Genomic DNA, 209,945 nt, shown 5'->3' on the forward strand with positions numbered 1-209,945 from the left:
GCTTGTCGCCGTACGTCAGCTACAGCGAATCGTTCACCCCCATCGCCGGCGCCGATTTCTACAACCAGCGCTGGAAGCCCATGCGCGGCAAGCAATGGGAAGTGGGCCTGAAGTACATGCCCGTCAACGCGGACCTGGAGTTCACCGCGGCCGCCTATGACCTGCGCGAAAGCAACCGCCAGACCAACGATCCGGAAAATCCCAACAACCAGATCCAGGCCGGCAAGACGCGCACGCGCGGCGTCGAACTGGAAATGCGCGGGCGCGTCACCAAGGACGTGGACGTGATCGCCAACTACATCTACACCGACATCGATCCCCAGCTGGAAGGGATGCCCAAGCACATGGTGTCCCTGTGGGGCAAATACCGCTTCGCCATCGCCAACCAGCCTGGCTTCGCGGTAGGCGCCGGCACGCGATTCCTGTCCAAGTTCCGGGATGGCGGGGCGCCTGAAACGCCGTCCGTGACGCTGTTCGACGCCATGGTCAGCTATACAAATGGCCCGTGGCGCTACGCGCTCAACGTCAACAACATCGCGGACCGTACCTATGAGGTGGTCTGCCTGGACCGCGGCGACTGCTTCTACGGCGCCCGCCGCACGGTGATGCTGAGCGGCGCCTACCGCTTCTGACGGCGCGGGCCGCTCCGCTCACCGGGGTCTCCACCGAGGACAACCTGTACGTACATGTTGTACGTACAGGTGTACACTACGATTTTTCAACCGTACGACAGACGCGCACATGAACGTCTGCAACCCAGAAAAATCGTCCTGGAGACCCCGATAGTGTCGACCGCAACTACCCGCTCGCCCTTTTTTGGCACGATGCAGAAAATCCCCGGTGGATTGATGCTGGTGCCGCTGATCCTGGGTTCCCTGATCGGCACCTTCGCCCCCGATGCGCTGGCCATCGGCGGCTTCACCACCGCCCTCTTCAAGAACAGCGCGCTGCCCCTGATCGCGCTGCTGATTTTCGCGACGGGCACGCACGTCAACGCCCGCACGGGCGGCCCCATCCTGGCCACGGCCGGCACCATTCTGTTGATGAAGACGCTGGTGCCCGCCACGCTCATCATCATCCTGGGCAGCTACGTTGGCCTGGATGGCCTGTGGGGCGTGTCGATCCTGGCCCTGCTGGCCGCCTTCGACAACAGCAACGGCGGCCTGTGGCTGGCCTACACCGGCCAGTACGGCGACGCCCGCGATCGCGGCGCCTATGTGGCCAGCGCGGTCAACGACGGTCCCTTCTTCAGCCTCCTGTTCCTGGGCGCGTCCGGCCTGGCCGACATCCCGATGATCGCCCTGGTGGCGGCGCTGGTGCCCTTCCTGCTCGGCGTTGTCGTCGGCAACCTGGATCCCAAGTGGCGCGACGTGCTCAAGCCCGTGCCCAACATCGTCATCCCGTTCTTCGCCTTCGCCCTGGGCACCGGCATCGACCTGGGCGCCGTGGTTGGCGGCGGCATCAGCGGCCTGATCCTGGGCCTGATCATCAGCCCCATCACTGGCGGCCTGGTCTACCTGGGTTATCGCGTGATCCTGCGCCGCGGCGGCAAGAGCGGCCTGGGCTTTGCCGCGGGCACCACGGCCGGCAACGCCATCGCCACGCCCGCCGTTGTCGCGGCGGCCGACCCCAACTTCCAGCAATACGTGTCGACCGCCACCGCGCAGGTCGCCGCATGCGTGCTGATCAGTTCCATTCTGGCTCCCGTGCTGGCATCCTGGTTCCTGAAGCGCGCCGGTGAACTCAAGTCCGAGGACGCCGACGCCACCGTCGCCCCGCCCCTGACCGAAGCCCGCGGAGAGGCCCTGTGAAACCCGCCATCGCCATCGTCGCGGACGACCTGACCGGTTCCGGCGACACCGCCGTGCAGTTCGTGCGCGCCGGCTGGAGCACCCACCTGTCGATCGACGGCGCCGATGAGGCCCTGTCGGGTCCCGTCGACGACGGCGTCGAAGTGCTGGCCGTCACGACGCACAGCCGTGCGCTCAGCGCCGCCGACGCGGCCCAGGTGATCCGCCGCAACGTGCAGCGCCTGCGGGAAACGGGCGTATCGCGCCTGTACAAAAAGGTTGATTCCACATTGCGTGGCGCGTTCAAGGCCGAGATCGACGCCGCGCGCGACGCATGGCGCGACGACGCCGTGGCGGTGATCTGCCCGGCCTTCCCGGCAACCGGCCGCACGGTCGAGCAAGGCATCCTGTATGTGAATGGCAAGCCGGTCACGGAGACCTCGGCGGCCACGGATCCGGTCACCCCCGTGACCGAGAGCCATATCCCCACCCTGCTGGGCTGCGCGCACGTCGCGCCCAATGACGACGACACCGCCGAATCGCTGGCCGCGCGCATCGCGCAGGCCGGCAACACCGTGGTGGTGGACGCATCCACCGACGCCGACCTCGACCGCCTGGCGCTCGCCATCGGACTGCTGGGCGAACGCGCCCTGCCCGTCGGCGCCGGCGGGCTGGCCATGCCGCTGGCCCGCGTCTGGGCCGGCGCGGACCAGACCGCGCCCGTCGTGGTCGTCGTCACGTCGCAGCACAGCGCCGCCCGCGCCCAGGCCGCGGCGCTGCAGGCGTCCGGCGCCGTCACGTGGTCGCCGTCGCTGGCGCAACTGGCCGACGACGCCGCATGGCGGGCCTGGAGCCAGCCTTTGCTGCAGGCACATGCGCAGGCCCCGATCGAGGCCGGCACCATTCTGCTGCTGGCCCCTGAAGGACAGCTCGCCGGCCTGGATTCCGAGACGGTCGCCGACCGCCTGGGAAGCCTTGCCGCACAAGTGATCGCCGCCGCACGCGCGGCCGGCGTCGTCGCCACCGGCGGCGACGGGGCGCGCAGCGTGCTGGTCGCGCTGCAAGCCAACGGCATCGCGCTGGTGGACGAAGTAATGGGCGGCGTGCCCCTGGGCACGCTGACCGGGGGCACGGCCGCGGGCCTGCCCGTGGTGACCAAGGCCGGCGGCTTTGGCACCGAAGACGTATTGGTTCGCGCGGTGCGCGCGATCCGCGACAGGAGATTCAAGCGATGACACAAACCCCTTCCGCGAAGCTGCCCCTGCTGGCCGTAACCTTGGGCGACGTGGCGGGCATCGGGCCGGAAATCACGGCCAAGATGCTCATGGGCCACAACGAACTGCGCCAGAAGGCCCGCCTGCTGGTGGTGGGCGACGTAGACGTCATGGCCAACGCAGTGCGCAGCCTGGGCGGCGACCCCGCCATCGTGCGCAAGCTGGACCGCGCGGCCGACACCACGAACACCCCCGGCACGATCGAAGTGCTGCAGGCCGGCCCGTCGCTGGCCCACGTGAAGCTGGGCGAAATCAGCGCTGACGCCGGCGACGGCTCCGTGCGCTTCGTCACCACGGCCTGCGCCCTGGCGCGCGCCGGCGAAGTCGACGGCATCGTCACCGCTCCGCTGAACAAGGCCGCGATGCATGCCGCCGGCCACAAGTGGCCCGGCCACACCGAGCTGCTGGCCCACGAATTCGACGTGAAGACCTTCTCGCTGGTGCTGTCGGCCGGCGATCTGTACATCTTCCACGCGACCACGCACGTGTCGCTGCGCCAGGCCATCGAAGACGTGACCCCGGCGCGCATGCGCGCCGTCCTGCGGCTGGCCGGATCCTTCGCCACGGCCCTGGGCCGCGGCGACGAGCCGGTGGCCGTCGCGGGCCTGAACCCGCACGCCGGCGAGAACGGCATCTTCGGCAGCGAAGATGCCGACATCCTGGCGCCCGCCGTGGCTGAAGCCAACGCCGCCGGCATCCTGGCCGCCGGTCCCATCCCGGCCGACGCGCTGTTCCCGCAGGCCGTGCGCGGCAAGTGGAAGTTCGTGATCGCCTGTTACCACGATCAGGGCCACGCGCCCTTCAAGTCGGTGTACGGCGACGATGGCGTCAACATCACCGTGGGCCTGCCGGTCGTGCGCGTGTCCGTGGACCACGGCACCGCCTTCGACATCGCCGGCAAGGGCATCGCGCGCGAGGACAGCCTCATCCTGGCCGCCGAGCGCGCCGCGCATCTGGCCCCGGGCTGGACGCATGTATGGGAAACTGCGCGGGCACAAACCGGAGGTTGATTTCCATGGCGCCCGCCAACCACGACGCACAGCCCGTTCTTGATCGAGCGGGAGACACCCCGCTGCACGCCCAGGTCGCAACCTGGCTGCGCGGATACATCCGCTCGAACAAGCTCGCGGCCGGCGCCGTGCTGCCCAGCGAGGCCGCGCTCTGCGACCGCTTCGGCGTTGCGCGCAGCGTGGTGCGCCAGGCGCTGGCGGCCCTGGCCGCCGAAGGGCTGATCCAGCGCGAGACGGGGCGTCCCGCCACCGTCGCCGCGCCGCAGGAACACCGCCGGCTGGTCCAGCGATCAACCGGGCTGTATGAACAATTCGCCCAATCGGGCGTTTCCCTGCAGACGCGGGTGCTGGCCCTGGGTCCGGCCGATCCTCCCGCCGACGTGGCCGACTTCTTCGGCACGACCCACCTTCTGTTGTTGGAACGCCTGCGCCACGTCGCCAATGCGCCGCTGGCCTACGTGCGCACCTGGCTGCCCGCGGAAGCGGTGCCGGGCCTGCGCGCCGAACACCTGGTCGACGCGTCCTTGCACGGCGTGCTGACCCGTCAGTTCGGGCTGCGCCCCGGCGCCGGCCGCAACCAGATCCGGGCGGTGGCCGCCACTGCACAGCAGGCCGCCCTGCTGAACACGGAACCCGGCACGCCCCTCCTGATGCTGCAAGGCCAGGGCATGGATCAGCATGGCAAGCCGCTGGAATGGTTCACCACCTGGCACCGGGCGGAACAATTGGTTTTCGACGTGGATGTCAGCATGGGGCACGAGAGCGTGCAGCCCAGGTTGAACGATGCGGCCGTCCAACCTGACCTGTCCTCTGGAAGTCAGGATCCCTTGGCGCGCGCTCAGGCGTTGGTGGCGGAGCTGTCCGCCGAACTGTCCAGGCTGCGCGGCCGGTCCTGACGCAGCCGTTCCAGAACGGCGCGCGGACTCGATTCAGCGCGCGTTTTCCGCGTCCTGCCCTGCCTGCCAATCCGCCAACACGCGGTCGCACAGCGCGGGCGCTTCCCCGATGTAGTTCGCGGGATCGCTCAGGCGGTCCAATTCCGCATCGTTCAGCATGCCGCGCGTCGCCGCGTCGTTGTGCACGGCTTCGCGCACGGCATCCTTCAGCGCGCAATGCTTCTTGACCGCCTCGCGCGACGCCTGCTCGATCAGGTCGTGCGCGTGCCCGCGGCCGATGCGGCCGCCCAGCGCCAGCGCATAGGCTTCGGCAAGGATCAGGCCGTTCGTCGCCGCGAGGTTCTGCGCCATCCGCTGCTCGTCGACCTCCAGCCCGTCCAGCACGCCCAGCAGATGGCGCAGCGCGCCGCCGGCCAGCGCAGCGATCTGCGGCATCACATCCCATTCGGCCTGCCATCCGCCGAGCGCGCGTTCGTGCTCCTGGATCATTCCCGAAAGCATCGTGGACACCAGCGGCGGCACGCGCACCGCCGCGGCCAGGATGGCCGCGCAGCCCACCGGATTGCGCTTGTGCGGCATCGTGCTCGACCCGCCTCGCCCAGGCCCGGCGGGCTCGCGCAATTCGCCCACCTCGGTCTGCGCCATCAGTGAAACGTCGCGGGCGATCTTGCCCATCGTGCCGACCAGGACGCCAAGCGTCGCCGCCAGATTTGCCAGGCGGTCGCGGTGCGTGTGCCACGGCATCGAAGGCAGCGCCAGGCCGAGCTCGCCAGCCAGGGCCCGCGCCACGCGCGGAGCATCCGCCCCCAGGCTGGCCAGCGTGCCCGCCGCCCCGCCAAATTGCAGCAGCGCCATCTGCGCCCCGTCCAGCAACAGGCGCTGCCGGCTGCGTTCCAGGGCCTCCAGCCATCCTGCCGTCTTGGCGCCGAACGTGGTGGGCAATGCATGCTGCAGCCACGTCCGTCCCACCATCAAGGTTTCGCGGTGCGCGGCAGTCAGCCGCGCGCAGGCCTGCGCCGTCGACCGCAGGTCCCGATCCCATTGCGCGATGGCCTGCCGGATCTGCAGCACCAGGGCGGTGTCCAGGATGTCCTGGCTGGTCGCGCCCCAATGCACATATCGGGCCGCTTCCGGATCCACGCGCGCCACGGCCGCGGTCAGCTGCTTGACGAACGGAATCGCGATGTTGCCGGCCAACGCGGCGCCCGTGGCGATGGCCTGCAGGTCCAGGATGTCCACGGCATCGCCATCATGGCAGACCGCGTGGATGATCCGCGCCGCCTCCGGGGGAATCACGCCGCATTGCGCTTGCGCATTCGCCAGGGCGGCCTCCACGACAAGCATCTGCCTGACGGTTCCTGCGCCCGAAAACAGCGCCAGCATCGCGCCGTCGGAATAGATGGCTTCGGTCAGCCCTGCATAGTCGCTCATGGTCGGGGTCCCGGCGCGGCGTCAGATGTCGAAGAACACGGTCTCGCCCGGCCCTTGCAGGATGATGTCCCACCGCAGTACGCCGCTGTCGGCCGCCTGCGCCACCAACGTGCCGCGCCGGCTGTCGGGCACCTTGGACAGAATCCAGTCCTGTGCATTGGCGGCCGCCTCGTCCGGGAAATACATGCGCGTCGAAAGATGCTTGAGCAGACCGCGCATGAAAACGGAAACGACAAGATGAGGCGCTTGCGACTGCCCGTCAGGCGCCGGCACACAGCCGGGCTTGATGGTGGTGAAGCGGAACCCGCCATCCGACCCCGTGGGCGTACGGCCAAAGCCGTTGAAGCCTTCGCTTTCCGCCCCGGCTTCCGCATGCCGGGGATCGTCCGGATGCCGGTACACGCCGCGGGCATCGGCCTGCCATATTTCGACCATGCCGTCCGGCACCGGGTTGCCCTCGCCATCGATGACGCGCCCTTCAATGACGACGGTCGTTGCGCCCAGGTCGCCACGCCCGCCCGTCAGGTCGTCGCGGTTCAGCCCGGACAGTCCGATATGAAGATAAGGACCGACAGTCTGTGAACTGGTGGGATAGAGCATGCGTTACTCCATGGGGGTGGCGTTGCGGCCGCGCAGGACGATATCGAAGCGATAGCCCAGCGCGTACTCGGGTACGGTGGTCTCCCAGTCCAGGGCGGCGATCAGCCGGTTGCGCGCCTTGGCGTCCGGCACGCACTGGAAGATGGGATCGAACTCCAGCAGCGGATCCCCCGGAAAGTACATCTGCGTCACCAGTCGCGTGGCATAGGCCCGGCCGAACAACGAGAAATGGATGTGTTGCGGACGCCACCCGTTGTAATGGTTGCCCCAGGGGTAGGCCCCGGGCTTGATCGTCTTGAATTGATAGCGGCCATGCGCGTCGGTGACCGTCCGGCCTTCCCCGCTGAAGTTGGGGTCCAGCGGCGCGTCGTGCTGATCGCGCTTGTGCAGATAGCGGCCCGCGGCGTTGGCCTGCCAGATCTCGATCAGCGCGTCCGGCACGGGGCGCCCGTTCTCGTCCAGCACGCGGCCGGACACGATGATGCGCTCGCCGATGGCCTCGGCGCTGGCCACGCGCGTCAGGTCGTTGTCGCCGTTTCTGACGAACTCCGCGCCGAACGCCGGCCCGGTGATCTCGGACAGGGTCTGCGGCACGACGATCAGGGGCTCGTTGGGAGAACGCAGCCGCGTGGACCCATACGGATCGAAACGGTAGCCCGGCTGGGTGTCCCAGAACGGGCGCCGGTATTGGGCAAGAGAGGACATTGCAGCAAATCTCCTGTGATAGGCCGCCGCGGCGGGCGGCCCGCGCGGCGGCGCAAGCGCGTCTGGCCGGCTACCCGCCGAACCAGCGCGCGGGAACGATCACCAGCGCCGGAAAGGCGACCATGAGGAACATGACGAGGAATTCGGCCGCCATGAACGGCATGACGCCGCGCGTAACGTCGTCCATCTTCATCTTCCCCACCCCGGCGACGACGTTGAGCACGGTGCCCACGGGCGGCGTCACCAGTCCGATCGAATTGTTGATGATGAACAGCACGCCGAAATACACCGGATCGATCCCGGCCGCGCGCACCAGCGGCATCAGTACGGGCGTCAGGATCAGGATGGTGGGCGTCATGTCCATGGCGGTGCCAACCACCATGACCAGCACCATGATGGCCGCCATCAGCAGGATCTTGTTGCCCATCAACGGCTGCAGCATGTCGACCACCTTGGCGGGCAGGTCGGCCACCGTGATCAGCCAGGCGCTGACCATCGCAGCGGCGATCAGGAACATGACGATCGCACTGGTCTTCGCCGCCGACACGAAAACCGCATAGAGCTGGCTGAACTTGAGCTCCCGATACACCAGCGTCGAAACCAGCAGCGCGTAGGTTGCGGCGACGACCGCGGCTTCGGTGGGCGTGAAGACGCCCATCCGGAGGCCCACCAGGATGATGACCGGCAGCATGAGCGCCCAAAGCGCCTTGCGGAACGCTGTGGCGATTTCCTGCGAGGACTTGCGCGGCGGCGGAACGATCTTTTCGCGCCTGACCAGCCACGCCCACGTCAACCACAAGGCCCCGCCGATCATCAGCCCGGGCGCGATGGCCGCCATGAACAGCTTGGAAATCGACACGTTGGCGGCCACGCCAAAGATGACCAGGCCGATGCTGGGCGGTATCACCGGCCCGATCACGCCGGTGGCGGCGATCAGCCCGCCCGCCGTCTGCTTCTTGTGCCCGGCGCTGACCATCATGGGCAGGAGCAGCGCCGTCAGCGCGGCGGCGTCCGCCACGGCGGATCCCGACAAGGCCGACAACAGGCACCCCGCCATGATCGTGACGTAGCCCAGCCCGCCCTTGACGTGGCCCACCAGGGCCAGCGCCAGGTCCACGATGCGGCGGGACAGCCCGCCCACGTTCATGATTTCCCCGGCCAGCATGAAAAACGGCACGGCCAGCAGCGGAAAGCTGTCCGCCCCGCCGATGACGTTCTGCGCCAGGATCTGCGCGTCGAAGATGTCCAGGTGCCACATGAGCGCGACGCCGCTTGCCAGCAGCGCGAACGCAATGGGCACGCCCAGCGCCATGACGCCCAGCAGCGATCCGATGAAGACGGCGATGGTCATGCGCTTCTCCCTGGCGCCCCATTGCCGGCGTCTTCCAGGATCTGCTTGAGCTGCACCGCCTCTTCGGATTCCTGGACCATGATCAAGTCCCGTTCATCCAGCTTGCCGGTCAGCACGCGATACAGGTCCATGGCGATGATCAGGCCCGCCATCACCGAGAACACCAATCCGGATGCGTAGACGATGGCCATCGGCAAGCCGCTGACGGGCGCGCTGACGTCGGCATTGATCACCGCCTGCTCCCAGCTTCCCTTGAACATCAATCCCACGATGTAGAGCATCAGGATCTGGCCGAGGACCAGGCAGAGCTTTTTGCCGGCGGTCGGCAGCTTGGCCACGATCATGTCCATGCCCAGGTGCCCGCGCTCCTTGAGCGCGATGACGGCGCCCAGGAACGTCAGCCAGATGAACATCCAGCGGGACAGCTCTTCCGACAGCGTGATCCCCGAGTTGAAACCGTAGCGCGCGACGACGTTGCCGAACACCAGCACCACCATCGCCGCCAGCAGCAGCGCGATGGCGAATTCCAGCACACGGCAGACGATGCCGATGAATCTGTCTATGACGAGCATGGCCGCGCTCCTTGTCGATTCGGATGCAGATCCGGCCGTCTCATGCCTTGGCATCCTGCAAGAGAGCGACCAGGCCTCGCAGCGCCATCAGGTAGGACTGCGGCCCCAACCCTTGCACCGTGCCGCGCACGGCTGGCGAGATGATCGAATGCGCGCGCCAGGTTTCGCGCGCGGCGATGTTCGACATATGCACTTCCAGCGTCGGAAAGGGCATGGCCTTGATCGCGTCGTGCAGGGGCACGCCGTGCTGGGTCAGGCCGGCGGGATTCACCAGCGCGCCTTGCGCGCTATCGATGTTCTCGTGCAGGAAGTCGATCAGCGCGCCCTCGTGGTTCGACTGCAGCGTGGACAACTGGACGCCCAGTTCGCCAGCCAGGGCGGCCAGGCGCTGGTTGATCTCCGCCAGTGTCGTGGTGCCATAGATGTGCGGCTCGCGGCGGCCGAACAGATTGAGGTTGGGGCCGTGCAGGACAAGAATCTTCATGGTGGGTGAGCCGGTGCGTTTACTTGCGAAGACGTGCGAGTTCGTCGTTGTAGAGCTTGACGATCGCGGGGTCGTAGCTGCTGGTGAAGTGCTCGATGACGGGCTTGACCACCTGCTGCATGCGCGCTTTTTCCGCGGGCTCGATCGTGTTGTAGGCGATGCCCTTGGCCTGCAATTCCGCGACGGCCTTCTGGGCGGCGGCCCGGCTGACCTTGCGCTGGTACCCGCGCGCCTCGTCGGCGGCTTCGTTCAGGATCTTCTGCTCGGCGGGCGACAGCTTGTCCCAGAACTTCTTGCTGACCAGCACGATGTTGGCCGCATAGACATGGTTGGTCGCGCTGACGAACTTCTGCACTTCGTAGAATTTGTTCGACAGGATCACCGAGTACGGATTTTCCTGGCCATCGACAGCCCGGGATTCCAGCGCGCCGTACAGTTCCGCGAACGGCATCGGCACGGGATTGGCCTTGAAAGCCTTGAACGTATCCAGGAAAACGGGGTTGGGAATCACGCGGATCTTCAACCCGGCCAGGTCTTCCGGCTTGGTGATGGCGTGCTTCGAGTTGGTCACGTTGCGGAAACCCAGGTCCCAGAATCCCAGCGCAACCAGGCCTTTTTCCGGCAGCTTGGCGATCAGCGCCTTGCCCAGCGGGCCGTCCAGCAATGCGTCGGCCTGTCCGAAATCCGTGACCGAGAACGGCAGATCGATCAGCCCGAATTCCTTGACGATGCCGGCCAGCGACGTCGAGGCCGGCGCCGACATTTCCTGCACGCCGCCCTGCAGCCCGGATTGCTGCTGCATTTCATTGCCAAGCTGCGAGGCGGGGAATTCCTTGACCTTCAGCTTTCCGCCGCTCTTGGCTGCCACCAGTTCGGCGAACTTCTGCACGCCGGCGCTGACCGGATGATCGGTGTTGTTCAGGTGGCCGAAGCGGATCGTCCGTTCCTGGATATCCTGCGCCGCAGCCGCCATCGCGGTAGAGCAAAGCGCGGCCGCCAACGCCATGCGGAGAATGCTGGTCTTCATCGTTGTCTCCTGGTTTTTTGGAATTCTGTCGATGTCTTGCAAGACTCGATGTGGAATGTAATTCCGAGTGGAATAGTTTTCCACCTAGGGTTATCATCCATTACCCCACTACTTGTTGAGATGACATGGCCGGAGTTCTCGAACGTGCGCTCGCCGTCATGGAGCACCTGTCCTCCAGACCTGAAGGCGTGCCCCTAGCCTCCCTTGCCCAGCAACTGGAGATCCCCCAAAGCGCCGCCCACCGGTTGCTGACCGACCTTTGCCGCTGCGGCTACGTGCGGCAGATCCGGGACCACGGCGACTACGCGCTGACGGCGCGGGTGGCGTCGATCGGTCTCAGCTATCTGGCTGCCACGGGCATCGTGGACATCGCGCAGCCGCTGGTTGACCGCCTGGCGGATATTTCGGGCGAGCTGGTGCGCCTGGCCATCGTCGACAACGACGAGCGCCTGACCTGGGTCGCCAAGGCGCAGGGCGCCCGCCACGGCCTGCGCTACGACCCGGAAATGGGATCAGAGGCCAGACTGTCCTGCAGCGCCTCGGGACATGCATGGATGCTGACGATGAGCGACGAGCGCGCGCTGGATCTCGTCGCGCGGCAAGGTTTCGGCACGCCCGAGGAATACGGTCCCAATGCGCCGACCACCATCTCAGCCCTGACCAAGATGCTGCACGCCGGCCGCAAGCGCGGTTACGCGATGATCAACGAAGTGTTCGCGCCCGGCATGACCGCCATGGCGGCGCCCGTTCAGCGCAAGGGTGAAGACGCCATTGGCGTGTTGAGCATCGCTGGCCCGGCGATGCGCCTGACGGAACCGCGAATGCTCGCGCTCGGCCCCGACCTGTTGGCGGCCGCACAAGAGCTGGCGCTGGCCAGCCTGGCGTCACCCATGTTCAGGACTCGCTTTCCGATGCAGGGCCGCAACACCGGCGAAGACGCGCCTGCGTCGTGATCCACGTTCCACACGACGGCCGACGTCTTCTTTGAAGCGATCGGCCACCGAGCTACGCCGGGACTTTTCCCGTCTCTCCGGCCCCATCCTCGGGGCCGTTCCCCCATGTGCCCAGGCTTGCTGAACGCAGCAGCGGCGATGCGTCCGCCGACTCGGCCAGCTCGCCGGCGGCGCGCATCAGCGCCGGCCCGAATTTCTCCATGGCCTTGAGGGTCAGACGTTGCGAAGGGCCGGCGACAACCAGGATGCCGGTGCTTTGATGGCCGGGACGCCGCACGGGTGCGGCCATGGCGCTCATTCCCGCCGCGTAGACATCCTGGAGAATGCTGTAGCCACGGCGCCTATGGCCGTCCAGGCTGGCCAGCAGCGCGCGCAGGGACGTCGGGGCGTTCGGGCCGAAGTCGCGCGGCTTGCCCAGCCCCTGTTCCGTCACGTACGCGATGGCCTGGTCTTCCGGCAGCGTCATCAGCCATGCATGACCCGCCGCGCTGCACGACAGGCGCAGGTCTATGCCCATGTCCGGGTCATACAACAGGCCGGACTTGGCTCCCTGCGCCTTCGCCACCAACGTCAGCCGTTTGCCGTCCACGATGGCCAGGCGCACCAGTTCGCCGGTTGCGAGCGCAAAGCGATCGATCACCGGTTGCGCGATGTCGACCACGCCCGAGCGGCTGAGGAAGCTGAGCCCCATCGAAGCCAGCTTGGTCGTCAGCGCATAGTCGCCGCGGACGGCTGTCTGCCGCACATACCCGTACTTCATGAGTTCGTGCAGCGTGCGGTGACATCCGCTGCGCAACTGGCTCAGGTCATCGGCGATATCGGCAAGGCTCGCGCCGTCGGGTCGAGCGGCCAGGTATTCCAGCAGCGCCAGTGTTTTCTCGATTGCTCCGCTCATTGCCCTCTCCCAAGGCCAGGCCCTCGATCGTTCAAATTTTGAATTCACTCAAAATTTGAACGGCATTCAAAATTATGCCCTATGCTCGCTGCCAAGTATTCCCCTGAGGGTCCGCCGCCGCACCCGATTCGAACGGACCTCTTGCCAACGACAACAGACAAAAGGTGCTTGTGATGAATTCCAGGAAATCGCCCCTTCGCATGGCCGCGGCCGCCGCCGCAACGATCCTGGCCTGCCTTGCCGCCACAGGCACGGCAGCGGCGCAGGAGGTCAAGGCCCGCACGATGAAATTCGCGTTCAGCCTTGCGGCCGATCATCCCCTGGGCCAGGGCGCGCAGAAGTTCGCTGACCTTGTTTCGGAAAAGAGCGGCGGCAAGATGAAGGTGTCGATCTACGCCAACGCGGTGCTCGGCGGCGACCCCCAGAATCTTTCGGCGGTGCGCGGCGGCACACTGGACTTCACGTCGATGGCGACCGGCCTGCTTGCCGGCATCGACAAGCGCTTCATGGTCTTCGATCTGCCGTTCCTGTTCAACGATGCGCGCGAGGCATACGCCATTTCGGACGGGCCCGTGGGTCAGCGTCTGCTTGGAGGACTGTCCGAGCACGGCCTGGTGGGGCTGGGCATATGGGATCTGGGCTTTCGCAACATGACCAACAGCAAGCGCCCCATCGCGCAGGTTCAGGACCTGCAGGGCCTGAAGATCCGCGTCATCGCCGCTCCCGTCTACATCGATATGTTCAAGACTTTGGGCGCGAACCCCGTGCCCATGACCTTCGGCGAGGTCTATGGCGCCCTGGAATCCAAGGCGATAGACGGGCAGGACAACCCGGTGGGCGTGATCCTGTCCGCCAAGTTCGCCGAAGTCCAGAAGTACCTGTCCCTGACGCGCCACATCTACACGGGCATGCCCTTCCTGATGAGCCGCAAGACGTGGGACGGCATGTCGGAGGCTGAACGAAAGATCATCCTCGATGCCGCGGCCGAGGCCAAGGCGTACGAGCGCAAGGTCTCGCAGGCGAAAGAGACCGTCGCGATCGAGGACCTGCGCAAGGTCATGCAGGTCAATGGCCTGACGCCCGAAGAGGTCGACCGCCTGCGCGGGGCGGTCAAACCCGTCGTGGACAAATTCGCGGGTGAAATCGGCCCGGACATCATGCAACAGGTGGCCGCGGAGATCACCGCGCTGCGAGCCAAGAACTGATCATGGCCACACTAGGAAGCGCCGCCATCGCAATGTGGTGGGACATTTCGCCGGCGTGGCGCGCGGAATTCGAAGACTGGCATTCCCATGAGCACTTTCCGGAGCGCATGGCGGTGCCGGGATTTCTGCGCGGATCGCGATGGACCAGCGCGCGCGGCGGCGAGGGTTTTTTCGTCATGTACGAACTGGACGCCTACGCCACGCTGATGTCTCCCGGGTATCTCAACCGGCTGAACGATCCCACCCCGTGGTCAACGAAGCTCATGCCGCAGCATCGCAACATGATCCGCAGCCAGTGCCACGTGCTCGACAGCGTGGGCGGGGCGCTGTCCAGATACGTGCTGACCATCCGCCTGTCTCCGCGGCCCGGATCGGAATCCGACTTGCGGGCCTATCTGAAGTCGCATGCGCAAAACGCAGCGGCGCAGCCGGGGCTCTCGGGCGCGCATTTGCTGATGACGGACACGCCGCGGATAGCGGCCACCGCCGAGCAGACTATCCGGGGCGGAAAGGACCGCGCCGCCGACTGGATCTACATCGTCAACGGCTACGCGATCAATGCGGTGGCGGCATGCGACGGCGACATCCTGAACGCCGCGCCGTTGCGCGATTTCGGCGGGGAAACCGCCGCGTGGTCCGACGTGTATTGCCTGTCCCACACCTACGAAGCCGCGGGGGCTGCTTGAGCCCTCGCGGTTACCGGCATCGAAACAGCGGCGCAGCGCGGGCTCAACGCACCAGGCAAGGCCGCTTGTTGTCGAACTTCCAGCCCGGCACCAGGTACTGCATGGCCGTGGCATCGTCGCGCGCGCCCAGGCCGTGCTGCAGGTACAGCTGGTGGGCGCGCTCGACGGCGTCCATGTCCAGCTCGATGCCCAGGCCGCCGGTTTGCGGCAGATCGATATAGCCATTGCGGATCTGCAGCGGGTTGCGCGTCAGGTGCTGCCCGTCCTGCCAGATCCAGTGCGTGTCGATGGCCGTGACGCGGCCCGGCGCGGCGGCGCCCACGTGCGTGAACATCGCCAGCGACACGTCGAAATGGTTGTTGGAATGCGACCCCCACGTCAGGCCGAACGCCTGGCAGGTCTGCGCCACGCGCACCGAGCCCTGCAGCGTCCAGAAATGCGGATCGGCCAGCGGGATGTCGACCGATTGCAGCGATAGCGCGTGCGCCATCTCGCGCCAGTCGGTGGCGACCATGTTGGTGGCGGTGGGCAGCCCGGTCGCCCGGCGGAATTCGGCCATGACCTCGCGTCCGGAGAACACGCCTTCCGCGCCGCAAGGGTCTTCGGCATAGGCCATCACGCCGTGCAGGTCGCGGCACAGGCGCACCGCATCCTTCAACAGCCAGCCGCCATTCGGGTCCAGCGTGATGCGGGCCTCGGGGAAGCGCTCGTGCAATGCACGGATGGCCTCGACCTCTTCTTCGCCGCGCAGCACGCCGCCCTTCAGCTTGAAGTCCTCGAATCCGTAACGCTCGTAAGCCGCTTCGGCCAGCCTGACGATTGCCTCGGGCGTCAGCGCTTTCTCGTGCCGCACGCGCAGCCAGCCTACGGCGTCGGGCGCCGTCTGGTACGGCAGCGGGGTCTGCGCGGAGTCGCCAACGTAGAACAGGTAGCCAAGCATCTGCACCGACGTGCGTTGCACGCCCTCGCCAAGCAGCGCGGCGACGGGTACGCCCAGGTGCTGGCCCAGCAGATCCAGCAGCGCCGACTCCACTGCCGTCACGGCATGGATGGCCACCCGCAGGTCAAAGGTCTGGGCCCCGCGGCCGCCGCTGTCCAGGCCGGCGAACGCCTGGCGCATCTGGTTCAGCGTGTGCTGGTAGTTGCCGATGGAACTGCCCGCGATCAGCGCGCGCGCATCTTCCAGCGTGGCCCGGATCTTTTCGCCGCCCGGGACTTCGCCCACGCCGGTATTGCCCGCGCTGTCGGTCAGGATGACGAGGTTGCGCGTGAAGTAAGGCGCGTGGGCGCCGCTCAGGTTGAGCAGCATGGAGTCCTGCCCGGCGACGGGCACCACGCGCATCTCGGTGATCGTCGGGGTCTGGCGGGAAGCCTGGGTAGCGTGAAGAGTCATGTTTGCTTCTTGAAGAAGCCCGGCCGGGGCGGCCGGGCGCATTGCGTTATTGCGTTCTTGCGTGGCGTTACTGGACGGAGATGCCGCCGGTCTCGATGACCTGCTTCCAGCGCGCGCTCTCCTGCTGCTGGAACTTCGTGAATTCCTCGGGCGAATTGGCCACGACCTCCAGGCCGATATCGGTGAACGGCTTGCTGATCGCCGGATCCTTGAGAGCCGCGGTCAACGACGCGGACAGTTTGTCGCGCACGTCGGCCGGCAGGTTCTTCGGCGCCACGACGGCCTGCCAGGCGTAGACATCGACGCCGGGCACGGAGGCCTCGGCGAACGTGGGCACGTCGGGCAGCACCGGCGAACGCTTGGAACCCGTGACGGCGATCGCCTTCAGCTTGCCGGATTTGATGTGCGGCAGCACGGCGTTGACGTTCTGGAAGGACATGTCGACCTGATTGCCCAACAGGTCCGAAATGGCCGGCGCGCCGCCCTTGTAGGGCACGTGCAAGCCCTTGGTGCCCGTCTTCTGCCAGAACAGCTCGGCCGTCAGGTGATCGGAAGATCCCGCGCCCGACGTGGCGAAGCTGATGGCGCCGGGCTTGGACTTCAGCAGGGCCAACACGTCCTGCACGCTGTTGACCTTGGACGCGAGCTGGGGGCTGACCACCAGGACGTTGGGCGTCTGCACCGCCACCGTCAGGTAGGTGAAGTCTTTGGCGGGGTCGTACGTGATGCCCTTCATCAGGTGGGGCGCCACAACCAGCGGGGCCAGGGACGTGACCATCAGGGTGTAGCCGTCCGGCGCGGCGCGCACCACTTGCGAGGCGCCGATCGTGCCGGTGGCGCCCGCCTTGTTCTCCACCACGAACGACTGCTTGAGCTGTTCACCCAGCTTGTTGGCCAGCGCGCGCGCTACGGAATCGGTCGCGCCACCCGGCGGGAACGGCACCACGACGGTGACGGCCTTGTCGGGCCAGGCGTGGGCTGCGCCTGCCGCCGCCATCAGGGTGAGTCCAACGATCCACTTGCGCGCATTGCTCTTCATGACTGTCTCCGAGTCGGGTTCTATTTTTTAAAGTTAACGTTAACAATTTTCTTGTTAACGTTAACATTTCAGTTTTTCTAGCGTATTTCGCGCAGCCGGCGCGGCGCCATTCGTACAAACCCTGATGAATCCCGGACGCGCAGGCGCGGGCTAGCGGTTAGGCTTGATAATTGTCCGGCCCTGTTTTTGCTGACCCATTATTTCCACGATGCGCGCGTCCCGACTTCCGCCTGCCGACTCCCCTGCCCGCCCTTCCGAACGCGCCAGCGTCACCGTGCGCGAGGTCGCGCAAGCAGCCGGCGTGTCCATGATTACCGTCTCGCGCGCCATCAACACGCCGCAGCAGGTATCGCCCGCCACGCTGGACAAGGTCACCGCCGCCATCCAGGCGCTGGGCTACGTGCCCAACCTGATGGCCGGCAGCCTGCGGCTGTCGCGCAGCAATCTGGTGATGGTGCTGGTGCCGTCGATCGCGGGCTCGCTGTTCGGCGGAATGCTTACCGAACTGACGCGCTCGCTTGAAGCGAAGGGATATCAGCTGATGGTGGGACAGAGCGGCTACGACTCTCCCCGCGAGGACGCGCTGCTGCGCGCCATCATCGGACGCCGCCCGGACGGCATCGTGCTGACCGGCGTCATGCATTCGCCGCAGGGCCGGCAACTGCTGAAGGCCTCCGGCATCCCCATCGTCGAAACCTGGGACACCACCGACTCGCCCATCGACATGCTGCTCAGCCTGTCGCATGACGCGATCGGCGCCGCGGTCAGCCATTATTTGCGCGACGCCGGCAAGACCCGCCAGGCCGTGCTGACCGGCGACGATCACCGCGCCCGGCTGCGCGCCGAAAGCCTGGTGCGCGCTGCGGTTGAATCCGGCCTGCCGGAACCGCTGGTGCATTACATGCCGGCGCCGACGACGCATGCGCAAGGCCGCGAGGGGCTTCGCGCCTTGCAACGCGCCGGCCAGGGCATCGACGCGGTGTTCTGCAGTTCGGACCTGATGGCGGCGGGCGTCCTGACCGAAGCAGCCGCGCAGGGGCTGGACGTGCCGAGGCAGCTGGCGGTGGTGGGCTTCGGCGACATGGATATCGCCGCTTCGATGGCGCCCTCCATCACATCGGTGCATGTGGACGGCGCCGCGATCGGCGCTCAGGCGGCCGAGATGATCGGCCTGCGCGTCAACGGACAGCGGCCGGCGCAATCCGTGGTCGAGATCGGCTTTCGCATCGTGACTCGCGAAAGCGCCTAAGACGCCAAGACCGCGCTCCGTCCCGCCCTTCCCGCTTCGGATTGTTGTCCCGCGGACAACACCGTGCATCCTTGCGCAGGTCTACCGCGACGCACGCGGCGCTCCTAGGATTGATCCTGACGCGCCGAGCCGTCCGGCGCCCCGACCCAAGGAGACCTGCCATGTCCGCCCCAGCCATCGACCCTAGCGGGATCAAGCAAGGAGCGCAGAATGCTGCCGCATGAGTGGATCGCGCAGTACGGCGTGCTCGCAGTATTCCTGAACGTATTGGGCTCGTCGCTGGGCCTGCCGCTGCCCGTCATGCCGACGCTCATCGCCGTCGGCGCAAGCCAGGCCGCGGGCGCGGGCGTATCGGGGCCCGTCGCCATGCCGCTGGCCATGATGCTGGGCGCGGCGGTGCTTGCGGGCGTGCTGGCGGACCTTGTCTGGTTTCGCGGCGGCCGGCGCTACGGGGCCCGCACCCTGCACACCGTCTGCAACCTGTCGCTTTCACGCGATGCCTGCGTCAGCAGGACCGAACGCTTCTTCGGCCGCTGGGGCGTGCGCCTCTTGATCGTGGCGCGGTTCATGCCGGGTCTGTCGATGGTTGCCGTGCCGCTGTGCGGATCAAGCGGCATCCGCCTGCGGTCTTTCTTATGGCACGACTGCATGGGGCTGGCGCTATGGGCCTCGGCAGGTTTGCTGTTGGGCGCGGCGTTTGCGGCCCGGGTTGAAGCGCTGCTGGCCACGCTTTCGACCGTGGGCAGCCAGGCCGCCGTCGCGATCGGCGCCGCGGCCGCCTTGTACCTGGCGTATCGATACGGGCGCCGCGCGTGGGCGGCAAGAATGCCGCGCAAGACGCGGCTGGGCATCCACTGAACGGCGCAGCCGGCACGGGGAGCGACATCATGCATCTGGGCAAATCCTATCGCTTGCGCGAATTCGTTCTGTGGACGCGCAGATCCATCTATGGTCTTGTCGCGCTTAGCCTGCCACCCGTGCTGCTCTACCAGCTTGCCGGCATGAAATGGCTGACCCTTCCCTTGCAGACCTACACGCGCACAGTCGAAGCGCAAAAGATCTGGATGAGCATCGTCAGCGCCGGCCGCTCCTGGGGCATGACCAGCCAGGCCTACGCCGGAGACGCCGCGCAAACCGCCCGGCTTGTCGACAGGCATCTGGCCTGGATGACGGCGCTGCGCTATCAGCTTCGCGCGGCCCGCGTCTGGGAAACCACGGAAAGCCGACCGAATTCCGAATACCGGAGGCACTACGTAATCCCGGAGCGCTGCGCTCCCCTTGAGGCCGCGCTGGCACGCTACTTGCCGCCGGGCGAAATACAACCGCTGGCGCAAGCGGACAACAAGGCGGTGCAGTTGCTGAACGCACAAGCGCTCGCGGTCCGCAGTCTGCTCGATCAAGGCGCCATCACCGCCGCCGAATACGCCGACCTGACCAGCCGCGTCCGCGACTTCATGGACTTGCAAGGACAGGCCGAACGGATCAAGGATTTTCCGTACCCGCGCCAGTACGCCATCATCAACACACTCTTCGTGCGCGCGTTTTGCGTGGCGCTGCCCTTCGGCCTGACGGGACAGTTCGACCAGATCGGCCAATCCGCGGGCGGTTTCATGCACGGCGAAATGGCCTGGCTGGCCGCGCCGTTCAGCGTCATCATTTCGTGGATCTACACGTCGCTGGAACAGGTGGGCCAAAGCACGGAAAATCCGTTCGAGGGCAATGCCAACGACGTGCCCATCAGCCAGCTGAGCACGATGGTGGAACGCGACGTGAAGCAGATGCGCGGCGTCAGCGCCCTGCCGCCGCTGTGCCGCGACAACATCGTGCTGTAGCCTTTCGCCCGCGAACGCCGGCAACCGCATCGCCTCGCCGCGCGCTTGTCGCGGCCGGGCCACTGCGGCAAAATACCTGCCTTCCCATCCTCATGCCCTGGTGTTGGCCCCTCCATGACCGATTCAGTACTTGGATTTGACCAACACCGCCCCCGCCTGCAGGCGATCGCCTATCGCATGCTGGGCGCCGTCGCCGAAGCCGAAGACGTGGTGCAGGACGCCTGGCTGCGCTGGCACGGCGCCGACCGCGACGCCATCGACAATGCCGAGGCGTGGCTGGTCACCGTCACCACGCGCCTGTCCATCGACCGCCTGCGCGCGGCCAAGGCCGAACGGGAAAACTACGTGGGCGTCTGGCTGCCCGAACCCGTGCTGCTGGCCGCGCCCTCCACGCCGGAACAGATCCACGAGCTTGCCGATGATGTTTCGGTGGCATTTCTGTTCATGCTGGAACGCCTGTCGCCCGACGCCCGCGCAGCGTTCCTGATGCGCGACGTGTTCGACGCCGACTACGAAGACATTGCCCAGACGCTGGACAAGAGCCCCGCCGCCATCCGCCAGATGGTGCGGCGCGCCAGGTTGCAGTTGCGCCAGGGCGCTCCGCGCGAAAGCGTGCCGCGCGCCACGCTGCAACGGCTGCTGCTGGCCTTTGCCGAAGCGATGCAGCGCAGCGATTTCCACGGCCTTCATGCCCTGCTGAGCGACGACGCCGAACTCATCGGCGACGGCGGTGACAAGGTCTCCGCGTTTGCCAGCCTGGTGGGCGGCAAGCGCCTGGCCCAGCTGTTCTACGCGGGCAAGCGCCGGTTCCGCGATGCGCTTCACGTCGAAGTGGTTCAAGTCAATGGGCAATGGACCCTGCTGCGCTTCATCGACGGCACGCTCGAATCCGTGCAGTCCTACGAAACCGACGGCGAACGCCTGACCCGCGTGCTGGTCCAGCGCAATCCGGACAAGCTGGCGCGCATCGCGGCCGCCCTCCAGCAACGCTGACGCGGCATCGCGCCCGCGTTGGTGCGCAGCGGGCAACATGGTGATCCCCTGCGGGGATCTACCGCCGCGCCGCCCGCGCTTCTACGATGGACTTGTCGCCACTCTGCCAAGGACAAGGCCATGTCGAAAACCACGAAGTTCGGATTGCCCCTTATCGCCGCCGCCACGCTGCTGTTCAGCCAGCCGGGCTGGGCCCAGTCCCACCATGCCAAGGCCGCCGCGCCCGCCGACCCCATCGTCACGGAATTGATGACCAAGGACCTGCCGGACATCCCCGGCAAGGACGCCCTGATGCTCATCGTCGACTACCCCCCCGGCGCGGCGGACCCCATCCACCGCCACGATGCCCACGGCTTCGTCTACGTGCTTGAAGGCACCATCGTCATGCAGGTGAAGGGCGGCAAGGAAGTGACGCTCACGCCCGGCCAGACCTATTACGAAGGCCCGGACGATATCCACACCGTGGGACGCAACGCCAGCCAGACCAAGCCGGCCAAGTTCCTGGTCCTCCTGATCAAGAAACAAGGGGCCCCTGCCCTGACCCCCGTCAAATAGGGCACACGCATGGCCGGCCCATCGGCCCGCCTCTGCCGCCGAAGACCGGCCTTCCCGAAGAAGGCCGGTTTTTTTTCGCGTTCCGTGTCACAAGATTGCGTGGCGCGCCGTCTTAGCGGTAGGATCAACCCACCTTGCGGCGCCGCCAACATGTCGACACCCTCCCCTGCCCCCTCGGTTACCCCGCCCTCCAACGGTCCGGACTCCCTGGCCGACAGCTTCGCCACCAGTTACGCCGGCGTCATGGCGTTCATCGCCGTTGCTGCGGAAGGCAACTTCGCCAAGGCCGGCGACCGCCTGGGCATCGGCCGTTCGGCGGTCAGCCGCAGCGTTCAGAAACTCGAAGACCAACTTGGCACCCGGCTCTTCGTGCGCACCACGCGCAGCACCTCGCTGACGCCCGAAGGCCAGCGCTTCTACGAACAATGCCACCCGGGCGTCGAACGGATCATCCAGGCGCTCGACGACATGCGCGAACTGCGCGAGGGTCCGCCGTCGGGCCAGTTGCGCGTGTGCTCCACCGTGGGCTTCGGCCGCAAGATCATCGCGCCGCTCCTGAAGGGGTTCCGCGAGACGAATCCGGGAATCTCTGTGGAGCTGCTGCTGGATGACGGGCCCACCGACTTCACCACGGACCGTGTCGACGTGTCGTTCCGCAACGGCCGCATGGAAGACAGCCAGGTGATCGCCAAGAAGATCATCCCCATGCAGATGATGCTTTGCGCCTCGCCTGCCTATGCAGCGGCGCACGGCCTTCCCGCCACCGTCGACGATATCGCCGACCACAACTGCGTGAATTTCCGGTTGGCGTCCGGGCGTGTTTTCGAGTGGGAATTCAAGGTGGCCGGCCTGCTGCGCAAGGTGGCGCCGCCCGCCATGCTGACCTTCAACGACGCCGACCTGGTGCTGCAATCGGTGCTGGACGGACACGGCCTGGCGCAAATGGCCGCCTACCAGGTTTGCGATCACCTGCGCGCCGGCAGGCTGGTCGCCTGCCTGCCGCAACATGCGCCGGATGATCGCGGGCATTACCTTTGCTTCCTGAGCCGCCAGCATCTGCCGGCGCGGATGCGCGCGTTCATCGACTACATGACCGATGGCATCCGCGGCATGGACCTGCAGATCCTGGACAGCCTGCTGGTCAAGCAGGCATAGCCGCTTCCTACTGGGTCAGCGCCACCACGCTTTCGATCCCGCCCTGCGCCATCTTGGAGTACGGGCACAGGCGCTCCGTGTTGCGCACCAGTTCTTCGGCCACAGCCTTTTCCACGCCGGGCAGATGGATGTTGACGTCCGCGGTCAAGGCAAACAGGCCGTCTACCGGATCACGCCCGAACGAGATGGTGGCCGTGACGGACGCCTGGGGAATGGACAGGCCCGATCGCTCCGCCAGCATGCTCAAGGCGCCGTGAAAACATGCGGCGTACCCGGCTGCAAAGAGCTGTTCGGGGTTCGTCCCCCCGCCCGTTCCGCCCAGTTCGACCGGCAGGCGCAGCTCCACGATCAATTCGCCGTCATCTGAAATGGCCATGCCGGACGCGCGGCCATGCGCGGCCTCCCCGCCGCGCACCGTCACGCTGGTGGTGTACAGAGGACGAAAATCACCACCCCGGTACTTGTCCAGGAGATTCTGGGGAGGAGGCCGCAGTTTGCTCATGTGGGTCCTTGTGGCCGCCGCTACTTTCTTGCGCCCGATTGGCTGAACCAGGTTTCGAAATCGATCTTGCCCAGGCGCGGGCCGGATCCTGGCACCAGTGTGTCGTCCTCGAGCAGCGCGCCGAAATAGCGCACTCCCGGGTCGGCCTGCACGGTGCGGGTGTCGCCGATTTTACCCATGTAGCGCTTGACCAGATCGGCCAGGCGCACCTTCTCCGGGCCGGCGATTTCAACAATGCCGTTCACCGGCGCGCCCAGCGTGGCTTCCGCCATGGCCAGGGCCACGTCGTCGGATGCGATGGGCTGCACGTAGGCGGCGGACAGCCGCACGTCGTTTCCATCGGTGCCCGACTGCACGATGCCGCCCAGGAATTCAAAGAACTGCGTGCTGTGCACGATGGTGTAAGGAATGCCGCCCGCTTCGATCAGGTCTTCCTGCGCGATCTTGCCGCGGAAGTATCCGCTTTCGGCCAGGCGGCGGGTGCCCACGACCGACAACGCGACGTGATGGCGCACGCCGGCCCGGGCCTCGGCCGCCAGCAGGTTGCGTCCCGAGGTCTGGAAGAATTCCAGCACCGCCTTGTCTTCGAAGGACGGCGAGTTGGCCACGTCGACCACCGTGTCGACACCCTTGAGGGCCGCGTCCAGGCCTTCGCCCGTGATCGTGTTCACGCCGGTGGCGGGAGAGGCCGCGATGGCCTCATGGCCGCGTTCGGTAAGCAGTTTGACGAGTTTGGAGCCGATCAGGCCCGTGCCGCCGATGACGAGGATTTTCATGATCAGTCCTTAGTTGAATTGGGCCTTGTCCAGGCCGTAGGCCTTGTCCGCAGAGCCGGGAACGGTCCGGAAGCCGACGTTCAGGCGGTTCCAGCCATTGATGGCCATGATCGCGAAGCTCAGATCCGAAAGTTCCTTTTCGGACAGTTCGCCGCGCACGCGCTCGTACACGTCATCCGGCACGCCATGCACGCCCAGCGTGGTCAGCGCCTCGGTCCAGGCCAGGCACGCGCGTTCACGCGACGAGAACTCGCCGGATTCGCGCCAGATCGCCAGGTGATGCAGGCGCAGTTCACGTTCGCCGGCCAGCTTGGCCTGCTTGATGTGCATGTCCAGGCAGAAGCCGCAGCCGTTGATCTGCGAAGCGCGGATGTCGACGAGGTTCAGGATCGATTTTTCGATCGTCCCGGACTTCGTCAGCATGCCGAATTCGACGAACTTCTTAAACAGTTCAGGCGATTGGGCAAAGGCGTTGATACGTTGGCTCATGGTGGCTCCTTGGTGGTTGGGTGCAGCCCGACGGGAATATCGGGTACTGCGCATTGCTTGACCGACGCCCAAATCGTAGGCCGCCAGGGCCCTACGCAGTAGCCCCGCGCCGGGGACCACGATGTTGCCGCAATGACAACAATCGCCCGGTCCCAAGCCGAAGACAATAGGGCGCAACCAAGGCTCGCGCGCGGAACACACCATGAACAGAAACGAAATCTCGATGCAGGACGTCCACTACTTCGTGGAGGTCGCCAAGCGCGGAAAACTGTCCGCGACCGCCGCGGAGCTCGGCATTCCCGTCGCCACCCTGTCCCGCCGCCTGACGCAGCTGGAGCAGACGCTGGGGTACAAGTTACTGAACCGCACGACGCGCAAGATCAGCCTCACGGCGATCGGCCAGCAGTACTTCGACGAATGCGCGGCGCACGTCGAAGGGGCGCTGTCCGCGCACGAGATCATCAATTCCAGCCTGAATCACCTGGCGGGGACGCTGCGCGTGTCTGTCATGCCCGGCCTGACCACCGTGCTGCCGGCCGTGCTGAAGGAATTGCGCGCAACCCATCCGCAGATCTCGTTTGAAGTGGAGCTGGGCACGGCAGATACCGGCCGCAATGGCCAGCAGTTCGACCTGCTGCTGCGATCCGGCGACCTGGAAGATTCCTCGCTGATCCAGAAACAGGTGGCGCAGGTGCAATGGATACTGGTCGCCGCCCGGAGCTATCTCGACCTCCATGGACGCCCGACCTGCCCCGAAGACCTGGGCCTGCATGAGCGCATCATCACGGGAGACCTGCAGGACTGGACGCTGGGCGAAGGCGACAGCCTGCTCAACGTGAAGGGTCCCGCGCATATCGGCACCAACAGCTCGGCGCTGGGCGTGCAGCTCGCCACGGCGGGGCTGGGCATCGCCTGGATGCCCAGCCATCAGGCGATGTCACAAACCCTGCGCGACCTGGCCCTGGAACAGATCCTGCCTGAATGGAAACTGCCTTCGGCGACCATCTACGCGCTGTCGGACAACCGCGTCACACCGGCCCGCGCGAGAGTGTTTCTGGACACGCTGCAGCGGCACTTGCATGTCAATTGAGCCTTTGCGGCAACAAGCCGTCTCCGGCTGGGCGCAGCGCGTCCTGGCCCCTAGCCCAGCAGATTGTCACGGACGTGCAGCAAGTGCCGCCGCACGGCCGCCATGGCGCGATCGGCGTCGCGGTCGTGCAGCGCCTCGACGATCTCTCGGTGTTCGGCCTGATAGGCCGCCCGCCTTTCCGGCGTGAGGCTTTTGCGCTTGAGCGCGCCCCACGTGGCTTGCTGCCGCGCCGCCGTCATCAGCGCGAACACTTTTTCGATGAAGAGATTGTGGGTGGCCGTGGCCATCAGTTCATGCAATTTCGCATCCCACACCTCGAACGCCTCAAAGCTGGACGCGGCTTCGGCCTCGTCGCAGGCGTTCTGCAAGGCGGCAAAGTCCGCCGGCGTGCCGTGTTGGACCACCAGCGCGGCGATCGCGGGTTCCAGCACCATCCGGGCGGCCATCAGCTCCGCCGGGCTGGTGGACGACACCTCCCCGCGCAGCAGCGCCTCGGTCTGCGCCAGCGTGGACGGCGGACTGGCATAGGTGCCGCTGCCCACCCGCTGCGAGATCAGGCCTTCGTCCTTCAACTCGGACAAGGTGCGGCGCACGGTGGAACGGCTGATGCCGAACTGCTCGCTCAAGGCGCGTTCGGTCGGCAGCCGATGGCCGGCCGGCCACGCGCCGGAGTGCAGGTTTTCAACGATGGCCGCCCGCATGGCGGAGGCTTTATTCATGAAGGCTCCCGAATTGAATCGCGCCTGGATGATACCAAATCAGTCCAATAAAAAATACGGCCCACCGCGATACTTCGTTCGCAACGCTCCGCTTATGGTTTATCCTGCCGTCAATTGGGCCGGACATTCTCGCCAATTGGTATTTTTTGGTATGTCATCAAAGACGGCGACAGCCGCCATGGGAGCAAACATGAAAATTGCAGTATTTCGAATCGATGGCACGCGCCGCGTGGGCGTCGTTTCCGACGACGGCAGCACGGTAACCGCGCTGGACTTTCCCACGCCGCTGGCGGCGGCCGGCGCGCTGACGGCCGTGCAATGGCTGGCCGAGGGCCGCGCCCTGCCCGCCCAGACCGGTCCGTCCTATCGCTGGGACCAGGTCGAACATGAAGCGCCCCTGCCGGCGCAGCAGCGCAATCTGTTCTGCGTGGGGCGCAACTATCACGCCCATGCGAAGGAACTGCGCGACTCCGTCTTCAAGGACAACGACGCCAATCCCGAGTCGTGGCCCATCGTCTTCACCAAGGTGCCGCAGACGGTCGTCGGCCCGTGGACCGACGTGCAACTGCCCACGGGCATTTCCGACAAGATCGACTACGAAGCCGAACTGGCCGTGGTGATCGGCAAGGGCGGCCGCAACATCTCCCGTGCCGAGGCCATGAGCCACGTCGTCGCCTACACCGTGGTCAACGACGTCACCGCGCGCGACGTGCAGATGCGCCACCAGCAGTGGGACTTGGGCAAATCGTTCGACACGTTCTGCCCCATGGGCCCGTGGCTGGTGACGGCCGACGAGCTGGACGGCCGCAAGACCCGGGTGCGCTGCTGGGTCAACGGCGAACTGCGCCAGGACGGCAACACCGAAGACCTCATCTTCGACATCCCCACCCTGATCGAAACCTGCTCGCGTGGCATCACGCTGTATCCCGGCGACGTCATCGCCACCGGCACCCCGGCGGGCGTGGGCCAGGGCCTGAATCCGCCGCAGTTCCTCAAGGCCGGCGATACGGTCCGGATAGAGATCGACGGCATCGGAAGGATCGAAAACCGGTTCGTCTGAAGACGAAACCAGCGCGACCGGGCACAGATTCCGGCGCGCCGCGGCACTTGAAGCCATAAGAGGAGTGAGACATGAATCTGCGCTGCAAAGAGGTAGCCGCGGCTGCCTTGCTATGGTTCGGGACGGCGACGGCAATGGCCGCCGGCTATCCCGAACGCCCCGTAACCCTGGTTGTGCCCTTCCCACCCGGCGGCGTCGCCGACACCATCGCCCGGCCCCTGGCCCAGGCCATGGGCGAAAAACTCGGCCAGCCCATCGTCATCGAAAACAAGGGCGGCGCGGGCGGCGCCATCGGCATCGGTCAGGCGGGCCGCGCCAAGCCGGATGGCTACACGCTGCTGATGAGCCTGTCGTCGATTTCCATCCTGCCGGCCGCCGACCGCCTGCTTGAACGCAAGCCGGCCTACCAGCTCGAGCAATTCGTTCCCATCGCCCGCATCACGGCCGACCCCACCGTGCTGGTGGTGCGCGCGGACGCCCCCTACAAGACGTTGGCGGAGTTCATCGACGCGGCTCGGAACCAAGGCGGCAAGCTCAGCTATGGCAGCTCCGGCATCTACGGAACGATGCACGTGCCGATGGAAATGCTGCAAAGCGCCGCCGGCATCAAGATGATGCACGTGCCGTTCACGGGCGCCGGTCCGGCGGTGCAGGCCCTGGTCGGTGGCCAGGTCGATGCGCTGGCCACCGGCCCCTCCAGCGTCATGCAGCTTATCCAGGCCGGACGGGTCAGGCCGCTGGCGCATTGGGGAGACGGCAAGCTGGACAGCCTGCCGCAGGTGCCCTCGCTGAAGTCACTCGGCTACGACGCGAGCTTCGTGCAGTGGTCCGGCGTCTTTGCGCTGGCCGGCACCCCGCCCGCCGTCATCGACACGCTGCGCCAAGCCGTCAAGGACATCGTCAATGATCCCGGCGTGCAGGCCCGCATCGCCGGCACGGGCAGCCCGGTGCAATACCTGGACGCGCCCGCGTTCGACGAATATTGGAAAAAGGATTCCGCGTCGCTGGAAGTGGCGGTGAAGCGGATCGGCAAGGTCGAATGACGGACTGCGGCCGCCGCCTCGCGGATGGCGGCTGCGTTTCCGGCCTATTGCACGGCCTGGCGGTCAGCCACCTGCCGCGACAGCGCTTTGCGGTCCACCTTGCCCACCGCGTTCTCGGGCAGGCGTTCAATCCAGAACACGTCGCGCGGCACGTAGATGCGGCCCAATCGGGCCCGCACCTCGGCTTGTATGCCTGCCGTGTCCGGCGCGAGCTGACCGTTGCGCTGGACGAAAATGACGGGCGTCTCGCCCAGGTCGTCGTCCGGCGCTCCCACCACGCAGCAGGCGGCCACCCCGGGCAGGCCGGTCACGACACCTTCGATCAGCGCGGGCGAGATGTTCTCGCCGCCCCGGATGATCACGTCCTTGATGCGGCCGGTGATGGTCAGGTAGCCGGCTTCGTCAAAGCGGCCCAGGTCTCCGGTGCGCAACATCTCTGGCGCCCCTGCCTGCCCGCTTTCCACGCCCAGGTAGCCGAGCATCAGGCTTTCGCCCGCGATGCAGATCTCGCCCTCGGCGCCGGCCGGAGCACGGTTGCCGTCCGGCAGGCGCAGACTGACGTCCTGCCCCGCCAGCACGGTGCCCACCGACCCCAGGCGCCGCGCGTCGGGCGGATTCATGGTGGACGTGCAGGTGGCCTCGGACAGGCCATACGACACGATCAGCGGGCAGCCCAGGAAGGCTTCGATGCGCCTGTGCAAAGCTTCCGTGATGGGCGCCGAACCGCAACGCGCGAATCTCAACCCGGCCAGGCGGTCCGCATCGAACTCCAGTTCCAGCATCCGCGCGTACATCGTCGGCACGCCCGTGACTATCGTGGGCCGAAAGGCTTTCAGCAGGCCCGGCATGTCCTCGGCGCGGAACCGGCCGGCCAGCGCCACGCTGGCCCCGGCCAGCAGCGGCGCGAAGATCTGGTTATTGAGCGCGTTGGTGTGATGCAGCGGCATGACGTGCAACAGGCGGTCGGCTGAAGTCAGGCCAGTGTGCGCCAGCACGCCGCGGGCATTGTTCGCCAGGCCGCGATGACTCAGCAGCACGCCCTTCGGATTGCCCGTGCTGCCGGAGGTGAACAGCAGAAGGCCGGGTGAATCGGGCGCAACGTCCGCTCCCGTCCAGTCATCGGGCCCTTGCGCGACCTGATCGGCCTCCAGGAGTCGTGTCGCAGGCAGCCCGCAGGCCTGCGCGGCTGCCGCATTGCCTTGATCGGACAGCATCCAGCCCAGGCCCACGGCCGCCACCCGGCGGGCGGTTTCCTCGACCGACAGCCGCGGCTCCAGCGGACATGGGCAGGCGCCTGCCGCCATGGCGCCAAGAATGGCCAGCACCTGCTCCGGTGAACGCTCCATGGCCACGCCAACGTAATCATGCGGCCGGACACCGGCCGCACGCAGGCCGCCCGCAAATTGGCCCACGCGGCGGCGCAGTTCCGCGTAGGACAGTGCGCCCTCGGCGGTCACGATGGCGGTCCGCGCCGCCCGCTCCGGCTGGCCCCACAATCGTGCAAACGCGGCCACGATCGTGGCGTCGGCAATCGTCATGGCTGTCTCCCCGGGCCCGTGCCGGGCTCCGTTTATCGTGATTGACGCTAGCGCAGCGCAACGGCGGCGTCGCGTTCGAATTGGCCGTCCGCGTCCAGCTCGCGCAAGACGCGGGCCTCGTCCGCAGTGGGCGGCGCGGTCGGCTCGGCGCCGGTTGCATCGAACTCGAATCCGGTGCGCTCGCGGACTTCCGACAGGCTGGATTCCGGATGCCACGACTGCAGCGCCAGACGTCCGTCCCGCTTGACGAACACGGCGATCGGCGTCACCACGCCGTGGAAGCCGCCCCAGGATGTCATGAAGTCCAGCTTCGGCACGAAGGTGCGGCGCGAATGCTCCGTGCGCCACGTGCATGCACGCCTTGCGGTGGGCAGCATCACTGCGCCGCCGCCCCCGCCCGGCAGGCGCACCTTGGGTTCATGCCAGTCGCCAATGCACGAGTTGTTGGCGCAACCCGCGCCATCGATCTGCGCGGCGCCCAGGAAGGTCAGGTCCATGCGCCCGCGCGTGCAAAGGTCGTAGAAATCTTCGTTGGAGAAGATCGACGCCGTGTGCTCGGCCAGCACCGGGTCGGAGCTGGACAATGGGATGTGCGAGGGCCTGGGATCCACGCCTCCAGCCACGTTGATATAGACGAAGTCCCACTCGTACGCGCGCTTGGCCAGCAGGCAGGCCAGCATGGGCATGGTGGAATTCACGCCGCTGAAGGTGATTTCGTCCGGGCGGATGAAGCGCGCCAGGTTGGTGACGATGTACGAAAAGCCCGACCATTGCTCAGCCATGATTCCCCTCCTGCGCTTCGGGCGCCGCGGCCATGTGCGCCCGCAGATCGCTGTTCTTGTCCATGTAGGCCTCCACCGCCGGATAGTCGATGGCGTAGGCGGGCCACGATGAGCCCGGCCATGCGCCGCCCGCCACCACTGCGTAGTTCTGCACCATGAAATACGGCACCAGCGTGGATTCCGGCTGCGCCTCGAACACCGCGCTGTCGACGACCTTCTCGGCCACGACCAGCACGCTGCCCGCGGCGCGCGACATGATGCGGTCCCAGTGCGCGGTGCCATGCACGCGCACGTTGCCCTGCGCATCCACTTCAGACGCCTGTATCACGGCGAAGTCCGGCCGGATGGCGGGCACCACCCAGGTCTTCTGACCGCTGCCGTAGGGATCGTCCAGGCATTTCCAGCCGTTCAGCTCCGGCAGGCTGCTGCCGTGCAAACCGCCACAAGGCTGGAATGGCACGCCGAACGCCGCCGCGCGCAGGCCAGCCGTCAGGCTGGCGCAGGCGTGCTCTTCCAGTTCGATTTCGCGGCGTTCCACGGCGCGCCGATACCACGGCGCCAGCCCGAAGTTGCCTTCCATTGCGACGATGCCCGCGCGCACGCGGCGCAGCACGCCGGCGCGGCACAGGATGTCCACGTCGTAGCCCGGCGATTGCTTGATCAGTTCCAGGCCGCGCTTTTCCTGGCGGATCAGTTCGCGCACGAAGGCGAAGGGCCCGCGATGCAGGAAGCTGCCGCCCAGCGCGATGGACGAGCCATCGGGCACCAGCGCCGCCAGTTCCTGCAATGAGCACTGCTTGTTCTTTTGATTGAATCCTGAAGCCATTGTCTTCCTCCTGCTTGTTGTGGCGTCGCTACCGCGCTTGCAGATACGCGGCCACGCGGTCTTTCAGGCCCGGGGCCGCCGCCGAACGCACCAGCCGCGCCAGGTCGACATCGGGCGACTCCTGCGACAACGCCGCATAAAGCTGCGCCCGGCTTGCGTCCGTCAGGGCCGACGCCGTCTCCAGCGCCTGTTCGCCGATCTGCGGCCATTCCTGCTGCGCGGCCAGCCGGCTGGCGAATCCGTCGCGCAAGGCGTCTTCCGCGCTGAAAGTCGCAGCCTGTTCGAGAATGACGCGTGCGCGTTCCGCCCCCACCAGCGATGCGAAGCGCCGGGTGCCCAGCACCAGCCCGAACTTCAGGCCCGGCATGCGGAACGTGGCGTCGGGCGCGCTGACGCGCCACTTGCAGGCGCCGAACACGTCCACGCCCGCGCCAAAATTGCGTCCGTGCGCCAACGCCACCGTCAGGCACGGCGACGCCGCAAGGCGTTGCAGCAGGATTTCAATGCGCACGAAACGCAGCAGCAGGTCGCCTTCGCTTTGCGCCTGCCAGTCGCCAAAGTCAAAGCCGGCGCTGAAGTTCCTGCCTTCGCCCTGCAGCACGACGACCTTGGCGCGCTCGGCCTCGGCATCGTCAAGCGCCGCGATCAATGCCTCCACCAGGTCGGCCGACAGCGCGTTCATCTTTTCAGGGCGCGCCAGCGTCAGCACATGCCGCGCGCCTTCTTTGTCGATGCGCAGGACGCCGCTCATGCCGCCCCCTTGCCGGCGGCGCGCAGCGGCCCCAGCACCTCGTCATTGTGTTCGCCCAGCGCGGGCGGACGGCGGCGCAGCGCGGTGGTTTCGCCATCAAAGCGCACCGGCAGGCCGAAAGTGCGCGTCTGCACGCCATTGGGCAGTTCCAGGGGCTGCACCCAGCCCATGTGTTCCACCTGCGGATCGGCCAGCACTTCCGAATACGTGTTGATCGGCGCGCACGGCACGCCCGCCGCGCGGAATCGGCCCAGCCAGGCCTCGGCGCCGTCGTCGGCGAAGATCGCTTCCAGGATGTCGCGAAGCGCCTCCTGATTGCGCGCCCGGGCGCTGGTGTCCGTGAATCGGGGATCGGTCAGCAGGTCGTCGCGGCCCACGGTCTGGCACACGGACTTCCACAGCGCCTGATTGCCCGCCGCCATGCCGAAGTAGCCGTCCTTGCAACGGAAGGCCTGGTACGGCGCATTGCGCGGATGCGCCGATCCGAGCTTGACGGGATCCTTGCCGCTGCCGAAGAACTCGGACGTCTGCAAAGCCGCGATGCCCAGCGTGGCGCCCAGCATCGGCACATCGATGTGCGTGCCCTGTCCGCTGGCCTGCGCCGCGCGCAGCGCCGACGCAATGGCAAAAGCGCCGTACAGGCCCGCGGAAAAATCCGCCAGCGGCACGCCGCATTTGACCGGTTCGCCGCCGGCTTCGCCGGTGACGCTCATGATGCCGCTCATGGCCTGGATGGTCAGGTCGAACCCGCCCTCTTGCGAACGCGGCCCCGACTGGCCATAGGCGGATATCGAGCAATACACCAGCTTGGGATTGGCTTCGCGCAACTGCACGTAGCCCAGGCCCAATCGTTCCATCACGCCGGGGCGGTTGTTTTCGATCAGCACGTCGGCGGACAGCGCAAGCTGGCGTGCCAGGGCGACGTCCCCCGGATCCTTCAGGTTCAGCGTCACCGACCGCTTGTTCCGGTTCAGCGACGCGAAGTTCTCGCTGTAGCCGTCGGAAATCGGCGGCCAGCTGCGCAGCGTGTCGCCGCCTTCCGGATGTTCGATCTTGATCACGTCGGCGCCCATATCCGCCAACAACATGCCGCAAAAAGGTCCCGCCGCGACGTTGCAAATCTCCAGCACCGTGATGCCGGCAAGCGCCGAACTGGGTGTCATGTCTGACCTCTCGTTATGAAAATTCAATATTTGGGATGCGAAAAATATTATAAGAGCGAGCCTGCGCGAATGGCATGATCCAGGGCTGCTCGGATAAAGAGCGGCAGAAACGCGGCAATTCCTGGTGCAATCCCTAGGTGCCGCGCTTATTTGTTGACCAGCATAGCACCGTGTGGAATTCTAGGTAAACCATTTCTTAGAGACGTAATCCTATATTTTAGGACTCACAAGGGACCCGCAGCGGCGCCGCCTTTGACAGGCAAACAGCGCAAACATGCAGGCCCGCCCCACCGAAGGAGACTTGCATGAGACAGCTGTTGCGAATTGCCCTGGTAAGCACAATGGTGGCGCTGGCGCCCAACCCGGCCGCGGCCGACAACTGGCCTGCCAAGCCCGTGCGCATGGTGGTCCCTTTTCCGCCAGGCGGCGCGACCGACGCGGCCGCGCGCATCTATGCGCAGCAACTCGGGGACTACCTGGGCCAGAGCGTCGTAGTGGAAAACAAGGCGGGCGCGGGCGGAGAGATCGGCGCGGAGTTCGTCGCCAAGTCTCCCGGCGACGGGTACACGTTGCTGATGGGCGCGGTAGGCAGCCATGCGATCCACGCGGCCATGCCGGTCAAACCCGGCTATGACTTCGGCACGGCCTTCGTCGGCGTGTCCATGGCCACCAGCATGCCAATGGCGGTCGCGGTGAACAGCAGCAAGGTACCCGCCAGGAACGTGCAGGAACTGATCGCGCTGGCCAAGAGCAAGCCGGGGTCCATCACCTTCGGGTCGGCAGGGCCCGGCACGTCGCAACACATGGCGGGCGAACTCTTCCAGGCGGTGACGGGCACCCGGCTCATGCATGTTCCCTACCGCGGCAGCGGCCCGGCCATCACCGACCTGTTGGGCGGCCAGATCGACATGGTCATCGAAACGCTGCCCGCGCTGTTGCCGCAGGTGGCAAGCGGCAAGATCCGCCTGCTGGGCGTCACGACAGCCAAGCGCGCGACCGCCCTGCCCGATCTGCCCACCTTGATGGAGCAAGGCGTGAAGGACTACTCGGTCGCCACCACCTATGCGCTGCTGGCGCCGGCGGGCACGCCGCCTGCTGTCGTCGACAGACTGTCGGACGGCATGCGCAAGGCCGCCGCGATGGAAGCCGTGCAGCAAGCCGCGCTGAAGCTGGGCGCGGACGCCATCGCCACGACGCCTGCGGACACCAGCCGCATCCTGAAACAGGAAGTGGCGCGCTGGGCGGACGTGGTGCGGCTGTCAGAGGCGAAATGAGTGAAGGCGCGTGTGAGCGCTGGCCCCCAGCTGAACACGTGCAATGCTCCGCCTGGGTTTGTCGCCAGCGCTTTAGCTATTGATCCAGAAAGCCGCGGCGATATCCCATCCCTTGCGAGATGGACTGCGCACAGGCAGCCACGTCGGGCGCCAGTTGCTTCATCCTGGCGGCGCTCAGCCGGTCCAGGGGGCCCGAGATGCCGACCGCCGCCACGGGCTGGTCCAGGCTGTTGAACACGGTCACGGCCAGCCCGCCGACGCCTTCGCGCCATTCACCCCGATTGACCGCATAACCGGCCCGGGCGATCTTGCGTAGTTCGTCCTTCAGCAGCGGCATCGAGACAATCGTGGACGGCGTGTGGCGGACCATCTGTTCGGCATAGCGTTCAACATAGCCCTCGGCCTGGTACGCCAGCAACGCTTTGCCCGTAGCCACCGCGTACGCGGGCGCGCGCCCGCCCACCATCGAATACGCGCGGATCGGCTGCGGGCTGTCGATCTTGTCCACGTAGACCACATCGAATCCGTCCAGCACCGACAGGTGCACGGTTTCGCCGGTCTGGTCCGCCAGGGTGCGCATGAAAGGCGCGGCCAACTTGCGCACATCCAACTGTGCCAGTTGGCGCGCCGCCAGTTCGAACAGGCGCACCGCGCCGCGATATCCGCCGCCGTCGTCGTCCTTGATCACATAGCCCGCATGTATCAGCGTCTGCAAGGTGCGGTGCGTGTTGCTGCGAGTCAGGCCGACGCGGGCGGCCAGCGCGTCGATCGTGCGGGGCGGGTTGTCCACGTCGGTCACCGCTTCCAGCACCATCAAACCTTTGAGCAGCGTCTTGTCCATTCGCGTTTTTTCCTAATATTTAGGACGGGACCATAGCACGAGACGAATCGGGCGAACAGCGCTATCCGCGCCCTCCCGACGTCAGGCCAGACCGGCGCGCACGCTCGCGGACCTGTCCCACAGATTAGGCAGGCTGGGCGATGAATAGCCCGAAACAAACGGTTTGGCCTGGCCGGTGTCGGGATCGTAGACATGGCGCGCCACGGCGCCGATATTGCCGCCGTAGAGATGCACGCTGATGGAGACGCGGTCGGCGTAGGCGTTGGATACGCGATGGATGTCTCCTTCGGCCGGGGACAGGCGTTCTACGTCGCCAGGACGCAGGGTCGTGGCCTCGCCCGCCAGCGCCAGGCGCCCTTCCCCATCCCGTGCATATCGCTGGTTGATTTCAGAGCCGCGCAGCATGCCCACATAACCCCAGACCTCGTGATCATGCACTGGCGTGGACTGCCCGGGTCCCCAAACGAAGCTCACCAGCGAAAACCGCTCCAGCGGATCGCAATGCAGCAGGTATTGCTGGTAGTACTGCGGATGCGGCGCGGTACAGGCTTCGGGCAGCCAATCGTCATGCGCCACCAGGTCCTCGAAGGCGGCAGCAAGTTCGGGCGTCTGCGCCAGCCCATCGGGCGACGCCAGCCGCGTTGCGGTGGCGATAAAGCGGCGCAGACGGTCCACGCCGGTAGTCGATTCAGGCATTGCAGTCTCCGAACGGATCAAAATCCCAGATTGAAAAAACAGTATCCACGATTCGGGACATCTACGCACGGCGCCCTGTTTCGAGCCCGGGCTTCACGCCCATTGCTGCGCTTGACAGGCCCTTGCCGGCGCGTGCAGCGTATCGGACTGTCTTCAAGGTTGGAAATGAAAAACACGCATCACGATATTCCGCCCCCGCTGGCGCAAGCGCTGCGCCAGGCGCAGCGCGTCGTCGTCTTCACCGGCGCCGGCGTGTCCGCGGAAAGCGGCATCGCCACTTTTCGCGATGCCTTGACGGGCCTCTGGTCGCGCTTCGATGCGCAGGCCCTTGCCACGCCCGAAGCCTTCGACGAGCATCCCGACGTCGTATGGGGCTGGTACGAGTGGCGCCGCGCGCAGGTCCTGCGCGCCACGCCCAATGCCGCTCATCGCGCCATCGCGCAACTCGGGCGTCACGTTCCTGAACTTGCCGTCATCACGCAGAACGTGGATGACCTGCACGAGCGCGCGGGCAGCTTGTTGGTCACGCATCTGCACGGAAGCCTGCATGCGCCGCGCTGTTCGCGCTGCGGCGCTGCCCAAGCCTTCGCCACGGAAATTCCTGCAGAGCCCGACGAAGGCCGGCGCATCGCGCCTCCGGCCTGCACCGACTGCGGCGCGCCCGTTCGGCCTGGCGTCGTCTGGTTCGGCGAAAGCCTGCCCGCGCCAGCCTGGCGCACCGCCACGCTGGCGGCGCAGGAATGCGACTTGCTGTTCAGCATTGGCACTTCGTCGATGGTCTACCCTGCTGCGGAATTGCCGCGGCTTGCGCTGGCCCGCGGCGCCACCGTCGTGCAGGTCAATCCTGCCGCCACGCCGCTGGATGTCCTGGCGCACCACAACCTGCGCGGCGCGGCCGCCGACGTGATGCCCCGGCTGCTGGCGAGCGCGGGGTTCGGCGATACGGATCCGGGGTTGGCGTTGACGCCCGACGGCGAGGTTTAGTGAGGATGTTCAAGGCCCTGTTGTGCCAATGACGCGATTCGCGCTGCTCGAGGGGAAACCCCAAATCTCACCGTTACAGCGGGGCGATACAGTGTTGTAATGGGCTTCGCTCGTGGAGATGATCATTCCGTTTTCCTGGAGACTTCCTGATGTCTTCGTACGTTCACTGGACGGTGTGCTGCACCGTGTGGTGCGTCACGCCACGACCACGGACACCATCGCCAAGCTTGAAGACCTGTCCAGCAACACTCACCTGGATTGCGAATGCAAGCTCGACAACGGCGAAACGCTTTGCTGGATAGGCAATGACCAATACCGCCAGCAAAATGGCGGAGCCATCTTTCTTGCCGTATCGGCAACCACCACACCCCGGGGCGAGTCGCGCAAAAGCGCTGGCGACCCGGGCGATGAAAAAGCAGCAACCGCGCCGCGCGCTTCGCGCAAGAAGTCCGCCGGCGCGCGCGGACGCTTGCCGCCCGCTGTAGTCAATCTGAAAACCGGCAACGACTGGAGCTTGATACGCGCCTGGCGAGAGCATCTGAATATCAGCACTGCGGATATGGCTGCCCGGCTTGGCGTTGATCACTCCATCTATATCGAACTGGAGCGGCCGCGCCCGCGCCCCCGGCAGGCCATCCTTGATCGCGTGTCGGCGGCCTTGGGCGTCTCTCCGGATCAGCTCGATGATTCATCGTTGGGAGGGCAGCTTCATTAGTGCATTGCGCGGGAATCTATTGCCCCCGCCTTGCACGACGGACTGTCCAGACGATTTTGGCGCCGACACTTAACGGCCCGCGCATGGAGGTATTGAATATGCTCGGCACCGCAAGACGATTGACCGACGTGCTCGCCACTTCGCCAGATGGCACGTTGTATCGCATCGAAAGGTTCGTTTCCGACCCCGGCGCGTATTCCGCCCTGGGCACCGCCCGTTTCGACCCGAAGACCCACTGCGTCTGCCGCACCAGCTCCGGCGAAAAGGTCGCCTGGCTGGGTGGCCAGACGTATCAACTGCTCAAGACTGGCACGTCCCTTACGGCAGTGGACCGCCGGCGGGCGTGAAGCCTCGGGGTTGCTGCGCGAAACGCGCCACGATGAACTCCACGAAGGTCGTGAGCTTGGGCAGGGCCTGACGGTCCTTTGGATATAGCAACGTGATCGGACGGGCCACCGGCCAGTAAGGCTGCAGGATGGGGACGAGCCTTCCCGCGCGCACGTCGTCCGCCAGCAGCAGCTCCGGCTGCAGCACGATGCCGAATCCCGCCAGCGCCGCCTGCCGCAGCGCCTGCCCGTTGTTGGACACGAAACGGCCTGTGGGATAGCCCATTTCCGCGCCATCGTCCGTGCCCAGCCGCCACCCGGTGCGCCGACTCCAGTGGGAAAAATCCAGGCACTGGTGCCGCGCCAGGTCGCCAGGCGCTGCCGGCGTGCCGTAACGCTCCAGATAAGCGGGCGCCGCGCAGATGATCATCTGATAAAGCCCGATCCGCCGCGCCACCAGGCCCGAATCGGCAGGTTCCCCGATACGCAGCGCAAGATCGAAGCGTGCGGCGACAACGTCCTGCACCATATCGCTCAGGTCCAGCTCAACGCTGACGTCGGGATAGACGGACAGGTAGTCGGCAATGGCGGGCGCCAGCGCAAAAGAGCCGAAGCTGACGGACGAGGTAATGCGCAAGTGGCCGCGCGGCGCGGAACGCAGCGCCTCGGCGCCCTGCTCCGCGTCGCGGATGTCGGCAAGAATGGCCTTGGAGCGCGCGAAGTAGGCTTGGCCCGCTTCGGTCAGGCTCTGGCGGCGTGTCGTGCGATTCATCAACCGAAGGCCCAGGCGCGCCTCCAGCCCTTTCACGTGCTTGGCCGCCATGGCGGGCGACATATTGTGGCGGACCGCGGCCGCCGTCAGGCTGCCTAGTTCGACGACCGCCACGAATACCTCCATGCTGAGCAGGCGATCCATAGATTACGCACTCCAAGTACGAACTGAAGCGACCATTCTAGGATTTTTCCGAATCAATGCGGTGGGCAGAATGCCTGCATGCGTTGGCGATATTGCCGGCGCGCCCACACGGCATGACTCGGAGACCTTCCATGAAAATCATCTTGATCGGCGCCAGCGGGACGATCGGCAGCGCAATCGCCCAGGAACTCGGCCAACGCCACGACATCATCACCGTCGGCAAGACCAGCGGCCAATATCAGGTCGACATCACCCGCAGCGAGAGCATTCGCGCCCTCTTCGAGCGCGTGGGCAAGGTCGATGCCATCGTGTCCGCCACCGGCAGCCTGCATTTCGGCCCGCTCAACGAAATGACGGCCGACCAGTTCAAAATCGGCCTGCACGACAAACTGCTGGGCCAGGTGGACCTGGCGCTGGTCGGCCAGCATTACGTCAATGCCGGCGGCTCCATCACGCTGACCAGCGGCATCCTGAGCGACGAGCCCATCCGCTACGGCGCCAATGCCTCCGCCGTGAACAGCGCCATCGACGGCTTCGTGCGCGGCGCCGCGGTGGAACTGCGGGGCATCCGCATCAACGCCGTCAGCCCCACGGTGCTGCAGGAATCGCTGGGCAGCTATGGCCCCTACTTCCAGGGGTTCGAAGCAGCCCCTGCCAGCCGGGTAGCGCTGGCCTACAGCCGCAGCGTCGAAGGAGCACAGACGGGTCGGATACTGCGCGTGTGGTGATGCGGGCCGGGACGCAAAACGTGCGTTCCTGGCGCATTCGCGCTCGAACAGCGCCACACCACGAGCGCAAAATACGCAGCAAAAGAAAAAGCGGCTTGATGAATTCATCAAGCCGCTTTTCGCGTACGCATTGCTGCGTATTTTCTTGCGGAAACCACGCTGTGTGCGTGATCTCGAATAAGTGGTGCGCCCGGCAGGATTCGAACCTACGACCCCCTGGTTCGTAGCCAGGTACTCTATCCAGCTGAGCTACGGGCGCCCCGAAAGAGGCGTGTTTATAACACGAAAGAATCCAGCCATGCAAATCAGCCCGCGATAAATCCGCCATGTCCGAGGGCGGCGCCCTGGCGTTTGCGCGATGTCAATGAAACGCACACATGCAGCGCAGTACGCTGAGATCAATAAGACATCAGGCAAACAGCATGGCCAAGAAATTTCCCCTGCATCCCAAGCACCCCGAACGCATCTGCTGGGGCTGCGATCGTTACTGCTCCACCGACTCCATGGCCTGTGGCAACGGCTCGGGCCGCACCATGCATCCCGCGGAATCGCTGGGAGAAGACTGGTATTTGTTCGGAGACTGGGGATTCGACGACGCCGACGAAAAGCCGAGTTTCAAGGAAAAAGAAGAAGCGGCCCATTAAAGCGGACAGACCCAAACTTCCGGCTCTGCGGTGTTGATATCTGTGTGTTGATATCTGTGTGTTGATACCTGTGTATTGATATCTGCAGTGTTGATATCTGCAGTGTTGATATCTGGAGCGCTGGCGTATTTATCCGCGCCGCAAAACAAAAAGGCCTTCGATTCAAGATCAAAGGCCTTTTCATTTTTGCAGCAGTTTCTTTGCGGTGGTGGTGCGCCCGGCAGGATTCGAACCTACGACCCCCTGGTTCGTAGCCAGGTACTCTATCCAGCTGAGCTACGGGCGCTCCGGCAAAGAGGCAAAATTATATCAGAATAATCATGCCGCTGCTTACTTCGTACTTCACTTCTTGCTTTGCAGATGCTTAATGCTTTTGCTTAACGCGCCTGCTTAGTGCTTTTTCTTTTCGCTTCCTGCCCCTTGCATCAAATGCATGGGACTTGAAACTTGGTGCGCCCGGCAGGATTCGAACCTACGACCCCCTGGTTCGTAGCCAGGTACTCTATCCAGCTGAGCTACGGGCGCTCCGGCAAAGAGGCAAAATTATATCAGAATAATCATGCCGCTGCTTACTTCGTACTTCACTTCTTGCTTTGCAGATGCTTAATGCTTTTGCTTAACGCGCCTGCTTAGTGCTTTTTCTTTTCGCTTCCTGCCCCTTGCATCAAATGCATGGGACTTGAAACTTGGTGCGCCCGGCAGGATTCGAACCTACGACCCCCTGGTTCGTAGCCAGGTACTCTATCCAGCTGAGCTACGGGCGCTTGAAAAAGCAAGCCTTGAATAATAGCGTTGTTTCTGAAAACGCGCAAGTCATATGGCACGAAGCCGCGCTTCGTACACGTGTGTACAGCTTCCCGACAGCGGATGGTCACATCGATAGAACCTTCACTCTTTAGCCTAGCGGCCGTTAACGATGCCGGCTGTCATCCGGCGATCCCGTGACGCAATGACAGTGCGCCACGTCATCCGCAAGCTAAGAGTCCACAAATGTCTGACAAAGAAAAAAGCACTGGAGAATCTTCCCAGGAAACCACGGACGCGACGACGCCCGTACGCGCCACCCGTCGCGGGTTCCTTACCGGCATCGCCGCGCTGGGCGCCAGCGCAGCCGCCATGGGCGCGCTCTCCGGCTGCTCCAGCGATGATGACAACGATGACACTCCCGCCACTCCTGCTCCGTCGCCCGATCCGGCTCCCGCGCCTGCGCCGGACCTGACCACGCAGCTGCGCGAGAACGTCAAGACCCTGGTCGTGATCTTTGCCGAGAACCGCAGCTTCAACAATCTCTTCGCCAACTTCCCCGGCGTGGAAAAGCCCCTGTCCGCGCTGACGACGGCGGACTATGCCCAGGTCGACCGCGACGGCACGCCGCTGTCGGTGCTGCCGCCCGTCTGGAACGGCATGGTGCCCACGTCGCAGCAGGCCAACCACATCACCTATCAGGTCGACCAGCCCGCCGCCTACATGAACAACCTGCCCAACGCGCCCTTTCCGCTGCTGGGCCCGCAGGGCGAGCCCCTGCCGCAAGGCGTGGTCACGCGCGACCTCTGGCATGTGTTCTATCAGAACCAGATGCAGATCAACAGCGGCAAGAACGACAAGTTCGTCGCGTGGGGAGACTCCGGCGCCCTGGTCATGGGCCACTACAGCGACTCCGCCTACAACCTGCGCTTGTGGAAGTTGGCGCAGGAGTTCGTGCTGTGCGACAACTTCTTCCAGGGCGCTTTCGGCGGGTCGTTCCTGAACCACCAGTACCTGGTGGCAGGTCGCGCGCCGTTCTATCCCGACGCGGCCAGCTCCGTCGCCAAGACCCAGATCGCAGAACTGCAAAGCTCGGATCCGACCGACACGCGCCTGATGCCCAAGGCCACGTCGCCCGCCAGCGCGCTTACTGGCATCCCGCAGTTTGGCGCCAGCGCGCTGACGCCCGACGGCTACGGCGTCAACACGATGGCCCCGCCCTACTGGCCGTCGTTCAGCCGCGACGCAAGCGATCCGACGCTGGCCGATCCCACCAGCCCGCAGACCATGGTGCCGCAGTCGCACGTCAATATCGGCGACCTGATGAGCGCCAAGGGACTGGACTGGGCGTGGTACGCCGGCGGCTGGCAAGCCGCTGTCGACTCGACGGCCAGCACGGGCTTTCCGTCATCGCCCAACTTCCAGGCGCATCACCAGCCGTTCAATTACTTCAAGAGCACCGCGCCCGGCACCACCGCGCGCACGGCGCATATCCGCGACGGCGGCCTGGGCGATCTGGTCTCCACCAACAAGTTCCTGGCCGACGCCGAAGCCGGCACGCTGCCCCCGCTGACGTTCTACAAGCCGCAGGGCAACCTGAACATGCACGCGGGCTACGCCGATGTGGACTCGGGCGACCGCCACATCGCGCACATCGTGGACAGCCTGCGGAAAAGCAAGCAGTGGGACAACATGGTGGTCGTGATCACGGTGGACGAGAACGGCGGCTGGTGGGATCACGTGGCGCCCCCGCAAGGCGACCGCTTTGGCCCGGGCTCGCGCATTCCGGCAATCGTCGCGTCGCCCTTCGCGAAGAAGGGAACTGTCGACCACACTATCTACGACACGGGCTCGATCCTGCGCCTGGCCACCCGGCTCTTCGATCTGCCGATGCTCGAAGGCCTGAAGTCGCGCGATGACGACATGACCGGCCGCGGACAGGCTGCAATGGGCGACCTGACCAACGCGCTGACGTTCAACGGCTAAGCCCGGCAATGCCGGCGGCGGGCCTGCCTATGCGGCGCCCGCCCGCCCATGGACCAGCAGCGCGTAGATCTCCGCCACGCGGTCGATCGTGATTCCATTGCGCTGCTCGACCGCCAATGGATGACTCGTCGGCTCCAGTTCGATGTACGGCCGGATGCCGTCGTCCCGAAGATGGACATGCGTCTTCAAGCACAAAGCGCCCCGATTGATGCATCCACCAGGGATCCGCCTGCCAGCCGACGATCGCAAAAATGAATCGGCGCTCGCTGACGGGCATGGCGCTTGCTGCTCCGCCCTTCACGGGCGTGAGCTCCAGCCCGCCACCTATGAGGCGACCAAGTGACCCAACTCATTGAACAACGGTATTCGCTTACCGTGCGTCCCATGCCGGCGGTATTCCTGGCCGGGATGTTCCCCCTCTTTCTCGGCGCAGCGCTCGCGGATGCGGCGTATGCGAAAACTTTTCAAATTCAGTGGAGTAATTTCGCGTCCTGGCTGCTGGTGGGCGGGCTGCTGTTTGGCGCCATCGCGCTGATGTTCGCCGTCGCCAGCCTCTTCCGGGCCCACCAACGCGCGCGAGGCATCGTTCCCTATGCGCTGGTGCTGCTGGCGGCCTGGATCGCGGGCTTTTTCAGCGCGCTCATCCACTCCCGGGACGCCTGGGCAAGCATGCCGACCGGCATGATCCTGTCCGTCGTCGCAGTCCTGCTCGCCTTCATTGCCGTCTGGTTGGGCTTTCGCACGCCCCACATCAAGGGGCCGATATGAAATACCGCCGCTTATTTGCCGCCATTCCGCTGTCCGTCATTGCGAGCGTGTGCCACGGCCAGGCCGGGCCATCGCAGGTGGGTCCGAATCCCGAACTGCCCAAGCCCGAGCGGGGCCTGCTGCCCGACATGGTGATTGCGAAGCCAGCGGCATGGGGCGACAAGTCGCCAACCGTGCCCGACGGCTACAAGATCAGCGCCATCGCCACGGACCTGAAGATTCCGCGCCAGACGCTGGTCCTGCCCAACGGCGACATCCTGGTGGCCGAAGGACGCGGCGGCAGCGCCAGCGACCTCAAGCCCAAGGACGTGATCGCCGGCATCATCAAGGCTCGCGGCACCAGCCCGGTCAAGGGCGGCAACCGCCTGACCCTGCTGCGCGACGCCAAGGGCGACGGCGCCTATGAGGCCTTCACGTTCGCGGAGAACTTGAACGCGCCATACGGCCTGGCGTTGGTGGGCAACAACCTCTATGTCGCCAACCAGGACGCGCTGGTGCGCTTCGACTATCAACCCGGACAGACCAAGGCCAGCGGCCCGCCCCAAACCGTGACGCAGCTGCCTTCGGAGATCAATCACCACTGGACCAAGGCGCTGACCGCCAGTGCAGACGGACAATACCTGTACGTTGGCATCGGATCCAACAGCAACATCACGGAACGCGGCATGACGGCGGAAGTGGACCGTGCCCGCGTCTGGCGCGTAAACGCCCAAACCGGCGAATACAAGACCTACGCCACGGGACTGCGCAACCCAACCGCGCTGACCATCCAGCCCGACACCGGCCAGTTGTGGGCCGTGGTCAACGAACGCGACGAGATTGGTCCCGACCTGGTGCCGGACTATCTGACCGCCGTGAAGGAAGGCGCCTTCTATGGCTGGCCGTACAGCTACTGGGGGGCCAACGTGGACGACCGCGTTCGGCCCCAGGATCCGGACAAGGTCGCGGCGGCAATCAAGCCCGACTACAGCCTGGGCTCGCACGTCGCGGCGCTGGGCGTCGACTTCTCGACCGACACGATGGGCGCAAAGTTCGCCAATGGCGTCTTTGTCGGCGAACACGGCAGCTGGAACCGCAGTGATCCCGTTGGCTACAAGGTGGTGTTCGTGCCATTCAGCGACGGACGGCCGTCTGGCCCGCCGGTGGACTTCGTCGCGGGCTTTCGCGATCCCGACGGCACCACCCGAGGCCGCCCGGTTGGCGTGACGGTCGACCCAAAGGGAGCGCTCATCGTGGCGGACGACCTTTCGAACACGATCTGGCGCATCACGCCGGCGCGGCCCGGCCAGCCGTAGGAATCGGCCGCGGGCGTACGCCCCGCGGCTGGCGACGTTCGCCGGAGACGGAGCAGCAGCGACAAACGCAGCGTGCGAAAATTGCGGATCGACCTATCGAGGCGGTCCTCGTGAAACACCTGCTTGTCAGTCTGGAAAAACTGCCTGATTTCGACGAAATCATCGACGTGCGCACTCCTCTGGAGTATGCCGACGACCACATCCCGGGCGCCTGCAACGCGCCCGTGCTCAGCAACGAAGAGCGCGTGCTGATCGGCACGATGTACAAGCAGGTGTCGCCGTTCGAAGCCTCGCGCGCGGGCGCGGCCATCGTGGCCCGCAACATCGCCCGCCATCTGGAAACCACCTTCGCGGATCGCCCCCAGGGCTGGCGTCCGCTGGTGTATTGCTGGCGCGGCGGCAAACGGTCGGGCTCCATGACGCTGATGTTCAACATGATCGGCTGGCGCGCGCGACAGCTGGACGGCGGCTACAAGAGCTACCGGCGCGCCACGCTGGACGCGCTGCAAACCCTGCCGCAGGCGCTGCGGTACGTGGTCCTGACTGGCCCCACCGGCAGCGGCAAGACACGTCTGCTGCATGCGCTTCAAGCAGCGGGCGCGCAGACGCTCGACCTGGAAGATCTTGCCTCCCATCGAGGCTCGCTGCTGGGTGCGCTGCCCGACGCGCAGCAACCCACGCAAAAGCGCTTCGACACGCTGCTCGCAGCGCGCCTGCGTGATTTCAATTCGACCCTGCCTGTGTTTGTCGAAGCGGAAAGCCGCAAGATCGGCGCGGTGGAAATTCCCGCTTCCCTGCTGCACGCCATCCATCAGGGCGCCTGCATCGACGTGCGTTCCACGCGCGAAGACCGGACGTTGTTCCTGCAGCAGGACTACGCGCGGCTGTTCGACAACCCAGGATGGCTCAAGACGCAGTTGCAGCGCATGGTAGGCCTGCACAGCCGCGACACCATCAACGGCTGGGTCAAGCTGGTCGACGAAGGCCGCCGCGAAACCCTGGCCCGCGAACTGATCGACCGCCATTACGACCCCGCCTATGCGCGCAGCTCGCAATCGCATTTCGTGCAACTGCCACAAGCAATGCGCCTGGACTTCCGGCCCAACGATCCGGATGTCGCGGAACAGGCGCTTGCGCTGATCCGCAAGCTGTCGTGACACGCGCCCTGGCCAGCAATCACTTCCCCCAGCAATCGATGCCCAAGCATTTCACTGCAAGCTGCCATGTCATCACCGGCGCTTCAGGCGCAGGCAAATCCACCCTGCTCGCGGCGCTGGGCGATCTTGGATATTCCACCGTCCCGGAAGCGGCGCTGGCCTTGCTGCGCGAGCAACAGGCGTGCAACGGCGCGCTGCTTCCCTGGACGCATCGCGCGGCATTCATGGAAGAGGTCCTGAAGCGAAACATCAGCAACCACCAGGCCGCACAGTCGTTGCAAGCGCCCGTCTTCTTTGACAGGGGCATTCCGGAGTGCCTGGCCTGGCTGCGGATGTCGGACGTGGTCTTGCAGCCGCATCACTTGTCCGCGCCCGAGCGATACCGCTACGCCCCGACCGTATTCGTGGCGGAGCCGTGGCCGGAGATCTACGTTCAAAATGCGGAGCGCCAGGCAAGCTTCGAGCGGGCGATCCGCTCCTATGAAGCAACCGTCAATGCGTATGTCGAAGCGGGGTATTCGATCTGCGTCCTTCCCAAGGCGCCCGTGCAGGAGCGCGTGGCGTTTGTCCTTGAGCACGTCGTGCCAGGACGTGAAGCGCGATGAGGCGCTTGCGGGTCCGCAGAGGGAGGGCCAGTTGTTCAAGCACTATCAGGGACTCGATGCCCAGCAGGCAACAAAAAACCCGCAGAGCATTAAGCTATGCGGGTCTTGAGGCAACCTTTGTTCACTGGTGCAAGTGTCTTTGGCGGAGACGGTGGGATTCGAACCCACGATGCAGTTTTTAGCCACATACTCCCTTAGCAGGGGAGCCCCTTCAGCCTCTCGGGCACGTCTCCGAAAAGAGAACGAGATTCTAGCACGATTTTTTTCGCTCTTGCCTGCGATGCAGGCCTTCAATCAAAAAAATCGTGCCGGACCCGCTTTCTTAAACCTTGGTGGCGGGCGCCTGGTCCAGGCCGAAGGCCTTGTGCAGCGCGCGCACGCCCAGTTCCATGTACTTGTCGTCGATGATCACCGAGGTCTTGATTTCGCTGGTGCTGATCATCTGGATGTTGATGCCTTCTTGCGAAAGCGTCTGGAACATCAGGCTGGCGACGCCGACGTGCGAGCGCATGCCGATGCCGACGATGGAGACCTTGGCGACCTTTTCGTCGGTGGACAGTTCACGCGCGCCCACGGCGGGGATGACTTCGCGCTTGAGCAAGTCCACGGCGCGCGCAAATTCGTTGCGGTTCACGGTGAACGAGAAGTCGGTCGTGCCGGCTACGGACTGGTTCTGCACGATCATGTCGACGTCGATGTTGGCGGCGGCGACAGGGCCCAGGATGGAGAAGGCGATGCCGGGTTTGTCCGGAACGGCCAGCAAGGTGATTTTGGCTTCGTCGCGGCTGAAGGCGATGCCGGAGACAACGGCGGCTTCCATTTTTTCGTCTTCCTCAAAAGTAATCAGCGTGCCCGAGACCATTTCTTCCTCGAGCGGGATAAGGGGGTCGGTCAGCGAGGACAGGACCCGGACCGGCACACGATATTTGCCGGCGAATTCAACCGAACGGATCTGCAGGACCTTGGAGCCCAGCGATGCCATTTCCAGCATTTCCTCGAAGGAAACGACGGACATGCGGCGCGCTTCGGGCACCACGCGCGGATCGGTCGTGTAGACGCCGTCCACGTCGGTGTAGATCAAACATTCGTCGGCCTTGATGGCGGCAGCCACGGCCACGGCCGAGGTGTCGGAACCGCCACGGCCCAGCGTGGTGATGTGGCCGTCGGGGTCGATGCCCTGGAAACCCGTCACGATGACCACGCGGCCGGCGTCGAGGTCACCGCGGATGCGCGCGTCGTCGATGGACGAAATGCGGGCCTTGGTGAACGACGAATCGGTGCGCACGGGCACTTGCCAACCGGCATAGCTGCGGGCGGAGACGCCCTCGGCCTGCAAGGCAATGGCCAGAAGGCCGCTGCTGGCTTGCTCGCCGGTGGCGGCGATCATGTCGAGTTCGCGGCCGTCGGGCTGGGGCGAAAGCTCTCGCGCCAGGCCCAGCAGACGATTCGTTTCGCCTGCCATGGCGGACGGAACAACAACAACCTGGTGGCCGGCGGCATGCCACTTCGCGACGCGACGCGCCACGTTTCTGATGCGCTCGACCGAGCCCATCGAAGTACCGCCATATTTGTGAACGATCAGGGACATCTCGTGCTCTGGCTGGAGACCCGCCGCAAGAAGTGTTGACGGGCAAAACCATATATTCTAGCGCGACGGTAAAAATTTGCGCAGATTGCCGAAATTCACTGACCGGAGACGGTCAATACGCGTCAAAAAAGGCCTCAAAGAAGCCTTGAGAGGCTCCCTCAACCGCGGGGCTCCACCCAGACTCTCCCGCGGTGGCAGCGAATGACGTGTCCCGCCTGCTCCACCCGCAACTGGCGGTCGTGGCCCAGGCTGTGCAGCCCCCGCAGTTGACGCAGCAGGTCCGCCATGCGGGCGTCCGTCGGCATGCGGGCGCCGTTCTGATGCAGCCAGTGCCTGAGCACCTGCGCCTGGCGGGCCGGCGACAGGTTCCGCCACGCCAGAAGCGAAAAACTGGCGCCGTCCGGACTGGGATCCAGCCTGGCGAAATCCTCGCGCGCCACTTCGTCCAGGATCTGGGCCGCATCGGCCATGTGCCGCGCGTGGCGCGCCACGATGCCGCGCCAACCCGGCCAGCGGGCGTCCAGCACCGGCGCCAGCAGCTCGCGCACCGCGGCGCGGGTGTATCGCGGATCCGCGTTGGTGGGATCCTGCACGGCGCGCCAGCCGCAGGCGGCCTGAACCGCGTCCGCGGCCTGCAGGATCGCGCTGCGATCCTGGTCCAGCCAGGGACGCAGGTAAACGATGCCGTCGCGCTGCGACACGGGCGCCATCGCCGCCATGCCGGTCAGGCCAGTGCCGCGCAGCAGACGCAGCAGCACGGTTTCGGCCTGGTCGTTGCAGTGATGGGCCAGCAGGATATGGCCGACATCGTGATCTTGCGCCAGCCGGGCCAGCGCCGCATATCGCGCGTCACGGGCGGCGGCTTCGATGCCCTTGCCGGCCGCCTGCTCGACCTGGACCCGGGCCTCGATCAGTGGAAGGGAAAGCGTGGCCGCCAGGTCCCGCCCCTGCTGCGCCCAGGCGTCGGCAGCGGCCTGCAGGCCGTGGTGCACGTGGAAAAGGACCACGTCGATGCCCAGCGCCGATGCAACCTGGCCCGCGTGCACGGCCAGCATGGCCGAGTCGGCCCCGCCGCTGAAAGCGACGGCCACACGGCGCGGGCGCTGGGGCAAAGCCTGGAGCGCCCGCCGCAAGGCCGCGGCAAGTTCGGCTGAAATGGGTAGCGCTGGACCGGGATCCGCGCTGACCCGAGGCGTTGTGTCGGGCGGCGGGATGTCGGTCATGGCGGGATGGGCGCGGGGGCCGCGACGCCGGCGCGCGGCCGGCGTCCCAGCCGCTTTACGCGCGCACTTCCTGGTACGCGCCGTAGGACAGCACGCGCTGGACGCGCTGTTCGACGAGCTGCTCGGGCGTCAGGCCCTGGAGCTGGCGCAGGGCGTCGCCCAGCGCGCGGCGCAGCAGGCGCGCCATGACGCGGGGGTCGCGGTGCGCGCCGCCCACGGGTTCGTTGACCACCCGGTCAACCAGGCCCAGGTCTTTCAGGCGGGGCGCGATGATGGCCAGCGCATCGGCGGCCTCGGGAGCCTTGTCGGCGCTGCGCCAGAGGATCGACGCGCAGCCTTCGGGCGAGATCACCGCGTAAGTCGCGTATTGCAGCATCAGCACCGCATTGCCCACGGCGATGGCCAGGGCGCCGCCCGAGCCGCCTTCGCCGATGATCGTGCAGATCACGGGCACCTTCAGTTCGGCCATGGCGTACAGGTTGTGGCCGATGGCTTCGGACTGGCCGCGCTCTTCGGCGCCGATGCCGGGATATGCGCCCGGAGTGTCCACGAAGGTGAACACGGGGATGCCGAATTTTTCGGCCAGGCGCATCAGGCGCAGGGCCTTGCGATAGCCCTCGGGACGCGGCATGCCGAAGTTGCGCGCGGCGCGCTCTTTGGTGTCGCGGCCCTTTTGATGGCCGATGACCATGCAGGGCGTACCGTTGAAGCGCGCCAGACCGCCCACGATGGACTGGTCGTCGGCGTACATGCGGTCGCCGTGCAGTTCATGGTAGTCGGTGAACATTTCGCGCACGTAGTCCAGCGTGTAGGGACGCTGGGGGTGGCGGGCGACGAGCGCCGTCTGCCAGGGCGTGAGCTTGGCGTAGATTTCCTTGGCCAGGGTCTGGCTCTTTTGCTGCAGACGTCCGATTTCGTCGGAGATGTCCACGGCCGAATCGGCCTGCACATAGCGCAGCTGCTCGATCTTGTTCTCCAGCTCGGCGAGCGGCTGTTCAAATTCCAGAAATGTATTGCGCATGTAGTGTGGTTCCGTAGATGGGCTGCCTGGGCTGCGTCAGTATTGGACCGGCGTCGGTTCCAGACTGCGCCACAAATACCAGGTTGCCACGGTACGCCAGGGTTGCCACGCCAACGAGACTTCGCGAGCCTCGAAGCGAGAGACAGGCTCGCCGCTGAAATAGTGTAGCGAGATTGCCTTGAGCAACCCGGGATCATCCAGCGGCAGGACATCAGGCCGCTGTAGATTGAAAATCAAAAACATCTCCGCCGTCCAGCGCCCGATGCCCCGGATGGCGACCAGTTCCGAAATGACGGCCTCGTCGTCCATGGCCGCCCATTTCTCGGGATGGACCCGGCGTTCGCCGAAGTGCACGGCCAGGTCGTTTACGTACTCGGCCTTGCGCTGCGACAGCCCGGCCTTGCGCAGGCCATCCAGGCCAACGCGCAGCACGGCGACGGGCGTGGGGCGCTTGCCCACGGCGTCGATGAACTTGTCCCAGACGGCATCGGCCGCCTTGGGGGAAATCTGTTGCCCGATGATCGCCCGCGCCAGCGTGATGAACGGAGTGCCGCGCGAGGTCAGCCAGACCTCGGGGTGCTGGGGGATGATTTTTTTCAGGATGCGGTCGCGGCGCATCAAGTGCGCTACGGCGGCTTCCCAATAATCAGGCTTGGGAATCTCGAGATCTGCGGTGGACATGTCCGGCGTATCCTGGATTTTCAAGCCCGACGCCATTGCGTCAGGCCACCCGGCTTGTCGTCCAGCTCGATGCCGGCCTCGCGCAGTTCGGCGCGGATGCGGTCAGCCTCGGCAAAGTCACGGGCGGCCTTGGCGGCCGCGCGCGCGTCGATGAGGGACTGGATGGCTTCGGCGTCCAGCGTGCTGCGCACGCCCTGTTCCATCGCGGCCGCGGAGTAGCGGGTGGAAGACTGGAAATAGGCAGCGGGATCTTGCTGCAACAGGCCAAGCAGGGCCGCCAGGGCCTTCATCTGTCCGGCGCTGCGCGCGTTCTTGCTGCGATTGGCCTCGGATGCCAGTTCAAACAAGGCGGCGATGGCGCCCGAACTGTTGAAATCGTCATCCATCGCCGCCTTGAAGGCCTGGGCCTGGGGCTCGTCCCAGTCGATTCCCTGGTCGTCCGCCGGCACGTTCTGCAGCGCCTGGTACAGGCGATCCAGTGCATTCTGCGCGTCGACGAGGTTGTCGGGCGTGTAGTTCTGCGGGCTGCGGTAGTGGTTGCGCACGATGAAAAAGCGCACCATTTCCGCTTCGCGCGGGTTCACCTGGTATTCGGACTGATCGGCCGCCGGATCGGACTGGGCGACGGTCTGGCGGATGGTGCGGAAGTTGCCCAGGGACTTGGACATTTTGTCCGAATCGACCATGAGCGGGCCGCAGTGCATCCAGATATTGGCCAGCGTGCCGCCGAACGCGCCCTCGGTCTGGGCGATTTCGTTTTCGTGATGCGGGAATTTCAGGTCGGGACCGCCACCATGGATGTCCAGAGGCAAACCCAGCAGCGACTTGCTCATGGCCGAGCATTCGATGTGCCAGCCCGGGCGGCCCAGGCCGTAGGGAGATTCCCATTTGGTGTCGGCGGGTTCCTCGGCCTTGGCGGACTTCCACAGGACGAAGTCCAGGGGATCCCGCTTGCCCGACCCGACCGCCACGCGCTCGCCGGCGCGCAGGTCGTCCAGTGTCTTGCCGGACAGCTTGCCGTAGCCGGGGAAGCCGCGCACGGCGTAGTTCACGTCGCCGTCGTCGCCTTGGTAGGCCAGTCCGTTCTGCTCGAGCTTGCCGATGATGTCCAGCATGTCGCCGACGTACTGGGTGGCGCGCGGCTCGCGGTCGGGGGATTCCACGCCCAATGCGCGCTCGTCGGCGTGCATGGCGTCGATATAGAACTCGGTGACTTCGCCGATGCGGCGGCCGGTTTCGACCGCGCGACGGATGATCTTGTCGTCGATATCCGTGATGTTGCGTACGTAGTCGACCGCCAGGCCGCTGGCGCGCAGCCAGCGCTGGACGACGTCGAACGACACCAGCATGCGGGCGTGCCCCAGATGGCAGAAGTCGTACACCGTCATGCCGCACACGTACATGCGCACCTGACCGGCCTGTGCCGGCTTGAACGGTTCTTTGGTACGCGATAACGTGTTGTAGATTTGCAGCATGGCGCGATAGGCTTCGTTTAGTGTTCCGTGGCGGTTGCGGAAAGTTGCTGTCGACGGACGATACCGTGAAAGCGTGCCGCCCCATTTCCACCCGGGTCGATGGTTCCGCCGCGACGGTTCGACGCTGCGGAATCGGCTGCGGCAATCTGGATTGCCGTTCCGTTCCCGTCCCTTCGTCCTTGGCCTTATCGTCCCGAGTCGATCCGAGTCGATCCGAAACTCCGGCCCCAACCGCAGCGCGTCACCCTGGTTCGGCTTCGGGCTGCGTCGGATGGCCGGCCGCATCGGATGGCTGCAGAACGGATCATCAAGCCAAAAACACAACCGGGGCTAAAATGGTGGTCGTCAAGTATAGCAAGCGGCCCGGCCGCGCGCGTAAGCGCCGGCCGGCCACGACTTTTAACGGAACCCACACGTGACTATCAAGCCGCGTTTTTGCGTTGCCCTGCTCGCCCTGGCCCTGGCCGGCGCGCCGGCTGGCGTCGCGCTCGCCCAGTCGATGAGCGGTGGCGCGGGACAAAGCCCCAACGCCACCCGCACCACCATCGACCCGATCCCGCCCGAAGGCGGCTGGGACGCCCTGGCCAAGCTGCTTGAAGCCGCCAAACCCAGCGTGGACACCCGGCTCGTTCCGTCTGCCTCGCAGATCACCACGCACATCGAACGCATGCTGAACCGCGGCGAAAACGAAGAAGCGCTGGCAATGATCGAAAAGCGCCAGGCCGAAATCAAGGACCAGCGCGGCACCGATGTCCAGCTGATGTTCCAGCACGCCCGTGCGCTGGCGGCGCTGAACCGCACGAACGAAGCCATTGACGTCTACACCGACATGACCACGCGGTTTCCCGAATTGCCGGAACCCTGGAACAATCTGGCGGCTCTATATGCCAGCCGCGGCGAACTCGACCGAGCGCAAGATGCCCTGCAAATGGCTTTGCGCGCCGACCCGAACTACGCCGCCGCACGCGCCAACCTTGGCGACCTGCAGCTTCTGCAGGCCCTGCGCACCTACAAGAAGGCCGCCAGCGACGGCGTGCCGGGCATGCAGGAAAAGGTCCGCGAAGTTGAAACAATGTTGAAGGATAAACAAGGCAAATGATGTCCCGTTACTCTCCTCTTCACCTGTTGCGCCTGACGGCGTGCTCGTTCGCGCTGGCCGCATTCGCACCAGCGCTTGTCAGCGCCGCTCCCGCAGCCACCACTTCCCCCTCCACCTCCGAAGGCACCAAAACCATGAGCACCAATCCCCGCGTCAAGCTTCACACGAACCAAGGCGACATGGTCATCACCCTGGACGCCGCCAAGGCGCCCAAGTCGGTCGAAAACTTCCTGACGTACGTCAAGGAAGGCTTCTACAACGGCACGGTGTTCCACCGCGTGATCGACGGTTTCATGATCCAGGGCGGCGGTTTCGAACCCGGCATGAAGCAAAAGCAGACCCATGCCCCCATCGAAAACGAAGCCAACAACGGCCTGAAGAACGACAAGTACACGCTTGCCATGGCCCGCACCAGCGATCCGCACTCGGCCACCGCGCAGTTCTTCATCAACGTGTCGAACAACGACTTCCTGAACTTCACGTCGCCCACGCCGAACGGCTGGGGCTACGCCGTGTTCGGCACCATCACCGAAGGCACGGACGTGGTCGACAAGATCAAGGGCGTGAAGACCGGCAACAAGGGCTTCCACCAGAACGTGCCGAACGAAGACATCATCATCGAGAAGGCCGAAGTTCTTGAATAAGATCACCCTGTCCGGTTCGATCTGGCTGGCGTCCGACCTGCATCTGGGGCCGGCCACGCCGGCTACCTCCGAGGCCTTCCTGGCCTTCCTGCAAGCCGCGCAAGAAGACGCTGCCGCCCTGCTCCTGCCGGGCGACATCTTCGATGCCTGGATCGGCGACGACGTGATCCGCGCCGCGCCGCCGTGGCTCGCCACGGTGTTGGCGGCGCTGCGTGACACCGCCGCGCGCATTCCGGTCTGGCTGGGTCGCGGCAACCGCGACTTCCTCATCGGGGAAGAACTGGCCAAGGCCGTCGGCGCCAACCTGCTCCCCGAGCCGGCGCTGCTCGAAACCGACTTCGGCCAGGTGCTGCTGACGCACGGCGACGAATTCTGTACCGACGACGCGGCGTACCAGCAGTTCCGCAAGATGGTGCGCAACCCGCAATGGCAGGCCGAATTCCTGGCCAAGACCATTCCCGAGCGTCTGGCCATGGCGCAACAGGCCCGTGGCGAAAGCCAGGCAGCCAACCAGACAAAGTCCATGGAGATCATGGACGTCAACGCGGACGCCATTGAATCCATCTTCCGCCAGACGGGCGTGCGCGTGCTGGTGCATGGCCACACGCACCGGCCCGCTCGCCACGTGCTGGATATCGACGGCGCAAAGCGCGAGCGCTGGGTGCTGCCCGATTGGGATTGCGACCACGTCTCGCCGCCACGCGGCGGCTGGCTGGTCATCGATCGCGACGGCCTGGAGTTCTACGACCTGGAAACGGAAGCGTAAACGCCACGCCCGCCATCGCGCGACACAACAAAAACAAGGGCCGCTTGAAAAAGCGGCCCTTGTCTCTTTTGCCCCGCAGAAGTGGTCAGCGCGTGAAGATCCAGGCCGCCACGATGCCGCCGAAGATGATGCGGTACCAGGCGAACACGCGATACGTGTGGTTGGCCACGAACCGCAGCACGGCCCGCACGACCACCATGGCGCTCAGGAACGCGGCGATGAACCCCACCGCGATGCCGGACAGGTCATGCTGGGTCAGCAGGCCGAAGTTCTTGTACATGTCGTAGGCCGCGGCGCCCAGCATGGTCGGCATGGCCAGGAAGAACGAGAACTCGGTGGCCGTCTTGCGCTGGATGCCGGCGATCATGCCGCCGATGATGGTGGCTCCGGACCGCGACGTGCCCGGGATCATGGCAAAGCATTGCGCCACGCCCACGCCCAGCGCCTGCTTCCAGGAAATCTGTTCCAGCGTGTAGGCCGATGCCCGCTCGTCCGAGGCGGTGTCGTCGGCGGCGCCCGGCGCGTCGCCCGGCGTGTGGCGGGTGCGACGTTCGACGTACAGCATGATCAGGCCGCCCAGCACCAGCGTCACCACGACCACCGCCGGGTGGTAGAACACCGACTTGATGGTCTTGATGAAGATCGCGCCGATCACCGCCGCCGGCAGGAAGGCGATGATCAGGTTGCGCGCGAAGGCCACTTCGCTGGCGACGCCGGTCAGGGTGCCCCGGATGAGCTGCAGCAGCCGCGCGCGGAAGACCCACATCACGGCCAGGATCGATCCAAGCTGGATGACCACCTCGAACACCTTGCCGTCGCCCGACTCGAAGTTGAGCCAGTCGCCGACCAGGATGAGGTGGCCCGTGCTGGACACGGGGATGAACTCGGTCAGGCCTTCCAGGATGCCCAGGACGAAAGCTTTGATCAGATAGAGGGCGTTCTCGGTCACGGGGGAGGTTCTCTGTTAGTCGTTGGCTAGGGATGCTTCGTCGGAATAATGCTCTTCGGGGCGTTTCTCGACGCGCACCAGCGCGATGCGGCGGCCATCCATTTCCAGGACTTCAAACCGGAAATGCTGATGGTGGATCTGGTAGTCGCAGACGTCGCCCGGCTTGGGCAGGTGTCCGAAGCGCGACAGCAGATAGCCGGCCAGCGTGGAAAAATCCTGCGCGTCGTCGACCAGGCCTTCGGTTTCAAGCACCTGTTCGACGTGGTGCAGGTCGGCTGCGCCGTCGATCTTCCAGGTGTTCTCGCCGTCCGCCACGATGTCGGGCAGTTCGTCTTCGTCGGGGAATTCGCCCGCAATGGCCTCGAAGACGTCGATAGGCGTCACCAGGCCCTCGATGGCGCCGAACTCGTCGGCCACCAGCACCAGTTGGCCGCGCGACCGCTTGAGCGTGTCCATCAGACGAAGAATGCCGATGGACTCGTGCACGATGATCGGATCACGCAGGCGGTTGCGGCGCACCCGGCCCTCGGTGATCAAATCGGCCACAAGGTCCTTGGCTCGAGCGATGCCCAGGACCTCGTCCAGGGATCCGCGGCAGACCGGAAAGAAGCTGTGGGGCGCTTCGGTGAGCTGGCGGCGTATGTTGTCGGGATCGTCGTCGATATTGATCCAGGAAACATCCGTGCGCGGCGTCATGATCGACCGGATCGAGCGCTCGGCCAGTGTGAGCACGCCGCTGACCATGTTGCGCTCTTCCACGCCAAAGGCTTGCAAGGCCGGACCATCGGCATGAGGCAGATCGGGTTCGTCGCTGGCCGGCGGGCGCTTGCCCAGCATGCGCAGCACTGCCGACGCGGTGCGTTCGCGCATGGGGCGCCGGGCGTCCAGCTTGAGCAGGTTGCGGCGCGCAACCTGGTTCAGCGCCTCGATCGCCACGGAGAAGCCGATCGCGGCGTACAGATAGCCCTTGGGCACCTTGAAGCCGAAGCTCTCGGCCAGCAGCGAGAAACCGATCATGAGCAGGAAGCCCAGGCACAGCACGACCACCGTGGGATGGGCGTTCACGAAGCGCGTCAGCGGCTTGGAGGCCAGCAGCATGATGCCGATCGCGATGATCACCGCGATCATCATGATGGCCAGGTGATCCACCATGCCCACCGCCGTGATGACGGAGTCCAGCGAAAACACCGCGTCCAGCACCACGATCTGCGTGACGATCACCCAGAAGCTGGCATAGACGCGAGGGCCCGACGTACCGGTGTGCACGCTGCCTTCAAGGCGCTCGTGCAGCTCCATGGTGCCCTTGAACAGCAGGAATAGACCGCCCACCATCAGGATGAGGTCGCGTCCGGAAGGGGAAAACGGACCGATGGAAAACAGGGGGGTGGTCAGAGTGACCAGCCATGACATGACCGACAACAGGCCCAGCCGCATGATGAGCGCGAGGCTCAATCCCATGATGCGCGCGCGATCGCGCTGGGACGGCGGCAGCTTGTCGGCCAGGATGGCGATGAAGATCAGGTTATCAATGCCCAGGACGATCTCAAGGACGACCAGGGTAAGCAGGCCGACCCACGCAGCGGGGTCCAGCAGCCACTCCATCAGGAGCTCCAGAAGTTACACGACCGGTAATCGTACATGGAAAATCCATGACATGCCGGTGACGCATCCCCTCCGTAAGCCTGATGGACAGAGGCTTTGGGCCAAAAGAACGAGGGTCGCCCAACGCTGACCGCGCCTGCATCGCATGTGTCGGGAGCCGGCTTGACGACGCGGGCGGGGCGAAGGGCGCGGCGTTCGTGGCGCCAACAAAAAAGCCGGCCCCCCGGCCGGCTCTGGCTTGACTCAACGAACCTTGGGCGGGGATCAGCCGCCGACTTTCAGCGTGCCCTTCATCATGGCCCAGTGGCCGGGGAAGGAGCAGAAGAATGCGTAGTTTTCGCCGGCGGCGAGCTTGGAGACGTCGAACTTGACGGAGTCGGACTCGCCGCCGCCAATGACCTTGGTATGGGCGATGACGCGGGTATCGCCCGCCTTGACGTAGTCCTGGGCCAGTCCGGCGCCCATGCCGTCCGTGGCGACGCCCTGCTTGTCGGCTTCCTTGGTGAGCACCCAGTTGTGGCCCATGGCGACCTTCGCCATCTTGCCGACGTGCTTCAGGTTAACGGTGAATTCCTTGCAGCTCTTGTCGACGACGATTTCCTTGACGTTGAACTGCATGGCGTCGTTGCTTTCAACGGTGGCCTCACATTGCGCGGCCAGCACCGGCAGGCTGGTGGCGGAAAGAAGGATGGCTAGGGTGGCTTTTGCCAGCATGAATTTCTCCGATGACACAGCGGCCAATGCACGCACGCCAGCCATATGCAGACGCCGTTGCCGCCGCGGACCAGTGTAGGACCGGCCTGTCTTCGCTCTATTGACATCCATCAAGCGGACCCCCGCATACCCCCCAAATCTACGGAACTTCCCCTACGTTTCGTAAGGTTATTAGCCATTCCGATGACGCGATTGACAAACCGCAATCCGCCCCCGGAGGCAAGTTCGTAGGATGCCTGTAAGCAAACACGACGAATAGAGTTCAGCATGCGCGGCAGTACAGCAGCAGATCACGGATTCACACGACGCATTCGGGCCGCGCTCTTTGTCTTATGGTTGTCCTGTCTGTTCATCGGTCAGATGGCGCAGGCCCAACGCCTGCCTGAATTCCTGGCGTCCACGCCGATCAGCGACATATTCCCCGGCGCCGACCGCACCGGCCCCGCAGAAGGCAAGCCCGCGGTGGCTCGCGCGTACGCCGGCGACAAGCCGCTCGGCGTCGTGTACCTGACCACCGACGTCGTCAATACGCGGGGCTACTCCAGCAAGCCCATCGACGTGCTGGTCGGCCTTGCCGACAGCGGGCGCATCATGGGCGCCAAGCTGGTCGAACACCACGAGCCCATCGTGCTCATCGGCATTCCACAGTCCAAAGTGGACCACTTCATACAGGGCTACGTGGGACTGAACTTCGTCGAGTCCCCGCCACGTCATGGCGCGCCGCCCCCTGTCGACATCGTCAGCGGCGCCACGGTCACTCTCATGGTGATCGGCGACACCATTACCCGGTCCGCCATCGTGGTGGCGCGCGCCCACGGCATCGACAAGGCCGGCGCCTTGCGCCAGGCAGCACCCGCCGCAGCCACTCGCGTCCTCGACGAAGAACAGACGGCCGTGCAGACCTGGCAGGAACTGCTGGACTCGGGCGCCGTGAAGAACCTGCGCCTGTCGCCCGACGACGTCAACCAGGCATTCCTGCGTTCTGGCCGCAAAGATGCGGCCGAGCATGGCGAAGGCGGCCCCGACGATACCTTCATCGATCTGTACGCCGCGCTGGTCAGCGCTCCCGCCATCGGCCGCAGCCTGCTGGGCGACATCGGCTGGCAGCGCCTGAAGGACCGGCTCAAGCCCGGCCAGCAGGCTGTGCTGGTGGCTGGCAACGGCCTGTACTCGTTCAAGGGCTCGGGGTACGTGCGCGGCGGCATCTTCGACCGCATCGAGGTCATCCAGGACGAAAGCGCCTTCCGCTTCCGCGACCGCAACCACCAACGGCTGGCCGACGTCAGCGCGGCCGGCGCGCCGGCGCTGCGCGAGGTCGCGCTGTTCGTCGTGCCCGAAGACGCCACGCTCGATCCCGTCAAATCCTGGCGCCTGCAGCTCATGGTGCAGCGCGTGCTCAGCGTGTCCGACAAGGCCTTCGTCACTTTCGACCTTCCCTACGAACTGCCCAAGGCCTACACCCGCGCCGTCGATCCGGCGCCGGCTGCCGCGCAGGCGGTGGCTCAAGCGGCGGGCGCCCCGGTTCCCGCCGACGCGGACGCCGCGCCCGCGTTGTGGAAGCAGATCTGGCAGGGCAAGGTCGGACAGATCGCCATCCTGACCGCGGCGTTGACGGTGCTGGTCGGCATCTTCTTCTTCCAGGACCAGCTCACCTCCCGCCCCCTGCTGCACGATAGGCTGCGGCTGGCGTTCCTTGCCTTCGCGCTGTTCTGGATCGGCTGGTACGGACAGGCGCAGCTGTCCATCGTCAACGTCCTGACGTTCTTCTCGGCGCTGCGCACCGACTTCCGGTGGGACTACTTCCTGATGGATCCGCTGGTGTTCATCCTGTGGTGCGCAACGGCTATCTCCATGGTGTTCTGGAACCGCGGCGCGTTCTGCGGCTGGCTGTGCCCCTTCGGCGCGCTGCAGGAACTGACCAACCGCATCGCCAAGCGCCTGGGCGTGCGCCAGCTCAAGATCCGCCATGGCGTGGCCCAGCGGCTGTCGACGCTGAAGTACGTGATCTTCCTGTTGCTCTTCGGGTTCTCGCTCTATGACCTGGCGGTCGCCGAGCAGCTTGCCGAAGTCGAGCCCTTCAAGACAGCAATCATCCTGCACTTTGTGCGCCATTGGCCGTTCGTGCTGTTCGCCGTGGCGCTGCTGGTCGCGGGCCTGTTCATCGAACGCTTTTTCTGCCGCTATCTCTGTCCGCTGGGCGCCGCGCTGGCCATCCCCGCCCGGCTGCGCATCTTCAACTGGCTGAAGCGCTATCGCGACTGCGGCAATCCCTGTCAGCGCTGCAACATCGAATGCCCGGTTCAGGCGATCGACCCGTCGGGCGAAATCAACCCGAACGAATGCATCCAGTGCCTGCATTGCCAGATGCTCTACCACCACCAGGAGAAGTGTCCTCACTTGATCCAGAAGCGGTCCAAGCGTGAGCGGCGCCCCGCGCCTCCTCCCGAACCCGCAGTGCAGGAAGTCGTGTTGCACCGCATGCCCAACCTGACCCCGGCGAATCGCCCCAACCACGAATCGTGAAACACGATTTTCGTACCACGGCGCGACGCGCCGTTCCTACCAAGGAGTTATCCATGTCCGACAAGACCCCTGACAAAGCCGGCCTCAGCCGCCGAAGCTTCCTGGGAACCGCCGCCATCACCGGCGCCGCCGGCCTCGTCGCCGGTGCGCAGATTTCCACCGCGCACGGCAAGGAGGGCAAATCCGGCAACGGCGGCGTGCTCGGGCATGTCGCGCCAGGCGAGCTCGACGAATACTACGCGTTCAACTCCAGCGGCCAGTCCGGCGAAGTCCGCGTGCTGGGCCTGCCGTCGATGCGCGAGCTCGTGCGCATTCCCGTCTTCAACCACTGCAGCGCCACCGGCTGGGGACGCACGAACGAAAGCCGCAAGGTTCTGACGGAAGGCCTCACTCCGGAAACGCGCGAATTCCTGAAGGACAAGGGCGGCGTGTTCCCGAATGGCGACGCGCACCACCCTCACCTGTCGTTCACCGACCAGACCTACGACGGCCGCTACCTCTTCATCAACGACAAGGCCAACAACCGCGTGGCCCGCATCCGCCTGGACGTGATGAAGACCGACAAGATCCTCGAACTGCCCAACGTCTCGGGCGTGCACGGCCTGCGCCCGCAGCGCTACCCGCGCACCGGCTATGTGTTCGCCAACGGCGAGCACATCGTGCCGCTGCCCAACGACGGCAAGGTGCTCGACGACCCCAAGAAGAACTTCTTCGCGGTCTACAGCGCCATCGATGGCGACACGATGAAGGTCGCCTGGCAGGTGCTGGTGGACGGCAACCTGGACAACGGAGACGCCGACTACCAGGGCAAGTATTCGTTTGCCACCTGCTACAACTCGGAAAAGGGCGTCACCGTAGAGGAAATGTCCGCCAACGAGCAGGACTGGGTGGTGGTCTTCAACATCAAGCGCATCGAACAGGCGATCAAGGACGGCGACTTCAAGACCATGGGCGGCGTGCCGGTCGTGGACGGCCGCAAGGGCTCCAAGTACACGCGCTACATCCCGGTGCCCAACTCGCCCCACGGCTGCAACGCCGCGCCGGACGGCATCCACCTCATGCTGAACGGCAAGCTGTCGCCCACCGTGACGGTGATCGACGTGCGCACGCTGGATGATCTGTTCGCCGACAAGATCAAGCCGCGCGACTGCGTCGTGGCCGAACCGCAGCTTGGCCTGGGCCCGCTGCATACCGCCTTCGACGGCCGCGGCAACGCCTACACGACGCTGTTCATCGACAGCCAGATGGTCAAGTGGAACATCGACAAGGCCAAGCGCGCCTACAAGGGCGAAAAGGTCGACCCGATCGTCCAGAAGCTCGACGTGCATTACCAGCCGGGCCACAACCATTCCACGATGGGCGAAACCAAGGAAGCCGACGGCAAGTGGCTGGTGTCGCTGAACAAGTTCTCGAAGGACCGGTTCCTGAACGTGGGCCCGCTCAAGCCCGAGAACGACCAGCTCATCGACATCTCCGGCGATGAAATGAAGCTCGTCCACGACGGCCCCAGCTTCGCCGAGCCGCACGACATGTGCCTGGTCCACCGCTCCAAGATCAACCCGATCAGCGTCTGGAAGCGTGACGACCCCATGTGGGAAGACGCCCGCCAGATCGCCAAGAAGGACGGCGTGTCGCTGGAAGACGCGGCCAAGGTGGTGCGCGACGGCAACAAGGTCCGCGTGTACATGATGGCGGTCGCGCCCATGTTCAGTCTGAAGCAGTTCGAGGTGAACCAGGGCGACGAGGTCACGGTGTTCGTGACCAACATGGAGGTGATCGAGGACCTGACGCACGGCTTCACGCTGGAAGGCCACGGCATCGCCATGGAAATCGGACCGCAGGCCACGTCGTCCGTCACGTTCAAGGCCGACCGTCCGGGCATCTATTGGTACTACTGCCAGTGGTTCTGCCACGCGCTGCACATGGAAATGTCCGGCCAGATGATCGTGCATCCCAAGAAAACCGCGTAACGATCCATGGCCTGCATCGCAACCTTGCGAAACGCGGTATGGGCCGCGGCCAGCATCGTGCTGGCCGGCTTCGGCCCGGCTCCGCCCGGGGCGGCCGCGGCCGCCACCCTGGACCTGGCGCCGGGCGCGGACCTGGCGCAAGCCGTCGCCGCAGCCCAGGCCGGCGACACGCTGCGGCTGGCGCCGGGTTCCTACGCCGGCGAAATCGTCATCGACAAGCCCTTGACCCTGGAGGGTCCGCCGGACCGGTCGGCCGTCATTGCAGGCACCCGCCACGGCCGCACGCTGTGGATCAAGGCCGCTGACGTGTCCGTGCGCAACGTGACCATCACCCGTTCGGGCCTGGGCCTGCCCGAAATGGACGCCGGCGTGTTCCTGGACCGCAGCGCGCATCGCGCCGTGATCGAACACAACGACATCCTGGACAACCTGTTCGGCGTCTACGTCTGGGGCCCCGACAACGCGATGGTGCGCGGCAACCGCATCGTCGGAAACCGCGAACTGCGCGTGGCCGAACGCGGCAACGGTGTTTCGCTATGGAACACGCCCGGCAGCGCCGTCGTGGACAACGACATCTCCGCCGGCCGCGATGGCGTGTTCGTGAACACCAGCAAGAAAAACCGGTTCATCGGCAACCGCTTCCATGACCTGCGCTACGGCGTGCATTACATGTACACCAACGACAGCCAGATCAGCGGCAACGTCGCCACCAACAACGACATCGGCTTCGCCATCATGTATTCCCACCGCCTGGTCGTCACGGACAACGTGGCGGTGAAGAACGTGGAACAGGGCCTGATGATGAATTACGCCAACAACTCCGACATCTCCGGCAACACCGTGGATGGCGCGGGAAAGTGCGTGTTCATCTACAACGCCAACAAGAACCGCTTCGCGGACAATCACTTCTCGAATTGCGACATCGGCATCCACTTCACCGCCGGTTCCGAGGGCAACCACATCACGGGCAATGCCTTCATCAACAACCGCAACCAGGTCAAGTACGTGGGAAGCCGCGTGCTGGAATGGTCCGACGGCGGGCGCGGCAACTACTGGAGCGACAACACCGCCTTCGACCTGGACGGCGACGGCATCGCCGATACGGCGTACCGCCCGAACGACGTGGTGGACCAGTTGCTGTGGCGCGCGCCCGCGGCGCGCATCCTGCTCAATAGTCCCGCCATTTCGGTGGTCCGCTGGGCGCAATCGCAATTCCCCGCCATCCTGCCCGGAGGCGTCATCGACAGCGCACCGCTGATGAAACCGGCGCCACGCGCCGCGCGGCGCGCCGAGGAAACCCAATGAGCAACGCCCTTGTGACGCTTTCCGGCGTCAGCAAACACTATGGAACACACCGCGCGGTCAGCGTCCTGGACCTGGACCTGCGCGAAGGCGAATGCGTCGCGCTGGCCGGGCACAACGGCGCGGGCAAAAGCACCCTGATCAAACTGATCCTGGGCCTTATCCGTCCGACGCATGGCCGCGTTGCGTTGTTCGGGCACGACGCACACAGTCCGGCCGCGGCGCGCCTGCGCGCAAGCATCGGTTATCTGCCGGAAACCGTGGCGCTGCATCCCGCGATGACCGGCGCCGAAACCCTCGCCTTCTACGCGCGGCTCAAGCGACAGCCGCTGTCGCGCAATGCGGAACTGCTGGAAAAGGTAGGCATTTCCGGTGCCGCCCATCGTCGCGTTGGAGGCTATTCGAAGGGCATGCGTCAACGGCTGGCGCTGGCCCAGGCGCTGCTGGGAAAACCCCGGATCCTGTTGTTCGACGAGCCCACCACGGGGCTGGATCCCGCATCGCGGCTGAAGTTCTACGAGATCGTGCACGAGCTGCGCGCCAGCGGAGCCACCATCCTGCTCAGCACGCATGCGCTGTCGGAACTGGCCGGCCACGCCGACCGCATCGTGGTCATGAAGGCGGGCGTGAAGATCGCCGACGGCGCCATGTCGGCGCTGCGCCGCGACACCGGGCTGCCCATCCGCATCAGCGTCACGCTGGGGAATTCCGGCCAGTCTGCCCCGCCCTCGCCCGCCTGGCGGCACGTCGAAGCCAGCCGATACGAACTGCTTTGCCACGAAGCCGACAAGGTCGATGCCATCCGCAGCATCGGCGCCATCGGTTCGCCCATCAGCGACCTGGACATCCAGGTGCCCGGGCTTGACGACATCTACGCCCATCTGCTTGAACGGGAAGACGCATGAACGCCGTAAGCACCATCATTGGCAAAGAAATCCGCGACGGACTGCGCAACCGCTGGGTCCTGGCCACGTCGCTGCTGCTGGCGGCGCTGGCGCTGGCGCTGGGCCTGCTTGGCAGTGCCCCCACTGGCGCGGTCAAGGTCGACCCCCTGACGGTCACCGTGGTCAGCCTGTCCAGCCTGTCCATCTTCCTGGTGCCGCTCATCGCCATGCTGCTGGCCTATGACGCCATTGTCGGCGAGGTCGACCGCGGCACGATGGCCCTGCTGCTCAGCTACCCGGTGTCGCGGTGGCAGGTGATCATGGGCAAGTTCATCGGCCACCTGGCCATTCTGGCCATCGCCACCGGCGCCGGGTACGGTTTCGCCGGACTGGCGCTGCAATGGGTATACGGCGGCATGGACGCCGGCGCCTGGCGGCCGTTCGCCATGCTGATCGGCGCCAGCGTGCTGCTGGGCGCAAGCTTCCTGGCAATGGGCTACCTGGTCAGCACGCTGGTGCGCGAGCGCGCCACTGCCGCGGGCATCGCCCTGGGCGTGTGGCTGTTCTTCGTCGTCATCTACGACATGGGGCTGCTGGGCGTGCTGGCGGCGGACCAAGGCCGCCACGTGACGCCGGGCATGCTCAATGCGCTGCTGCTCGCCAACCCGTCCGATGTTTATCGGCTGCTGAACCTGACGGGCTTCGAGAACATCTCGATGTATTCGGGCATGGCGGGCGTCAGCGACCAGGCGCAGATGCCCGTGACGCTGCTGCTGGCCGTGCAACTGCTTTGGATCGCCGTGCCTTTCATGCTGGCCGCGGTCTGCTTCCGGAGGAAACAGCTATGACGCCGCGACGACTCGCCGGGATGCTGGCCCTGTTGGCGGCGTTGTCGGCCTGCGGCGGTGACGAGACCTCCGCGCCGCCTCCCACACCGCAAGCGGTCACCGCCGACGCGGTCGGCCACTATTGCGGCATGGCGCTGCAGGACCACGCGGGCCCGAAGGGGCAGATCTTCGTGAAGGGCCGAGCCGCCCCCGTGTGGTTTTCGTCCATCAAGCAGGTGTTCGCCTACACCCTGCTGCCCGAAGAACCGAAGGGCCTCGCCGCCATCTACGTCAACGACATGGCCGCCGCCAAGGCAGACGGCGCCGCCGACCCGCGCGCGTGGATCGACGCTCGGCAGGCCTTTTACGTGATCGGGTCCAGTTTTGTCGGCGGCATGGGCGCCGAGGATGCCATGCCGTTCTCGGACCAGGCCCGCGCGCTTGAATTCGCGTCGGTCCACGGCGGACGCGTGCTGCCCTTTGCCGACGTGCCCGAGGACTACGTCTTCGCCCAATAGCCCTGCCTTCAGTGACCCGCCATCAGTGCCCCATCCAAAGAGCTTTCATCAGTTGATAACGCCATGACCAATTCCGCCCGCCGCCGCTTTATCGGCATCGTCGCCGCAACCTCCGCACTGGCGCTCGCGCCCGGCCTGCTGCGCCGCGCGCAGGCCGCGATCGTGCCCACGTGCTGGAAGGGGGTGGCGTTGGGCGCCGATGCCGAACTGCGGCTGTATCACCCAGACCCGCGGGCCGCCGAACAGCTGATCGAGCGGGCGCTGCAGGAGTTGCACCGGCTCGAAGGCCTGTTCAGCCTGTACCGCGACGACAGCGCGCTGTCCGTCCTGAATCGCCAAGGCTATCTGGCCGACCCGCCTTCCGACCTGGTTCGGTTGCTGAGCGAAAGCCGGCACTATGCCGACCTGACAGGCGGCCTGTTCGACCCCAGCGTGCAGCCGCTGTGGCGCGTGTATGCGGACCACTTCGCGCGCGCCGGCGCGTCGCCCGCGGGTCCGGCGCAGACCGACGTCGCGCAGGCGCTGAAGCACGTTTCGTACAAGGCCATCGACGTCGACACGCAGCGCATCCGCCTGCAGCCCGGAATGGCCCTGACGCTCAATGGCATCGCCCAGGGCTACATCACCGACCGAGTCACCGAACTCTTGCGCAACGCGGGGCTCGAGCGCGCGCTGGTCGACATGGGCGAAATACGGGGGCTGGACGCATCGGCCAATGCGGCCGGCTGGAAGGTCGGCCTGGCGGACCCGCTGGCCCCCGAACAGATCCTGGCGCAGGTGCCCGTCAGCAACCAGGCTCTGGCCACGTCGGGCGGCTACGGAACGCCGCTGGACGCCGCCGGGCAATATACCCACCTGTTTGATCCGCGTAGCGGCCAGGCACGGCCGCTCTATCGCAGCGTGTCCGTCATGGCCTCCACCGCGACCGCCGCCGATGCGCTGTCCACCGCCTTTTCGAACATGCCGCTGGCGGATTGCGCCGCGGTGGTGCGCGACCAGGGCGTGACCGCCTGGATGGTCCTGCCGGATGGCAAGCTGGTGACGCAGTCCGGCCTCGTCTGATTCGAAGCTCGAACTCTCCAATAAAAAAACCGGCCGCCAGGCCGGTTTTTTTTGGGCGCCTGCGTGTCAGGCCGCCGACGGGGGGTTCAGCGCGGAAAGCATCTGCGTGAAGATCTTCGGGCTGGCCGCCAGCACGTTGCCGCTGTCCATCCAGCCTTGTTCGCCGTCGAAGTCAGCGACCAGGCCGCCGGCTTCCAGGACCATCAGGCTGCCCGCAGCCAGGTCCCAGGGCTTCAGGCCCACGCCGCAGAAACCATCCAGGCGCCCGGTGGCCACGTAGGCCAGGTCCAGCACGGTGGAGCCCAGGCGGCGCACGCCGGTGGCGCCTTCGGCCATCTGGCGGAAGCGCTTGGAGCCCTGCTCGGGATCGGTGGCGTTGGGCCAGTGGGCGCCCAGCAGTGCGTCGTGGTAACGGGTACGGCCCGACACGCGCACGCGGCGGTCGTTCAGGAACGTGCCGCTACCGCGGCTGGCGGTGAACAGTTCGTTGCGCGTTGGGTCATAGATGACCGCCTGCGTGACCTGGCCGCGCTGGGTCAGCGCGATCGACACGGCGTAGTTGGGCAGGCCGTGGATGAAGTTCGTGGTGCCGTCCAGGGGATCGATGATCCACTGGAATTCGGCCTGGTCGGGACCCTGCAGGCCGAATTCCTCGCCCAGCACGGCATGGTCCGGATAAGCGGCATGCAGCGTCTCGACGATGGACTCTTCGGCGGCGCGATCGACTTCCGTGACATAATCGCGCGGCCCCTTGCGAGCCACGCTGAGTCGTTCCAAATCCATGCTGGCACGGTTGATAATGGTGCCGGCACGCCGGGCCGCCTTGATGGCGATGTTGAGCATCGGGTGCATAAAATTCCGTACGTATGCGATGAGTTGGCTTGATGGTAGGCCGCTTGCCGCCCCCCGGGCATGCCGATGCCCCAACTGGGGAAATCGACCCAAAAAACCAGGAAGGCACTAAGCCAAACGTGCCATTTTAAATGACTCAAGCATTTTCACGCGTTCGCTTTGTAATGGTGAACCCCAGCCACCCCGGAAACGTCGGTTCCGCGGCCCGCGCGATCAAGACGATGGGCTTCTCGGAACTGGTTCTGGTCGAGCCCAAATTCCCGGATGTAACCACCCAGCCCGAAGCGGTGGCGCTGGCCAGCGGCGCGCTGGACGTGCTGGAAAACGCACGAATCTACCCGACGCTCGAGGAAGCCCTGGCCCCGGTGACGCTGGCCTTCGCCCTGACCGCGCGGGTCCGCGACCTGGGTCCCCCGCCCTGCGATATCCGCCAGGCGGCAGATCTGGCGTGCGCGCACCTGGCCGAAACCGCCGAGGGCGTGGCCGCCGTGGTGCTGGGCACCGAACGCGCGGGGCTGACGAACGCCCAGATCGCCCTCTGCCACCGTATCTGCCATATCCCGGCCAATCCCGAATACAGCTCGTTGAACGTCGCCCAGGCGCTGCAATTGGCCGCCTGGGAGCTGCGCTACGCACTGCTGGTGGATCAGGGCGCTACGCTGCTGCCCCAGTCCACCGCTCAGGAACCCGCGCGCGGCGCCGCGCCGGCGTCCAGCGAAGCGGTCCAGGCATTCCTGGCGCATTGGGAAGAAGCCTTGGTCGGCGTGCAATTCCTGGACCCCGCCCATCCCAAGAAGCTGATGCCGCGGATGCGGCACCTTTATTCGCGCCTGGCGTTGACGCGCGACGAAGTCGACATGATGCGCGGCGTCTGCACGGCCATGCTGAACACGGCCAAGAAAAAGTAGCCGGGGCGGCAGGCGCAGGGTACTTCAGGCGCCTGCGTGGATGACCGGATTTCGAGTGGGACCGGCGTCTTGCAGGTTGGGGTTGCGCGCCGACAGAAATAAAAAGGGACGGGCATTGCCCGTCCCTTTTGCATCGGAAAACCGGCAGCGAACCGCCGGCTGCCCTGCTATCAGTCCACCGTGGCGCCCGAGGCCTTGACCACGGGGGCCCAGCCTTCGACTTCCGACTTGATGAACTGGCCGAATTCGGCCGGCGTGGTCTTCACGCCCACGGCGCCCAGCTTTTCAAAGCTTTCCTGCACCGAGGCCTTGTCCAGCGCCTTTTGCATCGCGGCGTTCAGCGTGTTGATCACTTCCGGCGGCGTGCCGGCCGGAGCCAGCAGGCCGAACCAGGACGACACGTCGAAATCGGCAAAGCCCGACTCCTGCATGGTGGGCAGGTCCGGCGCGCTCTTGGAGCGATCGCGGGTGGTCACGGCCAGCGCGCGCAGCTTGCCCGATTGGGCATGCGGCCAGGCCGACGGCATGTTGTCGAACATGAACTGCACCTGGCCGCCGATCAGGTCGGTCATGGCCGGGGCGCTGCCCTTGTAGGGCACGTGCAGCACGTCGATGCCCGCCTTCATCTTGAACAGTTCGCCCGCCATGTGGATGGACGTGCCGCTGCCAGACGAGGCGAAGGCCAGCTTGCCGGGGTTCTTCTTGGCGTACTCGACCAGTTCCTTGACCGACTTGACCGGAACCTGCGGGTTCACGACCAGGATGTTCGGCACCTTGGCGCCCAGGGCGACCGGCGCAAAGTCCTTCGTGAGGTCGAACGAAACGTTCTTGTACAGGGTCTGGTTGATGGCGCTGGTCACGGCCACGAACAGCAGCGTGTATCCGTCGGGCGTTGCGCGCTGGACCTGGTCGGTGGCGATGTTGCTGCCGGCGCCGGGCTTGTTTTCAACCACGAACGATTGGCCCAGGGACTCGGTAAGTTCCTTGGCCATGATGCGGGCGATCACGTCGGTGGTGCCGCCGGCAGAGAAACCGACCACGATGCGGACAGGCTTGTCGGGATAGGCGGCGTGGGCGGAACCCATTGCAAATGCGCTTGCGGCGGTGGCCAGAAAGGTGGCGGCCAGACGCCGCAGGCCAGGCTTTTGACCTGTAGTCATAGTGTCTCCGTGCAGGTACTGTCCATTAGATGGACGATTCGAATTATTGGATGGTGCATTTTGCGCTATACACACGGATTGCATCAAGGTAGAGTCCACCGTACGGACGATGGTTTTCCCTTGTCCGCCCCTTGATAACCCTTAGTTTTCAGAGATTTGCATGCAAGACAGCGATGCCGCGGCCGCGGGCCCACGCACTTTGCGACGCGGTCTGGCCGTCCTGGCCGCCCTGCGGGACCAAGGACCCGACGGCCTGAGCGTGACCGATATCGCCCGCCTCACGGGCATACAGCGACCCACCATCTACCGCCTGCTGGCCGCCTTGCTGGATGCGGGGCTGGTGCTCCCGGTGTCGGGCACCAAGAAGTACCGCGCGCAGCTTGCCGTGGACCCCGACACGCGATCCCGCGATCCGCGCGTGCGCCAGTTGCTGCCCGTGCTGCGCCGCCTGGCCGACCGCACGGGCGACGCGGTGTTCCTGGTGGTGCGCGAAGAAGACGATTCGATCAGCCTGCACCGCGAAATCGGCAGCTATCCCGTGCAGATCCTGGCTACGTACGCGGGCAAGCGCCAGCCGCTGGGCGTGGGCTCGGGCGGCATGGCGCTGCTGGCCGCCCTGCCCGACGACGTGGCGCGCGGGATCGTCGAGCGCAACTCGGGCCGGCTGGACGAATACGGCGGCATGACGCCCCAGGAGATGTACCGCCTGATCGAGAACACGCGTGCGCGCGGCTACTCGGTGGTCGGCAACCACGCCGTGCGTGGTGCGCTGGGCGTGGGCTGCGCGCTGCTGGACGCGCAAGGCGCACCGCTGCTGGCGGTCAGCGTCACCGCCATCATTGATCGCATGCCGGCGCAGCGCCAACGCGAGATCGCCGGCTGGATCAAGGCGGAACTTGCCCGGCTGGCCATGCCGGCCTGACCCGCGCACGGGGCTACGCGCCACGACGCGACGAAAAAAAAATGGGTGCCCGCGGGCACCCATTTTCATTGCTTGCGTGATCGACGGCGAAATCAGGTGGCCGCGGCGTCCGCCTTGGGGTTCTTGATCTCGCGCACCGGAATCGGGGCCTGGAAACCGGCCTCTTCCAGCGAGCGGCGGATTTCCTGGTACAGGCCCCAGCGCAGGTCCCAATACTTGCTGGATTCAGCCCACACGCGCACGTTCACGGTGATGCCGTTTTCCTTGTAGTCGAACACCTTCACCTGCGGCGCGGGGTCCTTCAGCGCATCGGGACGCGCGTCGACGATCTGCTGCAGCTTGGCCACGACCACGTCCAGGTCGTCGCCGTAGCGCACCGGCACCGGGATATCCAGGCGGCGGGTCTTGTTGCGGCTGTAGTTGGTGATGGTGGCGTTCCACACGGTGCTGTTGGGCAGCGTGAGATGAATGCCGTCGCCCTGGACCAGGCGCGTCAGGAACAGCCCGACTTCTTCGACCGTGCCATCCGCGCCGGAGCTCAGCGCGATGTACTCGCCCGCGCGGATGGGACGCAGCATAAGCAGCATGATGCCGGCGGCGATGTTCTGCAGCGTGCCCTGCAAGGCCAGACCGACTGCCAGACCGGCGGCGCCCAGCACCGCGATCAAGCTGGCCGTTTGCACCCCGAAGCGCGCCAGCACCGCGATCACCGTGAAGATCCGCACCGCCCAGATCACGGTAGTGGAGAACATGGGCACGATGGTGGGATCGATCTTGGGCGAACGCGTGGCTGCCCGGCGGACCCAGCCACCCAGCAATGACGATACCCACCAGCCGATGACGAGGATCAGCAGGGCAACAAGCAGATTGATGCCCATATCCACCATCCTGGGCGCCCACACATAGAACTCTTTTACGGCGTCATCCATGGAACCTCCTGCAAAAAAATGACGGAAGACTGTATCAGAAGCGACTTGCGGGTAGCGGCTCGGCGCAGGGTCGGAATGTCAGGCTTTGTAAGGACGCTGCGGCAGGCCGGCAACAGGCAGCATAGGCCTTGCGCTGTCGGCAAGCCAAGCGGTTTGCGTAAGCCTTGAAAGAGAGAAAGGCATTTTCAGACGATGTCTGAGTCCACCGGACAAGCCCCTGCCTTGCAGTGCCCCGAGTGTGCGGGACGCCCGTCAGCCTGCGATATGCCGGGCGGAATAAACGCCTTCGATCACGCACCCACGATGCGGAAGTGATTGTCCCAGGACATCTCGCGCGACGGCGGCAGCACCGGTTCCTCGTGGCCCGCGGCGTCCGTGCGCAGCATCGCGCCGAGACCGCTGCTTACCAGAAAGCCATTGTCTGCGGCCGGCGCCACGCCGCAGCCATCGGCCAGCGACGTGGTTTCCAGGCAGCGCCCGCTGGCCGCATCCCAGTAGATCACCTGCCCGCCGATGGGGCTGGACGTGGCCACAATGCCGCCCGATGCATCCACCGCCACCGAGCCGACGTAGTTGCGCATGTTGCGCAGCGTCTCGGCCGGTCCTTCGAAGAGTTCCAGCGCGGCGCCGCGACGGTGACGTCCGACGAGCGCGGGCCGGTCGGTGGCCGGACCCATGTACTGGCAGCCGAACCACACGGCCCCGTCCGCGGCCAGGGCCAGATGGCGGATCGACAGCCGATGCAGTCGGGGGTCGAGCTCGACCTTTTCCAGCAGGTCGCCGCTGGCCGCGTCGATATAGGCGAGCGACGGCCGCATGGTGTCCAGGTTGAGTTCCAGCTTGCCGTAGTCGGGGTGGGTCAGGATTCCGCCGTTGGCCACGCACAGCGTCTTGCCGTCGGGCATCAGGATCACTTCGTGGGGCCCGATTCCGCCGGTGTCGAATTCGCCCACGCGCCGATAGCCGCCGCCTGGCGTCGCGTCGTACAGCCCCAGCACGCCGCGCCCCGCCTCGAAGTCGTTTTCCGTGGCGGCCAGCAGTCGGCCGCCCTGCACAAAAGCGCCATGGCCGAAAAAGTGCCTGTCTTCGGGCAGGGACAAGGCGGCGGGTTCGCCGCCGGCCAGTGAAAAGCCCAGTGCGAAGAACCCCGGCTGCCGGCCGAAGACGACCGCGCGCCGGGCGTCTGCGTCGATCGCGAAACTGTGGCCACGCGCCGGCATGGGAATGACCAACCGGTCGCGCCCCGTCTCGTCCAGCAACACCGCTTCATCGCGTCCGCCTCGCTTGCGCGCGGCAAGGTACAGCGGGCCGCCGGCGTCCGGCAGCGCGGCCCGGGCAGCGGCTGGCGACAAGCCGATCGCCGCCGCCATGGCCAGGAAGCGGCGCCGGTCAATCACCATCGAGCGCATTGAAGCCAATGGTGACACCCAGGGCCGGCGCCAGGTCCTGATCGACGATCGCCTTGGCGTTCTTGAGGGTCAACGACGCCAGGACCAGCAGGCGGCGGCCTTCTTCGCCGGCCAGCGCCTGATCGAGCGGAACCGGCACGGAACGCAGCGTCTGCGCGGCGCTGGTCAGTTCGCCCTGCACGGACACCGCCATCCATTCGTCACCCGCCGGCAAGGGATAGCCACCGGCCAGAAAGAACGCCTTCAGGCCATCCAGATTGGCCGCTAGCAGGCTGGTGGACAGATTGCTGCGCCAGAACGCGGCCCGCTTGGGCCGGGCGGCTTGCGGCGAATCGCCCAGCACCGGCTCGATCTTCACGTCGCGCGCGAACTGCAGGCCGGTGGACAGGGCCTTCATGGCTTCGGCCGCGACTTCCTGCGGATCCCGGTACAGGTCGTTGCCCGGCTGAGGCTTGGCAAACTGCCGGCCGAAATCGCCTTCCGCGCTCCAGGCCTTGTCCACTTCGCGGGAAATCGACGCCACGTTGGCGGACACCGCGCGGGCGTACCCGCAGGCGTACGCGAAGCCCGGCGCGCCGCTTTGCCCGAGCAGATCCGGTTCGCCATACAGCACATATTCCAGGGCGGGCAGACCTTGCACCGCCACGCTGCGGCCCGCAAGCGCGTCAGGCTTGAGCAGGGTCTCGTCCTTGGCTGCAATCAACGCCTGCACCTGCCGCGGCATCACGCCCCGCGTGTCGGGCCAGAACGCCAGACGTTCGAAACGATTGGCCTGCACCAGCGGCCCGAAGCGCAGGATCTCCACGCCCGACCAGGCATGGGCCAGCGCCGAGAACGCCGTGCCGACCTGCTTGGCGCCTGCCGCATCCGGCTTGGCGCACCAGGCGCCCAACGCGCTCTCCAGCGTGGCGGCGGCTTGCGTCATCTTGGTGACGGCGGGCCGGGCGTAATCGCGCGCCAGGCGTTCGCCCAGGTCCGCGGGCAATGCGGCGCTGGCGGCCAGCGGCACGACGGAGCCCGCAAACACCAGCGTTGCGGCCGCGGCGCACTTGAATAGACGGTGGACGGATCGGGCCATCACAGGGACTCCAGGAAACGGATCAGGTCCGCGCGTTCATCGGGCGTCATGTCCACGACGCGGTCGCGCGCAGGCTTGGCCGCGCCCCCGTGCCACAGGATGGCCTCCAGCAACGTGCGTGCGCGCCCGTCGTGCAGCCAGGTGGCATTGGGGTTGACGGTCTTGGTCAGGCCGATGCCCCACAGCGGCGGGGTGCGCCATTCGCGGCCCGTGGCCAGGCCGTCGGCCACGCCGTCGGCAAGGTCTTCGCCCATGTCGTGCACCAGCATGTCGGTGTAGGGCCAGATGAGCTGGAAGCGATGTTCGGGCTGCTTTGCATCGCGGCTGGTGACGTACTTGGGCACGTGGCAGGCGACGCAATTGGCTTCGTAGAACAGCTTCTTGCCGGCCAGCACGCGGGCATCGTCGGCATCGCGCCGCTGCGGCACGGCCAGGTTGGTGGAATAGATGGTGACGAAGTCCATCAGCTTGGCGGGCACTTCTTCCGGACCGAAGCGCGGTTGCGCGCCGTGCGGCATGTCCAGGCATTGCTTCTGCGCGGGCGTGCAGTCGCCGGTATGACTGGGGAACAATGGCGTGGATAGCCCCATGTCGTTGGAGAACGCCGCGGCGCTCTGCTGTTCCACCGTGGGCTGGCCCGCCTTCAGGTTGAAGCGGCCCAGCACGCGCGCGCCCGTGCGCGCGTCGGTGACCCAGTTGGCTTTGCCCACGACGCCGTCGCGTTTGTCCGCGCCCACGTTCGCCAGGATGTCGGCTTCGTGGATGGATTCCAGAAGGCCCAGGCCGATCATCGGCGGCGCCAGGCGCGGCGAAATCTGCGTGTCAGCACGCATGGGCCCATAGCCCAGGTTCTCGATGCGGTAGGTCGGCTTCATCAGCGTGGCGGTTTCGCCGCCCCGAAGGGCCACCGGCACGGGTTCGTATTCGATTTCCATGCGGCCTTCGGCGGGCAGGCCCGCGACCGCGAAATTCTGCAGCTGTATGCCGTAGACGGGTTCGGGCAAGGACGCAATCTCCTCCGCCCCCAGCTTGGGATGCCCGCGGTCCGCCCCTTCCGGCACCGCCAGGCGCAGCAGTAGCGCAACGGCGTCGGTGCGTTCCAGCGGATCGAAGCCCGGCACCGTGCCGCGACCGTCCTTGGTGTGACAGGCCTGACAGGAACGGGCGTTGAACAGCGGTCCAAGGCCATCGGAAGCCTGCGTGGACGCCGGCGCGGAAACCCAGTCCTTGCGGAACAGGCCGTTGCCGACCTGGAACTCCTGGCGACCTTCAAAGCTCATGTTGGCCGACGGCTGCGAAAAGATGTCGGCGTTGATGAGCTTGTTGGTGGTGGCGGCCCCCGCCTGCATGGTCTCGAACGATTCGACCTTCGAGAAGTCTTTGGTCGGCGCCGTGATGGCGGTGACGCGCTTCTGGTCTTCTGGCGTAAGGTCGGTACGCCCGCCAGGTGCGGCGGGCGCGGCAGCGGCGCCGGCGTGGGCCGACGCCGCCAGTACGGCGGCTAATACGAGTTTCACTTGAATACGGCGTCGGGTTTGTCCAGGCTGTCGGAACCTTCGATGGCAACCTTGCCCAGATCCAGAAGCGTGATCACGCGCTCCAGGCTGCGGGTCTGCGCGACCAGGCTGTCGATGGCCGCCTGCACCACCGCATTGCCTTCCTTGTTGCCGTCTCCAATCATCTGGTCATAGGTTTCGATGGTCTCGGCGCGCGTCTTCATGGCTTGCATGGCGGCCACGGTGGCATCCAGCTTGGCGCGCACTTCCGCGTCCAGCTTGGGATCCTTGGCCTTGACCAGTTCAGACAGGCTCGCGCCCGAGACGGTCTTGCCGTCGATACGCGTGTACGTGCCCAGATAAACGTTGCGGATGCCGATCTGGTCGTAATAGTGCGAGTTGTGCGTGTTGTCCGAGAAGCAGTCGTGTTCTTCCTCGGGATCGTGCAGCATCATGCCCAGCTTCATGCGCTCGCCCGCCAGTTCGCCGTACGACAGGCTGCCCAGCCCGGTCAGCATGGCGATCAGGCCGGCCTTGGGATCTTCTTCGACGGCCTTGCGGGCCGCGCCGTCTTTCTTCCAGTTGCCCACCATTTCTTCCAGATCAGTCACCAGAAGGTCCGTCACGGCCTTCAGGAATTCAATACGGCGCTCGCAATTGCCGCCGGTGCATTGCTTCGGGTCAAAATCGGTATGCGGACGGTTACCCGAATGACGTTCTTGCGGCGTGCCCTTGCGGTCCGCGGGCGCGGCGTCCGTGCCGTTCAGGTCCTGCCCCCAAAGCAGAAATTCAATGGCGTGGTAGCCCGTGGCCACGTTGGCTTCATTGCCGTCGGCCTCGTGCAGCACCTCGGACAGCAGTTCAGGCGTGATCTTGCTGACGTCGACTGTCTTGCCACCCACGGAAATCTTGGAATTGGCGATCACGTTGACGGCGTAATAGGCGTTCTCGTCGTTCTCGGTGCCATAGGACGCGTCGACATAATCGATCAGGCCTTCGTCCAGCGGCCAGGCGTTCACGCGGCCTTCCCAGTCGTCGACGATGGGATTGCCGAAGCGGTACGCCTCGGTCTGCTGGTAAGGCACGCGCGCCACGATCCATGCTTCGCGAGCAGCCTTGAGCGTTTCGGCGCTGGGCTTGGCGACCAGCGCGTTGATGGCTTCGCGCAGCTTTTTGGCGGAAGCCAGCGAATCCTCGTACCCGGCCAGCGCCAGGTCCGAATAAGTGGCGACCACGGCCTTGGGTTCGACCGCGGCGTGCGCCGTTCCGCCGTAAACCGCGGCGGCCAGCACCGCACCCAATAGCAACTTGCGCATCGACTTTCTCCCGTAAATCGGAAGGCCCGCCCCCGCGGCGGCCCGTCCCGGCTTCAAATTTTGTGGATGCGAGTGTAAACAATTTTCGTTTGATATTCAGGAGGAATTCAGATAGCTGACAATTATTTGAATGGCTCCGCGGGCCTCGCCCGGTGGAAAATGCCCTTCCCGGCCCCGATAGATTTCACCTGGAAAACAGCCTCATGGAACTGCGCCAACTCCGTTATTTCGTCCGCGTCGCCGAACTGGGCAGCATCGGCCGCGCCGCGCGCGACCTGGGAGTGGTGGCGTCGGCGCTGAGCCAGCAGATCAGCCGCCTGGAAAGCGAGCTGGCGACCCGCCTGCTCACGCGCAGCCCCACCGGCGTGACCACGACGCCGGCCGGCACGGCGTTCCTGCGCCAGGCCCAACTGACGCTGCGGCATGCCGAGAGCGCCGTGGCGGCCGCGCGCGAGGCGCGGCTGGAAGGCACGGTCAGCATCGGGTTTGCGCCCACCACCGCGTCGCTGCTGGCGCGCCCGTTCTATGCCGCCATGACCGAGCGCTACCCGAACGTGCGGCTGCATCTGGTCGAGGGCCTGTCCGGCAACCTGGGAGAACTGCTCAATGCCCGCCGCCTGGACCTGGCCGTGCTGTTCCAGAACGACACCGCGCAGGGCCGCAGCGTCGTGCCGGTGCTGGACGAGCGGCTGTTCCTCTTGGCGCCGCGCGGCATGATCGACCTGCCTGACGGCCAACCGGCCAGCATGTCGCATCTGTCGGGCTTGCCTTTGGCGGTAACGAGCAAGGCCCATGGTCTGCGCGCGTGGGTCGAGGCCGCCTTCGAACGCGCCGGCATCGAGCCCTGGATCGGCGTCGAGGTAGACGGCCTGACGACCTTGATGGACCTGGTGCAGGCCCATCCCATCGCCACCATCCAGCCCGGCGCGGCGGTCGCCCGCGTGGAATCCGGCGTGCTCAGCATGCATCCCATCGACGACCCGTTTCTTTTCCGCCGCAACCACATCTACTGCATCAGCGACGACGAGCTTTCGCCCGCCGCCCTGGCCGCGCGCGTGGTGCTACTGGACGCCATGCGCGGACTGGTTCGACACGGCGGCTGGCCCGGCGCCACCCTTCTGGATTCGTGATGACCTCATGCGCCTTGCATGGCTAGGCGCGCGGTTTTTCTGAAGATAAATTGATCTGCATCAAGTCACAGCATGGTGCAGTGGCATTCATTCTTCACAAATTCCGATGACCACATCCACACCGCGCCCCGGGCGCCTGGGCATTCCCTCCATGCGGCAGCACTGCTCCGAAGCGGAATGGCAAGCCCGGGTAGACCTGGCGGCCTGTTATCGCCTGGTCGAGCTCTACGGCATGGCCGACATGATGGCCAACCACATTTCGGCTCGCGTGCCCGGCGAGGACAACGCTTTCCTCATCAACCCCTACGGCATGATGTACGAGGAAATCACTGCGTCCAGCCTGATCAAGGTCGATCTGGACGGCACCATCCTGGCCAAGCCGGATTTCGGCGATCTCAACTACGGCATCAACAAGGCCGGCTACGTGATCCACAGCGCGGTGCATGCCCACCGCCATGAGGTGGATTGCGTGATCCACACGCACAGCTGGGCGTCCATGGCGGTGTCCTCGCTGGAATGCGGGCTGCTGCCGCTGACGCAGACGGCGATGCGCTTCCTGAAGATCGGCTACCACGACTATCAGGGCGTGGTGCTGGGCGTAGAGGAACAGGCGTCGCTGCTGGAAGACCTGGGCCAGGGCGAAGCCCTCATCCTGCGCAACCACGGCGCCATGACCGTGGGCCGCACCGTAGGAGAAGCCTTCAACTGGATGCACCGGCTGGAACTGGCCTGTCGTTCGCAACTGGCCGCCATGGCGACGGGCGCGCCGCTGCAGGCCGTGTCCCAGCCCGTCCTGGAAGCGACGTGGAACAACTACCAGCCCGGAACGCGCAGGCCGTACGGCGTGATGGAGTGGCCCGCGCTGCTGCGTAAGCTGGACAGGATCGATCCCGGCTACCGCGACTGAAATCACCGCATTTCCGGGCGCCGGCCGACGTGGCGGCACGGCGCCGTCCATCACTCCACAACAACCACGCGAGGAGACATCATGAATACTGCCCGAGCCCTGCTCGCTTGCGCGGCGTTGGCCGGCGCCTGTATTGCGCCCGCCAACGCCGGCGACTATCCGGACCGGCCGGTCAAGGTCATCGTGGCCTTTTCGCCAGGCGGCACGACCGATACGCTGACGCGCAGCGTGACGAACACGCTGACGCAGAAGCTGGGCCAGCCGTTCGTCGTCGAGAACAAGCCTGGCGCCGGCGGCAACATCGGCACCGAATACGTGGTGCGCGCTGCGCCCGACGGCCACACGCTGATCGTCAATTCCGTCGGCCCCATCGCCGTCAACCCGTCGCTCAACAAGCTGCCCTACAACCCATTGACCGACCTGATACCGATGGTGCAGATCGCCACCGTGCCCAATGTGCTGGTGGTGCCGCCGTCGTCGCCCGCCAAGGACATCCAGAGCTTCCTGAAGTATGTGAAGACCGCGCCCCAGCTCAACTACAGCTCGACGGGCGTGGGCACGTCGTCGCATCTGTCCAGCTACATGCTGATGGACGAACTGAAGGTGAACGCCACGCACGTGCCGTACAAGGGCGCCGACGCCGTCAACGACCTGCTTGCCGGCCGCATCGACTTCATGTTCGCGACGATTCCGTCGGTGATCGGGCACATCCGAGCCGGCAAGCTGCGCGCGATGGCGGTCAGCACCTCGCAGCGCTCCGCGACGCTGCCCGAGCTGCCGACCATCGCCGAATCGGGCTATCCAGGCTTCGACGCAGGCTCGTGGTTCGGCTTTTTCGCGCCCAAGGGCACGCCGCAGCAGGTGGTGGATCTGGTCAACCGCGAGGTCAACGCCACCCTGCCCGCCCTCAACGAGCAGATGCTGCGCGAAGGGGCCGAGCCCGTGGGCGGCACGCCCGCGCAGTTCGCGTCCTTTATCAAGGGCGAGCACGACAAGTGGGCGGTGCTGGTCAGGAAATTCGACCCGCAGGCGCATTGAGGTCAAAGGCGCCCGCGAATTGATCCGCGGCGCGGCACGCCAGTTCGGCCACCAGCCGGATGGCGTCCGAGCCGCCGCTTTCAAGATAGCTGACCGCCAACTGCATCGGCGGCACGGGCAGGTCGCTGCGAACGGGCTGGACCTCGCCGCGGGCGACGTACTCATGCAGGGGAGGCAGCGGCGCCAGCGCATGGCCGAAGCCGCCGCGAACCAATCGCGCCAGCGCCGAAATCGAGTTGACGAAATGCACCTTGCCTTGCGGCATGCCGGCCTCGCGGTACAAGGCCTTCAGCGCCTCGTGCGGCTGGGAGCCGGGGCTCATGGTCAGCACCGGCTTGCTCAACAGCTGGTGGGCCGTCAGCGTGTCCTCGCCGCCCGCCGGCCCTACCCACCCCATTTCCATCGGCAGGCACGGCATGCTGACGATGCCTGCGTCATTCAGCAGATCCGTCTGGAAGGCGATATCCAGCGTGCCTTCGCGCAGTCCGCGGTGCAGCGCGCGCGGGGTCTCGGCCGTGAGCTGCACATCGATGCCCGGATACGTTGACCGCAGGTTCGTCAGAAAACCGATGAGCCAGGTATGCACGACGGTCTCGATCGCGCCGATACGCACCAGGCCCGACACCTCGTCGCCGCGCTTGCCCAGCGACAGGATCTGCTGCCGTATTTCGAGCAGGCGTTCGCCGTAATCCAGCAAGCGCGTCCCGACCGCCGTCAGCTTGAGTTCCTTGGCGTCGCGTTCGAAGAGCCGGGCGCCGATGTCGGCTTCCAACGACGCGATGCGGTTGGCCACCGCCGCCTGCGTGATGTGCAGCCGATCGCTGGCGGCCCTGAAACTGCCCAGGCGCGCGGACCACAGGAAGGCTTCGACGAAGCGCGTGTTCATGGCTTTGATGCTACTACCGCAGCCGGCGTTGCGCGGGCCCGCATCGCTTTGTCCCCTTATGTGGTGCGCCATGCACCAACCTGGTTCACGGCCAGCACCAGACTGAGGCCGCGTCAGGCGTCGCCCCACGGAAAAACGCAGCGCGCAAAAGTTGGCACGGGTTTTGCTTGATGCCTGGTATGCAAGCTTGTCTACAAGCGCCCCCTTCCATGCAGACCAGGAGCCTTACATGATCAACCGCAATGCGCCCCATGCCTTCAACGCCACCCGCCGCCGCCTGATCCAGGGCGCCGCCATGGGCGCCGCGACGCTCGCTGCGCCGTCGCTGGTGCGCGCCCAATCGGGCCCGGTCATCCGCATCGGCTTCTGGCCCGTCGCGGCCGGCCTGCCCTTCTACGCCGCGATCGAAAAGGGCTACTTCAAGGAAGCCGGCCTGAATGTGGAGCCCCTGAAGTTCGCGGGCGCACAGCAGGTCATGGAAGCCATGCTGGCGGGCCGCGCGGACGGCAGCGCCAACGGCACGGGCTCGGCCAACCTGGCCATTGGCGAAATCGCGTCGCCCGGCCTGTTCAAGATTTTTGCGTCCAATCCCAGCAACGCCAAGAACGTGCTGGATGAGTTCATCGTCGCGAAAGACAGTCCCATCAAATCCATAGCAGACCTCAAGGGGAAAAAGGTCGGATCTGGACCCGGCATCCAGAACTCCACGCTGGCCAAAGCAGTACTGGAGCGCGCCGGCGCAACCGGGGCAACCGTGGTTGAGTTGGCGATCAGCCAGCACGTCGCCGCGGTTGCCGCCGGCCAGTTGGATGCGTGCTACACGCTGGAGCCCACGGGCACGGTTGGCCGCCTGAACGGCACGACCCGCGTCCTGGAAACCGGCGTGATCGCCAAGTACGTGCTGGGCGATCCGATGGCGCCGTGGTTCGGCGGTTCGGCGTCGCTGACCACCGCCTTCCTGAAAAAGCATCCCGAGGAAAGCAAGAAATTCATTGCCGCGTACGCCCGAGGCATCGAACTGATCCGCACGAAGCCCGAAGAGGCGCGTCCCTTCATGAAGGGCTACACCGCCATCGAAGGCCCGATGACCGAGGAAGTGCCGCTGGCCGCCTACACGCTGCACAACGAATTCACGCCCAGCGACGTGCAGTACTTCCAGAAGTTCTTCGACCTCTTCACCGAGAAGGGCATCTTCGCGCAGAAGGTGGACGTCTCGACCATGCTTTACAAGGGCTGAGCCATGACAGCGACCACTGCCACGGGCGCATCAAACGCCCCTTCCTCCGCAGCCGTTCCGGTGGCCGTTTCCGCTCCGGCGGCCGCATCCAAACCGCCGCGCAAGTTCGACGGATCGCGCCTCCTGCCCCTGATCGGGCCCCTGGCCTTGTTCGTGGTGTGGGACCTGGTGGTGCGCCTGCAACTGGTCAGCCCCGTGCTGCTGCCCACGCCCGGAGCCACCCTGGTGGCGCTGGCCAAGGGCATCGCGGGCGGCCCCCTGTTGACGGACTTTCTGTCGTCACTGAACCGCACGCTCCAGGCGTTCCTCATCGCCGGCGTGATCGGCGTGCCGCTGGGCGTGCTGCTGGGCAGCAACGAAAAGGCCTATCGCAGCGTGGAGTTCCTGGTGGACTTCTTCCGGTCCACGCCCTCTTCCGCGCTGATCCCGCTGTTCCTGATGATCTTCGGCGTGACCGACATGAACAAGATCGCCATCGCCGCCTTCGCGGCCGTGCTGGTGATCCTGTTCAACAGCGCCTACGGGGTCATCAATGCCCGCAAGCAGCGCGTGATGGCGGCGCGCGTCATGGGCGCGTCGCGCTGGCAGATCTTCAAGGACGTTCTGATCTGGGAAAGCCTGCAGCCCACCTTCGTGGGCCTGCGCAGCGGCGTGTCGATGGCGCTTGTGATCGTGATCGTGGCCGAGATGTTCATCGGCTCGGACAGCGGCCTGGGCAATCGGATCATCAACGCGCAGCAGGTGCTGAACGTGCGCGAAATGTACGCCTCCATCCTGGCGGCGGGCGCACTCGGCTACGTGCTCAACATTCTCTTTCTCGTGCTGGAAAAGCGCGTGGTTCACTGGAGCGGCCGATAAATGTCCACCGTCATCAATCCCGTCATCGCCCCCGCGCCGGCCACGGCCCCGTTCCAGCCCGGCCCGCTGGGCACGCACATCACGATCCGCGGCCTGACCAAGTATTTCGCCGGCTGGCCGCTGTACGAGAATTTCAACCTGGACATCCCCAAGGGCAAGATCGTCTCGGTCTTCGGCCCCAACGGTTGCGGCAAGTCCACGCTGATCAACATGATCGCCGGCCTGATCCCCATCGATTCCGGCGAGATCCTGTTCGACGGCAAGTCGCTGGCGCAGACCAAGATCGGCTATGTGTTCCAGAACTACCGCGAAGCCATGTTCCCGTGGCTGCGCACCATCGACAACATCGCTTATCCCTTGCGCCTGGAAGGCCGCAGCAAGGCCGAGGTCGACGCGCGGGTCGAAGAGCTGGTGGCGTCGTTCGACGTGAAGTTCGACCTCAAGCGCTACCCCTACGAACTGTCCGGCGGACAGCAGCAGACGGCGTCCATCATGCGCGCACTGGCGCCCGGACCCGAGGTGCTGTTCCTGGACGAACCGTTCTCGGCGCTGGACTTCGAGATGACGCTGTTCATCCGCGAAAAGCTGCAAGAGGTCTTCCTGCAGACCGGCACCACCATGCTGCTGGTCTCGCATGACCTGGAAGAAGCCGTGTACCTGGCGGACCAGGTGCTGCTGCTGACCAAGCGTCCCACCCGCGTCGCGGAGATCCTGGACTACAGCGACGCGCGGCCCCGCACCGTCGAGACGCTGTCCGAACCCAGTTTCATCCAGATGAAAAAACTGAGCCTGGAGATCTTCCAGCGCGAAGTGCGCAAGTAACCCATAGGCCTACACCGGGAGCATCCGCCATGACCCAGGAAACCATCGATCAATATGTGCGCAGCGCGTTGGCGCTGTCGGGATATGCGCTGCGTGAGTCCGTCACGGAGCAGGTCGTGCAGCAGTTCTCGCGCATCCACGACATCGCGGCAGGCTTCGTGGACGAGCCGCTGCCGGTGGAACTGGAATCCGCATCGGTGTTCCGTCCATGAGCGGCCCGGCGCAAGAGATCGCCCGCCAGATCCGCAGCGGCGAACGCAGCGCGGCGGCGGTGCTGGACGCCACGCTCGCTCGCGTGCGCGAACGGGATCCCCGCTACAACTGCTTCACCGCGGTCACCGAAAGCCGTGCGCGGCAGGAAGCCGCCGCCATCGATGCGCGGCGCGCTCGCGGCGAAGCGCTGCCGCCGCTGGCCGGCGTCCCCTATGCGGTCAAGAACCTGTTCGACATCGCCGACGAAATCACGTTGGCGGGCGGCCGCGTCAACGCGGCAAATCCGCCCGCGCAACGTGACGCGGTCCTGGTCGAGCGGATGCGCGAAGCCGGCGCGGTGCTGATCGGCGCGCTGAACATGGACGAGCACGCCTACGGCTTCACCACCGAGAACACGCATTACGGCGCCTGCCGCAATCCGCACGACACGTCCCGCATTGCCGGCGGCTCGTCGGGCGGCAGCGCCGCCGCCGTGGCCGGCGGACTGGTGCCGCTCACGCTGGGATCGGACACGAACGGCTCGATCCGGGTGCCCGCTTCGCTTTGCGGCGTCTTCGGCATGAAGCCCACTTTCGGCCGCCTGCCGCGCACCGGGTCATTCCCCTTTGTAGGCAGCCTGGATCACCTGGGCCCGTTCGCCGCCAGCGCCAGCGACCTGGCCGCTGCCTATGACGCGCTGCAAGGTCCCGACACCGGCGACGTGGCCTGCGCGGAGCGCCCGGTTGCGCCCACGCTGCCGGCATTGGCCGAAGGCGCGGGCAGCCTGCGCATCGGCGTACTGGGCGGGTACTTTTCGGAATGGGCGGGCCCGCAAGCGCGCCGCGCGGTGGAGATCGCCGCGCGCGCCCTGGACGCCACCGGCGTCGCCGAACTCGCCGCCGCAAAACAGGCGCGGGAAGCGGCCTTCATCATCACGGCGGCCGAGGGCGGCGCGCTGCATCGTCGCAGGCTCGTCACCCACTACGACTACTACGAACCCTACTCGCGAGACCGCCTGGTGGCCGGCAGCCTGGTGCCCGCGGCATGGGTGCAGCAGGCGCAGCGCATCCGCCACCGCGCCTACCTCGAAGCGCTGGCACTGTTCGATCAATACGATGTGCTAATCGCCCCCGCGACGCCCGTCTGCGCCACGCCGATCGGCGCCGACTGGCTGACGCTGGCGGGCAAACAGTTGCCTGCCCGCGCCAGCATGGGACTGCTGACGCAACCCATCTCGGCGATCGGGCTGCCCGTCTGCACCGCGCCCGTCTGGCCGGAACTGGAAGAAGACGGGCACCTTCCGCTGGGCGTGCAATTGATCGGCGCGCCCTGGCGGGAAGTCGACTGCCTGCGCGTCGCTCACGCTTTGGAACGGGCCGGCGCGGCACGGGCACGGCCGCTCTGATCCCTCACTCCCGTCGCAACGCCTGGAGGCCACGACATGGAATCCGCTTTCGCCGCCCTCGATATGCCGCGCACGCTGGCGGACACTGCCTATAGCTCGCTCAAGCGCGACATCCTGGATTTCCGGCTGGCTCCCGGCGACAGGTTCACCGAAACCGAAATCGCCGAGCGGCTTCAGGTCAGCCGCACGCCCGTGCGCGAGGCGCTGTTCCGCCTGGAGCGCGAAGGCTACCTGGAAGTCCGCCAGCGCAACGGATGGCTGGTGCGGCCGTTGGACTTCGATACGCTGGACCACTTCTACGAGCTGCGCAGCGTGCTGGAGGTGGCTGCGGTGCACGCGCTGTGCGCCCCGGGCCAGACGCCCGACCCGCTGACCGCATTACGGCCGCTGGCCGACACGTGGCTGGTGGACGAAAGCGCCCGATCCAACGATTGCGAATGGCTGGCTGACCTGGACGAGCGCTTTCACATCGACCTGGTCGCGGCCGCGGGCAACCCCGAGATCGCGCGAGTACATCGCGCCGCCACCGAAAGGATCCGCATCGTGCGCAGGCTGGACTTCACGCAACCGGACCGCATCGCCAGCACCTATGCCGAGCACGGCGCCATCCTGTCGGCCGTGCTGGCGCGCGATGCAGCAGGCGCGACTCGGCTGCTGCAGGCGCATATCCGGGACAGCCAGGACGCCGTGCGCAAGATCACGCTGCATCGGCTGTACGCCACGCGCCGGGCCAAGGCGGCGTGATGGCACCCGCCCCGGCGACGGGGCGCCTGCCATCAGCCGGCTCGCAGCCAGCGCTGCAGCATGCGCGATATGACGGGAATGCAGACGAACACCATGATGGGCGTCAGCGTTACGCTGGTGATCAGCACCCGCCAGAACACCGGCAGGTTGCTCAAGTGCTCGCTGACCAGCACCGAGAACAGCAGCAGCACCGGAAAGTACGCCAGCCAGATGCTGACGGCCTGCTTCCAGCGCGGCGGCGTGCTGGCCTTGGGCGCGAACCAGCCGTCGGTGCCGCTGACGCGGTGTTCATGGCTGGCGCGCACCAGGCTGGCCCCGCGTTCCAGCCACATGCGGCGCGGCAGGGACTTTTCCCAGCGGTTCAGGCTGGCCTCGTCGGTGAAGCGCAACACGATCTGGTACTGGTCACCGCCCTCGGGCGGCTGCAGCACGCCCGACCCGAGAAAGCCGGGGAAACCCGCGGCCAGGATTTCGCCCTGGCGCGTCCAGGAAAGGAAATCGCTGTAGCGCTCGGGCGCGATGTGCCGCGTCACCAGCATGGTGACCGGGGCGGAAACGGCGGAACTGGACATGGCGGAACTCCTGGGGCAGCGTGCAGCATGTTATGCAGTGTTAACCCTAGCAAGCCGTGTGCCAGGTTTGCGGTGCAGCAACTGCCCGGGCGCCAGGACCACAATGCATGTCGTCAGAAAATTTGCCGCACCGCAACGTACACCATATTGGTGATTACCCCTACAGCACGCACCAGTCTGGTGCACCTTGGAGATGAAGCTTATGGACATCAACCTGCCCGACGTCGTGGCCGAAGTCACGGCCGCATTTGAGCGCTATGAAGCCGCGCTGGTCTCGAACGACGTGGAGGTGCTGGACGTCCTGTTCTGGAATAGTCCTCACACCTTGCGCTACGGCGCCAGCGAAAACCTGTACGGCTACGACGCCATCCGAGAATTCCGTGCCGGCCGATCGTCGCAAGGCCTGGCGCGGCGCGTATTGCGCACGGCCATCACCACCTACGGCCGCGACTTCGCCACCGCCAATCTGGAGTTCCAGCGCGACGGAAGCGACCGCATCGGCCGCCAGAGCCAGACCTGGATGCGAACGCCGCAGGGATGGCGCGTGGTGTCTGCACACGTCAGCCTGATGACATGACGCTGTCATCGGCCCGAGCCACACTTGCCGCCGCGCCGCCATAACAATATGCGCAATCGGCATTGAGCGGTCAGGACGTCGGGTCTACACTGGCTGTTCCTTTTTCTCGATGGAGCACACGCACATGAGCACATACAAGATTGCAGTTTTCGTCGGAAGCCTGCGGGCCGCCTCGATCAATCTGCGCCTGGCGCGTGCGCTTGAAAAGCTGATTCCGGCGGACTTCAAGTTCGAGTATGTGAGCCTGGGCGACGTGCCGTTGTTCAACCAGGACAACGAAACCAACATGCCTGCGCCCGCCGCCAAGCTCAAGCAGCAGATCGCCGACGCGCAAGGGATCCTCTTCGTATCGCCCGAGCACAACCGGTCGGTGCCGGCCGCCATCAAGAACGCCATTGACTGGGGTTCGCGCCCCTGGGGCCAGAACTCGTGGCCGGGCAAGGCCGTGGGCATCGTCGGCGCATCGCCCAGCGCCGCCGGCACCGCCATGATGCAGCAGCACCTGCGCAACATCCTGGCGGCCGAAGGCGCCAACGCCCTGACCACCCCCGAAGTTTTCCTTCAATACTCCGAGGGCCTGGTCGACGACCAGTTCAACATCACCAACGAAGGCACTCGCAAATTCCTGAAAGGCTGGATCGACCGCTACGTCGACTGGATCAAGAAGATGAATACCTGAGTTGCCGCCGACGTCGGCCGGGCGCTGTCCCGGGCCGGCGCCGATCGCCCGCTCTACCTCCGGGCGATCAAGCCCCCCGATGCGTCGGGGGGCTTTTTTTATGCCGCCACCGGCATGCGCGGAATGCGGCCGGAACTTATCCCCTTCAACTGTGGAGAAAGATGAGGACAGCCTTGGGGCAGGTCGAAAATATCGTGCTTCGCCAAGCACTTGCAGATGGCGGTCAACAATTGCGCAATCATCCTTCTGGACGATTTTCGGCCGAGTTATCCCCGTTTTATGGCGTATTTCGCCGGCGCGACGGCACGGGTGTGGATTTGTCCCCGCCTTTTGTGGACAAGCATGAGGACAGCATGAGGGCAGCTTGAAAATCCTCTTTCATATCAACACCCTGCAAGCCGTGGTCAAGAATGGCCCAAACACGGATCGACGGGCGTCGGGTTGTCCCCGCCAAATGTGGATAAGCCTGAGGACAGGTAGCGGGCACCCTTCAAAAAGCCTTGCAGACCAAGGACTTGGCGGCTGCGGGCAAGAAACGCGCAATAGCCGCGGCGCCAGCAACGGTCGGCAGGTCGCGTCAGAGGATCGGGAAAAGAGAACGGGCTTGTCCCCATGGAATGTGGACAAGCCTCTGAACAGTCTTACAACAAGTCTTCAAAGTCCTTATCGAACAAGGACTTGGAAGGTGCGGTCAAGAAATGACCAGCGCCTGGGGATCAGGAGTTCCCTTCCAGCCGCATGCCGATCTTCATACCGACCTGCCAGTACGCCACCTTGCCGTCCTTGATGTGGCCGCGGACTTCCGTGACTTCGAACCAATCCAGATTGCGCAGGGTTTCGGATGCGCGGGCAATGGCCTGCGCGATGGCGTCGTCGCTGGACGTGGTGGAAGAACCCACCAACTCGATTTGCTTGTAGACATGATTCGACATAGCTCGTCTCCGCTAAGGGGGTGAGTCGTGAACCGTCGATGCGGACGCCGTGTTCCGGCGCTTACGACCGGCAATCCATTCGAACACACAGGATACCGCCGCGGCGATAGAGTGGTGTTACGAGTTCCGTCGCACGGTCTCGACTGGCGACGGAATCGCTTTTGCAACGCGAAGCAAAGGAGGTCACCATGCCTGAACGAAAGACCATCGAACGCGCCAAGCGCGACAAGCGAGAAGGCAAAGCCGCATCCACGCAAGCCGGTGAATTCGTGCGCGAGGAAATCGATCACGTGCGCGAAGGCAAGCACGGCGTGCGGTCCACCAAGCAAGCCGTCGCCATCGGGCTGTCCAAGGCCCGCCGCGCGGGCGTCAAGCTGGGCACGCCCAAGAACGCCAGTGCAGAAACCAAACACAAGGCCGAGCAGGACAGTCGCGCCGCGCATGACGGCCATGCCAAGCCGTCCACCCGGGCCAAGGCCACCACCAAGGCGCTGAAGAAGGAAAGCGCCAAGCCGGTGTCGAAGTCCGCGCTGTCGCGCAACGCCGCCAAGACCGCGGGCAAGCGCAGCGCCGCCGACCGTTCGGCGGCAGCACGCAAGGCGGCCGCCACCAAGGGCGCAGCCGGCCGCTCCGCTGCGGCCAAGAAGGCGGCGCGCACACGGGCTGCAAACAAGCAGGCGGCGGGCGGACATCACCACGCCGCGCATTGATGCGGCAGTGAGTCCGGTCGACGGGGGGTTGATGCGTTTGCGGTAGCGATACGTTGATGGTGCGCGCGATCGACGCGCGCGTATGGACTGCGCGGGATTGCGACACTGTGCGTATCGAGTGCGTGAAATTACGACGCTGCGCCGTATCGGCGCAGCGCGTTGCGCACCGCGTGCTTATCCCGCGTCGAACGTCCTGAAGCGCTCCTGGAGGAATTCGCGCAGGCGTTTTACCGCCGGCGACAGGAGCATGCGGTGCACGCAAAGCAGGTAGAGCGGTGAAGGCTCGCTGACATAGCCGGCCAGCAATTCAACCAGCCTGCCCGCGCGCAGGTCCGCCAGCACGTCGTAGCGCGACTTGTAGGCCACGCCATGACCGGCCAGGGCCCATCGCCGGACCAGGTCGCCGTCGTCTCCGACGCGATCGCCCTTGACCGGCACGACGAGGCTCGTGCCCTCGCGCTCGAACGCCCAGCGGTCGTGCAACGTTTCCCCCAGGACGAAAGACAGGCAGTTGTGACGGCGCAGGTCCGCCGGCGTCTGCGGAACGCCGTGGCGCGCCAGGTACGCGGGCGCGGCGCACACCACGCGGCGATTGTGCTCGGCCAGCGGCAAGGCCACCAGCGCGGAATCGTTCGGCGTGCCATAACGCACGGCGATATCGACCGGCTGGCGATACAGGTCCGCCAGCCGGTCGCTGATGCGCAGCTGGAAGTTGACGCGCGGATGCTGCCGCTGGAATTCGTCCAGCCAGGGCAGCAGCACGTTTCTGCCCAGATCGGACGGGATGGACACCGACAGCGTGCCGGCGATTTCGGTCTTGTCCCGCGCCATGGCGTTTCTGCCGGCCTCGAGCGCCGCAATTGCGGCGCGCGCATGGTCCAGATAACGCTCGCCGTCGCCGGTAAGCCGCAAGCTGCGCGTGGAGCGGACGAACAGACGGGTTTCAAGCTCTTGTTCCAACCGCTTGAGCGCGGCGCTGGCCACGGCTGGCGTCAGGTCCAGTTCACGCGCGGCGGCCGAAAAGCTGCCCAGGTCCGTCGCGGCGACAAAGATCCTCAAGTCCTCGAATCGGACCATTTCCGCCTCATTTTCAAAAATTTATTGAAACTGCCTGCGATGCTAGCCCGTTTTTCATTGCTGCGGACTGGGTAATGATGACGCATCCCCACCCAGCAAGGAGTCACCGCATGAAGATCGAACTGAAGGGCAAGAAGGCCTTGGTCACCGGCTCGTCCGGCGGCATCGGACTGGCGATCGCCACGGGGCTGGCCGAAGCCGGCGCCCAGGTCGTTCTGCACGGCCGAAACACCGCCAAGCTGGCCCAGGCGGCGCAGGCCATCACGAAGCAGGTGGCGGGCGCGCAAGTCACGACGGTTCAGGCCGACCTGGCCACGGCTGACGGCGCCGCTTCCGTCTGCGCCGCGCATCCGGACGTGGACATCCTGGTCAACAACGCCGGCACGTTCACGCCCAAGTCCTTTACCGAAATCACCGACGACGACTGGCAAGCCATGATGGACACCAACGTCATGAGCGGCATCCGACTGTCGCGCTACTACCTGCCGCGGATGCTGGCGGCCAACTGGGGCAGGATCGTCTTCATCTCCAGCGAATCCGCGGTGCAGATCCCGGCCGAGATGATCCACTACGGCGTCAGCAAGACCGCGCAGCTGGCCGTCTCACGCGGCCTGGCCGAACTCACGGCGGGCACCAATGTCACCGTCAATTCCGTGCTGCCCGGCCCCACCCGCTCCGAAGGCGTCTCGGACTTTTTCGCGGAAATGGCCAAGGAGCAAGGCGTCACCCAAGAGCAGATGGAACGCGACTTCATCGCCCAGCACCGCCCCACCTCGCTGCTGCGCCGCCTGGCCACCGTGGACGAAGTGGCCAACATGGTCGTCTACATCTGCTCCACCCAGGCATCCGCCACCAATGGCGCCGCGCTGCGCGTGGACGGCGGCGTCGTGCGTTCCATCCTCTGATCCCCCTATCCCAGCCCGAGTCCCATCCATGAAAGCCATCGCCTACTTCAAGAACCTGCCCGCCGACAATGTTGAAGCCCTGCAGGACATTACCGTCGCCGAGCCCACGCCCGGCGATCACGACCTGCTGGTGGACGTGCACGCCATCTCGGTCAATCCCGTGGACGTAAAGATCCGCGCCCGCCGCAAGCCGCAGGACGGCAAGCCCGAGATCATCGGCTGGGACGCGGCGGGCGTCGTGCGCGCCGTGGGCGCCCGGACCAGCCTGTTCAAACCGGGAGACCGCGTCTGGTACGCCGGCGCCCTGACCCGCGCTGGCGCGAACAGCGAACGCCACGTGGTGGACGAGCGCATCGTCGGCCACATGCCCAAGAGGCTGGATTTCGCCCAGGCGGCCGCCCTGCCGCTCACCACCATCACGGCGTGGGAACTGCTGTTCGACCGCCTTCAGGTGCTGGACAACGCGGCGCCCAGCCAGCGCAGCCTGCTGGTCATCGGCGCGGCCGGCGGGGTGGGGTCGATCCTGGTGCAACTGGCGCGCCAGTTGACGGGACTGACCGTCATCGGCACGGCGTCACGCCCCGAGACCCAGGACTGGGTGCGCCAACTGGGCGCGCATCACGTCATCGACCACACCAAGCCGCTGACCGAAGAGCTCAAGCGCATCGGCTTTCCGCAGGTGAGCTACATCGCAGGCCTGAACCAGACCGACAAGCACTTCCCGCAGATGGCGGAAGCGATCGCGCCCCAAGGCAAGATCGCTTTGATCGACGATCCCAACGAGATCGACGTGCGGCTGCTCAAGGGCAAGTCGGCTTCGCTGCACTGGGAATTCATGTTTGCGCGTCCGCTGCACGACACGCCTGACCTGATCGCCCAGCACGAGCTGCTGAACCAGGCGGCCCGCCTGATCGACAACGGCACGCTGCGCACCACGCTGGGCGAGCACTACGGCAAGATCAACGCCGAAAACCTGCGCCGCGCCCACGCCTTCATCGAAAGCGGCAAGGCGCGGGGGAAGATCGTGCTGGAGGGGTTCTAGGCTGGTGGAGGGGCGATCCCGCGGCGCGTTGCGCGAGGGATCCGAGCGGTTGGTCAGCCGCGCCCTTCGCGCTTGGCCCGTGCGTGCGGATCGTTGATCTCGGTTTCGAGTTCGGCGATCAGCCACTCGAACCAGCCATTCTCCGTGCGGGCGTAGACCACGGCAGCCGGCGTCTTGCCTTCGCGCCAGCCCGCCTGGTGCGTGTCCATCCAGGACGACAGGCTCTTGTGCGGGGCCAGCAGGCCCGACAGCCAGGACCAGACGTACTCGGGCACGTTGCGGCGAAAACCCTTGGCGCTGGCGAAAATGGTCGGTTCCAGCGGCAGGTTGCCCGCGCGCGCCAGCTTGGCCTGAGTCCGGCGGAGCGTCTCGACCGCGGCCTGCAATTGTTCGGTGCTCAGCTTTTTCACGTAACAACTCCTGATTCTTGGTTTGAGCGGATTATCGCCGCAGGGCGCGGCGCTTACCAAGTCTTGCGCGGCGGCTGAATGGGATGCAAGGCGGCGGCACTCGACGCAGGTTGATTGCATTGGATGCCAATCGTCGCTGCACGCCATGTACGCCGCCCTGCGTTGGTGCGCCTGTCGCTGGCCTGGCTCGCGATGATGCAGTTCAAGATGTCCGTGTGGCCACGGCTACCTGCGCCACGCCTGCGCGTTCGCGAGGGGCTGCGGCGTGCATGCAGGCGCGGATCCTGTCTCAACCCCGGCGCGCCGGGGCCAGGCCCATCAGCAACGTCGCACTGAAGCGCTCTCCGGGTTCCAGCACCTGCATGCCGGTGCGGGACTCCCCGGCCGCCGCCAGATTGAAGGCGTCGGCCACGTTGGTCACCGGCTCCACGCAAAGAAAATCCGACCCCGGCGCCGTGTACACCACCAGGTGCGCGAACGCCGGATCCGCGTGCAGCGCGAGCGCGTGGCCGTCGGGCCAGTGCAGCGTCGCGCGGCCCTGCCATTGCGATAGGTAGGTATCGCAGCCCTCGGCAGACTGGCGCAGCTCGCGCACATTCGCCGCCTGGCTGCCGGTCGGCAGGCCGTCCGCATCCGACGGCCAGAGGCGCCGCGCATGCAGCGCCACCCGCTGGGCCGTGAAATAAGGGTGGATGCCCAGGCCGCAGGGCATGGGGGTATCGCCCCGGTTCGTGATCGCCAGCATCAGGCTCAGGCCGCGCGAGTCCAGGCGCCAGCGCTGCACGCATTCGAACGGCCAGGGCCAGCCCAGCACACCGGCGGGCTGATCCAGCACCAGGTCGACACTATCCGCCGCCAGGTTGCGCACCTGCCAGGCCTGGAACAGGCCTGCGCCATGGATGGCCTGCGGCCGATTCGGCACGGATTGCAGGGCGTGCCGCTCGCCGTTGAACACGAACACGCCATCGCGGATGCGGTTGGAATATGGCGCCAGCGGATACGCCCCTGCACGCGGCCATCTGCCGGCCGCCCATTCGGTGGCGGTCAGCGGAACGATCCAGTCGTGTTCCCCGGTCGACAAACGGGTCAGCCGCCCGCCCCCGCCCGGCGCGAATTCGGCCCGGTGCACGCCGCTGGCGATGGAAACGCGCTCGCCGGCGTCCAGGACGTCGGGAACGGAAATATCTGGCATGAATCAATGGCTCCCGCGGCGTCGACACGCGCCGCGACCTGGAATTGTGCCCGTGCGGCGGCAACGGCCGCAAGTGCGCCTCGGTCGTGCGGAGGGGCAAGCCCCTGCGGCTCGCCCCAGCCGGGCGTGGCGACGATAACCCCGGCTATCCGAACCGCTGAAAAGCGGGTTTCGGCCAGCGCTGCGAGAAAGTGGCCTTCTCGTTCCGTCAGATCCCGCCTTCACCAGTCCCACTTATTAGTGCAACAAAATCAGTCCAATCCTCTATCGGTCCTCTTTTCAGAAAGATAGACTCGGCGACTAAAAATAATTCGCTCGGCATCAACGGTGTTGCATTTAAGGGGTAATAGACGGCGAATCCGGTCCCCAGAAGAGCCGATCCTGTCGTTGAAGAGATTGTCGAAATCTACAGCCAATCAAGATCAAGCCGTTCCATTGTGGATTTAGCGAAAAAATTCGCCAGCGGCGCGTGGAGCTATCCTTACGATGTATCCCTAGCCGCGGTGATAAGCGTGGCCGCTCAGGGCGTAATGGGAGCAAACATGCAGCACAGAGCCCGTGAAATAAATATGGTGTTGGGTACCGTCATGTCTCATGTAAACCCGAACTCCCAAACGCTCTGGTACATTTTGAATTTTTCCTGTTCGCAGGTTACGGCGCCGCCTGGCGGGCAATTATTAAAGGAGAACGCTCTTTTGCCAGCCAGGCGAAGTAGATCCGGCATCAACAGCGCTTTGAAACTTGATTTCCGCTATAACGCCGCTTGGCGCGATGAAATTACCGCAGATGCCGCCATGCAAGTTGCCGAGATTCGCGATCTTCTAGACGGCATCAGGAAGTTCATATCATGAGTTTTTTCGAGTTCATGAACAAGCGCTGCCCATCATGCCGTCAACGCTTCAAGGACAGCGATATGCCTTGCGTTGATAACGCGAGTAAAAGCGCTCCCTTTTCCTGCCCCGCCTGCGGCGCGAAAGTCGGCCCGTGGTTGTTGGGCATTCCAGTAATTGGCGCTTTCATTGGATTAATAGGCAATCTCATCTTGTATTTGTTTTGTATTGCCCTGCTGGTCATACTTCTCGGCTGGACATGGTGGAAGTCCCTAATCCTGGTTGCCGTACTGCTACTTGCCTTCGCCGCATTCTGGCGCCTTTGGCCGCTAGTTCAGTACAAGGATGAATAGTTCGCGACAAGAATTGTGGCACGCTGGCAAGCCCTGTCCTACACCGAGCGCTTGCGCACCGCCTATCAGTCCTTTGCGGACACCCTGCACCAGGGGCTATGGCTAACAGAAGCACTTCTGGAAACTGCCCGGATCCTCGAAAGATTTCGAGAAAAGCAGCGCCAAAAATAAACGCTTTCACCAGGGCCAGCCTATCGCTGGCATTGATAGCCTGTAGAACTGCTCGACGTTCTCAACTTCGGCAATCGCCTTAGCAAGCAGCACCGCGCCTGCCCCGCCACACCGGGGCGGCTTCGGAGAGCGGGCCGGTAGCCCGATGTATTCCTGAAAGTCACTTTCAGCGCCGGTGGCGTTACGACGCCGGCCCGCTCTCCGAAGCTGCAGGACCAGACGAGGGGCTGGAAACACCGCGCCCTCCCCTGGCGGCGCGTCAGATGCTTCGAACACTAGCGGTTTTCCCAAGGAATGGGGCCTTGCAATCTGATCCGCCAAGAGTTTTGCGCCGGGCTCGACAGTCCGGCCCTTGTACTTGCCGTGTTTGATCGTTAGTCGCCCATTAAACGGCACACCGGCTTTGATTAGCGCCAGACTCATCCGCGTGGCGCATGTGTTCACGTAGCCACCGTCTTGCCTGATCAATGCTGCTTGATCGAATTCAATTTCACTGTAAAGCGCTTCCCCTGACACATAACTGGTACTGAATTTGTCGGCGGAGTAGTGATGGCTTTTCAGGACCGCGTGTGGGGGTTTCATTTGCGCTTGTGCTGGCAGGGAAGGGATGTCTCAAGGATGTCCGTAATGACAAGTGCAGCTCTTCTCCGAAGCTGGGCCGAAGTTGCCTCTTTCAGGCCCTCGTAGACAATTTCGTCGAGCGAAACCGTCTTGACATTGGAATAGCCGCACCAAGCGAGGCCCTCCGTGGCATCCAGAACTCCAAGCAGGTACATCTCGGCATATCGCCTTTCCACCATGTTGCTGCTCATGTAGGCCGCGAAGAATTCGCCGGCGGTCAAATTGTTGTTCCCAATAATCAAGGATTGAGAATCCGGCAGTGGCCGTAAGAGCTTTGTTTCGGCAATGGCGGGTTTGGGAATGCCGAGGCACGAAAGCACGATCAAGAGGCGAGCTAGCTTGAACATGAAATCACATCCTTCCAAGTGTCGATAGGCAAGTTGGATGGGTTATCTAATCCATCATCAGCGACACGCCGTACTTGCGCGAGAAGACCGCGCCACGAATGTTTTTGGGTTCTCGTCGTACCAGCAGATATCGAATCGGAGGATAAACGTATCAATCATCCCGAAAATCGCAAGCCAGGGCAAAATCGACGCGCCCCGCGGGGCGGACTCTTGCCCGCGCCGATACAATCACGGGTATGAATACAGCAATGCAAAACACCGCCGTCGACGCCCTAGCAGGCCACACCCCATGATGCATAGGTATTTACCATAGGAATAAATTGCACCGAATCGCCAAACTTACGCCAAAAGTTACGCCTGCCTTGTATCTATACGAGAGCTTTGACGGTTTGGACAATCGCCAAGAGGGAGAGGAGCGGGGTTCCCCTCACGGAGGCTGCCACGTGTAGCCACTATTGCCCCATCAAGGACGCCTGGCTGCTACTAAAGAAATTCGGCATACGTCCCAAAACCGGCTGCCGTGGGCAAGTGCGCGGAATGGGACGGAAAAAGACTCCAGCCCAATCAATTCAGCCCTGCTTTCTATGAACCAGCCGCAGCGAGCGCACCACTCGCCCCGGCATTAACAAACTCACATGCAAGATGCCTCAAAAACTTGGGTGTCAGAAATTGTGGCTGTACAACGCGTGGCACCCTCGGCTTCCAGAACCAAGTAATGCTGTGTCCCGTGGTAGAGACACTTCATGTATGGCGTGGCGCCCCCGTTAAACGTCCAAAACTGAAGACCCGGATCATTTGGCGACGTCTCGGGCACTAAGGCAACCAGCTTCTCGATGGGCCCGTCAAAAACATTTATCGCATCCAACTGCCACTGTGCGCCATCCACCAGGAGGTGTGTCGGGCACTGATAGACGTGTGATGCTGCGCGAGCGACACTGAAAGGCGAAAACGATGTCAGGATCGCACTCGCAGTGATCCCGACCGCCGTCAACAGCCGCGATGATCGTTCACTCAACGACATAAAACGCGTCCCCATCATTAGATACATAACCGCCTCCGCGGAATTCTATGATCCGAGGCTGAAATTTCCGTCCGCTCCACTGATCGTATACCGTCAAGCCGACGCTCGTCTGACTCTCATAAATCGCGGCATGTCCCTTGTACCTACCGTCGTCATCAAAGGTGGCGATCATGGTTCCCGGGCGGACAGCCAAATTTCCCTTCACTTTCGCTCCCCGCTTCCAATACCTGGTCGCGAGAGCATTTCCGAAGTGTTTTGCTGCCGCAACGCACTCCCTTGACTCTCCAAAATAATTTTTGCCGTTCCCTTGGTTACGGACATTTTCCATGGAGGCGATATAAGCCATATTTCTTTTAACTTCCGTACTGACACCGCAAGGCCCTCGCGGCGAAGGCCGACCGATCGCTAGCCAATCCTCGCAGCGACACAAACGAAGGTAGTTTCGCTACCAGCCGGAGCGAACAAGTGTTGTGCCGGATTGACACCCCGTCCATCAGCTTTGTCCTAGGAGGCGGCCTGGGGCGCTATGCCGCTACCGTCCGACGTCTTTTACGTTTGGCCGGCACTTGAAGTCCAGCTTGAGCCCACAACCGCGCGCAACGCTCTTTGCCCAGTTCAATTCCTTCGCGGCCCAGAAAAACGCGGATCCGACGTGAACCGAAGCGCGGATATTGTCCTGACAAACGCTGCATCGCCTCAGTCACCGTCGCATCCTTGATCGGCATTCTCAACCGTAATACAAACCCGAGCGCGAAACCTCCATCAGCGCACAGGCCCGACGCTGCGATACACCACGCGAGATGGCATATCGCGCCTGCGTCAGACGAGCCTGCGCGCCTACCACTTTTTTGCGTTGATCTCCTTCATGACCTCGATCTCCAGGTCTCGATCAACCAGCATCTTGCGCAGCCTGGCGTTCTCTCCTTCCAAGGACTTCAGCCGCCTGACCTCATCGTTCTCCATGCTGCTGTACTTCTTGCGCCAGATGTAGATCGTCGCCTCGCTTACTGCGTGGCGCTTGGCCACCTCTGCGACCGACTGCTTGTCCGTTTCTCGCAATATCCGAACGATCTGTTCGTCGCTGTATCGACTCTTTTTCGTGCGTTTCTCGCTTGGCAAGACGCCATTGTCTCAAGTCACACTGGATCGAAAAAGACCGGACAGGTCACCCCCAATGGCGGCCTCGTTCGAACGGATGCAGGCCAAATAGCACCGATCCTGAAATAGCGCCCCCCGCGCCGCAATCGCATTGCTCGCTTGCTGTCGTTCCGGGGACCGCCCCGCCTTCCGGCGGCCGAGCGGTGGGGAAATCGCAAGCCAGGGCAAAATCGACGCCCCCCCCGCCGGGCGGCCCCTTGCCCGCCCCGATACAATCACGGGCATGAATTCAGCAATGCAAAACTCCGCCGCCGACGCCTTAGCAGGCCACACTCCCATGATGCAGCAGTACCTCCGCCTCAAAGCCGAGGCCGGACCGCTGCTGCTTTTCTATCGCATGGGCGACTTCTATGAAATGTTCTATGAAGACGCCGAGCGCGGTGCGCGACTGCTCAACCTGACGCTGACCAAGCGGGGCTCGTCCAACGGCATTCCCATCCCCATGGCGGGCCTGCCGGTGCATGCCATGGAGCAATACCTGGCGCGCCTGGTGGCCATGGGCGAATCCATCGCCATCTGCGAACAAATCGGAGATCCCGGCGCGTCCAAGGGGCCGGTCGAGCGCCGCATCGTGCGCATCGTGACGCCCGGCACGCTTACCGACGACGCCCTGCTGCCCGCCAAGGCCGACCGCGCGCTGGCCGCCGTATTTGTCAGCGGCAGTGCGCGCGCCCCGCGCGCCGGGCTGGCCTGGCTGAATCTCGCCAGCGGCGAATTCCGCGTCACCGAATGCGCGCCGGCCCAGCTTGAATCCGAACTGCACCGCATCGCGCCGGCCGAAATCGTCTGCGCGGACAGCGCTGATTTCGATTTTCCGTTCGAGGGCGCGCGGTCCCGCGTGCCGGACTGGCACTTCGAAAGCGACGGCGCGCGCGCGCACCTGCTGGCGCACTTCAAGACCGACACCCTGGCGGGCTTCGACATCGAAGACATGCCGGCCGGCATCTGCGCGGCGGGCGCCCTGCTGCGCTATGCCGCGCGCACGCAGTCGCAGGCCCTGGCCCACGTTCAAAGCCTGTCGGCCGAACGTCCCGGCCAGTATGTCCTGCTGGACCCGGTCACCCGCCGCAACCTCGAACTGACGCAGACGCTGTCGGGCGAAGACTCGCCCACGCTGTTTTCGCTGCTGGACGCGTGCCGCACGCCCATGGGCAGCCGATTGCTGCGCCGCTGGCTGCATCATCCCCTGCGCGAAAATGAACCGGCGCTGGCGCGTCAACAGGCCATCTCGGCGCTGCTGGCGGGCCGCATGGACGTGGAGCAGACCTTTGGTTCCGCGGGCCTGCTCGAAGCCCTGCGCGCCGCGCTCAATGCGTTCCCGGACATCGAGCGCATCGCAGCGCGCCTGGCGTTGCGCTCGGTCCGCCCGCGCGAACTCGCCAGCCTGCGCGACGCCCTGCAATCGCTTCCCGCCCTGGCCGACCTCGTCGAACCCATGGCCGGTTCGCCCCGCATTGGTGAACTGGTGTCCCACCTGTCCGTGGACCCCGCCCTGGCGGCGTTGCTGGTGCGCGCCATCGCGCCCGAGCCCGCGGTGGCGATCCGCGACGGCGGCGTGCTGGCGACCGGCTTTGACGCGGAACTGGACGAATTGCGCGGGCTGGCGGCCGATGGCGGGGACTTCCTGGTGCAACTGGAAGCGCGCGAACGCGAGCGCACCGGCATCAGCAACCTGCGCGTGGAGTTCAACCGCGTGCACGGCTTCTACATCGAAGTCACCAAGGGTCAGACCGCCAAGGTGCCCGAGGACTACCGGCGCCGCCAGACGCTCAAGAACGCCGAACGCTACATCACGCCCGAGCTCAAAACGTGGGAAGACAGGGTGCTGTCCGCCCAGGATCGCTCGCTGGCCCGCGAAAAATGGCTGTTCGAGCAATTGCTGGATGTGCTGGCCGAACACGTGCGGCCGCTGTCCGATTGCGCCGCCGCGCTGGCCGAACTTGATGCGCTGGCCGCACTGGCCGAACATGCGCAGCGCCACGATTGGATCGCCCCCGACCTGTCCGAACAGGCCGACATCGACATCGAGGCCGGCCGACACCCCGTGGTCGAGCGCGCCATCGAACGCTTCACGCCGAACGGCTGCCGCCTGGACCCGGCGCGGCGCATGCTGCTGATCACCGGCCCGAACATGGGCGGTAAATCAACCTACATGCGCCAGGTCGCGTTGATCGTGCTGCTGGCGCGCATCGGCAGTTTCGTGCCCGCGTCGCGCGCCCGCATCGGCAAGATCGACCGCATCTTCACCCGCATCGGCGCCGCCGACGACCTGGCGGGCGGACGGTCCACGTTCATGATGGAAATGACCGAGGCCGCCGCCATCCTGTCGGCCAGCACGCCCAACAGCCTGGTGCTGATGGACGAGATCGGCCGCGGCACGTCCACGTACGACGGCCTGGCGCTCGCCTGGGCCATTGCCTGCCGCCTGCTGTCGCACAACCGCGCGCTGACGCTGTTCGCCACCCATTATTTTGAACTGACGCGCCTGCCTGCCGAGCAACCCACGGCGGCCAACGTGCACCTGGCCGCCGCGGAATCCGCGGGCGGCATCGTCTTCCTGCACGAAGTGCGCGAAGGCCCGGCCAGCCGCAGCTACGGGATTCAGGTGGCGCAGCGCGCCGGCGTGCCCGCCGCCGTCATCCGCCAGGCCACGCGCGAACTCGAACGCCTGGAAGCCCAGGGCGCGCCCACACCGCAACTCGGCCTGTTCTCAGCCGTGGCCGAGGCCGACGCGCACGCCTATGCCCAGGCCGAACGCTCCGATGCCATCGAGGCGCTGGACACGCTGCGCGAAGAGCTTTCCAGCATCGATCCCGACAGCCTCACCCCGCGCGAAGCGCTGGATGCCCTTTACCGCCTGAAGAAGCACCTCCAATGAACCTTGACCAACCCTTGCCGCTTCTGGGCAATCAAAGCCCCAACGACTTCATGCGCCGCTACTGGCAAAAGAAGCCGCTGCTGATCCGCCAGGCCATCCCGGCATTCAAGCCCCCCGTCACCATTGCCGCCATCAAGAAGCTGGCGCGCCGCGACGACGTCGAATCGCGCCTCATCTGGCGCGAAAACGGCGAATGGCAGATGGAAAACGGACCGTTCGCGCGCTTGCCCAAGGACGACGAAGGCGACTGGACCCTGCTCATCCAGAGTGTGGACCTGCATAGCGACGCGGCATCCGAGCTGATGGGGCTGTTCCGGTTCATCCCCGACGCCCGCCTGGACGACGTGATGATCAGCATTGCCAGCCACGGCGGCGGCGTCGGACCGCATTTCGACAGCTACGACGTGTTCCTGCTGCAGGCCGCGGGCGAACGCGAATGGCGCTACGGTCGTCAGAAGGACCTGTCGCTGGAGCCCGATCTGCCGTTGAAGATCCTGAGCAACTTCCAGCCCGAGGAAAAGGCGGTGCTTGTGCCGGGCGACATGCTGTATCTGCCGCCGCAGGCCGCCCACGACGGCGTCGCCATGGGCGACGGCTGCATGACGATCTCCATCGGCTTTCGTGCCCCCACGCAGGCAACGTTGGCGCGCGGCCTGCTGGAAGCGGCCGCCGACCAGGTCATGGCTCGCGTCGGCCTGCTGGGCGGCCCCTATGGCGAGCCCGCTTTGCCCGGCCCGAAGCTGTCCGCCGTCTATCGCGACCCGGCGCAGCCGGCCGTCGACTCGCCTGCCGCGCTGCCCGACGGCCTCGTGGCGGCCACGCTGGAAACCGTGGAAAAGCTGCGTTTCGACGACGCACTGGCCTCGCGCTTCCTGGGCTGCTGGCTGACCGAACCCAATAACCTGAGTGTGTTCGACGCGCCCGACGGCATGGACGTCGACCTGGAGGAAGACTGGCCCACGGTCGGTCGCCTGGTGCTCGACCGCCGCAGCCGCATGCTCTATCGGGGCAAACAGCTATTCATCAATGGCGAAACGGCCATGACGCCCGCCGACGCCGCGTTGCGTCTGCTGGCCGATGCGCGCAGCCTGGATTGCGCCAATCCCGTCTGCGCCCGCCTGTCCGACGACGCCCGGTCGTGCCTGGCGGATTGGCTGGTTTCGGGATGGATTCATTACCGCCCCGAATAGTATCTGGAAACTTCTGCGTATCCGTGTCGCACAGAAAGAAATCAGGTCTGTAAGCCGGGTCACATCAAGAAAGACATAACACGAACCTGAAAGGTTTGTTGCCGTTGGGATGCCACCTCTTTAACTTTCATACGCGATCGTATTGAACCTTCCTGTAGCCTGAGTTCTGGTTTCCCCTAACGGGGTTTCAAGAGTCGTCATCTATAGGAGTTCAAATAATGATGAGCAAAACCTTGATTATTGCCTCGGTGCTGGCCGTCGCGCTCAGCGCTTGCAACAAGAAGGAAGATGCCCCGGCGCCCGCGACCAGCCCCGCTCCCGGAGCCACCACGCCTGCACCGACCACCCCGGCGCCGGCCGCGCCCGCCCCGACCCCGGGCACCACGCCGGGCTCCGGTTCGACCACCCCGGGTGGCTCGACCACTCCCGCGTCGTAAACATTCAGGCACGAACCCCCGCCCTGAAGACGCAAAAAAAACCCTGGCATCGAATGCCAGGGTTTTTTTTGTGCCTTGCGACGGCGCGCGGCGCAGACCGAGCGCTGCCAGCCGGGCCGGCGGAGGGCGGCTAAGCCCTCTTCCGGCTGCCGCGGCACGTTGCTGACGTGCGCGGCCCGGCGACTTGATTACATCTTGTCCTTCAGGACGCTCAGCAGACGCTGCGCGGTGGCGCTGTTGTCAGGCGTACCGTTGGCGTCCAGCACCGACACGGTGGTCTGTTCGCCGCTACCCACCAGGTGGATGCGGTACTGCGGCGCCTGGGCCTTCTTGTCGCCCGAGAACATGCGGCTGAAGAAGCCCGGCTGTTCGATCTTCTCGCCGGTGTCGGTATCGACATAGCGCACGAAGTAGTCGCCAGCCGAACGGTCGCGGTCTTCGACGGCAAAACCGCCGCCATCCAGGGCCACGCCGACGCGACGCCATGCGCGGTCGAACGATTCGCTGACGACCAGCGAAGCACCCTGCGCGCGGACGTCCTGCTGCACGGCCGGCTTCTGCGGCGAGGCCTCGGCCTGCTGCACCAGCTTGCGAGCGTTGTCGACGTCAGTGCCCAGATAGACCATCATGCGCGCCAGCATGGCGGCGTTCAGACCCGGGTCTTCCTTGCCGTTCTGCCATTGCACTTGGCCGCCGTCGGAACCTACGCGCTTTTCGAGCATCTGGCGGTGGCTGACGTAGATTTCAGTATGGCCGTTGACGCGTTCGACGCGAGTGCGGAATTTCTCGCGCTCGCCGCTATCCCAAGCCGATTCCAGCACGGCGCCCAGCGCCTGGCGGAGCCAGCTTTCCGGGATCTTCGCGCGGTTCTCGGCCCAGTCGGTTTCGATCAGGCCGGCGCCGGGATTGTTGGTGGCGACGGTGAAGCCGGTTTCGGTCCAGAAGTCGACCAGGCGCGGGAAAACTTCTTCGGGCGCGCGGTCCACGACCAGCCAGCGCAGGTCGCCGTCGCGTTCGACGCGCATGTCCTGCCGGCTGGGAAGCACGTTGCTGGTTTTCGGGGCGCTGGCCTGGGCCTGGCCCTGCTGCTGGAACTGCGAGTAGGTGGTAGAGCCCGAGGCAGGCGCGCGATAGCGGGGGTCGCTATTGGCCTGGGTCAGGTCAGGCGGAATGCTGAGGGGCTCTCCGCGTTGTGTAACGGCGCTCTTGTAGTCGACCGATTCTTCATTGCCCAGGAATTGGTTGACCTCGGAGCACCCGGCCAGCAACACCAGAGACATCAATGCCGACAAACCGGCATGACGTTTGTTCATACGTATCCTCACGATATTTAGAGCAGTCCCGTTTCCTGCAGCGCGCCGCGCACCGTTGCGTGATGCTGCGCCCCCAGTTCCACCAGCGGCAGCCGGTAGCCAAGTGCGCTGCGACCCATTTCGGCCAACGCCCACTTGACGGGAATAGGATTGGCTTCAACGAACAAAGCCTTGTTCAGACGCGCCAGGAACGCGTTAAGTTCACGGACCTTCGGCACGTTGCCAGCCAGGGCGGCGGCACAGAGGTCACGCATGAGCTTCGGAGCCACGTTGGCCGTGACGGAAATGTTGCCGCGGGCGCCCAGCAGGATCAGGGCGGCGGCGGTGGGATCGTCGCCACTGAAAACCTGGAAGCTGGCCGGCGCTTCGCGCAGCAGCAGACCGCCGCGGGCGATGTCGCCGGTGGCATCCTTGATACCGACAATGCCAGGCACCTGCGCCAGGCGCAGGATCGTTTCGTTGCTCATGTCGGCAACGGTGCGGCCGGGCACGTTGTACAGAATGGTGGGCAGGTCGACGGCTTCCGCGATGGTGCGGAAGTGGCGGTACAGGCCTTCTTGCGAAGGCTTGTTGTAGTACGGGACGACCGACAGGCCAGCCTGCGCGCCGACAGCCTTGGCGTGGCGGGTCAGGTGGATGGCTTCGTCGGTGGAATTGGCGCCCACGCCAGCGATGACCGGAATGCGGCCGGCGGCGTGTTCGACGGCAACGCGGATCAGTTCCGCGTGCTCGTCCATGGAGACCGTAGGCGACTCCCCGGTGGTGCCCACCACCACCAGCGCGTCGGTTCCTTCCTGGACGTGCCAGTCGATCAACGACCGGTAGGCAGCGTAGTCCAGGCTGCCGTCGGGTTGCATTGGGGTGACCAGGGCCACCATGCTGCCCTGGAAATTAACGCCTGCGGCGGTTGCAGGGGATGCCATAAATGTAAGGCTCCAAAACCCCGCGGCGGGATGCCCCGGGGCCAGATTCAGTGAAACGGCTGAGTTTAACGGATATTGGCCGAAATCTTACAAAAACCACTGGACGATCGTCGTTCCCAGCCCCAGGATGGGCTGCATCAATAGCCAGAGCACGTCGGTGACCAGCAGGACGATGACGATCACCAGTCCATACGGCTCTATTTTCGAGTACTGCCAGGCCATGCGGTTGGGCAGCAGACTGAAAAGGATGCGGCCGCCGTCGAGCGGCAAGATGGGCAGAAGGTTCAGCGCCATCAGCACCAGGTTGACGTTCACACCCGCCACGGCCATTTCGAACCAGAAGCTTTCGTGCAGGCCGCTTTCCATGAAAAGCCGCAACGACACCGCCCACAGGATGGCCATGAACAGGTTGGCCGCGGGGCCCGCCAGCGCCACCCACAGCATGTCTTTCTTGGGACGGCGCAGGCGGCCGAAATCCACCGGGACGGGCTTTGCCCAGCCGAACAGCAATCCGGGGCTGCCCATGAGCTTCGAGGCCAGCAGAATGGCCACCGGCACCAGCAGCGTGCCGACCGGATCAATGTGACGCGCGGGATTCAGGCTGACCCGCCCGGCCTGATAGGCGGTGGGATCGCCCAGCATGCGCGCCACGTAGCCGTGCGCGGCTTCGTGCAGGGTGATGGCGAAGATGACCGGTATCGCGTAGACCGCAATGGTTTGGATGATGTCATTCATGGCGAACCGGATTGTAGATGAGCCGCGCGCCAGCGCGGGGCCTGGCGCGCAAAGAGACGATGAGGAGGTTCAGACCAGACCCAGCGTGGCGGGATCGCCGCGCCCCACGCGCACCACCACCGGCTCGTCGCCGGTCAGGTCGATCACGGTGGTGGGCGACTGCGGGCATGCGCCGGCATCAATAATGGCGGCCAGGTCGTGGTCGTAGCGTTCGCGGATTTCCTCGGCGTCGTTCAGCGCCTCGGTTTCGTCCTTGGGGATCAGCGTCGTGGACAGCAGCGGCGCCCCCACCTGCTCCAGCAGGCCAAGGATGACGGTGTGGTCCGGCACGCGGATACCGATGGTCTTGCGCGACGGGTGCGACACGCGTCGCGGCACTTCCTTTGTGGCTTCGAGGATGAAGGTCCAGGGGCCGGGCGTCGCGGCCTTGAGCAGGCGGTACTGCTTGTTGTCGACGCGCGCGAAGTGACCGATCTCGGCCAGGTCGCGGCACAGCAAGGTTAGATGATGCCGTTCATCGAGGCCGCGCAAACGGCGCAGGCCATCGGCGGCGTTCTTATCGTCCAGCCGTGCCACGACGGCATAACTGGAGTCGGTGGGGACTGCGAGCAGGCCCCCGTCGTTCAGCCATTGGGCGGCCTGCTTGAGCAGGCGGGGTTGGGGATTCGCGGGGTGGACGGAGAAAAACAAGGCCATGGGTTTATCCTAACATCCTAGAGGGCCGCTCATTAGAGCGGCGATGCAAAATGGCGGTAACGCCGAACCGCCCGGAGAAACACTATGCGTCTCGATAACTCGCGCCGAAGCGACAATGTGGAAGACCGTCGATCCAGTGGCCCGCGAATCGGCGGGCGCGGCACCATTGGCATAGGCACGATAGTACTTGCACTGGTCGCCATGTACTTCGGGGTCGACCCCAGCGTGGTCCTGCAGATGGCCGAAGGCCCCACGACCCAGCAACAGGAAGCGCCCGCCTCGGCGCCCCCGGCCAATGATCCGCAAGCGGTCTTCGTATCGAAAGTGCTGGGCGAGACCGAAGACGTCTGGACGGGCATCTTTCAAAAAGAGCTTAACCGGCAATACGTCGAACCGAAGCTGGTGCTGTTCCGCGGCGCCACGCCCACGGCCTGCGGCACCGGCCAGTCCGCCATGGGTCCGTTCTACTGCCCCGGCGACAGCAAGGTGTATATAGACCTGTCCTTTTTTGACGAACTGCAGAACCGCTTCAAGGCGCCCGGCGATTTCGCGCAGGCCTACGTCATTGCTCACGAAGTCGGCCATCACGTGCAGCACCTGCTGGGCATTTCGGACCAGGTGGACAATCTGCGCCGCCGCAACCCGTCGCAGGCGAATGCGTTGTCGGTGCGCATGGAGTTGCAGGCGGACTGCTTCGCCGGAGTATGGGCGCAACGCGCCGACGCCGCGCGCAGCATTCTGGAAGGCGGCGACATCGAAGAAGCGCTGGCGGCCGCCACGGCCATCGGCGATGACCGCCTTCAGAAGCAGAGCCAGGGCTATGTGGTGCCCGACGCCTTCACGCATGGCAGCTCGGCGCAGCGCGTGCGCTGGTTCAAGCGCGGGCTGGAAAGCGGCAGCCTCAAACAGTGCGATACCTTCGGCGCCGCATCGCTGTGACGCGTTGCAGCGCTGCCGGACGCCCGCTGAAGACTGTATATCCGTACAGCCATAACGCTTCGGCCGTCTTCATCTTGTAAGATTACGCCCCTTCGCAATGCTGCGCGCGCGTGTTTTCGCCGCCGCGCGGCGGGGGCAGCGCATGCCACACGCAAGATTTCCCAGCGCGCACTCCCAAGACCCTAGATCAGTTTCCATGGCCAACAAGTTCGAACCATTAATCACCGTTGATGAGGTGCAAGAGATCCTTGCCGAACCCAAGGAAACCGCAAAGCCGATCCTCTGGACCCCGAAGCCGGGCATCGGCAACGCGCAGTGGATGGAGTTCAGCAGCCCCTGCCGGGTCAAGGGCGAAGTGCGCGAGGACGTGATCTTCCGCACCATCTATCGCGGCGCGCGCACGGCGGTGCACGGCCAGGCCACCATCTTCCTGACGGAAGCGTTTTGCGCCAGCCTTTTCGTGGGTCCGCACAGGGTGTACGGCGTGGATACCGACGACTCTTTCCATACCAGCCTGGTGGGTTTGGGACGGCCGCAGTACCGCAAGCCGCTGGCAGACCGCAGCCATGAACACATCTGGGTCGAGGAAGGCGAAGGCTATGCCGAGCCCATCGTGCCTGCCCTGGACACCATCAGCGCGCTGATGCAGTATTTCCTGCCGCGAGCGAACCTGACGCTGGCCGGCGGTTTTGCGCATCCCCTCAAAGGCCGCCAAATCGAACTGATCCTATGAGCAATTTCCTGGAAGCCTCCGGCTGGACCGTCCTGCCGGCGGGTGAGCACGCCATCCGCGCGGTTTCTCCCATGACGCTGGGCCTGGACGGCCAGCACGCCGCCTTCTTCATCGCCCATCCCGACGAGGCCACGTTCTACCTGACCGACGCCTGTGAGACCGCGATGCACGCGTCCAGCTTCGGCATCGACCTGGCGCCCAAGCGCATCGATATCCTGAACGAGACGCCGGGCGTCAGCCTGGCGCACTTCGACCGATCCGGCGCCATCGTGGCCGAAGGGCCGAACGAGCAACTGCAGGAAGCGCTCTGGGACGCCGTGAAGCTGGCGATGGCCCTGTCCTTCCAGTGCGCGAAATGGATGCCCCGGTTCAGCCAGTTGCGCTTTCGCGCGCAGGTGGGCCGCGCGCTGGCCGAGGGCGTGGGCGTGAACCGCATGGTCAAGGGCGCGCGCGCCAAGGGCAGCAGTGGCCACACGGCGGACTTCGCCTATGCGGTGCGCGCGGCGGGCAGCACGGCCCTCACCTACATCGAACCCATCGCCCTGAAGGCCGGCAAGAAAATGGACTGGACGCAGGTCTACCAGACCCACGGCAAGATGTCCGACGTGAAGATGGCGGATGCGCGCAATTCGCGCATGGTGATCCTGGAAGACGGCGCGTCGGCTGAAGAATTCAAGAAGGCCGTGACGATCCTGGAGCAATCCGCGACCGTGCAGACGCTGGCCAAGACTCGCGACTGGCGGGAAGTATTTTCGGCCTGAGACAGCGTCAGGACGGCGTGTTCGTCAGGCCGTCGACGATTTCGCGGCCATGCAGGATGGCCGCATGCACTGCTTCGCGGGGGCTGTAGACGAAGCCGCCGCCCGCGAACTGCGGCACGGGGTATTCGTCGCCATCGTGGCTGGCCCCCGCCTGGACCACCATCACCGAGGCGGTGAAGACAGGGCCGCTGGGTAGCGCCTGTGGTTCGATAGCGTCGCCGCCCCGGGAAACCTTGGCCGTCAGGCGGTATCCCTTGTATATCAAGTTGTTCTGATGCACTTCGGAGTCCTCTATCTGTGGTCGAGCATACTCCGTGATACGTGACAGTCCGGATAAGTTTTGTAACTCAAGCAGAAAATAGAAACACTGTTGCGTGCTCAATAGTGCGTCCCCTTTTCTCAACTAATGAGAAGCGCGGTCACTGATCGCGCCCGAAAGGTAGCGCTGGCGCGGCCTTACGGCCTGCGCCGAATTCCAGCCGGCGGGCGCCCGGCAGCGTTTTCCCGGGATTACCCTAATCCCTGTTGCGAAACTGCATCCTGGGACGAATTCATGCCAGTCGCCCGCATGTAGTCCTCCAGTCGCCAACCCTTGCCCAGCAGGATCATCCGGGTGTGCAGATCTTCCTGCACGCGCGGGCGCACCGACTTGCCCAGGTAACTGAGCTGCTTGCGCCGCAGATCCACATACCCCAGTTCATAATCGCGGGACAGCCCCATCCAGAGCCTGTGCGCCCCCGTGGACTGCCGGGCGCCGCTGATGATGCATACGCCTGCGTCCAGCGCCCAGCGGTAAACGGACGTGGCAAGCCCCATGCCCTGATAGGGCCGCGCATATTTGGAGTGCGGCGCCCGCACGTATGGGTCGGCCCGCCGGCCTACCTCGATCAGCCTGTTGAACACGGTGTAGCCCGCCAGCCTGTCGCGCCGCACGTCCACCACATACACGTAATACTCGCCATCGGCTTCGCGGTAGCGAAGCACAAGACCAGGGATGTCGGTCTTGACCTCCGGCAGTCCATGCAGGCGGTCCAGAGGACGATTCATGCGGTTGTGGATGGCATCGAGCTCCTTGTCCACCTCTTGCGGGCAATGGTTAACGTCGATGCGCAATTCCGTCACGATCTGGATGACATGACGGAACGCGTGCAGGGCCAGCGTAGGCACGGCCACCTCCTGTACAGGGTTGAAATGCTGTCCGCGAGGGACGGGAAGACGAAAAAAAAGCCGCATTCGCGGCTCGAATGGTTGTGGGCGTTTCCGCCACCCGTGGTGGCGCGAAACTGAAGACATGGGGAAGAAGCGCGGATCAGGCAGCCGCATGCGCGTCCCTTTGCGCAGCAGGCTGTTCGCCGGCTGGACCGAAGAAAACGGGGAATTGCCGCTCGCCCTTGCGGGTGACGCGCAAGGCCCGGGAATCCAGGTCCTTGGTGACCCAGCCGCGCGCCAGCAACGCGTCCAGCAGCGCGGCGCCGAGCCCGCCGCCCAGATGGGAACGCCGCTCGCTCCAGTCCAGGCACGCGCAGGCGAAGCGGCGGCGGCGCTGGCGCGCCAACGCGACGTCCACCCCCACCTGCGCCAGCGAGGCCTCGCCCAGCGGCGTAAGCGCATAATCGCGCCCGTCGGCCGCCAACCAGCGACGCGCCAGCATGGCATCGTGGATGCGCACCGCCAGGGTGCCGGCCATGTGGTCGTAGCAGGTGCGGGCCTCGCGCAGCGCCGATGGCGTGCTGGGCTTGAAGGGCGTGCGTTCGGCGCCGGCCACGACCAGCAGCGCCTCGAGCGCATGGCCGACGTCGCCGCTTGCCAGCCGGTAGTAGCGGTGCTTGCCCTGCACCGCCATTTCAACGAGGCCCTGGTCGCGTAGACGCTGGAAATGGCTGCTGGCGGTGGACGCGCCGATTTCCGCGGCCGCAGCGAGTTCGGTGGCGGTACGCGCCCGGCCGTCCAGCAGCACGCACAGCATGCGCGCCCGCGCCGGGTCGGCGATGGCGCTGGCCACAGCGGACAGGTTGATGTCGGCGAACTCGGATTCCATGGTTCGATCTGGACCAAAGTATTGAATGGTGGACGTAAGCATACTGCGAGTCATCGCAACCCGACACCCGGCCCCGCCCCCTATGCCGTCCCCTGCATCTTTCTTCGGCTGGAAAGTCCTGCAAGCCACCTTCGTCCTGGCCATCTTTGGCTGGGGCGTGGGCTTTTACGGTCCGCCCGTATTCCTGCACGCCGTGGTCCAGCGCACCGGCTGGAGCGTGGCGCTGGTCTCCGGCGCCGTCACCCTGCATTTCCTTGCCGGTACGGTAGTCGTGGCCAACCTGCCGCGCCTATACCGGCGCATCGGCGTGGCGCGCACGACGTCGATCGGCGCCGCGCTGCTGGCGCTGGGCGTGGCGGGCTGGGCCTTGGCGCGCGCGCCGTGGCAACTGTATGCGGCCGCGGCGATCAGCGGCATGGGATGGGTCACGCTGGGCGCCGCAGCCGTCAACGCGCTGATCGCGCCCTGGTTTGTGCGCCAGCGTCCGGCCGCCTTGGGCATGGCCTACAACGGCGCCAGCGTCGGCGGCATCGTGTTCTCGCCGTTGTGGGTGTTCCTGATCGCGCAGGCCGGCTTCGCTCAGGCGGCCTTGTGGGTGGGGCTGACGATGGTCGCCGTGGTCGCCGCGCTGTCGCGCAAGGTATTTTCCGTGACCCCGCAGGCGCTGGGTCAGGCGCCGGACGGCGACGTGGGCGCAGAACCGGCGCCTGCGGGCGGCACGGTCATCGCAAGCGTCACCAACCTGTGGCGCGACCGCGCGTTTCTCACGCTCGCCGCCGGCATGGCGCTGGGTCTGTTCGCGCAGATCGGACTCATCGCGCATCTGCTGTCCCTGCTGGCCCCGCTGCTCGGTGCGCAGACGGCCGGGCTGGCGATGGGTCTGGCCACGGTCAGCGCCATCGCCGGGCGAACACTGGTCGGTTGGTTGATGCCGCCCGACGCCGACCGCCGCAAGATCGCCTGCGCGGCCTATGCGGCGCAGATCGGCGGATCGCTGGTGCTGATGCTGGGGGGAGACCACGCCTGGGCGGTGTGGGCGGGCGTCGTGCTGTTCGGATCCGGCATCGGCAACGCCACGTCCCTGCCGCCGCTGATCGCCCAGACGGAATTCACGCGCGGGGACGCCGCGCGCGTAGTGCCGTTGATCGTGGCGCTATCGCAAGGAGCCTATGCCTTCGCGCCCCTGGCGTTCGGCGCGCTTCGGACCCTGTTGCAGGCGTCCGGGCTTGCGTTGTGGGGCTTTCTGGCGGCGACCGCATTGTTGCAGGCAGCCGCCATCGCATGCCTTGCCGCGGGCCGCGGCGCGCAGGCTGCGCGCGCGATCGATCCCGCCCGCGCGCGCTGATCCCGGAAACCGTCAGCCGCCCCGGCGCGCCACCAGGCCCGCCATGACGGCGTCGCCGCATTCGCTGACCAGGCCCTCGGCCACGCCCCTGCGGTCGGCCTCGGACCGATTCTGGCTGACCTTCCATTTGCCTTCGATGCGCGCAATGGGAATCTCGACGCCAATGATGGCGCGCATTTGCGCGGCGATGAAATCGGCGGGCGCCTCGTCGACGCTCCAGGGCTGGACCCGAGCCTTTTCCTGGCTCTCCGTCAGGGCCTCCAGCTGCGCGCGCAGCCAGGCGGAATCGTCCTGGATTACTGGCGTGCCCCACACATGCACCGCCACGAAATTCCAGGTGGGCACCACCTTGTGCGTTTCGGCCTTGGTGGCGTACCAGGACGGCGTGATGTAGGCCTGGGCGCCATGGAAGGCCACCAGGCACTCGCGTCCCGCGGCCAGCTCCGCCAGTTGCGGATTGGCGCGCGCCACGTGCAGACGCAGGACGCCGTGCGGCCCTTCCGGGTACAGCAGACAGGGGATGTGGTTGGCCATCAGCCCCCCGTCGCCGCTGGTGAAGACCACGCCAAGCGGATGCGCGCGGATGAACTCGTGCTGGGTTTCCAGGGAATCTTCGCGAAAGGCGGACGGCAGATACATGATGACGGCGCGGAAAGTAAGGGAAAGCGACAACATAGCGCGGCCGTGGCACTACTGAAAGAGCCACATAACTGGCATTTCATGGAACCAGCGAAAAGCCGCTACCACCAGCAGGTGCCACCAGCACCGCTATCGTCGCGACCGCCCGTAAGCGGCATTCATACGATCGCGGGCTTCCGTCTCGTGCGCATAGGCACGATCGTAGTTTTCCAGGCATCCGGGCGTGGGATTGGGCCACTTGATCGCGGCGATCGCCGCGGTCAGCTCATCACGCGCTCGCTGCCATTCCTTGACGGCGGCATACCATTCGCTGGTGGTGTCCATAGAAAGTCCCCCATGCGCACACACCCTGATCGTAGTCCCGTCAGCCCCGAACCAGACAAGCTTTTTAGGTAGCCAGAAGGATGGCGAAGCCACCTTTCAAGGCGGCCGCTCTCCGTGGAAAAAATCAGCGCCCGCCATCGCCATTCAGGCAGATAATTGCCCGCATGCCCGCGCCGATCCTGCACCCGCCGCGCGGAGCAATGGTCGCAGTGCGCCAACGCTTCAATACGCGGCAGCGCCGGCCATGCACGGTTGCCCCACCCGCCTGCCGCACGCCTTGCCGATCCACCCGTCCAACCGCTGTTGTCCGGAAAGGAAAGCACATGAAGCCCTTCCTCGCACTTGCCGCCTGCTGCGCGCTCATGGCACTGGCCGGCTGCACCAACCTGCCCAAGGCTCAAGACTATTCCACGTCGCTGGGCGAACCCCAGAGTCAGCTGCAGCAAGACCCAAACTGGAGCGGCGGCCGCATCTGGGTTCGGCCCGGCCCCCCGATCGGCAGCCAGTTCGACAGGAAGCTGATCCTGGAGGACGTGACCTACATACCTGGCGACCGGCCGGATCAGCTGGACATGCGCGAGGACGCCGAGTTGCGCCAGCGGGTGCTGGCCTATATGAACGAAGCGCTGCGCCGCGAATTTACGCAGGGAGGCTATCAATTGATATCGGCGCCGGCGCCACGCTCGGTGCGGCTGCGCGCGGCCATCACGGGCACCTTCCGCAACGACCGGGATCCGAGGCCCGGCGAATACGTGCCGATCGGCTACGTGTTGGGCCAGACGGCCAAGGCCGCGGGCCTGCGCGACCAATCCGCGCGGCTGTTGATCGAAGCCTCCGCGCGAGACGCCACCACCAACCAGTTGCTGATCGCGTCGCTGGGCGCCGTGACCGGCAGCAACCTGCCGGCGGATCGCAAACCCACGGCGGCCGACGTGCAGAGCGCTATCGATGACTGGGCGCATAAGGTTCGGCTGCAATTCGACCGTATATGGGTTGCTGAAATACCGAAAACCCAATGAGGCGTCGGGCAATTTTTCGTCTTCATATCACGATGTGATGAATATTGACGTCAACCCTCACTTACCCAGGGACCACGGCTAATGCTACTGTTCCGCCTGTGCAAGGAGTACATGCAATGGATCAGAAAACGAAGCCCTGGGCATTTCCCAAACCCCACCCCGAAAACACCCCGCGCGGCGAGCGCAACAAACAAGAGTTCGACACGCCGCCCAAAGACGAAAAGCCCGCGCCCAAGCCGCGCGCCAAAAAGCAAACCCCCGCGGCGGGACGGGCTCGCCCGTGACGCTGGGCGCAACGCTGCGCATTGCCGTCGCGGCAACGCTGGCCGCGCTTTCCGTGGCGGCCGCCGCGGCGCCCGACATCCAGACGGGCGACATGGTGTTCCAGCAGTCCCGCTCGGCGCAAAGCCTGGCCATCCAGCAGGCCACGCATTCGCCCTATAGCCACATGGGCATGATCGTCACGCGCCAGGGCCAGCCCTACGTATTGGAGGCCGCGGCGCGCGTAGCCTACACACCGTTGGCACAGTGGGTGGCGCAAGGCGAGCGCGGCCACTACGTGGTCAAGCGGCTGCGCGACACCTCGCTGCTGACGCCCCGAGCCCGCGAGCAGCTTGCGAAGACGGGCGCCGCCTACGTGGGCAAGCCCTACGATCTGGTGTTCGCATGGTCGGACGAACAGATCTATTGCTCCGAGCTGGTCTGGAAGATCTATCAGCGCGCCCTCGGCGTGAAGGTCGGCGCGCTGGCGCCGCTCAAGAGCTTCGACCTGGCGTCTCCAGCCGTGCAGGCCAAGATGCGGGAACGCTACGGCAAGAGCATTCCCTGGGAAGAGCCCATCATCTCGCCAGCCGCCATGTACGAGTCAGACCAGTTGGTCACCGTCGGCACATTCTGACCGCCCCGCAGGGCGGCCAGGTTATGGCGATGCCGCCGCCCACACGCGGCAGTCTAGCGTTACCGGGCCGCCGCGGGCGCCACGCGGAACGTGACACCCAGCCGATTGAACGCATTCATCAACCCGATCGCGTAAGTCAGGTCTGCAAGCTCCCGGTCATTGAATTGCGCCGTCGCCGCGGCATAGTCGGCATCGGGCACGCCCGTTTCGGCGACGCGCGTCACCGTTTCCGCCCAGGCCAGCGCGGCGCGTTCCCGGTCGTCGAACACCGATCCGGCCTCGCGCCACACCGGAATCAGCACCAGCTTGTCCACGGTCATCCCCTGCTTGATAAGGTCGCGCGAATGCATGTCGATGCAGTAGGCGCAGCCGTTGATCTGCGAGACCCGCAGATAGACCTGCATGATCAAGTCTTCGGGCAGGCTGCATTTCTGCAGGTAGGCATACACCCCGCCAAAGGCCTTGTATCCCTCGGGCGCGGCCTTGGTGTAATCGATGCGATGGCTCATTGCAAATCCTTGTTTCTACGGTTCAAGGCCGCCATCCTGCGCCTTTGCGCCCGTTCTTGACAGGTCCATGAACCAGGTTTGCGACTGGGGCATGACGAACCGCCCCGTCAGCGCGCCGCCGTGGCGTCCTTGTAGACGACGCCGTCTTTCATGATCAGCAGGAAGTTCCTGTCCGGATCGCCGATCAACTTGATGTTCTGGATGGGATCGCCGTCGACGAGAATCAGGTCGGCCAGCGCGCCTTCCCGCAAGACGCCCAGGTCCCCGGGATAGGGATTGCGCAGGCCGGACAGCTTGAGCAGCTCGGCGTTCGTGCCCGTCGCCATGATGAGCGTCTGCGCCGGGGTGTACCACCGCGTCAGGCTCGCCAGAATGTTGCCCTGCTGCGCGGCCAGCTGGCTTGAAAACAGGACGTCCGTTCCGAACGCCGTCTTCAGCTTGTACTTGATCGCTAGCTGGTAAGTCCGGTCCGTGCCGGCGAAGACCTCCTGCGCCTTCTTCCATTGGTCGGAACCGCGTGGGAACGCATTGGCCAGTTCATCCGGGAACGGCTGCGTGCTGAGCCAGACGCCGGCCTTGGCCATCATCTGCGCCGTTTCGTCGTCCATCAGGCTGCCGTGCTCGATGCTCAGGACGCCCACCTTGACGGCGCGCTGAATCGCCTTGGGCGTGTAGGCGTGCACCGCTACGTAGGTGCCCCAGTCCGTGGCCGCGTCCACCGCCGCCTTCAGTTCGGGCTCGGTAAACGTCACGACGTCCAGCGGGCTGTGGGGCGACGACACCCCGCCGCCGGCCGTCAGCTTGATCTGCGAGGCGCCCTGCATCAATTGTTCACGCGTGCGCAGGCGCACCTCGTCGGGGCTGTCCGCGATATTGCTGTCGCCAGCCAGATCGTGCCGCGAACCGGGTGCGCCCAGCGTGCGCGGCAGGTCCGCCATGGACCGGAAGTCGCCATGGCCACTGGTCACGCTGATCATCGCGCCGGAGGGATAAATGCGCGGCCCTGGAATGACGCCCTGGTCCACCGCCAGCTTCAGGCTGAAAGCCGAGCCGCCCAAATCGCGCACCGTGGTGAATCCGCGCATCAACGTCTTGCGCGCTTCGACCGCGGCGACGATGTTCACGTAGGTGGGGTCCTGGGTCATCGCGACCGACAGCGGCACACCCGCGAACATGCTGTGCCAGTGCGCGTCGATCAGCCCCGGCATGAGCGTGCGGCCGCCCCCGTCGATGACCCGCGCGCCGTCGACAGGTATCTTGTCCCGCGACACCTTCTCGATGACGTTGCCATGGACCAGCACGCTGCTGGCTGGACTCAACGCCGAAGACACGCCGTCAAAAATGCGCACGTTCTCGAACAGGATCCGGGAATCCGCGGCTGCGCCGCCTGCCGCCGCCTGCTGATCCTGCCCGGGGTCCGGCATACCGTGGGAAAAAGCGGCCGTTGGGCTAAAAAGCAGCGCCGCCGCGCCGATTGCAATAGCAGTCCTGACAGACATATGCGCGCCTCGCGATGATGGTTTCGATGTCCGCCCTCAGGACGGAAACAGGATCGGAATCAGCGTCAAGCTGACGATGAGTGAAAAGATGGTCAATGGCGTGCCCAGCTTCAGGTAGTCGGCGAATCCGAACCCGCCGGCGACGCTGACCAGCGCGTTCGAGGGTGTCGATACCGGCGACAGGAACGCCGCCGACGACGCGATCGCGACGGTCATGGCAAAGGCATAGGGCGAGGCATGCAGGGTCTCGGCGATGCTGATCGCGACCGGCCCCATTAGCACCGCTGTGGCCGTGCCGGACACGACGACGCCCAGGCACACCGTGGCCACGAACACCAACGCGAGCTGGCCGTAGATGCCCCAATCGCCCGAATAGTGCAGCAGGAACTGGGCGGCCAGGTCCACGCCGCCGCTGCGCTTTAGCGCCAGGGCGAACGGCAGCATCCCCACGATGAGTATCAAGGCGCGCCAGTTGATCGCCCGATAAGCGACATCCAGCGTGACACAGCCGAACATGCCCATCATCAGGGCTCCGATCAGCCCCGCCATGACGTTGGGCACCCAATCGGTCAGCATCAGGAAAATGACGGTAGCCAGCGACACCAGCGCGTGGATGGCGCGATTGGGCACGGGAACCAGCGAATCGGCTTCCATGGGCATCGCCAGGCTGACCAGATCGTGTTCCTCGGCCTGCAACGAAAAGATGCCCGCCCAGGGCCCCACCACCAGCAACGTATCGCCAACCCGCATCCGGACGTCCGGCAAATTCCGCATGGCCTCTTTGCCGCGCCACAGTCCGACGATGAACAGGCCACGCCGCTCCAGCGCCACGGAGTCGCGCGTCTTGGCCCCGACAAGGCTGGATTCCGACGGGATGATCACTTCCACCATGCCCACGTCGCGCGCCTGGTCCGCGAAATACACGCCGGACATCGACAGCCGTTTCAGCAGGTGCCTGCCGCAGAAGCCCTCGATATCGAAAGCTTCCGCGTCGGTGTCCAGCAGCAGGATGTCGCCAGGCTCCAGCACGTCATCCGCGGTGGCGCGCATCACCGACCGGGCAAACCGGGAATTCCGTTCAATGGCGATGACACAGGCCGCTTTGCCCAGTTCGTCGCCGTAGATGCCCAACCGGTGGCCGACCAGGTCCGAGTTCTCTTCGACGAGGAGGCGATAGGCGCGGTTCTGCAGGGAGTATTTCGTGACCCAATCGCCCAGGCTGGGCCGGTTGGCGCCCCGCTGGCTCTGGCCCGCGTCGATCAGCTTCCGGGCGAACAGCATGTAGGCGATGCCGCCGGCCAGCACCACCACGCCGATGGGCGTGAAGTCGAAAAACCCGAAACCTTCGTAGCCGGCGTAGCCCAGCGCGCTGTTGAGCACCAGGTTGGGCGTGGTGGCGACCAACGTCAGCATGCCGCTGATCGCCGCGGCCACACCCATGGGCATCAGGATCCGGCGGCTGGCCATGCCGGATTTGCGCGCAATGCGCAGCACAATCGGAATGAAAATCGCGACCACCGCGGTCGAGCTCATTACGGCGCCCATCGTTCCCACGGCCCCCATCACCAGCAGGACGAGCCAGCCCTCGCTTTTTCCGCCATGCCGCAGCAGCAGGTCGCCCACCGCCTGGGCGACGCCGGTGCGGACCAGCCCTTCGCCGACGACGAACAGGCACGCGATCAGGATGATGGCCGGGTTGGAAAAGCCGTCCAGCGCCTCCCGGTAGGTCACCGTGCCGCTCAAGGGCAGCAACACCATCACCAGCAGCGCAACGGCGTCGGATCGGGGACGCCCGATCACGAAGAGCACGACGGCCGCTATTAGGATCGTGAGGACAATTGCCAATTCGCCGCTCATCGTCGCACTCTCGTTTTCTCTTTCGCAGGCCTAGAAGGCGGTATTGCCCGTGCTGATCGCCCAGACGCCAATCCCGCACGACACCAGTATGAGCAGCAGGATCGGCCATTCGTAGGGCGCGAAGATATTTCCGCGCTGCTCCCGCCGCGAAATCAGGAAGAGAATCGTGCCGGGCGCGTAGATGACCGCCGACAGCACGAAATACCGGAATCCCCCGGAATACACCAAGCCCGCCGCATAGACGGTCGCGACGACGGCAAGCCCCAGTTCGATCATCCGGCGACGGCTCCAGCCGTCATAGGTTTCGCCACGCAGCGTTAGCATCAGGCCGAACGCAGCAACGAAGAAATACGGGATCAGGCTCATCGAACTGGCCATGTTCTTCAGGAGGACGAAGGTGTCCTCGGTAAAGAGCGTGACGATCAGGAAGAGCTGCACGATGCCGTTGCTGAGCCAAAGCGCGGCCGCCGGCACGCCGTGCCGGTTCTCCCGCCCCAGGAAGGACGGCATGATCCCCGCGCCGGCCGCGGCGCGCAGGACTTCGGCGGCCAGCAGGATCCAGGCCAGGTAGGCGCCCGCCACCGACACCATCAGGCCTACGCTGACCAGCATGCTTCCCCAAGGGCCGACGACCGACCGCAGCACGCCCGCCATCGACGGATTGCGCAGCGAAGCGATTTCCTCGCGCGGCAGGACCCCGTACGACAGCATGGTGACCAGCACCAGCAACGTCAGCACCAGCAGGAAGCCGACGATGGTGGCGATGGCGACGTCGTCCCTGCGCTTGGCGTAGCGGGAATAGACGCTTGCTCCCTCCACGCCCAGGAACACGAACACGGTGACCAGCATCGTGTTGCGCACCTGCTCGAACAGGCTGCCCTTGCCTTCGCCGCCCAGCCCTTCCGCGATGTTCGCGCGCAGGACGTCCAGATCGACCGCGAAGGCGGCGAAGACGATGAAGATCGCGATGGGCACGATCTTGGCGATCGTCACCACCGTATTCATTCCCGCGGCCTGGCGGATGCCGCGAAGGATGGCGAAATGGGTGGACCAAAGCAGCACCGATGACACCAGCACGGCCGGCACCGTGTCGCCATCGCCAAAGACCGGCATGACGGCGCCCAGCGTCGCCTTGAAGATGACGAAGTAGCTGACGTTGCCCAGGCAGGCCGCCGTCCAGTATCCCAGCGCGGCCAGGAAACCCAGGTACAGGCCGAAGCCCGCCTTGGCGTAGGCAAAGATGCCGGCGTCCAGGTCGGGCCGGCGCCGGGCCAGGAACTGGAAGACCATCGCCAGCGTCAGCATGCCCGTACCCGCAATGGCCCAGGCCACCAGGCCGCCCACCGGACCGGTATTGCGCGCGAAGATGCTGGGCAAAGAGAAAATCCCCGCGCCCACCATCGAACCCACCACCATGGCGGCCAGCGCCATGCGAGAAAGTTTGGCAGTTTCCCCGCTCACGATCGTCTCCTGAAAGCGACCCGGTCTTCAAGGGCCGCGCAGGACTGGCCTTGTCCGGGGCCATGCCTGCGCGGCGCGCGCCCCTTAAGCGGGATCGCGCGAGATGGGGCACGTCATGCAATGCCCGCCCCCGCGGCCCCGTCCCAGCTCCGCACCGACAAAGGTGATGACCTCGATACCCGCCTTGCGCAGCAACGTGTTGGTGTACACGTTGCGGTCATAGGCCAGGACGACCCCGGGCGATATGCACACCAGGTTGGCGCCGCTGTCCCACTGCGTGCGCTCCCGGACATAGGCGTTGCCGCCGGTCTCGACGACCCGCATCTTCTTCACGCCCAGCGCTCCGCCGATCACGTCGACCAGCGACCCTTTGTCCTTGTGCAGTTCCAGCGAGCCCGGCGCGCTGCCCGGGCGATAGGAGAACGCCTGGATGCCGTTGACGATGTCGGGGTACATCAGCACGCAATCCCGGTCCGCGAACGTCAGCACGGTGTCCAGGTGCATGGCGGCCCGCAGCTTGGGCATGGCCGCCACGATCACCCGGTCGGCCGCCTCTTTGGCGAACAGGCTTGCAGCAAGCTGGCTGATGGCCTGGCGCGACGTCCGTTCGCTCATCCCGATCATCACCGTGCGGTTGCCGATCGGCATGACGTCGCCGCCCTCCAGCGTGGCCAGGCCGTGGTCGGCCGTGGGATCGCCCCACCAGACGTTCACCTTGCCGGCAAATCGCGGATGGAACTTGTAGATCGACGAAGTCAGGATCGTCTCTTCGTGCCGGGCCGGCCAGTACAGCGGATTCAGCGTCACGCCGCCGTAGATCCAGCACGTCGTATCTCGCGTATACAGCGTGTTGGGCAGCGGCGGCAGCAGGTATTCCGTGACGCCGGCGGCCTCCTTGATCAGGGCGAGCTGCTCGCCCCCGATCGACTCCGGAAACTCTTCGGTGGACAGGCCGCCGATCAGTGTTTCGGCCAGCTTGCGCGCGGGCAGGCCGTCCAGATAGCTGCGGATTTCATTGAGCAGCCCGAGGCCCACCTGGTTGGCCACGACCTGGTTGTCCAGGATCCACTTCTTCGCTTCGGGGACTTCAAGCGTCTCGGCCAGCAGGTTGTGCATTTCCAGCACATCGACGCCGCGGTCCCGCATTTTCGTCATGAAGTCGAAATGATCGCGTTTCGCGTTGTCGACCCACATGACGTCGTCAAAGAGCAGCGAATCGCAATTGGAAGGCGTCAGTCGTTCGTGCGCCCTTCCGGGCGCGCATACCATCACCGTGCGCAGCTGCCCCACTTCTGAATGGACTCCAAAATTCTCGGTATCAGCCATGACTAGCTCCCAAACGTTAGATGGCGATCCAGCCGTAGATCAGGCCGACGATAGCGGCCAGGGCTCCGACGCACGCCACGATGAAAACGGTCAACTCCCACCCCGTGAAGAATGACCTGCCCTGCTCGCGCCGGGCCCAGAAGTACAGGACCGACCCAGGCGCGTACAACAGTGCCGACAGCAGCAGGAACTTCAGGCCGCCGGCAAAAATCATGAAAAGGGTATAGACGGCCGCGATGCCGGCAAGGGTGAGATCCCGCTTGCGGTCCTTGCCGTCGATGTAGGTCTCGCCGCGCTTGGCCAGCATGTAGCCAAAGCCCGCAACCAGCAGGTAGGGGATCAGCGACATCGCGCTGGTCAGGCTGAGCATCAGCGCGAACGCATCCCGCGACCAGTACGTGCTGATGACGAAGAGCTGCACGATGATGTTGGTGACCCACAGCGCCACGACAGGCACGCCGTTCTTGTTTTCACGAGCAAACGCGCGCGGCATGTCTTCGTTCTTGGCGGCCGCGTGCATGACCTCGGCGCAGATCAGCGACCAGGCCAGGTACGCGCCCAACACCGAAATCAGCAGGCCCACGCTGACGAACACCGCGCCCCACGGTCCGACCACGGCTTCCAGCACGCCGGCCATGGACGGCTGGCGCAACGTGGCGATGTCGCTCTGCTGCATGGCCGCATAGGGCAGCAACGTGACCAGCACCATCAGCAGCAGCGCCGTCACGAAGCCGATCAGCGTCGCCACGCCCACGTGCGACCGCTTGGACGCAAAGCGGGAATACACGCTGGCGCCCTCGATGCCCAGGAAGACGAAGACGGTCACCAGCATCGTCCGCCTGACCTGTTCGAACAGGCTGTAGCCGCTGAGCTCGCCCCAGAAGTTGATGCGGAACAGATCGACCTTGAACGCCACGAACAGGACGATGATGAACACCACGATAGGGATGATCTTGGCCACCGTCACCACGGCGTTGATGAACGCCGCCTGCTGCACGCCGCGCAGAATCATGAAGTGGAACAGCCAGATGCCGACCGACGCCACCGCGATTGCGATCACCGTATTGCCATCCCCGAACACGGGGAAGAAGGCGCCCAGCGTGGACTTGATCAGCACCCAGTACGACACGTTCCCGATGCAGCTGCCGATCCAGTAGCCAAAGGCGGACAGAAAGCCGAGATAGTCTCCAAACCCCGCCTTGGCGTAGGCGAACACGCCAGCGTCCAGCTCGGGCTTGCGCTCGGCCAGCGACTGGAACACGCGCGCCAGCGTGTACATGCCCGCGCCGGCGATGATCCACGCGATCACGGCCCCGACCACGCCTGTCGCGCCGCCAAACGTCCTGGGTAGCGAGAAGATACCCGCCCCGATCATCGACCCCACCACCATGCCCGTCAGGGCAAGCAATCCTAGCTTCTTGGGAGTACTGCTTTCCATCATGCACCTCCAATATTGAGCAAAGACGTGAGCAGGTCGGCCGTCTGCCCTGGTGCTGCCCGGGCGGGCTGGCTTTGCCGCGGGTACCGCAATCAGTTCCTCATAGCCCCCGATCGGAATTCCGGGTAGCGCCATACACCGTCGTCATGATGATCAGCAGTGGGACCCCGATGAACGTGCCGGGTATGCCCCACACCAATCCCCAGAAAAACACGGCCAGCATCACCATCAGCGGCGACAACGAGAACGCGCTGCCGGCAAGCCGGGGTTCCAGATAGCAGCCGTAGACAATCTGGATGCAGTTCAATACCACCAGGACCGCGATGCTCGTCTGAAGCGATCCGTACTGGACGAATGCGAAGAACGCCGGAAACACCGTCGCGACCAGTGGCCCCAGAAAGGGGATGTAGTTCAGCAGGAAGGCCAGCCCGCCCCAGGCGGTCGCCAGCTCCAGTCCGGCATAGATCGCGAACAGCCAGACCGTCACGCCGGTCAGCACGCTGGCCACCGTGCGGATCACCATGTACCAGCGCAGCTTGCTGGCGGCCTCGCGGGCGATCTCGATACACCGCTGCGCGCGTGGCTCGCCCAACAGTCGGGTCAGCCGGCCCGGCGCCTCGTCCAGTTCGAACAGGCCCAGCGCAATGAAGACGAACGACAGGAAGATCATGCCCAGCATGCTGTTGATCCGAAGGGCGATTTCCTGGATTGCCCGGACCAGCCATGACACGTTGAAACTGTCCTGGAACATCTGGATCACCATGGCGCCGTGCGGATGCAGCGTCTCGGTTTCCAGCGTGAACAGGCGCTGGAAGCGCGCGGCATTGGCCATGACCCACTGGGCGACCAGGCTGAAGCCCCAGCCCGCCAGCGACAGGAACACCACCGACACCGCCAGCGTCACCACCAGCACCAGGATCGCGGCCAGCGGCGCCGGCATCCTGCGCCCCAGGTATTGGCGCAGCGGAGCAACCAGGCAGATGACGAACAACGCGAACGTCAGCGGCACGAATACCGGACTGGCCAGGTACAGCAGGCCCAGCAGCAGGATGGCGAAGATTCCGGACAGTGCGAAAGACGTCATCTTGGTATCACCCCATCAACGCGCTTGACCAGATAGGCATAGAACGGATTGGACGTCAGCCGGGTCAGCGTATCCATGCCGATCACGAAGGCGCCCACCTCGCCCCGCATGGACATGGCGCCCAGGCTGATGCCGAATTCCTCGATGTTGTCGGGATGCGTGCCGTACAGCGCATCGTCCGTCGGGAAAGGAAGCGCCACGTGCGATAGGGAATAGACCTCGCGCGGATAGTCCATGCCGATGGCGCGTTCGACGACTTCGTTTGAGTTCGGCTCGATCACGCGTTCGATCATCGCGCTGGACGTCGGGCTGGCATTGGTGACGAGTGTCAGCCGGTAGTTGCGCTTTTCGCCCGGCAGCGTGCCCGCCAGCGACCACGCCACCCCGCGTCGGAACAGCGGCCCCAGCTTGGTCGCGCGGTTCAGGTCGAACAGCACCAGGTCGCTGCCGTTATCGGGCAGGCGCGCGTACAAGGCATTGATCAGCGCGCGCGTGCTGACGGTGAAGTCCAGCACCGAATGGAAGGTGATGATGGGCGGCATCCGGTCCAGGCCGCCGGAACGCTGCTGCGCGACCAGCCTGTCCTGCAGGGTCTGCGTCAGTTCGAACGACTGGCGTGCCGCGTGGACGGGAAAGGAGTTGTACTTGAAGGGGTTGAATTCGGGAACGATGCTGAGCCAGGCGGCCTTGGCAAATGCCGGCAGGATGGCGGGCAGGCCCGCCACGCCGGCGAAACGCGCGAATGCCGTGATGCCGACCATCGGCGAAATCAGCACCAGCCGGTCGGGCTTGCCGATCTTCGGATTGTCCAGCGCATCGAGCGTGTGCATCAGCGCCAGCGCGCCACCATTGGAAAAACCCACCAGATGCAGCGGCCTGGGCGCCGGCACGAGGCGGCGCGCTTCCCGCACGGCCAGCCGCGTGGCCGCAGCCCAGTCCTCCCAATGCGCGTCCGTCAGCCCGCCGGGCACGGTGCCATGGCCCGGCATCCGGATGGCGACAGCCACGTAGCCTTCGGACTGGTAATGGATCGCGATGTGCCGCAGGCTGTAGGGCGAATCGGTCAGGCCGTGCAGCAGCACCGCCACGCCGCGCGGTTCGCCGGCGGGCATCAGCACGAACGACCGGTTCCAGTCGTGCGCGAAATGTTCGGGATACACCTTGGCGCCGGAAAAGTAGCGGTTGCTGTCTACTTTGTCTTCGGGAAGCAGTTTGTCGCCGACGTTCTGCCTGACCTGTGCGAAAAGCTGGTCTTCGTGCGCCAGGTAATCCTTCCAGGTACTGCGATCCAGTTGCCCGGCGTCCAGTTCCTGCGGGACATAGGTGTGCCAGGCCGCCAACGGCGGCCCCTGCTGGATGTCATAGAGGCGCACGCCCATCAGCGCCACGACGACCAACACCGCGCCCGCGGCCACGATGATCGCAGCCTTGCGCAGTCGCCGCCACAGCGGGCGCGAGGCTGGGGCGGCGGGCTTTTCCGCATTCATTGGGCGGCTCCCGCGCCGGGCGCCGGCGCATTTGACGTGGGCTCGGGCACAGGTGCGCCGGTCGCAGGAACGCCAGCCGGAGGTGCGCCAGCCGCGGGTGCGCCGGTCGCCGGAGCGCCCGCCTCCGCCACCGCCAGCGGTTCGTCGCCGCCGCCCAACGCCGCATACAGCGACACCCCATTCTGAAGCTGCGATGCCCGCAGCGTCAGCATCTGCTGTTCGGCGTTGAACAGCCCGCGCCGGGCGTCGACGACTTCCAGATAGATCGAGATGCCGTTCATATAGCGCAGCTCGGCGGTCTCGGCCAGACGCCGCTGCGCCTGGATGGCCGTCGCCTGGGCGGCGACCTGCTCCTGGAATCGCTTGCGGTTCTCCAGCGCGGTCGCCACCTCGCTGAACGCGGTTTGCACGGTCTTGCGGTATGTGGCGACCATTTCATCGCGCTGGGCTGACGCGAAATCCACGGCGGCCCGCCGCTGCCCGTAATCGAAGATCGGCCAGGCCACCCCGGCGCCGATGCCCCAGATCTGGCTGGGCGACGAGAACAGGTCCGACAGCTCGGAGGACGCATACCCGAACGAACCCGTCAGTGCGATACGCGGGAACAGCGCCGCGCGGGCGACGCCGATGTTCGCATTGGCGCTGCGCAGCCGGTTCTCGGCCTGGCGGATGTCCGGCCGGGCCGTCAGCAGGGTGGACGGCAGGCCGGGGCTTAGCGCATCGAACTGTCCCGCGGCCTCGATGGGCGGACCGCCGCCCATCTCGTCCTGGAGGTTCTCGCCGACCAGCACCCATAGCCGATTCCAGTGCGCCGCGGTGGCGCGCTGCCATTCGGCCAACTGGGTCTGCGCCTGCGTCAGGAGGATGGCGGACTGCTCGAAGTCGACCAGCGACGTGACTCCCGCGTCCAGCCGATCCTTGGCGACGCCCAGCGCATAGCTGCGCGTCTCGACCGTGCGCTGCGCCAGCGCAATGCCCTCTTCGCCCGCCCGCGCGTCGTAGTAGGTCGACGCGACATTGGAGATCAGAGACAGGCGGAACGCCCGCTGCCCTTCCACCGTCGCCAGGTATTGTTGCAGCGCCGATTCGGTCAGGTTGCGCACCCGCCCCCAGAAATCCAGCTCGAACGACGTCACCATCACCTGGACGTTGAACTGGTTGAACTGCACGGTTTGGCGGGAGCCTGCCAGCGCCGGGTCAAGCACGGTCAGCGGCGCCTGGTTGCGAGACGCGGATGCGCCGGCGTCCAGTTGCGGCAGCAGGTTGGCCCTTTCGATCCGGTAGAACGCACGCGCCTGCTCGATACGCGCCGTCGCGGCGGCCAGGTCCTGGTTCAGTTCCAGCGACCGGGCGATCAGGCGCTTGAGCTCGGGGTCGCCAAAAAACTGCTGCCACGCCACGTCCTGCGCCGCAACCGCGTCAGCCGGAACGTCGCCAGGAAAGACCGCAGGCATCGCGACATCGGGCCGTTGGTGCACCGGCGCGAAATTGCAGGCGGACAGGCCCCACCCCACCACGGCCGCCGCGGCGATGCGTCCGGCCCTCATGGGTTGTCTCCCTGCTCTTCGGGCTTGGCCGGCGCCTTTCGGGCATCGGAGCGGGGGCCGGACCACCTCCGGGCCACCATGTAGAACAGCGGAGTGAAGAACACGCCGAACAGCGTCGCGGTCAGCATGCTGCCCATCACGCTGGTGCCCACCGCCTGCCGGCTGGCCGCGCCCGCGCCGGTGGCAAGCACCAGAGGCAGCATGCCCAGCACGAAGGTGATGCTCGTCATGATGATGGGGCGCAGGCGCTGCCGGGCGGCATCCACCACGGCCTCCTTTCTGTCGCGGCCTTCCAGCTCTTCCTTCAGCGCGAACTCCACGATCAGGATGCCGTTCTTGGCGGCCAGACCGATGATGGTGACCAGCCCGATATTGAAGTAGATGTCCGCCGACATGCCCCGCCCCAGCGTGAACGCGGCTGCGCCCAGTATCCCGAAGGGCAGGATGAGCAGTACCGACACCGGCACCGACCAGCTTTCGTACAACGCGGACAGCAGCAGAAACACCACCACCAGCGACAGGCCCAGCAGCAACGCCACCTGGTTGCCCGCCTGCTGCTCCTCGTAGGCCGTGCCGGTCCATTCGTATGTGATGCCTTGCGGCAGAACGCGCGCGGCGATGGCTTCCATCTCTGCCAGCGCCACGCCGCTGGACCGCCCGGCCGCGGCCTCGCCCGAAATGGTGATGGAGGGAAAGCCGTTGTAGCGCTCGAGCTGCTGGGGGCCATCTATCCAGCGCATGCGCGAGAACGCCGAGAAAGGCACCATCTCGCCGCGGTTGTTGGGGAGCTGCAGCGCCGCAATGTCCTGCGGCAGCATCCGCTGGTCCGCCTCGGCCTGGATGAACACCCGCTGTACGGATCCCTCGTGCAGGAAGTCATTGACGTAGTTGGACCCGAACGCCAGGGTCAGCGCCTGGTTCACCTGGGCCACCTGCAAGCCCAGCGCCCGCGCATGGACCCGGTCGATCTCGACGTACAGGCGCGGTCCCGGCGGCATCCCGTCCAGGCGAACGCCGGTCAGCAAGGGGCTGGCCGCCGCCGCCGCGATCATCGCCGCACCCGTCGCGGTCAGGCCGGCGCCACCCTGCGCGGTGCGGTCCTGCACCTTCATCGAAAAGCCCGACGCATTGCCCATCGAGGGTATGGGCGGCGGATTCAGGGCGAAGATCAGGGCCTGCGGAATGGACCGGAATCCCAGGTTGCTGCGCCCGACCAGCGCGTCCACCGCGTCGCTGCGCGCCGTGCGTTCGCTCCAGGGATGCAGGTCCACGAACGACAGCGCGGCCGTCTGCCCCTGTCCGAAGAAGTTGAAGCCAACCACCGATGCGACATTGCGCACGGCGGGTTGTTGCCGCAGCATGCTTTCGGCCTGCTGCACCGCGGCCTCGGTCTGGTCGGCCGTCGTGCCGGGCGCCCCGGTGTACGACACGAAGAAATAGCCCTGGTCTTCCAGCGGCAGGTAGCCGCCCGGAAGACGCGAAAACAGGAAGATCGTCAGTCCGCAGACGCCCAGGAAGATAAGCATCCAGCGCAGGGGCCGCACCAGCATGTGCTCGACCGCGCGTACGTACTGGCGCGTCATGGCGTCAAAGCCCGAATTGAACTTGTTGAACACCCACATCTTCGCCTTGGAAACGCGTCCCTTGGACGGCTTGTCATCCGGCAGCTTCAGCAAGGTTGCGCACAAGGCCGCGCCCAGCGACAGCGCCAGCACGGTGGACACGACAATGGCCACGGACAGCGTGATGGAGAACTGCCGGTAGATCGCGCCGCTGGAGCCCGGAAACATGGCCATGGGCACGAACACCGCCACCAGCACGAGGGTGCTGGCGATGATCGCCCCCCAGACCTGGCCCACGGCCTTGCGCGTTGCATCCGGCGCGGACAGTTGTTCGTCCTTCATGATGCGCGCCACATTTTCCGACACCACGATGGCGTCGTCGTTCAGCACGCCGATCGCCACCACCATCCCGAACAACGACAAGAGGTTGATCGATGCGCCGAACAGGAACAGGCCGGCGCAGGTGCCCACCAGGGCGATCGGCACGATCAGCGTGGGAATCAGCGTGCTGCGCCAGCTTTGCAGGAACAGGAACACCATCGCAGTAACCAGCAGCAGGGCTTCCACCATCGTCACCAGCACCGAGCTGATGGACGTCGTGATGAAGGGCGTAGTGTCGAACGGAACCGTCCAGCCGACGCCGGCCGGGAACACGGATTCCAGTTCCGTCATCCGCTGGCGGACCTGCCGCGCGACGTCCAGCGCGTTGGCGTCGTTGGCCAGTTGGATGGCGATGCCCGCGGCCTCCTTGCCATTCACGCTGAGCCGGAAGTTGTAGCTTTCGTTGCCCAGCTCCACGCGGGCCACGTCGCCCAGCCGCACCAATGAACCATCGTTATTGACGCGCAGAATGACTTGCCGGAACTGCTCGGGCGTCGAAAACCGGCTCTGCGCGACGATCTGGGCGTTGAAGTCGGCGCCCTGCGCCAGCGGCAGGTCGCCCAGCGATCCGCCGATCGTCTGCGCGTTCTGTTCCTGCACGGCGCGCATCGCGTCGCTGGCCGACATCTGGAAGCTGGCCAGCTTGCGCTCGTCCAGCCAGATCCGCATGGCGTACGACGATCCGAAGAGCTGCACGTCGCCCACGCCGCGGATGCGCCGCAGCTCGTTCAGGATGTTGTTCGAGGCGAAATTGCCCATCTGCACCGCACTGACGTCGCCGGTCTCGGATTGCAGCGCCAGCAGCATCAGGAAGCCTGACGAGGCCTTGGTGACCGCGACGCCCAATTGGCGCACTTCCTGGGGCAAGCGCGGCTCGACCCGGCTCAGGCGGTCCTGCACCTGGCTGCGCGCCACGTCCAGGTCCGTGCCGGGCTGAAGGGTCACGGTGATCTGCGAGGTTCCGTTGGCCCGGCTGACCGACGCCATATACAGGAAATTGTCCACCCCGTTCATTTCCTCCTCGATGATGGAGGTGACGGTGCGGTCGATGGTCGTCGTATCGGCGCCGCGGAAGGTGGCCTGGATGGTGATCGACGGCGGCGCGATGTTGGGATATTGCTCCACCGGCAGCAACACCAGCGATATCAGGCCGAACAGCAAGAGAAACAGCGCCACCACCCAAGCAAAAACCGGCCGCAATACAAAGAATGAGCCCATGGCCGACTCCGCTAGGGTTTCGCGTTCTGCTGTTCGACGGGCTCGACCCGCTGGCCCGGCCGGATCTTGTGCCAGCCGTCCACCACTACCCTCTCCCCGGCCTCCAGGCCGCGACGCACCACCCAGTTACCGGCGATCTGCTCGCCCACCTCGATCTGCTTGGCCACCGCCGTGTCATCGGGGCCGATGACGAACACGGTGGCGGTGTCGCCGTTCAGCCGGGCGGCGCGCGCCCGAAGCAGGATGCCTTCCTGCCGCACGCCGATATGGATCTGCCCGGTGACGAACTGGCCGGGCAGCAGCTCCCTGTTGGCATTGTCGAAGCGGGCCCGTATGGTCTGCGCGCCCGTGCTGCGGTCCACGCTCAGGTCGGCAAAGTCCACCACGCCGGTTTCGCCGAACTCGCGGCCGTTGGCCAGCGTCAGGCGGACCTGGAAGGTGTTGCCCTCGGCGGTGGCCAATGCGCCTGAACGGGCGTAGTCCGTCAGGTCCATGATGGCGGTGTTCGATTTGGTGAAGGTCGCGCTGATCGGGGAAAGCTGGTTCACCTGCGCAAGCAGGGTCGCGGCCGACGCGCTGACCAGCGCGCCCTCGGTGACCAGCGCGCGCCCCACCCGGCCGGCGATCGGCGCCCTGACCGTGCAACGGTCGAGCCGCAACTGCGCAAGCGTCACCGCGGCCTGCGCGTCCGCCACATTGGCCTGCGCCTGGCCCAGCGCGGCCAGTGCCGCCTCGTATTCCTGGGCGCTGACCGCCTGGCGCTGCACCAGCGGACGGAACCGATCTGTGACCGAACGCGCGTTCTTCTGCACTGCCTGCGCCCGTTGCAGCATCGCGTTGGCCTGGGCAAGCTGCGCCTTGTAGTCGCTGGGATCGATCTGGAACAGAGGGTCCCCCGCCTGCACGTCGCTGCCTTCGTTGTAAAGCAGCTTTTCAACGATGCCGTCCACGCGCGCGCGCACCTCGGCCGTACGAATGGGTTCGATGCGCCCGGGAAGATCCACGTTGAGGTCGACGGGCTGGCGCCCGATGGTGACGACGATCACCTTCATGGGCGGAATCGTGACTGCCGACGCATCGTTTCGATCCCCGCAGCCCGCCAGCGCCAGCGTCCAGGCCCCCATGGCGTACATCAGGACACGGCGGACATTGTTGCTTACTTGCGTCATCCCAAAGCTCCTTAGCGGTCGGACACGAGGTCTTGCGCTACCGTGCCCGCATCCTGCGGAGACGGCCAAACTTTCACTGATCAGCGGCGCAATACAAGCGCCTTAGAGCCAGCTTTCTTAGATGCGGGTGCGCCGGAGCATCGAGGGGTGATCGTGCTGGGGACGGCTGGATCCGCCGTTCTGGACTGCGTGGCGCGGAGAAAAGTTTGCCAGGGACGGCAAGACCGGGTCATGCCCGGTGTCAGCGGGACACTGCGTGGAACCACCAATAACATCGACTTTCGCACGAGCATCCTTTACGTCGGTGACAAGGAAAACTGGCAGAAACATGTTGTGGGGTCGAACACGGAGCCTGCGAAAGGCTCCGTCGTGATCGCGGGAACGAGCTGTGCCGGGACCCGCGCGCAAGAACAGCTTAAGTACCGATTGCGCTAAGTGCAAGCTTTTATCGTTTCGCCCTGCGCCTTGTCGCAGCGCACATTTGTGCAATGCTTGCCATCGCGTCGTTGCGCTTTGTTTCCAGTAGCGACAACGGAAACAAAAAAAGTCAGCTTTTCAGTCGCAACTTGCGCACCACATCCAGCAGATCGTCCAGTGCCACGGGCTTGCTGATGTGCGCCGAAAAGCCCGCCTTGACCGCCTCCCGCATGTCTTCCTTCGCGCCAAAGCCAGTGAGCGCGATCGCCGGCATTGCGCCGCCGTCTTTCTGGCGTATCGTCCGCATCAACGTGTACCCGTCCATCACCGGCATGCCGACATCGGACAGCAGCAGATCGAAGCGGGAGCTTTCCAGCGCTTCCAGCGCCTGCCGCCCGCCCGGCACCGCGGTGACGTCGGCGCCCTCCATGTCCAACAGGTCCCGCATGATCTGCAGGACATCGTCGGAATCGTCCACGAGCAGGATCTTCAATCCTTCGAGCGGGCGGTCGCTGCTGATGTGCGGAACATCTTCTTGCGCCGCCGCGCCGGCAAGATCAAGCCAGACAGTAAAGCGCGCACCACGTCCAAGCCCGTCCGAATGGACCTTGATCGAGCCGCCGTGAGCCCCCACCAGCTCGTTGACAACCGCCAGCCCGATTCCCAGGCCGGGACTGGAGCCGCTCTTTTGTCGCGCGTCGCCCTGGCTGAACATGTCGAACACCCTGTCGACGAACTTGGGGTCGATGCCCTGGCCGGTGTCCGAGACTTCCAGCCGGGCGCGCATATTCTCGACACCCAGCGTCAGGGTCACTGAACCGCCCTCGGGCGTGAACTTGATGCCGTTGTTCAGCAGGTTCCAGATGACCTGCTCGATACGCACGGGATCGGCATTCAGGTGAATCGCCAGGGTGGCATCGAAATCGCTGCGCAGGTCTATCCCCGCCGCGGCAGCAACGGGCTTCAGGACTTCCAGGATGTTCTTCGCGATCGCCGTGACGTCGAAGATCGACCGGTTCAGCGCCAGCTTGCCGGTGCGCACGCGGGACAGGTCCAGCAGGTCGTCGATGATGCGCGCCTGCCCCCGGACCGAGCGCTGGATCAATTCGGCCGCGCGGGCTGCGGGCTTGTAATTGCGCACCGCTGGCGTGCGAGCCAGCAGTTCCGCATTCAGCTGAATCAGGTTGAGCGGGTGTTTGAGCTCATGCGACACGACTGCAAAGAACTCGTCCTTCAGCACGCTGTCGGCGCGGGCGCGATCAAGCCGCGATTCCTGTTCGGCATCGCGCAGCTTCAGTTCCGTCACGTCGCGCACGATTTTGGCGTAACCCTGGTAAGCCGGATCGTCCATCCGGTTCACGCCGCCAGTGCAGAACACCAGGCCGCCGTCCTTGCGCTTGTGCCAGCGGTCGTCGGGGGCATAGCCGATCTGCCGGGCGCGGTTCAGCTCGTGTTGGGGCCGCCCTGCCTCGATGTCCTCGTCCGTGAAAATGATCGAAATGGGTTTGCCCACGGCTTCGCCGCGGGTGTAGCCGAACATAAGCTCGGCGCCGATATTCCAATTGGTGATGTAGCCGTCGCTGTCCAGCGTCATGATGCCGAAATCACGAGCGCTTTCGGTCATCAGCTTGAGATGCGCTTCGCCCAGCCGCACGCGGTCTTCCGCCTTGCGGCGATCGGTGATGTCAATGAATGTCAGCACCGCGCCTTCGATGCGGTGCTCGGCGCTGCGGTACGGCAAAAGCCTTGCCAGATACCAGCGGTCGGTGTTGCTGCGCACCTCTCGTTCCTGAGGACGCAGCGACTCGAACACACCCTCGGCGTCCTTCGCCAGGTCGGGGTAATCCAGCCGGTGGGTGATGTCCAGCACCGACCTGCCCGCGTCGCTGGCGATGACATTGAAAATGTCCGCTGCCCGCGGCGTGAACCATTGAATGCGCATCATGCGGTCCACGAACACGGTGGCAATATCCGTCGATGCGATGAGGTTCTGCAAGTCGTCGTTGATCTTGGCCGTTTCGTCGACTTTGGTTTTGAGCTCTGCGTTGACCGTGATCAGCTCTTCGTTGACGGACTGCAGCTCTTCCTTGCCGGTTTCGAGTTCTTCCGTGGTGGACCGCAGTTGTTCGTTGATGGCCTGCAGTTCCTCGTTGGAGGCCTTCAGTTCTTCCGTGGAAGTTTCGGCCTGTTCGATGGTGGCCTGCAATTGGTCTCTGGTGCCCTGCAGTTCCGCCTCGAGTTGAGTCAGCACCGCAGCCGAACCGCCCAGCGCGCCCTGGCTTCCTTCGGCGCTCATGACGTCTTCGACTTCGTCGAACAGCACCAGCATGTAGTCGCTGCCCGTTTCCTCGTGCCGGAATGGCCGTACGACCATATTCACGTAGCTAATCCGTTCTCCGAACGTCATTTTCACGCGGCGCGCCTCGACGCTCTTGCGGGTGTGCAGCGCCTGGAACATGGCGGTGCGCAGTTCGGTGCGTAGTTCCGGATGCACCGACGACGGCAGGTTGCGGGAGGGCTCCCCGCCAGGAAAGCGCAGGAACCGTCCAGCACGGTCCGATATATGCACGATGTCGCTATTGGCGTCGACGATGACGCTGGGCGGGGCGTACAGTTCCAGCGCGCGTTGATGCACGGCGGCATAGGCAATCTTGGTCTGGCGCTGCGGGACGGCGGACGCGTGGATCGGCCGGACGTGGTTGACGCCGCCGTCGGTGAGTTCCGGCACACCTCTGAGCCCGGTGGGTGTTTCGCGGGCGACGTAGATGCGATTGCGCTTATCCACCACCTCGAAAAGCTGCGGGCAGGCGTCCGCCGATTCCGAGCTGCCCAGGAACAGGTAGCCGCCCGGCTTCAAGGCGAAATGGAACATGCGCAGGACGTCCCGTTGCACCTCCCGGTCAAGGTAGATCAGCAAATTGCGGCAGCTGACGAGGTCCAGCCGCGAGAAAGGCGGGTCGCGGAGCACATTGTGGACGGCGAAGAGGACCCGTTCACGAATGTCTTTCTTGATCCGGTATTCGGTGTCCTCCAGTGTGAAAAAGCTTTGCAGCATCACTTCGGGCACGTCCGCCTTGATCGCCGGGGAATATGCGGCGGCGCGGCCGACCGACAGGGCGGATTCGTCGATGTCGGTGGCAAACAGCTGAAACCTCTGCGGATGGCTCATCGCATCGGCTCGCGAGCTCAGAAGCATGGCCAGCGAATAAGCCTCCTCGCCGGTGGAGCAACCGGCGATCCACGCGCGCAATCCACGCTCGGGATTTCCTTGCAAGGCTTTGAACAGCTTGGGCAGTACGAATTCGTCCAGGCTGGCGAATGCTTCCTTGTCGCGGAAGAACTGCGTGACGCCAATGAGCATGTCCGACAGCAGCTTTGGCGTTTCTTCGACGCGATTCTGAAGCAGCTTTACGTAATCCGCCAGTGTGGAAACGCCCGCGACCTGCATCCGGCGCTCGATGCGGCGCAGGACCGTGGCCTTCTTGTAATGGCGGAAATCGTGCGCCGTGCGAGCCCGAAGCACGCCAAGAATTTCGCGCAGCGCATCACGGTCGTGCGGCGTCTCGTCGACGGCCTGTTCCGCGTCCGCGGCCCCCGATGCCTCGGCGTCGGTCAACGCCGGCAGGTGGATGCTGTCCATGTTTTCGGCGATTTTCTTCAGCCGGACCGGCATGTCGGTCACCGGCAAGACGATATCCACCATGCCGGTGGATATCGCATTGCGCGGCATCATCTCGTGTTCGGCTTCCTCGGGCAGCTGCGCAAATGTCACGCCGCCTTGCTCCTTGATGCGCGCCAACCCGACTGATCCGTCCGAGCCTCCGCCAGACAGGACGATGCCCACCGCCCGCGTCTTGTGCACGTCCGCGAGGGTTCGAAAGAACTCGTCAATGGCGATGTGGCGCCCCTGAGGACGGCCGGCCGATGCCAGACGCAAATAGCCGTCGTTCATGGACAGCGAGGCCGCAGGCGGTATTACATAGATATGGTCGCGCTGAATGGGCACCGGCTTGGTGACCTGCTTGACCGGAATGCCGGTGCTTGCCTGCAGGATCTTGTCCAGGATGCTTTCGTGGTCGGGAGACAGATGCACAACCACGACGAAAGCCATGCCGGGTTCGCGCGGCATGTTGGCGAAAAAACTCTTGAGTGCGTCGATGCCTCCGGCTGAGGCTCCCAACCCGACGACGGGGAAAGTGAGCGAGCTTTGGGCGAGTCCCGGCTGGTTGTCGGGAACGGACGGCGAATCGGACATTTTAGGCCTGTGCTAGCTGGCTGGGGTTATGGCAATGATACAGCCGCGCATCGGCTCAAAGCTTGGGAATCCGAGGCGCATTCACCTCGTTTCAGTCCGGCGGACCCGGCGGCGGGCTGCGCTTGTGTGCGGTCGCGCGGAACTGCTGTTCAATCCGTGCGATGGCGTCGTCGGAGACGGGTTCCCCTTCCAGATACCCGTCGATCTGGCCGTATGAAACGCCAAAGGCGTCTTCGTCGGGGCGCAGCGGGCGCAGCGACTCCAGGTCGGCGGTGGGCACCTTGTCGACCAGTTGCGCAGGAGCGCCCAGCAGTGATCCCAACGCGCGCACGCGCCGCTTGGTCAGGCCGCGCAGAGGCAGCACATCGGCCGCGCCGTCGCCATGCTTGGTGAAAAAGCCCATCAGGGCCTCGGCCGCCTGGTCCGTGCCTATCACCAGGCAGTCCAGCGCCCCGGCAATGGCGTATTGCGCCACCATGCGCTGCCGGGCCTTGATGTTCCCGGCGCCGAAGTCTTCAGCGGCCTCGTCCGCGTACAACAGCCCGGCGGCACGCAGCGCCTCGCGCTGTGCGTCCACGGCCGGCTTGATGTCGATGCGCATCCTGCGGTCGGGCGCGATGAAATCCATGGCCTGCGCAGCATCCGACTCGTCCCGCTGGTCGCCGTAGGGCAACCTCACGGCGATGAATGTGGCCGCCCTGCCGTGGCCTCGCACGCGCTCGACTGCAAGCTGCGCGAGGCGCGCGGCCACGGTGGAGTCCACCCCGCCGCTCACGCCCAGCACGTAGCCCGAGCGCTGCGACTTCAACAGATAGTCCGCCAGAAACGCGATCCGTCTTTCAAGCTCTGCGGCGGCGTCGAAATGTGCGGCGACACCAAGTTCACGTGCGATGGCATCCCGCCCGCGGGGAGTCCTATTTGCCTGTTCCATGGTTAATCCTCTGCTGCGACCGGCCCACCCCCAGCAACCCCCGTTCCCGGACGCGCCCCGACCGGGAACACAAATTGCTCCGCGGTCCATGTTGCCGCGCAGGAGACGAAGCGATGGACCCCGATTGGTCGACCATGTTCACGTTCTCGATGTCGCCGCTGGAGATTTTCATCCGCGGGACCATTGTGTACTGGTTCATTTTCGTGCTGCTGCGACTGGCCGGCCGACGGGATGTCGGGTCGGTCGGCGTGGCCGACATGCTGGTGCTGGTGCTCATCGCCGACGCGGCGCAGAACGCCATGGCGGGCGAGTACAAATCCATCGTCGATGGGCTGGTGCTCATCTCTACGATCGTGGGCTGGACCGTTCTCGTTGACCGAGTGGCTTACTTCGTCAAGCCGATTGGCCGGCTTCTTGAGGCGGACCGCGTGTGCCTGGTGCGCGACGGGGTGATCGCCAGGCGCGCGCTGCGGCGCGAATACCTGACCGAAGAAGAACTGATGAGCCAGTTGCGGCTCAAGGGCGTTCTGGATCTGGCCGAAGTGCGCCGGGCGTACATCGAACCCGACGGCGAGGTCAGCGTCATCAAGCGCCGTACGAAGAGCCCGTTCCGCCCCACGCAGACCTGACACCGGCCCCCTGCATGCGCCAGTTGCCAGCACGGCGCCAAACTCGACCACTCGATACTAGGCAGCCTCCTCCGTCAGGATCTGCGTCAGTGCTTCCACCGAGTAGGGCTTTTGCATGACCTGGAATCCCGCCGCCCTGGGCCCGGCCATGGCTTCGCTATAGCCGCTGGCCAGGACGATCCGGATGTCGGGCCACCGATCGCGAATCTGGCACGCCAGATCCATGCCGTTCATGCCGGGCAGCACCAGGTCCAGTATGGCCAGGTCAAAGCCGCCTCCCCTGTCCTCCAGTTGCTGCAGCGCCTTTTCGGCGTCGACAGCCCAGGTCAGGTCCTGCCCGAGTTCCCCCAGCAGGGCGGCCACCACCTCGCCGACCAACCGATTGTCCTCGACCAGCAGCACTTCGCGGCGCACCGGCACCTCGGTCACGGAACCGGGGGCCGGGCGGTCCGGCACATGGCTGACCGGCTTGGCGGCGGGCAAGTACAGCGTGAACGTCGTTCCTTTTCCCACCGCGCTTTGCACCGCGACGTCGCCACCTGACTGTTGAACGAAGCCCTGAACCTGGCTCAGGCCCAGACCGGAGTTCTCGTGCTGGCCCTTTGTGGTGAAGAACGGCTCGAACACATGGGCCAGCACGCCGCGCTCAATGCCGGCGCCCGTGTCTTGAACCGAAAGCGCAACGTGTGGCCCTTTCAGGGCCGGCTTGCCCTCGATCGCGGTGGCGTCCGCCACCACGTGCGCGGATATCTTGATCTGGCCGCCCGAGGGCATCGCATCCCTGGCATTGATCACCAGGTTCAACAGCGCCGACTCCAGCTGTCCCGGGTCGGCAAAGATCGTGCAGTTGCCGGATCCGAATTCATAGGTGATGGACACGGACGCGCCCACCGAGGTCTCGAAAAGCTGCCGCATCGAGGCCAGGCTGTCGCGCACGTCAAACGCATGGGGCTGCAGGGGCTGCTTCTTGGCATAGGCCAACAACTGCCGGGTAAGCTGAGCCGCCTTGTCCGTGGTGTCGATGATGATGCCCACATAGCGCATCAAGGGTCCCGGCAGACCGGGGTGCCGTTTCACGAATTCGGCCGAAAACCGGATCGCCGTCAGGAAATTGTTGAAATCATGCGCGACGCCCCCGGTAAGGCGGCCGATGGCCTCCATGCGCTGCGCGTGGTGCATCGAATCGCGGGCTTCCATCAACTGCTCGCGGCGCGCCTTCTGCTCCGTGATGTCCCGGGTGATCTTGGCATAACCGACGAGCTGCCCGCGGTCGTCATGGACGGGGTCGATCACCACGCTGCACCAGAACGTGCTTCCGTCCTTCCGAACCCGCCATCCCTCGGCCTCGAACCGGCCTTCGCGCCGGGCCGTTTCCAGCGCGCAGGTCGGGACCCCCGCTTTGCGGTCTTCGTCCGTGTAGAAAACGGAGAAGTGCTGGCCGATGATTTCGTCGGCGCTATAACCCTTGAACCGTTCCGCGCCGGGATTCCAGCTGCTTACCCGTCCGCTCGCATCCAGCAGGTAAATGGCGTAATCCCGCACCGCGTCGACCAAAAGGCGATAACGATCCTCCGTCGGGAATTCCGGTATAGAAGTCATGCAATGTCCCCACCCTGCGTATTTGACTGGTCCGATTCAGGAGGGCGAGTCAGCAATCGCCGTGCCGACCGCCCAGACCGGCACTTTACGCCGTTCTGGCCCCGGCACGCTATTTGCTGTTGGGCACGGCAATCGGCGGCCCACCGTGGGGCCGTCCGGGCATAGAGGGCCTTCAAGATGCATCCCATACGTAAAGCCGTGTTCCCCGTCGCGGGTCTGGGCACCCGTTTTCTTCCCGCCACCAAGGCCATGCCCAAGGAAATGCTCCCCATCGTCGACCGGCCACTGATCCAGTATGCCGTCGAAGAAGCGGTGGCCTCGGGCATTACCGAACTGATCTTCGTCACGGGCCGGAACAAGCGCGCCATCGAAGACCATTTCGACCGGGTTCCGGAGCTGGAACGCGACCTGGAACTGAAAAACAAGGACGCCCTGCTGGAGAGCGTGCGCAATGTGATTCCCGACTCCATCAAGTGCGTATACACCCGCCAACCCGCCGCGTTGGGGTTGGGACACGCCGTGCTGTGCGCGGCGTCGATCGTGGGCAACGAGCCATTCGCGGTGCTGCTGGCCGACGACATGATCGACGCGGACGCCCCCGTCATTGGCGAAATGATGAAGGTGGCGCGGGAATTCGAGGGCAGCGTGCTGGCGATCCAGCAGGTGCCCAAGGCCAACACCAACCAGTACGGCATCGTGTCGGGAAGCCGCAAGGGCCATGGCGTCATGCGTCTGACCGGCATCGTTGAAAAGCCCAAGCCCGAAGACGCTCCGACGGACTTGGCGGTCGTCGGACGCTACATCCTGGAGCCGGCCATCTTCAAGCTCCTGGAAAACACGCAGGCCGGCGTCGGGGGAGAAATCCAGCTTACCGACGGCATCGCGGCCCTGCTCAAGGCGCGCAACGTATTCGGCTACGAATATGAAGGCGTGCGCTACGACTGCGGCAGCAAGGAAGGGTTCTACCGAGCCACCATGGAAATCGGCCGCAAATATCACAACCTGGCCTGACGCAACGTCGGCCGGCGGCCGCCATGCGGCGCCGCAGGTCGCGAGCAATTTTTACCGAGCAACCGGCGCGATGATCCAATGGCGCAGCCGGCACAGCCCCCTCTCATACAGGAACGCACCATGACCGATTCGAAACCCGTACCCGCGCCCAATCCGCCGCCCTCGCCCCATGCCGACCGCGCCGAAACCGGATTCACCGGCCAGCCGACGCAGGAAGGCCCTCCGACAGGCGACGTCAATCCGGACCCGAGCACGAACTCGGGCTACCCCGCGGGCGGCTCGCAGGCGCCGGCGGGCAAGGACCCGTATGGCCGCAGCAAAAAGTCGGATACCTGAGCCGTACCGTCACGCACCACGCGGCCGCACGTGCAAGCCACGTGCGGCCGCGGTCATTTGGACGCCGGAGCCCGGATGTTCTTCAATTTTTCGTCTCTCCTGAAACGCGCGGCGGACTGCCGAACCGCCATCGCGCAGGACGGCGTGCGCCTGCCGCTGCAGACAGTGACGGCCGTTCTGCTTGCGTACGGCTGGATGACGTGGCGGCAGATGCCGGACGTGACCTGGGGCGCGTTCTCGGCACTGTTCGTGGTGCGGGCGACGGTCGAAGGCACCGTGGGCGAAGCCGGCGCCCGAATCCTGGGCGCCATGATCGGGGTGGCGGTGGGAGTCGGGCTGGCGCCTTTGGCCGCCACGGGACATCTGCCTGCGCCATGGAGCATCGTGGTCGGCGTCGGCATCGCCGCCTGCCTGTCCATGCGCTGGCCCACCTTGAACTACAGCCTGGTCACGGCCACCATCCTGACCGTCGCGCCCGACGCCGATATCGTGGCCGGGGCGGTGAACAAGACGCTGGCCATCGTCGTCGGGTCGGCCGCGGGCATCCTGGCGGCGTTCGCCGTGCTGCCGCTGTCGGCCCGGCGCAGCCTTCGATACAACCTGGCGGCCTCGCTGCAAATCTACGGCGAGCTGCTCGTCGAATGGGCGGCCGCGCTGGGCGAAGGCCGCCAGCGGCCGCGGCCGCGCGATAAACCCGCGATGGAGCGAACGCGCTGGCGCGCCCGCGACATGGCGACCCAATCACGCGCCGTTCCGATGCAGTTCATGGCGTGGGACAGCGAAGCCTATCGGCTGCAGGACCGCATCGACGAGCTATGGCTGACCGTTCCGCTGCTGGAGCGCGTCGGCGGAGTGGAACTGACGGACAACGTCTGCGTCCGGCTGGGCCCGGTGCTGGATGCGGTCGCGGCGGCGGCGCGCCAGCAAATCGACGAACTCGCGCACGCCATACGTGAAAACGGCGCCGAAGCGCCAATGTGCCGCACGGGAGACCCTTTCACACGCCTTGACGACGTCATCCAGGAGGCCGGGCGTGGCGGCCTGTTCACGCCCGCGGAACGAGAGACCATCGACCTTATCCGCTGGACGTGGCACGAGGTGACCCGGGAACTGGACGCGCTCTGCGACTGCATGCAGGCGCGTCCTGCGTAAAGTCCGCGAAAGGGCTCAGGGGGTAAGCACGACCTTGATGCAGCGATCCTCTTTGTCCCGAAACGTCTTGTACAGGTCCGGCCCCGTCTCCAGCCTGGCGCTGTGGGTGATTTCGCGCAGCACGTGCGGCCGGTCGGCTTCCGCCCCCCCCGGCCTGCTTCATCCGGTCGTAAAGGTGCTCCATCGAGCTGCTGGCGTGAGATTCCATGCCCACCGCATCGAACGCCGACGGGCAGGTGCGGCGGCGCCCTCAGGATCGATTGTCCACAGGCGGCGCGTCCGGCGTGGCGTTACCGGGATCCCATACATCTTCCGGATGCATGCCAGGTGGAAACTGACGGCCGGCGCCGGTTCGGTTGGGGTCCGCGGGGCGGTCCGACAGCGTGCGTTCACCCGCGGGCACCGGTTTGCGGTTCGCATCCGCCGGATCGTCCTGATGGGAATGGGGCTTGGAATTCATGGGGTTTCTCCTGATGCGGGCACCACGGTCCGGTGCCGTTGGACCCATGCTGCCAGCAAGCAATGTTCCGAAACGGGGCCGTCACCGCGTATCCGGGTTCGACGACGAGTAAGTCCGTCAAACACTTCTCCTGGAACTATCCGCGGGAGTCGCAACTTCCCTGCAGCGACCGTGGCTTCATGAACACCACGCACGGCATCACAGCAGCCTTGTGTCGGCGGCAGCAACAATGCTGCGATGCGTATTGACCCCGCATGGTCAGCGTGCCCCAATGAAGCATGCGTCATCAGCAATGGGAGACCGCAATGACCAACCAATCCTACAAGCGCGTGATGGAAGTCGTGGCCGCCGCGGACGACGGCACTACGTACCGTATTGACCGATACTGCCGTTCACAGGCGCAAGGCGCAGAAAAGACGGCGGAAGACAGGAGCAACGCTTATTGCTGCCTGCCCGACGGCCAGTTGGTGCAATGGCGCGGGGATGGCAACTACCAGCTTCCTGACGGAACGCTCGTGACGACGGTCGCCACGCGACTGTGCGAATAGGCTGGGTGATTCGGCGCTTTCGATGCGCAAGTCCGCACCACGTTACAGGGCGCGAAGGAAAAGCCCGACCAGGAACAGGATGACCACCGCGCCAATCCAGAAGGCCAGCATCAGCCAGGGGCCGCGGCCGGTCTTGGCACCGCGCCGCGCGGGGCGGGCGCGAGGTTGAGAGTTGTCGGGTGGCTTCATGATGTTCTCGGTCGGGTGAGGCCGCATCGCTTACTTCGCCTTGCCGGCCTTCGCCGCTTCGGCGTTCGTTTCCTGCAGTGCAAGCATGCTGAGTTTCTCGTCGGTAGCCTTTTCTTCGGCCAGCGTTTCCTTCAACAGGGTCAGGGCATTGCTCTCGCCGAGCTGCTTGGCAAACGTGCAAAGCGAGCCATAACTGGCGATCTCGTAATGCTCCACTTTTTGCGCAGCCGCGATCAGCGCCGCGTCGCGCACCGGCCCCTCTTCCACGTCCTCAATGACGTCGCGCCCTTCCTCGACCAGCCCCTCCATGGCCGCGCACTTGATGCGCTTCAGGCGGAAATCCGCGCCTTCCACGATCTTGTCGATGCGCTCGATCTGGCCGCGGGTTTCCTCCAGGTGCACGGTGAACGCTTCGGCTAACGCCGGGTTCTGGGCGGCGCGAGCCATCTTCGGCAAGGCGCGTGTCAACTGTTTCTCGGCGCTGTAGATGTCCGACAGCTCATGTACGAACAGTTCCTTCAGGGTCTTCTGGCTCATGATGTCTCCTGTGTATGAGTCGGTTAAGCGGGCGTTGCCCGCCTCTTCTTCAGCAAGGTGCGTGCCGTCACGCTTGTCCATTGCCGCGGGAGTCAGAGCCCCGTGGGGAAGGCCGCCGACGGTGCGTTCGCCAGCGGCGCCTTCATTCGTTACTTGGTTTTTGCGGTCACGCTCTGCTGCAGGTTCTTCGCCGCCTGCAGATGCTGTTGAAGATGGGGAAGCGTCTCGATCGCGAATTGCTTGACCTCCGGATCCTTCACGTCCTTGGAGGCCTTCTCGAACAGTTTGACGGCATCCTCGTGCGCGTCCACGCCGATTTCATCCGCGTAAGCCTTGTCGAAGCCTTCGTCCCGCAGGCCCAGCGCTTTGAGCTTGGCCGACTGCACCAGCGAGGGATCCTTGGGCGGCTCGTAGCCCTTGCTCTTTGCCAGGGCATCAAGTTGCTGGCCCACCTTGGTGTGGTCGTCAATCATCTTTTGCGCAAATTGCTTGACCTCGGCGTTCTGGGACTTTTCCAGCGCCATCTTGCTGCCGGCAACTTCCATGTGGCCCGATTCGGCGGCATCGTTCAGAAAACCACGCGCTTCGCTGTCAAGCTTGTTCGTCGCGGCCGGCACCTGCCCCCCCGGCGTAGCGGGCGTTTGCGCAAGCGCAACCGATCCCAGGCTCAGCACGATCACAGCGCCCAGACCTGCCTTCAAAAGATTTTTCTTCATGCGGACCTCCAGTAGTAGTTGCGTCGCCAGATGACGGTCGGCGCCGCCTGGCGAACGGCGGTATGTCAGCAAACGTCATACCCATATCGACCGGCTCGGCGACGAAGGCCATGTGCCCGCCCCCACGAAATACCGGTCAACCGAAATCTCCTTCGCCCAGCTGTATCGGGCCATCGGTGGGATTCCACTGGGTGCGATGGGCCAGTTGCCGCAGCGCGTCTGCGCCGCTCTCAAAGGCGCGCAGCAGCTCTGGCGCGGTGTCGTCCGCGGCGCCGAAACGCTCGCGCAGCACATCGCCGGATATCTCGAACTGGCGGGTGACGCCAGACGTTTCCATCTCGAAGACGATGGCATCGCCCTGAGCTTTCGCATTCGTTGCTTTCGTGAATTTCATGCATCCCTCCTTGCGTTGGGTTATCGACGGCATCCACCGCGATGCGTCGTACAAAGGGGCAGCAAAAAGTGTTCCGACCGCGTTTTGACGGCGCGCCTCGCGATCGGAACGCCGTGGGGTGTTGGAGCTACCGCGCAAGAACGATCCCCGCCACCAACATCGGTCATGTTTCCCGGTCGTGTAGAAAAATCTGTCTCCTGCGACGCAAACGCGCTGATCCTGCCGCCGTCAGCCGGGAACAAAAATTGCAGGCCACGGCTCGCCACAGCGGCAGGGTCGCCCGATTCTGGTTGGGGAGTCTGACGGCTGGCAAGGCCTCGCCACGTCGCTGTGGCCCGAACAATCAGGACCGTGAATCTTTGACCCGCCATGCGGGGCGCCTTTTTTGATGCACGGGTCGAAATATTTCCGACGATGTAACAAGGAAACGCCGAGTTACACGCCCTTCGTTGCGCGAGCGGCATGCGCTGGGCAAACTAGGCGCTCGCATCTTTTGGGAGAGTTGCCATGCAAGTGGATATCCAGAAGCTGGGAGCAGACGCCGCGCGCCAGGGATTGACCCTTTTGGATTGCCCCTACCTTCGCACCGCAGCCATGCCTGCGCATACCGGCGAGTCACTCAATGAGTGGCGCAGCCGCGTCGAAATGTGGAAAGCCGGCTGGAAGGACGGAGTGAAATCTCGCGCCCTGAACCGGATGCCCTCATCCCCCTTCATGAGCACCCGCGGGTAGCGCCTCGCGCGGAGCTCGTATTCAGCCAGGGCCCTGGACATCCTCCCGGGCCCTTCTCATTCCGGGCGCGCCAGGGATCGTCGGGAATCTTTGCACTTTGTTGCACTCGCTCGCGGGCAATTTTGGAAAATCCCGTTGCAGGGCATTCCTGCGAACACCCACTCTCTGGAGCGCACGATGAATACTGAAAAAGGTATTTGCGTAGATGGATTCAAAGTCCACTGCGATGTCATTGAGTTGCCGAGCGGCAAGTATCGGCTGGACGTGACCACGCGGCGTGACGACGCCCGCGCGGAACAAGAGGCCGTTTGGCCGATCCCCAGCGGCAAGCTGTTTTCGGCGCAGCACGAGGCGGAACGCCATGCGATATGGATCCTCAAGGGCATCCGACGGGTTGATCCCACCGGCGCCCCGCAGTTCTGCCTGACCTGACGCACAGTCGCCAACGTCATTGGCGCGCCCTCGGGCGCTCTTTTCTTTTTCCCCCCGATCGCCACCATGCACCGGCGCGCGGGATGGCAGGTGGCCTGTTGCGATAGCCCCGCGCCGCGCGCAGCGGACGCAGCGCTGCAGCCGCGGCAATGGCATCAAGTGCTGCTTGACCGGTATGCATGACCCATGCGCTTGGCGGCACGGCATCGCCGCGTTGACGCAGCCGATACATTTAAGTAACTTCCGGAACGTGAGTCAAAGCTCACGATCGTCTCTCTCTAAGCCGTTTCGTCTGCAAGCCAACCCAGGAGCTCGAATATGAAGAAGCACCTACTGATGATTGGTCTTATTGGCTCGATGGCCTTCTCGGTCACCGGCCAGGCAGCTGACGCGAAAAAGCCTCTTGCCTTGTGGCAATGCCAGGACTTCCTTGGCGTACAAGAAAGCTATCGCCCCATCGTTGTCAGCTATGCAGAAGCGCTTAACAACAAGGGCAAGCCCGAAGAGGCCGTTCTTGACGTGGAAGGTATCAGCACCCGGACGCCTTTGCTGGTCAAGCATTGCACCGAAAACCCGAAGATCATGCTCCGCGACGCCCTTGTCGGTATGAACAAGAAGTAGTCGCCCTTCCCCCCTGAAGCGGCGCTTCAGGGGATTTGGATCCGCTTGAGCCGCGCCGGGGGCCGAACAGGATTCAGAACCCGAGCTGGAGTCCGAACGCGAATAAGACTGCCGGTCTCCCCGCACTGCCGTCCTACAGCCCCAGCGCCAGCAGCATCAGAAAAGCCCCAAAAAGCACCAAGTGCGTCATGCCTTCAATGGCGTTCGTCTGACCGTCGTTCAGGTTGATGGCCGCCACCACCAGCGTCACCAGCATCATCAGCGTCTGCAGGGGCGTCATCGCCATGACAATGCGCTGGCCGGAGATCATTGCCATGACCTCCATGGCCGGCACGGTAAGGATCACCGTGGACAGCGACGCCCCAAGCGCGATATTGACGACCGACTGCATGCGATTGGCCAGGGCCGCGCGAAACGCAGTCAGCATCTCTGGCGCGGCTGAAATGCCGGCCACGATCAGCGCAATCAAGCCCACGGGCACGTTGATGCCCGTGAGACTGCGATTCAGCGAATGCGACATCAGTTCGGCCAGCGCTCCCACGGCAACGATGCCCAGGGCCATGACGGCGGCCGACTGGCGCCAGCTTGGCACGGTACCGGCCGGCACGGGTCGGCGGGTCTTTTTCTCGGGGTAGCTGTAACTGAAGAAGTAGCTGTGCGGTCCCGTCTGCATGCGCAGGAACACGCCATAAAGCAGCAGCATCGCCACCACGGTGAAGGCGCTGTAAGCGCGCCATTTTGGCTGCGGCACGAATTCGGGAATGATCATCGACACCGTGACGGCAGTCAGGATCATGACGCTGTAGGTGCGGGCGGAATCGTCGTTGTAGGCCTGTTCGCCGTGCTTGAAACCGCCGATGAGCGCCGCGACGCCCAGTATGCCGTTGATGTCCAGCATGACGGCCGAATAGATACTGTCGCGCACCAGCGTAGGCGACCCGGCCTGGGCAGACACGATCACCAGCACGATCACCTCCACCAGCACCGCGGACAGCGTCAGGATCATGCTGCCGTAGGGATCGCCCAGCTTTTGCGCGATGCGTTCGGCGTGGCGCGCCACGCTAAGGGACGCCACCAGGATCGCGGCGATCAGCGCTGTGGTCTCCAGCAGGCTGCCTGCCTGGCCCAGGCCTTCCAGAAACGGATCGGCGGCGTACCCCGCCACCGCAAGCAGACAGACGAACAGCAAGGGTTTCTCGGACTGCAGCATAAGTTTGGTCTTGACGTAGCGAGCCGGAATCCAGTGAGCCTATCACGCTCGCCGGCGATCCCCGAGTGCAGCCCCGTTGGGCACGCAGCTTGCTGCATTCCGTTCCCGTGTCATCAGGAAGGGAGCGCCATGCAGAACAGGTGCGCACCAAAGCGGAGGCCAAAGTCCCGGCCACGAAAAGCGTCGGAGAGGAAGACGGAGAAGAAGACAGAGAAGAAGAACGAGGGAAACGTGATTGCCCGGTTCTTCGACCACTTCGCAGCTCAGGTGACGAAATGGGCCGGATCCCCCGTCGCATTTGGCATCGCATTGATCGCCGTCATCATCTGGGGCCTCTCGGGTCCCGCCTTTGGATACTCGGAAACCTGGCAGCTCGTCATCAACACTGGCACTACCATCATCACGTTCCTGATGGTCTTCCTGATCCAGCAAAGCCAGAACAAAGACAGCGAAGCTTTGCACCTGAAACTGGACGAGCTGCTGATCGCGGTCGAGGGCGCTGACGAAGGTCTGGTCGATGCCGAGCGCCTGGATGAAGACAAGCTGCTGGCCCTGGCCGCCGCTTGCACCGCCCGAGCCAGAAAACAGCACCGCCAGCGGGCTCGGTCGCGCAGGTCCAACAGGCACTGAACGCAAAGGCGCCCGGCACGACGACGCGCCTGTCGTCCCCGCCCATGCGGTCCTTAGGGAATGACGGTGGGCGCGGCATTGCGGGGCGCGGCAACGGCGGGCGTGGCACTGCCGGGTACGGCAACGGCCGGCGTGGCGCTGCCGGGCACGGCAACGGCCGGCGTGGCGCTGCGAGGTGCGGCGACGCCTGGCGTGGCGCTTTGAGGTGCGGCAACGCCTGGCGTGGCGCTGCGAGGCTCGCGCAGGGCGCGGAGGCGTCGCACTTGCTCGTCGAGCTGCAACCGCAACTGTTCGATTTCCCGCTCGCTGGCCGAACGCGCGGCGGCCTCCCGCACATCCTCTATCGACTTCGCCAGCCGCGCCAGATCCGGGTTGTGCAACGGCCCGCTCACGCGCCGCACCTGGCTGCGCGTCAGCAATTCGCTGAAGCGGTCCCGAAGCGCCACTGCCGCCATGGCGCGCAGAGGCTGCCTGAGAAACGGGGGCCACCCGATCGCGGCGCCCGCGGCCAGCGCGGTCGTACGCGCCCAAGCCGCGCCGGCCGCACTAAGCGACGACGTCGGTTTTGACAAAGGCGCTGGGCGGGCGAGCGCCTGGCGGTCGCGCTCCATCTTGGCTAGAAGGGCCTGCTTGTCAGCCAATGTGGTGGTCTTGGGCATAATGGCTCCGGGCGGCGGCCGTATCCAGGCGGACCTGGTGGCTCAGTTCGGCAAAGGGCGATCCCTTGGGCGCACTACGGGTCGAAATTGCCAGTGATATCAACGTGATGAGCAGCCAGGCTCCCGCCACCAGCCATGCGACAAGTTTGCGGTGCTCGGTGTCCCAAAACGTGACGATGGCAGCCACGGAAACGAACCCAAGCGTGCCCAGACCGCAGAACACCAGGGCGACGCTGCTGATCACGGTGGCCACCAGCGCGGCCCGGTACAGCGACAGTTCGATTCCGACCAGTTCCACGTAGTCCCCTGATCGTTCCGCGGCGAAAGCTGCGATACGGCGCAATCTGCGCAAGCGTTCCGTAATCATGGCGTCTCCTTGGCGATGTTTCGCCAGGTCAGCAAATTGCATACCCATGCGGCTTACGCGATTCGACGGAGTCGGTTGGAGGGGCGCTTCAGCACCGGCGCCCGAGAAATCCACCGGCTTGACCGGATGGAGGTCGAACCCAGCCGACTTCGACCGCTGCCGGTCCTCGGCCGGGCCCCACCCCGTCATGGCGATCAGCGCAACCTCGACGCCGTGCTAGAAATCGGCCCACGCCTTTACGGCAGCCTGCTGGCGGGCCGCGCACTCTCCATATTGCATGGCCAACGCCATATAGCTGCGCGCAAGATCGTCCCAGCTATCGCTTGTCACGGGGGGCACCGGCGGACAGGGTTGCGACAGGTTGGCCGGCAGCATTGGCCAGACGACCGGCTTCGTTGATGTGCCGCAGCCGGTCAGCATCAATATGACAGCCAGCAGGCAGTGGACTCTGAACTTCGACACGGGTGTACCTTTTGATGGTCTTCGGCTTGGCGTCGCGCAGCGTCGTAAGGGCGTCCTCCAATGTGTTGGAAACGCCGGCCAGACGCGCCGTCTGATTCTTGAACTCTGCAAGCTCCGCCAGCGCGTGATCGGCATTGGCCCGGTCAACACCGGCCTGGTACTGGCGAGCCCCATGCCACCTCACCCCCAGGATCGCGGTCGCGACCAGCACGGCTCCCATCAGATAGGGCACGGCCGCGCGCAATAACGGGGTCATGCGCCCCCCCGCCAGTCGCGCGGAATCTGAAAGTGCGGGCCGTCCCCGAGCGTCTTCCAGTCGCCGCCCCACTCCAACGGCACGCCAAGCTCCGCGGCGCACGTCTTCATGACCGCGGCCAGATCGGCAAAGGCCTGCCAGTCGTTCCAGGGAATTTCGCCGTCGATCAACGGTGCCAGATCGACGGCATGGCCCAGGCCATCCGCCTGCGGCAGGTGATAGCTGGCCATCGTCTGGCTCGCGCCTCGCGCCACATAATCACGCTGCTGCGCGACCGTTCTGACGCCTTCCACCACCGTGAAATCCACGGGGGTGCGCTGTATGGCCGATTTGACGATCGCAACCAGGTCGGGATGCACGCCGACAAGGCGAGACAGGCTGCGGTCGGAAAGGTGGAATTTGTTCATTGTTGAGGATTTCTGAAATCGGCGGAGGTGCACGTCACATCCCTTTTCCGCGCACGCGATCAATAACGGCTTGCCAAAGGGCCGCGATGGGGGCCGCTTGAACGGCCTCCCAAGCGCGCGACACGATGGCCATGCCAAACATTCCCGTCAGAAATCCCGCCAGTCCTTCGGGAATTCCGAGCATGGTGGAAAGATATGGCGCCGCGTAGTAAGCCCCGAGCGAACCGCTGACTGCCATGCTCAGGCGGGCCGGCCATGAGCCTTGCAGGTAATGCATGGACACGGCAGCGCCCAGCACACCGGCAAACTTGGCCGCGAAGGCGTCGAAGTCTTGGGTGGTCATGGGCGTCTCCTAGGGACGAAGAAAAGCCCGCTGGTGCGGGCTGGAGCGGTGTATCAAACCGTGCATAGGTGGCGTATCTCTATAACGCCGGACACGTTGCCTCTGAGCGAACGCGCGTTTCGTTCCGCCCGATTTAGTAGCGAACGATAATCACCCCCGGAGATCCCGGGCTGCCGCCGCCGGTATTGCTGGTACCTCGACCGGCTCCCCCACCACCGGGGAATCCACCGCCCCCCGCGGCGGCCGGGCCATTGGACCCGCCGGCCCCGCCAAAGGCAGCTCCGCCGCCGACACCGCCGGTCGCACCGTTGGCGTAGGCCGTGCCGCCGGCTCCGCCAGAGTTTCCCGAAGATCGAATTGATGCCGTCCCTGCCCCGCCGGTGCCGCCTGCACCTCCATTGCCGGTGCTATTGGGACTGCCGCCGCTTCCCCCCATTGCGGAGACAGATCCAAAACTAGTTGAACCTCCATTTCCCCCGGCCCCACCTGCGCCGCCGCCATTTCCACCTGTGCCAACCGCGTAAGCGATCGTCCCGCCCGGAACAACCGGGAGAATGAAACGTACATATTCGCCCGCTCCGCCGCCTCCAGCCCCCACGGAACCAGCGGATCCGACTCCGCCGCCACCGCCGCCGCCGCCCCACATCTCCACGTCAAGAAAGTACGTGTTCGCGGGAACATTGAAAGTGCCGCTTCCCGAGAGCGCGTCAAGCGCATGCGGACTGAACCGTGCGACGGACTCGACCGTCTTTTTGGGCGTCATGATGCTGGCATCGTCGGTTCCGACCGCAGCCTGGGCGGTGGTGGCGATCTTGGCGATGCCGCGCCTCGCTTCAGTCGCAGTGACACTCGCCAGCTTCAGCGGCGTCAGCGCCGCCGTGTCATCCGTCATCGCCTGCGCCTGCAAGGTCGTGGCGATGCCAGCAGGCAGGGCTACCCAACCGGCGCCACCGGTATCCGGATTCGACGAATTGTTCTCTACGGTGCTGAGCCAATAGCCGGCCCCTCCGCTCTTGAGTACGACGGCACCTTTCGGATATCCCCCAAGGGAGGTGGAAAATTCTGCATCGTATGGATAACCGCCGCCCGTCTGCGCCCAGCGCACCGCAGCACTCAAAAAATTCAGGATCCCGTTGAAATCCGCCCCATAAGGCGGCACACCGCCCGCCGCCACCGGCGTCATCGTCAAAGGCGGAAATCCATCCGTAAACGACGCCGCTCCCGGCGTCACGCCGATCTGCGACGCCACCGGAATGGCGTTCTTGGTGCCGCTCTGCGCAAACGGAACGGCGGACTTGCTGGGTGCATTGCTAGCTTGCATTGATAAGCCCCGAAGAAGTAAAGAAGACACCGGATCCGAAGGGCTGCATCAGCGCCTCGCGGAATCCGAACGTGGTGGAAAGGTCGACTTGCAGGACGTGCGCCTGCACTGCCGCTGGTTTTGGAATGGCACCCGACTGGGTCAGGATGGCGATCTCGTAGGGTTCAAGCGCAAACTCGAACACATAGCGGAACTCCATCTTTCCCGTGTCGGACACATAGCAGCGCCCGCGGCCGGCAAAGAGGTTCGACAGCAACTGGTTCAGGCTGGGAGACGTGCAGTCCGAGATATTGGTCAGCGCCTTCACCAGGATCAGCTTGCGATACGCATCGTCGGCAAGGCGATAGGTCTGCGTGGCTTGCTCGCCCGTGTAGAACGGCGCCTGGTCGAAGGGCTGCCAGTCCAGCGCCTCGTCATAGCCAAGGTAGGTCACGTCTCCCGGGATGGTCAGCATCCGCCCCACATCGACGATCCTGCCCCAGATGTCCAGCCCGAACCCCTGCGCGGTCTCGACGTTCCAGACGAAGTCATGGAACGCATCGAAATCCGCATCGGGATTGATGTAGTCGTCCATGTTGTTGATCAGCTGGACGAGCGTCGGACTATTGGCGTATTGGCTGATGAGCGTCCGCCTCACCAGCCCTGGCTTGGGGACGACGTTCATATCAAAGTCACCAAGATATCGTCTGCCGTCACCGTGGGCCGCCGGTTGATTGGAACGACCACGCTGGCCGCCGTCGGTGCTCCGGAACCCAGCAGCAACGAAAGAATAGAGACCCCGGGGCTCAACGCCGAAATGGACGCGTAAAAGCGGCTGGCGTAGATCGTGGATCCGATACGCGCCCGCTGTCCGCCATCAACGCCATTGAAGGCGTCGATGATCGCTTGCTTGGCAAGGGCAACAATGTTCGACGGCAGAGCCGGGTTGGCAGCCAATTGCACCTCGAACAGCACCGGCAATGCCGCCGGGGTTTCCCACTTCACGACGTACGACGGATAGGGATAGGAATAGCCCTCCTTGTCCTCGACGGTGTAAGAGGTATTGCCGTTGTAGTCCGAGCCATTGCTCTTCTTGCGCCAGATGGCGTCCGCGATGTCGGCGGCCTCGCCGCCAGCCACCGCCACCCAGATGGAATGCGGGCCCAGGACCACGCCGCCGACCGTCTTGGGCACGGGGAGGTCGTTTTCCGTCACGTACGCGTCGACCACGCCGTCCACGTTCGCCACGTCGGCGTAGATTGCCGGGATCGAGCCGCGCGCATTCAACGCCACGGACTGGCGCCGGCGCTCTTCGAACTCGGCACGGCTTTCCACGTTGCTGCCCACGGTTCCCGCGTCGGCGTTCAGCACCGAGTCCCAGCCGGGAATGGACTGATAGATCTGGTTCAACGCGCCGGGCGCGCAATCCACCGGCCCGCCCACCGCGCAGGAGAAAGGCAGATCGATACTGCCGCCGGCGGGAATGGCGCCGGCCTGGGTGCACAGGTACAGGTTTCCATCCACCGCCTGGGCGCGTGCGCCCACCGGAATGGTCACGCCCGCCAGGCCTGTGCAGGTGGCGATCACCGCGGTTGGCGTGCCTGGCTTGCGGTCCAGGAAGTAGATCCGTCCGATGGCGTCCTGCATCCGCCCCTGGGCGTAGGCCGGGTCGACCTGGTTCACGTATGAGGCGAACTCGTTGTTCTTGTCGCCGATGATGGCGGCCGTGCTGGAGGCCAACTGGCCTTGGGGTGTTTCCAGGCCAGGATTCAGCCCGCCGCCAAAGGCGGCATCCATGTCTGACTGCAGGCCGGCCAGAATGGCGGATTCGTCGGGCAGCACCAGCCCTTCCGGCGTGAATTGCACGCGCGGCACTTGGGAAATATTCGGCATGGTTACCTCAGAAGCTGACGGTTTGCGTCGTTCCGTCTTGCAGGGTGATGTCGACGTAGCCCGCCAGGGCCCGGTCGGTAAAGGAAGTCAGCGTGCACGTCGCGCTGGCCACGTCCGGGACGGTCATGGCGGCGCGCTGGACGTGCTCCCGCACCAGCGCCAGCGGCGGCCGATGGCCCAGGAACTCCTCCCAGTACGGCACGCCCGGCAGGGTGTTGTAGAAGAGTTCGCCTCTGAACAACTTGATGGCGCTGGCGACGTCTTGTGCAACGGCATAGGGGTTGGTTGCCATCGCGATGTTCCCGGACGCGTCCAGGACCAGGTCCCAGGCCGTCCGGTCTAGCAGCAGTGTGTTCAATTTGGCGTCCCCGTGTTGGATGGCCCGCTTTGCACGCCGGGATGCGTGTGAGTGCTTCCCACGTCCTTGCCGTTGTTGCGCAGCGTGCCCATCGTGTTCATGTCGCCCTGCCAGGTAGACGAGCCGCCGAAAGACCCAGCGCCCTGCCGCACTGTCCCGTTCAATACGATTTGGGGCGAATTCAAAGCGCATTGCGTGCTGGCGTTCAGCTCGATGTCCGGCGCGGTGACCGTCACCTTCAGCGGCGACACCACATTGACGCCGCCGCCCGTGAACTGCACGTACTGCGACGGCGTTCCGTTCAGAAGACCGCCAAAGTACAGTCCGTCCGCCATGTCGTGCGACCGCCAGGATCCCGGATTGCTCTGCGCCCGGGACGCCTTCACGTGGGAGATATCCCGATTCGCGAAGGCCGCCATGCCGACGTCCCCGATTTTTGGGTCGAGGATGATGGCGTCCGCGCCGCCCTGCAGGCGAAAGTACGGCAGCCGGTAAAGGATGCCGTGCGGCACCGCGTTGCCCGCGCCATCTAGCTGGTTGACCAGTGGCTGCACGTCAACAAAGCCCACGGGAGACAGCCCGCCGGAGTTCGTCACGGACACCACCTTGACCAGGGTTGACGTGCTCAGGCGCAGCAGGGCCTGGCTGATCAGGAACTGAAGGGCGCCGAACTCGCTGTCGCCTTGGCCTGCTTGTGCGAGGCCGGGGTATCCGAATTGTTCAGGCATCTAGATTCCTTTTGCATGTGATTCGAGACAGCCAGGAACCGTCGGGAGCTTCCGCATCCAGCTTGTGCGACAGGCTCACGATCGTCCATTCGCCGTGCGCGGCTTCGATGACGCTGATTACTTGCAAGCGCTTACCAAGCGCGAGATCCGAGCTGTAGAGTGTCTTGAACTGAACGCCGTCGCTCGAAAATGTCGGGTAGCCGATGAGCCCCGTATCGGCCGAAATCGCAATTGGATCGCCGATCCTCGAGCCGCTCGCCGGCCAAATCGAAAGCACGCCACGATCGATCGTGAAACTGATGCGAGCCGCCTGCGCACAACTGCGCAATTGGTCCATGTCAGTGCCGCGAAAATAGGGGTTGACCAAGACACTGTCCACGCCATGGTTCTCGAAGCCATACCCCAGCGAGGCAGCGATATCGCGGACAATATTCTGGACTCGCGCTGCGCCGGGAAACGACCTGGCAGGCACGGGTTTCAGCTCTTTCGCCGACGCGACTTGCGCCTCAACTTCCAGTACGCCATCGGCGACCCTTTTATAGTTGGCCCATGCCGTATTTATGCTTCCTTCGTAGACCAAACGGCGAACATTTAAGTCATCCCACGCGAGCACTGTCACCAGGTTCTTTTCACGACGCTCTTCCATCACCGGCCCGATCGTCGTCAGCCGGTTCATCATTTCCTGATTCAGCCCATAGATCTTCAGGTTCATTTTTGTGCTAGCGGACGGGCCATGAACAGGAATATCAACGGAAACTCGATAGCCACTCAGCGTAAACGCAGGTCCCTCAACGTCGCCGAGCCTGCCCTTACCAAGGCTGATGATCACGTCTATCCGACGCTTGACGAAGCTCATAGCTCAAGGGGCTCCATGTAAGCCAAAACGAAGCGCGATCCGAAGCCGAGATACTCGGGGTCGGCATGCCCTTGGGTGTCCACGAACGTCAAGTCACCAAGGAAACCGAGGTACTCGGAGCGCACAAGCCGAACACGGTCATGGCAGAGCACTGAAGTGACAATCGGCGAGTTGTTGAGCCAGAGATCGAGATAGACACCAGTGCTTTTCTGGTAGACCGATATCTGGCAGTTCTGTCCGTTCAACATCACGCTGAGCGTTTGCGCGGGCACGCGCTTTAGCGGAATACCTTTCATTGGATAGGCTCCAAAACTCCGACCTTGTTGGCGTCTCGCGCGGGGTAGGCGTCAATATCGAACACCTGCACCTGGCCATTGCTCTGCTGATCGACTCCGCTGACCTCACGCGCTGCAGTCGATTGCAGCGCTGCCGTCTGCCGCACCTCATTGAGCGTCAAACTGACAACCAAACGGCTGGACCCGTTGCGCTCGCCACGGTCGTAGGAATACTTCACCAGATTGGCGGACGAGTAGATGATCTCTGGCGTCACCACCGCGTACAGCTCGGTGCTGGCAACGATTCGCTCCAGGACGGACAGCATGACGTTTCGCGACGCCGAATCGCCGCCATGCGCCAACTTGATGGTCGCTTCGAACGGAGTATCGACCTTGTTAAAGGTGGAGAAGCCGCCCTGCTCCACGGGAAAGTTGGATATCTGTCCGCCACGATTAAACGTAATGCCCAAGAAGGTGTCGAAGACCAGCACTTGCTGGCCATCGGCACCGTACAGCCCCCAGCGAGGAGGACCGTACGTCATATCTGTCAGGGCACCCAGTCCAGCGCTTGCCAGCTCAGAGAATGACGGGATGGTCACCTCGCGAAAGACTGCGGGAACTCCTGGAACTGGCGGAACATCAGGAAACGGAATGAATGGCATCAGAAGATCCCCGTATTGCCTTGTTGAACGAGCCCTTGGGAGCGCCCGATGTCCCCGAGGTCTCGAGCAACCCCTGGGGCATCCGTCGCCTGAGTCACGACCGTAATAGGTCCGTGGATATGCGTTTCTGACGTATTGCTGGTCGTCATCGTGCTGCTTGGCGCGCCGACTGCGCTGGCTTGCGCCGCCGTAGCTGTCGAAGCCGCCGACACACTGCCTCGTTGCAGGTCATCAGTGAAAACTGCACCATAGATCGCCCCCGCCGCGGCGCCGCGCCTGCGCGCTTCACCCTCATCGGCGCCGTCAGGTCCATTGAGCCAAAGATCGCGGTAGACGAGCTCGCCTGCCTGCATCGGCGTTTTACTGTCGGCCAGTTTCCTCCCGGTAGGTAGCCTTGTGTTTCTCAGCTCCCAGTCGACGAAGCGCAGTTGTTGCACAAGCGTTGACTCTCGTATATCTACGCCGATCGCCCGCTTGAAATCTGCTTGCCTTGTCGGATTCCATAGCCCAATTCCATAGGCGTTTCCGTTATCACCGACGGTCCGAGGATCCAAGTTGCTCTGCGCCTGCAGGTTGGCAACCAACCCGACGGCCGCCTCTCGGATGTAGCCCTTGGCCTCGAAGAACCTGACCGCGTCGACGACTTCCTTCCTTTTCAGCGCCGGACTGTCCCTGGCAGCCAGGAATTCAGGCTCGCCCACGTTCAAGTCCTTGCTATAGGTCAGCATCGCGACGCCTCCCGCGACGCGTCCAACCGCCTTCAACGCAGCGGGACCCACCCTGCTCAAAGCCGCGAGACCAGTTTCCACGGCTGCGCCGCCAAGCGATCCGAGGGCTGCCGCCACGGATCCCAAAGCCGAGGCCAGTTCCCACAGCGAGCTCACCCAAGACAGAATCTTGAGTGCTCCCAGCGCGAGCAATACGTTGTGCCATCCACCCACCGCCTGTGCCGCCGAATCAGCGATATCGATGAACGTCACGATGGCCTGCGCTACCCCATCAACCCACGCGACGATCTCCTCGCGGTTCTCGAGCAGATAGTCCCCCCACCCCTGGACAAGCACGAGCAGACGCTCAAGGGCAGGCATGAGCGCCACCAGGATCTTGATGCCTACGGATTCAAACGTGTCACGCAGATCAAAGTAACGCTCGTGCAGCCGCAAGGCTGCTTCGGCATCCCGCTCCGAAATCGACGAGCGCCTCTCCTGGGCCTGAAGCAACTTTTCCAGTTCGATCGGCCCACGCTTGAACAGGTCAAACAAGGCATCGTTGACGCCCATTTCCTGAGCAGCCTGCGCGGCCCGGGCCCTATCCTTCTGATACAGGTCAGCGATGATCCGCGACCTGGCCAGAAGGTAGGTGTTCCCGTCCCGGAGATCAGCAACGTTTCCGCCGTTCTGAAAAAAAGCGGGAAGAGATTCGGCAGCCAGTCCACGATTGAACTTGGCGACCTGGCCAGAAGACTCCCTCAGTTGGGCTGAGATGGCGTCCGCCGTCCCGCCGGCCCGGGCAGCCGCCTTCTGCCAAGCGGACAGCCGTTCAGTGCTGATGTCCAGGTTCTGAGCCAACTGGCCCAGAGCGGCCGCAGCGGCGATGGTGTCCACCGCGAAGCGCTTCGGGTCGAAGCCAGCAGAGACGGCCAAGGCATCGATGATGGTGGCCATGCAATTACCTCGGTTCAGATAAGACGCGCCTGTTGTGTGCGTCCACCGCAATCACCTCAAGCAGGTTGTACAGGTCTTCGGCGCCATAGACCGTCTGCAGGTCATGCAGCAGGACCGGGTGCCGGGAAATCACTACGCCAACATTCCGCGGAATGTTGGCGTAATGAATCAGGCGCGGGCCGCCACGGGAGACCTGGAGCCCGAAGTCGATGGGGTGGCGGCCGTAAAAAAATCCATGTGCAAGCCCAGGACTTTCTGGCGAAGCGTGAGCAAGGTCGCCACCTCCTCGATGTCGCCCGCGATCAGGTCTCGCGTCACCTCCGGACTTGGCTGGATCTGCACGCAGTCCATCATCTTGTCCAGCAGCGGCTTGGCGCTATCAAAGGGCAGCTTGGCGATGGCCTTGATGCCCATAGCCGCCACGCCGGCCAACCCCGCCTCGGCGATATTGGCCGGAATCTCAACGCCGGCGTTCATCAGCGCGAACAAGGCACGACCGGCCCAGTCCTCCGCGTCGTAGGCGGACAGTTCCGTCAGGACGAAAACCTTCCCCTTGTCGCGCCCTTCGGCGGCGATGGTCACGGTGATCTGCTTTCTTGCCATGTCACACCAATGCGGGGGAGACGTTTTGCCAGGTGATCTGGAACGCCATGGGTTGGAGAAGGGCCTTGGCGCTCGGCGCCGGGGGAATCTGCGTCAGCACGCCTCGGGTCAGCGTGTACTTGCGATCGATCGAGGGAACGTTGAGAGTCCCGTTCGCATAGAACACTTCCCGGGCCGCTTCGCTGGCCGCCATCCAGATTTCGAAGATGCGCATGGACGGCGAATCAGGCTGGATCGAGATGGTTTGAATCCGGGGAACCGGCACGTAGCTGGCCGACATCCGGCCGTCCACGCCCATGGTTACCTGAGCGGGGCTGGCCGCCTCGAAGGCGAATGCATTGTCGGAAGCGTAGCCCTCGATCTTCTGCGGCACCGGGAAAATCCCGCCCACGGCAAGCATCAGAACGGAATTGGCACTGGTCAAAGTCGCCATGTTGACTCCTTAAAGAATGGCCAGCGAGGCCAGGGTGATCTGCTGGACGGAACCGCCGTCCAGGTACCAGAACGTCATGGGTGGCGTGCCGCGGGCTTCTCGCACCTGCGGCGTCGCGTCCTTGATCTGCAGATACCAGCCGCGGGTCTGGAGCGTGTCCGAGATGTCCACGCCGGCCATGTTGTTGACCTGGGCCTTCTGCTGGTTCGACAGCGTCACGCCGGCGCGGATGGCGCCGAAGTTGACCGCGGCGTTGATCGGATCCAGGCACGCGGCGTCGATCAGCGTGTAGCCTTCGGTGTTGTAGGGGATGGAGTTCACCTGGGTCAGCAGCGACATCAGCGCCTGCTGGAACGCCGCGTTCAGCCAGATCTGGTTGACGTAGGTGTCGACCCACTTCCAGTTTCCGCCGACCTGACCTGGGTAGAAGAACCGGAAACGGTCATTGCTGGTGGCGTAGTCGCCATAGAAGTTGTAGCCGTTGTCGATCAGCGTCTGGGCGGTCGTGGCGTCCGTCACCGAATACGCCAGGCCGGATTGCCCCTTGAATGCCAGGGTGGCGCGGCCGTTCGTGCGTTCGAAGTCCAGCGACGCGATGGCGCCCAGGACAAACGCCGCATGCCGCACGTCCTGATAGACCGGCACCGAGCCCGAGTATTCGTTCGCGCTGACAATGGCGGCCCAATTGGACGTGTTGCCCTGCTGCGTGGCCGTGGCGTCGGTGTCCCAGCCAACGTAGACGTAGCGGTCGCCTTGCGCATTCGTCCATGCCGAGAACTCCACCTTGCCAGCCGTATCGGGCTCGAAGGTTGTCATGAACGCCGCCCAGTTCTGGGTCAGGTCGGTGATCTGGCCCATGGCCACGGCGGGCGCACCCGCTGCCGCGCCTTGCGACAGCACGGCGGCGGTCGCCTGCGTCAGCTTCAGGCCCGACGCGATCGTGCCGCTGCCGAACGACATCGTGCTGGCCTCGCCTTCCGTCGCGGAAGCGATCACGAAGGCGGCGCGTTGTGCGTCATAGGTGCAGGTCGCGCCCAGGGTGGTGAATGCCGACTGGATGATCGTAGCGGCGTTCGAAAAGCTCGTCGCCGTCGACAGGTCGATGTTGCCGGACGTCTTGGCCACGCCGTCAACGCTGACCGTCAGGACGCCGGACAGCGCCTGCAACTGGGTAAGTGTCACCGCGGCCATCGAGCCGCCGCGCAGGTACGCGGCAACAGGCGTCGCGGGGTACTGCGCGAACAGCAGGTTGCCCGGCTTGCGGGTCGAGTTGTCGAAGCCATTGAAGTACACGTCGGCCAGCGAGGCCTCGGTCGACGTGGGACCGAAGAAGCGCTGCACATCGCGCGCGGTCGCGAAACTCTGGACGGCGCCGATGGGGACGGCCGTATCGTGGGTGAGGATCAGGCCGTTCAAATCCAGCGCCGATCCGCCGGCTGCGATCACGCCCGGGACGACCTGGACGATTTCACTGGCGGGAATAGACATAGCATTAAGCTCCCGTAGGGTAGGTGGTGTCGACCTCGATGAGGCCCACGTGAAGTTGGTCCGCAAACTGCTGCGGCACGGTGATGGAAGGGTTGAACTGCAGGACGGCGTCGAACGCCCACCGTTCGAAGTTTTCGTTCTCTGCGCCGTCCAGGGAAAGTTGGCCGAGTTCGCCTGTCTCCAGCGGCTGCATGCGACCCAGCCGTTCCAGGAACTCGCACCCGTACTGGCTGCGTAGGGCGATGGACAAGATCAACGCCAGGTCGTGGGCGCGCGCGCCGCAGGCCTCGACTCGGGCAGTCCACTGCGTGGCCTGCGTCATGGTCAGCGTCCCTGTCGCAGGCGACGGATCGGCATAGGACGAGACAGGCAACGACAGCCCACGCGCGACCATGGGGGTAATGACAATGCACTCGCGCTGGGGGCTGGGCATCCCGTCTGAGCGGCCGCGAATCACTTCGCAGTCCACCAGGGTTGTGAAGAACGTGACCAGGTCCTCGACCAGTTGATCTTCAGTAATGCTTAGCTGAACGCCCATGAAGCGGGACTCCTGCCGAAGAAGTGAAAGCCAAGGCGATGCGCCCAAAAGCAAAAGCCCCGGCGCGTGGCCGGGGCTTCGTTTGTTTGGGGCGCAATGCCCCGGACCCATTGTGACCGATTGCGTGACCGGAAAGTCGCGGTCTTGTGACGGTACCGTCACACGTGATGCCGGCTGCTGCCTGACAGCTGCCGCGAACGTCAAACCAACGCAACGCGTCGTAAAAAACAAAATCCCCGGCGCGTTGCCGGGGCTTCGTTTGCTTGGGGCGCAATGCCCCGGGCCCATTGTGACCGATCACGTGACGTGAAAGGCGGGCTCTTGTGACGGCACCGTCACACGCCATGCATAGCTTCTTCCATGGCCGCCCTGTTCAGGCTCCTGAATAACCACGCTCCCCGTATCCTGCAGCGCATCCATGGCCCGCTGGATTCCCCTTTGCAAGCGAGTCTTCTCCGCCGCTGACAACGCCCGCCCATGCGAAACGTGACGCACCAGCTCCATCAGCCGGAACGACCGGCCGGGGTAGCAGGCCATCAGATCCATGACCTCGTGCGCGTACTTCATGCCAACCTCCTTTCGACCTGGCCGCGAAAGAGCCCCAGGTACAGCTTGTATTCGGTTTCAGTCAGGACCACGCCCGTCGTATCGGCGATCCAGTCCAGCGCCTTTGCGATGCGCGCCCTGGCGGTCAGATCGCCGAACATCGCATTTTTCTGCGGGTATTCGGCGATGACGATCATGCGTTCGTGCCAGGGCAACGCGGCATGCATCTCTTCCACCACCATGGCGTGATGTTGGTTGATGGGCCGGTAGTCGTCCTCGTCGGACACGTAGACGTGCATGTTCCCCACTGCAGCGCCCGACCAGGTCCACCGTACCCAGTTCCACATCAGATCGTCGCCGGTCAATTTATTCATCAGCCACCTCGCATTGTTTGCATTGCTTTCCGTAAGGCATGCCCTGAAGGTCACAGGCCGCCTCCACGCTCTCACCCTTGGCACGCTCAAGCATTTCCACAATGCCCAGGCTCGGGTGATCGCCGCGCGCGATTCGCGCTTCCCACTTTTCAATCCAGCTTCGATGCGGACGTCCGCGTTGCCTGAGGATTTTTTCCGCGCCCATTTTCTTTAGCGCCGTTTCTGCCTCGGCGCGCGTGGCCAGGGTGCGACCGGGCGCTGGAAGTGCGGGTCGTGGAGGCGGAACATCCGCCCAGAAACCCTTCGCCAGCTCGTCATGCAGCGTCTTCTCCCATCGGGCCTTGATCGCCCCATAGGTGCAACCCAGCAGATCGACGGTGCTGACGCCCACCGCCGCCCAGTAGACGGCGGGATGCGACCAGACGCCGGTCTCGCCCCGTCTGCGCGCGGACATGCCGCGCACCGCCTCGTGGTATGCCACTTCGGGAACCGTCCACGGACAACACAACTTGATGAACTGCGGCAACGTTGGCGGCCACTCTTGCGTAAGGCAGGCCACCAGGCCCCGGCGCACTTGAGCTTCGTCCAGGCCTTCCAGCTTCTGATTCCAGGAGTCCTTCAGCTCGCGAGCCGTCAGGCCTTGCCATTGCTGCGCGAACTTGGCGCCGTACATCAGCCACATTTCGTTCACCACCAGGGCGCCCAGCGTGGTGGGCTGGATGTCAGTGAGCGGCATCGATCGCCCCCATGAATTTTTCGCGAGGGCGCCCATCGTCCGCCAGCACGTCCCGCAACTCGTCGGCCCAATCGGCCAGGCGTTGCGCTCGGCTGGGCGGGTGGCCGGCTCGGCCCTGCGGCCGGGGCGGGAAGAGACCCTGATATCCGCCCGCAATGCTGTTTGCGATTACGGCGCCAGGCGTATGTCCTTCGGCCAGGTAGGCGGCAAGCTGCTGCAGCTGACGCCGCGCGCCCTCCTCCGTCACCGGCTTTCTGCGCGCTTTCCGGTCTGCAATCCAGACGATCCAGTCCTCGCGGTCAAGCCAATTCGGCAGTTCGATCGTCGATGCATCGAAGCCGGTCACCCGTTTGCGGGGGCTTGGGGGGTGTTCATTTGCTTCCTGGTTTCCGGTTCTTGTTTTCTGGTTAGCTTCCGATGCGGTTACGTTCGGGTTGTGATCGGGTTCGTCGCCGGATCCGAAAGAAAACCCGCCGGGTTGTTGTGAAGTTCGGTCGTCCTTTCTTGGACGTCCGCCTCGCCTGCCGTTGGCTTTGGCGGTCTCGGCTTTGACGCGATAAGCGGCAATCTCCACGTCGGCCCGCTTGTTGTGCCAGTGGCCATCGCGCAAGTCGAAGAACTCGCCGAGGATCTGCGCCGTCGCCTCCTTCTCTTCCTCGGTGCGCGCGCCTACCCACCGGAATACTTGCGGCATGTTGTCCATGATGGGCTGCTCTTCCGCGTAATAGCGGCGCAGCAGGCGGCTGTAGATGGCGTCTTCAATCAGGCTGAGATGCGTCGTCGCCTGTGCGTAATCGCCGATGTTGTGGCTGTAGTAATTCATGTGTGCTCCAGGATCCTGGCGGCGTGCGTGACGCCTAGCGAGGCGTTCAATTCCGATCTCGTAGGCAGGGTGCGTGTGCGGATGGCGTGTGGACGGGGACGCGGCAGCGCGCGCACGTCATGCCGGCCTGCCCTTGTCCGGCCGTAGTCGGTTTGTTTCCCATGCCTGGAACGAGTCGGGCCTGGCCAATCGCAGGAACTCTCGCCAGGCTTTCGGGATGCCATTGGTCCGCCACTGGGACACGGCCCCTGGGGTCAGCCCACACAGGCCGGCTACCCGGCCCGTTCCGCCCAAGGCGTCAATAAGAGAGGAATCATTGCTTCGTGCTTCCATGCTGAAATCTTAGAATGCTAAGATTTAAATTACAAGCCAGCTAAGAACAAATTTGTTTAGCATCCTAAGATGACCTTTCAGAAGCGAATCACACAGGCGTTCAACGACGAGGCCGCCCGCCGGGCGGACGCGGCCGAGCCACGCCTGACCAAGACAGACCTATGGAAGGCCGCGGGCGCGTCTTCCGGCGCGGCAACGCACTGGTTCAGCGGCGCCAACGGAATGGACATGGCGACATGCCTTAAGGTCGCCCCGCTCCTGCACGTCAATGCGCAATGGTTGTACGACGGCACGGGCCCGAAGCTGCCGGCGCGCAATGGCGCAAGCGCAGCCCCTGCTCCAGCCATCCCTGCGGCCCCGTGGCCATTCCCGGGCATCCCCGAGGAACAAGTGCGCGCATTGGCGCCGGACCAGCTCAACAAATTGCAGGGCGCGTTGGCCCTGGCGATTGCTCAATTGAAGCTGGGCATCGATGTTTATCCTGCCCCAGGCGCGTCACAAGCCGCGACGGTCTTGCGCAGCGACTCGCTGGTGGAGACGTATCTGTCCCGAGACGAGTTCCCGATGCGCATCGACGGCTTGGCCGCGGCTCCCTGGGAAGGCGGCAAGACCACGCACCAGACAGAGCGCGAGCATCGCGTGCGGATCAGCACCCAGACCGGCGTAGTGGCCAATGTTGGCGCCGGCGAGCCTCCCGCCGCAAACGACAAGTTCGAAAAAGTCCCCGAGCTGGCCGACGTGCGCCTGGCGGCGGGCGAGCCCATCGAGAACCACACCGAAGAACAGACGGGCATGATCCAGTTCCGCAAGTCCTTCCTGAAATCGGTGGGCGCGGGCAATGGAAAAGCCCGGGTGGTCTATGCGAAAGGCGACAGCATGGAGCCCGTCATTCGCGACGGCGCCGCGCTGCTGGTGGTTCCGAACGAAAGCCTGACCCTGCAGGACGTGGCGTCCGGCGGCGTCTACGCCATCAACTACGACGGCAAGATGATCGTGAAGACGGTAGCCAAAGACAGGCTCACCGGTTACTGGGTTGCGCGATCCTTCAACCCGCAGCACGCCGACATCCCGCTGGAGAACGGCGCCCCCGTGCGCGTGCTGGGCCGCATCGTCTGGGCAGGCGCCCGCCTGCGCGACGACGAAGCCGGACAGTGGGCCAAGGCCTAGCCGGCTGCGTTCAAGGCGGCGTATTGCCAACCGGGCGGCCGCGGCGCCGTCTCATGACGAACAGGGGTCTGCCCTGACCTCGTCAAAGACACCCGCAGCCTGACCTCGTCAAAGATACCCGCAGTCAAGGGGTCGCCCGGTTGCCCGCACACAGGCGTTGCCGGAATTCCGTATTGATATCCAGGTGCCAGACCGCGCGTTTCTCGCCGGACAAACGTGGCGGCACGTCTTTGATTGCCGAGTAGCGTCCGGCGTCATCGTCCCTGCCCCAGATCCAAAACCGCGAACCGTCGCTCGCCGCACAAAGACGCGCAGTCAGGTCCTCGTCCTGGACCAGCACGCGCTTTCCAACGACGGGATCAAACACCGCCGCGTCGTAAAGTTCCTTGCGCCAGTTATCGCGGGTGGGGATGGCCGGATCCCGCCAGTTGTCCACGATCCAGGCCGGATCCGACGCCTGGGTGTAGAAGCCCAGGTCAAACGGCAGTGCGTGCAGCGCGACCTGCGCGTCCTGTGCGCGCATTTCGCCGCGCAGTTGCTTCATCGCCGGGCCGACGCTGCCGCGCGGGTTGGTTGCCGCGACAATGACCGCCACCACGCAAACGACCGCCGCAATCGGGGCCGCGATGATTGCGCCACGGCGCTTGCCGGCGGCCCATGCGGGCGCGATGCGTTCGCACACCAGGAACGCCAGCGGCGGAAACACGGGCAGTATGTAGCCGATCAGTTTGGATTGCGGAATGGAAAAGAAGACCGTCACGACGGCAATCCAGATCGCCATCAGCCGGCGTAGTCCGTGCGGATCGGCGTCACGCCAGAACGCGCGGGTAAATATCGCAGCGCCCCAAATCGACCACGGCAGCGCAAGGCCGACCACGATGGGCACATAGAACCAGACCGGCTGCGCATTGTTGAATCCGCTCTGGGCAAAGCGCTCGAAATGTTGGTAGACAAAGAAATAATGAAAGAAGCCGGGAAACTTTGCCTGCATCAACCAGAACCACGGCACGGCGACCACGGCGAAAGCCATCAGCGCCGGCACCCAAAGCAAGGCGCGCACGCCGGGCATGTCGCGGCGCAGTAACAGCCACACCAGCACGATAGCGCCGGGAAGCGCCAGTCCGATCAGTCCTTTGGCCAGCACGGCCAAAGCCGCCAGCACGCCTGTGGCAATCGACATCGCGCGAAATGGCCTGCCATCGGCGCGCCGCAAGGCCGTATCGGCCGCCGCCAAAACGCAGAGGGTGATCATGCTAGCTACCAGCATGTCCATATTGGCAAACTGCGCCGCGCCAAAGAACAGCGGAGTCAGGGCCAGAATGACGACGGCCCAGCGCGCCTGGGCAACACTGCGGTAGCGAGCCACGAACCAGTACAGCCCCGCGCCGGCGCTCCAGGCCCCCAGCAGCGACGGCAGGCGCGCACTGAATTCGTGCACGCCAAAGAGCGCAAAGCTGATCTGCGCCAGCCAGTAATACAGCGGCGGCTTGTGGAAATACGGCATGCCGTCCAGCAGCGGAACCATGGGGGAATGACTACGCAGCATTTCCCAGGCCACGCCCGCATAACGCCCTTCGTCCGGCAAGGTCAGCCAGCGCGCCCAAGCCAGCGCGGCCAGCCAAACGCCAAGCCCCAGCAACACCGGCCAGGTCGAAGAGAGCTTTCCCTGTGCAACCGCATAGGGTGTGCGCGCCAGATCGACGCTCACGGCCGAACCTCCTGCGCGACGCTGGTAGCTACTGCGGGTGCAAAGCCGTGAAGAAGGCGCTGACGAAATTCGGGAGGCATGAAAGTCCGACAAAAGAAACTTGGAAATGGCACTGCATCCAGGATTATGGAAAGGCGCGCGTCAAGTTCTCATGAAATTTCGATGAGGGCTGCGGACAAGACCATCTGAGGCGGCTTTTTAGGGCCGGATCGAGCGCGGTAGGATGAATCAACCGACTGGAGGAGTCATGGAAAAAGCAAAGTGGGACTTTCAGATCGAGCGCCCTGTCCTGGACGACGCCGTCTGGCGTATCGCGTACACCCTGACATCCCCGATACCAGGAGTGCCTCCGGAACGCATCGCCATTGACGAGCGGTTCCACTCCGCGCATCTGGCCATCGAAGAGGCGACACGCCTTGCGCAAATTCACGTCGCTGACTTGAACGGAGACACCGCGAAGTTTGAACGACCGAGCGATTCAGAGGTGCCGTTTGACAAGGATCAGCGGTTTTAGCACCCGTCCTCGAGACGCCGTGTGAACGCACGGCTGGCTTACTCGCTTAGCCCAAAGCACCCGGCCAGGTAGAAGGGCTCACCGCGGGATCCTCATACACACATCCACGTGTGTGCCCCGGTCCAAATCCGCGCCGGGCATTTCTGCCCACTCATCCAAGGCGAGCAGCTCACCCTCGATTTCGCCCGACTCGACGCGTCTGGCCACGTCATCGAGCAGGTGAGTCCGGTTTACGAATCCCGTGCCACACCAGTCGCGAACGAATAACCGATATGCCAGATTGGGCATCTGTCCTTGCATGACGCCAAGATCCAGGATTATCCCCTGCTCGTTTCGAATAAGGAGTTGGCCGGGACGGGCATAGATACGGTAGATGCGCCAGGGCGCGCAAATGGCGGAGCGACCCGCCGTTCTGGTCGCGGTCGGCGAGGCGCTTTGAGAGGATGGCGCGGAAGACGGCAGAAACCTTGCAATCGTACTTGTCACGCGGCTAAGGGATTTCTTGACGACAGTCACGGCGCATCCACGATAGGCGTGGCCGCGTTTGTCGGTACGCGAGTTTCTACCGAAAATGGCGCAGGAAAATCGAGTCGGATTAGGCACATAGTCGCAGTTCCATATGGCGATACGGCCGGGTGACCCTTGTTCAAACACCATCGTCCAAGAGTACGCGACATCCGGCGGGGTGGATGGGATCAAGGACGACCGTTACACAAAACCTTATGCTCACCACGCTGTAAGTGCTGCGTGGACCATGGCTAATGTCCACGCAGAGGGGTCTGGTGCCAATTGGAAACGGTGGTTGACTTGGAAGATACCCGCTTCCATAGTGGACATGCTGCTTTTCGAGTATCGCGATTTTCGTCCGGTTTTGCGCCCTGTCAGGTGCTTCATTGTTCGCTGTCCTTTCCTTGACTAGCTCCATTTCGGGCCAAGCCCGCTAATTAAGGAGTAGAAGAATGGAAACCGGAATTGTTAAATGGTTCAACGATGCCAAGGGCTTCGGATTCATCATGCCGGAGGACGGAGGCAAGGACCTGTTTGCTCATTTCTCAGAGATCATCAGCGACAGCGGTCACAAGGTGCTGATGGAGAACCAGCGTGTCAGCTACGTCACGGCGCAAGGCGCCAAGGGCCCGCATGCGACTCAAATTCGCACGCTTTGAATCGCTGCCGGGCAACTGGCTGAAGGAATGACCATGTCTCACAACAACATTATCTACAAAGGCTATAGGCTGTCGGCACGGGTCTCTCGCGTTTCCGTCGGCGGGAGCAGCCGGCCGGCGTTCACTGCCACGGTGTCCGTGGAAGAGGCTATGGACGAACAAGAGGCCGTGGAAAGGCACGTTGTGCCTTTTTTTGCCACCGGCGGATTCGTTGCCAGCCCGGCGATAGCGGTCGATACGGCAATAAATCACGGACGTTGCATGGTAGACGCACACTCACTCGCCCGATGAACACAGCCGGAAGGTCTGTAGAAGTGGGCGAGTTTCGCCAGCGGGCAAACGGCGCCACGACAAGTTCAACAACCCGCAGCGAGCGCTGCGGGTTTTTCTTTGGGGGATCATTCAAACTGTTGCCCAAAACCAAAGGGCCGAATCCCTTGTTTCAAAGGAGCCGGCCCCGCAAATTGATATCAAGCTGCCTGTCAAAGCAGCTTGATTTTTAAATCGCTTTGATCATCGTCGCCATTGGACCTTTTTGACCTTGGCCCGCAACAAACGATACACGCTGGTTCTCTTCAAGAGATTTGTGTCCATCACCCTGAATTTCAGAGAAATGGGCGAAGAGGTCTTTGCCGCCCAGCTCCGGCATGATAAAGCCGAAGCCCTTGTCGTTGTTGAACCACTTCACAATACCAGTTTCAATCTTCAATGTAAGTCCTTGATGTGCAGGGAAAATTGTCCCTGCCCGCACTATGGACTCATACCCTGGGCAAAGATACAACCGTTGCAAAAAGAAACACTCGATGCCTATCGTTTGACCCCCTCTGAGCTCCGATGCGCTCGAGCCTACGGTTGCACGCGTCCGGCGGGACGCCCTGAACGCCTGGATTTACCGAAGAGCATCGCCTACGCATTGCGACTGGCAGATAGCGGTACTCCGGGTCATCATCGTCCCCACAACTCACTCGGTCATCTGACCCCGCATGAGTACGTTCAAAAGTGGAGCTGCTCTCAGATGAGGTAAACCTCCATCCGGAGAAAAGCGGAGCCACGTCATTCGTGCGGCTCGAGATTTAAACACGGGAAAATTCCCAAGAAGTGTTCAACTCGACCGCAATACTTTCGAGTAAAACGATTTGCTCCCTCACTTCCTAAACCAAGTCTCGGCATCGAGCGTCGCGGCTTAGTGCGCGAGAGATTTCAATTGCAGCTATCAGCGCGGCAACTGACAACACGGCTTGAGCCCATACTGTCCAACCTTCCCATGTGAGATGTCCCAACGGAAGATGGACGACGACGAGTATTGCAAAAACCACCGCCAAACGGTTGCAACAGCGCCGCTCTCAGCGCTTTCCTGGCCAGATCCACAGCCTGATCCAGTTCTGGTTCTGGAGCGGCCTGCATACGTCCGAAGTATTCGGCTTGCAATGGCCGAACGTGGACTAGCATCAGGACGCGTCCTGGTTGCGGAAGCTCTTGTGCGACGTGCGCCGAAAGACCGGACAAAGACGGCTTTCACCAGCCCATGGCTGGGATAACGCCGGCCTTCTGCGCGAAGCAGTTGGGCCACAGCGTGAAGATGTTCCTGAAAACCTATTCCAAATGGCTGGATGGCGATCAGGACGATCTGGAGATGAGCCGATTAGTAACGGCGATCTCCCCAGATATCCCCGAGAAAGCAAAACAGGCGCCTAAGCGCCTGTAATGTAGGGGAATTCTTTGGGGTGGCTGATGGGGCTCGAACCCACGACAACCGGAATCACAATCCGGGACTCTACCAACTGAGCTACAGCCACCACTGGTACTGCTAAATACCTTGCGGTGTTTCCGCGCTGCTGGGCTTTTGCCTTTCGGCTTTCGCTTTCGAAATTGCTTTCAAAAGAAGCTCAACAACGAAGAGGCCGAATTCTAGCACGTTTTTTTGAAGATGCGAAAGCGCCCTCGCAAAACCGGTCTTGCCAGCGACGACAGCCTTGCTATTCTTGCGCATGGTTCACCTTTGGAGGCCGCGTCTCACGCCATCGCTATGGATCGCATACACGCCATCTTGACGGATTACTGGCCGCATATTGCCTTTGGCATCAGCGTCGTCGCGGGCACCGGCGCTGCAGTGCATGCCGCGATGACCAAGCAGGACGTGCGGGCGGCCATCGGGTGGGTCGGGGTGGCGATGTTTTCGCCGCTGCTGGGCCCCTTGTTCTATTTCGTGGCGGGCATCAACCGCATCCGCAAGACGCGCGTTTCGCAGCAGCGGGACGATGCCATGTTGGTGGATGCGGAACAGGCAGAGACGGCGCCGGTGGACGTCGTGCCGATTTCCGGCGAACAATTCGCCTCGCTCAAGGTACTGGGCGATCGCGTCAGCCGTTTCCAGCTGTTGGGCGGCAACGAGGTGCGGCCGCTTGCCGGTGGTGACGAGGCCTATCCTGCCATGCTGCAGGCCATCCGCGAAGCGCGCCACAGCGTGGCGATGCAGAGCTATATCTTCGACAACGATCCGATCGGCCGTGAAATGGCCGAGGCTTTGATCGAGGCGCGGGCGCGGGGTGTGGAAGTGCGCGTGCTGATCGACGCCGTGGGCTCGAAGTATTCCCGCCCGCCCATCGTGCGCATGCTGGCGCGCGCGGGCGTGCCGGTGGCGCGGTTCATGACCAATCCGCTGGGCGTGCTGCGGATGCCCTACGCCAATCTGCGCAGCCACCGCAAGGTGCTGGTCGTGGATGGGCGCGTGGGGTTTACGGGCGGGATGAACGTGCGGGCGGCTTTCGTCACCGCGCTGTCGGGTGACGCCACCAACCGCGATACGCATTTCCGCATGGAAGGCCCGATCGTGACGCAGCTGATGTCGGTGTTTGCGCACGACTGGAACTTCACGACGCACGAATCGCTGGGGGCCAGGCCGTGGTTCGATCCCGAGGCGCTGCCCCCTTCGGGCAAGGTGCCGATACGCTGCGTCCCGTCGGGCCCCGATCGGGCGCTGGGCAGCACGCACAACATGCTGCTGGGCGCGCTGGCCGTGGCCCGGCGCCATGTGCGCATCCAGTCGCCCTATTTCCTGCCCGACCAGACGCTGATCGGCGCGCTGGCCACGGCTGCGCGCCGCGGCATCATCGTGGACATCGTGATCCCGGGAAAGAACAACCTGCGCCTGGTGGACTACGCCATGACGGCGCAGCTTGACCAGGTGGTGCGCACGGGCTGCCGCGTGTGGCGGTCCAGCGGCGCGTTCGATCATTCCAAGCTGATGACGGTGGACGACGCGTGGACCTACGCGGGCTCGTCCAATCTGGACCCGCGCAGCCTGCGGCTGAATTTCGAGCTGGACACCGAGATTTACGACCCGGAGGTGGCGCGCTGGATCGGCGCGCGCGTGGATGCGCTGATCGCGGGCGCGCGCCGGGAAACGCTGGAAGACCTTCTGCATGCGCCGTTTCTCAGGCGCCTGCGCAACAAGGTCATCTGGCTGGCCACGCCTTATCTATAGACGGCCGCGCCACGCCTTGTCCGTGGCCGGCCGCGCCGCGCCACACCTTCTTTGTAGCCGGCCGCGCCGCGCCGCCGGAACTAGCCGTCCGACGCGGGCACCGCGGCCTGGCGCACGGCGAACACCGCGCTGGCCTTCAGCATGGCCCGCCCGTCGACCTGCAAACGGCACGTGGCGTAGATCAGCCGCTTGCCCTGCTTGTCGATCTGCACATGGGCCTCGAGCCAGTCGCCGGGATTGACGGCGTTCAGGTATTCCACGGACATCTGCGCCGTGACGACGGATACGCGTGCCTGTTCGGAGATCACAAAACCCAACGCACTGTCGGCAAAGGTGGCCAGGAAGCCGCCGTGCGCCATGCCGTGCATGTTGCCGTGGGCGGCGTTGACCCGCAGCGCCAGGACGTTGTCGGCCTCGCGGCGATAGAACGCGCCCAGGTCGGTCAAATGGCGCATGAACTGGCTGCTGGGGAGCCAGGGGATAAAGCCGGCGGGAATGGAGTCTGTCATGGCTGCCGCGGGAAGCGTTTCCGATAGAAGATCCGCCCAAGTATTCCAGACCGCCGCGCCGGGGCATAGCGCGGCGGTCGGCGCGCGGACAATCCGACAGGCCCCGGCGGGCTTCTGGGGGTAAGATTTACGGCACAACAATCACCCCACATGGCAGGAGCAGTTGAAGATGGCGAAAGTCGGCATGGTTGGTATCGGCCTCATGGGCCACGGCATTGCAAGCAATCTGGTCAAGCACGGACACGCCTTGACCGTGCTGGAGCACCCGGGCAACCAGCCCCTGGACGCGCTCAAAGCTGCGGGCGCGGTCAGCGTCGCCAACGGCGCGGAGCTTGCCGCCCAGTCTGACGTGATCATCCTGTGCGTCACGGGCAGCCCGCAAGTCGAGGCCGTGCTGATGTCGGCCGGCGGCGTGCTCGAAGGCCTGCGCCCGGGCACGGTCGTCATCGACTGCTCGACCGCCATCCCCTCTTCCACCGTCAAGGTGGCGCAAGCCGTCACCGACAGCGGCGGCCGCTTCCTGGACGCGCCGATGACGCGCACGCCGAAGGAAGCCGCCGAAGGACGCCTGAATCTGCTGGTGGGCGGGGACGCCGCCCTGTTCGACGAATGCAAGCCCATCCTGGCCTGCTTTGCCGAAAACATCACGCATGCGGGGCCGGTGGGCGCCGGCCATCGCATGAAGCTGCTGCACAACTATGTGTCGCTGGGCGTGGTCGCCCTGCTGTCCGAGGCCGCGGCTTGCGCGCTGCGTTCCGACATCGATCCGGCCGTGTTCGCCGACGTGTTGACCAAGGGCGGCGGCGGCGGCGTGGCGCTGGAGCGCATCAAGCCTTATCTGCTGGAACAGGATCCGTCGTCGCTGCGCTTTTTCATGTCGAACGCGCAGAAGGACCTGTCTTACTACAACACCATGGCCGCCGAGACTGGCGCGGTGCGCGAGATCGGCGCCGCCGTGCAGCACACGTTCGACCAGGCGGTTACGCAGGGCGGCGGCGACCGCTACGTTCCTGAGCTGGTGTCGCTGCTGAAGGACCGGTGATCATTGCGGCCGAGGCGCGAAAGACCCTCTCGGCCGCATTCGACGACGCCCGCATTACGAGCGCACTGAAAGACGCTCAACGCCCCCCGGCCACTGCCGGGCGCGGCGTGCGCAGGATGCCGCGAGGCGGCAGGCGCAGGGAAATCAGCGCGGCCAGCAACAGCAGCACCCCGGCCGAACCAAACGCCACCCAGTGCGTGCCGAACGTCTCGAAGGCCCAGCCGCCCAGCCATGAGCTGATCATGCCGCCCACCTGGTGGCCCAGATAGGTCAGCCCGTACAGCACACCCACGAGCCGGATGCCGTAAACATCCGCCAGGATGGCCGACGACAAGGCGATGCTGCCCGCCCAGACGACGCCGCCGATCGTGGCGGCGGCATACAGTTCCCAATGCGCGCCGACCATGACCAGCGCGAAAAAGCCCAGCCCGCGCACCAGGTAGATGGTGGCAAGGATGTTGCGGCGCTCGACCTGATCGGACATGCGGCCCAGCACCAGCGTGCTGAAGATGGCGACCAGGCCGATCAGGCCGATGCCCAGCGAACTGGTGGTGGCGTCAAAGCCGTGGTCCATCAACATGGGCATGCCGTGCGTGCCCAGCAGGTTCATGCTGAACCCGCAGGCGAAAAGGCCCAGCGCGACCTGCCAGAACGGCAAGGTGCGCAGCGCGTCGCCCAGCCGCGGCGCGGCCGCCTTGGCGGCGGGCTTGGCCGAGGCGGATTTCTCGACGATCTGATGAGGCAGCAGGTCCGTGTGCTCGGGGGCCTCGTCACGCACGACGAACAGGGCCGCCGGCACGGTCAGCAGCGCGAACAGCACGGCAAAGCCCAGCAGGGTTTCCTGCCAACCCACGGCGGAGATGGCGTAGGTCAGCGTGGGCGTCATGAGGGCGATGCCCGCCATCGAGCCCGTGGACAGGAAGAACAGCGCCATGCCGCGCTGGCGCGTGAACCAGCGGCTGATCACGGGCGTCAGGGCGACGGGGCTGGTGAAAGCCAGGCCGATGGACAAGGCCACGCCGAAGGACAACAGGAATTCGAGCGGGCCGCGCGCGAAAACGGTCCAGATGGAAGACGCCACGACGATGGCCGTGCCGACCAGCAAGACGAAGCGCGTGCCGCGGATGCTGACCAGATAACCCGCCAGCGGCATGCCCAGCCCATAGCAAAGCATGCCGATCGCCACGATGCCCGACAGCAGGCTGCGCGAGAAACCCAGGCCATCCGCCATGGGCAGGAAAAACGGCCCGATGCCCATGCGCAGGCCGACCGTCAACAGGGTGAGTACCGTGGCGGCGCCGACGATGTTCCAGCCGAAATACCAGCCGCCCGACTCTTGCTTGTCCAATCTGTTCTCCTCGGTGTCTTCTTATGGCCGCTTTGCGCGCCAGGACTTGCGGACACCGTGGGGAGGCGCCGAGCGGGGCTCAGCGGTCGACATGGGCGGGAAGGGCCAGGCGCGTATCGGCTTGCTTGTTCCGGCGGATGCAAACCGCCAGACGCGTCATATTACTCCCCGCTATATATGTATTGCGCTCGCGCGACGGCATTCCTGTCCGGTGAGCGGCCAGCGTGCGCTCGGGGCTGGCCCGGGCGCGCCTGAACGCTGCTAAGCCGCCTGTTCCAGGAATGCCTGCAGGGCGGGCACGGTATTGAGCACGTGCTGGCGCATCGCGGCTTCGCACCGGTCGGCATCGCGGGTTTGCAGCGCGTCGATCAGTTCCTGATGCGATTCGCGCACGCGCAGGACACGGCCCGGCTGCGCGGCCCACAGGCGCATGTAGGGTTCGACGACGGAGTGCAGTTCGGATATCTGGTTCAGCAGGCGGGACTGGCGGCAGAAGCTGCACAGGTATTCATGGAATTCGCGGTGGGCGGTGGTCCAGTCCAGGTCTTCGCTGGCGCCCTGGTCCAGTTGTTCCAGCATGTGGGTCAGCCGGCGGATGTGATCGGCGCTCATGTTGAGCACCGCGTTGCGCGTGGCCAGCCCTTCCAGCACGGAGCGCATTTCGAAGACTTCCAGCATTTCCTGCTGGTTAAGCCCGCGCACCACGGCGCCGCGATTGGCGCGGATCTCGACCAGGCCTTCCGAGGCCAGCCGGCGCAGCGCGCCGCGCACCGGCATGCGGCTGGTGCCGATTTCGGCGGCCACCACGTCGGGCACCAGGCGCTGGCCCGGCGCATAGCGGCCAAGCCGGATCTCGCGCTGCAGATGCAGGTACGCCTCGTCTTCGGCGCTGATGGCTGTCTTCTGAAATTGCAGCACTTACGTCCCCAGGCTTGGAAAGCCGCCATGATAGTTAAGCGCAAAAATAACACAAACTGGATCCAATGATCCATGGATGCAAACACTAATGGCCTGGCCGCCCGAGCTTGCGTCTAATCCAGACGGGACGCGCCCGTCGCGCCCGCCTGGCCGGAACGGGCAAGAGACCCGCCCGGTGTTTACGCTTTTCATCACGCGATCAAGGGGAATCCATGAAATTTCGTCTCATCCGGGCGCTGGCAGGCGCCGCCGCCGTGGCCTTTGCGGCCCAGGCCGGCGCCCAGGCCACTGACTGGCCGCAGCATCCCGTGCGCATCGTCGTGCCCTTCCAGGCCGGCTCGGCCACGGACCTGATCTCGCGCCAGCTTGGCGCGGCGCTGTCGACCGAACTGGGCCAGCCCTTCGTCATCGAGGCGCGTCCCGGCGCCGCCGCCGCCATCGGCAGCGCGTCGGTCGCCCGGTCTGCTCCGGATGGCTACACGCTGTTGATGGGCGGCCCGGCCGCCGTCGTCACCAACCGCTTCCTGCAAAAGCGCCTGGCCTACGATCCCGATTCTTTCGCATTGGTGTCCCTGGTCGCCTACACGCCGAACATCCTGCTGGCCAACCCGTCGCAGCCCTTCAAGACGCTGCCCGAAATGGTGGCCTACGCTCGCGCCAACCCCGGCAAGCTGACCTATGCCTCGTTCGGCACGGGCACGACGTCGCACATGGCCGGCGAAATGCTCAAGTCCGTCGCGGGCATCGATATCCTGCACGTGCCGTACAAGGGCGCTGGCGAGGCGATCCCTGCCCTGCTGAGCGGTCAGGTGTCGATGTACTTCGACACCATCATGACCGGCCTGCCCCAGGCCAAGAGCGGCGCGCTGCTCGCACTGGGCGTGTCCAATTCGCAGCGTTCGTCGCTGGCGCCGGACATTCCGACCATCGCGGAACAAGGCTTTTCGGGCTACGACATCGCCCCGTGGTACGGCCTGGTCGCCCCCGAAGGCACGCCCGCGCCCATCCTCGAGAAGCTCAACAAGGCCGTCAACAAAGTGCTCGCCGACCCGGCGTTGCGCGGTAAGCTCGCCGAAGCCGGCGCCGAGCCGCGTGGCGGCAGCCGCGAGGAATTCGCCGCCTTCATCAAGGCCGAGATTCCGCGCACCAAGCAGTTGATCGACCAGGCCGGCATCACCCCGCAGTAATTTTCTTAACGAGTCCCAGCATCCATGTCCTCCCCCTTCGATTGGTCTTTTCCGTACGCTTCCCGAAAAATGCCGGTCCTGGCCGCCAACGCGGTCGCGACCAGCCAGCCCCTGGCTGCGCAGGCGGGACTACGCATGCTGCTGGCCGGTGGCAATGCCGTTGACAGCGCCATTGCCACCGCGATTGCCCTGACCGTCGTCGAGCCCGTCATGAACGGGATCGGCGGCGATATGTTTGCGCTGATCTGGCACGACGGCCAGCTGCACGGCCTGAATTCCAGCGGCTGCGCGCCGGCTGCATGGACGCCCGAATACTTCAACGGCCGCGACGCCATGCCGGGCACCGGCTGGGGCACGGTCACCGTACCCGGCCAGGTCGCGGGCTGGAAGGCCCTGTCCGACCGCTTCGGCAAGCTGCCCTTCGCCAAGCTGTTCGAACCCGCCATCGCCTACGCCGAGGACGGCTTTGCGGTGTCGCCCACCATCGCGCGCCAATGGGCCAACCAGGCGCCCAAGCTGGCTGCCGAGCCCGGCTTTGCCGACGCGTTCCTGCCGCAGGGCCGCGCGCCGCAGGCCGGCGAGTGGTGGCATTTCCCGGACCAGGCCAAGACCTTGCGCGAGATCGCCGAAACGGGCGGCGAAAGTTTCTACCGCGGCGAACTGGCCCGCAAGATCGCCGACTTCGCCAGCCAGACGGGCGGCGCGCTGAGCGCCGTCGATCTGGCCGAGCACCAGGCGGAATGGGTCAAGCCCATCTCGCAATCCTTCCGCGACTACGAACTGCACGAAATCCCCCCGAACGGCCAGGGCATCTCCGCGCTGATGGCGCTGGGCATGCTGGAGCAATTCGACCTGGAAGGCATGGGCCGCGACAGCGCCGACTACTACCACGTCAGCATCGAAGCCATGAAGCTGGCCTTTGCCGACCTGCACCACCACGTGGCGGATCCGCGCCACATGCGCACCGACGCGCGCGCCCTGCTGGACCGCGCCTACCTGGCCGAGCGCGCCCGCCTGATTTCCATGGACCGCGCCAGCGTGCCCACCGCCGGCACCCCGGCCACCGGCGGCACGGTGTACCTGACCGCGGCGGACGCCAGCGGCACCATGGTGTCCTTCATCCAGTCCAACTACCACGGCTTCGGCTCCGGCGTCGTAGTGCCGGGCACCGGCATCAGCCTGCACAACCGCGGCCTGAACTTCGTGCTCAAGCCCGGCCACGCCAACCAGGTCGCGCCGCGCAAGAAGCCCATGCACACCATCATCCCCGCGTTCGTGACGCGCGGCGGCCAGCCTGTCATGTCGTTCGGCGTGATGGGCGGTTCGATGCAGGCGCAGGGGCACCTGCAGATGGTGACGCGCCTGGCGGCATTCGGGCAGAATCCGCAGGCGATGAGCGACGCGCCGCGCTTCCGCGTCGAGAACGGGCCGGTGGTCAACGTGGAATCGCATCTGCCGGCCGACGTGGTCGACACGCTGCGCGCGCGCGGCCACAACGTCGCGGTGGCGCCCGTCGACAGCCTGGAATTCGGCTCGGCGCAACTGATCTGCCGCCTGCCGCAAGGCGGATACGTCGCCGCGTCGGACTCGCGCCGCGACGGCCAGGCCGTCGGTTTCTGACGCCATTCGGGGGGCACGCCGGACTTGCCGCGCAAGTTCGGCGAAAATCCGTGACCGCGCCGGCGCGCCAGCGCGCCGGGTGCAATTACCCAGCGCGCCGTCACACCCTTGCAGCGACGCGGGCAGATACTGCCGCGTCGCCGCACGAAGGACCGAAATGCCCGATCTGGCCTTGCCGCCCCCGGCAAACCACCGCAATGCCCGCGCTCATACGCGCATCCTGAAGCTCCTGCCCATCGCCCTGGCCGCCGCCTGCACCTTGCTGCCGGCCGCGATGCCCTTGCCCGCCCGCGCGGCGCTGCCGCTGGCCGTGGACGGCCAGCCCCTGCCCTCGCTGGCGCCCATGCTCGAGCGCGTCACGCCCGCCGTCGTCAATATCTCGGCCAATTCCGATGCGCAGGCCGCAGCCCCGACGCGAGCGCCGGGCGCCTTGCGGCAGAACATCGGGTCGGGCGTCATCGTCGATGCAAGCCAGGGCAACATCCTGACCAACCACCACGTGGTGCGGGGCGCGGCATCCATCCGGGTTTCCTTGCAGGACGGGCGATCCTTCAACGCCACCATCTTGGGCAGCGACCCCGACACGGACATCGCGGTGCTGCGCATTCCCGCGGAAAACCTGCAGGCGTTGACCCTCTCGGATTCCAGCGATCTGCGCGTGGGCGATTTCGTCGTCGCGATCGGCGACCCCTACGGACTCGGACAATCAGCGTCATCCGGGATCGTGTCCGCGCTGGACCGATCCAGCCTGCGCGCGGCCGGCTACCAGAACTTCATTCAAACGGACGCGTCCATCAACCCCGGCAACTCGGGCGGTGCGCTGGTGAACCTGAACGGAGACCTGGTGGGCATCAACACGATGATCTACACGCCTTCGGGGGGCAACGTGGGCATCGGCTTCGCCATCCCGTCCAATCTGGCGGGCGAAGTCATGCGGCAGCTGCTGCAGCACGGACAGGTGCAGCGCGGCGGACTGGGGCTGGACACGCTGGACATCACCCCGCGCAATGCCCGCCAACTCGGCCTGGCGCCAGGATCGACCGGCGTGGTGGTTGCGCGCGTGGCGGACGGCTCACCCGCCCAGAAGGCTGGCGTCCAGGCCCGGGACCAGATCCTGTCGGTCGACGGCAAGGCCATTGGCTCCAGTGCGCAGCTGCGCAATGCCGAAGGCCTGCTGCCCGTCGGCCGCCAGGTGCGTCTGGGCCTATCGCGCGCGGGCTCAAAAACGGAAGTCGTCCTGCGCATCGAACCGGAACAGAGCGACCGGCTGCATGCCGGATCGCTGGATGCGCGCCTGACCGGCGTGGAGTTCTCCGAGGTGGGACGCGCGCAGCGTGTGCAGGGCAACGACGGCGCGGTGGTCAGCGCCACGTTTCCCGAGCGCGGGCCCGTGGCGGCGCGACTGCAACGCGGCGACATCGTCATCGGCGTGAACCAGCACCCGGTCAGCAAGCTGGCCGATCTGCGCGACGTGCTGGCCGGCGCGGGCGCCCGGCCGCTTGTGCTGACTCTGCTGCGCGGCCGGACGGCCTACACCCTGCAAGTGAATTGAATAGCCCGCGTGCGCGGCCGCCGCGCGGCGCCGGCGCAGTTTCGGATTGAGCGCGTCGAGCGGATCGTGGCAGAATGCCTCGAATCCGGCGCCACGCGCCGGTCCACGGGCCAGCGACGCGACGTACTCTCTGCCACCACGGGCATGCCCGGCCCGCCACCAGGAGCACGGATGAACCCCATTCCGACTCACAAGCGTCCCGTGCTGGCCAGCCTGTTGCTGGCATGCCTGGCCACCACCACGGCAGGTGCCGCCTCAGAAAACGATGTGCCCCAGATCATGCAGGTGCCCGCCGACAACCGTATCGTGTGGCGCGCGCCCGCGGAAGGCGTCGTCACGTATGAATGCCGGATGACGCAGACGGACGGCGCGCGCTTCGCGTGGGTCCTCGCCGCCGCAACCGCGACGCTGGGCGCGGGCCAGTCCGGCCAGACCGGCGCCTACAAGAGCCCGCCAGAGACGTGGCGGGCGGCAGACAGATCAACACTGACCGGCATGGAAACCGTGCGCGCCGCGTCGGGTCCGGACCGCCTGCCCGATCAGCTTGTGCTGGCCAATCCGTCCAGGGGAATGGGCGTGCTGACGGGCGTCACGTATATCCAGCGCCTCGTCCGTGCGGGCGGCGGCGTCCCGCAGGCGCCGTGTTCCACCGCGAACAGGGGTCAGCAGGCGCAGGTCAAATACCAGGCCGACTACGTGTTCTGGAAGCCGAACTGACGGGTTGAGCGCCCGGCAAGCGCATGATTTGCACCGGCGGCCCAGCCTGCCGGTGCGTAGGGCAGACAGGACGGCGGCATCAAGGAGACGTCGACATGCCCTGCTTCAGTTCTTTCACCAGCCCCGGGTGCCTGGCCTTTTCGGGGGTCAGAGTGTAGGCGGAAAACGTCACCACCTTCTTGCCGGACGCGGCGAACAGGGCCGTGAGCTCTGCCGGGCGGCCGGACAGCCTGCTGGTCGCGTCAAGTTGAAAAACACCGATGTTGCCGACCTTGAAGGCGCCGTCTCCGGTCTTCTTGAACGTGGGCACGGCTTCCTGCTGTTGCGACTGGAAGCCCGCGGCCATGGCGCCCAGTGTGAACGCATCGTCGTCGCCCACGGCAAGTTCCACCGGAACGTCGATCACAATGATGGCCTGCATGGTGGCGCGATTGAGGAAGATCTTGCCTGTGACCTCGGGATTGGCCGGATCCGACGGAAATTCGGTTTCGGTGAACCCCGCCGGAATGGCGACCTTGAGCTTGCCGTCCAGCAGCTGCAACGGCTGCGGCGGCTGCGGCTGGGGTGCGGCCGTGGCGTCCAGCGGCGCTCCGTTGGGGTCCTTCGATGCCGCCGCGGCACCGGGCGCCGCGGCACCGGCGGGTGCGGCAGCAGCAGGCGCGGCATCGGCGGGTGTCGGAGCAGCGGGTGCGGCAGCAGCGGGTGTAGCAGCAGCGGGTTTGGCAGCAGCAGGTGTGGCACCAGCGGGAGCGGCAGCAGCAGGTGCGGCAGCAGCAGGTGCGGCGGCAGCGGGCGCCGCACCGGCCTTCGGCGCAGCAGCCGGCGCAGCTCCGGCCGCCGCGGCATTCGGGGCCTGGGCGGATACGCTGGTCGCGCCCATGGCCAGCGCCAACGCCAATGTCATTTCCGCGAGCCGTGCGTTGTGCGTGTGCATAGCTTTCCGATGAATAGACAGAGCTTCCAATACTACAACGCGTAGACCGCGTCGCCAGGCGCTTCAGAACGACAAGGCCCGCGCAGTGCTTGCGCGGGCCTTCAGTTTGCCATGATCGGAGTTCGGGTGAGCGGACTGGGAGTGGAGCTAGGGAGGTGGCCGATTTTTTCGCGTCTGTGGCCGGGTAAGACGCCCAATCCGCTCAGTGCAACCGCGGTGCAGGGTGAAGGCGGGCGCGCCAGCCGCGCCCGCCGGATCACGTCAGGCGCTTAGAAGCGATGACGGATACCGACCATGCCCACGGTGCTCTTCACGCCGTCGATGAAGGCGAAGTCCGTAGCGTAGGAGCCGAGCGCGTACAGGTTCGTACGCTTGGACAGGTTGTACGTGTAGCCGATGCTGTACACGTTCATGGCCGAATCGCCACCGGTCAGCAGGTCGCTGTCCGGATCGGCACGTTGCCACGAAGCCAGGATGGTGCTGGCGCCCAGCGGCACGGTCAGGCCGACCATGTACGAATTCGCCTTGAAGTCTTCGACGCCGACGTTCGAACGGAAGCCATCGGCGATGGTTTCGGTGCTGCCGAAGGCGTTGATGCTTTGGCCAGTGAACCAGCCGTCGCGGGTCTGACCGAAGGCCAAAGCCAGCTTCAGGACTTCGAAGTCGTACGAACCGCCGATGTTCCACGACTTGGGCGTGGCATCGTTGCCCAGCTGGTTGGCCGGATTCAGTTGGTCGTACGTCAGGGCGACGTTCAACGGGCCGTTGACATAGCGCACGCCGGCGGTGATGGCGCGCGTGTTGTCGGCAGTACGGAAGTCCGTCTGAGCCGCGGTCGTGTCGGCGATGTTGAACGAGTAGCCGAGGCCAGCCTGGAAGCCGCCGAACGACGGGGTCGAATACTGGACCATGTTGTCGTAGCGGACGGTGTTCGCGGCGCTGAATGCGTTGCCGATGTTGGCCTGGCCGTAGCTGGCGGCGAACGGATCGATGGCGCCCAGATACTTGGAGGCGATGTTGGTCTGGCGGCCGAATTCCAGCAGACCCCAGGACGAGCTCTTCAGGCCAATGGTGGCTTGGCGACCGAACAGGCGGCTGCTCTGGCCCGATTGGCCGTTGGCCGAATTGAAGCCGCTTTCAAGCGTGAACACGGCACTCAGGCCGTCGCCCAGGTCTTCCGAACCGCGCAGGCCCCAGCGCGAGCCGCTGGACACGCCATTGCTCATGCCGACCTTGGATTCGTGGTAACCGTCGCCCTTGATCCGTTGATAGCCCAAGCCGGTATCGATCAAGCCGTACAGCGTCACCGAGGTTTCCGCCTGCGCCATGCCGGACAGCGCGGCGAAGATGGCGGTGGCGAACAGAGTCTTTTTCATTACAGATTCCCATTGATGTGAACAGACATGCGCATGTGGCCGAACCCGCTACACGGGCGGCGCAGTGATGCACACGGCGCATGGCAGGAACGAATTCTAGGGACGCAATGTGTCAGTTTTTGAGACACAAGCGAAACCGTGTCAGAAAACCGAAATTTGACGCCGAATGTCGCGCGAGGCCGACAGGCAAGGCGTGTGGCCGGCTCGCCGGCAGGCGTGTAATGCGCGTGTGCTATGAAGGCAAGGAAGCGTGCACGCGTTGCGGCGCGCAAAGGCGCACAAACGTAGCCAGCAGTTGCGCCGCATCGTGCGCCGGCGCCAGCACCGCCACCATCGCGGCAACGTCGTAGCCCTCGGCCTCGAACACAGGGGCCCGCCGCGTCAGGCACGCCGACATCAACGCGGGCGAAAACTCGGGATGAAACTGCACCGACCACGCGTTCGGGCCGTAACGCAGGATCTGGTGCGGATCATGTCGGGAACGCGCCAACACGTCGGCGCCCTGCGGCGGCGTCAGGACGCTCTGCTCGTGCGTCAGATTCGCAAAGAAGCGCGGGGGCAGCTCGCCCAGCAGCGCATCACCACGGACATCGGCAGACAGCTCGATGGCGTGCTGACCGATCTCGCGGCCTTCGGGGTGGAAGTCGACGACACCGCCCAGCGCGTGCGCCATCAGTTGATGTCCGTAGCAGATTCCCAGCAGCGGAAGCTTGACCTGGAATGCCCCACGCAGCCATTCGGCCGTGCGCTCGCTCCACGGCTCGCGATCCGTCACCATGGACCACGATCCCGTCAACACGGCTCCGGACAGGTCGGCCGGATTGGGTAGCGGGTCGTCCTCGTGCGGCTTGAAGACGCGCACGGGCAAATCCGGATCACCCAGCGCGGCGCGCATCCAATCGGATTGTTCACCCTGCGCCAGCCGCAAATCTTCTGGGGGACGGCCCATCTGCATGATGGCGAGCGGCTTGCGGATCATTTCAGCGGTCTTGACCACGGCGGCGCGCGGCGCTCATTTGCCGAAGAGCCGGCGCAGCCGCGCGGACTCCGCCATGTTCAGGCGCTTGGCCTCGTCTTCCGCATAGGCCCTTTCGCCCACATCGTACGAGCCTTCGTGCAGGCACTTGCTGCGGTTGGACTTGCATTCGTTGCTGGCCCGGGCGGGAGTGGCGTTCGACATGCTGGCTTTCTCTGCCGGCGTCGGCTTGTTGGACGAACAGCCAGCCGCCAGCGCGACGAAGAACAACGCCGCGCCGCAGCGGCTGATGGTAAGAATCGACATTTTCCCGGCCCTACAGAAACGCTCTAGGCATTCTTATAGCAAAGCTTTGCGCGGGAAGACGTTTTAAGTCGTAGCAATGCGGCGGAACAAGTCGGCGGTGCGGTCGGACCTTGTTCTTCATCCGCCCCCTTCAGGAAGCCTTCAGCTTCCGGCTTTTCCGCACCGGATCCGGGCGATAACGCAGGGCCTCGATGACCAGCGCCAATGCGGGTGAAAGCTGGCGCCGGTTGGCGTAATAAAGGTGATACCCCGGAAACACCGGCCACCAGTCTTCAAGAACCGGCGCCAGCCTGCCCTGCTGGATATGCGGCTGCACCAGGTCGTACGGCACATAGGCCAGCCCCATTCCGTCCAGCGCCGCCTGCAGCATCAGGAACGTGTTGTTGAACACCGTCTGGCCGTTCACCCGTACGCTCAGTGCGCGCCCGCCCTTTTCGAAATCCCACGCATACAGGCCTCCATGCGTGGGCAGCCGCAGGTTGACGCAACAGTGCTCGGTCAGTTCTTGCGGGGTCGCGGGCAGCTTTTTGCCGGCCAGATACGCCGGAGACCCCGCCACCGCCATGCGCAGGTCGGGCGCAATGCGCACCGCGATCATGTCCTTGTCCACGCGGTTTCCCACGCGCACGCCGGCGTCGAACTGCTGCGCGGCGATGTCGGTCATCGCGTAATCGACGCTGAACTCGATCCGGATATCGGGATATTCGCGCAGCAACGGCAACAGGCGCGGCCACAGCGCCGTGACGATGGCATGGTCGTGCGCGGTGATGCGCACCGTGCCGGCCGGCTTGTCGCGCATCTCGGTCAGCGATTGCAGCTCCTGCTCGATCTCGCTTAACCGTGGGCTCAACACGCCGAGTAGCCTGCTTCCGGCTTCGGTGGGCGACACGCTGCGGGTGGTGCGCGTCAGCAGGCGCATGCCCAGGCGCGCTTCCAGCGCCAGCATGGCGTGGCTGAGCGCGGAACGCGACAAGCCCAGTTGGGCTGCGGCGCGCGTGAAGCTGCGGGCTTGGGCGACGGCGACAAAGGCCTGGAGGTCGTTCAGGTTCTCTTTCGGCATTGGTGAATTTTTTGCACCAGGGAATACTGATTTTGCAATCTTCTCAGCTAATCGCCTGGATCATACAGTGCGGAAGGTGGCGCCGGCACACGGCCCGCGCACTGCGCATGCCGCCGCCCGGCGGGGCATGCAGCGGATCCATCAACTGAAATGAAGGCTGAAAGCATGAGAAAACAGGTAAGCAAGATCGCGGTGTGCGCGGCGCTCGTCCAGACGGCCGCGGCGCAAGCCGCGGATCCGCAAGCCACGTCGGCCACGCAAGGCCAGCGGATCACCCAAGCGGGCGAGCAGGCGTCGATTCCCGGCCCGGATCAGTACTTCACCGGCCGCGTGCGCATCGACCCCGTCTGGCCGGCGGACAAGGACATCAACGCCTCGGGCTCGCTTGTCACGTTCGAGCCCGGCGCGCGTTCGGCCTGGCACACGCACCCTGCGGGCCAACGGCTGGTCGTGACGTCGGGCGTGGGCCTGACCCAGGAATGGGGCAAGCCCGTACAGGTCATCCGCCCCGGCGACGTGATCCATTGCCCGCCCGGCGTCAAGCATTGGCATGGCGCGGCGCAGGGCACCGCCATGATCCACCTGGCCGTCACGCCGTCGTTGGACGGCAAGAATGTCAATTGGATGGAAAAGGTCAGCGATGAACAATACGCCGCACGCTAAGCAGCGCAGACGCCCACGCGCGCTGGCGCGATCGGCGTGGCTTTGGCGCTGGCCGTTATGCTGGGCCAAGCCGCGCTTGCGCAAGGAACGACAAAAATGCCCGACACCACGAACTCTGCAGCCGCCGCTTCCGAAGCGCTCTCCGCCCGGCAGATGGCCATCGTGCCGATCGCCGCCTTCGCGGCCGCCGGAGACATCGGCAAGCTCAATGCCGCGCTGAACCAGGGGCTGGACGCAGGCATGCCCATCAGCGACGCCAAGGAGATCCTGGTGCAGCTCTATGCCTACGCCGGCTTTCCACGCAGCCTGAATGCGCTCGCCGAGTTGATGAAGGTGGTCGAAGCCCGCAAGCAGCGCGGCGTTCAGGACGCGCCGGGGTCCGAACCCAGTCGGCCGATTCCGAAAGGCGACGCACTGCTGGCGGCGGGCACCGCCAACCAGACGAAGCTTTCGGGCGGTCCCGTCCAAGGACCGCTATTCGACTTCGCGCCCGTAGCCAATGAATATCTGCGCAGCCACCTGTTCGGCGATATCTTCGAACGCGACAACCTCGACTGGCAAAGCCGGGAAATCGCCACGGTGAGCATGCTGGCCGCCCTGCCGGGCGTGGCATCGCAATTGCAGGCCCACATGCGGATCAGCATGAACGTCGGCCTGACGGCGGGGCAGCTGCGCCAGCTTGCCCAGGTACTGTCGTCCCGCGCGCAGCCAGACATGGGCGCTCGTGCGAGCGAGGCGCTGGAAAGGCAGTTGAAGGTTCAGGCAGGCAAATGATCCCGGGACCGGTCATCCGCCGCATGGATAACCGGTCCTTAATAGGCTTATAAGTTCCGCTAATGAATTCTTCCGGGATTTTTTAGGCAAAATTCCGGACTCGACTTGTGTCGACCCGCCACCCGGGGCAACGCAGCACCCGCCATTCCCTTCCCTCAGGATTTTTCCATGACGCAACTGCACATCAATGGCCGGCCCCGGGACGTCGACGTCCCCGACGAGATGCCTATCTTATGGGTCCTGCGTGACGAGCTGGGCATGACGGGCACCAAGTTCGGTTGCGGCATGGCGCTATGCGGCGCCTGTACGGTGCACATGGACGGCGCCGCCATACGCTCGTGCCTGACGCCCGTCTCCGTTGCCGCCGGCCGCCAGATTTCCACCATCGAAGGCATGGAAGCGGATCCGGTGGGCCGGGCAGTTCAGGCCGCCTGGATCGAGAACAATGTCGCGCAATGCGGCTACTGCCAGGCGGGCCAGATCATGACGGCCGTCGGTCTTCTGAAGGTGACGCCGCAGCCGACAGACCAGCAGATCGAGGACGCCATGAGCGGGAATATCTGCCGCTGCGGCACCTATCCGCGCATACGCGCCGCCATCCATCAGGCCGCCAGCCGCCTGGCGCAGGGAGGCAAGCAATGACCGCCGCCGCGCAACTCACGCGGCGGGGCTTCCTGCAGGGCGCCATGGGCGCGCTGACCCTGGCTGTCACGGCAAAGGGATGGATCACGACCGCGACCGCAGCCGAAGCGGCCGCGCCGAAATACGGCGCCGACGGCATGCCGGGCGGTACCGTGGACGATCCCCTAGTCTTCGTCAGCATCGCAGCCGGCGGCACTGTCACCATCGTGGCGCACCGCGCCGAGATGGGCACCGGCGTGCGCACCAGCCTGCCGATGGTGGTGGCCGACGAGATGGAGGCGCGCTGGGACCGCGTGACGGTCATCCAGGCGCCCGCCGACGAGACGCGCTACGGCAACCAGAATGTGGACGGTTCGCGAAGCATGCGCCACTTCCTGATGCCGATGCGGCGCGTGGGCGCGGCGGCGCGGCAGATGCTCGAAGCCGCGGCGGCCGCTCGATGGTCCGTCCCGGTCTCCGAGGTCAAAGCCGACCAGCACGAAGTGCTGCACCCGCCCACCGGCCGCCGCCTGACGTACGGCGAGCTGGCGGCCGACGCGGCAAAACTGCCCGTGCCGACGGGCGACGCGATCAAGCTCAAGACCCGCGCCGAGTTCCGGTACATCGGCAAGGACCAGGTGCGTCTCGTCGACCTTGAAGCCATCGGCAAAGGCCAGGCCACCTACGGCATGGACACGCGGCTGCCCGGGATGGTCTACGCGGTCGTGGCGCGCCCGCCGGTCGTGGGCGGCCGACTGCGCCGCTTCGACAGCGCCAAGGCGCTCGCGGTGCCGGGCGTGCTGAAGGTCGTGGAAATTCCCGCGATGCAAGGCGCGCCCGCTTTCCAGCCGCTGGGCGGCGTGGCCGTCGTGGCCCGCAACACCTGGGCCGCCCGCCAGGGCCGCGACGCGCTGGAGATCGAATGGGACGACGGTCCCAATGGCTCGTACGACTCCGCGGCCTACCGTCAAACCTTGGAGGCCGCTGCGCGCAAGTCGGGCAAGACGATACGCGACCAGGGCGACGCCGCCGGCGCCTGGGCCAAGACGCCCGAATCCGAACGGCTGTCGGCGGAGTACTACGTTCCGCATCTGGCTCATGCCTCGATGGAACCCCCGGTAGCCACCGTACTGATCAAGGACAAAGGCGCGGAGGTCTGGACTTCCATCCAGAACCCCGTCGCGGCGCGCGACGCCGTGGCTGCACGGCTGAAGCTTGAACCTGAAAAGGTCAAGGTCAACGTGCTGCTGCTGGGCGGCGGCTTCGGCCGCAAGTCCAAACCCGATTTCGTCGACGAAGCCGCCATCGTGGCCCAAGCCATGCCGGAAGGAACGCCGGTCAAGCTGGTCTGGACCCGCGAGGATGACATCCACCACGACTACCTGCACACCGTGTCGGTGGAACGCCTGGAAGCCGTCATGGACAAGCAGGGGCAGGTCCAATCCTGGCTGCACCGCAGCGCCGCGCCCACCATCGCCTCGCTATTCTCCGAAGGGGCCAAGGGCCAGCAGATGTTCGAGTCCGCCATGTCGGCGATCAACATGCCCTACCGCATTCCGAACGTCCGCGTGGAAACCGCCGAAGTCGAGGCCCATGCCCGTATCGGGTGGTTTCGCTCCGTCGCCAACATCCCCCACGCTTTCGCGGCGCAGTGCTTCATTGCCGAACTGGCGCATCGCGCAGGCAAAGACCCCAAGTCCTTCGCGCTGGACCTGATCGGGCCGGCGCGCCAGATCGATCCCGGCGCACTTTCCGACACCTGGAACTACACCGAGTCGCCCGAACGCTACCCCTACGACACGGGCCGCCTGCGCGGCGTGATCGAAGCCGCATGCAAAGGCGCCGGATGGGGCCGCGAGCTGCCCTCGGGGCACGGCCTGGGATTGGCATTCTGCTATAGCTTCATGAGCTACACCGCGACCGTCGTGGAGGTGGCCGTGGACGCCAAGGGCGAGGTGCGCGTTGTGGCCGTGGACATGGCCATGGACTGCGGCCCGCAGATCAACCCGGAGCGCATCCGCGCGCAAATGGAAGGCGGCGCAATCATGGGGCTGAGCCTGGCCCTGACCAGCGAAATCACCTTCGAAAAGGGCCGCGTGAAGCAAAGCAACTTCCACGACTACGAAGTGCTGCGCCACAACGCCTCGCCGCGCTTGATCCGGACGCATCTGGTCAATGACGACCACGCCCTGCCACCCGGCGGCGTGGGCGAGCCCCCCGTGCCGCCGGTGGCGCCCGCCCTGTGCAATGCCATCTTCGCCGCGACCGGCAAGCGCGTTCGCAGCCTTCCGGTTCGCACGGTGGCTTGAAGGCGTCCGGTAGTCATGGCTGAGCCTGGAGAGCGACTTGATGGAAAGCGTTGACGTGCGCGTGCTGCGCGCCGCACGCGACTGGCATGCTGCCGGACATCGCCTGATTCTGGCCACCGTCGTCAAGACCTGGGGGTCGTCGCCGCGGCCCGTCGGGTCCATGATGGCGCTGCGCGAGGACGGCCGCTGCATCGGGTCCGTGTCGGGCGGCTGCATCGAGGACGACCTGGTGCATCGCTACACGCGCGCCTATGGCGACGGGAGGATTCCAGACTCGCCGCCCGAGCTCGTCCGCTACGGCGTAACGGCCGACGAGGCGCATCGGTACGGCCTGCCCTGCGGCGGCACGCTGGAGCTTCTGCTCGAATACTCCCCGGATCACGCCGCGCTCGACGAACTTGTGCGCCGTCTGGAATCAGGAGAATTGGTCCAGCGCACCGTGGACTGCGTCACGGGCTCGGTAACCTTGGCCGCCGCGGCCGCACCGGAGAGCCTGGTTTTCGACGACGCCACCCTGTCCAGCACGCTGGGCCCGCAGTACCGGCTGCTGCTCATCGGCGCCGGATCACTGGCCGAGTACGTCGCGACGATGGCGCTATTCAATGACTTCGCGGTGACGGTATGCGATCCCCGCGTCGAACATTCCGGCACGTGGGCCGTGGCGGGTGTTGAGATCACCGGGGAAATGCCCGACGACGCGGTGCGCGCCCTGAATCCCGATTCCAGGACCGCCATCGTGGCGCTCAGCCACGACCCCAAGCTTGATGACCTGGCATTGCTCGAGGCGTTGCACAGCCCCGCATTCTTCGTGGGCGCCATCGGCTCGCGCCGCAACGCGGCCAGCCGCCGTCAGCGATTCATCGAGCACTTCGACGAAACCGAAGCGTCCCTGGCAAGACTGCATTCCCCGGTCGGCCTGTACATCGGAAGCAAGACACCGGCCGAAATCGCCGTCAGCGTGATGGCGCAGATCCTTGCCGTGAAAAACGGCGTGACAGCCGGATAAACGGCGCGGCGAAATCCCTCGCCGTGGCGGTGTTGTAAAGCGTGGCGAAGGCGGTCCGGCTCTCGACCACAAGACGTATCTTCATGGCGGCTTCCCTCTCAGGCCCACATCTTTGCAAAACGCCGACGCGCCGACTAGCTAATGAATGCTTAAAAAGCCTATAAGATCAGCTAATCAATTCCATCCGACCAAAGCCATGGCACGACGCAACCTCAACGACCTCGTCTACTTCGTCACGGTGGCGCGCGAAGGCAGCTTTACACGCGCGGCGTCTTTGTTGGGCGTCACCCAATCGGCGCTCAGCCAGTCGGTCAGCGGCCTGGAAGCGCGCCTGCGCATCCGCCTGCTCACGCGCACGACGCGCAGCCTGTCCCTTACCGCCGCGGGCGAACGCCTTCTGAACGCCATCGGCAACCGCTTCGACGAAATCGAGGCCGAACTGGACGAATTGACCGAACTGCGCGACAAGCCCGCGGGGACCGTGCGTATCACCTGCGGCGACTATGTGCTGCACAGCGTCCTGCTGCCGAAGCTTACGCCCCTGATGCGCGAATACCCCGACATCAAGCTGGAGTTCGACGTGAACTACGGATTCCGGGACATCGTGGCGGACCGCTTCGACGCCGGCGTGCGCATGGGCAAGACGATCGACAAGGACATGATCGCCGTACCGATCGGGCCGCCCTTGCGTCTGGCGGTGGTCGGGGCTCCCGAGTATTTCAAGTCGCATCCCATTCCGAAGGTGCCGCAGGACCTGATGGAGCATGCCTGCATCAACCAGCGCATGCAGAGTTCCGGCGGCCTCTATGTATGGGACTTCGAGCGCCGCGGCCGCCAGGTCAATGTCCGCGTGGACGGGCCGCTGATCTTCAATACCACGCAACCCCAGATCGACGCGGCGCTGGCCGGGCTGGGCTTGACGCTATTGCCCGACGACGAATTGATGCCGTACCTGGAGTCAGGTCGGCTGGTTCGCGTGCTGGAGGACTGGTGCCCCAGCTTCGAGGGCTACCATCTTTACTATCCCAGCCGACGCCAGCCGTCGCCGGCGTTTTCGCTAGTGGTGAACGCGCTGCGGGTGAGCAAGCCGACGCGGGTGTGAGGTTGGGGTTGGACGTCTGCGCAGGATCCAGGCCAGAACGCTCTAGCGCGGCACGCATTGCAAAGCCAGCCATTTCTGCGCCAGAGGTGACATTACAAAATTTCCAACAGACGGCCGAAGCCAGGAACTCGAGCATCCAGTTCAAGGAGGTCGAGCATGTTCCGGGCAGTACAAACTGCCGTCGACGTCACTGGCAGGCCAAGCATTTGCTGCGCTTGCTGCACTGCCGGCAACGATGGCATCTGTACGCACGCGGACAACACGACCACGTCGACATTGGCTGTGTTCAGTTGTTTGACGTTCTCCAGCAGCTGGGCGGGATCACGTCGGCCAACTTCCAGGTTGTCCGGTATTTCGAAACTCAGGCTGTCGACAACCTCAATCCCCTCACCTTCGATGTAGTCGATCACCTTCGCGGTCAGCGCCTTCATGTAAGGCGCCATTAGCGAGATCTTTTTGGCTCCCAGTTTGTGAAGCCCATAAATCAAAGCCCCCGCTGAGGTCATCACCTTGCTATGAGCAGCGTTCTCGGCGACCACCTTAGCGAAGTCGCTTTCAACCTGGCGGTGAAACCCGCGGCCTTGTGCCATGATCGCAACGAGGCAAGCGGTGCTCATCACGTCAACCCGCGCGTCCGCCAGTTCGGCTGCGCACCGGACCCCTTGCGCATTCATTGACTTGAGTTCTTCCGGTGTGACGCGGTGCATCCGCATACGCGAGGAATGGAAGGTGAAGCGATCCGCGAAGTCCTGCTCCCGACGGCGGAAGATGAGCGGGATTTCAGTTTCCATCGTGGTATTTGAGCTAGGCACAATCTGGCCGATGCGGAAAGTCTTGGTCATTTCTCTGTCTCGTAAGTATGTTGCGCCAGTGCCGCGCGGAGGGCGTCAGGAATAGCCACGCTGGTCCGCTCACCATTGCCGGGAATGCAAATCCCGGTAAAACGCCCGATGAAGATCTCTCGGCCGCTTTCCTGGTAGCCGTCCACTTGCATATCAAACGATGCGCGGCGGAGCTCTCGCACTCTCACTCGCATCAGGAATTCGTCCTCTGGCCACAGCGCTCCACGGAAGTCCATATCCAGACCGCGGCATGGCGTACCGACCCCCTGGCTTTTAAGGAAGGTCCGATAGTCGGATTCGACGAGGTTCGCGTAGAACAGATTGACGGCGGCGAGCATTTAATCCACGAACTTTCCCGTGTAGACCACACCCGCGGGATCGCACTCGCCCCAACGCACCCGCCGGCGCACTACAAAGGGTTCACGACTCGTGACACTCTCATAGCTCTCGATGTTCACGATGCGCTCGCCGGAATCTTCGTAGCACCTGCCTTGCGCAGGGTCTCATACAGCGCTGGGTAGGACGACGCCAAGCGCTGGTCATCGACGCGGCCGGTCCGAACCATGAACTGATACACGAACTCGTGTGGCGTGTACTGTTCCATCCAGTCGCCGACCTTTTCGTACCAGAGATAGGAACGCTCCGACGCACAGATGAGCTTTTCCTTCTCAGGACGACGCTTGCCTTCAAACGTTTGCAACGCGACTTCCACCTCGCCGCCGGAATCGCAGACGGCGGAGGCCAATGCGATAGCATCTTCCATGGCAATCCGCGTGCCGGAGCCGATGGAAAAATGTGCGCTGGTTTGTGCATCGCCGATCAATGCGCCGAATCGCACCGCCCTTCGCGGGCCGCTCGACGACAAGCGGCGTTTCCTTCACCGTAATGACCTGCCTATCGGTAAACGTCATCTTTTCGATCAACGCATCATGGCTATCAGCAAGCACTACGGAAAATGGAAGTGTCAGGTACGTAAGAAGGGATTCCCGCCGCAAATCAGAACACTCTCTACAAAGGCGGAGGCCACTGCATGGGGGCGTGAGGTCGAGTCGCAGATGGTGCGAGAGGCCTACGTTGTTCCAGACAAAACAACCCAAGGAATGACTGTAGCGGAGCTGCTGCAGCGCTACCTGCGCGAAGAGTCCCCGCACAAGAAGTCCGGATCGGCTGATCTGTACCGCGTCAAACCTCTGCTCTCAGCGTTAGGGGCCTACAACGTCTCCACACTCACCTCCAGCAAGCTCAACGACTACAAGGGCCGCAGGCTGGCACAAGTGGCGGCACAGACAGTGGTGCATGAGTTAACCCTGCTCTGTTGATTTGCAGGCACAGACCGACCACCGCTACTGAGGGTTGGCACGAGGCCCACCCTCTGCCCATAGTGGACCGAAGGAACGCCGGGTCATGCCCGCCGGTTACGAACTCTTCCTACAGGGAGCTCGTGACTTGGCTCTCCGAGAAACCGTAGCGCTTGCCGAATGGCCAAATGGGCGCTTATAGCGCAGAGGACACCGCATTCTTAAGATCGCAAGCAGTCAGCACCGAGGCACGGTACTTGCGAGCCCTCAAGGGGTGCTGCGGCGGTGGGAACATCCTTCGGCTCTGAGGCGAATGGCACCTCCGCCTGAGCCTTCGCATTACCCTCTTCAGTGTAAATATCGCCTTCACGGAATGACGGACTCCCGGCGCGCACATCTGGAACCGATACTGGCCTGTCGTCGCCAGTAAAAAACGTACCAGATGTCAAACTCATCCACGCAATATCAGAAAAAGGGGCGCGCGAGGTTGAGCACTTCTGCCCGGAAGACTCCTTGGGGCCTGCGTCACGCTGACTTTCCTTTCCCTCGCAAGAACGCTGCAACCCCTCCCTTCAACGACTTAGCGTCATAGGTCGAATTCCTGACGGCAGCCTGCAATACAACCCTTCGAGCGTCGGTCGACATAGAGTGCCAAACGCTCACGACCGCCGCCCCCAGGCAAGCAATGACGCGTCGCTCATGCTCATCAAGAACCCCAGGGTCCAGCATCTCAACAAACGTGGGCAGTTGCACGCCACCCTCGTTTAGCCAGCGCTCAATCTCATGGTCATCTTGATGATCGTGGTCCATGGCGAATCCTAAAAAAGATCACCCGTTGCGAGGCGCGCTATCTTCGCCTTAAGCGCAGACCTAGTAAACGCTGCCTGAGCACTTTGGCGATTTAGCACCTGTTGGCGCGCGTCAAGCGGAAGCTCATCCCAAAGGCTCAAAATGGACGCGCCAAGGAAGGCGAGAATTCGACGCTCGGACTCCTCGTACTCCTCGATAGCGAATGATTTGGCCAGCGAAGCAAGCTGCGAGCCCCCTTCATTGTCCCAACGCTCCTGTGCGTTTACACCCGTTGACTGTGTCATGGCATCCTCCCGCCGGTTGCCTGAACCTAGTGTAGGCCAGGGACGGTCAGAGCCTTACGGTTGTTTCAATTCAGGCTTAGGACGTACAAGCTATTGGGCGTACCGTGAATAGGTGGCATACGTCACGACAACTCAAAAGGTACACATCATGACTTTCCCTACTCGCTTCAGCGCCGCAGGTCCTCCTTCGCAACCCGGTCAGGACAACCAACCGAACAAGCAGCAAGAACAGCAAACCCAGGATCAAAAAGAAGAAGCCGCGCGCAAACAGGCTCAGGGCGATCCCACCAAGCAGCGCACGCCCCAGTAACCTTGGGCGGCCGCCGCACTTGTGTAATTAGACGCGGCACCTTTAGCTAGCATCCACAGCAAGTTTATAAGCGCTGGCTCATCGCATGGACGCGAGAGCCGGCGAAAGCCGTTTTTACCAGGGCATGGCGCTGCATCCTTTTTTCCCTAAGCATCGCAGAGACGTCGCCAGACCTTATTCCCTCCCAGCACCTGGCGCCTAACAGGCGCCGGCGCCGCTCCGATTTGGGCCTTCGAATCGTGGTAGATCAGCCGCGCATGTTCGCCATAATCAACGCCGACCCGCTCCGAGGTCGCGCTCCCAGTCCCGCTCAAGCTCAGCAGCAACAGCGTCATCGCCCATACGGGCTGTTTCCCACTGCACATCTCCGCCACCTTCCGACTTCGGTATGCGGTGGTCGACTTCCGTGGCTGGTAGTACGCAGCCAGTACTCAGGCAGTCGCTGCACTGGCACAGCTTTCGGTGCCGCTTGAGCACCAGCACGCGCAGTCGATCCCAGGCTGTGCCGTGTCCGCGCTGGTGTCGGGAGACTAGGCAATGCCCGTCCTTATCGTTGACGACGACAGAGCTTCGGCCCAGTTGACGGCTGAGTGTTTGAAGATGGATTCGGAAGTTACCGTCCAGATTGCCTGCGATGGCGCGGGCGCCCTACGCACCGCGCGCGAATTCGCCCCCGACGCCGTTCTCTTGGATGTCAAACTATCAGACGTCTCTGGACTTGACCTGGCCGCGCAGCTGAAGGCGGCCTGCCCTGAAATACCCGCGCGCATAATCATCTTTAGCGGAAGCCTCCCGGACCGCGAGCCCAGCTTGCTACCGGAAGGCGTGGACGCTTGGCTCATCAAACCCGCTCACCTGAGCACTCTATTCAAGTGCATTTACGCAAGCGCGCGGTCGAAAAAGGATGAGGCCCCCGATTAACGGCGGGTTAGTTTGTTTCAATTGAGACTTAGGTTATAAGCGGTGCGGAGCGTACTGTGAAGGATCGCTATAAGCATTGCCGGACTTCGTCCGCTGCAGCCCCCCTGGAACCTGAATGCCCTTCCCCTTTATCAATCAGCTCGTCACAACTCTGCACCAAGTGGCCGAGGAATATCTCTCGCCGAAGAGCGCCGCACTCCCGGCGCTACAGCCAGGCCACACCCCTCAATCCGTTGTACCGCCCAAGAAAGCAACCATTGTGATTGACGACCCTTGGACGCCGGACAACTATCACTACGCGGGCTAAGTGCGCACCTTGAAGCGTACCCAGCGCAATCGGCTCTGAACGTCTGAGTTTCGCGGGTGGGGCGTGCGCCGGAGACCATCCACGTCAGCACAACGGACGGTGGCGCTGTTATCGCACGAGATGAGCACCACCCCACAAATGGAGGCCGCGTCATGCCACTAGACCATACGAAACGCGCCACTGAGATAGTAGCGGTGGACGCCAACGGGATTACGTATATCATCCAGCGCCGCTACAGGGCTGCTCCCAACCACGACGGGGCCTGGGCCAATTACTACTGCTGCTTGCGCGACGGCGAGCCCGTCACGTGGCTCGGCGACAACGATTATCAACTGCCAGACGGCACTGCACTACTCGCGATTGAATGCCGGCTGCCTGACCTGGAGCCCCAGGGTTGAAGTGAGCGAAAATGAACGCCGTTCCCAATCTTAATCTACGGAACAATGCCATGCTCGAAACACTCGTGCGCTTCATTGACGAACTGATCGACGTTTTCAACTTCGGCAACACAATCAGCAAGTAGCTCGCGGTCGCCTAAAGCCAAAGGGCCGAATCCCCTGTTTCAAAGGATTCGGCCCCACTTGCTAGGTGCCAGCCCGCTTGCCTTCAGGCAAGCCAGCCAGTTCTTAAATCGGTTTGATCATTGTCGCCTGAGGACCTTTCTGTCCTTGGCCGGCGACGAACGACACGCGCTGGTTCTCTTCAAGAGATTTGTGCCCATCACCCTGGATTTCAGAGTAGTGAGCGAAGAGGTCTTTACCGCCAAGTTCCGGGGAGATAAAGCCGTAGCCCTTGTCGTTGTTGAACCACTTCACAATACCAGTTTCAATCTTCAATGTAAGTCCTTGATGTTCAGGGAAAAGTATACCCAGGCCCACTATGGACTATTGCCCGCTACATAGATATAGCCGTTGCTAAATAACACATGTGCCGGCTTCGCCCGATTCATTGAACACGTGACCGGCGTTCTCAAGTTCGGCAACACCATCAGCAAGTAGCAGCACGCCTGTCCCGCACAGCGGCGGCTTCGGGGAGCGGGTCGCCGCCGCGTTCACCGTCCTCGCCGCCATTTTCATAGCCGTCCCGGATGACCACATCGCCCGTCAGCATGCCGCCCGCGATACCTGGAGCCCCGAATGGACACCGCACCCACGCGCAGGTTAATAGCCGTCAATTCGAATGGAAACGCCGCCGCCTTCTATGACGACAGCGCGAACTTTCACCACCTTCGCGGCACTGATCGCATCGTCCTTACTCGTATATGCCCCGAACTGAGTGACTGTGACGTACCCCTTCGCAGTGCGTCCGTCGTCAGTCCGTCCGAGTGCCTCAATTACCGGCAAATAGCCCTCCTGAACGAGGGTTGCGCCCCGCGTAATCCTGAATCCGTCGATCTCTTCCATAGATGTCTCCTTCACTTTGGAAGATCGTATTCCAACCCACTCCAGGTGTCATATGGCCCATCCCCCCGCATCGTTTAAGACGATGACCAAGGACGGCACGACGCGCCGAAGCAATTAAGTCCGCTATTCCGATATCCGCGTGAAAGAGGGTTTTAACCTTCGCGACCTTGATGAGGAGTACGACGCGGCATTGAAGCCCTCGCCTCCTACATTCGGGACGGCGGCACGTTCCCCGCGCTCGAAGTCATCGCCCAGTCGGACGGTTCCGGCGTTGAGGCGGTGGACGGTCATCGGCGCCATGACGCCATTGGACGGGCGATCCAGCGCGGCGCTCCCATTGAGTTGCACGATGTGCGCCCCGCAGCGATCACAACGAAGATCCAAAACCGCGATCATGATGCGTATGATTTCGCCGCCCATGCTAACCCTGCGACGACGCATAAAACTGCGACAGAAGAGTCGTCAAAAAGGCTTCCGCGACGGAGAGAAATTCTAACGCGGGCGTTTTTGTTCTAACGATTGCCTAGTTAACGACTTTCGGCACCACACAAGGCATTGATATTTATAGTTATCCTGGCGCGGCAGGAGGGGCTCGAACCCCCGACCCCGGGCTTAGAAGGCCCGTGCTCTATCCAGCTGAGCTACTGCCGCGCGGTGTGGTGACGCCCGGAACCTGTCCGGGCGCCGCATTTTACCTTGTTGCGGAAAAAGTGGGTTGACCCCTATTCCTCGCCAATATCGGTGTGCGTGGACACCCACAGGACGATGGCGTCGTCGGGGCTCAGGCTGATTACGCGGTGGCCCATGCGGCTGTCTATATAGAAGCTTTCGCCGGCCTTCAGACGGGCGGGTTCGTAGAACTCGGTGTAGAGCTGGACTTCGCCTTCCAGCACGTAGACGAATTCCTCGCCGCCGTGGCGGCTCCAGTCCTGGAATTCGTCGAACGAGCGCGCCTTGACGCGGGTATGGAACGGCATCATGCGCTTGTGCGACAGCGCGGTGCACAGCAGGCGATGGTCGTAGTACGGGGTTTCGTACTGGCGCCCTTCTCCCTGGCGGCTCAGGCTGCGGCGGCCGGTGCCCATGTGGGCGTCGGACGCGGTGAAGAGTTCGGCGACGTCCAGATCCAGGCCTGCGGCGATCTTGATCAGGTTGTCATAGGTGGGCGACAGCAGGCTGTTTTCGATTTTCGACAGGGTCGATGCGGACACGCCGGTGGCCGCGGCCGCCTGCTTCAGAGTCCATTCGCGCCCCTGGCGCAAGGCTCGAAGCCGTTGTGCCAATGCGCTCTGTTTGTTGCCTTGCATCTGTACACCCTGTGATGCCCGCGATTGTCAGGTGCGCGATTGACGCTCCCGCCACCAGTCGCGCGCCTGGTAAGACCAATAAGTGAGTTGCACCGCCGCCGTGCCCAGGCTTCCCCCGTTCCAGGCGAGCCCGAAAGGTTCAAAAAGCTTGTAGCGCTGGGTGTCGCCCGTGATCCCTTCGGCCACGACGCGCCCCCCGATGGAGGTGGTGTTCATGCCGTGTCCGCCGAACGCGGTGCAGTACCAGACGCCTGGGCCCAGGAGGCCGATCTGCGGCATCAGGTGCCGCGCGTAGGCCATGCGCCCGGACCACGCTGCTTCGACGCGCACCCCTTGAAGTTGGGGATAGACGCTGAGCAATTCGCGGCGCAGGAACTCGGCCAGATCGGGCGGGTCGTCGACACGGGTGGTGATTCTACTGCCCCAGCCGATCCGGCCGCCATCGAGGACGCGGTAGTAGTTGCCGGCGCGCCGGTCATCGCCAATGGCGGCGGTGCTGCGGATGGCCTCGTGAACGCGGTCGCCCAGGGGCTCGGTGAGCATGATGTAGGTGGCGATGGGCAGCATGGCGCGGCGCAGGGCTGGCACGGTGTCGCCGGTGTAGCCGCCGGTGGCCAGCACCACGATGCTTGCGTCGATCTGGCCCTGCTCGGTCTTCAGGTGCTTGACCGGACCTTCCAGCGTGGCCTGCGTGACCGGCGAATCCTCGTGGATGCGCACCCCCAGGCGCACGCATTCACGCGCCAGCGCGCGGGCGTAGTTCAGCGGATGGAAGTGAAAGGACGCGGGGTCTTCGATGCCTTGGAAATACACGTCCGACACCAGCCGTTCCCGGACCTGGCTGCGGGTCAAGAGGCGCACGTCGCGCCCGAAGTCGCGCTGCTGGCTGTCGCACCACTGCCGCAACGCGTCGGTGGCTTCGTAGCGGACGACGCGCAGGCGTCCGTCCACCTTGTGCGCGTCGGCGATGCGCAGGCTGCGGATGTTGTCGCGGATGATCTCGACGCCTTCCATGGACAGGCGATAGAGCTGGCGGTAGTGGTCTTCGTCGACGTGCTTGCGGATGGCGTCGGCGCCCGCGGAGAACGCGGGGGATACCGATCCGCCATTGCGGCCCGACGCGCCCCAGGCGATGCGCTTGCCTTCCAGCAGGGTGACGTTGCGGCCGCGCCGCGCCAGTTCCAGGGCGGTGGACAGGCCGGCCAGGCCCGCCCCGACCACGCAGACGTCCGCGCTGGCGGCGCCCGCCAGCGGCGGATAGTAGGTGTCGGCGTCGGAGAGCGTGCGCTTGTAATAGGTGTCGATGTACTCGGAGACCATGGTGTGCGCTCAGTGCAGGCTTGCGCCCTGCAAGCCCCCGGTCAGGCGCTTTTCCAGCCAGTTGGCCAGGCGCAGGAGCGGGTAGCAGTAGATGAAGTAGATGGCGGCGATCATGCCGTAGATGAACAGGGACTGCGCCGGGAAGGTGATGATGAACACTTCGCCCTGGCGGGTCAGTTCCGTGATGCCTACCACGGACAGGATCGCCGTGCTCTTGATCAGCATGACGTACACGCCGCTCATGGGCTGCACGATCAGGCGCATGGCCTGCGGCAGAACGACCAGCCACAGGATCTGCAGCGGACGCAGGCCCAGGGTCATCGCCCCTTCGGTCTGGCCGCGCGGCACGGCCTGGATGGCGCCCATGACGATCTCGGCGACATAGCACGAGGTATAGACCGACAGCGACACGAATGCCGCCGTGCCGGAATCCCAGTGCAGCAGTTCGATGCCGGAACTGGGCAGCACGAAGTAGAAGATATAGAGCTGGACCAGGAACGGCGTGCCGCGCAGGATGTGGATGTACAGGCCCAGCAGCTGGTGGACGCCACGGATGCGGTAGCTGCGGATCACGCCGATGACGAAGCCCAGCAGCGATCCGGCGATGATAGCCACGAAGGATATCTTCAGCGTTTCCCAGAAGCCCTTCAGCAAGAAAGGCAGCACGACGCCCGCGGTGGAAAGATAGGTGTCGAGCATGGCTTACCTCGCGTTCCAGGCCGGGCCGGCCAGCCACAGGCTCACGCCCCGGGACAGCAGCAGCATGACGCCGTAGATCAGCAGATAGCCCGCGGCGATGGTCAGGAAGGCCTCGTTGGGCACGATGCGGTCGCTGTTCATCTGCACGCCCGCCGCGACCAGTTCGAACACCGTGATCAGCGACAGCAGCGAGGTGTCTTTGATCAGCACGGCGGTCTGGCCCAGCAAGGGGGGCAGCGTATTGGCGAAGGCCTGGGGCAGCACCACATAGCGCAGGCGCTGGTGGTAGTTCATGCCGCACGCCTTGGCGCCTTCGATCTGGCCGCGCGGCACGGATTCGATGCCGACGCGGATGATTTCGCTCATGTAGGCGGCGTGGTGCACCGTCATGGCGATGATGCCCAGCACCATCTCGCTCCAGCCCTTGGCGCCCGGCACCAGCGACGGCACGGCGTAATAGACCAGGTAGATCTGGACAAGCAAGGGGGTGGAGCGGACGAATTGCACATAGGCCGCCACCGGGCGCCACACCAGGGCGCGGGACGACATATGGGCAAGGGCCAGCGGAACGCCGGCCAGCACCGACAGCACCAGGCTTGCGCCCGCCGCGATCAGGGTGTTGGCCAGGCCCGTGGCGAATTGGCCCGTGTACTGGCTGACGATGCGCCAGTTATAGAAATCGATCAGCCAGTCCATGGGCGGTCCCGTCTCCGATCAGTGGTCTTTCTTCCAATCGGTGGAATACCAGTACTGCACCTGGTCCGGCAGCGTGTTGTCCGCCGTCTTCAGCACCTGCCAGTTGTCCAGCCAGAACTTCAGGCGGAACGCGTTGGGGCCGACGGCGAAGGCCAGCGGCTCGCGCACCATGACGCCTTCCAGCACGCGCAGGTTGCCGAAGTCGACCAGGAACTGATTGGCGGTGGACAGCGACATGATGCCGGCGTCCAGGCGGCCGCTGGACAAAGCCTGGCCGACCGGAGCGCTGCCGCCCGAGAACTCTTTCAGCGTGGCCTTGGGCAGCATCTTCTTGCCGACTTCGGCGTAGGTGCTGGCGCCCAACACGCCGACGTTCACGCCAGCCTTGTCGAGTTCCTGATAGGTCTTGTACGGAGAATCCTTGGGCACGACGGCGACGGTGTCGGCGTAGAACATCGGCAGCGAGAACAACACCTGCGCGGCGCGTTGCGGCGTGGGCGTCATGTCGGCGGCCACCATGTCCGCCTTGCCGGACAGCAGCGCGGGCAGCAGACCCTTCCATTCATAGTCCTGCAGAACCAGCTTCACGCCCAGGTCGTCGGCCATGCGCTTGGCCACTTCCACGGCCAGGCCCGTGCGCTTGCCCGACTTGTCCATGAAGCTCATGAGCGGCCCGGATGTCTGCACCGCCACCCGGAATTCGCCGCGTTTGATGATGTCCGCCAGTTCGTCCGCCTGTGCCGGCAGGGCCACGGTGGCGGCCGCCAGGGCGACGCTGGCCACGCCCAGCCATTGTTTGATTTTCAGCATTTCTAACCCCTTTGGTGATTGGACCCATATCGTTCCGGGCAAGGCACATCGCGCCGGCAGCGCCCGGATAAGCCGGACCGGCGGGACTACAGAATCTTTTCCAGGAAGGCGCGGGTGCGCGCCTCTTTGGGATGGCAGAAAACCTCGTCGGGCGTGCCCATTTCCACAATGCGGCCGGCGTCCATGAAGAGCGCCCGGTCGCCCACGTCGCGGGCAAACCCCATTTCGTGGGTCACCACCGCCATCGTCATGCCGTCACGCGCCAACGCGCGCATCAATTCAAGAATGCCGCCCACGGTTTCGGGATCGAGCGCCGATGTGGCCTCGTCGAACAGCATGAGCTGGGGGTCCATGGCCAGCGCGCGCGCGATCGCCACGCGCTGCTGCTGGCCGCCGGACAACTGGCTGGGGTAGCGGTCGCCGTATTCGGCCATACCGACGCGGCCCAGCAGATCGCGAGCATAGCGCTCGGCATCGGCGCGGTTGCGGCCGCGCACCACGCGCTGGGGTAGCGCCACGTTGTCCAGCGCAGTACGGTGTTGGAACAGGTTGAAGTGCTGGAACACCATGCCGACGTCGGTGCGCCATTTATTGACGTCGGTGGCCGTGTCCGTGAGGGACACGCCATTGACGCGGATCGTGCCGCTGTCGATGGTTTCGAGCCCGTTCAGCGTGCGCAGCAGCGTGCTCTTGCCCGAACCCGACGGCCCGACGATGACCATGACCTCGCCGCGTTCCAACTGGCAATCGATGCCGTCCAGCGCCAGATGCGGGGGATGCCCGTCGCGCTGATAGGTCTTCTTGACTGCCTGGACAACGAGCAATGGTTCCGCCACGAATTCACCTTCAGGTGCAGTGCGCAGGAAGCCCGCAATGAAGAAGCCGGACTTTAGATTGCACTGGCGTTTCAAGGGCGCCAGACAGGGCGCCACAAAAATATTTCGCATTTCACGTCATAGTTTCGTATAGTAAATTTTTTTCCGGAATCGCCACTTAGGCATAACCCGCATAACCCGAAAGCGAAGGCCCGCCTTCGCAGGCAATCGAAGGAACCGGCATGGACACCCCCCAAGACATCCTGCGCAATCTCGGACTGAACCCCAGCGCCCTCACCGGCGGCACGCTGATTGCGCGCAGCCCGATCGACGGCGCCGAACTGGCGCAAGTCCACGAACACACGGTGGCCCAGGCCCATTCCGCCATCACACGCGCGCGCCAGGCCAGCCTGGCGTGGCGCGACGTGCCCGCCCCGCGCCGCGGCGAACTCATCCGCCTGTTCGGCGAAACCCTGCGACAGCACAAGCGTGAACTCGGCCGCCTGGTCAGCCTGGAAGCCGGAAAAATCGTCGCCGAAGGCGAAGGCGAAGTGCAGGAAATGATCGACATCTGCGACTTTGCCGTCGGCCTGTCGCGCCAGCTCTACGGCCTGACCATCGCTTCCGAACGCCCCGGCCACCGCATGATGGAAACCTGGCATCCGCTGGGTGTTGTCGGCGTCATTAGCGCCTTCAACTTCCCCGTCGCCGTGTGGTCCTGGAACGCCGCGCTGGCGCTGGTGTGCGGCAACGCCGTCGTCTGGAAGCCTTCCGAAAAAACCCCGCTGACCGCCCTGGCCTGCCAGGCCCTGTTCGCGCAGGCCGTGCAACGGTTCGGCGACGCACCTGCGGGCCTGTCCGAAGTCCTGATCGGCGGCCGCGACGTCGGGGAGGCCCTGGTGGACTCGCATGCCGTCGCGCTGGTGTCGGCCACCGGGTCCACGCGCATGGGCCGCCAGGTGGGCCCGCGCGTCGCACAGCGCTTCGGCCGCGTCCTGCTGGAACTGGGCGGCAACAACGCCATCATCGTCGGCCCCACCGCCGACCTGGACATGGCCGCGCGCGGCATCGTCTTCGGCGCCATCGGCACCGCCGGCCAGCGCTGCACCACCACGCGCCGCCTGATCGTCCACGAAAGCGTCGCCAACGAACTGGTTCAGCGCCTGCACAAAGCCTATGCCAGCGCCCCCATCGGCAACCCGCTGGACAGCGGCAACCTCGTCGGCCCCTTGATCGACCGCGCCTCCTTCGACGCCATGCAGGCCGCCCTGACTGCCGCGCGTGAACAGGGCGGCAAAGTGACGGGCGGCGAACGCGTCCTTGCCGACCAGTACCCCGACGCCTGGTACGTGCGCCCCGCCATCGCCGAAATGCCCAGCCAGACCGACGTCGTCTGCCACGAAACCTTCGCGCCCATCCTGTACGTGATGCGCTACAAGGAATTCGGCGACGCCCTGGCCATGCAGAACGGCGTGCCGCAAGGCCTGTCGTCCGCCATCTTCACCAACGACCTGCGTGAAGCCGAAACCTTCCTGTCGGCGGCCGGTTCGGACTGCGGCATCGCCAACGTCAACATCGGCACGTCCGGCGCCGAAATCGGCGGCGCCTTCGGCGGCGAAAAAGAAACCGGCGGCGGCCGCGAATCGGGCTCGGACGCCTGGCGCAACTACATGCGCCGCGCCACCAACACCATCAACTACTCGCGCAACCTGCCGCTGGCCCAGGGCATCAAATTCGGCGAATAAACCGCCAGCCCGCACAACGCAAAACCCCGCGCACTGCTCCCAGTGCGCGGGGTTTCTTCGTTTTTTACAGCCCATACATACGATTAGTCTGACTTACAAACTGTTGCCGGGGACGGTGCTACATTGCCTGATCACAAAAACGATACACGTCCTCAATGACCTCCAGCCGTCCTTTGCACCGCACACCCGCCTCCCGCCTTCTCATCGCCGCCCTGGCCCTGGGCGCGGCCGGCTCCGCCGCGGCAGGCGTGTCGTACCGGCTGGACCGCCCCTCGGCGGCGCCCGGCGAAACCGTCACCATCGAGGCCGTGTACTTCAATGAAGGCGGCGCCCGCGTCGACTGGGAACCGCCACCTGAATTGGTCCTGCAGTGGCGCAGCCCCGACGGCCAGGTCGTGCGCAGCCTGGCCAAGCTAACGAGCGGCCGCGGCAACTACAGCGTGCCCGTCAACAACTTCGCGCGCATGTCCTGGAGCGCCGAAGTGCCCGCCACCGCGCGTGGCCTGCAAGCCGTCTCCATCGAAGGCCAGCCGTCCATGATGGCCCTGGACGCCACCGGCCGCGACAGCGGAACCCTGGCTTCCACGCCCGCCCAAACACCCGTCGTCGACCCGCGCAGCGGCCAACCCGTGCCACCCGCCGCCGTCGCCGCAGCCGGCGCATCGCCCGAAGCCGGCCCCGCACCGGCCGACGCCGTCGAGCAGTCCGTCGAACAAGCCGCCTTCGACAAATTCCGCAGCTCCTTCTCGGCCTACAAACCCGTCTACTTCGCCGTCGGCACGCGCGGCCTCACCACCGCCCGCTTCCAGATCAGCGCAAAGTACCGCCTGCTAAGCCCGCGCGGCGGCCCGGACACCTGGCACGACGACTTCTACCTGGGTTACACCCAGACCTCGCTGTGGGACCTGGAAAGCGACTCCAAGCCCTTCATCGACACCACCTTCAACCCCAGCGTCTTCTGGCTTTCCGACGACATCTGGAAATCCGAAAACCAGAACTGGCGCTTCGGCATGAACACCGGCGTCGAACACGCCTCCAACGGCAAAGACGGCGAAGACTCCCGCTCGCTGAACGACGGCTACATCGAACCGCGCTTCCACTACCGCTTCGACAGCGGCAGCACCCTCACCTTCGCCCCCAAGGTCAAGGCCTACTTCGGCGTCGCCAACGAAAACAGCGACTACTCCGCCTACGCCGGCCACGTCGACTGGCAACTGCGCTGGGCCCAGGACAACGGCGCCGTCGTCTCCGCCATGTACCGCCAGGGCGACCAAAAGCGCCGCACCACCCAGCTTGAGTTCGCATGGCCCCTGCAACGCACGTTCCTCAACTGGAACGGCTACCTGTACATGCAGTACTTCAACGGGTATGGCGAAACGCTGCTGGGCTACAACCAACGCAACGAAAGCCAGTTCCGCGTAGGCCTGTCGCTGATTCCGTAAGGGCGCGGGCTGCGTGAGCGAAACGCAGTCCGCGCAAGCGACGCAACATCACCCCGCGCCACTTCGTGAAGAAGGCGAGCCGACGCACGCGAGCCACGAATCTCGAACGCCGACGCAAGACACCCAATCGCCAGATAAGGCCGCCCGCGCGGCCGACATCTGGCAACCCCGCAAGATCTTCCGGCACAAAACCGCCCACCGCAAAAACGCCAAGCAAGCCACCCTTCCCCACTGCCGCCAAACCCGAGACACCGGAGCCGGTGCGGCGGCGGCCTGGGGTGCGCGGGGCGTGTAGATGCGCCCGAGGGAATCGGAAGGAGC

At 64.7% G+C, this 209,945-nt stretch carries 221 protein-coding genes, 7 tRNA genes and 1 pseudogene (1 of these 229 cut by a window edge); 96 read left to right on the forward strand and 133 right to left on the reverse strand.

The genetic code is table 11. The features are described 5' to 3' along the window. The 5 genes from RT614_RS13805 to RT614_RS13825 all read left to right on the forward strand — a co-directional run. Positions 1-632 carry the final stretch of a TonB-dependent siderophore receptor gene (locus RT614_RS13805; protein WP_409558466.1) on the forward strand. Its footprint begins 1,486 nt before the window's first position, so only the last 632 of its 2,118 coding nucleotides appear in the window; its start codon lies off the left edge, out of view; it ends in the stop codon at positions 630-632. 192 nt (positions 633-824) lie between these two features. Next, the gene (locus tag RT614_RS13810; protein WP_409558475.1) at positions 825-1,811 is read left to right on the forward strand and encodes a 2-keto-3-deoxygluconate permease; all 987 of its coding nucleotides are present in this window, start codon (positions 825-827) and stop codon (positions 1,809-1,811) included. Continuing rightward, positions 1,808-3,025, forward strand: a complete 1,218-nt coding sequence (gene dtnK / locus RT614_RS13815) for a D-threonate kinase (RefSeq protein ID WP_313622676.1) — start codon at positions 1,808-1,810, stop codon at positions 3,023-3,025. Before RT614_RS13810 ends, dtnK begins: the two co-directional genes overlap by 4 nt. Then, the gene (gene pdxA / locus RT614_RS13820; protein WP_313622677.1) at positions 3,022-4,074 is read left to right on the forward strand and encodes a 4-hydroxythreonine-4-phosphate dehydrogenase PdxA; all 1,053 of its coding nucleotides are present in this window, start codon (positions 3,022-3,024) and stop codon (positions 4,072-4,074) included. The genes dtnK and pdxA overlap by 4 nt, the downstream gene beginning before the upstream one ends. Before the next feature lie 5 nt (positions 4,075-4,079). After that, on the forward strand, positions 4,080-4,970 hold the full coding sequence (locus RT614_RS13825; protein WP_313622678.1) for a GntR family transcriptional regulator: 891 nt from the start codon (positions 4,080-4,082) through the stop codon (positions 4,968-4,970). 33 nt (positions 4,971-5,003) lie between these two features. On the opposite strand, the gene RT614_RS13830 is transcribed toward RT614_RS13825, so the two are convergent. The 7 genes from RT614_RS13830 to RT614_RS13860 form a co-directional block, all read right to left on the reverse strand. Beyond that, entirely contained in the window at positions 5,004-6,401 is a 1,398-nt protein-coding gene (locus RT614_RS13830; protein WP_313622679.1) for a 3-carboxy-cis,cis-muconate cycloisomerase, read from the reverse strand. A gap of 21 nt (positions 6,402-6,422) precedes the next feature. Then, positions 6,423-7,001: a protocatechuate 3,4-dioxygenase subunit alpha gene (gene pcaG / locus RT614_RS13835; protein ID WP_313622680.1), complete on the reverse strand. Its 579-nt coding sequence runs from the start codon at positions 6,999-7,001 to the stop codon at positions 6,423-6,425. 3 nt (positions 7,002-7,004) lie between these two features. Further along, positions 7,005-7,706 (reverse strand): protocatechuate 3,4-dioxygenase subunit beta, encoded by a 702-nt coding sequence (gene pcaH, locus RT614_RS13840; protein ID WP_313622681.1) that lies wholly within the window; start codon positions 7,704-7,706, stop codon positions 7,005-7,007. A gap of 70 nt (positions 7,707-7,776) precedes the next feature. Then, on the reverse strand, positions 7,777-9,057 hold the full coding sequence (locus tag RT614_RS13845; RefSeq protein WP_313622682.1) for a TRAP transporter large permease subunit: 1,281 nt from the start codon (positions 9,055-9,057) through the stop codon (positions 7,777-7,779). Further along, the gene (locus RT614_RS13850) at positions 9,054-9,620 is read right to left on the reverse strand and encodes a TRAP transporter small permease (RefSeq protein ID WP_409558476.1); all 567 of its coding nucleotides are present in this window, start codon (positions 9,618-9,620) and stop codon (positions 9,054-9,056) included. Before RT614_RS13850 ends, RT614_RS13845 begins: the two co-directional genes overlap by 4 nt. Before the next feature lie 49 nt (positions 9,621-9,669). Continuing rightward, positions 9,670-10,113 (reverse strand): type II 3-dehydroquinate dehydratase, encoded by a 444-nt coding sequence (locus tag RT614_RS13855; protein WP_313622684.1) that lies wholly within the window; start codon positions 10,111-10,113, stop codon positions 9,670-9,672. Between the two features lie 19 nt (positions 10,114-10,132). Continuing rightward, positions 10,133-11,140: a TRAP transporter substrate-binding protein gene (locus RT614_RS13860; RefSeq protein WP_409558467.1), complete on the reverse strand. Its 1,008-nt coding sequence runs from the start codon at positions 11,138-11,140 to the stop codon at positions 10,133-10,135. A gap of 125 nt (positions 11,141-11,265) precedes the next feature. On the opposite strand from RT614_RS13860, the gene RT614_RS13865 reads away from it, so the two are divergent. Continuing rightward, positions 11,266-12,093: an IclR family transcriptional regulator gene (locus RT614_RS13865; protein ID WP_313622685.1), complete on the forward strand. Its 828-nt coding sequence runs from the start codon at positions 11,266-11,268 to the stop codon at positions 12,091-12,093. 52 nt (positions 12,094-12,145) lie between these two features. On the opposite strand, the gene RT614_RS13870 is transcribed toward RT614_RS13865, so the two are convergent. Further along, positions 12,146-12,988 (reverse strand): IclR family transcriptional regulator, encoded by an 843-nt coding sequence (locus RT614_RS13870; RefSeq protein ID WP_313622686.1) that lies wholly within the window; start codon positions 12,986-12,988, stop codon positions 12,146-12,148. Positions 12,989-13,161: 173 nt separating this feature from the next. On the opposite strand from RT614_RS13870, the gene RT614_RS13875 reads away from it, so the two are divergent. Together RT614_RS13875 and RT614_RS13880 are read left to right on the forward strand one after the other, a co-directional pair. After that, positions 13,162-14,193 carry a TRAP transporter substrate-binding protein gene (locus RT614_RS13875; RefSeq protein ID WP_313622687.1) on the forward strand — a complete coding sequence of 344 codons (1,032 nt, stop codon included), beginning with the start codon at positions 13,162-13,164 and terminating at the stop codon, positions 14,191-14,193. A gap of 2 nt (positions 14,194-14,195) precedes the next feature. Then, complete coding sequence (locus tag RT614_RS13880; RefSeq protein ID WP_313622688.1) at positions 14,196-14,879, forward strand: hypothetical protein; 684 nt, start codon at positions 14,196-14,198, stop codon at positions 14,877-14,879. Between the two features lie 43 nt (positions 14,880-14,922). On the opposite strand, the gene gudD is transcribed toward RT614_RS13880, so the two are convergent. Then, positions 14,923-16,272: a glucarate dehydratase gene (gene gudD, locus RT614_RS13885; RefSeq protein ID WP_313622689.1), complete on the reverse strand. Its 1,350-nt coding sequence runs from the start codon at positions 16,270-16,272 to the stop codon at positions 14,923-14,925. A gap of 67 nt (positions 16,273-16,339) precedes the next feature. Then, on the reverse strand, positions 16,340-17,311 hold the full coding sequence (locus RT614_RS13890; protein ID WP_313622690.1) for a tripartite tricarboxylate transporter substrate binding protein: 972 nt from the start codon (positions 17,309-17,311) through the stop codon (positions 16,340-16,342). 208 nt (positions 17,312-17,519) lie between these two features. On the opposite strand from RT614_RS13890, the gene RT614_RS13895 reads away from it, so the two are divergent. The 6 genes from RT614_RS13895 to RT614_RS13920 all read left to right on the forward strand — a co-directional run bounded on the left by RT614_RS13895 (position 17,520) and on the right by RT614_RS13920 (position 23,095). After that, positions 17,520-18,560: a LacI family DNA-binding transcriptional regulator gene (locus RT614_RS13895; RefSeq protein WP_313622691.1), complete on the forward strand. Its 1,041-nt coding sequence runs from the start codon at positions 17,520-17,522 to the stop codon at positions 18,558-18,560. A gap of 210 nt (positions 18,561-18,770) precedes the next feature. Next, positions 18,771-19,418, forward strand: a complete 648-nt coding sequence (locus tag RT614_RS13900; protein WP_313622692.1) for a DedA family protein — start codon at positions 18,771-18,773, stop codon at positions 19,416-19,418. 29 nt (positions 19,419-19,447) lie between these two features. Next, positions 19,448-20,392: a bestrophin family ion channel gene (locus tag RT614_RS13905; protein WP_313622693.1), complete on the forward strand. Its 945-nt coding sequence runs from the start codon at positions 19,448-19,450 to the stop codon at positions 20,390-20,392. Positions 20,393-20,506: 114 nt separating this feature from the next. Next, positions 20,507-21,385, forward strand: a complete 879-nt coding sequence (locus tag RT614_RS13910; protein ID WP_313622694.1) for an RNA polymerase sigma-70 factor — start codon at positions 20,507-20,509, stop codon at positions 21,383-21,385. Between the two features lie 120 nt (positions 21,386-21,505). Next, positions 21,506-21,940, forward strand: a complete 435-nt coding sequence (locus RT614_RS13915) for a cupin domain-containing protein (protein WP_313622695.1) — start codon at positions 21,506-21,508, stop codon at positions 21,938-21,940. A gap of 150 nt (positions 21,941-22,090) precedes the next feature. Continuing rightward, on the forward strand, positions 22,091-23,095 hold the full coding sequence (locus tag RT614_RS13920; protein ID WP_313622696.1) for a LysR family transcriptional regulator: 1,005 nt from the start codon (positions 22,091-22,093) through the stop codon (positions 23,093-23,095). 7 nt (positions 23,096-23,102) lie between these two features. Here RT614_RS13920 and RT614_RS13925 read toward each other — a convergent pair whose 3' ends face one another. Genes RT614_RS13925 through RT614_RS13935 form a run of 3 tightly spaced genes read right to left on the reverse strand, consistent with a single transcriptional unit; the run spans position 23,103 to position 24,862 of the window. Further along, a complete protein-coding gene (locus RT614_RS13925; RefSeq protein WP_313622697.1) occupies positions 23,103-23,597 on the reverse strand; it encodes an Ohr family peroxiredoxin in 495 nt (164 codons plus the stop codon). A 20-nt stretch (positions 23,598-23,617) separates the two neighbouring features. Further along, positions 23,618-24,373, reverse strand: a complete 756-nt coding sequence (locus tag RT614_RS13930) for an SDR family oxidoreductase (protein WP_313622698.1) — start codon at positions 24,371-24,373, stop codon at positions 23,618-23,620. A 9-nt stretch (positions 24,374-24,382) separates the two neighbouring features. Further along, the gene (locus RT614_RS13935) at positions 24,383-24,862 is read right to left on the reverse strand and encodes a carboxymuconolactone decarboxylase family protein (RefSeq protein WP_313622699.1); all 480 of its coding nucleotides are present in this window, start codon (positions 24,860-24,862) and stop codon (positions 24,383-24,385) included. A gap of 202 nt (positions 24,863-25,064) precedes the next feature. On the opposite strand from RT614_RS13935, the gene RT614_RS13940 reads away from it, so the two are divergent. Then, positions 25,065-25,952, forward strand: coding sequence for a LysR family transcriptional regulator (locus RT614_RS13940; protein ID WP_313622700.1), 888 nt, complete (start codon positions 25,065-25,067; stop codon positions 25,950-25,952). Positions 25,953-26,002: 50 nt separating this feature from the next. Here the strand turns inward: RT614_RS13940 and RT614_RS13945 are convergent, their stop codons facing one another. Continuing rightward, the gene (locus RT614_RS13945; RefSeq protein ID WP_313622701.1) at positions 26,003-26,671 is read right to left on the reverse strand and encodes a FadR/GntR family transcriptional regulator; all 669 of its coding nucleotides are present in this window, start codon (positions 26,669-26,671) and stop codon (positions 26,003-26,005) included. A gap of 190 nt (positions 26,672-26,861) precedes the next feature. On the opposite strand from RT614_RS13945, the gene RT614_RS13950 reads away from it, so the two are divergent. Together RT614_RS13950 and RT614_RS13955 are read left to right on the forward strand one after the other, a co-directional pair. After that, positions 26,862-27,731, forward strand: a complete 870-nt coding sequence (locus RT614_RS13950) for a fumarylacetoacetate hydrolase family protein (RefSeq protein ID WP_313622702.1) — start codon at positions 26,862-26,864, stop codon at positions 27,729-27,731. 71 nt (positions 27,732-27,802) lie between these two features. Then, positions 27,803-28,774, forward strand: a complete 972-nt coding sequence (locus tag RT614_RS13955) for a tripartite tricarboxylate transporter substrate binding protein (RefSeq protein WP_313622703.1) — start codon at positions 27,803-27,805, stop codon at positions 28,772-28,774. A 44-nt stretch (positions 28,775-28,818) separates the two neighbouring features. On the opposite strand, the gene RT614_RS13960 is transcribed toward RT614_RS13955, so the two are convergent. From RT614_RS13960 to RT614_RS13980, 5 genes are read right to left on the reverse strand one after another with little or no spacing between them, the layout of a single operon-like run. Then, positions 28,819-30,312 (reverse strand): class I adenylate-forming enzyme family protein, encoded by a 1,494-nt coding sequence (locus tag RT614_RS13960; RefSeq protein WP_313622704.1) that lies wholly within the window; start codon positions 30,310-30,312, stop codon positions 28,819-28,821. Positions 30,313-30,359: 47 nt separating this feature from the next. Beyond that, positions 30,360-31,094: a CoA-transferase gene (locus tag RT614_RS13965; protein ID WP_313622705.1), complete on the reverse strand. Its 735-nt coding sequence runs from the start codon at positions 31,092-31,094 to the stop codon at positions 30,360-30,362. Beyond that, a complete protein-coding gene (locus RT614_RS13970; protein WP_313622706.1) occupies positions 31,087-31,920 on the reverse strand; it encodes a CoA transferase in 834 nt (277 codons plus the stop codon). The genes RT614_RS13965 and RT614_RS13970 overlap by 8 nt, the downstream gene beginning before the upstream one ends. A 28-nt stretch (positions 31,921-31,948) precedes the next feature. Next, complete coding sequence (locus RT614_RS13975) at positions 31,949-32,671, reverse strand: enoyl-CoA hydratase/isomerase family protein (protein ID WP_313622707.1); 723 nt, start codon at positions 32,669-32,671, stop codon at positions 31,949-31,951. Next, a complete protein-coding gene (locus RT614_RS13980; protein ID WP_313622708.1) occupies positions 32,668-33,834 on the reverse strand; it encodes a CoA transferase in 1,167 nt (388 codons plus the stop codon). Before RT614_RS13980 ends, RT614_RS13975 begins: the two co-directional genes overlap by 4 nt. A gap of 305 nt (positions 33,835-34,139) precedes the next feature. On the opposite strand from RT614_RS13980, the gene RT614_RS13985 reads away from it, so the two are divergent. Next, on the forward strand, positions 34,140-35,108 hold the full coding sequence (locus RT614_RS13985) for a tripartite tricarboxylate transporter substrate binding protein (RefSeq protein WP_313622709.1): 969 nt from the start codon (positions 34,140-34,142) through the stop codon (positions 35,106-35,108). Between the two features lie 76 nt (positions 35,109-35,184). Here the strand turns inward: RT614_RS13985 and RT614_RS13990 are convergent, their stop codons facing one another. Both RT614_RS13990 and RT614_RS13995 read right to left on the reverse strand, forming a co-directional pair. Then, positions 35,185-35,949: an IclR family transcriptional regulator gene (locus RT614_RS13990; protein WP_057282289.1), complete on the reverse strand. Its 765-nt coding sequence runs from the start codon at positions 35,947-35,949 to the stop codon at positions 35,185-35,187. Positions 35,950-36,030: 81 nt separating this feature from the next. Further along, positions 36,031-36,645 (reverse strand): cysteine dioxygenase, encoded by a 615-nt coding sequence (locus RT614_RS13995; RefSeq protein ID WP_313622710.1) that lies wholly within the window; start codon positions 36,643-36,645, stop codon positions 36,031-36,033. Positions 36,646-36,810: 165 nt separating this feature from the next. Here RT614_RS13995 and RT614_RS14000 point away from each other — a divergent pair, with 165 nt between their 5' ends. From RT614_RS14000 to RT614_RS14010, 3 genes are all read left to right on the forward strand, one after another. Next, entirely contained in the window at positions 36,811-37,629 is an 819-nt protein-coding gene (locus tag RT614_RS14000; RefSeq protein ID WP_313622711.1) for an NAD-dependent deacylase, read from the forward strand. A gap of 112 nt (positions 37,630-37,741) precedes the next feature. Beyond that, complete coding sequence (locus tag RT614_RS14005) at positions 37,742-38,344, forward strand: helix-turn-helix transcriptional regulator (RefSeq protein WP_313622712.1); 603 nt, start codon at positions 37,742-37,744, stop codon at positions 38,342-38,344. Between the two features lie 98 nt (positions 38,345-38,442). Continuing rightward, the gene (locus RT614_RS14010) at positions 38,443-38,691 is read left to right on the forward strand and encodes a hypothetical protein (RefSeq protein ID WP_313622713.1); all 249 of its coding nucleotides are present in this window, start codon (positions 38,443-38,445) and stop codon (positions 38,689-38,691) included. On the opposite strand, the gene RT614_RS14015 is transcribed toward RT614_RS14010, so the two are convergent. After that, a complete protein-coding gene (locus RT614_RS14015) occupies positions 38,663-39,586 on the reverse strand; it encodes a LysR family transcriptional regulator (protein ID WP_313622714.1) in 924 nt (307 codons plus the stop codon). The genes RT614_RS14010 and RT614_RS14015 overlap by 29 nt on opposite strands. 131 nt (positions 39,587-39,717) lie before the next feature. On the opposite strand from RT614_RS14015, the gene RT614_RS14020 reads away from it, so the two are divergent. Continuing rightward, on the forward strand, positions 39,718-40,314 hold the full coding sequence (locus tag RT614_RS14020; RefSeq protein WP_313622715.1) for a short chain dehydrogenase: 597 nt from the start codon (positions 39,718-39,720) through the stop codon (positions 40,312-40,314). A gap of 182 nt (positions 40,315-40,496) precedes the next feature. On the opposite strand, the gene RT614_RS14025 is transcribed toward RT614_RS14020, so the two are convergent. Beyond that, positions 40,497-40,573 (reverse strand) — tRNA-Arg (locus RT614_RS14025). Between the two features lie 163 nt (positions 40,574-40,736). Between RT614_RS14025 and RT614_RS14030 the strand changes: the two genes are divergently transcribed. After that, entirely contained in the window at positions 40,737-40,958 is a 222-nt protein-coding gene (locus RT614_RS14030; protein WP_313622716.1) for a DUF3079 domain-containing protein, read from the forward strand. Positions 40,959-41,167: 209 nt separating this feature from the next. Here RT614_RS14030 and RT614_RS14035 read toward each other — a convergent pair. The 3 genes from RT614_RS14035 to RT614_RS14045 all read right to left on the reverse strand — a co-directional run bounded on the left by RT614_RS14035 (position 41,168) and on the right by RT614_RS14045 (position 41,722). Beyond that, positions 41,168-41,244: transfer RNA gene (locus RT614_RS14035), tRNA-Arg, on the reverse strand. A 162-nt stretch (positions 41,245-41,406) separates the two neighbouring features. Then, a tRNA-Arg gene (locus RT614_RS14040) sits at positions 41,407-41,483 on the reverse strand. A gap of 162 nt (positions 41,484-41,645) precedes the next feature. Then, positions 41,646-41,722 (reverse strand) — tRNA-Arg (locus RT614_RS14045). Between the two features lie 226 nt (positions 41,723-41,948). Here RT614_RS14045 and acpA point away from each other — a divergent pair. Next, positions 41,949-43,688: an acid phosphatase gene (gene acpA / locus RT614_RS14050; RefSeq protein ID WP_313622717.1), complete on the forward strand. Its 1,740-nt coding sequence runs from the start codon at positions 41,949-41,951 to the stop codon at positions 43,686-43,688. 27 nt (positions 43,689-43,715) lie between these two features. On the opposite strand, the gene RT614_RS14055 is transcribed toward acpA, so the two are convergent. Next, positions 43,716-43,877, reverse strand: a complete 162-nt coding sequence (locus RT614_RS14055; RefSeq protein ID WP_313622718.1) for a DUF2199 domain-containing protein — start codon at positions 43,875-43,877, stop codon at positions 43,716-43,718. A 150-nt stretch (positions 43,878-44,027) separates the two neighbouring features. Between RT614_RS14055 and RT614_RS14060 the strand changes: the two genes are divergently transcribed. The 4 genes from RT614_RS14060 to RT614_RS14075 all read left to right on the forward strand — a co-directional run bounded on the left by RT614_RS14060 (position 44,028) and on the right by RT614_RS14075 (position 47,513). Then, positions 44,028-44,456: a DUF2231 domain-containing protein gene (locus RT614_RS14060; protein ID WP_313622719.1), complete on the forward strand. Its 429-nt coding sequence runs from the start codon at positions 44,028-44,030 to the stop codon at positions 44,454-44,456. Then, positions 44,453-45,751 (forward strand): sorbosone dehydrogenase family protein, encoded by a 1,299-nt coding sequence (locus RT614_RS14065; RefSeq protein WP_313622720.1) that lies wholly within the window; start codon positions 44,453-44,455, stop codon positions 45,749-45,751. The genes RT614_RS14060 and RT614_RS14065 overlap by 4 nt, the downstream gene beginning before the upstream one ends. A gap of 110 nt (positions 45,752-45,861) precedes the next feature. After that, on the forward strand, positions 45,862-46,908 hold the full coding sequence (gene mnmH / locus RT614_RS14070) for a tRNA 2-selenouridine(34) synthase MnmH (RefSeq protein ID WP_313622721.1): 1,047 nt from the start codon (positions 45,862-45,864) through the stop codon (positions 46,906-46,908). Then, entirely contained in the window at positions 46,905-47,513 is a 609-nt protein-coding gene (locus tag RT614_RS14075) for an AAA family ATPase (protein ID WP_313622722.1), read from the forward strand. The genes mnmH and RT614_RS14075 overlap by 4 nt, the downstream gene beginning before the upstream one ends. Before the next feature lie 140 nt (positions 47,514-47,653). Here RT614_RS14075 and RT614_RS14080 read toward each other — a convergent pair. The 6 genes from RT614_RS14080 to cysS all read right to left on the reverse strand — a co-directional run bounded on the left by RT614_RS14080 (position 47,654) and on the right by cysS (position 53,501). Continuing rightward, positions 47,654-47,746: transfer RNA gene (locus tag RT614_RS14080), tRNA-Ser, on the reverse strand. 89 nt (positions 47,747-47,835) lie between these two features. Continuing rightward, positions 47,836-49,101: an aspartate kinase gene (locus RT614_RS14085; protein ID WP_313622723.1), complete on the reverse strand. Its 1,266-nt coding sequence runs from the start codon at positions 49,099-49,101 to the stop codon at positions 47,836-47,838. A 158-nt stretch (positions 49,102-49,259) separates the two neighbouring features. After that, complete coding sequence (tilS, locus tag RT614_RS14090) at positions 49,260-50,234, reverse strand: tRNA lysidine(34) synthetase TilS (protein ID WP_313622900.1); 975 nt, start codon at positions 50,232-50,234, stop codon at positions 49,260-49,262. A gap of 145 nt (positions 50,235-50,379) precedes the next feature. Next, positions 50,380-51,345: an acetyl-CoA carboxylase carboxyltransferase subunit alpha gene (locus tag RT614_RS14095; RefSeq protein ID WP_313622724.1), complete on the reverse strand. Its 966-nt coding sequence runs from the start codon at positions 51,343-51,345 to the stop codon at positions 50,380-50,382. 36 nt (positions 51,346-51,381) lie between these two features. Further along, the gene (locus RT614_RS14100) at positions 51,382-52,026 is read right to left on the reverse strand and encodes a DNA-3-methyladenine glycosylase 2 family protein (RefSeq protein WP_313622725.1); all 645 of its coding nucleotides are present in this window, start codon (positions 52,024-52,026) and stop codon (positions 51,382-51,384) included. 20 nt (positions 52,027-52,046) lie between these two features. Then, positions 52,047-53,501, reverse strand: a complete 1,455-nt coding sequence (gene cysS / locus RT614_RS14105; RefSeq protein WP_313622726.1) for a cysteine--tRNA ligase — start codon at positions 53,499-53,501, stop codon at positions 52,047-52,049. Positions 53,502-53,916: 415 nt separating this feature from the next. Here cysS and RT614_RS14110 point away from each other — a divergent pair, with 415 nt between their 5' ends. The 3 genes from RT614_RS14110 (at position 53,917) to RT614_RS14120 (ending at position 56,010) form a co-directional block, all read left to right on the forward strand. Further along, the gene (locus tag RT614_RS14110) at positions 53,917-54,600 is read left to right on the forward strand and encodes a tetratricopeptide repeat protein (protein ID WP_313622727.1); all 684 of its coding nucleotides are present in this window, start codon (positions 53,917-53,919) and stop codon (positions 54,598-54,600) included. 134 nt (positions 54,601-54,734) lie between these two features. Continuing rightward, entirely contained in the window at positions 54,735-55,244 is a 510-nt protein-coding gene (locus RT614_RS14115) for a peptidylprolyl isomerase (RefSeq protein ID WP_313622901.1), read from the forward strand. After that, positions 55,237-56,010 (forward strand): UDP-2,3-diacylglucosamine diphosphatase, encoded by a 774-nt coding sequence (locus tag RT614_RS14120; RefSeq protein WP_313622728.1) that lies wholly within the window; start codon positions 55,237-55,239, stop codon positions 56,008-56,010. Before RT614_RS14115 ends, RT614_RS14120 begins: the two co-directional genes overlap by 8 nt. An 85-nt stretch (positions 56,011-56,095) precedes the next feature. Here the strand turns inward: RT614_RS14120 and RT614_RS14125 are convergent, their stop codons facing one another. The 3 genes from RT614_RS14125 to azu form a co-directional block, all read right to left on the reverse strand. Beyond that, positions 56,096-56,959, reverse strand: a complete 864-nt coding sequence (locus RT614_RS14125; protein ID WP_313622729.1) for an undecaprenyl-diphosphate phosphatase — start codon at positions 56,957-56,959, stop codon at positions 56,096-56,098. A gap of 15 nt (positions 56,960-56,974) precedes the next feature. Next, a complete protein-coding gene (locus RT614_RS14130; protein WP_313622730.1) occupies positions 56,975-58,561 on the reverse strand; it encodes a TerC family protein in 1,587 nt (528 codons plus the stop codon). Positions 58,562-58,825: 264 nt separating this feature from the next. Next, entirely contained in the window at positions 58,826-59,275 is a 450-nt protein-coding gene (gene azu, locus RT614_RS14135) for an azurin (protein ID WP_313622731.1), read from the reverse strand. Between the two features lie 360 nt (positions 59,276-59,635). On the opposite strand from azu, the gene RT614_RS14140 reads away from it, so the two are divergent. From RT614_RS14140 to RT614_RS14170, 7 genes are all read left to right on the forward strand, one after another. Then, positions 59,636-61,798, forward strand: coding sequence for a 4Fe-4S binding protein (locus RT614_RS14140; RefSeq protein ID WP_313622732.1), 2,163 nt, complete (start codon positions 59,636-59,638; stop codon positions 61,796-61,798). 53 nt (positions 61,799-61,851) lie between these two features. Continuing rightward, positions 61,852-63,768 (forward strand): TAT-dependent nitrous-oxide reductase, encoded by a 1,917-nt coding sequence (gene nosZ, locus RT614_RS14145; protein WP_313622733.1) that lies wholly within the window; start codon positions 61,852-61,854, stop codon positions 63,766-63,768. A 6-nt stretch (positions 63,769-63,774) separates the two neighbouring features. Beyond that, entirely contained in the window at positions 63,775-65,073 is a 1,299-nt protein-coding gene (locus RT614_RS14150) for a nitrous oxide reductase family maturation protein NosD (RefSeq protein WP_313622734.1), read from the forward strand. Further along, positions 65,070-65,975, forward strand: a complete 906-nt coding sequence (locus tag RT614_RS14155; RefSeq protein ID WP_313622735.1) for an ABC transporter ATP-binding protein — start codon at positions 65,070-65,072, stop codon at positions 65,973-65,975. Before RT614_RS14150 ends, RT614_RS14155 begins: the two co-directional genes overlap by 4 nt. Beyond that, positions 65,972-66,802, forward strand: coding sequence for an ABC transporter permease (locus RT614_RS14160; RefSeq protein ID WP_313622736.1), 831 nt, complete (start codon positions 65,972-65,974; stop codon positions 66,800-66,802). The genes RT614_RS14155 and RT614_RS14160 overlap by 4 nt, the downstream gene beginning before the upstream one ends. Further along, complete coding sequence (locus tag RT614_RS14165; protein WP_313622737.1) at positions 66,799-67,299, forward strand: nitrous oxide reductase accessory protein NosL; 501 nt, start codon at positions 66,799-66,801, stop codon at positions 67,297-67,299. Before RT614_RS14160 ends, RT614_RS14165 begins: the two co-directional genes overlap by 4 nt. Before the next feature lie 63 nt (positions 67,300-67,362). After that, positions 67,363-68,361, forward strand: coding sequence for an FAD:protein FMN transferase (locus RT614_RS14170; RefSeq protein WP_313622738.1), 999 nt, complete (start codon positions 67,363-67,365; stop codon positions 68,359-68,361). Between the two features lie 66 nt (positions 68,362-68,427). Here the strand turns inward: RT614_RS14170 and RT614_RS14175 are convergent, their stop codons facing one another. Beyond that, on the reverse strand, positions 68,428-69,213 hold the full coding sequence (locus tag RT614_RS14175; RefSeq protein ID WP_313622739.1) for an inositol monophosphatase family protein: 786 nt from the start codon (positions 69,211-69,213) through the stop codon (positions 68,428-68,430). 131 nt (positions 69,214-69,344) lie between these two features. On the opposite strand from RT614_RS14175, the gene RT614_RS14180 reads away from it, so the two are divergent. Then, the gene (locus RT614_RS14180; protein ID WP_313622740.1) at positions 69,345-70,121 is read left to right on the forward strand and encodes an RNA methyltransferase; all 777 of its coding nucleotides are present in this window, start codon (positions 69,345-69,347) and stop codon (positions 70,119-70,121) included. A gap of 170 nt (positions 70,122-70,291) precedes the next feature. Here RT614_RS14180 and RT614_RS14185 read toward each other — a convergent pair whose 3' ends face one another. Further along, positions 70,292-71,281, reverse strand: a complete 990-nt coding sequence (locus RT614_RS14185; RefSeq protein ID WP_313622741.1) for a tripartite tricarboxylate transporter substrate binding protein — start codon at positions 71,279-71,281, stop codon at positions 70,292-70,294. Between the two features lie 160 nt (positions 71,282-71,441). Here RT614_RS14185 and RT614_RS14190 point away from each other — a divergent pair, with 160 nt between their 5' ends. Continuing rightward, on the forward strand, positions 71,442-72,203 hold the full coding sequence (locus RT614_RS14190) for an IclR family transcriptional regulator (protein WP_313622742.1): 762 nt from the start codon (positions 71,442-71,444) through the stop codon (positions 72,201-72,203). Between the two features lie 92 nt (positions 72,204-72,295). On the opposite strand, the gene RT614_RS14195 is transcribed toward RT614_RS14190, so the two are convergent. The 5 genes from RT614_RS14195 to RT614_RS14215 all read right to left on the reverse strand — a co-directional run bounded on the left by RT614_RS14195 (position 72,296) and on the right by RT614_RS14215 (position 78,431). After that, on the reverse strand, positions 72,296-73,132 hold the full coding sequence (locus RT614_RS14195; protein ID WP_313622743.1) for a mechanosensitive ion channel domain-containing protein: 837 nt from the start codon (positions 73,130-73,132) through the stop codon (positions 72,296-72,298). Between the two features lie 290 nt (positions 73,133-73,422). Then, positions 73,423-74,532 (reverse strand): DUF1513 domain-containing protein, encoded by a 1,110-nt coding sequence (locus tag RT614_RS14200; RefSeq protein WP_313622902.1) that lies wholly within the window; start codon positions 74,530-74,532, stop codon positions 73,423-73,425. Next, entirely contained in the window at positions 74,522-75,619 is a 1,098-nt protein-coding gene (locus RT614_RS14205; RefSeq protein WP_313622744.1) for an imelysin family protein, read from the reverse strand. Before RT614_RS14205 ends, RT614_RS14200 begins: the two co-directional genes overlap by 11 nt. After that, positions 75,619-77,136 (reverse strand): di-heme oxidoredictase family protein, encoded by a 1,518-nt coding sequence (locus RT614_RS14210; RefSeq protein WP_313622745.1) that lies wholly within the window; start codon positions 77,134-77,136, stop codon positions 75,619-75,621. Before RT614_RS14210 ends, RT614_RS14205 begins: the two co-directional genes overlap by 1 nt. Beyond that, positions 77,133-78,431: an imelysin family protein gene (locus RT614_RS14215; RefSeq protein WP_313622746.1), complete on the reverse strand. Its 1,299-nt coding sequence runs from the start codon at positions 78,429-78,431 to the stop codon at positions 77,133-77,135. The genes RT614_RS14210 and RT614_RS14215 overlap by 4 nt, the downstream gene beginning before the upstream one ends. 203 nt (positions 78,432-78,634) lie before the next feature. On the opposite strand from RT614_RS14215, the gene RT614_RS14220 reads away from it, so the two are divergent. The 3 genes from RT614_RS14220 (at position 78,635) to RT614_RS14230 (ending at position 81,506) form a co-directional block, all read left to right on the forward strand. Beyond that, on the forward strand, positions 78,635-79,561 hold the full coding sequence (locus tag RT614_RS14220) for a LysR family transcriptional regulator (RefSeq protein ID WP_313622747.1): 927 nt from the start codon (positions 78,635-78,637) through the stop codon (positions 79,559-79,561). A gap of 106 nt (positions 79,562-79,667) precedes the next feature. Beyond that, the gene (locus tag RT614_RS14225) at positions 79,668-80,468 is read left to right on the forward strand and encodes a class II aldolase/adducin family protein (RefSeq protein WP_313622748.1); all 801 of its coding nucleotides are present in this window, start codon (positions 79,668-79,670) and stop codon (positions 80,466-80,468) included. An 81-nt stretch (positions 80,469-80,549) separates the two neighbouring features. Then, complete coding sequence (locus RT614_RS14230) at positions 80,550-81,506, forward strand: tripartite tricarboxylate transporter substrate binding protein (protein ID WP_313622749.1); 957 nt, start codon at positions 80,550-80,552, stop codon at positions 81,504-81,506. Here the strand turns inward: RT614_RS14230 and RT614_RS14235 are convergent. Continuing rightward, positions 81,478-82,392: a LysR family transcriptional regulator gene (locus RT614_RS14235; protein ID WP_313622750.1), complete on the reverse strand. Its 915-nt coding sequence runs from the start codon at positions 82,390-82,392 to the stop codon at positions 81,478-81,480. The genes RT614_RS14230 and RT614_RS14235 overlap by 29 nt on opposite strands. A 229-nt stretch (positions 82,393-82,621) precedes the next feature. Here RT614_RS14235 and RT614_RS14240 point away from each other — a divergent pair, with 229 nt between their 5' ends. Genes RT614_RS14240 through RT614_RS14265 form a run of 6 tightly spaced genes read left to right on the forward strand, consistent with a single transcriptional unit; the run spans position 82,622 to position 87,650 of the window. Then, positions 82,622-83,629 (forward strand): ABC transporter substrate-binding protein, encoded by a 1,008-nt coding sequence (locus tag RT614_RS14240; protein WP_313622751.1) that lies wholly within the window; start codon positions 82,622-82,624, stop codon positions 83,627-83,629. Positions 83,630-83,632: 3 nt separating this feature from the next. Further along, the gene (locus RT614_RS14245) at positions 83,633-84,487 is read left to right on the forward strand and encodes an ABC transporter permease (protein ID WP_313622752.1); all 855 of its coding nucleotides are present in this window, start codon (positions 83,633-83,635) and stop codon (positions 84,485-84,487) included. Further along, complete coding sequence (locus RT614_RS14250; protein ID WP_313622753.1) at positions 84,488-85,309, forward strand: ABC transporter ATP-binding protein; 822 nt, start codon at positions 84,488-84,490, stop codon at positions 85,307-85,309. 29 nt (positions 85,310-85,338) lie between these two features. Then, positions 85,339-85,521, forward strand: coding sequence for a DUF4089 domain-containing protein (locus RT614_RS14255; RefSeq protein ID WP_313622754.1), 183 nt, complete (start codon positions 85,339-85,341; stop codon positions 85,519-85,521). Then, entirely contained in the window at positions 85,518-86,906 is a 1,389-nt protein-coding gene (locus RT614_RS14260) for an AtzE family amidohydrolase (protein WP_313622755.1), read from the forward strand. The genes RT614_RS14255 and RT614_RS14260 overlap by 4 nt, the downstream gene beginning before the upstream one ends. A gap of 36 nt (positions 86,907-86,942) precedes the next feature. After that, positions 86,943-87,650: a GntR family transcriptional regulator gene (locus tag RT614_RS14265; protein WP_313622756.1), complete on the forward strand. Its 708-nt coding sequence runs from the start codon at positions 86,943-86,945 to the stop codon at positions 87,648-87,650. A gap of 32 nt (positions 87,651-87,682) precedes the next feature. Here the strand turns inward: RT614_RS14265 and RT614_RS14270 are convergent, their stop codons facing one another. After that, positions 87,683-88,222, reverse strand: a complete 540-nt coding sequence (locus RT614_RS14270; protein WP_313622757.1) for an antibiotic biosynthesis monooxygenase — start codon at positions 88,220-88,222, stop codon at positions 87,683-87,685. Positions 88,223-88,424: 202 nt separating this feature from the next. Between RT614_RS14270 and hpxZ the strand changes: the two genes are divergently transcribed. Next, positions 88,425-88,799, forward strand: a complete 375-nt coding sequence (gene hpxZ, locus RT614_RS14275) for an oxalurate catabolism protein HpxZ (RefSeq protein WP_313622758.1) — start codon at positions 88,425-88,427, stop codon at positions 88,797-88,799. A gap of 124 nt (positions 88,800-88,923) precedes the next feature. Beyond that, complete coding sequence (locus tag RT614_RS14280) at positions 88,924-89,478, forward strand: NADPH-dependent FMN reductase (protein ID WP_313622759.1); 555 nt, start codon at positions 88,924-88,926, stop codon at positions 89,476-89,478. Positions 89,479-90,194: 716 nt separating this feature from the next. Here the strand turns inward: RT614_RS14280 and RT614_RS14285 are convergent. Beyond that, the gene (locus tag RT614_RS14285; protein WP_313622760.1) at positions 90,195-90,410 is read right to left on the reverse strand and encodes a dodecin; all 216 of its coding nucleotides are present in this window, start codon (positions 90,408-90,410) and stop codon (positions 90,195-90,197) included. Positions 90,411-90,598: 188 nt separating this feature from the next. On the opposite strand from RT614_RS14285, the gene RT614_RS14290 reads away from it, so the two are divergent. Beyond that, complete coding sequence (locus RT614_RS14290; protein WP_313622761.1) at positions 90,599-91,120, forward strand: DUF6496 domain-containing protein; 522 nt, start codon at positions 90,599-90,601, stop codon at positions 91,118-91,120. Positions 91,121-91,294: 174 nt separating this feature from the next. On the opposite strand, the gene RT614_RS14295 is transcribed toward RT614_RS14290, so the two are convergent. Continuing rightward, positions 91,295-92,197 carry a LysR family transcriptional regulator gene (locus tag RT614_RS14295; protein WP_313622762.1) on the reverse strand — a complete coding sequence of 301 codons (903 nt, stop codon included), beginning with the start codon at positions 92,195-92,197 and terminating at the stop codon, positions 91,295-91,297. Positions 92,198-92,307: 110 nt separating this feature from the next. Between RT614_RS14295 and RT614_RS14300 the strand changes: the two genes are divergently transcribed. Together RT614_RS14300 and RT614_RS14305 are read left to right on the forward strand one after the other, a co-directional pair. After that, a complete protein-coding gene (locus RT614_RS14300) occupies positions 92,308-93,102 on the forward strand; it encodes an SDR family NAD(P)-dependent oxidoreductase (RefSeq protein WP_313622763.1) in 795 nt (264 codons plus the stop codon). 28 nt (positions 93,103-93,130) lie between these two features. Next, on the forward strand, positions 93,131-94,144 hold the full coding sequence (locus RT614_RS14305; RefSeq protein ID WP_313622764.1) for a zinc-binding alcohol dehydrogenase family protein: 1,014 nt from the start codon (positions 93,131-93,133) through the stop codon (positions 94,142-94,144). A 53-nt stretch (positions 94,145-94,197) separates the two neighbouring features. On the opposite strand, the gene RT614_RS14310 is transcribed toward RT614_RS14305, so the two are convergent. Both RT614_RS14310 and RT614_RS14315 read right to left on the reverse strand, forming a co-directional pair. After that, positions 94,198-94,554 carry a hypothetical protein gene (locus RT614_RS14310; RefSeq protein ID WP_313622765.1) on the reverse strand — a complete coding sequence of 119 codons (357 nt, stop codon included), beginning with the start codon at positions 94,552-94,554 and terminating at the stop codon, positions 94,198-94,200. Positions 94,555-94,843: 289 nt separating this feature from the next. Then, positions 94,844-95,746, reverse strand: coding sequence for an aldose 1-epimerase (locus tag RT614_RS14315; RefSeq protein WP_313622766.1), 903 nt, complete (start codon positions 95,744-95,746; stop codon positions 94,844-94,846). Positions 95,747-96,183: 437 nt separating this feature from the next. Between RT614_RS14315 and RT614_RS14320 the strand changes: the two genes are divergently transcribed. Further along, complete coding sequence (locus RT614_RS14320; protein WP_313622767.1) at positions 96,184-96,597, forward strand: hypothetical protein; 414 nt, start codon at positions 96,184-96,186, stop codon at positions 96,595-96,597. After that, on the forward strand, positions 96,594-96,929 hold the full coding sequence (locus tag RT614_RS14325; protein WP_313622768.1) for a hypothetical protein: 336 nt from the start codon (positions 96,594-96,596) through the stop codon (positions 96,927-96,929). Before RT614_RS14320 ends, RT614_RS14325 begins: the two co-directional genes overlap by 4 nt. Positions 96,930-97,106: 177 nt before the next feature. Here the strand turns inward: RT614_RS14325 and RT614_RS14330 are convergent, their stop codons facing one another. From RT614_RS14330 to RT614_RS14345, 6 genes are all read right to left on the reverse strand, one after another. Further along, a complete protein-coding gene (locus tag RT614_RS14330) occupies positions 97,107-97,682 on the reverse strand; it encodes a hypothetical protein (protein ID WP_313622769.1) in 576 nt (191 codons plus the stop codon). Continuing rightward, the gene (locus RT614_RS14335) at positions 97,679-98,068 is read right to left on the reverse strand and encodes a Rap1a/Tai family immunity protein (RefSeq protein ID WP_313622770.1); all 390 of its coding nucleotides are present in this window, start codon (positions 98,066-98,068) and stop codon (positions 97,679-97,681) included. Before RT614_RS14335 ends, RT614_RS14330 begins: the two co-directional genes overlap by 4 nt. A gap of 631 nt (positions 98,069-98,699) precedes the next feature. Then, positions 98,700-99,116 (reverse strand): STY0301 family protein, encoded by a 417-nt coding sequence (locus RT614_RS29095; protein ID WP_409558468.1) that lies wholly within the window; start codon positions 99,114-99,116, stop codon positions 98,700-98,702. Then, complete coding sequence (locus tag RT614_RS14340) at positions 99,076-99,435, reverse strand: BPSL0067 family protein (protein WP_313622771.1); 360 nt, start codon at positions 99,433-99,435, stop codon at positions 99,076-99,078. The genes RT614_RS29095 and RT614_RS14340 overlap by 41 nt, the downstream gene beginning before the upstream one ends. Positions 99,436-99,613: 178 nt before the next feature. Beyond that, the gene (locus RT614_RS29100) at positions 99,614-99,814 is read right to left on the reverse strand and encodes an IS3 family transposase (protein WP_409558469.1); all 201 of its coding nucleotides are present in this window, start codon (positions 99,812-99,814) and stop codon (positions 99,614-99,616) included. Positions 99,815-99,926: 112 nt separating this feature from the next. Further along, the gene (locus RT614_RS14345; protein ID WP_313622772.1) at positions 99,927-100,208 is read right to left on the reverse strand and encodes a transposase; all 282 of its coding nucleotides are present in this window, start codon (positions 100,206-100,208) and stop codon (positions 99,927-99,929) included. Between the two features lie 262 nt (positions 100,209-100,470). Here RT614_RS14345 and mutS point away from each other — a divergent pair, with 262 nt between their 5' ends. The 3 genes from mutS (at position 100,471) to RT614_RS14360 (ending at position 104,752) form a co-directional block, all read left to right on the forward strand. After that, positions 100,471-103,125 carry a DNA mismatch repair protein MutS gene (mutS, locus tag RT614_RS14350; RefSeq protein WP_313622773.1) on the forward strand — a complete coding sequence of 885 codons (2,655 nt, stop codon included), beginning with the start codon at positions 100,471-100,473 and terminating at the stop codon, positions 103,123-103,125. Further along, complete coding sequence (locus tag RT614_RS14355; RefSeq protein WP_313622774.1) at positions 103,122-104,315, forward strand: cupin domain-containing protein; 1,194 nt, start codon at positions 103,122-103,124, stop codon at positions 104,313-104,315. Before mutS ends, RT614_RS14355 begins: the two co-directional genes overlap by 4 nt. A 218-nt stretch (positions 104,316-104,533) precedes the next feature. Then, on the forward strand, positions 104,534-104,752 hold the full coding sequence (locus RT614_RS14360) for an endopeptidase (RefSeq protein WP_409558470.1): 219 nt from the start codon (positions 104,534-104,536) through the stop codon (positions 104,750-104,752). A gap of 188 nt (positions 104,753-104,940) precedes the next feature. On the opposite strand, the gene bamC is transcribed toward RT614_RS14360, so the two are convergent. From bamC to RT614_RS14380, 4 genes are all read right to left on the reverse strand, one after another. Continuing rightward, positions 104,941-106,065 carry an outer membrane protein assembly factor BamC gene (gene bamC / locus RT614_RS14365; protein ID WP_313622775.1) on the reverse strand — a complete coding sequence of 375 codons (1,125 nt, stop codon included), beginning with the start codon at positions 106,063-106,065 and terminating at the stop codon, positions 104,941-104,943. A 17-nt stretch (positions 106,066-106,082) separates the two neighbouring features. Continuing rightward, positions 106,083-106,988: a 4-hydroxy-tetrahydrodipicolinate synthase gene (dapA, locus tag RT614_RS14370; RefSeq protein WP_313622776.1), complete on the reverse strand. Its 906-nt coding sequence runs from the start codon at positions 106,986-106,988 to the stop codon at positions 106,083-106,085. A gap of 87 nt (positions 106,989-107,075) precedes the next feature. After that, positions 107,076-107,723 (reverse strand): site-2 protease family protein, encoded by a 648-nt coding sequence (locus tag RT614_RS14375; protein WP_313622777.1) that lies wholly within the window; start codon positions 107,721-107,723, stop codon positions 107,076-107,078. A 69-nt stretch (positions 107,724-107,792) separates the two neighbouring features. Beyond that, entirely contained in the window at positions 107,793-108,419 is a 627-nt protein-coding gene (locus RT614_RS14380) for an L-threonylcarbamoyladenylate synthase (RefSeq protein WP_313622778.1), read from the reverse strand. 84 nt (positions 108,420-108,503) lie between these two features. Between RT614_RS14380 and RT614_RS14385 the strand changes: the two genes are divergently transcribed. From RT614_RS14385 to RT614_RS14395, 3 genes are all read left to right on the forward strand, one after another. Further along, a complete protein-coding gene (locus tag RT614_RS14385) occupies positions 108,504-109,358 on the forward strand; it encodes a neutral zinc metallopeptidase (RefSeq protein ID WP_313622779.1) in 855 nt (284 codons plus the stop codon). A gap of 196 nt (positions 109,359-109,554) precedes the next feature. After that, on the forward strand, positions 109,555-110,091 hold the full coding sequence (locus tag RT614_RS14390) for a hypothetical protein (protein ID WP_313622780.1): 537 nt from the start codon (positions 109,555-109,557) through the stop codon (positions 110,089-110,091). Then, complete coding sequence (locus RT614_RS14395; protein WP_313622781.1) at positions 110,088-110,852, forward strand: DUF1828 domain-containing protein; 765 nt, start codon at positions 110,088-110,090, stop codon at positions 110,850-110,852. Before RT614_RS14390 ends, RT614_RS14395 begins: the two co-directional genes overlap by 4 nt. A 7-nt stretch (positions 110,853-110,859) precedes the next feature. Here RT614_RS14395 and RT614_RS14400 read toward each other — a convergent pair whose 3' ends face one another. From RT614_RS14400 to RT614_RS14410, 3 genes are all read right to left on the reverse strand, one after another. Further along, positions 110,860-111,132 (reverse strand): hypothetical protein, encoded by a 273-nt coding sequence (locus tag RT614_RS14400; protein ID WP_313622782.1) that lies wholly within the window; start codon positions 111,130-111,132, stop codon positions 110,860-110,862. Positions 111,133-111,362: 230 nt separating this feature from the next. Continuing rightward, positions 111,363-112,019 (reverse strand): N-acetyltransferase, encoded by a 657-nt coding sequence (locus RT614_RS14405; RefSeq protein ID WP_313622783.1) that lies wholly within the window; start codon positions 112,017-112,019, stop codon positions 111,363-111,365. Positions 112,020-112,161: 142 nt separating this feature from the next. Continuing rightward, positions 112,162-112,890 carry a helix-turn-helix transcriptional regulator gene (locus RT614_RS14410; protein WP_313622784.1) on the reverse strand — a complete coding sequence of 243 codons (729 nt, stop codon included), beginning with the start codon at positions 112,888-112,890 and terminating at the stop codon, positions 112,162-112,164. A gap of 82 nt (positions 112,891-112,972) precedes the next feature. Here RT614_RS14410 and RT614_RS14415 point away from each other — a divergent pair, with 82 nt between their 5' ends. Next, positions 112,973-114,235 carry an MFS transporter gene (locus RT614_RS14415; RefSeq protein ID WP_313622785.1) on the forward strand — a complete coding sequence of 421 codons (1,263 nt, stop codon included), beginning with the start codon at positions 112,973-112,975 and terminating at the stop codon, positions 114,233-114,235. Positions 114,236-114,247: 12 nt separating this feature from the next. Here the strand turns inward: RT614_RS14415 and RT614_RS14420 are convergent, their stop codons facing one another. Both RT614_RS14420 and RT614_RS14425 read right to left on the reverse strand, forming a co-directional pair. Continuing rightward, entirely contained in the window at positions 114,248-114,874 is a 627-nt protein-coding gene (locus tag RT614_RS14420; RefSeq protein ID WP_313622904.1) for an FMN-binding negative transcriptional regulator, read from the reverse strand. Positions 114,875-115,003: 129 nt separating this feature from the next. Then, the gene (locus tag RT614_RS14425) at positions 115,004-115,198 is read right to left on the reverse strand and encodes a hypothetical protein (protein ID WP_313622786.1); all 195 of its coding nucleotides are present in this window, start codon (positions 115,196-115,198) and stop codon (positions 115,004-115,006) included. A gap of 323 nt (positions 115,199-115,521) precedes the next feature. Between RT614_RS14425 and RT614_RS14430 the strand changes: the two genes are divergently transcribed. From RT614_RS14430 to RT614_RS14440, 3 genes are all read left to right on the forward strand, one after another. Then, complete coding sequence (locus RT614_RS14430) at positions 115,522-116,217, forward strand: DUF3313 domain-containing protein (protein WP_313622787.1); 696 nt, start codon at positions 115,522-115,524, stop codon at positions 116,215-116,217. Between the two features lie 116 nt (positions 116,218-116,333). After that, the gene (locus tag RT614_RS14435) at positions 116,334-116,501 is read left to right on the forward strand and encodes a hypothetical protein (protein ID WP_313622788.1); all 168 of its coding nucleotides are present in this window, start codon (positions 116,334-116,336) and stop codon (positions 116,499-116,501) included. Then, positions 116,498-117,115, forward strand: a complete 618-nt coding sequence (locus RT614_RS14440; RefSeq protein WP_313622789.1) for a YiiX family permuted papain-like enzyme — start codon at positions 116,498-116,500, stop codon at positions 117,113-117,115. The genes RT614_RS14435 and RT614_RS14440 overlap by 4 nt, the downstream gene beginning before the upstream one ends. Positions 117,116-117,174: 59 nt before the next feature. Here the strand turns inward: RT614_RS14440 and RT614_RS14445 are convergent, their stop codons facing one another. The 13 genes from RT614_RS14445 to nadE all read right to left on the reverse strand — a co-directional run bounded on the left by RT614_RS14445 (position 117,175) and on the right by nadE (position 139,256). After that, the gene (locus tag RT614_RS14445; protein WP_313622790.1) at positions 117,175-117,624 is read right to left on the reverse strand and encodes a carboxymuconolactone decarboxylase family protein; all 450 of its coding nucleotides are present in this window, start codon (positions 117,622-117,624) and stop codon (positions 117,175-117,177) included. A gap of 107 nt (positions 117,625-117,731) precedes the next feature. Beyond that, positions 117,732-119,048 (reverse strand): amidohydrolase family protein, encoded by a 1,317-nt coding sequence (locus RT614_RS14450; RefSeq protein WP_313622791.1) that lies wholly within the window; start codon positions 119,046-119,048, stop codon positions 117,732-117,734. A 111-nt stretch (positions 119,049-119,159) separates the two neighbouring features. Further along, a complete protein-coding gene (locus RT614_RS14455; protein WP_313622792.1) occupies positions 119,160-120,980 on the reverse strand; it encodes an SLC13 family permease in 1,821 nt (606 codons plus the stop codon). Between the two features lie 30 nt (positions 120,981-121,010). Continuing rightward, a complete protein-coding gene (locus tag RT614_RS14460) occupies positions 121,011-122,441 on the reverse strand; it encodes a basic amino acid/polyamine antiporter (protein ID WP_313622793.1) in 1,431 nt (476 codons plus the stop codon). A gap of 84 nt (positions 122,442-122,525) precedes the next feature. After that, complete coding sequence (gene arcA, locus RT614_RS14465) at positions 122,526-123,767, reverse strand: arginine deiminase (RefSeq protein WP_313622794.1); 1,242 nt, start codon at positions 123,765-123,767, stop codon at positions 122,526-122,528. A gap of 16 nt (positions 123,768-123,783) precedes the next feature. Continuing rightward, complete coding sequence (locus tag RT614_RS14470; RefSeq protein ID WP_313622905.1) at positions 123,784-125,205, reverse strand: basic amino acid/polyamine antiporter; 1,422 nt, start codon at positions 125,203-125,205, stop codon at positions 123,784-123,786. A 100-nt stretch (positions 125,206-125,305) separates the two neighbouring features. Further along, positions 125,306-126,289 carry an AI-2E family transporter gene (locus RT614_RS14475; protein WP_313622795.1) on the reverse strand — a complete coding sequence of 328 codons (984 nt, stop codon included), beginning with the start codon at positions 126,287-126,289 and terminating at the stop codon, positions 125,306-125,308. Then, positions 126,286-127,776 carry an alpha/beta hydrolase gene (locus tag RT614_RS14480; RefSeq protein ID WP_313622796.1) on the reverse strand — a complete coding sequence of 497 codons (1,491 nt, stop codon included), beginning with the start codon at positions 127,774-127,776 and terminating at the stop codon, positions 126,286-126,288. Before RT614_RS14480 ends, RT614_RS14475 begins: the two co-directional genes overlap by 4 nt. Next, positions 127,773-129,323, reverse strand: a complete 1,551-nt coding sequence (locus RT614_RS14485) for an efflux transporter outer membrane subunit (protein WP_313622797.1) — start codon at positions 129,321-129,323, stop codon at positions 127,773-127,775. Before RT614_RS14485 ends, RT614_RS14480 begins: the two co-directional genes overlap by 4 nt. Then, positions 129,320-132,484, reverse strand: coding sequence for a multidrug efflux RND transporter permease subunit (locus tag RT614_RS14490; RefSeq protein ID WP_313622798.1), 3,165 nt, complete (start codon positions 132,482-132,484; stop codon positions 129,320-129,322). Before RT614_RS14490 ends, RT614_RS14485 begins: the two co-directional genes overlap by 4 nt. A gap of 11 nt (positions 132,485-132,495) precedes the next feature. Then, entirely contained in the window at positions 132,496-133,653 is a 1,158-nt protein-coding gene (locus tag RT614_RS14495) for an efflux RND transporter periplasmic adaptor subunit (protein ID WP_313622799.1), read from the reverse strand. Positions 133,654-134,200: 547 nt separating this feature from the next. Continuing rightward, entirely contained in the window at positions 134,201-138,325 is a 4,125-nt protein-coding gene (locus RT614_RS14500) for a CheR family methyltransferase (protein WP_313622800.1), read from the reverse strand. A gap of 91 nt (positions 138,326-138,416) precedes the next feature. Next, positions 138,417-139,256 (reverse strand): ammonia-dependent NAD(+) synthetase, encoded by an 840-nt coding sequence (gene nadE / locus RT614_RS14505; RefSeq protein ID WP_313622801.1) that lies wholly within the window; start codon positions 139,254-139,256, stop codon positions 138,417-138,419. A 113-nt stretch (positions 139,257-139,369) separates the two neighbouring features. On the opposite strand from nadE, the gene RT614_RS14510 reads away from it, so the two are divergent. Next, positions 139,370-139,885, forward strand: coding sequence for a YetF domain-containing protein (locus RT614_RS14510; protein ID WP_313622803.1), 516 nt, complete (start codon positions 139,370-139,372; stop codon positions 139,883-139,885). A 57-nt stretch (positions 139,886-139,942) separates the two neighbouring features. On the opposite strand, the gene RT614_RS14515 is transcribed toward RT614_RS14510, so the two are convergent. Then, positions 139,943-141,484 carry a PAS domain S-box protein gene (locus RT614_RS14515; RefSeq protein WP_313622804.1) on the reverse strand — a complete coding sequence of 514 codons (1,542 nt, stop codon included), beginning with the start codon at positions 141,482-141,484 and terminating at the stop codon, positions 139,943-139,945. Between the two features lie 177 nt (positions 141,485-141,661). Here RT614_RS14515 and galU point away from each other — a divergent pair, with 177 nt between their 5' ends. From galU to RT614_RS14530, 3 genes are all read left to right on the forward strand, one after another. Then, positions 141,662-142,495 (forward strand): UTP--glucose-1-phosphate uridylyltransferase GalU, encoded by an 834-nt coding sequence (galU, locus tag RT614_RS14520; RefSeq protein ID WP_313622805.1) that lies wholly within the window; start codon positions 141,662-141,664, stop codon positions 142,493-142,495. A 120-nt stretch (positions 142,496-142,615) separates the two neighbouring features. After that, positions 142,616-142,831, forward strand: a complete 216-nt coding sequence (locus RT614_RS14525; protein ID WP_313622806.1) for a hypothetical protein — start codon at positions 142,616-142,618, stop codon at positions 142,829-142,831. A 75-nt stretch (positions 142,832-142,906) separates the two neighbouring features. Then, on the forward strand, positions 142,907-143,983 hold the full coding sequence (locus RT614_RS14530) for an FUSC family protein (RefSeq protein ID WP_313622807.1): 1,077 nt from the start codon (positions 142,907-142,909) through the stop codon (positions 143,981-143,983). A 15-nt stretch (positions 143,984-143,998) separates the two neighbouring features. Here the strand turns inward: RT614_RS14530 and RT614_RS14535 are convergent. After that, a pseudogene (locus RT614_RS14535) lies at positions 143,999-144,203 on the reverse strand (hypothetical protein); the annotation flags it as partial. A gap of 30 nt (positions 144,204-144,233) precedes the next feature. Continuing rightward, complete coding sequence (locus RT614_RS14540) at positions 144,234-144,443, reverse strand: hypothetical protein (protein WP_313622808.1); 210 nt, start codon at positions 144,441-144,443, stop codon at positions 144,234-144,236. Between the two features lie 305 nt (positions 144,444-144,748). Here RT614_RS14540 and RT614_RS14545 point away from each other — a divergent pair, with 305 nt between their 5' ends. Continuing rightward, positions 144,749-144,991: a hypothetical protein gene (locus tag RT614_RS14545; RefSeq protein WP_313622809.1), complete on the forward strand. Its 243-nt coding sequence runs from the start codon at positions 144,749-144,751 to the stop codon at positions 144,989-144,991. A 42-nt stretch (positions 144,992-145,033) separates the two neighbouring features. Here RT614_RS14545 and RT614_RS14550 read toward each other — a convergent pair whose 3' ends face one another. The 4 genes from RT614_RS14550 to RT614_RS14565 form a co-directional block, all read right to left on the reverse strand. Next, the gene (locus tag RT614_RS14550; RefSeq protein ID WP_313622810.1) at positions 145,034-145,180 is read right to left on the reverse strand and encodes a hypothetical protein; all 147 of its coding nucleotides are present in this window, start codon (positions 145,178-145,180) and stop codon (positions 145,034-145,036) included. Between the two features lie 30 nt (positions 145,181-145,210). Beyond that, positions 145,211-145,717: a ferritin-like domain-containing protein gene (locus tag RT614_RS14555; protein ID WP_313622811.1), complete on the reverse strand. Its 507-nt coding sequence runs from the start codon at positions 145,715-145,717 to the stop codon at positions 145,211-145,213. A gap of 149 nt (positions 145,718-145,866) precedes the next feature. After that, positions 145,867-146,433, reverse strand: coding sequence for a DUF4142 domain-containing protein (locus RT614_RS14560; RefSeq protein WP_313622812.1), 567 nt, complete (start codon positions 146,431-146,433; stop codon positions 145,867-145,869). Between the two features lie 136 nt (positions 146,434-146,569). After that, positions 146,570-146,827, reverse strand: a complete 258-nt coding sequence (locus RT614_RS14565; RefSeq protein WP_313622813.1) for a DUF1488 family protein — start codon at positions 146,825-146,827, stop codon at positions 146,570-146,572. 507 nt (positions 146,828-147,334) lie between these two features. On the opposite strand from RT614_RS14565, the gene RT614_RS14570 reads away from it, so the two are divergent. From RT614_RS14570 to hdeA, 3 genes are all read left to right on the forward strand, one after another. After that, the gene (locus RT614_RS14570) at positions 147,335-147,559 is read left to right on the forward strand and encodes a CrpP-related protein (RefSeq protein ID WP_313622814.1); all 225 of its coding nucleotides are present in this window, start codon (positions 147,335-147,337) and stop codon (positions 147,557-147,559) included. Between the two features lie 135 nt (positions 147,560-147,694). Further along, positions 147,695-147,991, forward strand: a complete 297-nt coding sequence (locus tag RT614_RS14575) for a hypothetical protein (protein WP_313622815.1) — start codon at positions 147,695-147,697, stop codon at positions 147,989-147,991. 318 nt (positions 147,992-148,309) lie between these two features. Then, entirely contained in the window at positions 148,310-148,612 is a 303-nt protein-coding gene (hdeA, locus tag RT614_RS14580; RefSeq protein ID WP_313622816.1) for an acid-activated periplasmic chaperone HdeA, read from the forward strand. Between the two features lie 133 nt (positions 148,613-148,745). Here hdeA and RT614_RS14585 read toward each other — a convergent pair whose 3' ends face one another. Next, positions 148,746-149,822 (reverse strand): calcium:proton antiporter, encoded by a 1,077-nt coding sequence (locus RT614_RS14585; protein ID WP_313622817.1) that lies wholly within the window; start codon positions 149,820-149,822, stop codon positions 148,746-148,748. Between the two features lie 231 nt (positions 149,823-150,053). On the opposite strand from RT614_RS14585, the gene RT614_RS14590 reads away from it, so the two are divergent. Next, positions 150,054-150,452, forward strand: a complete 399-nt coding sequence (locus RT614_RS14590; RefSeq protein ID WP_409558471.1) for a low affinity iron permease family protein — start codon at positions 150,054-150,056, stop codon at positions 150,450-150,452. 53 nt (positions 150,453-150,505) lie between these two features. Here the strand turns inward: RT614_RS14590 and RT614_RS14595 are convergent, their stop codons facing one another. From RT614_RS14595 to RT614_RS14700, 22 genes are all read right to left on the reverse strand, one after another. Beyond that, positions 150,506-151,111, reverse strand: coding sequence for a hypothetical protein (locus RT614_RS14595; RefSeq protein ID WP_313622819.1), 606 nt, complete (start codon positions 151,109-151,111; stop codon positions 150,506-150,508). Further along, on the reverse strand, positions 151,086-151,478 hold the full coding sequence (locus RT614_RS14600) for a phage holin family protein (protein WP_313622820.1): 393 nt from the start codon (positions 151,476-151,478) through the stop codon (positions 151,086-151,088). Before RT614_RS14600 ends, RT614_RS14595 begins: the two co-directional genes overlap by 26 nt. A 316-nt stretch (positions 151,479-151,794) precedes the next feature. After that, positions 151,795-152,196, reverse strand: a complete 402-nt coding sequence (locus RT614_RS14605; RefSeq protein ID WP_313622821.1) for a hypothetical protein — start codon at positions 152,194-152,196, stop codon at positions 151,795-151,797. Further along, entirely contained in the window at positions 152,193-152,603 is a 411-nt protein-coding gene (locus RT614_RS14610; RefSeq protein ID WP_313622822.1) for a M15 family metallopeptidase, read from the reverse strand. The genes RT614_RS14605 and RT614_RS14610 overlap by 4 nt, the downstream gene beginning before the upstream one ends. A 34-nt stretch (positions 152,604-152,637) precedes the next feature. Then, positions 152,638-152,946: a hypothetical protein gene (locus tag RT614_RS14615; RefSeq protein WP_313622824.1), complete on the reverse strand. Its 309-nt coding sequence runs from the start codon at positions 152,944-152,946 to the stop codon at positions 152,638-152,640. 133 nt (positions 152,947-153,079) lie between these two features. Then, the gene (locus tag RT614_RS14620) at positions 153,080-154,267 is read right to left on the reverse strand and encodes a hypothetical protein (RefSeq protein WP_313622825.1); all 1,188 of its coding nucleotides are present in this window, start codon (positions 154,265-154,267) and stop codon (positions 153,080-153,082) included. Next, positions 154,257-154,931, reverse strand: a complete 675-nt coding sequence (locus RT614_RS14625; protein ID WP_313622826.1) for a DUF2612 domain-containing protein — start codon at positions 154,929-154,931, stop codon at positions 154,257-154,259. Before RT614_RS14625 ends, RT614_RS14620 begins: the two co-directional genes overlap by 11 nt. After that, positions 154,928-156,139: a baseplate J/gp47 family protein gene (locus RT614_RS14630; protein ID WP_313622827.1), complete on the reverse strand. Its 1,212-nt coding sequence runs from the start codon at positions 156,137-156,139 to the stop codon at positions 154,928-154,930. The genes RT614_RS14625 and RT614_RS14630 overlap by 4 nt, the downstream gene beginning before the upstream one ends. A 7-nt stretch (positions 156,140-156,146) precedes the next feature. After that, on the reverse strand, positions 156,147-156,497 hold the full coding sequence (locus RT614_RS14635) for a hypothetical protein (RefSeq protein WP_313622828.1): 351 nt from the start codon (positions 156,495-156,497) through the stop codon (positions 156,147-156,149). Beyond that, entirely contained in the window at positions 156,494-157,225 is a 732-nt protein-coding gene (locus tag RT614_RS14640; RefSeq protein ID WP_313622829.1) for a Gp138 family membrane-puncturing spike protein, read from the reverse strand. Before RT614_RS14640 ends, RT614_RS14635 begins: the two co-directional genes overlap by 4 nt. Further along, the gene (locus tag RT614_RS14645; protein WP_313622830.1) at positions 157,218-158,081 is read right to left on the reverse strand and encodes a baseplate hub protein; all 864 of its coding nucleotides are present in this window, start codon (positions 158,079-158,081) and stop codon (positions 157,218-157,220) included. Before RT614_RS14645 ends, RT614_RS14640 begins: the two co-directional genes overlap by 8 nt. Then, positions 158,078-158,377 (reverse strand): phage baseplate plug protein, encoded by a 300-nt coding sequence (locus RT614_RS14650; RefSeq protein WP_313622832.1) that lies wholly within the window; start codon positions 158,375-158,377, stop codon positions 158,078-158,080. Before RT614_RS14650 ends, RT614_RS14645 begins: the two co-directional genes overlap by 4 nt. Beyond that, on the reverse strand, positions 158,374-159,018 hold the full coding sequence (locus tag RT614_RS14655; RefSeq protein WP_313622833.1) for a phage baseplate protein: 645 nt from the start codon (positions 159,016-159,018) through the stop codon (positions 158,374-158,376). Before RT614_RS14655 ends, RT614_RS14650 begins: the two co-directional genes overlap by 4 nt. Continuing rightward, positions 159,018-160,682: a phage tail tip lysozyme gene (locus tag RT614_RS14660; protein WP_313622834.1), complete on the reverse strand. Its 1,665-nt coding sequence runs from the start codon at positions 160,680-160,682 to the stop codon at positions 159,018-159,020. The genes RT614_RS14655 and RT614_RS14660 overlap by 1 nt, the downstream gene beginning before the upstream one ends. Before the next feature lie 168 nt (positions 160,683-160,850). Further along, positions 160,851-161,264 carry a hypothetical protein gene (locus RT614_RS14665; RefSeq protein WP_313622835.1) on the reverse strand — a complete coding sequence of 138 codons (414 nt, stop codon included), beginning with the start codon at positions 161,262-161,264 and terminating at the stop codon, positions 160,851-160,853. Positions 161,265-161,286: 22 nt separating this feature from the next. Beyond that, positions 161,287-161,718 (reverse strand): phage tail fiber protein, encoded by a 432-nt coding sequence (locus RT614_RS14670; RefSeq protein WP_313622836.1) that lies wholly within the window; start codon positions 161,716-161,718, stop codon positions 161,287-161,289. Positions 161,719-161,727: 9 nt separating this feature from the next. Further along, positions 161,728-163,206 (reverse strand): DUF3383 domain-containing protein, encoded by a 1,479-nt coding sequence (locus tag RT614_RS14675; protein WP_313622837.1) that lies wholly within the window; start codon positions 163,204-163,206, stop codon positions 161,728-161,730. 4 nt (positions 163,207-163,210) lie between these two features. Further along, positions 163,211-163,744: an LIC_12616 family protein gene (locus RT614_RS14680; RefSeq protein ID WP_313622838.1), complete on the reverse strand. Its 534-nt coding sequence runs from the start codon at positions 163,742-163,744 to the stop codon at positions 163,211-163,213. Between the two features lie 297 nt (positions 163,745-164,041). After that, complete coding sequence (locus RT614_RS14685; RefSeq protein WP_313622839.1) at positions 164,042-164,311, reverse strand: hypothetical protein; 270 nt, start codon at positions 164,309-164,311, stop codon at positions 164,042-164,044. Next, positions 164,308-164,664 (reverse strand): hypothetical protein, encoded by a 357-nt coding sequence (locus tag RT614_RS14690; RefSeq protein ID WP_313622840.1) that lies wholly within the window; start codon positions 164,662-164,664, stop codon positions 164,308-164,310. Before RT614_RS14690 ends, RT614_RS14685 begins: the two co-directional genes overlap by 4 nt. After that, a complete protein-coding gene (locus RT614_RS14695; protein ID WP_313622841.1) occupies positions 164,657-165,400 on the reverse strand; it encodes a hypothetical protein in 744 nt (247 codons plus the stop codon). Before RT614_RS14695 ends, RT614_RS14690 begins: the two co-directional genes overlap by 8 nt. Further along, positions 165,387-166,223, reverse strand: a complete 837-nt coding sequence (locus RT614_RS14700) for a YdaU family protein (protein WP_313622842.1) — start codon at positions 166,221-166,223, stop codon at positions 165,387-165,389. Before RT614_RS14700 ends, RT614_RS14695 begins: the two co-directional genes overlap by 14 nt. A gap of 402 nt (positions 166,224-166,625) precedes the next feature. Here RT614_RS14700 and RT614_RS14705 point away from each other — a divergent pair, with 402 nt between their 5' ends. Then, positions 166,626-167,723: a S24 family peptidase gene (locus tag RT614_RS14705; protein ID WP_313622843.1), complete on the forward strand. Its 1,098-nt coding sequence runs from the start codon at positions 166,626-166,628 to the stop codon at positions 167,721-167,723. Positions 167,724-167,847: 124 nt separating this feature from the next. Here RT614_RS14705 and RT614_RS14710 read toward each other — a convergent pair whose 3' ends face one another. Continuing rightward, complete coding sequence (locus RT614_RS14710) at positions 167,848-169,431, reverse strand: ArnT family glycosyltransferase (RefSeq protein WP_409558472.1); 1,584 nt, start codon at positions 169,429-169,431, stop codon at positions 167,848-167,850. A gap of 247 nt (positions 169,432-169,678) precedes the next feature. On the opposite strand from RT614_RS14710, the gene RT614_RS14715 reads away from it, so the two are divergent. Beyond that, entirely contained in the window at positions 169,679-169,945 is a 267-nt protein-coding gene (locus tag RT614_RS14715; RefSeq protein ID WP_313622844.1) for a hypothetical protein, read from the forward strand. A 78-nt stretch (positions 169,946-170,023) separates the two neighbouring features. Here the strand turns inward: RT614_RS14715 and RT614_RS14720 are convergent, their stop codons facing one another. Beyond that, the gene (locus RT614_RS14720; protein ID WP_313622845.1) at positions 170,024-170,461 is read right to left on the reverse strand and encodes a hypothetical protein; all 438 of its coding nucleotides are present in this window, start codon (positions 170,459-170,461) and stop codon (positions 170,024-170,026) included. A 443-nt stretch (positions 170,462-170,904) separates the two neighbouring features. Here RT614_RS14720 and RT614_RS14725 point away from each other — a divergent pair, with 443 nt between their 5' ends. Continuing rightward, positions 170,905-171,111 (forward strand): cold-shock protein, encoded by a 207-nt coding sequence (locus RT614_RS14725; protein ID WP_313622846.1) that lies wholly within the window; start codon positions 170,905-170,907, stop codon positions 171,109-171,111. Between the two features lie 499 nt (positions 171,112-171,610). Here RT614_RS14725 and RT614_RS14730 read toward each other — a convergent pair whose 3' ends face one another. Further along, on the reverse strand, positions 171,611-171,820 hold the full coding sequence (locus RT614_RS14730; RefSeq protein WP_313622847.1) for a cold-shock protein: 210 nt from the start codon (positions 171,818-171,820) through the stop codon (positions 171,611-171,613). A gap of 864 nt (positions 171,821-172,684) precedes the next feature. Here RT614_RS14730 and RT614_RS14735 point away from each other — a divergent pair. After that, complete coding sequence (locus RT614_RS14735) at positions 172,685-172,816, forward strand: hypothetical protein (protein WP_313622848.1); 132 nt, start codon at positions 172,685-172,687, stop codon at positions 172,814-172,816. Between the two features lie 15 nt (positions 172,817-172,831). Here the strand turns inward: RT614_RS14735 and RT614_RS14740 are convergent. Next, a tRNA-His gene (locus RT614_RS14740) sits at positions 172,832-172,907 on the reverse strand. Between the two features lie 11 nt (positions 172,908-172,918). Further along, positions 172,919-173,101 carry a hypothetical protein gene (locus tag RT614_RS14745; RefSeq protein WP_313622849.1) on the reverse strand — a complete coding sequence of 61 codons (183 nt, stop codon included), beginning with the start codon at positions 173,099-173,101 and terminating at the stop codon, positions 172,919-172,921. A gap of 36 nt (positions 173,102-173,137) precedes the next feature. Here RT614_RS14745 and RT614_RS14750 point away from each other — a divergent pair, with 36 nt between their 5' ends. Next, positions 173,138-174,595, forward strand: a complete 1,458-nt coding sequence (locus RT614_RS14750) for a phospholipase D-like domain-containing protein (RefSeq protein WP_313622850.1) — start codon at positions 173,138-173,140, stop codon at positions 174,593-174,595. An 80-nt stretch (positions 174,596-174,675) separates the two neighbouring features. Here RT614_RS14750 and RT614_RS14755 read toward each other — a convergent pair whose 3' ends face one another. After that, positions 174,676-175,104: a PaaI family thioesterase gene (locus RT614_RS14755; protein WP_313622851.1), complete on the reverse strand. Its 429-nt coding sequence runs from the start codon at positions 175,102-175,104 to the stop codon at positions 174,676-174,678. A 169-nt stretch (positions 175,105-175,273) separates the two neighbouring features. Here RT614_RS14755 and RT614_RS14760 point away from each other — a divergent pair, with 169 nt between their 5' ends. Further along, a complete protein-coding gene (locus RT614_RS14760) occupies positions 175,274-176,146 on the forward strand; it encodes an NAD(P)-dependent oxidoreductase (RefSeq protein WP_313622852.1) in 873 nt (290 codons plus the stop codon). A gap of 76 nt (positions 176,147-176,222) precedes the next feature. Here RT614_RS14760 and RT614_RS14765 read toward each other — a convergent pair whose 3' ends face one another. Next, positions 176,223-177,494, reverse strand: coding sequence for an MFS transporter (locus RT614_RS14765; protein WP_313622853.1), 1,272 nt, complete (start codon positions 177,492-177,494; stop codon positions 176,223-176,225). A gap of 261 nt (positions 177,495-177,755) precedes the next feature. Further along, on the reverse strand, positions 177,756-178,412 hold the full coding sequence (locus tag RT614_RS14770; RefSeq protein ID WP_313622854.1) for a GntR family transcriptional regulator: 657 nt from the start codon (positions 178,410-178,412) through the stop codon (positions 177,756-177,758). A 212-nt stretch (positions 178,413-178,624) separates the two neighbouring features. Between RT614_RS14770 and RT614_RS14775 the strand changes: the two genes are divergently transcribed. The 4 genes from RT614_RS14775 to RT614_RS14790 all read left to right on the forward strand — a co-directional run bounded on the left by RT614_RS14775 (position 178,625) and on the right by RT614_RS14790 (position 183,488). After that, positions 178,625-179,599, forward strand: a complete 975-nt coding sequence (locus tag RT614_RS14775; RefSeq protein WP_313622855.1) for a tripartite tricarboxylate transporter substrate binding protein — start codon at positions 178,625-178,627, stop codon at positions 179,597-179,599. Positions 179,600-179,623: 24 nt separating this feature from the next. Continuing rightward, positions 179,624-181,219: a gamma-glutamyltransferase gene (gene ggt, locus RT614_RS14780; RefSeq protein WP_313622856.1), complete on the forward strand. Its 1,596-nt coding sequence runs from the start codon at positions 179,624-179,626 to the stop codon at positions 181,217-181,219. 157 nt (positions 181,220-181,376) lie between these two features. After that, positions 181,377-182,771, forward strand: coding sequence for a trypsin-like peptidase domain-containing protein (locus RT614_RS14785; RefSeq protein ID WP_313622858.1), 1,395 nt, complete (start codon positions 181,377-181,379; stop codon positions 182,769-182,771). Between the two features lie 171 nt (positions 182,772-182,942). Further along, on the forward strand, positions 182,943-183,488 hold the full coding sequence (locus RT614_RS14790; RefSeq protein WP_313622859.1) for a DUF3455 domain-containing protein: 546 nt from the start codon (positions 182,943-182,945) through the stop codon (positions 183,486-183,488). Between the two features lie 79 nt (positions 183,489-183,567). Here the strand turns inward: RT614_RS14790 and RT614_RS14795 are convergent, their stop codons facing one another. From RT614_RS14795 to RT614_RS14815, 5 genes are all read right to left on the reverse strand, one after another. Continuing rightward, positions 183,568-184,422 (reverse strand): hypothetical protein, encoded by an 855-nt coding sequence (locus tag RT614_RS14795; RefSeq protein ID WP_313622861.1) that lies wholly within the window; start codon positions 184,420-184,422, stop codon positions 183,568-183,570. 269 nt (positions 184,423-184,691) lie between these two features. Continuing rightward, positions 184,692-185,798 (reverse strand): porin, encoded by a 1,107-nt coding sequence (locus RT614_RS14800; protein WP_313622863.1) that lies wholly within the window; start codon positions 185,796-185,798, stop codon positions 184,692-184,694. A 232-nt stretch (positions 185,799-186,030) separates the two neighbouring features. Continuing rightward, complete coding sequence (locus RT614_RS14805) at positions 186,031-186,795, reverse strand: glutamine amidotransferase (protein WP_313622864.1); 765 nt, start codon at positions 186,793-186,795, stop codon at positions 186,031-186,033. A gap of 15 nt (positions 186,796-186,810) precedes the next feature. Continuing rightward, entirely contained in the window at positions 186,811-187,080 is a 270-nt protein-coding gene (locus tag RT614_RS14810) for a hypothetical protein (RefSeq protein WP_313622865.1), read from the reverse strand. Between the two features lie 130 nt (positions 187,081-187,210). Beyond that, complete coding sequence (locus tag RT614_RS14815) at positions 187,211-188,140, reverse strand: LysR family transcriptional regulator (protein ID WP_313622866.1); 930 nt, start codon at positions 188,138-188,140, stop codon at positions 187,211-187,213. A gap of 165 nt (positions 188,141-188,305) precedes the next feature. Between RT614_RS14815 and RT614_RS14820 the strand changes: the two genes are divergently transcribed. The 6 genes from RT614_RS14820 (at position 188,306) to RT614_RS14845 (ending at position 194,615) form a co-directional block, all read left to right on the forward strand. After that, a complete protein-coding gene (locus RT614_RS14820; protein WP_313622868.1) occupies positions 188,306-188,803 on the forward strand; it encodes a cupin domain-containing protein in 498 nt (165 codons plus the stop codon). A gap of 96 nt (positions 188,804-188,899) precedes the next feature. Next, entirely contained in the window at positions 188,900-189,577 is a 678-nt protein-coding gene (locus tag RT614_RS14825) for a carboxymuconolactone decarboxylase family protein (RefSeq protein WP_313622870.1), read from the forward strand. A gap of 168 nt (positions 189,578-189,745) precedes the next feature. After that, on the forward strand, positions 189,746-190,219 hold the full coding sequence (locus RT614_RS14830) for a (2Fe-2S)-binding protein (protein WP_313622872.1): 474 nt from the start codon (positions 189,746-189,748) through the stop codon (positions 190,217-190,219). Further along, entirely contained in the window at positions 190,216-192,507 is a 2,292-nt protein-coding gene (locus RT614_RS14835; RefSeq protein ID WP_313622873.1) for a xanthine dehydrogenase family protein molybdopterin-binding subunit, read from the forward strand. The genes RT614_RS14830 and RT614_RS14835 overlap by 4 nt, the downstream gene beginning before the upstream one ends. 40 nt (positions 192,508-192,547) lie before the next feature. Beyond that, positions 192,548-193,513 carry an XdhC family protein gene (locus RT614_RS14840; protein ID WP_313622874.1) on the forward strand — a complete coding sequence of 322 codons (966 nt, stop codon included), beginning with the start codon at positions 192,548-192,550 and terminating at the stop codon, positions 193,511-193,513. Positions 193,514-193,709: 196 nt separating this feature from the next. Next, positions 193,710-194,615, forward strand: a complete 906-nt coding sequence (locus tag RT614_RS14845) for a LysR family transcriptional regulator (RefSeq protein WP_313622875.1) — start codon at positions 193,710-193,712, stop codon at positions 194,613-194,615. Between the two features lie 92 nt (positions 194,616-194,707). Here the strand turns inward: RT614_RS14845 and RT614_RS14850 are convergent, their stop codons facing one another. From RT614_RS14850 to RT614_RS14860, 3 genes are all read right to left on the reverse strand, one after another. After that, positions 194,708-195,457, reverse strand: coding sequence for an Asp/Glu racemase (locus RT614_RS14850; RefSeq protein WP_313622876.1), 750 nt, complete (start codon positions 195,455-195,457; stop codon positions 194,708-194,710). After that, a complete protein-coding gene (locus RT614_RS14855) occupies positions 195,454-195,795 on the reverse strand; it encodes a thioesterase family protein (RefSeq protein ID WP_313622877.1) in 342 nt (113 codons plus the stop codon). The genes RT614_RS14850 and RT614_RS14855 overlap by 4 nt, the downstream gene beginning before the upstream one ends. A gap of 116 nt (positions 195,796-195,911) precedes the next feature. Continuing rightward, positions 195,912-196,220, reverse strand: coding sequence for a hypothetical protein (locus tag RT614_RS14860; RefSeq protein ID WP_313622878.1), 309 nt, complete (start codon positions 196,218-196,220; stop codon positions 195,912-195,914). On the opposite strand from RT614_RS14860, the gene RT614_RS14865 reads away from it, so the two are divergent. Then, positions 196,219-196,776, forward strand: coding sequence for a hypothetical protein (locus tag RT614_RS14865; protein ID WP_313622879.1), 558 nt, complete (start codon positions 196,219-196,221; stop codon positions 196,774-196,776). The genes RT614_RS14860 and RT614_RS14865 overlap by 2 nt on opposite strands. 504 nt (positions 196,777-197,280) lie before the next feature. Here the strand turns inward: RT614_RS14865 and RT614_RS14870 are convergent. Beyond that, positions 197,281-197,565: a hypothetical protein gene (locus RT614_RS14870; RefSeq protein WP_313622880.1), complete on the reverse strand. Its 285-nt coding sequence runs from the start codon at positions 197,563-197,565 to the stop codon at positions 197,281-197,283. A 432-nt stretch (positions 197,566-197,997) separates the two neighbouring features. Here RT614_RS14870 and RT614_RS14875 point away from each other — a divergent pair, with 432 nt between their 5' ends. Further along, positions 197,998-198,159: a hypothetical protein gene (locus tag RT614_RS14875; RefSeq protein ID WP_313622881.1), complete on the forward strand. Its 162-nt coding sequence runs from the start codon at positions 197,998-198,000 to the stop codon at positions 198,157-198,159. A gap of 537 nt (positions 198,160-198,696) precedes the next feature. Further along, positions 198,697-199,080 (forward strand): response regulator, encoded by a 384-nt coding sequence (locus tag RT614_RS14885; RefSeq protein WP_313622882.1) that lies wholly within the window; start codon positions 198,697-198,699, stop codon positions 199,078-199,080. A gap of 933 nt (positions 199,081-200,013) precedes the next feature. Here RT614_RS14885 and RT614_RS14890 read toward each other — a convergent pair. The 9 genes from RT614_RS14890 to RT614_RS14930 form a co-directional block, all read right to left on the reverse strand. Next, on the reverse strand, positions 200,014-200,217 hold the full coding sequence (locus tag RT614_RS14890; protein ID WP_174544694.1) for a cold-shock protein: 204 nt from the start codon (positions 200,215-200,217) through the stop codon (positions 200,014-200,016). Positions 200,218-200,547: 330 nt separating this feature from the next. Beyond that, positions 200,548-200,790 (reverse strand): hypothetical protein, encoded by a 243-nt coding sequence (locus RT614_RS14895; RefSeq protein WP_313622883.1) that lies wholly within the window; start codon positions 200,788-200,790, stop codon positions 200,548-200,550. A gap of 574 nt (positions 200,791-201,364) precedes the next feature. Next, positions 201,365-201,441: transfer RNA gene (locus tag RT614_RS14900), tRNA-Arg, on the reverse strand. Between the two features lie 71 nt (positions 201,442-201,512). After that, the gene (locus RT614_RS14905) at positions 201,513-202,097 is read right to left on the reverse strand and encodes an XRE family transcriptional regulator (RefSeq protein WP_313622884.1); all 585 of its coding nucleotides are present in this window, start codon (positions 202,095-202,097) and stop codon (positions 201,513-201,515) included. Between the two features lie 27 nt (positions 202,098-202,124). Further along, complete coding sequence (locus tag RT614_RS14910) at positions 202,125-203,417, reverse strand: FAD-binding oxidoreductase (RefSeq protein WP_313622885.1); 1,293 nt, start codon at positions 203,415-203,417, stop codon at positions 202,125-202,127. Between the two features lie 9 nt (positions 203,418-203,426). After that, complete coding sequence (locus tag RT614_RS14915; RefSeq protein WP_313622886.1) at positions 203,427-204,116, reverse strand: amino acid ABC transporter permease; 690 nt, start codon at positions 204,114-204,116, stop codon at positions 203,427-203,429. 3 nt (positions 204,117-204,119) lie between these two features. After that, a complete protein-coding gene (locus RT614_RS14920) occupies positions 204,120-204,812 on the reverse strand; it encodes an amino acid ABC transporter permease (RefSeq protein ID WP_313622887.1) in 693 nt (230 codons plus the stop codon). An 18-nt stretch (positions 204,813-204,830) separates the two neighbouring features. Beyond that, the gene (locus RT614_RS14925; RefSeq protein WP_313622888.1) at positions 204,831-205,622 is read right to left on the reverse strand and encodes an ABC transporter substrate-binding protein; all 792 of its coding nucleotides are present in this window, start codon (positions 205,620-205,622) and stop codon (positions 204,831-204,833) included. An 86-nt stretch (positions 205,623-205,708) separates the two neighbouring features. Next, the gene (locus RT614_RS14930) at positions 205,709-206,458 is read right to left on the reverse strand and encodes an amino acid ABC transporter ATP-binding protein (protein ID WP_313622908.1); all 750 of its coding nucleotides are present in this window, start codon (positions 206,456-206,458) and stop codon (positions 205,709-205,711) included. 221 nt (positions 206,459-206,679) lie between these two features. Between RT614_RS14930 and RT614_RS14935 the strand changes: the two genes are divergently transcribed. Next, a complete protein-coding gene (locus RT614_RS14935; RefSeq protein WP_313622889.1) occupies positions 206,680-208,182 on the forward strand; it encodes an aldehyde dehydrogenase family protein in 1,503 nt (500 codons plus the stop codon). 155 nt (positions 208,183-208,337) lie between these two features. Further along, positions 208,338-209,624: a phospholipase A gene (locus tag RT614_RS14940; RefSeq protein WP_313622890.1), complete on the forward strand. Its 1,287-nt coding sequence runs from the start codon at positions 208,338-208,340 to the stop codon at positions 209,622-209,624. Positions 209,625-209,945 lie beyond the last annotated feature (321 nt).

Source organism: Achromobacter sp., assembly GCF_032102605.1.
GTDB lineage: Bacteria > Pseudomonadota > Gammaproteobacteria > Burkholderiales > Burkholderiaceae_B > Achromobacter.

What these genes read in the sequence shown, in the direction of transcription:
- RT614_RS13810 (WP_409558475.1), top strand. Translation starts at nt 825, where the DNA reads ATGCAGAAAATCCCCGGTGGATTGATGCTGGTGCCGCTGATCCTGGGT.
- pdxA (WP_313622677.1), top strand. Translation starts at nt 3,022, where the DNA reads ATGACACAAACCCCTTCCGCGAAGCTGCCCCTGCTGGCCGTAACCTTG.
- RT614_RS13825 (WP_313622678.1), top strand. Translation starts at nt 4,080, where the DNA reads ATGGCGCCCGCCAACCACGACGCACAGCCCGTTCTTGATCGAGCGGGA.
- RT614_RS13830 (WP_313622679.1), bottom strand. Translation starts at nt 6,401, where the DNA reads ATGAGCGACTATGCAGGGCTGACCGAAGCCATCTATTCCGACGGCGCG.
- pcaG (WP_313622680.1), bottom strand. Translation starts at nt 7,001, where the DNA reads ATGCTCTATCCCACCAGTTCACAGACTGTCGGTCCTTATCTTCATATC.
- pcaH (WP_313622681.1), bottom strand. Translation starts at nt 7,706, where the DNA reads ATGTCCTCTCTTGCCCAATACCGGCGCCCGTTCTGGGACACCCAGCCG.
- RT614_RS13845 (WP_313622682.1), bottom strand. Translation starts at nt 9,057, where the DNA reads ATGACCATCGCCGTCTTCATCGGATCGCTGCTGGGCGTCATGGCGCTG.
- RT614_RS13855 (WP_313622684.1), bottom strand. Translation starts at nt 10,113, where the DNA reads ATGAAGATTCTTGTCCTGCACGGCCCCAACCTCAATCTGTTCGGCCGC.
- RT614_RS13860 (WP_409558467.1), bottom strand. Translation starts at nt 11,140, where the DNA reads ATGAAGACCAGCATTCTCCGCATGGCGTTGGCGGCCGCGCTTTGCTCT.
- RT614_RS13865 (WP_313622685.1), top strand. Translation starts at nt 11,266, where the DNA reads ATGGCCGGAGTTCTCGAACGTGCGCTCGCCGTCATGGAGCACCTGTCC.
- RT614_RS13870 (WP_313622686.1), bottom strand. Translation starts at nt 12,988, where the DNA reads ATGAGCGGAGCAATCGAGAAAACACTGGCGCTGCTGGAATACCTGGCC.
- RT614_RS13875 (WP_313622687.1), top strand. Translation starts at nt 13,162, where the DNA reads ATGAATTCCAGGAAATCGCCCCTTCGCATGGCCGCGGCCGCCGCCGCA.
- RT614_RS13880 (WP_313622688.1), top strand. Translation starts at nt 14,196, where the DNA reads ATGGCCACACTAGGAAGCGCCGCCATCGCAATGTGGTGGGACATTTCG.
- gudD (WP_313622689.1), bottom strand. Translation starts at nt 16,272, where the DNA reads ATGACTCTTCACGCTACCCAGGCTTCCCGCCAGACCCCGACGATCACC.
- RT614_RS13890 (WP_313622690.1), bottom strand. Translation starts at nt 17,311, where the DNA reads ATGAAGAGCAATGCGCGCAAGTGGATCGTTGGACTCACCCTGATGGCG.
- RT614_RS13895 (WP_313622691.1), top strand. Translation starts at nt 17,520, where the DNA reads ATGCGCGCGTCCCGACTTCCGCCTGCCGACTCCCCTGCCCGCCCTTCC.
- RT614_RS13900 (WP_313622692.1), top strand. Translation starts at nt 18,771, where the DNA reads ATGCTGCCGCATGAGTGGATCGCGCAGTACGGCGTGCTCGCAGTATTC.
- RT614_RS13905 (WP_313622693.1), top strand. Translation starts at nt 19,448, where the DNA reads ATGCATCTGGGCAAATCCTATCGCTTGCGCGAATTCGTTCTGTGGACG.
- RT614_RS13910 (WP_313622694.1), top strand. Translation starts at nt 20,507, where the DNA reads ATGACCGATTCAGTACTTGGATTTGACCAACACCGCCCCCGCCTGCAG.
- RT614_RS13915 (WP_313622695.1), top strand. Translation starts at nt 21,506, where the DNA reads ATGTCGAAAACCACGAAGTTCGGATTGCCCCTTATCGCCGCCGCCACG.
- RT614_RS13920 (WP_313622696.1), top strand. Translation starts at nt 22,091, where the DNA reads ATGTCGACACCCTCCCCTGCCCCCTCGGTTACCCCGCCCTCCAACGGT.
- RT614_RS13925 (WP_313622697.1), bottom strand. Translation starts at nt 23,597, where the DNA reads ATGAGCAAACTGCGGCCTCCTCCCCAGAATCTCCTGGACAAGTACCGG.
- RT614_RS13930 (WP_313622698.1), bottom strand. Translation starts at nt 24,373, where the DNA reads ATGAAAATCCTCGTCATCGGCGGCACGGGCCTGATCGGCTCCAAACTC.
- RT614_RS13935 (WP_313622699.1), bottom strand. Translation starts at nt 24,862, where the DNA reads ATGAGCCAACGTATCAACGCCTTTGCCCAATCGCCTGAACTGTTTAAG.
- RT614_RS13940 (WP_313622700.1), top strand. Translation starts at nt 25,065, where the DNA reads ATGAACAGAAACGAAATCTCGATGCAGGACGTCCACTACTTCGTGGAG.
- RT614_RS13945 (WP_313622701.1), bottom strand. Translation starts at nt 26,671, where the DNA reads ATGAATAAAGCCTCCGCCATGCGGGCGGCCATCGTTGAAAACCTGCAC.
- RT614_RS13950 (WP_313622702.1), top strand. Translation starts at nt 26,862, where the DNA reads ATGAAAATTGCAGTATTTCGAATCGATGGCACGCGCCGCGTGGGCGTC.
- RT614_RS13955 (WP_313622703.1), top strand. Translation starts at nt 27,803, where the DNA reads ATGAATCTGCGCTGCAAAGAGGTAGCCGCGGCTGCCTTGCTATGGTTC.
- RT614_RS13960 (WP_313622704.1), bottom strand. Translation starts at nt 30,312, where the DNA reads ATGACGATTGCCGACGCCACGATCGTGGCCGCGTTTGCACGATTGTGG.
- RT614_RS13965 (WP_313622705.1), bottom strand. Translation starts at nt 31,094, where the DNA reads ATGGCTGAGCAATGGTCGGGCTTTTCGTACATCGTCACCAACCTGGCG.
- RT614_RS13970 (WP_313622706.1), bottom strand. Translation starts at nt 31,920, where the DNA reads ATGGCTTCAGGATTCAATCAAAAGAACAAGCAGTGCTCATTGCAGGAA.
- RT614_RS13975 (WP_313622707.1), bottom strand. Translation starts at nt 32,671, where the DNA reads ATGAGCGGCGTCCTGCGCATCGACAAAGAAGGCGCGCGGCATGTGCTG.
- RT614_RS13980 (WP_313622708.1), bottom strand. Translation starts at nt 33,834, where the DNA reads ATGACACCCAGTTCGGCGCTTGCCGGCATCACGGTGCTGGAGATTTGC.
- RT614_RS13985 (WP_313622709.1), top strand. Translation starts at nt 34,140, where the DNA reads ATGAGACAGCTGTTGCGAATTGCCCTGGTAAGCACAATGGTGGCGCTG.
- RT614_RS13990 (WP_057282289.1), bottom strand. Translation starts at nt 35,949, where the DNA reads ATGGACAAGACGCTGCTCAAAGGTTTGATGGTGCTGGAAGCGGTGACC.
- RT614_RS13995 (WP_313622710.1), bottom strand. Translation starts at nt 36,645, where the DNA reads ATGCCTGAATCGACTACCGGCGTGGACCGTCTGCGCCGCTTTATCGCC.
- RT614_RS14000 (WP_313622711.1), top strand. Translation starts at nt 36,811, where the DNA reads ATGAAAAACACGCATCACGATATTCCGCCCCCGCTGGCGCAAGCGCTG.
- RT614_RS14010 (WP_313622713.1), top strand. Translation starts at nt 38,443, where the DNA reads ATGCTCGGCACCGCAAGACGATTGACCGACGTGCTCGCCACTTCGCCA.
- RT614_RS14015 (WP_313622714.1), bottom strand. Translation starts at nt 39,586, where the DNA reads ATGGATCGCCTGCTCAGCATGGAGGTATTCGTGGCGGTCGTCGAACTA.
- RT614_RS14020 (WP_313622715.1), top strand. Translation starts at nt 39,718, where the DNA reads ATGAAAATCATCTTGATCGGCGCCAGCGGGACGATCGGCAGCGCAATC.
- RT614_RS14030 (WP_313622716.1), top strand. Translation starts at nt 40,737, where the DNA reads ATGGCCAAGAAATTTCCCCTGCATCCCAAGCACCCCGAACGCATCTGC.
- acpA (WP_313622717.1), top strand. Translation starts at nt 41,949, where the DNA reads ATGTCTGACAAAGAAAAAAGCACTGGAGAATCTTCCCAGGAAACCACG.
- RT614_RS14065 (WP_313622720.1), top strand. Translation starts at nt 44,453, where the DNA reads ATGAAATACCGCCGCTTATTTGCCGCCATTCCGCTGTCCGTCATTGCG.
- RT614_RS14085 (WP_313622723.1), bottom strand. Translation starts at nt 49,101, where the DNA reads ATGTCCCTGATCGTTCACAAATATGGCGGTACTTCGATGGGCTCGGTC.
- RT614_RS14095 (WP_313622724.1), bottom strand. Translation starts at nt 51,345, where the DNA reads ATGCGCAATACATTTCTGGAATTTGAACAGCCGCTCGCCGAGCTGGAG.
- RT614_RS14100 (WP_313622725.1), bottom strand. Translation starts at nt 52,026, where the DNA reads ATGTCCACCGCAGATCTCGAGATTCCCAAGCCTGATTATTGGGAAGCC.
- cysS (WP_313622726.1), bottom strand. Translation starts at nt 53,501, where the DNA reads ATGCTGCAAATCTACAACACGTTATCGCGTACCAAAGAACCGTTCAAG.
- RT614_RS14115 (WP_313622901.1), top strand. Translation starts at nt 54,735, where the DNA reads ATGAGCACCAATCCCCGCGTCAAGCTTCACACGAACCAAGGCGACATG.
- RT614_RS14130 (WP_313622730.1), bottom strand. Translation starts at nt 58,561, where the DNA reads ATGGAGTGGCTGCTGGACCCCGCTGCGTGGGTCGGCCTGCTTACCCTG.
- azu (WP_313622731.1), bottom strand. Translation starts at nt 59,275, where the DNA reads ATGCTGGCAAAAGCCACCCTAGCCATCCTTCTTTCCGCCACCAGCCTG.
- RT614_RS14140 (WP_313622732.1), top strand. Translation starts at nt 59,636, where the DNA reads ATGGCGCAGGCCCAACGCCTGCCTGAATTCCTGGCGTCCACGCCGATC.
- nosZ (WP_313622733.1), top strand. Translation starts at nt 61,852, where the DNA reads ATGTCCGACAAGACCCCTGACAAAGCCGGCCTCAGCCGCCGAAGCTTC.
- RT614_RS14150 (WP_313622734.1), top strand. Translation starts at nt 63,775, where the DNA reads ATGGCCTGCATCGCAACCTTGCGAAACGCGGTATGGGCCGCGGCCAGC.
- RT614_RS14155 (WP_313622735.1), top strand. Translation starts at nt 65,070, where the DNA reads ATGAGCAACGCCCTTGTGACGCTTTCCGGCGTCAGCAAACACTATGGA.
- RT614_RS14160 (WP_313622736.1), top strand. Translation starts at nt 65,972, where the DNA reads ATGAACGCCGTAAGCACCATCATTGGCAAAGAAATCCGCGACGGACTG.
- RT614_RS14165 (WP_313622737.1), top strand. Translation starts at nt 66,799, where the DNA reads ATGACGCCGCGACGACTCGCCGGGATGCTGGCCCTGTTGGCGGCGTTG.
- RT614_RS14170 (WP_313622738.1), top strand. Translation starts at nt 67,363, where the DNA reads ATGACCAATTCCGCCCGCCGCCGCTTTATCGGCATCGTCGCCGCAACC.
- RT614_RS14175 (WP_313622739.1), bottom strand. Translation starts at nt 69,213, where the DNA reads ATGCACCCGATGCTCAACATCGCCATCAAGGCGGCCCGGCGTGCCGGC.
- RT614_RS14180 (WP_313622740.1), top strand. Translation starts at nt 69,345, where the DNA reads ATGACTCAAGCATTTTCACGCGTTCGCTTTGTAATGGTGAACCCCAGC.
- RT614_RS14185 (WP_313622741.1), bottom strand. Translation starts at nt 71,281, where the DNA reads ATGACTACAGGTCAAAAGCCTGGCCTGCGGCGTCTGGCCGCCACCTTT.
- RT614_RS14190 (WP_313622742.1), top strand. Translation starts at nt 71,442, where the DNA reads ATGCAAGACAGCGATGCCGCGGCCGCGGGCCCACGCACTTTGCGACGC.
- RT614_RS14195 (WP_313622743.1), bottom strand. Translation starts at nt 73,132, where the DNA reads ATGGATGACGCCGTAAAAGAGTTCTATGTGTGGGCGCCCAGGATGGTG.
- RT614_RS14200 (WP_313622902.1), bottom strand. Translation starts at nt 74,532, where the DNA reads ATGGTGATTGACCGGCGCCGCTTCCTGGCCATGGCGGCGGCGATCGGC.
- RT614_RS14205 (WP_313622744.1), bottom strand. Translation starts at nt 75,619, where the DNA reads ATGGCCCGATCCGTCCACCGTCTATTCAAGTGCGCCGCGGCCGCAACG.
- RT614_RS14215 (WP_313622746.1), bottom strand. Translation starts at nt 78,431, where the DNA reads ATGCGCAAGTTGCTATTGGGTGCGGTGCTGGCCGCCGCGGTTTACGGC.
- RT614_RS14220 (WP_313622747.1), top strand. Translation starts at nt 78,635, where the DNA reads ATGGAACTGCGCCAACTCCGTTATTTCGTCCGCGTCGCCGAACTGGGC.
- RT614_RS14225 (WP_313622748.1), top strand. Translation starts at nt 79,668, where the DNA reads ATGACCACATCCACACCGCGCCCCGGGCGCCTGGGCATTCCCTCCATG.
- RT614_RS14230 (WP_313622749.1), top strand. Translation starts at nt 80,550, where the DNA reads ATGAATACTGCCCGAGCCCTGCTCGCTTGCGCGGCGTTGGCCGGCGCC.
- RT614_RS14235 (WP_313622750.1), bottom strand. Translation starts at nt 82,392, where the DNA reads ATGAACACGCGCTTCGTCGAAGCCTTCCTGTGGTCCGCGCGCCTGGGC.
- RT614_RS14240 (WP_313622751.1), top strand. Translation starts at nt 82,622, where the DNA reads ATGATCAACCGCAATGCGCCCCATGCCTTCAACGCCACCCGCCGCCGC.
- RT614_RS14245 (WP_313622752.1), top strand. Translation starts at nt 83,633, where the DNA reads ATGACAGCGACCACTGCCACGGGCGCATCAAACGCCCCTTCCTCCGCA.
- RT614_RS14250 (WP_313622753.1), top strand. Translation starts at nt 84,488, where the DNA reads ATGTCCACCGTCATCAATCCCGTCATCGCCCCCGCGCCGGCCACGGCC.
- RT614_RS14255 (WP_313622754.1), top strand. Translation starts at nt 85,339, where the DNA reads ATGACCCAGGAAACCATCGATCAATATGTGCGCAGCGCGTTGGCGCTG.
- RT614_RS14260 (WP_313622755.1), top strand. Translation starts at nt 85,518, where the DNA reads ATGAGCGGCCCGGCGCAAGAGATCGCCCGCCAGATCCGCAGCGGCGAA.
- RT614_RS14265 (WP_313622756.1), top strand. Translation starts at nt 86,943, where the DNA reads ATGGAATCCGCTTTCGCCGCCCTCGATATGCCGCGCACGCTGGCGGAC.
- RT614_RS14270 (WP_313622757.1), bottom strand. Translation starts at nt 88,222, where the DNA reads ATGTCCAGTTCCGCCGTTTCCGCCCCGGTCACCATGCTGGTGACGCGG.
- hpxZ (WP_313622758.1), top strand. Translation starts at nt 88,425, where the DNA reads ATGGACATCAACCTGCCCGACGTCGTGGCCGAAGTCACGGCCGCATTT.
- RT614_RS14280 (WP_313622759.1), top strand. Translation starts at nt 88,924, where the DNA reads ATGAGCACATACAAGATTGCAGTTTTCGTCGGAAGCCTGCGGGCCGCC.
- RT614_RS14285 (WP_313622760.1), bottom strand. Translation starts at nt 90,410, where the DNA reads ATGTCGAATCATGTCTACAAGCAAATCGAGTTGGTGGGTTCTTCCACC.
- RT614_RS14290 (WP_313622761.1), top strand. Translation starts at nt 90,599, where the DNA reads ATGCCTGAACGAAAGACCATCGAACGCGCCAAGCGCGACAAGCGAGAA.
- RT614_RS14295 (WP_313622762.1), bottom strand. Translation starts at nt 92,197, where the DNA reads ATGGTCCGATTCGAGGACTTGAGGATCTTTGTCGCCGCGACGGACCTG.
- RT614_RS14300 (WP_313622763.1), top strand. Translation starts at nt 92,308, where the DNA reads ATGAAGATCGAACTGAAGGGCAAGAAGGCCTTGGTCACCGGCTCGTCC.
- RT614_RS14305 (WP_313622764.1), top strand. Translation starts at nt 93,131, where the DNA reads ATGAAAGCCATCGCCTACTTCAAGAACCTGCCCGCCGACAATGTTGAA.
- RT614_RS14315 (WP_313622766.1), bottom strand. Translation starts at nt 95,746, where the DNA reads ATGCCAGATATTTCCGTTCCCGACGTCCTGGACGCCGGCGAGCGCGTT.
- RT614_RS14325 (WP_313622768.1), top strand. Translation starts at nt 96,594, where the DNA reads ATGAGTTTTTTCGAGTTCATGAACAAGCGCTGCCCATCATGCCGTCAA.
- RT614_RS14330 (WP_313622769.1), bottom strand. Translation starts at nt 97,682, where the DNA reads ATGAAACCCCCACACGCGGTCCTGAAAAGCCATCACTACTCCGCCGAC.
- RT614_RS14335 (WP_313622770.1), bottom strand. Translation starts at nt 98,068, where the DNA reads ATGTTCAAGCTAGCTCGCCTCTTGATCGTGCTTTCGTGCCTCGGCATT.
- RT614_RS29095 (WP_409558468.1), bottom strand. Translation starts at nt 99,116, where the DNA reads ATGTATCTAATGATGGGGACGCGTTTTATGTCGTTGAGTGAACGATCA.
- RT614_RS14340 (WP_313622771.1), bottom strand. Translation starts at nt 99,435, where the DNA reads ATGGCTTATATCGCCTCCATGGAAAATGTCCGTAACCAAGGGAACGGC.
- RT614_RS29100 (WP_409558469.1), bottom strand. Translation starts at nt 99,814, where the DNA reads ATGCCGATCAAGGATGCGACGGTGACTGAGGCGATGCAGCGTTTGTCA.
- mutS (WP_313622773.1), top strand. Translation starts at nt 100,471, where the DNA reads ATGAATTCAGCAATGCAAAACTCCGCCGCCGACGCCTTAGCAGGCCAC.
- RT614_RS14355 (WP_313622774.1), top strand. Translation starts at nt 103,122, where the DNA reads ATGAACCTTGACCAACCCTTGCCGCTTCTGGGCAATCAAAGCCCCAAC.
- RT614_RS14360 (WP_409558470.1), top strand. Translation starts at nt 104,534, where the DNA reads ATGATGAGCAAAACCTTGATTATTGCCTCGGTGCTGGCCGTCGCGCTC.
- bamC (WP_313622775.1), bottom strand. Translation starts at nt 106,065, where the DNA reads ATGAACAAACGTCATGCCGGTTTGTCGGCATTGATGTCTCTGGTGTTG.
- dapA (WP_313622776.1), bottom strand. Translation starts at nt 106,988, where the DNA reads ATGGCATCCCCTGCAACCGCCGCAGGCGTTAATTTCCAGGGCAGCATG.
- RT614_RS14375 (WP_313622777.1), bottom strand. Translation starts at nt 107,723, where the DNA reads ATGAATGACATCATCCAAACCATTGCGGTCTACGCGATACCGGTCATC.
- RT614_RS14380 (WP_313622778.1), bottom strand. Translation starts at nt 108,419, where the DNA reads ATGGCCTTGTTTTTCTCCGTCCACCCCGCGAATCCCCAACCCCGCCTG.
- RT614_RS14385 (WP_313622779.1), top strand. Translation starts at nt 108,504, where the DNA reads ATGCGTCTCGATAACTCGCGCCGAAGCGACAATGTGGAAGACCGTCGA.
- RT614_RS14390 (WP_313622780.1), top strand. Translation starts at nt 109,555, where the DNA reads ATGGCCAACAAGTTCGAACCATTAATCACCGTTGATGAGGTGCAAGAG.
- RT614_RS14395 (WP_313622781.1), top strand. Translation starts at nt 110,088, where the DNA reads ATGAGCAATTTCCTGGAAGCCTCCGGCTGGACCGTCCTGCCGGCGGGT.
- RT614_RS14410 (WP_313622784.1), bottom strand. Translation starts at nt 112,890, where the DNA reads ATGGAATCCGAGTTCGCCGACATCAACCTGTCCGCTGTGGCCAGCGCC.
- RT614_RS14415 (WP_313622785.1), top strand. Translation starts at nt 112,973, where the DNA reads ATGCCGTCCCCTGCATCTTTCTTCGGCTGGAAAGTCCTGCAAGCCACC.
- RT614_RS14420 (WP_313622904.1), bottom strand. Translation starts at nt 114,874, where the DNA reads ATGTATCTGCCGTCCGCCTTTCGCGAAGATTCCCTGGAAACCCAGCAC.
- RT614_RS14425 (WP_313622786.1), bottom strand. Translation starts at nt 115,198, where the DNA reads ATGGACACCACCAGCGAATGGTATGCCGCCGTCAAGGAATGGCAGCGA.
- RT614_RS14430 (WP_313622787.1), top strand. Translation starts at nt 115,522, where the DNA reads ATGAAGCCCTTCCTCGCACTTGCCGCCTGCTGCGCGCTCATGGCACTG.
- RT614_RS14435 (WP_313622788.1), top strand. Translation starts at nt 116,334, where the DNA reads ATGGATCAGAAAACGAAGCCCTGGGCATTTCCCAAACCCCACCCCGAA.
- RT614_RS14445 (WP_313622790.1), bottom strand. Translation starts at nt 117,624, where the DNA reads ATGAGCCATCGCATCGATTACACCAAGGCCGCGCCCGAGGGATACAAG.
- RT614_RS14450 (WP_313622791.1), bottom strand. Translation starts at nt 119,048, where the DNA reads ATGCCGGACCCCGGGCAGGATCAGCAGGCGGCGGCAGGCGGCGCAGCC.
- RT614_RS14455 (WP_313622792.1), bottom strand. Translation starts at nt 120,980, where the DNA reads ATGAGCGGCGAATTGGCAATTGTCCTCACGATCCTAATAGCGGCCGTC.
- arcA (WP_313622794.1), bottom strand. Translation starts at nt 123,767, where the DNA reads ATGGCTGATACCGAGAATTTTGGAGTCCATTCAGAAGTGGGGCAGCTG.
- RT614_RS14470 (WP_313622905.1), bottom strand. Translation starts at nt 125,205, where the DNA reads ATGGAAAGCAGTACTCCCAAGAAGCTAGGATTGCTTGCCCTGACGGGC.
- RT614_RS14475 (WP_313622795.1), bottom strand. Translation starts at nt 126,289, where the DNA reads ATGACGTCTTTCGCACTGTCCGGAATCTTCGCCATCCTGCTGCTGGGC.
- RT614_RS14480 (WP_313622796.1), bottom strand. Translation starts at nt 127,776, where the DNA reads ATGAATGCGGAAAAGCCCGCCGCCCCAGCCTCGCGCCCGCTGTGGCGG.
- RT614_RS14485 (WP_313622797.1), bottom strand. Translation starts at nt 129,323, where the DNA reads ATGAGGGCCGGACGCATCGCCGCGGCGGCCGTGGTGGGGTGGGGCCTG.
- RT614_RS14490 (WP_313622798.1), bottom strand. Translation starts at nt 132,484, where the DNA reads ATGGGCTCATTCTTTGTATTGCGGCCGGTTTTTGCTTGGGTGGTGGCG.
- RT614_RS14495 (WP_313622799.1), bottom strand. Translation starts at nt 133,653, where the DNA reads ATGACGCAAGTAAGCAACAATGTCCGCCGTGTCCTGATGTACGCCATG.
- RT614_RS14500 (WP_313622800.1), bottom strand. Translation starts at nt 138,325, where the DNA reads ATGTCCGATTCGCCGTCCGTTCCCGACAACCAGCCGGGACTCGCCCAA.
- nadE (WP_313622801.1), bottom strand. Translation starts at nt 139,256, where the DNA reads ATGGAACAGGCAAATAGGACTCCCCGCGGGCGGGATGCCATCGCACGT.
- RT614_RS14510 (WP_313622803.1), top strand. Translation starts at nt 139,370, where the DNA reads ATGGACCCCGATTGGTCGACCATGTTCACGTTCTCGATGTCGCCGCTG.
- RT614_RS14515 (WP_313622804.1), bottom strand. Translation starts at nt 141,484, where the DNA reads ATGACTTCTATACCGGAATTCCCGACGGAGGATCGTTATCGCCTTTTG.
- galU (WP_313622805.1), top strand. Translation starts at nt 141,662, where the DNA reads ATGCATCCCATACGTAAAGCCGTGTTCCCCGTCGCGGGTCTGGGCACC.
- RT614_RS14525 (WP_313622806.1), top strand. Translation starts at nt 142,616, where the DNA reads ATGACCGATTCGAAACCCGTACCCGCGCCCAATCCGCCGCCCTCGCCC.
- RT614_RS14530 (WP_313622807.1), top strand. Translation starts at nt 142,907, where the DNA reads ATGTTCTTCAATTTTTCGTCTCTCCTGAAACGCGCGGCGGACTGCCGA.
- RT614_RS14540 (WP_313622808.1), bottom strand. Translation starts at nt 144,443, where the DNA reads ATGAATTCCAAGCCCCATTCCCATCAGGACGATCCGGCGGATGCGAAC.
- RT614_RS14545 (WP_313622809.1), top strand. Translation starts at nt 144,749, where the DNA reads ATGACCAACCAATCCTACAAGCGCGTGATGGAAGTCGTGGCCGCCGCG.
- RT614_RS14550 (WP_313622810.1), bottom strand. Translation starts at nt 145,180, where the DNA reads ATGAAGCCACCCGACAACTCTCAACCTCGCGCCCGCCCCGCGCGGCGC.
- RT614_RS14555 (WP_313622811.1), bottom strand. Translation starts at nt 145,717, where the DNA reads ATGAGCCAGAAGACCCTGAAGGAACTGTTCGTACATGAGCTGTCGGAC.
- RT614_RS14560 (WP_313622812.1), bottom strand. Translation starts at nt 146,433, where the DNA reads ATGAAGAAAAATCTTTTGAAGGCAGGTCTGGGCGCTGTGATCGTGCTG.
- RT614_RS14565 (WP_313622813.1), bottom strand. Translation starts at nt 146,827, where the DNA reads ATGAAATTCACGAAAGCAACGAATGCGAAAGCTCAGGGCGATGCCATC.
- RT614_RS14570 (WP_313622814.1), top strand. Translation starts at nt 147,335, where the DNA reads ATGCAAGTGGATATCCAGAAGCTGGGAGCAGACGCCGCGCGCCAGGGA.
- hdeA (WP_313622816.1), top strand. Translation starts at nt 148,310, where the DNA reads ATGAAGAAGCACCTACTGATGATTGGTCTTATTGGCTCGATGGCCTTC.
- RT614_RS14585 (WP_313622817.1), bottom strand. Translation starts at nt 149,822, where the DNA reads ATGCTGCAGTCCGAGAAACCCTTGCTGTTCGTCTGTCTGCTTGCGGTG.
- RT614_RS14595 (WP_313622819.1), bottom strand. Translation starts at nt 151,111, where the DNA reads ATGCCCAAGACCACCACATTGGCTGACAAGCAGGCCCTTCTAGCCAAG.
- RT614_RS14600 (WP_313622820.1), bottom strand. Translation starts at nt 151,478, where the DNA reads ATGATTACGGAACGCTTGCGCAGATTGCGCCGTATCGCAGCTTTCGCC.
- RT614_RS14605 (WP_313622821.1), bottom strand. Translation starts at nt 152,196, where the DNA reads ATGACCCCGTTATTGCGCGCGGCCGTGCCCTATCTGATGGGAGCCGTG.
- RT614_RS14610 (WP_313622822.1), bottom strand. Translation starts at nt 152,603, where the DNA reads ATGAACAAATTCCACCTTTCCGACCGCAGCCTGTCTCGCCTTGTCGGC.
- RT614_RS14615 (WP_313622824.1), bottom strand. Translation starts at nt 152,946, where the DNA reads ATGACCACCCAAGACTTCGACGCCTTCGCGGCCAAGTTTGCCGGTGTG.
- RT614_RS14620 (WP_313622825.1), bottom strand. Translation starts at nt 154,267, where the DNA reads ATGCAAGCTAGCAATGCACCCAGCAAGTCCGCCGTTCCGTTTGCGCAG.
- RT614_RS14625 (WP_313622826.1), bottom strand. Translation starts at nt 154,931, where the DNA reads ATGAACGTCGTCCCCAAGCCAGGGCTGGTGAGGCGGACGCTCATCAGC.
- RT614_RS14630 (WP_313622827.1), bottom strand. Translation starts at nt 156,139, where the DNA reads ATGCCGAATATTTCCCAAGTGCCGCGCGTGCAATTCACGCCGGAAGGG.
- RT614_RS14640 (WP_313622829.1), bottom strand. Translation starts at nt 157,225, where the DNA reads ATGCCTGAACAATTCGGATACCCCGGCCTCGCACAAGCAGGCCAAGGC.
- RT614_RS14645 (WP_313622830.1), bottom strand. Translation starts at nt 158,081, where the DNA reads ATGAGCTTCGTCAAGCGTCGGATAGACGTGATCATCAGCCTTGGTAAG.
- RT614_RS14650 (WP_313622832.1), bottom strand. Translation starts at nt 158,377, where the DNA reads ATGAAAGGTATTCCGCTAAAGCGCGTGCCCGCGCAAACGCTCAGCGTG.
- RT614_RS14655 (WP_313622833.1), bottom strand. Translation starts at nt 159,018, where the DNA reads ATGCCATTCATTCCGTTTCCTGATGTTCCGCCAGTTCCAGGAGTTCCC.
- RT614_RS14660 (WP_313622834.1), bottom strand. Translation starts at nt 160,682, where the DNA reads ATGGCCACCATCATCGATGCCTTGGCCGTCTCTGCTGGCTTCGACCCG.
- RT614_RS14670 (WP_313622836.1), bottom strand. Translation starts at nt 161,718, where the DNA reads ATGGCGACTTTGACCAGTGCCAATTCCGTTCTGATGCTTGCCGTGGGC.
- RT614_RS14675 (WP_313622837.1), bottom strand. Translation starts at nt 163,206, where the DNA reads ATGTCTATTCCCGCCAGTGAAATCGTCCAGGTCGTCCCGGGCGTGATC.
- RT614_RS14680 (WP_313622838.1), bottom strand. Translation starts at nt 163,744, where the DNA reads ATGGGCGTTCAGCTAAGCATTACTGAAGATCAACTGGTCGAGGACCTG.
- RT614_RS14685 (WP_313622839.1), bottom strand. Translation starts at nt 164,311, where the DNA reads ATGAAGTACGCGCACGAGGTCATGGATCTGATGGCCTGCTACCCCGGC.
- RT614_RS14690 (WP_313622840.1), bottom strand. Translation starts at nt 164,664, where the DNA reads ATGAATAAATTGACCGGCGACGATCTGATGTGGAACTGGGTACGGTGG.
- RT614_RS14695 (WP_313622841.1), bottom strand. Translation starts at nt 165,400, where the DNA reads ATGCCGCTCACTGACATCCAGCCCACCACGCTGGGCGCCCTGGTGGTG.
- RT614_RS14700 (WP_313622842.1), bottom strand. Translation starts at nt 166,223, where the DNA reads ATGAATTACTACAGCCACAACATCGGCGATTACGCACAGGCGACGACG.
- RT614_RS14705 (WP_313622843.1), top strand. Translation starts at nt 166,626, where the DNA reads ATGACCTTTCAGAAGCGAATCACACAGGCGTTCAACGACGAGGCCGCC.
- RT614_RS14715 (WP_313622844.1), top strand. Translation starts at nt 169,679, where the DNA reads ATGGAAAAAGCAAAGTGGGACTTTCAGATCGAGCGCCCTGTCCTGGAC.
- RT614_RS14725 (WP_313622846.1), top strand. Translation starts at nt 170,905, where the DNA reads ATGGAAACCGGAATTGTTAAATGGTTCAACGATGCCAAGGGCTTCGGA.
- RT614_RS14745 (WP_313622849.1), bottom strand. Translation starts at nt 173,101, where the DNA reads ATGCGCAAGAATAGCAAGGCTGTCGTCGCTGGCAAGACCGGTTTTGCG.
- RT614_RS14750 (WP_313622850.1), top strand. Translation starts at nt 173,138, where the DNA reads ATGGATCGCATACACGCCATCTTGACGGATTACTGGCCGCATATTGCC.
- RT614_RS14755 (WP_313622851.1), bottom strand. Translation starts at nt 175,104, where the DNA reads ATGACAGACTCCATTCCCGCCGGCTTTATCCCCTGGCTCCCCAGCAGC.
- RT614_RS14760 (WP_313622852.1), top strand. Translation starts at nt 175,274, where the DNA reads ATGGCGAAAGTCGGCATGGTTGGTATCGGCCTCATGGGCCACGGCATT.
- RT614_RS14775 (WP_313622855.1), top strand. Translation starts at nt 178,625, where the DNA reads ATGAAATTTCGTCTCATCCGGGCGCTGGCAGGCGCCGCCGCCGTGGCC.
- ggt (WP_313622856.1), top strand. Translation starts at nt 179,624, where the DNA reads ATGTCCTCCCCCTTCGATTGGTCTTTTCCGTACGCTTCCCGAAAAATG.
- RT614_RS14785 (WP_313622858.1), top strand. Translation starts at nt 181,377, where the DNA reads ATGCCCGATCTGGCCTTGCCGCCCCCGGCAAACCACCGCAATGCCCGC.
- RT614_RS14790 (WP_313622859.1), top strand. Translation starts at nt 182,943, where the DNA reads ATGAACCCCATTCCGACTCACAAGCGTCCCGTGCTGGCCAGCCTGTTG.
- RT614_RS14795 (WP_313622861.1), bottom strand. Translation starts at nt 184,422, where the DNA reads ATGCACACGCACAACGCACGGCTCGCGGAAATGACATTGGCGTTGGCG.
- RT614_RS14800 (WP_313622863.1), bottom strand. Translation starts at nt 185,798, where the DNA reads ATGAAAAAGACTCTGTTCGCCACCGCCATCTTCGCCGCGCTGTCCGGC.
- RT614_RS14810 (WP_313622865.1), bottom strand. Translation starts at nt 187,080, where the DNA reads ATGTCGATTCTTACCATCAGCCGCTGCGGCGCGGCGTTGTTCTTCGTC.
- RT614_RS14815 (WP_313622866.1), bottom strand. Translation starts at nt 188,140, where the DNA reads ATGCCGAAAGAGAACCTGAACGACCTCCAGGCCTTTGTCGCCGTCGCC.
- RT614_RS14820 (WP_313622868.1), top strand. Translation starts at nt 188,306, where the DNA reads ATGAGAAAACAGGTAAGCAAGATCGCGGTGTGCGCGGCGCTCGTCCAG.
- RT614_RS14825 (WP_313622870.1), top strand. Translation starts at nt 188,900, where the DNA reads ATGCCCGACACCACGAACTCTGCAGCCGCCGCTTCCGAAGCGCTCTCC.
- RT614_RS14830 (WP_313622872.1), top strand. Translation starts at nt 189,746, where the DNA reads ATGACGCAACTGCACATCAATGGCCGGCCCCGGGACGTCGACGTCCCC.
- RT614_RS14835 (WP_313622873.1), top strand. Translation starts at nt 190,216, where the DNA reads ATGACCGCCGCCGCGCAACTCACGCGGCGGGGCTTCCTGCAGGGCGCC.
- RT614_RS14840 (WP_313622874.1), top strand. Translation starts at nt 192,548, where the DNA reads ATGGAAAGCGTTGACGTGCGCGTGCTGCGCGCCGCACGCGACTGGCAT.
- RT614_RS14845 (WP_313622875.1), top strand. Translation starts at nt 193,710, where the DNA reads ATGGCACGACGCAACCTCAACGACCTCGTCTACTTCGTCACGGTGGCG.
- RT614_RS14850 (WP_313622876.1), bottom strand. Translation starts at nt 195,457, where the DNA reads ATGACCAAGACTTTCCGCATCGGCCAGATTGTGCCTAGCTCAAATACC.
- RT614_RS14855 (WP_313622877.1), bottom strand. Translation starts at nt 195,795, where the DNA reads ATGCTCGCCGCCGTCAATCTGTTCTACGCGAACCTCGTCGAATCCGAC.
- RT614_RS14865 (WP_313622879.1), top strand. Translation starts at nt 196,219, where the DNA reads ATGGCAATCCGCGTGCCGGAGCCGATGGAAAAATGTGCGCTGGTTTGT.
- RT614_RS14860 (WP_313622878.1), bottom strand. Translation starts at nt 196,220, where the DNA reads ATGGAAGATGCTATCGCATTGGCCTCCGCCGTCTGCGATTCCGGCGGC.
- RT614_RS14870 (WP_313622880.1), bottom strand. Translation starts at nt 197,565, where the DNA reads ATGGACCACGATCATCAAGATGACCATGAGATTGAGCGCTGGCTAAAC.
- RT614_RS14875 (WP_313622881.1), top strand. Translation starts at nt 197,998, where the DNA reads ATGACTTTCCCTACTCGCTTCAGCGCCGCAGGTCCTCCTTCGCAACCC.
- RT614_RS14885 (WP_313622882.1), top strand. Translation starts at nt 198,697, where the DNA reads ATGCCCGTCCTTATCGTTGACGACGACAGAGCTTCGGCCCAGTTGACG.
- RT614_RS14895 (WP_313622883.1), bottom strand. Translation starts at nt 200,790, where the DNA reads ATGGAAGAGATCGACGGATTCAGGATTACGCGGGGCGCAACCCTCGTT.
- RT614_RS14905 (WP_313622884.1), bottom strand. Translation starts at nt 202,097, where the DNA reads ATGCAAGGCAACAAACAGAGCGCATTGGCACAACGGCTTCGAGCCTTG.
- RT614_RS14910 (WP_313622885.1), bottom strand. Translation starts at nt 203,417, where the DNA reads ATGGTCTCCGAGTACATCGACACCTATTACAAGCGCACGCTCTCCGAC.
- RT614_RS14915 (WP_313622886.1), bottom strand. Translation starts at nt 204,116, where the DNA reads ATGCTCGACACCTATCTTTCCACCGCGGGCGTCGTGCTGCCTTTCTTG.
- RT614_RS14920 (WP_313622887.1), bottom strand. Translation starts at nt 204,812, where the DNA reads ATGGACTGGCTGATCGATTTCTATAACTGGCGCATCGTCAGCCAGTAC.
- RT614_RS14925 (WP_313622888.1), bottom strand. Translation starts at nt 205,622, where the DNA reads ATGCTGAAAATCAAACAATGGCTGGGCGTGGCCAGCGTCGCCCTGGCG.
- RT614_RS14935 (WP_313622889.1), top strand. Translation starts at nt 206,680, where the DNA reads ATGGACACCCCCCAAGACATCCTGCGCAATCTCGGACTGAACCCCAGC.
- RT614_RS14940 (WP_313622890.1), top strand. Translation starts at nt 208,338, where the DNA reads ATGACCTCCAGCCGTCCTTTGCACCGCACACCCGCCTCCCGCCTTCTC.